This is a genomic window from Telluria sp. AC161, from assembly GCF_979258535.1.
In genome coordinates, this window is record NZ_OZ409861.1 from 4,226,132 (window position 1) to 4,455,025 (window position 228,894).

The following is a 228,894-nucleotide window of genomic DNA, read 5'->3' on the forward strand; positions in this document are numbered from 1 at the left end:
TTTGGTTCCAGCACTTCCATCAGCGCATTGGCGATCTGCATCGTCATGCGTTCCTGTACCTGCAGGCGCTTGGAAAAGATATCGACCAGGCGGGTCAGCTTCGACAGGCCGACGATTTTGCCGTTCGGCAGGTAGCCAACAGTGGCCTTGCCGAAGAACGGCGCCAGGTGGTGCTCGCAATGGCTGTAGACCGGGATGCCACGCACGACGATCAGCTCGTTGTATTCCTCGGCGCCATCTTCGAACGCCTTGAGCACTTCCACCGGATTCTGGTCATAGCCCGACGTCCAGTGTTTCCAGGCCTTGGTCACGCGCGCAGGCGTTTCGATCAGGCCGGGACGGTCCGGATTTTCGCCCAGCGATGTCAGCAGACGACGCCAGTCGTGTTCGGTGAAAGCTTCTTTGTCAGACATGGTGCACCCTAAAATAACGATTGCCGCCAGTATATAGAAAACGTCTGGCCCCGGTCGGGGTAGGCCTATTCTTGCGCTAAATCATCTGCTGCATGCGACATATCTCATAACGTTGAATACATTACACATTCACGGAGAGCGCCATGTTCAGCAGCACGGTACTGGAAGTGGTCATCGGCATGGCCTTTTGCTACGGCTCCCTGGCGCTGACCGTCACCACCTTGCAGGAGTCCTTGTCGGCCGTGTTCAGCCTGCGCGCTCACATGCTGCGCGCCTGCATCCAGCGCATGCTGCGCGACCCTGAGTTCACTGGCGCCGCACGGGCCTTGTACACACACCAATTGATCAGTACGCGCACCGATTTCGCCGACCCGCACGCGCCACCGAACCCCGGTCCATCCTACATCCAACCGGCCAATTTCGCGCTGGCCCTGATCGACGCCATCCGTACCGGCGGCGCAGCACTCGACAGCGCCATTGCCGCTGTGCCCGATCCGCAATTGCGGCGCACGCTGGATACGCTGTACGTGCAAACCGGCGGCGACATGCAGCGTTTCCAGGCCGCGCTGGGGGGCTGGTTCGACAGCACCATGGAGCGCCTGGCAGGCACCTACAAGCGGCGCCAGCTTCTCATGTCATTCCTGCTGGCGCTGCTGCTGGCGATCCTGCTCAATATCGACAGCATCCACCTGTTCCAGACACTGTGGCAGCATCCGACCCTGGCTGCCGGCATTGACGCGGTGCCTGGCGCGGTGGATGCAAAGCTGGCAAACGGGCTGGCGGCGCTGCCGATCGGCTGGACCAGCTTCCCGCCGGTGCTCGACGCCAGCTTCGCGCTACAGGTATCCGGCTGGCTGATCACTGCCAGCACGACGCTGTTCGGCGCGCCGTTCTGGTTCGACATCCTGCAGAACACGATCAACCTGCGCAACACCGGCACCAAGCCGGCTTCGGTGCAGCCAGGGCAGACCGTGGCGCGCTCACCTGCTCCGGGCGATGGCCGGCCGGCGGTGGCCGGGGCGCCGGCGCCGTAACGCCGCGCCAGGCGTCAGGTACCGGGCGGCCGGTGCGCGTCGATCAGCACGCTCGAGATCGACATCTGCGGCACCCGCTCCGGCCACTCGTCACCCGGACCGAACCAGCGTGCCTCGGCGATTTCAGCCGGGTCCACGCGGATCTCGCCGTCCAGATAATCGGCCGTGAACGCCAGCATCAGCGAATGCGGGAATGGCCACGACTGGCTGGCAAAGTAGCGCGGATTGTGCACACGCAGTCCGACTTCTTCGAACACTTCGCGCGTGATGCATTCTTCGATCGACTCGCCCGCTTCCAGAAAGCCCGCGAGCGGCACGAAGCGCTGCGTGGCATGCAGCACGTGCTTGGCCAGCAATACCTGATCCCCCTTGCGGATCAACACCATCATGGCCGGCGAAATGCGCGGATAGGCCATGTGACCGCACTGCAGACACTTGAAGCAACGCTCGCCGGTGGCCAGCACCGTGCCGCTGCCGCACACGCCGCAGAAGCGATGAGTGCGTGCCCATTCCGCCACCTGGGCGGCGCGACCGGCCAGGCCCACCAGGGACTCGTCCATCACGCCAAACAGCGCGCGCAGGCCACGCCAGGCATAGCCTGCCGGCAGTGCGGGTTCGGCATCGAGCCAGCCGGTCTGGCAATACCGGCCATCGAGCAGGCCGAGCGGCTGCAGGTGTTCGCGCACCGCGCCGACCTGTTCGAGCACGGCGACGTCGGGCAGCGCCGGCCCGTCTTCGCGCACCAGCAATTGGCCCTTGTGGAACAGGAAGTTCAGTGGCGCCGGATCGGGATGCGGCGCAAACAGTGGCGTGAAGGAAGCAGGCGTATGCAGCATGGTCGATGGGTGGTCAATGAGATCGCTAAATGATACTGCCTTTCACGGTTCGGGATTCGGTGCGCCCCCTGCCCGTTGACCGGCCTGGCCAACGTGGTGGAAGCAGGCCAGCGCGCCTTCAAAGAGGCGTTATTTCTGGTGATGGATGCTTGATATCGGCGTTGCCGGCATGCGAGGAAAATGGTGTCTTGAACTGTTCTTGACCCGATATCATTGACGAAATCGTCCTGGAAGTTGTCTAGTCAGGTTATGTTGCAATCTGTCGACCCACGCCCGGACTTTTATTGACTTGACTATTGCGTAAGTCATTAATTTGTTAGGGAAAATAGTTGGACCATGGCGTCCAGAAAGCGTTGTATCCGCGCTGAAAATGTCACCAATTTCCACGCAGAAATATCGCTTTTCGTCCAGAATAGATAGCTATCTATCTAAATCGTACTGTCATGGACAAACTGTCATCACTGGTCGGTCGCCATTCATTCAACGCTCGTATCTTCTATAACGGCGCGTTTTGCGATACCAATCAATTCACCGAAAACGGTGTCTCCGGTCAGCTGCACGTGGTGCGTGAAGGGCCGGTCGATTTCATCCATGACGATGGCGAGGTCATCACCGTGACCGAACCGTCGCTGCTGTTCTACCCGCGCGGCGCCAGCCACCGTTTGCACGTGCATCCCGGCCACACCGCCAACCTGCTGTGCGCGCACATCCAGTTCCAGGACGAGATGAGCAATCCGCTGTCGCGCGTGCTGCCCAACTGCCTGGTCATGCCGCTGAGCGAAATTGCCGGACTGCGCTCGACGCTCGACCTGCTGTTCAGCGAAGCCAGCCAGGCCGAGCCGGGCCGCGAAGTGATCCTGGATCGCTTGTGCGATGTGTTGCTGATCCAGGTGATCCGGCGCGAATTCGACAGTGGGCGCTTGTCGCTGGGCCTGCTCGCCGGCCTGTCGGACCGCCAGTTGTCGCTGGCACTGACGGCCATCCACGAGCGCCCGCATGAGCCATGGAGCCTGCAATCGCTGGCCAAGGTGGCCTGCATGTCGCGCGCCGCATTCACCGAACGCTTTCGCGATGTGATGGGCATGCCGCCGGGTGAATACCTGACGCGCTGGCGCATCGGCGTCGGCAGCCGCCTGCTGCGCCAGGGCATGCCGGTCAAGCAGGTCAGCAGCCGCGCCGGCTACACCAGCCCGTCCACGTTCACCCGCGCCTTCACGACCATGATGGGCGCCTCGCCGCGCGAGTGGCTCAAGCAAGCAGCGAGCTGATCCCGAAACGACAATGCAGACGGGCCTTGCGGCGCCGTCTGCGTTTGTGTTGCGTTCTTATTTACAGCTCAAGCATGCGGCCATCCAGGCCGCAGCGCATTCAACTTATTTCAGCATGCGGGTACGGCAAGCGACCATCGCGATCACGATCGACAGGCCGCCGATATAGGCAATGGCTGCCTGCATGCCGATGAAGTGCGCGACGGCGCCGATGGCCGGCGGGCCGATCAGGCTGCCGCTGTACGCCATGCTGGCCACCGCAGCCAGGGCTGCCGGGCCTTGGGCGCCGGCCGCGCTGAACACGAACGGGAACACCAGCGCCAGGCCAACACCGGCAACAGCGAAACCGATCAGCGCCACATAGGCATTCGGGGCCAGCACCGCGAAGAACAGGCCGGCAGCCGCGATCATGGCGCCGGTGCTCACTAGGCGCTTGGCACCATGGCGCTCTTTCAGTTTGTCGCCGAACATGCGCGAGATCAGCATCATCACCGAGAAAGCGGACAGCGACAGCGGCGCGAGGCCATCCGATGCACCGAAATGCTCTTTCAGGAACATGCCGCTCCAGTCGGCGATGCTGCCTTCGGCCATCGAACCAAAGAAACCCAGCAAGCCCAGCAGCACCAGCGGACCGCGTGGCAGTGCAAACGATTTCTTCTCGACCTGGACGCCGACTTCATCCGCTTCCAGCACGCTGTAGGCCATCCACAGCACGACGGCCAATGGACCGGCCAGCATCAGGAAGTGGGTTGCCGGTGCAATCTTGAGGCTGGCCATCAGGCTGCCCAGCGTGGCGCCCACCAGACCGCCAGCGCAGCACAAGCCATGCAGGCGCGACATTTCGGACTTGCCGCTGACTTTTTCGCGGCGCGCTGCCGCCGAATTCATTGCCACATCAAAGATGCTGGCGGTCACGCCCAGCATCAGCACCGACATCATCAGGCGCGGCACGGTCGGCGCCATGCCGATCGACACCAGCACGCTCAGCAGCGCCAGGCCCGCGAGCAGAATGGTCTTGCGGGCGCCGAAGCGACCCATCATGAACGACGAGACCGGATACGACAGCACGGCGCCCAGGCCGCCACAGACCAGCACCATCGACAGTGCCGCATGCGACACATTGACGCCGGCAGCCAGCGCGGGAATACGGCCAGCCCACGATCCCATGATCAGGCCGAACAGCGCGAAGACGAGTGGCAGGGAATATTGCTGGGCTTGTACAAGGACAAACGACGAACGGCGCGGCGCAGAAACAGATGTGTGCATGAAAGCGGTGAAATGTTAAATTTATTGAGGTTTCAAAGGATTGGCAAAGTGCTCTTCAGACGCCAGCCGCGCGTAGAATATTTACTTGAAGCATCTGATGGACCGCAATTCTAAACACCTTTTTTCGCTATGGTTTTCCAAGCGGAAAAATATTTTCAACCGTTGTTTTGCACTCACACATAAAAGTTGAAACCATTAGCTTGAACACATCAAACGATAGCGATTGCATATCATTTGGTAGGCGAAAAGCTCGTAAAGCAAGGGATATGTAACGATTTATTGCTCCCCTTGCGTTGTAAGGCGATTGCAGTTTGCAGGCAGGCATTTGATGCATCGCACCAAAATGCGCCAGATATCGCTGTTTTTGCGGTATCTGAATCGCTTGCTCAGCAAAGCAAAGAGCCACATGAAGATTTTTTTTGGGGAATAAAATGATTATGTCAGGTCAAACAGACGATGCCTGCACCAATTGTTAAATCACGGCTTGAAAGTACCGCATATTTTTCGTGCAGCGGCACAAAAAATGGCTGCCCTCGGGCAGCCATTTTCGTCATCGACACCATCCTGGTTTCCCAGGCAACGTGTCTTAAACCAGTTGCAGCGTCACATCGATATTGCCGCGGGTCGCGTTCGAATACGGGCACACGATGTGCGCGCGGTCGATCAGCGTTTGCGCTTCATCGGCCGGCACGCCTGGCAGGCTAATCTTGAGCAGCACTTCGATACCGAAGCCGGTCGAGATTGGGCCGATGCCGACCGTACCTTCCACGGCGACGTCCGGCGAAATCTTCAGCTTGTCGCGGTTGGCGACGAATTTCATCGCGCCCAGGAAGCAGGCCGAGTAGCCGGCGGCGAACAATTGCTCAGGGTTCGTGCCAGCCAGGCCATTGCCGCCGAGTTCTTTCGGGGTGGTCAGCTTCACATCCAGTGCGCTGTCCGACGACACGGCGCGGCCTTCGCGGCCACCCGTTGCGGTGGCGTTGGCGCGGTAGAGAACGTTTTCGATTGCCATGATGAGACTCCTTGAAAGGGTGGCGGATGCCCGCCGAACTGTTTAACGCTATTATATAGCGCGCTATTTAAATGGGTTGCTGCCTTGGCCCGCCGACCCGCTCGCCCGTTCCGGGGTACGTTCGGCGCTGCCATGAACAGCATATTACATAGCTCGCTATTTAATAGCAAGCGATTTTTATCAAGCTGCTTGAGCGCGCTGACAACACAGCGCTCACACCAGCCGCACTGACTCCCGCACGACCAGACTCAACCCCGGCACATCGGCTGCCGGTTGCTGATGCCCCAGCATCGCCAGCATGCGCCGCCCGATCCCGGTGCCGACTTCATACAGCGGCTGGCGCACGGTGGTCAGCGGCGGCGTTGTGTACATCGAGCTTTCCAGATCGTCGAACCCGACCAGCGAGATGTCTTCGGGTACGCGGATATTGCGCCGGTACAGGGCCAGGCGCGCGCCATAGGCCGTCAAATCGTTGGCTGCGAAGATCGCGCTGAAACGCACATTGGCCACCAACAGGCTGTTCAGTGCCAGCAGGCCGCTTGACTCGCTGAAGTCGCCCGTCACGACCAGCCGTGGGTCGCTCGCGATGCCGTGTTTGGCCAGCGTGTCGTTGTAGCCCGCCAGGCGCTCGCGCGCGTCGCGATGATCGGGTGGCCCGGCGATATGGGCAATGCGCCGGTGCCCCTGACTGATCAGGTATTCCACTGCTTCGCAGGCGCCGCCGTAGTTGTCCAGGCAAAACGCCTGGGTACGCTCGCCCTGCACTTCGCGCCCGAACGCCACGATCGGTACGCGGCGCGAAAAGTCGAGGATCTGCTTGTCGCTCATATTGCCGGTCAGGATCGCCACGCCATCGACGCGGCGCCCGATCAACAGCTCGACCCGCTCGGCTTCTTCGTCGGCATGCCAGTGGCCGCTCATGATCAAGAGTGCGTAGCCGGAGGCCTTGACCGCATCTTCGATGCCGACCATGGCGCGGTTGAAATAACCACTCTCCAGAGACTGGGTGAGTACGCCGATTGTGTTGGTGCTGCCCATCTTGAGGCTTTGCGCCAGACGGTTGGGTTTGTAGTTGAGCTCATCGATGACGCGCTCGATCGTGCGCCGCTTGTCGTCCGACACCTTGGCGGTGCCGTTCAGGAAACGCGAGACCGTGGCCGGCGACACGCCTGCCCTGCTGGCGACCTGGTACAGCGTGGTGATACCGCTCTCGATGTTTTTCATGAAGCGTTCTGGACAGGTCCGGGGCAATTTGTTGCTTGAAGTATATCACGCAGCTTCCACATAAAACGGCCGCTGGAAGATGCTTATGAAACGCTTTCATAAACAATCCGTCGTTGACCTGCAACAAACCCGCTACTCCCTATCATAAATACTAATTGACATTTTTTTACCGTTGAAATTACTATGAAACCGTTTTCAAGATTGATGAAACCGATTTCTTATCAGTCCTAATGCAAGCAGCATCCATAAAACTATATCGGAGACAAGCATGACAACCATGACGCCCCAACTGGCAGGGGTCCGTACGCCCTCGTCCGCCCCTATCCGCCTGGCCATCCTGACGCTGCTCGCCAGCATCGGCACGGCGCAGGCCCAATCGGCTGCGGATCCGGCGTCGCCTGCCGCCGCCACCCCGGCAGCAGTCGTCGACAATGGCCGCATCGCCGAAGTGGTCGTGACCGCCACCAAGCGCTCGACCTCGCTGCAACGCACCCCGATCGCGGTCACCGCGCTGACCGCCGCCACGCTGGCCGACAACCATGTCCAGACCCTGCTCGACGTCGTCGCACTGGTCCCGGGCTTCCAGGCCACGGCCCAGGGTGACCACGGCGTGACCACGATGACGCTGCGCGGCATTGGCAACGACAGCGCCAAGACCGAGTACGCCGATCCTGAAGTCGCGTCGTTCGTCGACAACGTGTATTCGCCGCGCGCCGAAGGCGCCACTGCCCTGCTGTTCGACGTCGAAGGCATCGAAGTGCTGCGCGGCCCGCAAGGCACGCTGTGGGGCCGCAATTCCACCGTCGGCGCGGTCAATATCCAGACCGTCAAGCCAGAGCTGAACAGCCGCTCGGGCTATGTTGAAGGCGGTATCGGCGACTACAACCGCATCGGCACGCGTGGCGCGGTCAATGTGCCGCTGTCCGAAACGGCAGCACTGCGCTTTGCCGTCGTGCACGAGCGTCATGATGGCTACGTCGATTACCAGCAATTCCCGAACCCGTCGATCGCGCAACAGCGCGCTGCCTATCTGGCCGCCGGCGGCGCCGCTGCCGGCTTCCGCCCGATCAATCCAAACAATTACGTCTCTGGCGGCGACAAGTACAGCGCCCAGGACCAGACGGCAGCGCGCATGTCGCTGCTGTGGCATCTGGCGCCGAACCTGCGCTGGAACATCGCCTACGAAAAATTCATCGACCGCGGCACCCCAAGCGCCAACCTGATGCAGACGCCGCGTGCGGGCCAGGACCACTGGTCGACGCTGTCCGACTCGTCGCCATGGGTCAACCGTGACAGCGACAATGTGCGCAGCCGCCTGAGCTGGGACATCAGCCCCGACCTCGCGCTGCAATACGTGGCTGGCTGGTCCAAGTACAGCGGCGACATGCGCTTCGACCAGGACGGCGGCACGATCCTCCCGACCTCGATCATCTCGGGCGGCAAGTTCCAGGAACACACCACAACCGACTCCAACTACCGCAGCTACAGCCACGAAGTGCTGCTGCAGTCGGTCGGCACGCGCGCCATCGACTGGCAGGTCGGCGCCTACTACGGCAAGGAAAAGAACAATATCCGCTTCGACATCGGCGGCATGAATGGCACCGAAGACGGCACCGTGGCATGGCAGGGCTCATTCATCCAGCCTGACCAGACCGTGGAAAACTCGGCCGTCTTCGGCCAGGCCACCTGGAACATCACCGACGCCTGGCACCTGACCGGCGGCGTGCGCTACACCCACGACAAGCGCGTCCACATTGGCGGCCGCGGCTACACCTGGGCGTACGACGCCAGCGCACCACAACTGCCGCTCAATCCGCAGATCGATCCGCGCGATCCGGTCAACGGCTACCAGGCCGGCGTGCCGAACGATGGCCGCTACAGCGACAACAAGGCCACCGGCCTGGTGCGCGTGAACTACGACATCGACCGCAGCAATATGGTGTATGCGAGCGTGTCGACCGGCTACAAGGCGGGCGGCGTGCAGGATCGCGGCTTGCCGTACCAGCCAGAGACGCTGACCAACTTCGAGATCGGTTCGAAGAGCACCTTCATGGATGGCGCACTGCGTATCAACAACGCGCTGTTCTACATGGACTTCAAGGACTTCCAGTTCAATTCGCCGGTCAGCTTCTCTGACGGCAGCCGTGGCCTGGCCATCGAGAACGCCGATGGCGCCAAGGTCATGGGCTTGGAAACCGAGATCGCCGCCCGTATCGCAAAAGACGGCCGCCTGTCGATCGCACTGGCCGTGCTCGACACCAAGCTCGGTCACCTGGTCGCCGGCTCGAACGATTATGCGCTGCCGCCGTGCACGGTCGACACCCGCATCGAGACCTGCCTGGACGTGAGCGGTCACAAGCTGCCGCACGCACCGAAGTTCTCGACCACGGTGCAGTACCAGCACACGTTCCGCCTGGCCGATGGTGCTACCCTGGTGCCGCGCATCACGGCGCGCTACGAGGATGAAGTCAGCCTGAGCGTATTCGACCTGGGTTCAGAAGACCGCCAGAAAGCCTACGCCAGCGCCGACCTTGGCCTGCGCTACGCGAAGGACAAATGGTGGGTCGACGCCTTCGTACGAAACGTCGGCGACAAGAAGATCAAGACCAGCGCCTTCAACGGCTTCGGCCCTTGGCTGGCGCAGTACAAGCCACCACGTACGGTTGGCGTGAATACCGGCTTTGATTTCTAAAAGCTGAAGCATGGCAAGCGCGCCCGGTGGGCGCGCTGCTTTTTTTGTTTGACCTGAATCTGCCCCAGCAGTGATCCGAGAGTTCCATGACCAACAGCCCCGACTTCGACTTCCGCAACAACTTTCCTTCCGACTTCACCTGGGGCGTGGCCACCAGTTCCTTCCAGATCGAGGGCGCTGCCGCCGTCGATGGCAAGGGGCCGTCGATCTGGGACACCTTCTGCCTGGACCAGAGCAATATCAAGGACGGCAGCGACGGCATCGTCGCCTGCGACCACTATCACCGCTACCAGGAAGACGTCGGCATCATGGCCTCGATCGGCGTGGACGCCTACCGCTTCTCGTTCGCCTGGGCGCGCGTGCAGCCGGATGGCAAGGGCGCCTGGAACGAAGCGGGCTTCGATTTCTATGACCGCCTGCTGACCGAACTGGAAACCAAAGGCATCCGCGCGCACGCGACCCTATACCACTGGGACCTGCCGCAAGGCCTGCAGAACGACGGCGGCTGGCTCAATCGCGAGACCGCCTACCGCTTCGCCGATTACGCACGCGAAATCGCGCGCCGCTTCGGCAACCGGTTAGAAGCCATCGCCACCCACAACGAACCGTGGTGCACGGCCAACCTGGGCTACGGCAATGCGCAGTTCGCCCCCGGCGTGGCCGATCTGAAGCAATCGATCCAGGTCTCGCACCACCTGCTGCTGTCGCACGGCCTGGCCATGAGCGCGATGCGCGAGGTTGGCAGCAGCGCGCAGCTGGGCATCGTATTGAACCAGTGGACGGCCGATGCGGCCACCGATTCGCAGGCCGACCGCGACATGGCCGAATTCGAGTATGCACGCTCGGTGCAATGGTTCATGGACCCGATCTTCAAGGGCCGCTACCCGGAACTGGCGCTGCGCGGCCATGGCGAGAACGCCCCCGTCGTTGCTGACGGCGACCTCGCCATCATCCACCAGAAGATCGACTTCCTCGGCTCGAACTATTACTTCCGCTCGTGGTGCAGCGCCAGCACGCCGCCCGTGCCAGCGCCGGCGCGCCACGGCGTGACCGACATGGGCTGGGAAATCTTCCCTGAAGGCCTGTCCGAACTGCTGCTGAAACTCAAGGCCGAGTACCCCGACCTGCCGCCGGTGTACATTACCGAAAACGGCATGGCCAATCCGGACGTGCTGGAAAACGGCCGCGTGCACGATACGGCGCGCATCGCCTACGTACGCAGCCACCTGGCCGCGCTCAAGGACGCGATGGATGCGGGCGTCGACGTGCGCGGTTACTTCCTCTGGAGCCTGCTCGACAACTTCGAGTGGAATTCGGGCTACGCCAAGCGCTTCGGCATCGTGCACGTGGACTATGCGAACCAGCAGCGCACGCTGAAGGACAGCGCGCTGTGGTACCGCGAATTCATCGCCAGCCGCATCAAGGCTTGATCAACGGGATCGATCATGCGCCCTGCCAAAACCGTATCACCGCTGCTGTGGGTCCCGACCGGCTACTTCACGATGGCGCTCGGCTACGTGATGCTCACCAGCGTCACCGCCATCATGTTCAAGAATCTGGGCATGGACAACGGCCGCGCGGCCCAGTATTCGAGCCTGTTGATCCTGGCCTATACGGTCAAGCCGCTGTTCGCGCCGTTCGTCGAGATGTACCGCACCAAGAAGTTCTTTGTCCTGTGTTCGCAGCTCGCCATCGGCGCCGGCTTTGCCGGCGTGGCGCTGCTGATGGAACTGCCCGGCTACATGACGTTTTTGATGGCGATCTTCTTTGCGCTGTCGTTCATCGGCGCGACGCAGGACATCGCCAGCGACGGCGTGTACGTCACGTCGCTCGACGCGCGCGCGCAGTCGCTGTACTGCGGCATCCAGAGCCTGTCGTGGAATATCGGGCCGATCGTCGCCGCCGGCGGCATGGTCTACCTGAGCGGCTACCTGCACACCCACGTGTTCGGCCATGATCCGGGCGTGTTCGGCCCGGACTGGATCGATGCCTGGCGCATCATCTTCCTGCTCGTCGGCGGCCTGACGCTCTTGATGGCGCTGTGGCACTGGCGCTTCATGCCTGAAGGCGCACGCGCCGCCGATACGCCATCGAGCGCGAAGGACGCCGGCCGCATCCTGGTCGACGCCTTCGTCACGCTGTTCCAGAAGCGCGGCGTGTGGCGCATGATCGCGTTCGCATTTCTGTTTCGCTTCAGCGTCGGCCTGCTGGAAAAGATCGGCCCGTTCTTCATGGTCGACCCGGCCTCGAAAGGCGGCCTCGGTCTGTCCAACGAGATGCTGGGCCTGATCTACGGCACCTATGGCCTGGCCGCGGTGCTGGTCGGCTCGCTGCTGGGCGGCCTGTATGTCGCCAAGCGCGGCCTGAAGTCGACGCTGTTCGTGCTGTGCTGCGCGATCAACATCCCGAACGTCGCCTTCCTGGTCATGAGCATCTACACGCCATCGAGCCTGGTGCTGATCACGCTGGGCGTGGCCATCGAAAAGTTCTTCTTCGGCTTCGGCGCGGTCGGCTTCATGATCTACCTGATGCAGCAGCTCGCACCGGGCAAGTACACGACCACCCACTACGCGTTCGGCACAGGCCTGATGGGCCTGTGCGGCATGGTCACGGGCGTCATCAGCGGCCACCTGCAGGAGATGATGGGGTACGTCGCCTACTTCGGCCTGGTGATGGTCGCGACCATCCCGTCGTTCATCGCCACCTGGTACGCGCCGTTCTATCACGACGACGGCAGCACGCCGGCGGCAGGCATCGACACGGATGGCAAGACGGTGCCGGCATGAAGCGCACCGTGCTCGCCACGGCGCTGCTGACGCTTGCTGCCGGCGCCGGGGCTGCGGAAATCAAGGTCAATGCGGTGGGCTTTCTGCCGCAATCGCACAAGCTGGCCGTCATCCCGCAGGCGGTCGGTGCGAACCGGTTCGAGGTCGTCGACGCTGACGGCAAGGTCGTGCTGGATGGCGCGCTGGGCGCAGCAAGCCGCTGGGCGCCGTCGGGCGAAACCGTGCGCGTGGCTGACTTCAGCGCGCTGACGCAGACCGGCGCCTATCGCGTGCGCGTCGGCAGCCTAGTCTCCGATCCGTTCACGGTTGCCCAGGATGGCTACCGCGTGCTGGGCGACGCCGCCCTGAAGGTGTTCTACTTCAACCGCAGTGCGATTGACCTCACGCCACAATTTGCCGGCGCGTGGGCGCGACCGGCGGGCCATCCCGACGACAAGGTGCTGGTGCACGCGTCGGCAGCATCCAAAGCCCGCCCGCAAGGCACGGTCATCGCCAGTCCCAAGGGCTGGTACGACGCCGGCGACTACAACAAATACGTGGTCAACTCGGGCATCTCGACCTACACGCTGTTGGCCGCGCTCGAGCACTTCCCCGATGTCTTCAAGCGCGATATCGGCATTCCCGAATCCGGCAACGGCGTGCCCGACATCCTCGACGAGGCGCTGTGGAACCTCGACTGGCTGCTGACGATGCAGGACCCGGCCGATGGCGGCGTGTACCACAAGCTCACCAACCTGCGCTTCGACGGGATCGTGATGCCGCACGCGGCGTCGACCACCCCGCGCTACGTGGTGGCCAAGAGCACGGCAGCGGCGCTCGATTTCGCCGCCACGATGGCCACCGCCAGCCGCGTGCTGGCGCCGTACGACGCGAAGTGGCCCGGCCTGTCGCAGCGCATGCTGGTGGCGGCGCAGGCTGCGTGGCGCTGGGCCGAAGCGCACCCGAACGTCGTCTTCAAGAACCCGAAGGATGTCGTCACTGGCGAATACGGCGACGCGCAGCTGGCCGACGAATTCGCCTGGGCGGCGGCCGAACTGTTCATCGCGACCGGACAGGATACGTATGCGCAGGCCTTCATGCGGCGTGATGCCGCGCTCACCACACCGGCCTGGGACAATGTGGCGGCGCTGGGCTGGATGTCGCTGGTACACCACCGCGACCGCCTGAAGCCCGGCATCGAACGCGCGCTGATCGAACGCCGCATCGACGCGCTGGCCAGCCAGCTCGCGAAACATGCCGATGGCGGCTACCGGGTGCCGCTGGCATCAAAAGACATCGTCTGGGGCAGCAATGCGGTGATCCTGAACCAGGGCATGATGCTGCTGCAGGCCTACCGCATCAACGGCACGCCGGCCTATCTGCAGGCGGCGCAGTCGAGTCTCGATTACGTATTGGGCCGCAACGCCACCGGCTACACGTTCGTTACGGGCTTTGGCGCGCGCCCGGTCATGCATCCGCACCACCGGCCGTCGATGGCCGATGGCGTGGCTGCGCCGGTGCCGGGCTGGCTGGCCGGCGGCCCCAATCCGGGCCAGCAGGACGCCAAGGATTGCCCGCCGTATCCCAGCAAGCTGCCGGCGCTGTCCTATCTCGACCACGCATGCAGCTACGCCGCCAACGAGGTCGCCATCAACTGGAACGCGCCGCTGGTGTACGTGACCGCGGCGCTATCCGCGCTCACACCCCATGCCATGACCGACACTGCCACCGTCTCGCTTGCCGCGCTGCTGCGCGAAGAACAGCAGCTGCAATTCGACCGCTTCGACGATGCCACCGCGCGTGCCGTCGGCGCGCAGCTCGTTGCGCGCGCCGAGCGCGAACGCAAGACGGTGACGATCCAGGTCACGCGCGGCGACGCCGTGCTGTTCAAGCAGGCGATGCCGGGCGCTTCGCCCGATCACGCGGACTGGATCCGCCGCAAGAACAACCTGGTCGGGCGCACCGGCCACAGCTCGTTCTATACCCACAATGAAGTGCGCCAGGGCGGGGGCGACCATGATGCGCTGCCGGGCCTGGACATGCGCGACTATGCGGCCCACGGCGGGGCCTTCCCCGTGATCGTGCGCGGCCAGGGCGTGGTCGGCACGGTGACGGTGTCCGGGTTGCCGGGACCGGACGACCATGCGCTGGTGGTCGCGGCACTGAAGGACTACCTGGCGCCCGGTTCGCCGTAACGGCGCGTGGCGTCCTCGCGGTACCACTGCCAGGCAAAGCGCCACGCCACCACGGTCAGGATCACCAGCTTGCTCCAGATGAACAACCAGACCGGGGTGGGCAGGTCGATGCCGAGGTTGGTCCAGCGCACGACGCCGGTAGCGATCATGATCAGCACGATCGGCGCCAGCGCCAGCAGTAGCGGCCGTACCAGCTGGCGCCGCGTGCGGGTAAAGGAAGACGTCATCATGGAGAGCGCAGGTTGGTTGAATCGGCCTGGCCGTGTTGGCCGGGACGAGCCTGACATCCTACCAGCCCTCGTATCGAACCGGGACGGCTACCTGCGGGCCAGCTTTACGCCGCTTTACATTTGCCGCCCTGTTGCACAGTCAGTCTCAAGCCGTTAAAGAGATACGATTCGCCACAGGACAAACATCATGGTTTCCAGCATCAGCAGCAGCACCGCAACCCAGGCCACCTACGCACCGACCGCCAGGAAAACGCCCGATGAGATGGTTGCCACCCCTGGCCCGGCCCCCACGACGGACGACCAGGACAGCGCTGCGCCGCCGACCCAGAGCGCCGAATCGGCCGCCAGCGCGCGCCTGGGCGACCAGCTGAACGCCCAGGCCGATGCGTCGCGCGTGCAGCGCGCGGTGGCCGAAGCAGGCACGGAAAGCGACACGACCACGGCAACAGGGAGTGAAGCCTCGAGCGAGGCTGCCATAGGGGCAGCAGCGGCCCCAACCGGCGGCGCAGCACCCGCCGCATCAACGTCCACGTCCGCCACGTCTTCGACGACCAACGACTACGTCGCCGAGGCCGACACCAATTCGGACAAGACCGTCAGCGACGACGAGCAAGCCGCCTACGACACCAAGCTGCGCCAGCAGGCCGAAGCGGCTGCCGCGACGAAGGCGGCGGCGGCAAAAGAAGCCGATCCACAGGACGCGCTGACCGCCGAAGTGCGCGCCACGTATGGCGTCGATGAAGCCGCCGAACCGGTGCTGAACATCACGGCTTGATGCACGAATTTGTTGCGCTGCACCCGAAGTTACAAGCAGTAAAATCGAAATAAACGACGAAACGCGTTGTAGTCAGGTCGTCAACTACGGTAGAGTGTCGCATTCCGAGAAGTATTTCACGAGGCGGCGCATGCCAGAATTTAGCCCAACTACGCCCCCCGGATCGTTGATTGCCAACCATCTGCACGCCTGCTTTGCCAGGCTGCCGGATGCCATCTGGCACCCAACCAACCAACAATCACCCTCGCTGGTGACCACGCCGGTACGTAACGTACCCGTGGCGCCGGCGACGCACGCCCATGGCGCGGCGCATGCAGTACGCATGCGCGCGCCGGAGAACACCATGAACCAGCACCAACCTGCCCTGCGCCTGTGCGCACGCCGTTACATGTCGCACTGCCCCGAAGGATGATGTCGATGACCTCACTGCCACTGATCCTCCTCGTCCTTCTCCCCTTCGCGGGCGCCATCATTTCCGCCTGCCTGCCCAACACATCGCGCAACCGGCCCGCCGCCGTTGCCGGCGTGTTCACTCTGGCGGCGCTCATCATCGCCATCTCCAAATTCGACGAACTCGGCGCCGGCCAGGTGGTATTGGAGCGCTATGAGTGGCTGCCGCTGTTCGGCCTGGACTTCATCATGCGCATGGACGGCCTGGCCTGGCTGTTCTCGATCATGGTGCTCGGCATTGGCCTCCTGGTGATCCTGTACGCGCGCTATTACATGTCCAAGCAGGATCCGGTGGCGCGCTTTTATGCCTACATGCTGGCATTCATGGGTTCGATGATGGGCGTGGTCCTGTCCGGCAACCTGATCCAGCTGGTGGTGTTTTGGGAACTCACCAGCCTCACGTCCTTCCTGTTGATCGGCTACTGGCAAGATAGTAACGACGCCCGCCGCGGCGCGCGCATGGCGTTCACCGTCACCACCGCCGGCGGCCTGTGCCTGCTCACCGGTGTGCTGATCCTGGGCCACATCGTCGGCAGCTACGAGCTCGATGCGGTGCTCGCCGCCGGCGACCGGATCCGCGCCCATTCGCTGTACCTACCGGCCCTGATCCTGGTGGCGCTGGGCGCGCTGACCAAGAGCGCGCAGTTCCCGTTCCACTTCTGGCTGCCCCACGCGATGGCCGCGCCCACGCCCGTGTCGGCCTACCTGCACTCGGCCACGATGGTCAAGGCCGGCGTATTTCTGCTGATCCGCCTGTGGCCGGCGCTGGGCGGCACGCCCGAATGGACCTGGCTGATCGGCGGGGCCGGCGTCATCACGCTGCTGCTGGGTTCCTTCTTCGCGATCTTCCAGAACGACATGAAAGGATTGCTGGCCTACTCGACCATCAGCCACCTGGGCCTGATCACGGTGTTGCTGGGCATCGGCTCGCCGCTGTCGGTGGTGGCGGCGATCTTCCACGTGATGAACCACGCGATCTTCAAGGCCTCGCTGTTCATGGCTGTCGGCATCATCGATCACGAGACGGGCACCCGCGACATGCGCGTGCTGCGCGGCCTGCGCCGCGCGATGCCCGTCACTGCCGCGCTGGCGATCGTCGCATCGGCCTCGATGGCCGGCGTGCCGCTGCTGAACGGCTTCCTGTCGAAGGAGATGTTCTTTGCCGAGACCGCGCACGTGGGCGGCACTGAAGACTGGAAGATGTCGTATGCAGCCGTGGCAATGGGCATCTTCAGTGTGGCGTATTCGCTGCGCTTCATCAGCGTGTTCTTCGGCCAGCTGGCCAAGGATCTGCCGCAGGAACCGCACGAGCCGGTACGCTGGATGCGCTTCCCGGTCGAATGCCTGGTGGTGCTGTGCATCGCCGTGGGCGTGATGCCCGAGCGCGTGGTGGGCGACATCCTGGCTGTGGCCTCGAGCTCCGTGCTGGGCGCGGCCATGCCGGCCTACGATCTGGCGATCTGGCACGGCTTCAACCTGGCGCTCGGGATGAGCGGCGCGGCGCTGGTGCTGGGCGCCCTGCTGTACTGGGTGCTGCTGCGCCGTCACGACCTGCGTGAACGCACGCGGGTGCCGGTGCTGCACCGCTTGAAAGGCGCGCAAGCCTACGAGAGCACGATGCTGGCGCTGTCGCTGGGCGCAACCTGGATCATCCGCCTGACCGGCACCCGGCGCCTGCAGCCGCAACTGCTGGTCCTGATGTCGTTCATGATCGTCGTGCCGCTGCTGCTGGTCGACCCATGGTTCAGCCTGCCACCCGTGAACCTGCTGAATATCGAACCGCTGTTCGCCGTGCTGTGGCTGATCGGCGCCGCCTGCGCTGCCGGCGCGGCCTACAAGGCCAAGTACCACCGCCTGGCGGCGCTGAGCATGGTCGGCGGCACCGGCATCGTCACTGCGATCACCTTCGTCTGGCTGTCGGCGCCCGACCTGGCGCTGACCCAGCTGATGGTCGAAACCGTGACCACGGTGCTGATCCTGCTCGGCCTGCGCTGGCTGCCGCCGCGTCTGGTGCCGAAGGTGCTCAAGCTGACGAAGGCGCCGCCAAGCACGTGGTTCCGGCGCTCGCGCGACAGCCTGATCGCCGTCGGCGGCGGCCTGGGCATCGCTGCGGCCAGCTATGCGGTGCTGATGCGCAGCCCGCCGCCGTCGATCGGCGAATTCTTCGTGCTGCGCGCCCTGACCGAAGGCGGCGGCTCGAACGTGGTCAACGTGCTGCTGGTTGACTTCCGCGGTTTCGATACGCTGGGCGAAGTGACCGTGCTGTCGGCCGTGGCACTGACCGTGTACGCGCTGCTGCGCCGCTTCCGCCCTGCGACCGAATCGATCGCGATTCCCGTGCAGCAGGCCAGCGACGTCGATCCGACCAAGGACCAGGCGCCGGCTGCGCAGGCGCGCCACGGCTACCTGATGATCCCGGCCGTCTACCTGCGCCTGCTGCTGCCGGTGATGGGCGTGATGGCAGCCTACTTCTTCATGCGCGGCCACAACCTGCCCGGTGGCGGCTTCGTCGCCGGCCTGATTTTTGCCACCGCGCTGATCGTGCAGTACATGGTCGCCGGCACCGACTGGGTCGAATCGCACCTGCGCCTGCGCCCGCACCGCTGGATTTCGTGGGGCCTGTTCTGCGCCTGCTTCACCGGCATCGGCGCCTGGTTCCTCGGCTACCCGTTCCTGACCAGCCACACGGCCCACCTCGACCTGCCCGTGCTGGGCGAACTGCACGCGCCGAGCGCGTTCATGTTCGACCTGGGCGTGTTCCTGGTGGTCGTCGGGTCGACGATGCTCACGCTCGTCGCGCTGGCCCACCAGTCGCTGCGCAGCCACCGCCTGGCCGCCGACGCCACGCGCGTCACCATTCCACCTGCCAAGGAGATCCTCTGATGGAGCTTGTTCTTTCGCTTGCCATCGGCATCGTGTTCGCCTCCGGCATCTGGCTTGTCCTGCGTCCGCGCAGCTTCCAGGTGCTGTGCGGCCTGATGCTGATGTCGTACGCCGTCAACCTGTTCATCTTCGCGATGGGCCGCCTGTGGATCGATGCGCCGCCGCTTACCCCGGCCGGCACGCTGCCTAACCCGGCGATCCTGGCCGACCCGCTGCCACAGGCGCTGGTGCTGACCGCGATCGTGATCGGCTTTGCCACCACCGCGCTGTACCTGGTGGTGATGATCGGTTCGCGCGGCCTGACCGGCACCGACCACGTTGACGGCCAGGAGCCCGATTTATGAGTCTGCACTGGACACAGCACCTGATCCTGGTGCCGGTAATACTGCCGCTGCTGGTCGGCGCCGCGCTGGCCCCGCTCACGCAGGGCTGGCACCGCCTGAAGTTCTGGCTCAGCTACGCCTCGATCCTCGGCCTCGTGGCCAACGCGCTGGCGCTGGTTCACTTCACTGACGGCGGCGCCTGGCAAGACGGCATGGGCATCTACCTCGCCGGCAACTGGAGTGCGCCGTTCGGCATCGCGCTGCTGGCCGATCGCCTGAGCAGCATCATGCTGCTGCTGACCGCCCTGCTGGGCCTGGCCTCGCTGCACTTCACCAAGCAGCGCTGGGGCCGGATCGGCGTGCACTTCCACACGCTGTTCCAGTTCCTGCTGATGGGCATCAACGGCGCCTTCCTGACGCACGACCTGTTCAACCTGTTCGTGTTCTTCGAAGTGATGCTGGCCGCCTCATACGGCCTGGTGCTGCACGGGTATAACGCCGAGCGCATCCGCGCCAGCATGCAGTACATCGCGATCAACCTGGCCGCCGCGCTGCTGTTCCTGCTCGGCCTGGCACTGATCTACGCGACCACCGGCACGCTGAACATGGCCGACGTGGCGGGCCGCGTGCCGCTGCTGGCGGGCGACGACCTGGCGCTGTTCAAGATCGGCGCGACGATGATGGCGCTGACCTTCCTGACCAAGAGCGCGATGTGGCCGCTGGGCTTCTGGCTGCCGACCACCTACGCCGCCGCGTCGCCGCCGGTCGCGGCCATGCTGGTGTTGATGACCAAGGTCGGCGCGTATGTCGTGCTGCGCCTGTGGCTGCTGATCTTCTCGGACGACGCCGGCGCCGCCGCCGGCTTTGGCCAGGACGCGCTGCTGTACGGCGGCATGGCCACCATCGTGTTCGGCGCCGCCGGCATGCTCTCGACCGATACGGCCGGGCGCATGGCCGGTTACGCGGCGATCATCTCGTCCGGCACGCTGCTGGCGGTAATTGGCTACGGCCAGCCGAACCTGGTCACGGCCGGCATCTATTACCTGATCGGCTCGACGCTCGCGGTGGCCGCATTCCTGCTGTTGATCGAGCTGATCGACCGCATCCGTACGCCGCGCTCGGCGATGCTGGCGCTGACCATGGAAGCCTACGCAGTCGAAGACGCACCGGTCGAACCAGTCGGACGCGGCGTGCCGGCCGTGATGGCGTTCCTGTCGCTGGCCTTCGCTGCATGCGCGCTGATGATCGCCGGGCTGCCACCGCTGCCGGGCTTCATCGCCAAGTTCGGCATGTTCCATGCGGTGCTCCATCCGCAGGTCGTGGCCACGGCCGCAAACGGCGTCATGACGGGGCCGACGACGATCCCGACCGCCGGCTGGGTGCTGATCGCGCTGATCGTGCTGTCGGGCCTGATCGCCGTGATCTCGATGATGCGCTTCGGTGTGCGCACCTTCTGGGCCAGTGGCGTGCTGGTGCCGCCCAAGCTGCACCGCACCGAAGTGATGCCGATTATCTTCTTGCTGGGACTGGCGATCGGGATGACGATCCAGGCCAATGCGCTGTTTGGCTACCTGGCACGCGCCAGCGACGCGATCCATCGCCCGGCAACCTATATCGGCCGCGTACTGTCCGAGCCGAGCCTGCCCGGGCCGGCCTCATCGCCCGCCCCCACCATCAACCTGACACCGGAGGCGCCATGAAGCGCTGGCTCCCCCACCCCGTCGTCTCGCTGCTGCTGTGCGGCCTGTGGCTGTTGCTGAACCAGACGTTCTACCCAGGCCACGTCCTGCTCGGCGCCCTGCTCGGCATCGCCGCGCCGATCCTGACGCGGCATCTCAACCCGCTCGGCTACCCGCGCATGCGCGCACCCGTCGTGGCGCTGCGCCTGCTCGGCTTTGCATCGGTCGAGGTCGTGCGCTCATGCTTCAACGTCAGCCGCGTGATCCTGTTTGCCGATTACGCCAATCTCAAATCGGAGTTCATCCGCGTGCCGCTGACGATGCGCGACGAGTACGGCCTGGCCGCGCTGTCGTGCCTGATCAACATGACGCCGGGCACGGTATGGACCGAGATCCAGCCCGACACCCATGAGCTGGTCCTGCACGTGTTCGACCTGCACGATGCAGCCTGGTGGGTCGACACCATCCAGACCCGCTACGAGCAACCCCTGATTGAAATCTTCGAGAAGAAAGGCCCCCATGGCGACCCTGCTTGAACTGTCGATCGGCTACGCCCTCGTGTGCGCCATGGCGGCAATGCTGCTGTGCGCCATACGCCTGCTGATCGGGCCCTCGGCCCACGACCGCGTGCTGGCGCTCGATACCCTGTGGATGTGCGGCATGCTGCTCGCGCTGGTGCTGGGTATCCGCTTCGGCACGCAAATCTATTTTGAGGTGGCGATGCTCATCGTGCTGGTCGGCTTCGTTTCGACCATCGCGATCGCCAAGTTCCTGATGCGCGGGGAGATCATCGAATGAATGGCATCGAACACTTGCCCGACTGGGCTGCCCTCGTCGTCTCGCTGCTGCTGATCGTGGGCGCGAGCATCGTGCTGATCGGCGCGCTGGGCCTGCTGCGCCTGCGCACCTTCTACCAGCGCATCCACGGGCCGGCCATCACGGTCACGATCGGCGCCGGCAGCCTGCTGCTGGCCTCGATGCTGTACTTCACGGTCGCGCAATCGCGGCCCGTCGTGCATGAAGTGATCATCACGCTGTTCATCCTGCTCACGGCGCCCGTGGTGTCGATGATGATCATGCGCGCCGCCGTCTACCGCGACCTGCGGGCCCGCCGACCCGATGCCGGCGCCACCGCCGGCGACGTCTACTCGATCGTCGACGAAGAATAAGTCACTGGCCGGGGGCGATCTGCGCCCCGGCCGGCCTCTCCCGTAGAGTAAATACAACACTCCTGTCATGACGTTGGCGCATCGCAGCAATGATAGCGCTATCAAGTCACATCCTCGCGCGTCGAGTCAGCGGCCCTGCGCAACCTCGAAATTTCCTGCGAGACACCGGCGCTACGCCGCAAGATTGCATTGCGTTGCAACATCGATATCTGGTTTACAAATTTCATAAGCTCGACAACACTGAAAAAAAGCGCGATGTTAGCGCTAACGAATTGAGGAGATACGATGTCGGCAAGCAGCACATCCCCCGCCCTGCGCTGGGTTGTCATGGGGGTCAGTGGATCGGGCAAGAGCACGGTGGGGGCCATGCTGGCCGCCCACGACGGCGTCCCGTTCCTCGAAGGCGATGCCTATCATCCGCCCGCCAACGTCAGCAAGATGAGCGCCGGCATCCCGCTCGACGACGATGACCGCGCCGGCTGGCTCGCCAGTCTGGCCGGCGAAATCCGCGCCGCGCGCGAACAGGGTCATGGCCTGGTGCTGTCTTGCTCGTCGTTGAAGCGGCGCTATCGCGACCTGCTGCGTGACGCCGATCCTGCCCTGCGCTTCGTCCACCTGGCCGGCCCGCGCGAGCTGATTGCCACGCGCATGACAAGCCGCCCCGGCCACTATATGCCGCCGTCGCTGCTCGAGAGCCAGCTGCGGATCCTCGAGCCGCTGCAGCTAGATGAAGCCGGCCTGACCCTCGACATCACACTGGCGCCGCAGGCGCTGATCGAACGCATCACGGCCAGCGCCTGACCTCAAGCGCAGCCCTTACCGATTTGCCAGCGGGCGCAGCCACCCACCCATAGAGGCGGCGCGCTTTCATCCAACGAGCATCGAGGAGACAACCATCATGCGCACACCCGTTCAACGCACTCTCATCAGCCTGGCCGTTGCCAGCGCCTGCTGGATGGTCGGCGCCGCCGCCCACGCCCAGCAGGCGCAAACCGAGCCTGCCAGCGACATCACACCCGAGGCGACCGCGCCCGAGGCCACGCCGGCAGCGGCAGAACCGGTCTCCACGTCCGTGGTGCGCATCTCCGGCTCGCGCATCGCCGCGCGCGGCTTCTCGCAGCCGACGCCCACCACCAGCCTGAGCGCCGCCGACCTCGAAAAGGCGGCCAAGCCGAACCTGTTCAACACGCTGACCGAACTGCCGGCGCTGCAGGGCAGCACGGGCCGCACGACCAGCACCAACAGCACCAGCAGCGGCATCCAGGGCCTGAGCTCCCTGAGCCTGCGCGGCCTGGGCACGATCCGGACCCTGACGCTGCTCGACGGCCAGCGCGTCGTCGGCGCCAACGTCACGGGCGTCACCGACGTCAGCCAGTTCCCGCAACTGCTGGTCAAGCGCGTCGACGTCGTCACCGGCGGCGCCTCGGCGTCGTACGGCTCGGACGCCGTGGGCGGCGTGGTCAACTTCGTCACCGATAAAACCTTCACCGGCTTCAAGTCGAATGTCCAGCTTGGCCAGACCAAGTACGACGACGACCGCGGCGCCACGGTGCAGGCAGCCTGGGGCCGGGCCTTCCTCGACAACCGCCTGCACGTAACGGCCAGCGGCGAATTCACCAAAGAAAACGGGATCGAATCGCCCGGCATCGGCGGCATGGGCCCGAACGGCCGCACCTGGTACCAGAACCCGGCCTATTCGGTGCGGCCCCTGAACCAGACCGGCGACGGCCTGCCGCAATACCGCGTGATCTCGAATGCGCAGCAGTACCAGTATTCGAAATATGGCCTGATCACGAACGGCCCGCTGCAGGGCACCGCGTTCGGCGACGGCGGCGTGCCGTACCAGTTCCAGTATGGCTCCAACGGCCGGCCGACCGGCACGGGCGCCGTCACCGGCTGCGTCAATCCGTTCTGCATCGGCGGCGACTTGAGCGGCAGCGTGGGCTCGGGCACCAACCTGGCCATGAACTTCAAGCGTCAGGTGGCCTACACCCGCGTCTCGTACGACCTCGATGCGAACAACCAGGTCTACTTCACCGCCAACTACGGCCAGGTCGCCTCGCGCTTCTCGCCCAACCCGGGCGCGGCCAAGAATGCCAACCTGACCATCCAGTGCGCGAACCCGTTCCTGCCGGCGTCGATCCTGGCCGCCTGCGCGCAGAACAACATCACCAGCTTCCAGTACGGCACCGCGAACGCGATCTTCCCTGAAAACATCGACGTGCAACCGACCCGCACCCAGCGCCGCTTCGTCATCGGCGCCGAAGGCCGGTTCGACCTGTTCGGCAAGTCGTGGGGGTATGACGCCTATATCACGCATGGCGAGAACAAGACCAATCTCGACGCCAACAACATGACGATCAACCGCCGCTACAACGCCGCGATCGACGCCGTGCGGGCGCCGAACGGGCAGATCGTCTGCCGCAATCCGGTGGCCGCCGCATCGGGCTGCGTGCCGCTCAATATCATCGGCAACAACGCGGTGGATCCAGCCGCCTGGGCCTACATCGCACCCGAAAACGGCCCGCGCCAGCGCACCACGCAAAGCCAGGATGTCGGCAGCTTCAACATCAATGGCGAATTGTTCGAAGGCTGGGCCGGTCCGGTGTCGGTGGCCACGGGCGCCGAATACCGCCGCGAGAAATACCGCGTGCGCGGCGACGCCTACGGCAACGGCGTGTCGCCTGCGTCGCCGAACAACGCCATGTATCCGGTCGACCCGCTGCTCGACACCACGGTCGGCAACAACTGGTACGCCGGTAACTTCCACAACGGCGACGGCAGCTACAACGTCCGTGAAGCCTACGTGGAGCTGAACATCCCGCTGCTGAAATCGGCCACCTGGGGCGAAGCAAACCTGAACCTGGCCGACCGCGAAACCAAGTACAGCACCGCCGGCAGCGTGGGCAGCTGGAAGATGGGCGCCACCTGGCAAACGCCGGTCGACGGCCTGCGCCTGCGCGGCGTGACGTCGAAAGACGTGCGCGCACCGAACCTGAGCGAGCTGTATGCCGCGCCGGTGGTGGTCAACAATGTCGTGCAATACCAGGGCAACACGATCAGCGTGCAGGAGCGCACCGTCGGCAACACGGCGCTGCGGCCCGAGATCGCCCGCAACAACTCGTTCGGCATCGTCCTGAGCCAGCCGACGTGGGCGCCCGGCTTCTCGGTGTCGCTCGACTACTTCGACATCAAGGTCAAGGGCGTGATCGCGGCGCTGACGATCCAGCAGGAAGTCGACCTGTGCGTGGCCGGCAACCAGGAAATCTGCGCGGCGATGGTGCTCAACAACCCGGGCAACAACTACGTCACGGTGCAGAACTTCAACCTCGCTTCGCTGCACACGAAGGGCTTCGATATCGAAACCTCGTACCGCACGGGACTCGAGCGCCTGAACCTGCCGGGACGCTTCACGTTCCGCGCGCTGGGCACGCGCAACCTGCACTTCATCACCGATACGGGCGTGGTCGGCACGATCCCGGTGGATGCGGCCGGCTCGAACATGGGCAACACGCCGAAGTGGAAGGTGCTGGCGCAGCAAAGCTGGGAGCACGACAAGCTCAGCCTTACGCTGACCGAGCGCTGGGTCAGTGACGGCACTTACCGCAACGACTTCATCGAGTGCCAGACCGGTTGCCCGGTATCGACGCTGATCCACCCGACCATCTACAACAACCGGATGAAGGGCGCGACCTACTTCGACCTGGGCGGCAGCTACAACGTGTCCAAGCAGTTGCAGCTGTACTTCAAGATCGACAACCTGGCCGACAAGGACCCGGAACCGGCGCCGCAGACCAATGCCAGCTATGGCATCAACCCGGCGCTGTACGACGTGGTCGGTCGCACGTACCGGGCCGGCCTGCGCTACGGCTTCTGACCGGCCGGCGGCATGCTCGATATCGTCTCGGTATTGCTGGCGGTGGGCCTGCTCACGCTCTTGATCGCGTGGGGCAAGGTCCAGCCGCTGCTGGCCTTCGTGGCAGCGTCGCTGCTGGCGGCGCTGCTGCTGGGGGTGCCGCTGGCGCGCATCCCCGGCGCCATCGAAAAAGGCATCGGCGACCTGCTCGGCTCCCTGGTGGTGATCATCTGCCTGGGCGCGGTGTTCGGCAAACTGATCGCCGACAGCGGCGCCGCGCGCCGCATCGCCACCTGCCTGGTCGATGCGCTGGGGCCGCGCCGCCTGCCGATCGCGCTGACGATCACCGGCTTCGTGGTCGGCATCCCGCTGTACTACAACGTCGGCTTCGTGCTGCTGGTGCCGCTGATCTTCTCGCTCGTCTACAGCTCCGGGCGTCCGGCCGTGGCGCTGGCGATCCCGCTGCTGGCGGGCCTGTCGATCGCGCACGGCTTCCTGCCGCCGCACCCGTCACCGGTGGCGCTGGTGGCCGCGATCCACGCCGACATGGGCACCACGCTGCTGTACGGGATCCTGGTGGCGGTGCCGACGTTGATCATCGCCGGGCCCGTGTTCGCCATGACGCTCACGCGCATTCAGGCCAAACCGGCCGCCATCTTCCAGGAAAGCCAGCAGGCGCCGATTGCGCAGTTGCCCGGCGCGTTCAACAGCTTCGCCACCGCGCTGCTGCCGGTACTGCTGCTGGGCGCGACGACGCTGCTGACGATGGCGCGGCCTGATCTCAATGGTGTGCTGGCGTTCTTTGCCAATCCGCTGGTCGTGATGCTCGTGTCGTACGCGGTGGCGATCGTCTCGCTCGGCCTGGCGCAGGGCCGCTCGTTTGTCACCGTGATGCAGGGCCCGGCCGAAGCGATGCGCGAGATCGCGCCGATCCTCCTGATCATCGCTGGCGCCGGCGCGCTCAAGCAGGTACTGGTCGAATCGGGCGTCAGCGCCGATCTCGGCGCGCTGCTTTCGGGCTTGCCGGTGTCTCCGCTGGTGCTGGGCTGGCTGGTGGCGACCGTGATCCGCATCTGTCTTGGTTCTGCCACCGTGGCCGGCGTGACGGCCGGCGGCATCGTCGCCCCGCTCGTCCAGAGTTCGGGCGTCGACCCGAACCTGATGGTGCTGGCCATCGGCGCCGGAAGCCTGATGTGCAGCCACGTCAACGACTCCGGCTTCTGGATGTTCAAGGAATATTTTGGCCTGTCGCTGCAGGACACGTTCCGCTCTTGGACGCTGATGGAAACGCTCGTCGGTGTCTTCGGCCTGCTGTTCGTCCTGCTGCTGTCCCAACTCTTATCGCTGTGATCCGTTTCAAGGAAACCACCATGATGACAAGGCTGTTCGATCTTCCCCGTGCACTGGCCTTCCTGCTGCTGCTGGCCGCCAGTGTCTCCGCCGGCGCTGCTTCCCTCTCTGCCTACCCCGCCATGCCGGTCGACCCGCGCGCGATCGTCGTGCGCGCCACCGGCGACGGCGTCACCGACGACAGCGCCGCGCTGCAGGCGGCGATCAACAGCGCGGCCAACGGCGGCCAGGGCGGCGTCGTGTTCCTGCCGTCCGGACGCTATCGCGTCACGCGCTCGATCCTGATTCCGCTGGCGGTGCGCGTGTATGGCGTGGGCCCGACGCGCCCCGTGTTCGTGCTGGCGGCGAATACGCCCGGCTTCCAGAAGGGCGTCGCGAACATGGTGATCTTCACCGGCGGCGACCAGTACAGCGTGGGCAAGGTGCCGATGCCGGTGCCCAGCGCCGTGCCGTTCAGTGCTGAAGACGGCAAGGCGGTACGCAACGCGAATTCATCGACCTTCTATTCGGCGCTGTCGAACGTCGACTTCGAGATCAAGGATGGCAACCCGGCCGCTGCCGCCGTGCGCATGCACACGGCGCAGCACTCGAACCTGAGCCACATCGATTTCCATATCGGCTCGGGCCTGGCAGGCGTCTACCAGGTGGGCAACGTGGCCTACAACCTGCGCTTTCACGGCGGACGCTACGGCATCCTGAGCGAGAAGACCTCGCCCGCCTGGCAATTCACGCTGCTCGATTCGACCTTCGACGGCCAGCGCGACGCCGCGATCCGCGAACATGAAGCGAGCCTCACGCTGGTCAATGTCGACATCCGCAATACGCCGGTGGGCGTGGAGATCAACCGCGGTTATGGCGACTGGTTGTGGGGCAAGGACGTGCGCTTCGAGAACGTCAGCCGCGCCGCGCTCATCGTCAGCAACGAGAACAATGTGTACACGCAGGTCGGCATGGAAAACGCCAGCGCGCGCAACGTGCCGACGTTCGTGCGCTTTCGCGACAGTGGCAAGACGCTGGCCGGCAAGGGCCGCGACTACCTGGTGAAAGAATTCAACTACGGCCTGTTCATCAAGCAGATGGGCGAGCCCGGCCAGTTCTCGACCAACTACAAGACGGCGGCGCTGCCGGCCAGTGCGGCGCCAACGCGCGCACTGCGCGCCCTGCCGGCGTCGAACGACTGGGCCAATGTCCTGGACTTCGGCGCGAAGGGCGACGGCAGCACCGACGATACGGCGGCGCTCCAGAAAGCCATCGACAGCAAGCGCACGGTGTACCTGCCGCTGGGCTTTTACGTCGTCAACGACACGATCCGCATGAAGCCGGACACGGTACTCATCGCGCTGCATCCGGGCCTGACGCAACTCGTGATTCCGAATGGCTCGTCGCAGTACCAGGGCATCGGCAGCCCGAAGGCACTGTTAGAGAGCGCACGTGGCGGTGACGGCATCGTCTCGGGCCTGGGCCTGGCCACCGGTGAAGTCAACAACCGCGCCGTGGCGCTGCTGTGGCGTGCGGGCGAACAGTCGCTGGTGGACGATGTGCGGATCCAGGGCGGCCATGGCACGCGCCTGTACGACGGCAGCCGCGCCGACCCGTACAAGAAGGACGCCAAATTCGACACCACCGCGCACTGGGACCGCCAGTATCCGAGCGTCTGGGTGACCGATGGCGGCGGCGGTACGTTCTCGGGCATCTGGTCGCCCAGCGGCTATGCGCAGGCCGGCTTCTACGTCACCAACACCACCACGCCCGGCAAGGTCTACGAGCTCTCGGCCGAGCACCACATCCGCGCCGAGATCGTGCTGGACAAGGTGCAGAACTGGGAATTCCTGGCGCCGCAGACCGAGGAAGAAGTGCGTGACGGCGCCGATGCCGTATCGGTCGAGATCCGCAACTCGAAGAACATCCTGTTCGCGAACTACCATGGCTACCGCGTGACGCGCTCGTACAAGCCGATGCCGGCCGCGATCCTGGTCACCAATTCCAGCGACATTCGCTTTCGCAACGTGCACGTGAACGGCGAGAGCGGCTTTGCCAGCTGCGACGACGCCGGCTGCGCCACCTATCTGCGCGCCAGCAAGTTCGCCTACGAGAACGCGATCCGCGACGTGACCAACAAGCTCGATGTGCGCGAACGCGAGTTCGCCGTGTTTGACTACAGCGGCGCGCAGCGCAAGGCGCCTGCGCCGCTGGGCAAGGTGGCCAAGCTGGAAGGCGGCTTCTATTCGATCGCCGGCGGCGCTGTCGATGCACAGGGCAAGCTGTACTTCGTTGACCGTCACTGGAAGCGCATCTTCAGCTGGACCAAGGATGAAGGCCTGGTCGTGGTGCGCGATGCGCCGCTCGATCCGGTCAACCTGGCGATCGACAACAGCGGCAACCTGATGGTGCTATCGTCCTACGGCCCGCAGGCGAGCGTGTATGCGTTCGATCCGCGCAAGTCCGGCCTGGACATGACGATGATCCAGCCGACGCCGGTGGCGGCGCACAGCATTGCGTCGAATCGTAGCCGCATCGCGGTGCCCGTCAACTTCTGGCAGAACGGCGAATTCAAGGACCAGCTCAATCCCGATACCTACGAATTCACGACGCTGGCCGAGATGTTCGCCCGCGACGTGGCGCTCCCGAAAGCCAACCAATACGTCTCGCCTGACGGCAGCCTCGCGCTGCCGGCCTACCGCGTGCTGCGCCAGGGCGCGGCAGACCACCTGGGCTGGCGCTGGGCCGATTCGCTGCAGACGCACGGTTTCGTCACGGCCCCGGTGGGTGGCCGCGTGGTGTTTACCAACGGCTCGGAAAACCGCACCTTTAGCGGCGTGGTGGGCGCTGGTGGCGGGATCACTGACCTCAAGCTCGTGGCCAACCGCGGCGGCGAAGGCGCGGCAGTCGCGCCGAATGGCGACGTGTACGTGGCCAACGGCCAGGTCTTCATCTACGGCAAGGACGGCAAGCAAAAGGGGCGCATCGACGTACCGGAGCGCCCGCTGCAACTGCTGTTTGGCGGCGCAAACAAACGCACGCTATTCATCCTGACCCACCACGCGCTGTACGCAACGCAGATCAATTAAGGACACCACTATGAGACGCATCACCAGGGCGCTGGGCGCAGCGCTGCTGCTGGCAGCGGCAGCGGACGGCATGGCTGAGGACCAGTTCAAGCTGCTGGTCCTGGCCATGCCCGGCAAATACCACTACGAGTACATCCCGATTGCGCGGGACAGCCTGGAGCGCATGGCCAAGCTGCACGCGTTCGAACTCACCTACACCAACAAGCCGCAGGTGTTCGAGGGCGACCTGACGCAATACGCGGCCGTGATGTTCCTGAACACACCGGGCGAAGAGCTGAACGCGGCGCAGCGCGCGAAGTTCGAGGCGTACATGCGAGGCGGGGGCAACGCGATCGTCGTGCACCGCGCCGCGATCACGCCGCCGAACGACTGGGTCTGGTACGAAAAGATGGTGGGCCGCTCGGTCGGCCCGCACCCGAAGCTGCAGACGGGCGTGGTCACGGTCGTCGACCAGAACTTCCCCGCCACCTTCGGCCTGCCCGCACGCTGGATCTGGAGCGACGAGTTCTACGTCACGACCAATCCGTATCAGGTGAAGATCGACACGGTGCTGAGCGTGGACGAGTCGAGCTACGACACGACGAAGATCTGGCCGGGACAAACAGTCAAGGGCATGGGCAAGGACCACCCAATCGCTTGGCATCACCGGCACGAACAGGGCCGCGTGTTCGTCACCACGCTGGGGCACAACGGCGAGATGTACCGCGATCCGCAGTACCTGAATCATCTGCTGGGCGGGATTTACTGGAGTGCGACGGGGTTGGGGCAGAAGCGCTGATCGGGTGTGCAAACCAATCGCGCGCTTCGTGGCGCAGTAACGGCCGTTGGACGCGTGGATGGCATAGCCATCCACCCTACGCTTCAATGTAGGGTGGACGGCTATGCCGTCCACGCGTTCAAACCAACTTCGCTCAATCGCGTACCACGCACGTCGGCGTGTGCCTGGTCACACCACGCGCGTGCGCTTGCGCAGACGCTTCCACCCCAGCACCAGCCCGGTCGACGTCAACGCAGCGCCCAGCGTGCACAAGGCAATCACGGCCATATCCCACACCGGCCTCCGGCGCAGGAACGCGAAATCCATCTGGTGCATGCCGTTGAAAAGCCAGCGGTTCCAGCGCGTGTTGCGGTCGACGAAACCGGCCACGCGGCCATGCACCGCATCGATATAGAACACCGGTGCATCGGGCAGCGCGAACCGTGTGCGCAGTACCGGGAAGGACGCCTGTCGATGATGGCCATAGTAATAGTCGTCAGCGTCGCCCAGCATCGTCGTCGTCATTGCCACGCCGGGCCGGATGGCTTGCGCGCTGCGCAGCAGCAGCGCTTGCGGCAGCACGCTGGACACGGCGCCATCCTGCGCGCGCAGCAGCGTGCGCACGGTGCGGCCCAGGGCGCTCAGGTACAGCGTGCCTCCCACGCGGCGCCATTCCAGTTCGAGCGTGCCGGGATGCGCGCGCAGCAATGCGCCCGCATCGATTGCCAGGTCATCGCTGGTCAGCGCCCCGCCTGCGAATGCAAGGCGATCCTGCGCGGTCGCGCCCGGGTCGGACGGAAAGCCGAACGGGCCGACCGACAGCCAGCCGCTGAACAGCCAGGTGATGACGAGCACACCGCCGCTCAGGCCCAGCCAGTGGTGCCAGCCCTGCCAGCCTTTGTACGGCGACATGCGCCCGCCCGCATAGCGGCGCTGCACGCGCAGCCGCTGGACGCCCAGCACCATGCCGGTCACGGCCAGCAGCAGTGCGACGCCGGACGTCGACATCACGGCCAGGCGCCATGCTTCGTTCTGCTTGCGCAACGGCGTGACGTAGATCCAGTGGACGACGGCGCCGACCCAGTTCCAGGCGCGCTCGCTGCGTATCGTGTCGCGCACCAATTCGCCGGTGCGGCTCGAGACATACACCACGCTACCAACGTCATCGTCGGCCGTAACGCGCAGCAGCGGCTGGTGCACGCGCACCGCGCCGAACGTCCACTGGTCCACGTCGATGGCTTCGAACGACAGCGAACGCGCATCCGGCGCTGCGCTGCGTGCACTGCTCGACGCTACCTGCTCGTCGACCACGAGCACCGCGCCGTTGTCGGCCCACACCGAGCTCCAGGTGGCGTCATGGCCAAAATGCCAGGCCGGGCGGCCCGCCACCGTGTTCAAGCGCACCGCATCGGGCATGCCCTTCAATGCCGTCTCGCGCCAGGCCGCATCCGCGCTCACCTGGACCCGCGCCGGATCGAGCGGCGCAAGCCACGTGCGGCGCTCCGCCTCGGTCAGCTCGGGATACGGGACATACATCATCACGATGCCCGAGCCAAACCACAGCAGCACCAGCAGGCCGATACCGATCCCAAGCCAGCGATGCCACAGGTGCAGCTGGCGCTTCATCGAAGCCATCGCACGCCCGATCAGTAGCGCCAGTGGACGGTCAGCTCGGCATGCCGCTCGTCACCCAGCAGCGACTGGGTCGGACCGTAGCCGGTGATCGCATACAGGCGGTCGGTCAGGTTGCGCAGGTTGAGCTGCACCTGCACGTTGCGGTTCACGGTCCAGCCGATCGACGCGTCCAGCGTCGTGTACGCCGGCAGCGTTCGCGTATTGGCGTTGCTGATGAAGCGCTCGCCCACGTATCGCACGCCCGCGCTCGTGCGCCAGGCACCGGCGCGGTGCGTCAGCCACAGGTTGGACGACAGCTTCGGCACATCGGCGGGCCGGTTGCCGGCGCGCGAGATGCTGCTTCCCCCTGCGCCCGACTCGAGCAGCGCATCGAATTCGGCCTTCGTGTACGCCAGATTGCCCTCGATCCGCCAGGCCTGCGCCAGGCGCACGCTGGCACTGACTTCCGCACCCTGCGACGTTTGCGACCCGCCCTGCCTGGAGATGGCAGCGTTGTCCGGGTCGCGCGTGATGATGTCATCCTTCTCGATGCGGTACAGCGCCGCGGTCCATTCGGCCGCGCCACCATCCAGCACCCCCTTGACGCCCGCCTCGACCTGGCGCGCGTCGGTGAGCTTGAAGCGGCTATTGGCCAGGTTCATCGACAGGAGGCTCGTCACCGGGTCGCTGCCGGTGCTGAACTGGCCGTACAGTGACGTGGACGGGTCCAGCTTCCAGCTCGCGCCCAGGCGCACGGCGGTCGAGCGCAGCGTCGCGTTGTGGTTGCCGCTTGCAGCACGCAAGTCCTGATAATCGACCCGGTAGCGGTCATGGCGCGCACCGGCCGTGAGCAGCAGGCGCTCGTTCACGCGGTACGCGTCTTCCACGTAGAACGCGTGCGTCAGCGTGTCGGTGGCGAAGTTCGGCACAAAGGCATCGGTCGCGCCGCTGAAACTGCCCGGATTGAAGCCGGTCGGCGCCACGGTCGACGCGCCGCCGTACGGCGCATTGTTCGTGTGCCGGAAGTTGATCGTCGAGACTTCCCAGCCTGCGACGATCTGGTTCGCGCCGTGCTGGTAACGCGCCTCCAGACGGTTTGCGGCCTGCTCCTGGTTGTGGCGGATGCCGATGTAGTCGCTGCGATCGACCACGTTGCGCACCGGGTTGTAAGAATACGATTCGATATTGCGCCAGTCGCGGCGCGCCTTGAAGTACGCCAGCTCATTGCTGATGGCAAGGCCCGGCGCTGCCTGCCAGTCCAGGCGCGCGACGGCCTTGTCGTCGACGTAGCGCAGCACGGCGTCGCCGGCGTTGTAGTTCTCGTCGCGCAGCGCTTTGGCCAGGGCGCCGTTCACCAGCGGCGTGCCAAAGTAGCGCACTGGTTCCTGCTCGGCGTGATCGAGTTGCGCCGACAGCGTCACGCCTGGCGCGAGCGTCGTGGTCATGCTGGTCAGGATCTTGCCGTGGCGCGCTTCGCCGCGTTCGATGAAGCCGTCGCTGCGGCCGGCATAGGCATCGATGCGAAACGCGCCCTGCTCGCCCAGTGCGCCGGTGGCGCCCACGCCGGCGCGCAGCGCCTGGCCACCGCCAACGCCGCCCATCACTTCAAGCGACGCTTCACGGCGCGGCGCCTTGCGCACGGCATTGATGATGGCGCCGGTCGTGCCGCTGCCATGGACCACCGAGCCCGGGCCACGCAGCACCTCGATGGTCTCGTAACCCCATGGATCGGCGGGATAGGTGGCCGTGCCGGAACCGACCAGCAGGCGCTGGCCGTTTTCCAGCAGCGCGACCGAGTTGTTGCCATTGAAACCGCGCGCCGAATAGCTGATGCCACTACCGGGCGAGCTGCTGTCGGTCAGGCCGGTAGTGCGCGTCACGGCGTCCTTGACCGACAGGTCGCCGCGCGCCGCGATCGTCGCGGCGTTGAGGGTCTCGGCGCTGGCCGCCAGGTCGAGCGTGCTGATGTCCAGGCGGCTGCCGGTGCTGTTGGCGCGGTCGAGCGCCAGGCCGTCGTCACCCGCGCCGGCGTGGATGGTGACGGTGGGGACGGCCTGGGCGAAGGCGCCGGTGGCGCACAGCAGGCCGATGGTGGCCGGCAGCGCGCGTAACAAGGTTGGGTTCATCATTTGCTTTATTTTTTTGCCGGGGTTGCCGTGGGCTCGATCAGCACCAGCTTGCCGGTCTTGGGATCGCGATAGACTTCGCCGACGCGGTCATAACCGCTGCCGTCTTGCGTCACGCCGCTGGCGGGGCGCTCGATCTGGCGGCCCTTCTCGACCGGTTGCGGCGGTTTGATGGCGCCTTGCGAGCCGGCGATTGCCGCGATCAGGCCACAGGCAAAGACCAGCATCACGTCGACGAGGTTGACCAGGCTCGCGCGCGGGTCTTCGTCGCTCTGGTCGAAGCGCGCGTCGAGGTGACGGTACAGGCGCAGACGGCCACGTGCCGGGGCGCTCATGCCAGCGGCTCCATCGCGTCCAGCGTCTCTTCGTACCAGCGGCGGCGCAGCTTGCCGATCACCAGACCGGCAATGCCGGCAACGAGGCCCAGCACGGTCGCGTCGAAAGCAACCGTCACGGCGCTGGCCAGCTTGGCGGGATCGCCTTCACCCAGCGCGGCCAGGCCAGGCCCGAGCGGAATGATGGTGGCCATCAGGCCGAGCATCGGCGGGATGCGCGCCAGCAGGTCGGCGCGCTCCAGGCGGTGCCGGGCAAGCTTCTGCACGTGTTCGACGTTGCCGGATGCGCGCAGCCGGGCCAGCCCGTGAAATCGCTCGCCGACGGCGATGCCGGATTCGACCAGCGCAATGGCGCAGCCGGCCAGCAGCGCCACCAGCGAAGGCGTGAGCAGCCAGCTGACGGCGTCGTGCAGCCAGGCATAGGACAAGTGATCGATCATGGAGTACTCCTTACAGGTTGAGGGATGCTGCGGCCGCGCCACAGGCCGAGCGCAAACAGGGCGAAGCAGGCGGCGAGGATGACCAGGACCTGCACGATGCGCAGGCCAGGGAGCGGCGCGGGTTCGGGTTGTTGGTTGAGTTCATACACGCGCATCGCTGGCGGAGCCGCCGGTGCGGGCGCAGATGGCGCCTGTCCCTGCTGCGCGTCGGCGCGTGGTGGCGCCTGCAGGGCCGACGCCGCTGCCGGCGCGCCGGCCGGCACCGCGGCCGCAAGCGCCGGCAGCATCTCGCCGCGTGCCTTTGCCAGCGTCACGCCAAGCTGCTGCGCGTCGCCACGATCGAGTTGCGGCGCCAGCCAGCCCCACATCGGGTGATCCGGCGACGTGTGGCCGCTACCCGGCAAGCCGTTGGCGGCGACCAGGCGCGCCAGCTCGCCGCCCATCGTGCGGATCGTTTCCGGGTCAGTCTTCCAGAAGCCTTTTTCGGCGGCCACCATGAACACGGCCAGCATGTGCGCCTTGACGTGCGCGTTGTGGCGCTGGCCCAGGAACTCGGGCAGGCCGAGCTTGTGCGCATCGTCGAAGTAGACCGCCTTGACCTCGTCCCAGGCCCAGTTCTTCACGAGATCCGGGCGCGTGACCTGCCAGCCCCACAGGTTCTCGATGAATTCCTGGCCCATCGTGCGTGCGCCCGAGTAGCCGTTGTCCATCAATGGGCGCAGCCACGCAGGGTTCAAAAAGCGCCCGCGCAATTCGCCCAGCAGCGCGGTGGCCAGCGGCTCGACGTCGGCCTGGCCCGGCCGCCCGTGCTGCAGGATCAGCGCGTCCGGCACGCGGCCGGTGCGCGTCTCGACGGCCAGCGACAGGCCGCCCAGATAGTCGAAGGCGTCGTTGTTGTCGAGCAGGCCGTACAGATTGCTCGCGCGGCCGTGGTAGGTGCGGTGGATGCCGTCCAGCGCCACGTCGAACGCGCGATGCTGCGCGTCGCCGTCGGCATCCAGGCCGTACGCATGGCCCATGCGATTGCGGTAGGCGCGGCCGATTTCCTCACGCTCGCGCCAGGCGCCCGAGCGTTCGGTCAGGCGGTTCACGCCCGTGCCATAAGCACCCGGCGCATCGCCGAACACGCGCAGCGCAGCGCCCTGCCCTGCTTCGATGGTCGATGCCCCGCCCGCGACCAGCGCGCGCTGGCGCACCAGCCATTCGCGCGCGACCCGGTTGTCCTGCACGGCTTCATTGCCCCAGGCGGCGCCCTGGAGCGGCGCCAGCGCCGCTTGCAGCGCCTCGCGCAGGGCCGGGTCCTGCCGCGCCATCGATTCGGCGGACGCCGCCAGCGCCAGCCGGCCGGCGCGGTCAATCAGGCGGATCAGATTCGGATACAGGTCGCGGAAGAGGCCAGACGTGGTCACCAGCGCATCGCGCCGCACGGCGCCCGGCACCAGGCGCACATCGGTGACGATGCCGCGCGCATTCCAGACCGGCTCGGCGCCCATCATGGCCAGTGCGAAGCCGACCATCACGCCCTCGTCACGCACCGCGTCCGACGCCCACAGGATGATGCCTTCGCTGCCTTGCTCCCGCGCGGCGTCGCCCTTGCTGCGCGCCATCGCCTTGGCCGCCATCTTTTGCGCCAGCCCGAAACCCAGGCGCGTCGGCAGGATGTCGCCATCGACCGCGTGGAAGTTGCGGCCGGTCGGCAACGCCTCGGGTGAACGCAGCGGATCGTTGCCCTTGCCCGGCTCGATATAGCGGCCATCCAGGCCCGCGAGCAGGCCGACCATCTCGCGCCGCGGCGAGTCGCGCAGCTTGTCGGCGATGGAGGGATCATCGATGCCGCTCTTGGTCATCGAATCGAGCATCAGGTCGAGCGACTTCTGATCCCACGGCCGGCCAAACACGTGCAGGCCAAACGGCATGAACTTCTCTTGCAGCTTGGTCAGGTAGTGGCCAACCTCGTGCGCCAATAAATCGTCATCGGCGGCATCGAAGCCGATGCCCCGCACTTCGAGCACGTCGGACATCGACGCTTCGAGTTCGGCGCGCAGGTTCAGCGCCACGACGCGCTCGCGCATCAGTTGCGCGGCCTGCGTCTTGAGCGACTCGGACGACGCGGCTTCGAAGCTCTCGACGATCTGGCGCAGCGACAGCAGCTCGTCGTACAGCGGCGTCGTCGCCAGCGGGGGCGTCAGGTGGTCGACGATGATCGCCAGGCCGCGGCGCTTGGCCTGCGTGCCCTCGCCCACGCCGTCAACGATGTACGGGTAGATGCCTGGCAGGTCGCCTGCGATCAGGCTGGGATAATCGTCGCTCGACAACCCAACCGCTTTACCGGGCAGGAATTCAAAGGTCGAGTGGCGCCCCACGTGCACGACAGCATCGGCCTTGAAGCGGTCGCGGATCCAGTGGTAGAAGGCCAGGTACTGGTGCGGCGGCGTGATGCTGGTATTCGCATGCAGCAGTTCTTCATCGACTTCCCAGCCGCGCGGCGGCTGCGGGCCGATGAACACATTGCCGAACGTAAGGCCCGGCACCAGCAGCTTGCCGCTGTCGACCATCACCTTGCCCGGCGCCGGGCCCCAGCCGCGCATGCCTTCGATGCCGTAGCCGATCAGGCGCCGATACAGTGGTGCGAGCGCCTTGCACGGACTGGGCTTGCTGTCATCGAGGCAGGCGCGGTAGCCGTCTTCGAGCGCATGCAGGTCGCGCGTGGCCTGCACGCGCTGCGGATGGTCGACGCCTTCGACCAGGTGCAGCAATTCCTTGATGATCGTCTCGGCCTGCTTGCGGCCCGGTGCGCGCTCGCCCTGCACTTCGGCGACCAGCACGTCGGCATGCAGGCGGCCCAGCATGCCGTCCTTCATTTCGCCCTGCACCCGCGGTGCAAGCGTGGCGAACCAGCGCGCATAGTCGGCGGCGCTGACGCTATTGACGGTGGCGCTCATCTCGCGCAGCGCGGCGCGGTCTTCGGGCAGGTTCACGCCGTGCGCCATGATCATGTCGAGCAGCGCTTCGGGCGTGGCGGGCAGATCGCCGACCGTGTAGCCGGCAGCTTTGAGCGCATGCAGCATGTCGAACAGCGACGCTGGCACGTTCAGGTTGTCGGCGCCGATGTTCTGGCGGCCCGGCGGGTGGTTGTAATAGACCATCGCGACGCGCTTGTCGGCGTTGCGCTTGGCGCGCAGCGCCAGCCAGCGGCTCACGCGCGCCGTCATGCGATCGACTTCGGCCGGCAGCAGCACCGGCGGGCGGTTCTCGATGCCGGTCAGGCGGTCGCGCTGCGACTGGCCCAGCGCCGCCACCACCATCGGCTGGCCGATGCCCTGCAGCTCGGGCAGCGCGACGCGGTACTGGACCGAATCCGGCGGCAGGCCATCGGGCGAAAGCTGCCACTGAATGGCGGTGCGGTCCGACAGGCGGATCGCCTTGAACACGGGGATATCGAGGCGTTTGAAGGCTTCGCTGACGACTTCGCGGCCTTCGGCGGCGCCGACGACGAAGTCCTGCAGCACCACCAGCGCCGCCGGCTTCGCTGGCGCGATCAGCTCCGGCAGGCGCACCAGCGCTTCGCGCGAGGCGCCGCCCCAGCGCGTGAGCAGCTGCACGCAGGCCTGGCCCTGTTCTTCGATGCGGCGGCACAGGGCCGCCGGCACCATGCCATCCATGTTCGCCAGGTCGAGCACGACGACGGTCGGGCGGTCCTTCAGACCCAGCTTGGCGGCGTTGCCCCATGCGGCAGCATCCTGCAGCTCGTTCTGGCCGACGCGCAGGCGCAGCGTTGGCTCGGGCAGCGGAGCGCCCAGTGCTGTCGATGGATGCAGCAGGTGGGCGATGAGGGCCGTGGTGTTGTCCACGCCGCCCGCTTGCCAGACGCGCCGCGCCGCGAGCCAGTGGCGGGCGGCGGGATTCGCTTCTGCCGCCTGCAACGCGGCAGGCGCCGGCGCTTCGGCAGCCAGTTCGCGCAGCAGCTCGGGCGCGAAGCCGGCCAGGCTACCGTGCGCGGCGCGCGTCATCAGGTTCAGGCTTGCTTCGCCATTGAAGGCCAGCACCGCGGTGCCTGGCTTGGCGTGGCGCGCCAGCGCATCCTTCATGCGGCGCGCCGGATCGCCGAACAGCGACACCGCCAGCACCGTGTCGGCGCCCGCGATCCACTGGCCCACCTCGCGTTCACTGGCGGCCATCAGCTGGGCCGGCGTGCGCAACTGAATCCGGTCGCGCGGGTGGCTGGCCAGGTGGCGGTGGGCGGCCTCGATCGCACCTGGCGCGGCGCGCTCGGTGACCACGGCGAACATGGTGGCGGCGTGGCTGTGGGCGCAGGCAAGCAGGGACGCGAGCAGAAGCACCAGCGCAGTACAGGCGCGGGGGAGCGAAGCAGTGTTCATGTGAACGTCGACCTTTCAGCTGCGCGCCAGGGCGCGCATGACAATGGGCAGACGTCTTCCTTCCACGCTGGGCGCAGCAAGCCATGCGCACACGCGCACGAACGCTGACGCGACCGCAGTGGCAACACAAAAGGAACGACGAACTACCAACAGGCACGCCCACACCCCGGGACGTACGCAATGCATCGTGAAGGCCGGTCTTCTGGCTTGCCGTCATCCTTCCCGGGTCCTGCCTTCCCGTGCACGGGGCACAGTGGCGTTCGACGAGGGTCGTCAGGCATACAGCAGCGGGGGCTGCGCCGGACTGGCGTGCGATGGATTCGCACACGTCACCGGCTTCCCGTTTCACCTTCCTGCAGACGAGCAGGACGGCACCATTCACTTGATTGGGCGCGATTCTACAGCCAGGGTGCGCCACTGTCACCGCATTCTTTGGCTTCTAGGGAAGCACTGATTAATTCATGGAGGCGGACTTGGCACGGAAAATAGCCACCCTGCGGCGTTGCAAATTCTCGCAATAGCTCGCTATTGCTGCGATTTGCGCCTTGCATGGCGGCTTTTTCCGCAGCCAATTCCATCCCCCAGAATAAATCAGTGCTTCCCTAGCCTAGAATGGCGGTATTGTCCGGCCAGGCCGGCACCCACTACTTCTTCGCGACCGTTCACATGATCACACGACAAGACTGCCTGGCCCTCGACGCGGCCGATCCGCTGGCTCCCCAGCGCAATGCCTTTGCGCTGCCGGACGGCGTGATTTACCTCGATGGCAATTCGCTCGGCGCCCGCCCCCGCGCGGCCCTGCAACGCGCGCAGGACGTGATCGCCGCCGAATGGGGCAATGACCTGATCCGCAGCTGGAACACGGCCGGCTGGTACGACCTGCCGCAGCGCCTGGGTACCCTGATCGCGCCGCTGATCGGCGCCGCGGCCGATGAAGTGGTGGTCACCGATTCGACCTCGGTGAACCTGTTCAAGGCGCTGGCTGCGTCGCTCAAGATGCAGGCCGACGCACCGGCGCACGCGGCCCGCCGCATCATCCTCACGGAGCGCGACAACTTCCCGAGCGATATCTACATGGCCGAAGGCCTGATCGGCTGGCTCGAGCGCGGCTACGAGTTGCGCCTGCTCGACAGCTGGGCCGACCTGCCGGCCGCCCTCGAAGGCGACGCCGGTGCCCAGGTGGCAGTCGTGATGCTCACGCACGTGAACTACCGCACCGGGCGCATGCTCGACATGAAGACGATCACGGCGCAGATCCACGCCGCCGGCGCGCTGGCGATCTGGGACCTGGCCCATTCGGCTGGCGCAGTGGAGGTTGACCTGAATGGCGCGCAAGCCGACTTCGCGGTGGGCTGCACCTACAAGTTCCTCAACGGCGGACCGGGCGCGCCGGCATTCATCTGGGTGCCGCAGCGCCATCATGCGCAGTTCACGCAGCCGCTCACCGGTTGGTGGGCGCACCGCCAGCCGTTCGCGATGCAGCCGGCGTTCGCGCCGGTGGCCGGCATCAAGCGCGCGATGTGCGGCACGCAGCCAGTGGTGGCGCTGGCGCTGATCGAATGCGGGCTGGCCGTGTTCCAGGATGTGACGATGGCGGCGCTGCGCAAGAAGTCGCTGGCGCTGTCGGACCTTTTCCTGGCGCTGCTCGAACAGGAGTGCGCTGCGCATCCGCTGGAGCTGATCACGCCGCGCAATCACGCGGACCGTGGCAGCCAGGTGAGCGTCACGCATCCGCACGGTTACGCGGTGATGCAGGCCCTGATCGCGCGCGGCGTGATCGGCGACTACCGCGAGCCGCAGGTGATGCGCTTTGGCTTCACGCCGCTGTACACGGGGTATGACGATGTGTGGCAGGCGGTGATGGTGCTCAAGGATATCCTGGACCGCAGCGACTATCAGGTCGATGCCAAGCGCACTGCGGTGACCTGAGCGATTTTCGAGCGATTCTCAAGAGAGGCCACAATGCCCTGCCCTGTTACCCCTGATTCGTCCGCCAGCAATGCCGATTTGAGTGGCTGCCCTGTCGCGCAGCCCGGCTACCACGGCGCCAAGCTCGATTTCAGCAAGGACATGAGCTACGGCGACTACCTGTCGCTCGACACGATCCTCAACGCCCAGCACCCGCTGTCGCCCGAGCACAACGAGCTGCTGTTCATTGTCCAGCACCAGACCAGCGAACTGTGGATGAAGCTGATGCTGCACGAGCTGCACGGTGCGCGCGACAACATCGCGCGGGGCCAGCTGCCAGCGGCGATGAAGATGCTGGCGCGCGTGGCCGCGATCATGAACCAGCTCGTGCATGCATGGGATGTGCTGGCGACGATGACGCCGCCCGAGTACACGGCGATCCGCCCATACCTGGGCGCGTCGTCAGGGTTTCAGTCGCACCAGTATCGCGAGATCGAATTCATTTTGGGGAACAAGAACGTCACGCATTTGCAGGTGCATCAGCACAAGCCTGACGCGCACGCGGCGCTGCAGGGCGTGCTCGATAAACCGTCGCTGTATGACGAAGCGATCATGGTGATGGCGCGCAGTGGATTGGCCGTGGATGCGGCGCGGCTTGCCGGGCCTTGGCATCAGGCGACGCAGTCGGATCCGTCGGTGAAGGCGGCGTGGATGGTTGTGTATCGCGATACTGACCAGTACTGGCCGCTGTATGAGCTGGGTGAAAAGCTGGTGGATATCGAGACGGCGTTTCGGCTGTGGCGCTTCCGGCATGTGACGACGGTGCAGCGCGTGATCGGTTTTAAAACCGGCACCGGCGGCACGGACGGCGTGGGGTATCTGCGCAAGATGCTCGATGTCGTGCTGTTCCCGGAGTTGTTCGAGTTGCGTACCGAGCTGTAATCACATCACACAAGGACCGCCTGCCATGATTTCCCATCTCGACCACCTGGTGCTGACCTGCACTAATCTCGATGCGACGAAGGATTTCTATACGAAGGTTATGGGCATGGGGCTGGAAAACTTCGGCGCGGGGCGGATCGCCTTCACCTTCGGCAACCAGAAGATCAACCTGCACCAGCGCGGCGCCGAGTTCGAGCCGAAGGCGCATCTGCCGGTGCCGGGGGCGCTGGATCTGTGCTTCATTGCGGCGGTGCCGCTTGATGCCGTCATTGCGCATCTGGGCAGCTGCGACTGGCCCATTGTCGAAGGGCCGGTTGAGCGGACTGGGGCGACCGGCAAGATCCGCTCGGTGTATGTGCGCGATCCGGATCTGAATCTGATCGAGATTTCAGAGATGATGAGCTGACTGCGCAGTGCTTGCTGCAAGTCGTTGAGATGTCGTGTTAATTCGGTCGGACATGAATACCTCCAGGACCGGACCAAACATATCCTTGATCTCATTGAAACTGCTTTGTATTTTTTTGAGTAGCGCATCCATATACTGCTCTGCATCGATTCTCGACTTGAAACCAAACCGCGCATAGTCAGTAAGCATCGCCTCCCGATCGATATCACGACGACCGGTGCTCACTTGCATCACCAACAATTTTGGCGTTTCTTCTGGATTAGGCACGACATCGAACGCAGGTGCCAATCTCCATCGATTCTCTGTCGCATCAAAAATCACGGCATGATTCCTGGGGTGGTCATCATCGTTACCTACCACGGCATTAAAGATCATCCGCCCAAACAATTCCACCAAATCATCCTTGGGTGCGCCGATTCGCCGAAGCTCTTCAGCCAACCGCGGATAACTGGACCCTTTACTGTCTTCATCGGTTGTAAACGGATATTGGATCTGAAGCAGCGACGCCGCGCTGACAGCCATGATTCGCTTCTGACCATTCCGGTCAAACCGCAGAACGCGCACGACGCTGGCGCCTCCAATTAACGCATGATGCCGGGTATCAGCGAAACGCAAGCCAGTCGCCCTCCCCAACTGCTGAGTTCCGTGTTCCAGCAAGGCCAGATCGACGGTGTCAGTAGAAAGGCCCGGCTTCACAAGCCAAAACGTGTCGTCATCCTGAACAGTAGCCTTGGGTCTGGCGCCCCCCAAGCTTGGCGTGGCAAAGAGATGCTTCCTCAACTGTGCATTCACGGCAGGTCTGCGCTCTGAGATCGCAAGGAGCTCTTGAACAAGATCGTCGAGTTTATGTAGTTTGGGGCTCGCAAGGTGCGCCACATTTGGCTTTGGCGTAGAACCAATTGCTAATGCACCCCATCGATCACCGTTACCAGCCAATCTCAGGTAGTCAATCGACAAGGTGTCTTGAGGAAGATCGTGTTTCAGTCGAAGAAGTAGTTGGCCCCAAGAGTCTGGACTGGCATCGCGCAACACATCGTGTAACCCGTCATAACGACGAGCGATGTGTTCGATGGCCACCAAAAAAGGAAGATTGACTGGGTCAATTGCCCACGTCAGGCCCAGTTCTGCATAGGATGGTGCGTATCGATAAAGCCCTACCCGACGCTCTGAGTCACGTTGATATCGCCCGACAACCACCCACTCGGCAGTGTCTGGGCGTTGCAAGTACACGTAAAGAGGAGGCCGCACCCGGTTAAAAGTAGTCATTGTCGTCGACATCTGGTCTAGCTCTCTTGTCCCAGTGATCCATCTGCCACAACGTTATGTCGAGCTCCGGCACGGCGAAGGCCAGCACACCCAATATGTTAAGCGCAGCTAGATACAGGGCTGCATTCACGTTCCCCTCGCCGTGCTCCATCCTGACCAAGGTAGGACGGGAGATGTCGAGACGTTCACAAAGGTCGTGGGCTGTAATGTTCTGTAAAACCCGCTGTTTTCGGATGCATTTGCCCCAAATTTTGAGGCGCTCTGCTACGAGGGTTGGTATCTCAGAAGTAGGTCGGGCACGCTTAGCCATATCTTTCTCTACTCATAATTTTTACATTAAACATATTAATGTAAAAATTATGATTTTTACTGAACCGTAGAAAAAATGAACGGAAATCGTTACATGGACGATTCAAGATTCTTACGTCCAAGGTGTATACACGGACAAGCGTTATGGCCTGTCAGAGGAAACGCGCCAGGTCATGGATTCCGTTAGTCCTCTACAAAAAAAACCCACTCTCAAAGAGAAAGTGGGTTTTTGTTTTCGTTCCCTGAAACTTCTATATCAGAACGGAATGTCGTCATCCATATCCGAGAAGTTCGGTGCCGGTTTCGGCTGCGGACGTGCTGCCGGTGCCGGTGGCGCCTGGCGTGGTGCTTGCTGGCGTGGCTGCTGTGGCGCCGAGTAGTCGTCGTCCATGCCGCCACCGCCCATACCGCCACCCATGCCGCCGCCGTCGCCGCCCATGCCTTGGCGACCGCCCAGCATTTGCATGTTTTCAGCGATGACGTCGGTTGCGTAGCGCTCGATGCCGTCCTTGTCGGTGTACTTGCGGGTCTGCAGACGGCCTTCGACGTAGACCGACGAGCCTTTTTTCAGGTATTGCGCGACGATCTCGGCCAGGCGGCCGAAGAACGAAATACGGTGCCACTCGGTCAGCTCTTTTTGCTCGCCGGTGTTGCGGTCTTTGGATTTGTACGAGGTGGCGACCGCGATGTTCGCGATGGCGTCGCCGCTCGGCATGTAGCGCACTTCCGGATCGCGGCCGAGGTTGCCAACGATGATGACCTTGTTAACTGATGCCATTTGATTACTCCTGCTGGGTATGATCAGCCCTGACTCTGCATGGTTCTAGGCGTCAGGGAACGTGGTAGTACAGCTCACTATTATGAGGCCGGCGCCCGGATTTGCCACAACAATTTGTTGAAATCCATCAGCCGTAACGCAGCGTCATCCCGTCGATTTTGTTGTCAATCCGACCTCATCCATAGCTCGGCAGGGAATTTATTTTGCGAATCTGAACGCTTTGTCATTGAACCGTTCAGAGGGCGACCCACATACGGCGGACATGTTGTTGTCCAGGCCATCGCGCCACCCGGATGCGCTTGCCGATCCGGCAATGCGCACATTAGAACCACTGGACAAATATACAGCCGTAACAAAAACCAGCTACACTAACGGGTTCTCCCCGATTGGCCCGCTGACCCGGTCGCTTAGCGTTCGCGGCTCCGCCACGGTGGCCCACATAAACTAATAGAAAGTCTGCCCAACTTAATGGAAGAAATTCGCATTCGTGGTGCCCGCACGCACAATCTGAAGAACATCAACCTCGACCTGCCGCGCAACAAGCTGATCGTGATCACGGGTTTGTCGGGCTCCGGCAAGTCGTCGCTCGCTTTCGATACCTTGTACGCCGAAGGCCAGCGCCGCTACGTCGAGTCGCTGTCGGCCTACGCACGCCAGTTCCTGCAGCTGATGGAAAAGCCCGATGTCGACCTGATCGAGGGCCTGTCCCCGGCGATTTCGATCGAGCAGAAGGCGACCTCGCACAATCCGCGCTCGACCGTCGGCACCGTCACCGAAATCCACGATTACCTGCGCCTGCTGTACGCGCGCGTCGGCACGCCATATTGCCCGCAGCACCCGCACCATCCGCTGGCCGCGCAGACCGTGTCGCAGATGGTCGACTCGGTGCTGGCCATGCCGGAAGGCACCAAGCTGATGATCCTGGCGCCGGTCGTGGCCGGCCGCAAGGGTGAGCATGGTGACCTGTTCCTGGCGATGCAGGCCCAGGGCTTCGTGCGGTTCCGTATCGCCAGCGGCGTGGCCGCGGCCAAGATCTACGAGATCGACGAGCTGCCCAAGCTGAAAAAGACCGAGAAGCACACGATCGACGTCGTGATTGACCGCATCAAGGTCAATCCGGACATCAAGCAGCGCCTGGCTGAGAGTTTCGAGACCGCACTGCGCCTGGCCGATGGCCGCGCGGTCGCGTACGAAATGGACACCGAAAACATGACGGTGTTCTCGAACAAGTTCGCCTGTAATGTCTGCGGCTACTCATTGCAAGAGCTGGAACCGCGCCTGTTCTCGTTCAATAATCCAATGGGCGCCTGCCAGGAATGCGATGGCCTGGGCCACATCGAATTCTTCGATCCGAAACGGGTCGTGGCCTTCCCGCACCTGTCGCTGGCGTCCGGCGCCGTGAAGGGCTGGGATCGCCGCAACCAGTTCTACTTCCAGATGCTGCAAAACCTGGCGTCGCACTACGACTTCGACCTCGACATACCGTTCGACAAATTGCCGGCGGCATCGCAGGATGCCGTGCTGTTCGGGTCGGGCAAGACAGCGATCCCGTTCAGCTATGTGAACGAACGCGGCCGCACCGTGATTCGCGAACACACGTTCGAAGGCGTCGTCAACAACCTGCAGCGCCGCTATCGCGAAACCGATTCGATGGCGGTCAAAGAAGAACTGGCGAAGTTCATCAACGAGAAGAAGTGCCCGTCATGCGAAGGCGCGCGTCTGCGCACCGAAGCGCGGTACGTGAAAATTGGCCAGGGTGCCCAGCAGCGCGCGATCTATGAAGTGTCCGATAAACCGCTGCGCGATACGCTCGAGTTCTTCGAAACGCTGGAACTGACCGGCGCCAAGAAGGACATCGCCGAGCGCGTGATCAAGGAGATCATTTCGCGCCTCAAGTTCCTGAACAACGTGGGTCTGGATTACCTGTCGCTCGACCGCAGTGCGGACACCTTGTCCGGCGGCGAAGCGCAGCGTATCCGCCTGGCGTCGCAGATCGGCTCGGGCCTGACGGGCGTCATGTACGTGCTCGACGAGCCGTCGATCGGCCTGCACCAGCGCGACAACGATCGCCTGATCGCGACGCTGAAACACCTGCGCGACATCGGTAACAGCGTGCTGGTGGTCGAGCACGACGAAGACGCGATCCGCACCGCCGACTACATCGTCGACATGGGACCGGGCGCGGGCGTGCACGGCGGGCAGATCATCGCCGAAGGTACGCTCGAGCAGATCATGAAGAACGAGCACTCGGTCACGGCCCAGTACCTCGACGGTCGGCGCCGGATCGAAGTACCGAAGAAGCGCACCAAGGCCGACCCGGCGCGCCAGCTGGTGATCACGGGCGCCAAGGGCAATAACCTGAAGGATGTGACCCTGACGCTGCCGGTGGGCTTGATGACCTGCATTTCGGGTGTCTCGGGTTCGGGCAAGTCGACCTTGATCAACGACACGCTGTACCCGGCACTGTCGCGTCACCTGTACGGTTCGCAGACCGAGCCGGCCGAGCATACGTCGATCCACGGCCTGGAGCACTTCGACAAGGTGATCTCGGTCGACCAGGCGCCGATCGGCCGCACGCCGCGCTCGAATCCGGCGACGTACACGGGCTTGTTCACACCGATCCGCGACCTGTTCTCGACGGTGCCGACGGCCAAGGAACGCGGCTACAGCGCTGGCCGCTTCTCGTTCAACGTCAAGGGCGGGCGCTGCGAAGCGTGCCAGGGCGATGGCGTGATCAAGGTCGAGATGCACTTCCTGCCGGACGTGTATGTGCCGTGCGATGTCTGCCACGGCAAGCGCTACAACCGCGAAACGCTGGAAGTCAATTACAAGGGCAAGAACATCACCGAGGTGCTGGAACTGACTGTCGAGGATGCGCACGAGTTCTTCAAGCCGGTGCCAGTGATTGCGCGCAAGCTGCAAACGCTGCTGGACGTGGGCCTCGGGTACATCAAGCTGGGGCAAAGTGCGACGACCTTGTCGGGCGGCGAAGCGCAGCGCGTCAAGCTCTCGCTCGAGCTGTCCAAGCGCGACACGGGCCGCACCCTGTATATCCTGGATGAACCGACGACCGGCCTGCACTTTGCCGACATCGACCTGCTGCTGAAGGTGATCCACCGCCTGCGCGACCAGGGTAATACGCTGGCAATCATCGAGCACAACCTGGACGTCATCAAGACGGCGGACTGGGTGGTCGACCTGGGGCCGGAAGGCGGCGCCGGCGGCGGCGTCATCGTGGCGACGGGCACGCCGGAAGACGTGGCCAAGAACAAGGGCAGCGCCACTGGCAAGTATCTGAAGCCGTTGTTGAAGGCGCCAGCGAAGGCGTAATACGCCGCTTCAGGCAGCACAATAGAACAGGGGCAACGCCAGCGGCGTTGCCCCTGTTTTTTATGTTTTCACCGTCACGAAGACGGTGCCTCCTCCCATCAGTCGTAGGGTGGACGGGTTTCCCGTCCACGCGGTGATGGTTGGCCGAAAGATCATCCGGCAAGATCACGGCACCGTTAGCGATCATGATTGGCAACGAGATCGTCCGGCGCGATTGCAGCACTGCGGACGATCACCGCGTGGACGGCCGAGCCGTCCACCCTACGCCAACAGGCCACATCAGGGCAGCGCCAACAGGCCGCAAATGAATCAGGGGCAGCACCGACAGGCCCAAAAATGAATCAGGGGCAGCGCCACCGGCGCTGCCCCTGTTCTTTTTTTATATTTTCACCGTCGCGAAGACGGCGCCTCCCCCACCAGGCAGCTTACGCTCAAGCAGCCAGTTGTTTCTCCAGCCGGTCACGCGTGGCCACCAGCTCTTGTGGCAGGTGGTAGGCCAGCTTCTCGAACAGCTCGGTATGCAGTTTCAGTTCTTCACGCCAGGCGTCCTTGTCGATCGACGTGATCTGCGCGAATTGCTGCTCGCTGAAGTCCACACCTTCCCAGTTCAGGTCGGCGTAGTTCGGCGTGGTGCCAAACAGGTGCTCGGTGCCGCCGGTGGCACCGGCAGTGCGGTCCAGTATCCACTTCAGCACGCGCATATTATCACCGTAACCTGGCCACACGAAGTTACCCTGCGCATCGGTGCGGAACCAGTTGACGCAGAAAATCTTCGGCAATGCCGCCGGATCAATTGCTTCGACCTTCTTGCCCAGATCGAGCCAGTGCTGGAAGTAGTCGCTCATGTTGTAGCCGATGAATGGCAGCATCGCGAATGGATCGCGGCGCACGACGCCCATCTGGCCGGCGGCGGCGGCGGTGGTTTCGGAACCCATCGCGGCGGCCATGTAGACGCCTTCCACCCAGTCGCGTGCTTCGGTCACCAGCGGCACGGTCGTCGAGCGACGGCCACCGAAGATGAACGACGAGATCGGCACGCCGGCAGGATCGTCCCAGGCCGCATCGATCACCGGATTTTGCGTAGCAGCGACCGTGAAGCGCGCGTTCGGATGCGCAGCCTTGGTGCCCGATGCCGGCGTCCAGTCCTTGCCCTGCCAGTCGATCAGGTGGGCCGGTGCTTCCTTGGTCATGCCTTCCCACCAGACGTCGCCATCGTCGGTCAGCGCGACATTGGTGAAGATGACGTTTTCACGCAGCGAAGCCATGCAGTTCGGGTTGGTCTTGTCGTTGGTGCCCGGGGCCACGCCGAAGTAGCCGGCTTCCGGGTTGATCGCGACCAGCTTGCCATCGGCGCCCGGCTTGATCCAGGCGATGTCGTCACCGATCGTCGTGACTTTCCAGCCGTTGAATGCCTGTGGCGGGATCAGCATTGCGAAATTGGTCTTGCCGCAGGCCGACGGGAACGCGGCGGCGATGTATTTCTTGTCGCCTTGTGGCGATTCGACGCCCAGGATCAGCATGTGTTCGGCCAGCCAGCCGGTACCGCCCTGCTGCGCTTCTTGATAGCCCATGTTCGAGGCGATGCGCAGCGCGAAGCACTTCTTGCCCAGCAGCGCATTGCCGCCGTAGCCAGAACCGAACGACCAGATTTCGCGGGTGTCTGGGTAGTGAACGATGTACTTGGTGGCATTGCATGGCCATGCGACATCGGCCTGGCCATCGACCAGCGGCATGCCGACCGAGTGCACGCACGGCACGAAGTCGCCGTCCTGGCCCAGCACGTCGTACACGGCGCGGCCCATGCGCGTCATGATGCGCATATTGACGGCGACGTATGGCGAGTCGGACAGTTCGACGCCGATATGGGCGATCGGCGAACCGAGCGGGCCCATCGAGAACGGCACGACGTACAGCGTGCGGCCGGTCATGCAACCGTCGAACAGGCCGTGCAGCGTCTGGCGCATTTCGGCCGGTTCCATCCAGTTGTTGGTCGGGCCGGCTTCTTCTTTCGTGGTCGAGCAGATGTAGGTGCGGTCTTCGACGCGCGCCACGTCCGACGGATCGGACCAGGCCAGGTAGGAATTCGGACGCTTGGCCGGGTTCAGCTTTTTCATCGTGCCAGCGGCAACCATCTCGGCGCACAGGCGGTCGTATTCGTCTTCCGAACCGTCACACCAGTAAATGCTGTCAGGCTTGGTCAGCGCAGCAATCTCAGCCACCCAATTGATGAGTTTTTGATGTTTGATGTAAGCTGGGACGTTCAGTGCGGCGACGCCGCCCATCACGGGTTGGTTCATGGGGATACCTCCAAATGCCAATTAAGAATTCGGGTGGACCGTTACCTTGCATCGTCTTCGACCGGGGCGCCCTGCGGTCGATCACGACGTTGGGCAGGCACTCTGCGGCAGAAGCAGGAATCAACACTTGACGATACAGCGGGCAGGTCGGCAGCTTCGGTTGAAGCCTTGCTGTGCGTCTCGTGAGCACCGTTGGATACGTGTCATTCGCTTAAGTTCTGCGCCGATTGTACACCCGCAAAACAGCGTTTCGACGGGTTTCACTACAAAAAAGTAGGAAAAATGCCCGACTGATGTAGTAGGCTATTTGGGCATTTGCCCTATCGTGTTATTTGTTTACAGGCAGATCATATAATTGTGACAACACCACTGAAAATCGCGATTCTTGATGACTATCAAGACGCTGCACGCCGTCTCGCGTGCTATCCGCTGCTCGATGGCCACGAGGTCAAGGTCTTCCAGAGCTCGACCCGCGGCCTGGGCCAGCTTGCCATCCGGCTGGCGCCGTTCGATGCACTGGTGCTGATCCGGGAACGCACCGCCTTCCCTGCGGCCCTGCTGGCCAAGCTGCCCAACCTGAAACTGATTTCGCAAACCGGCAAGGTCAGCGGCCATATCGACGTGGCGGCTGCGACCGCGCGCGGCATCGCGATTGCCGAGGGCACCGGCTCGCCAATTGCACCGGCAGAATTGACGTGGGCGCTGATCATGGCGGCCAGCCGCAAGATCGTGCCGTACGCCACCAATCTGAAAGAAGGACTGTGGCAGACGGCCTCGACCAATCCGGTGCTGAATGGCGTGGGCCGCGTGCTGCACGGCCGCACGCTGGGGCTCTGGAGTTACGGCAAGATTGGCAAGCTGGTGGCCGGCTATGCGCGCGCGTTCGGGATGCGTGTGGTGGTGTGGGGCAGCGACGCGAGCCGGGAGGCGGCGATCGCCGATGGCTTTGAGGCGGCGCCGTCGCGTGAGGCGCTGTTCGAGATGGCCGATGTGCTGAGCCTGCACTTGCGCCTGGCCGAATCGACCCGTGGCATCGTCACGGCAAGCGATCTGGCGCGGATGAAACCGGACGCGCTGTTCGTCAACACCAGCCGCGCCGAACTGGTGGCCGATGGCGCGCTGGAAAGCGCCTTGAAGAAAGGCCATCCGGGCATGGCAGCGCTGGACGTGTTCACCAGCGAGCCACTGGGACCGGACTCCCCGTTGCTGCGCATCCCGACCGTGCTGGCGACACCCCACATCGGCTACGTCGAGCAGGACAGCTACGAGTTGTATTTCAGCGCGGCGTTCGAGAATATCGTGCAGTTCGCGCAGGGTACGCCGACCAATATTCTGAATCCTGAGGCACTGGGCAAGCGGTAAGCGGGCCGCGGCACTGCGTTGGAACGGCGTGGTATGCGGGCTGACTTGGGTTCCAGCCTTCGCTGGACCGAGGTTCATCGGTAGCAGGCCAAACCGCGCAATTGCATCCATCCCGGCTACCACCAGCACGTCGTTCCAGCGCAGGCTGGAACCCAAGGCTGACGCAAAGGTGGAAACTCAGCGCAGTTCGGGCTCGCCCCTGATATTGATCTTCGGCGCCGGCAGCACATGCGTGCCGGTCCACAGCCCGGCCCAGCCCGGCGGCCAGCCAATATCCGGCCCGGCATAGGGTTTGAGGCCCGCGCGCACCGGGACGATCGGCACCGGCGGCGCTTCGATCAGGCCGCCACCCGGTGGCCGCTCCATGTTCAGGCTATACATATACCCGGGCAACAGCAGGTCGCATGCCTGTGCGAACCACGCTGTGTGATCCTCGTCGCGGCCCAGCGCCTCGGCCAGCCCTTGCGGATCGAATTTGGCCAGTGCATGGATCAGCTCATCGGTGCTCGCGCCCGGCACATCGTTCCAGCCCATCACCGGATTATTGTTGTACTCGGCGCCCGAGCCATACCAGCCTTCGCGCCAGGTGCGCTGCATCCAGTTGCGCGGTCCTGTGAACAAGTGCCAGCGCCAGTGCAGGCCGGATGGCTTGGGCCACGAGTACAGATACAGTTTCTGGTAACCGGCCTCGTGCAGCGCGCGCACGACGGCCATCAGGCGCGCGTGCGGCATGCGGTCGGGTGGCGCGCGCCGGAACAGGATCGGCTCGCCGTCGGCGTGCTGCACCTCGTCATTCGACAGGTTCAGGTCTTGCGCGCGCGACTCGTTGCCGAAGCGCGCCGACACCCACCCGGTGAGCAGGTTGACATGCGTGATCACGCCATAGCCGCGATGGCGCTGGAAGATCACGGTTCCGGGGGCAACTGCTTTCATGGCAAATATGGAGATAGACTGTAGAAAAGGAAAACGATGGGGGAAATACTCATCCGATCCGGACGATTCTAGCGCAGTCGCCTGGAGATCGCCGGTGGTTTGGCGATATCATGAGGACCTTTTTTCAGCGAGTGGATAAACCAACATGACTTTGCGACTCATCGCCACCGGCGGCACTTTCGACAAGCATTACAACGAACTTAATGGCGTGCTGGGCTTCGCCGAAAGCCATTTACCAGAGGTCATCAAGCGCAGCCGCATGACGGTGCCGGTGGCGCTGGACGTGCTGCCGCTGCTCGATTCGCTCGAGATGGGCGACGCCGACCGCGAGCGTGTGCTGACGACCTGCCAGGCCGCATCCGAAAAGGCCATCGTCATCGTGCACGGCACCGACACGATGCGCGAAACGGCCGCCGTGCTGGGCGCGGCGGGCCTCGACCAGACCATCGTGCTGACCGGCGCCATGATCCCGTACTCGATCGCCAATTCTGACGCGCTGTTCAATCTGGGCTTTGCCTGCGGCGTCGCACAAGTGCTGCCGGCCGGCGTGTACGTGGCGATGAACGGTCAGGTATTCCCTTGGGATAACGTGACCAAGAACCGCAGCGCCGGCGTGTTCCAGGGATTATAAAGAGAAACGAAAAACGACAACGGCCGGACACCAGGTCCGGCCGCTCGATGCAGCGGCGCCTGATTCAGGCGCCATGTACCTGACGCCTGCTTACGCCTTGGCTTCGCCGCCCAGCGCTTCGACGATATCAGCCAGCATCTTCGACAGCTCGCCCGTCATCAGGACGATATCGTTGTCGAAACGTTCGTCGTCGTTGTGGGTCGCGCTTTCGCCTTCCTTGATCACGTCCAGCGGCTTGATGCCCTTGATCGCCAGCGACTCGGTCAGCACGAAGCTGACGCGGTCGTTCCAGGTCATGGCCAGGCGCGTGCACTGCTTGCCGGCGGCGATGTGGCGGCGGATGTCGTCCGGTTCCAGCGTGTGCTTCACGTAGCGCACGGCGGCGCGGCTCTCGCCGGTAGCGCGCAGCTCGGTGTCCTGGTCGATCGTGAAGCCGTACGGCGCTTCATCGGCTTCGAGCCAGCCGGTCATCACGGCCACTGGCGAGCGCTGCACACGGAGCGACTCCAGCGGCATCTTGTCGACGGCCTTGAGCAGCAGCTTGACGACGTCGTCGGCCTTGGCCGGGCTGGCCGCATCGACCACGAGCCAGCCATTGACCGGGTCGATCCAGGTCCAGACATTGCTGCGCAGCGTGAAGGCGCGCGGCAGCAGTTCGTCGGCCACGCGCTCCTTCAGTTCCTTCATGGCTTTTTTGCCAGGCGGGAAGCCCTGCGCTTCTTCCATCTCGGCCGCCTTGGCCTTGGCCACCTGGTTGATGACCGATGCCGGCAGCAGTTTCTTTTCGGTGCCCAGCATGATCAGCATCTGCTTGTTCACGACATGGACCAGGCCGCCATTCAGGCGCGGTGCGTCCCAGCCCTGGCGCAGCAATTCATTGCTGTTGGCAGGCACGAAGCTGCCCGGCTCGAGGGCCTTTTCCAGCTGTTCAGGGGTGTAGGCCCAAGGGGCCGGCAGGCGGTAGATCTGGAGATTCTTGAACCACATAGGTTTAATCCACTTGTTTCAGTATTTCTAGGGAACGACATTCTACGCTGCACAGCCGCCGCAGCGTCAAAAATGTCAGGGGGTTGTCACGTCGTCCGGAGAATCGTCGAACAGCCGTAACTGCTCGACAATTTCGGTGTCGCTCAGGCGCACGCCGACGCCCAATAATCTCACCGGCCGGCTGGCGCGCGCCCAGCCGGTCTCCAGTAAACGTCCATAAGTCGGAATGTTGGGCGCATATCCCACACATTCGACGGTTGTCTGCTGAAAGTCCGAAAACTTGATCTTCACGAACAGCTTGTTGATGAATTTTTCAGCATTTGCGCGCTTGATGCGGCCCAGCAAATGCTCGTGCAAATCGGGCAGCAGCTTCAGGCAGGCGGCCAGGTCGGGCACGTCCGGCGTATAGGTTTCCTCGGTGCTGATCGACTTGCGCTCACGCGAAGTATTGACTTCGCGATGGTCGATCCCGCGGCTCAGGTCATACAGCCGTACGCCGAAGCTGCCCATATGCTCTTGCAGCTTGTCCAGGCTCCAGCCGCGCAGGTCGGCGCAGGTCTGGGCACCGAGCCGGTTGAGTTTCTCGGCCGTGACTTTGCCGACGCCGTGCAGTTTCTTGACCGGCAGCGCCGCGACAAACGCATCGACTTCTTCGGGCCGCACCAGGAACAGGCCGTCGGGCTTGTTCCAGTCGCTGGCGATCTTGGCCACAAACTTGTTCGGGCCCACGCCTGCCGAGGCCGTGATGCCCACCGTCTCGACGATGCGGCGCCGGATCTCCTGCGCGATCAGCGTCGCACTGCCCTTGCAGTGCGGCGAATCGGTCACGTCCAGGTAGGCTTCGTCGAGCGACAGCGGCTCGACGATCTTCGTGTAATCCTGGTAGATGGCCATGATCTGGCTGGACGCAATGCGGTACTTTTCCATCGCCGGCGGAATCACCACCAGCTCCGGGCACAGCTTCATCGCCTGGGCCGTGGCCATCGCCGAATGGATGCCGAACCGGCGCGCCTCATAATTGCAGGTGGCAACCACGCCACGCTGGTCGGCGCGCCCGCCCACCGCCAACGGCCGACCGCGCAACGACGGATCGTCGCGCATCTCGACCGATGCATAAAAGCAGTCGCAATCGCAGTGGATGATTTTTCGGGCTGGGGCGTTCACGCTGGCGGGCCGCCCCATGCGGTCACAAACTGCCGGGGTCGCTTACTGTAATTGCATACAGTATCTTCTAAAAATCTTCCCGGTGCAAATGTTGCTCATTTCTGGACAGCCTTCCTGTGACCACCGACTTACCGTGTCACTGCCAGCGCATACCGGCCATTGCTCGTACCGGTGCCGCCGCTGGCGTACACCACCCTTAGATAGAGGACCGCCGTGCTGGTGCTGGTATTGGCAAAGGTGGCGGTGTCGGCCACGCCGGCGCGGTTCACGCTCGCGCTCAGTTGCTTGCCTGCGCTGTTGTACAACTGCAGGTCATAGTTGGCCGTTGCCAGCACCGCGCTCAAGCTCGCCTTGAGCGTCTTGCCGGCCGGCAGATCGACCCGGAAGTAATCGGTATCGGTCGTCGTGCCCAGGTTGCCGGTAACGCTGGCATTGACTGGCGCAACCGAATCGGCGGTGGCAATGGTGTTGTTCGCTTCGCTTTCGGCGACAACAACTGGCGCGGCGCTGGTCCTGGCCCACGCGGCCGCTGCGGCTGCATCCACGATGCCGGTCCCGCACCCCGTGCAACTGGCCGGGAACGCACGCGCCGTCGACTTCAGCCTTGTTGCGATCTCGTCCGGCGTCAGGTTGGTGTTGGCCGCGAACATCAGCGCAGCCACGCCGGCCACGTGCGGCGCGGCCATCGACGTGCCCTGGTAGGCCGCGTAGGTGTCCGCCAGCGGCCCGCTCCGGCCGCTGTTGAGCGTGGAGAGCACGCCTGCGGCGCCATCGCCGCCCGGCGCAGCCACCGTGACCTGGGCGCCGAAGTTGGAATATCGTGCCCGCCCGCCAGTACGGCCTGTGGCGGCCACCGCGATCACGCCGGTGCAGTTGGCCGGGCTGGCGTTGCTGACGTCCATGGCCGAATTGCCCGCTGCGGCCACCACCACCGCGCCACGCGAGCGAGCCCCGTTGACGGCGTTCTGCATCGTGGCGCTGCATGCGCCGCCCCCGCCCAGCGACAGGTTCAGGACGCGCGCCTTGTTGGGATTGGACGGGACGCCCGCGACGACGCCGCCCGACGCCCAGGTGATCGCATCGGCGATATCGGATGTGTAGCCGCCGCATTTGCCCAGCGCGCGTACCGGCAGGATCTTGGCGTTGTACGCCACGCCCGCCACGCCGGCGCCGTTATTGGTGCGCGCCGCTACCGTGCCGGCCACATGCGTACCGTGCCAGCTGGATGGCTGGTCCGAGAATGGCTGACCGCCACCACAGGCGCCGGCCGTGACGCCGTCGCCCGGGTCGGTCGCATCGCTGTCGCGCCCATTGCCGTCATTGCCGATGGGGGCGGTGCTGATGAAGTCATAGCCCGGCAGGAACTGCCCGCTCAGATCGGCGTGTGGGCGGTAGCCGGTGTCGATCACGGCCACCACCACGCCGGTGCCGGTCGAGATATCCCAGGCTGCCGGCAGGCGCAGCCCGCCAACCGTATCGTAGTAATGCCATTGATCCGTATAGCGGGGATCGGTCGGCGTGGCCGCATGCGTCATGATGCGGTCCGGCTCGGCATATTCGATCGACGCATCGCGCATCATCATCTCCGTCGCCAGCGAGCGCACCTCGGCCAGATTGTGCCGGCGATCGAGCCTGAACACCTTTGCACCGTTCGCCAGCGCATGGCTTTCCCGGACCAGCACGCCAAACTGCTGGCCGGCGCGATCGAGCCTGGCCTTGCGCGCGCTGCTGCCGCCTTCCACGATCAGTGTCGATCCATTGGCGGCGGGCTGGGCGTCGCGGTACTTCACGATGACGCGGTCGGTTTCCAGAATGGACTGGGGCTCCTGGGAGGCCGCGGCCGCACCTGTTGGGAGAGACGCCAGCGCCAGCCAAAGTGTGGCGCAGCGCGTCAACGCCGCAGTGTGCATCGAGTGTGTTTGCTTCATGATCTTCCCGTTCAAGTTCTGCATCAGAGATGTCGATGCGCCTGAGTCATGACAAGACCAGCTGCACCGGGCGCCGCACGATAGCGGCAGATCCAAGAGTAGCCACAAGGAAACATATTGTCGCGTGGAAAATCATACCCTTTCAGCATAGTTACAACACTTGCACTGGTCGTTTTCTCATTAACATTTTTTCTTTGGCGTAACTTTTTGAACGCGAAATATGTAACGGGCAATTTCAGTTAATTAACAATTATGAACAGGGAATCCTGAGCCCAAAAAAAACACGCGCGAACGAATCGCGCGTGTCCTGGATCCAAAAAACGACCCTGGCCATGCAGATAGCGCAGGGTTACTGGCTTACCAGCTCAGTTTCAGCGTATAGCGGCCATTGGTCGCGCCGGTACCGCCCCCGTAATACGTCACACGGACATAGCGGATCGCCGTGCTGCTCGTGGTATTGGCCGAGTTGACAGTATCGGTCGCGCCGGCGCCGTTCTGGCTGGTGCCCAACTGCGCACCGGTGCTGCTGTACACGTACAGGTCGTAGTCGGCCGTCGTCGACGTCGGAGTGAGGCTCGCTGCGAGTGTCTTGCCGGCTGGCAGATCGACGCGGAAGTAATCGGTGTCGGTCGTGCTGCCCAGGTTGCCGGTAACGGTCGTGTTGCTGGCCGTGACCGGGTCTGCCGTGGCGGTCGTGTTGTTCGACTCGCTTTCGGCCAGCGTCGTGACGGGTGTGCCGCCACCGCCGCCCGTGGCCGACGCCACGGCAGCGGCCGCATCGACGATGCCGGTGCCGCAACCCGAGCAGCTGGCCGGGAACGCGCGCGCCGTCGACTTGAGTTTCGACTCGATCTCGTCCGGCGTCAGGTTGGTGTTGACCGCCAACATCAGCGCTGCCACGCCGGCCACGTGCGGCGTGGCCATCGACGTGCCCTGGTAGGCCGCGTAGCTGTCCGCGGCCGGTGCACCGGTGCCGCTGTTAAGCGTCGAGAGCACACCCGAGGCGCCATCGCCACCGGGCGCAGCCACATCCACCAGCGTGCCGAAGTTGGAGTACGACGCCCGTCCGCCGGTGCGACCAGTGGCCGCCACCGCGATCACGCCCGAGCAGTTGGCAGGGCTGGCGTTGCTGACGTTGACGGCGTCGTTGCCGGCAGCGACCACCACCACGGCGCCGCGCGAGCGGGCACCGTTGATGGCGTTTTGCGTCGTTGCATCGCAGGCACCGCCGCCGCCCAGCGACAGGTTCAGCACGCGCGCCTTATTGGCGTTGGCTGGCACACCCGAGACCGTGCCACCGGACGACCAGGTGATCGCGTCGGCAATGTCGGACGTGTAGCCGCCGCACTTGCCCAGCACGCGCACCGGCAGGACCTTGGCGTTGTAGGCCACGCCTGCGACGCCGGCGCCGTTGTTGGTGCGCGCTGCCACCGTGCCGGCCACGTGCGTGCCGTGCCAGCTCGATGCCTGGTCACGGGTTGGCTGGCCACTGCCGCAAGAGCCAGCGGTGACGGCGTCACCGGGGTCGCTGGCGTCGCTGTCGCGGCCGTCACCATCGTTGCCGATGGCGGCGGTGCTGATGAAGTCATAGCCGGCCAGTTGCTGGCCGCTCAGGTCGGCATGAGGGCGCGAGCCCGTGTCGATCACGGCCACGATCACGCCGGCGCCGGTCGAGACATCCCAGGCGGCCGGCAGGCGCAGGCCACCCGCCGTTTCGTAGTAGTGCCACTGGTCGGTATAGCGCGGGTCGGTCGGCGTGGCCATGTGCGTCATGATGCGGTCCGGCTCGGCGTATTCGATCGACGGATCGCGCGCCATCATCTCGGCGGCCAGGGACTTCACTTCAGCAAGGTTGCGCTTGCGGTCGAGCTTGAACACTTTTGCGCCCGTGGAAATCGGATGGCTTTCCTGGACCACCATGCCGAACTGCTGGCCGGCGCGGTCGAGCTTGGCCTTGCGCTCGCTGCTGGTACTGGCCACGCGCGCAGCGATGCCATTGACGGCCGGTTGCGCGTCGCGGTACTTCACGATGATCCGGTCGGTTTCCACAATGAACTGTGGCCCCGGGGACGCCGCATCGCCCGCAGCCGCCAGGGCTGCGCTCGACGCCAGCGCCAGGGATACCGCGGCGCACATCTTCAATACGACAGGACGAATCGAATGCGTTTGCTTCATTTTTCTTCCTTGTTCAAGGTTTTCCGTCGGGCGAAAGGGCTCGCCCGTATCGTTGTAGTCCGGACTTTGCCGGCGCCGCATCGAGGCGGCTCAGCCAGCGTAGCGCGAAAGAAAGATTTAACGGAACGCAAACCTGAAAGAGTGAAGCGTGCATACAACGGTTACATCCTTAAATTTTGCAAAACCATGTTTTGTTCGGCGAAACATAAATTTAGCAGAATACTTGACACCTAAAATTTGTTGACGAAGATTTATCGCATCGTTCCCAGATGCAAAAAAGGGCCGCGCAGTGCGCGGCCCTTTTCGTTTGTGACACGCCAGCCTCGTGCGAGGCCGGTCAATTCTTAGAAATTACCCTTGAATTGCATGCCCCACTGGCGTGGCTCGTTGGTGAAACCGGTCAGGTTGTTGAAGTCAATCGCACCAGTGATACGGCGCTGGTCGAGCACGTTGCGGCCGAAGGCTGCCACTTCATACTTGCCGTTGCCGAAGATGTAGCCGACGCGCACGCCGCCTTCGGTCAATGGTGCACCGGTGAACTCGGTCGACTCGTACAGGAAGAAGTTGACCTTGCTGCGATACGACCAGTCGGTGTAGAAGTACAGCTCGCCGTCACGGAACGGCACGCCGTAGCGGGCGGTCGCGTTGAAGGTCCAGCGCGGTGCCTGTGGCAGTGCATTGCCATCGATCACGACACGGCCGGCGCCGTTGATCGGATCGGTGATCGTGCACTGCGCGCAGCGGTTGACCGACAGGCTGCCGTCGCGGATCTGCGTGTAGTTGTAGCTCGCGCCGGCGCTCATGCGCAGGGCGGTGCTGATCGCTGCTTCGAAGTCGAACTCGGCGCCGCGGCCCTTGGTCTTGTCGGCGTTGATCAGGCGGTTGACGTTCGAATTGCCACCCACCACGGTCAGCTGCTGGTCGTCGATCGTGTAGTCATAGATCGAGAACGAGCCACGTGCGCGGCGCTCGAACAGGTCAGCCTTGATGCCCAGCTCGACCGACTTGATGGTCTCGGCATCGGCCACGGTGATCGGCACCGACGCCGAGGCAGCAGCGATACTCGGGGCGCGGAAGCCCGTTGCGGCGCGGCCGTACACGTTCACGTCAGGCGTGAGCTTGTAGGTGGCCGACAGGTCCCAGCTGACCTTCTTCTTGTCCGCTTCGACCGACGACGGGCCGATCTGGACGACGTTGGTCGCTTCGATGGTGCGGAACTCTTTCTCGTCCTTGGTGTAGCGCACGCCGCCGCGGATGGTCCAGTCAGGGGTCAGGTTGTACGTTGCCGAAGCAAACGCAGCCCAGGCCTTGTTCTTCTGGGTCGACACCAGGCGCGAGGTGCGCGCGTAGGTGGTGCTGTCGAAGTTGTCGCTGCCGCCGGTGACGTCTTCATCGAAGAAGTAGACGCCGGTCTGCCAGTTGAACGGGCCGGTGTTCTGCGATTCGACGCGGAATTCCTGGCTGTACTGGTCCAGGTTGTTGATGTAGCCGTTGGTCTCGACCTGGAACGGGATGAAGCCCGGGCCGGTCGGCGTGCCGCCATCGATGTCGCCGCGGCTCGAGTAACCGATGATGTGCTCGTAACCGGTGATCGACGACAGCTTGTAGCCGCCCAGATCCCATTCCAGACGCAGGTTGATGCCGTTGGTTTTCAGGTCCTGGTCATTCATCGCGTTGGTGACGATCTGGTCCAGATCGGTACCGTCGGCGAAGGTGTTGCTGCCCTTCTTGATCAGGTTGGCGCGGAACAGCCGTGCGCTGCCATTGGTCTGACGCTGGTGGAAACCCAGGAGGCCAGTAACACCATCTTTGCTGTACAAGAACTGCACGCGCTCGGCGTGTTCGTTGTAGCCGTCGAGTTCGCCGCGCTTGGTGGTCTTGGCCGGGGTGCTGTAGTTGTCGACGTAGTCGTCGCGGTGCTGGCCCACGGCCGACACGCGCATCGCCACGTTGCTCGACAGCGGCACGTTGACGGCGCCTTCGGCATTGAACGTGTAGTGCGATGCCGCCGACACGTTGTAGTAGCCTTCGGTGCTGTTCAGGCGTGGCTTTTCGGACTCGAACTTGACGACGCCAGCCGGGGTATTACGGCCGAACAGCGTGCCCTGCGGGCCACGCAGCACTTCGACGCTGGCCAGGTCGAAGATCGGGAAGCCCTTGAGGATCGGGTTCTCTTGCACGATGTCGTCGTACACGAGCGAGACCGGCTGCGAGGCGAAGGTGTTGAAGTCGGTATTGCCGTAGCCGCGGATATAAAAGCGCGGGAAGGTACGGCCGTTCGACGATTCCACGTTCAGGCTCGGCACTTTGCCGGCCAGCAGACGGATGTCATCGCCACCCGAGACCAGGACGTCCAGCTTGTCACCCTTCAGGGCCGTCACCGACACCGGCACGTCGCGGATGTTCTCGGTACGGCGCTGCGCGGTCACGGTGACCGATTGCAGCTGCAGGGACTCGGGCGCCGGTTCGGCCGGGGCCGCCGTCTGGGCTGCAGCCTGGGCGATCGGCAGCAGGACGAGGAACGCCAGCGCTGCGCCATGGGAGCAGGTGACGCGCTTGTGCATCTTGGACATCTTGGTCATGGAGTATTTTCCTGGTGATGATAAAAGAACCGGTGTCTCCGTTCTTCTTTTCCAACGCCCCCCCGCCGGGTGCGCGGGCGGTGCTACCCGCCCCTGGCAACGCGCATCTATGGCGCCCATCTTTGCGATGTTTTAAGGTTGCCGACTTGCTAAAGGCGGTATTGTCCGTGATGGTTATCAGCCGGGCAAGTAAATAACGCCATGACGCCATGATTACAACACATGCAGATCGTTGGCTGCGGCCGGGGATCATGACCAGAAAAAATAGCGCTTTCGATATTTTTTCGAAAAACCCCTTGCGGACCCGCAAACGCACCCTCTATAATTCGGTCCTCTTCGACGCAATGACAAGCGTCAGTAGACATCAACGAGATGGGCGCTTAGCTCAGTTGGTAGAGCGGATCCCTTACACGGATTAGGTCGGGAGTTCGAGCCTCTCAGCGCCCACCAAGCATCTCGACGATGGATCGAAGGCTGATCTTAGTAAAACGGAGTGGTAGTTCAGTTGGTTAGAATACCGGCCTGTCACGCCGGGGGTCGCGGGTTCGAGCCCCGTCCGCTCCGCCAGCATCACTGAAAAAGGGTCCGATTCGTCGGGCCCTTTTTCTTTTTCCATTGCGTGTTTGCGTGCGTGGCTTGCGCCGCGCTTCCCCGCTACGCGCGCTTGCGCACCAGTTCCCCGATTTCCACCCGATCCCGCCCCGCGCGCTTGGCCGCATACAGCGCATGGTCGGCACGCGCCATGGCACTGCCCAGATCCTCGTGCGGATCGAGCACTACCACGCCGATACTCACCGTCATGCGGTAGGTCGGGCCACTGGTGATGACGGTCGCCTCGCGGATCGCCTGGCGCAGCCGCTCGGCGGCCTGCACCGCCGCATCGAGATCGGCCCCGGGCAGCAGCAGCGCGAATTCTTCGCCACCCAGGCGGCCGATCGTTTCATGCTCGCGCAGCAGATGACGCGCCGTGCGTGCGAAGACGACCAGCGCCTCGTCGCCGGAAGCATGGCCCCAGCGATCATTGATCTGCTTGAAGTGGTCGATGTCGATCATCAACAGGCCCAGGCCGGTGCGCTGGCGCTGGGCCAGCAGGCGTGCGCCCTCGGCTTGCTCCAGGAATGCATGGCGGTTCGGCAGTCCGGTCAGGCAATCGGTCGTGGCCAGCTTTGCCATGCGGCTGTCGTCCTTCTGCTTGCACAGCAACAAAAAGCCGAAGCCGTTGACGATCATCAGCATGTAGCCCGTCAGGTACGCCACCTGCTGGGCGGTGCTGTGGTCGAGCGGGCCCTTGCCCAGCCCCGCCGAAGCGACCCAGACGAGGATGGCCGTGGCGAACAGCGCGTCGTTGACGCCGATGATCCGCTGCAGCAGCGACGCGCTGCGCCGGCGCAGCAGCGCCCATGCCATGGCGGCCGCGAAGAACGCCACGACGGCGCCCACGAGCGCGCTGAGCTGGACGTGATTGGCGCCAAGCGCTGCGCCCGCCAGCACGATGACAGAAGACAGCAGCGTGATCGGCAGCAGCACCCGGCCCCAGCGTGCGAAGCCAAAGAACACGCAATAGGCCGCCATTTCAAGGGACATCGCGAGAATCCAGACAACGCCCTCCAGCCCGGAGAATACCGGCAAGCCCAGCACCGGACTGGCCCAACCGATCAGCTGACTCACGCCCATGCCGAGCCGCGCCCACATCCACAGGCGCAGCCCGGCACTGGGCGCCGCACCATGGGTGTATCCCGCCATCAGAATCGCAAAGCCGACGTTGCCGATGCCGAGTGCAAGAAGAAAAGTCTGTATATCGATCACTGCCTGTCCTTGAAAAGGCACTTGCACCCCGCCTCGCCTCACGGCACACACGGCTTTATAAAAACACCATTGATGTTGCCCTATGGAATTATGTTACACGTTTTTCAAGACTGGGGAGCGCACGCTTGACGCACCCTATGGACGCGCCGCCACACCGCTGTGCGCACGCGACGCTTTTTGATGCGTGGCAGCATCTGATCGCGGATAATCAAACGGACAACAGACCGCACCACCCTGGAGCACGCCTTGATTTTTCGTTTTCTCAAACCCCCGCGCATGTCGCCGCGCCTGCACCGGCTCAAGAGCTCATCGCTGTTTGCTGCGCTGACGCCGCTGGAACTGAAGATCGTCGACGGTCTGCTGCACGAGCGCCGCTATTTAAAAGACGAAATCATGTTCGACGAGGGCGAAGAAGGCCAGGCGCTGTACCTGTTGATGAGCGGCCGGGTACGCATCAGCCGCCTGCACGAGGGCATGACGCAGGTCGTGGCCGAGCTCGAACCGGGCGGCTTCTTCGGCGACCTGGCGCTGCTCGATAACTCCCCCCGCAATGCCCAGGCACGCGCCCTGGAACCGTGCGAAGTGGCCGTGTTCTTCCGCGCCGACTTTTTGGGCCTGATGGAAACCGACGCCGTCATCGGCTACAAGATCTCGCTGGCACTGGCGCGCCACATTGGCCTGCGCCTGCGTGAATGGATGGGCACCGGCCGGCCGCAGCTGGAAGCACTGTGAGCACCCACCTCGACCCTGCCCACGGCCCCGAGCGGGCCGGCCCGGTCGTCTGGACCGGCATCATCGGCGGCACCTGCCTGCTGCTGCTCGTCGTCCAGAAGCTGCTGTGGCTGGCCCTGCCCTTCATCTTCGGCGCCGTCCTGTATTACATCCTGCTGGGCCCGATGCAGCGCATGGTGCGTTCAGGCTTTGGCCGCAACGCTGCCGCGTTGTGGGTCTGCACGCTGTTCTTTGCCCTGACCGCGCTGGCGCTGACGGCAGCCATGGCCTGGGGCGACGGCCCCGAAGAAGATTCGTGGGAAGCGACGATCAGCCTGTATCTCGACGGCGGCGTCGCCTTCGTGCGCAATTCGATGGGTTTACTGGAAGCCAAATTCCCGCTGCTGGCCGAGATGCGCCTGACCTCGACCGTCAACCGGGCCTTCACCAACTACACCAGCGACTTCGCGCAGAACCACCTGGGCGACATCGTCGTTGGCATCGTGACCTGGGTGCCGTCGCTGTTCTTGGCGCCGTTCCTCAGCTTCTTCCTGCTGCGCGACGGTGTACGCTTCAAGAAGTTCCTGGCGCGCGCGGTGCCGAATGCCTACTTCGAGCCGGCGCTGTACCTGCTGCACGAAGTCGACCAGACCGCGCGCCGCTATTTCGAAGGCCTGCTCAAGCTGACGGTGCTCGACACGATCGTGCTGGCGCTGGGTCTGTGGATCATCGGTGTGTCCTCGCCCCTGCTGCTGGGCCTGATCTCGGCAGTGCTGGCCTGGGTGCCGTTCGTCGGCTCGATCGCCGGCTGCGCGTTGGTGGTCATCGTCGCGTCGACCGATGCGCCGGGCAACCCGCTGATGGCCTACGGCGCCATTGGCGTGTTCGTGCTGGTGCGCCTGCTGGACGACTTCATCTTCATGCCGGCCACGCTGGGCCGCAGCCTGCACATCCATCCACTGGTGACGGTGCTGATGATCTTTGTCGGCGGCATGCTGGCCGGCGTGGTGGGGTTGATGCTGGTGCTGCCGCTGCTGGGCGTGGTGATGGTGATCGGCGAAACGCTGGGCGTCCTGGTCACGCACCCGCGCCTGCGGGCGCGGCACCGCTATGCCAACTCGCTGCGCACGCGCCAGGCCAGCATGGACCTGGACATCGCGCGCGAACGACGCGGCGCGCCGACGCCGAATGCGAAATTGAAGACCAAACCGTAACGGACAACATGTACCGTCGAAAAAAAACCGGCGCCCCAGGCGCCGGTTTTTTTTGTCCGTTCGAGCGCGATTATTTGCGCACGGTCTTCGGCTTGGCCTTGATGGTCGACAGGATCGACGGCTTGACCTTCGACGGCGGCGCCATGAACGGCGTGGTGGCCGGCGTGCGGTCGGTGCGGCCGCGCGGTGCGCCGGCGCCCATCGTGCGCTTCGGTGCGCCATCGGCTGGCCGCCCTTTCGGCGCCATGCCCGGGCCGCGGCGCTCTTCGCGCAGCGAACCGCTGGCCATCTCGCCGCCCGGCGCCGGGATCAGGTGACGGTCGCTGTTGCCGATCAGGTCGCCACGGCCCATGCGATACAGGCCCTCGCGCAGGATCGGCCAGTTCTCCGGGTCGTAATAGCGCAGGAACGCCTTGTGAAGCTTACGCGTCTTGCCGCTCTTTGCCGTTTCGACGATTTCCGAATCCTCGGTCACCTTGGCCAGCGGGTTGCGGCGCGAGTGGTACATCGTCGTGGCCATCGCCATCGGCGTCGGCGTGAACGTCTGCACCTGGTCGAGCTTGAAGTTGTTTTTCTTCAGCCACAGCGCCAGGTTGAGCATGTCTTCGTCGGTCGAACCCGGGTGGGCCGCGATGAAGTACGGGATCAGATATTGCTTCTTGCCGGCTTCGAGCGAGTACTTGTCGAACATGCGCTTGAATTCGTCATACGCGCCGATGCCCGGCTTCATCATCTTCGACAGGGTGCCCGCTTCAGTGTGCTCCGGCGCGATCTTCAACAGGCCACCGACGTGGTGCGTGACCAGCTCTTTCACGTACTCGGGCGAGCGCACGGCCAGGTCGTAGCGCAGGCCGGAACCGATCAGGATCTTCTTGATGCCGGGGATCGCGCGCGCCTTGCGGTACAGCGAGATCAGCTTGCTGTGGTCGGTGCCCAGGTTGCTGCAGATGGTCGGGTACACGCACGACAGACGGCGGCAGCTTTCCTCGATCGTCTTTTCCTTGCACGCCAGACGGTACATGTTCGCGGTGGGGCCACCGAGGTCGGTGATGGTGCCGGCGAAATTCTTGGTCGTGTCGCGGATCAGTTCGATTTCGCGCAGGATCGACGGCTCGGAGCGGCTCTGGATGATGCGCCCTTCGTGCTCGGTGATCGAGCAGAAGGTGCAGCCGCCGAAGCAGCCGCGCATGATGTTGACCGAGTAGCGGATCATTTCCCAGGCCGGGATGTGCGCCTTGCCGTAGCTCGGGTGCGGCGCGCGGGCGTAGGCCATGTCGTAGACATTGTCCATCTCGTCCATCGCCAGCGGCAGCGGTGGCGGGTTCAGCCAGACGTCGCGGTCGCCGTGCGCCTGCACCAGCGCGCGCGCATTGCCCGGGTTGGACTCGAGGTGGAACACGCGCGACGTGTGCGCGTACATCACCGGGTCGACGCTGACCGTTTCAAAGCTCGGCAGACGCACGACGGTCTTGGCCGCTTTTTCGCGGGCCGCGGCCTGGCGCTGCTCGCGCGTCATGATCATGATCGGCTTGACCTCGGGCTCCGGCGCGGCGTTGTCGAGCGCGCAGGCCTTTGGGTCTTCCAGCGCCATCGCGTACGGGTTCGGCTGCTTGTCGATGCGGCCCGGCACGTCCACGCGGGTGGAATTGTGCACGCTCCATTCTTCATCCGGCAGCCAGCCCAGCGGCACCAGGAAGGCGGTACCGCGCAGGTCGCGGATCGTCTTGATGTTTTCGCCCGCGGCGATGCGGCGCGTCAGGTCAACCAGCGCGCGCTCGGCATTGCCAAAGATGAGCAGGTCGGCCTTCGATTCGAACAGCACCGAGCGGCGCACCTTATCGGACCAGTAATCGTAGTGGGCAATGCGGCGCAGCGACGCTTCGATACTGCCGGCGATCACCGGTACGCCGGGGAATGCTTCGCGGGCGCGCTGGCAATACACCGTCACGGCGCGGTCGGGGCGCTTGTTCGGCGCGCCTTCGGGTGTGTAGGCGTCGTCGGAGCGGATCTTGCGGTCGGCCGTGTAGCGGTTGACCATCGAATCCATATTGCCGGCGGTGACGCCCCAGTACAGATTGGGTTTGCCCAGTGCGCGGAACGGCTCGACAGAGGTCCAGTCAGGCTGGCTGATGATGCCGACCCGGTACCCCTGCGCTTCGAGCAGCCGGCCGACCAGCGCCATGCCGAAGCTCGGGTGGTCGATGTAGGCGTCACCCGTGATCAGGATGATGTCGCACGAATCCCAGCCCAATGCGTCCATTTCGGCGCGGGACATCGGGAGGAAGGGTGCGGTCGGGGCGCGGCTGGAGCGCTTGGCGACCGTCGCAAAGAGATTGGCAGGGGAGTTCATTGCCCGGCATTGTACCGGAAAACCATTTACGGAGCATGGAAGGCCCCGAAAAATGGCTTAAAATCAATGACTTGTGGCTATTAGCCTACTATTTCAGCAGCGCAGGTCAAATGCCCATGTTCGACAGGATCTGGCCCAGTTCGCGCAAGCCGTGCTCGACGCGCGGGTGGCGGGCGGCAAAACTGGCTGCCAGCTCCTGCGTGCGCGAGCCCAGGCCGTAGGTATTCGCATCGAGCTCCTGCTCGGCGCGGCGCTCGAGGACTTTCTCGATATCGCCATCGAGCTGGCGCAGCAGCGTTTCCAGTTCGACATCGGTGTCACCGGTTTCCTGCAGTTCGCGGTGCAGGGCTTTCAGGCGTGCCTTCAGGTCGGCATCGTGTTCGGGTTGCATCGTGGTCTCCGTGGATTGGTCGATTTCATTGTAAGGCATGGGGGGCGTGGGGGAGAACACGGCTGTGACGGTGTGCATACGGACTTGGGCTCCCGCCTGCGCGGGAGCGACGTTGTTCAAGTTTGCCGGAAGAGCCAGATTGCACTCTTTAGCCATCATCTCAAGCACGTCGCTCCCGCGAAGGCGGGAGCCCAAGCAGCCAGCAAAGCTGCAACGTCGTTAATTACCCGTCAAGCCGCGACGCTCCAGCAGCGGCTTGATATCCGCATCCTTGCCGCGGAAGTTACGGTACATCTGCATCGCGTCCAGCGTGCCGCCGCGCGACAGCAGCGTCTTGCGGAAATGGTCGCCATTCTTGCGCGTCAGGCCGCCGTTGGCCTTGAACCATTCGACCGTATCGGCATCGAGCTTCTCGGCCCACAGGTAACCGTAGTAACCGGCCGAGTAGCCGCCCGAGAACGTGTGCGAGAAGTACGTGCTGCGATAACGCGGCGGTACCAGGGCGAAGTCAACCCCGGCCTTCTTGAGTGCTTGCGCTTCGAACGCCAACACATCGGTCGGGATCTGGTTCGGCGCCAGCTGGTGCCAGGCCTGGTCCAGCAGCGCGGCGGCCAGGTACTCGGTGGTGCGGAAGCCTTCGTTGAACTGCGACGAGGCCTGCACCTTGTCCAGCAGCGCTTTCGGCATCGGCTCGCCGGTCTGGTAATGCTTGGCGTAGTTGGCCAGCACTTCCGGCCAGGCCATCCACATCTCGTTGACCTGCGACGGGAACTCGACATAGTCACGCGGCACGCGCGAACCCGAGAAGCGCGGGTACTGCACGTCCGAGAACATGCCGTGCAGCGCGTGGCCGAATTCGTGGAACGTGGTGCGCACTTCGTCGTAGGTCAAGAGCGTCGGCTCGCCGGCGGCCGGCTTCGGAATGTTCAGGTTGTTGGCGATGACAGGCTTGGTGCCCAGCAGCTTGCTTTGGCCGACCCAGGCGTTGGCCCAGGCGCCGCCGCGCTTGTTCGAGCGGGCGTACGGGTCGAACGTGAAGATTGCCAGTTGCTTGCCGTCGACGTCGAACACGTCGAACACGCGCACGTCTTCGTTGTAGCCCGGCAGGTCCTTGCGTTCCTTGAACGTGATGCCGAATTCCTTGGTCGCGGCAAAGAACACGCCATCGACCAGCACGCGGTTCAGTTCGAAGTACGGACGCAGCTGGCTGGCGTCGAACGCGTAACGCTCTGCGCGCACCTTGTCGCTGTAGAAGCTCCAGTCATAGGCTGCAGCCTTGAAGCCGCCCTTCTCCGCATCGATCACCTTCTGGATGTCGGCCGCTTCCTTCTTCGCGTTGTTCACGGCAGGCGTGGCCAGTTCGGCCAGCAGGCTGTTGACCGCGTCGGTGGTCTTGGCGGTCTGCTCTTCCAGGTTGTAGGCGGCGTGGTTCGGGAAGCCCAGCAGCACGGCGCGTTCGGCGCGCAGCTTGGCGATCTGCAGCACGGTGTTGCGGGTGTCGAATTCACCGCCACGGCTGCCGCGCGCCATCGACGCGGCCAGCAGTTTTTCGCGCGTGGCGCGGTTGGTCAGCACCGACAGCGATGCCTGCTGCGTCGTGTTCACGACCGGCAGGACGAACTTGCCATCCAGGCCGCGTTTCTTGGCTTCCGCAGCGGCAGCGTCGATGGCCTTGTCGCTCATGCCCGCCAGTTCGGCGCGCGAATCGACGACCAGCGCCGAGGCGTTGGCTTCTTTCAGCGTGTCTTGTGCGAACTTGGTCTGCAGGGCGGCCAGCTGGCTGTTGAAGGCCTTCAGCTTTTCCTTGTCGGCGTCCGACAGCTTGGCGCCAGCGCGCTCGAAGTCATTGTTGTAGCGGTCCAGCAGGTAGGCCGATTCGCTGTCGAGCTTCAGGCTGGCGCGCTTGTCGTACAACGCCTTGATGCGCGCGTACAGCTTGCCGTTCAGGCGGATCGCATCGCTGTGCTGCGACAGCTTCGGCGCGATGTCGCGACCCAGCGCGATCAGCGTGTCGTTGGTGTAAGAGCCCGACAGCGTGCCGAAGGCGGTGCTCACGCGGTTCAGCATGCGGCCCGAGCGCTCCATGGCGACGATGGTGTTCTCGAAGGTTGGCGCCGCCTTGTTGTTGGCGATCTTCTCGATCTCCGCCGCATGCTGGCGCATGGCTTCGGCGTAGGCCGGGGCGAAGTGCTCGTCCTTGATCTTGTCCCAGGCCGGGTAGTTGTATTGCAGGCTGCTCTCTTTGGCGAACGGGTTGCTCGCGTCGAACGGCGCCGCGGCGGTCATGGGCGCGGCGGTCGCTGGTGCGGGTGCGGCGAATGCAAAGTTGGCGACGGCGGCGCTGACCGCGGCGGCCAGGAGGATGTGGGTAGGTTTCATGTTCTTGTGCTTCTCACGGTAAGGATTAGGACCTGCTGGCAGCCGGCGCAGGCCGGCTGCTCCGGCATCAATTCAGGCCGCGGCGCTCGAGCAGCGGCTCGATGACCGGATCGCGGCCACGGAAGGCGCGGTACATCTCGACCGCATCGACGGTGCCGCCCTTCGACAGCACCATATTGCGGAAGCGGTCGCCGTTCTTGCGCTGCAGGCCGCCGTTCTCCTTGAACCACTCGCCGGCATCGGCGTCGAGGCGCTCGGCCCACAGATAGCTGTAGTAGCCGGCCGAATAGCCGCCGCCCATCGCGTGCGAGAAGTACGTGCTGCTGTAGCGCGGCGGGACCGGTGCGAAGTCCAGGCCCGCGTCCTTCAGCGCCTGCTGCTCGAACGTCTTCACGTCGGTCGGGATGGCTTTCGAGCCCAGCTGGTGCCAGCGCTGGTCGAGCACCGCAGCAGCCAGGTACTCGGTGGTGCGGTAGCCTTCATTGAACTTCTGCGAGGCGCGCAGCTTGTCCAGCAGTTCCTTCGGCATCACGGCGCCGGTCTGGTAATGCTTGGCATAGCTGGCCATCACTTCAGGCCAGGCCATCCACATTTCGTAGACCTGCGATGGCAGCTCGACGTAGTCGCGCGGCACGCTGGTGCCCGAGAAGCGCGGGTATTTCACCTTCGAGAACCAGCCGTGGGTTGCGTGGCCGAATTCATGGAACGTCGTGCGCACTTCGTCCCAGGTCAGCAGGGTCGGCTCGCCCGCGGCTGGCTTGGTCAGGTTCAGGTTGTTGGTGATGACCGGCTTCTTGTCGAGCAGGAAGCTCTGGTCAACCAGCGAACTCATCCATGCGCCGCCGCGCTTGTTCGGGCGCGCGTACGGGTCGACCACGAAGATGGCCAGGTGGGCGCCGTTCTCTTCGAACACGTCATACACGCGCACATCGGCGTCGTAGGTCGGCAGGTCGGTGCGGCGCTTGAAGGTGATGCCCCACAGTTTGGTCGCGGCGAAGAACGTGCCTTTCTCCAGCACGTTGTCGAATTCGAAGTATGGCTTGAGCTGGTTGGCGTCGAACGCGTACTTGGCGGTGCGCACCTTGTCGCTGTAGATCGCCCAGTCCTGCGCGGCCAGCTGGAAGCCGCCCTTCTCCGCATCGATCACGGCCTGGATCTCTGCCGCTTCCTTCTTCGCGTTGCGCACGGCCGGCGCGGTCAAATCGCCCAGCAGCTTGTTGACCGACGTGGTGTTCTTGGCCGTCTGGTCCTCGAGCGAGTAGGCGGCGTAGTTCTCGTAGCCCAGCAGCTCGGCGCGTTCAGCGCGCAGTTTCGCCAGTTGCAGCACGACGTCGCGGTTGTCGAATTCGCCGCCGCGGCTGCCGCGGATCATCGACGTGGTGAGCAGCTTTTCGCGCGTGGCGCGGTTGGTCAGCACGGCCAGCGGCGCTTGCTGCGTGGTGTTGACGACCGGGATGACGAACTTGCCTTCCAGGCCGCGCTTGGTCGCTTCGGCGGCGGCCGCGTCGATGGCTTTCTCGGACAGGCCAGCCAGTTCGGCGCGGGTGTCGACGACGAAGGCCGAGGCGTTCACTTCCTTGAGCACGTTCTGGCTGAACTGGGTCTGCAGCGCAGCCAGCTTGCCGTTGTAGTCCTTGAGCTTGACCTTGTCGGCCGCGGACAGGTTGGCGCCGGCGCGCACGAAGTCCTTGTAGTAGCGTTCGAGCAGGAACGCCGATTCGGCGTCCAGGCCCAGCGTGGCGCGCTTGTCGTGCAGCGTCTTGATGCGGGCGAACAGGGCCGGGTTCAGGCGGATCGCGTCGCTGTGGGCCGCGAATTTCGGCGCCAGGTCCTTGTCCAGTGCCTGCAGCGTGTCGTTGGTATACGAACCGGTCAGCGTGTAGAACACGGCGCGCACGCGGCCCAGCAGCTGGCCCGAGCGCTCCATCGCCACGATCGTGTTGTCGAACGTCGGCGCAGCCTTGTTGTTGGCGATTTTGGCGATTTCAGCGGCCTGCTCGCGCATGCCTTCGTCGAACGCCGGCGCAAAGTGCTCGTTCTTGATCTTGTCAAAGGCCGGGTAGCCGTATTGCAGGGTGCTCGGCTTGGCGAACGGATTCGAGGCTGGCAGCGCGGCGCTGGCCGACTTGGAAAACGCGATGGTGGCAAGGGCAACGCCGGCTGCGATCAGCAGCAGTTTTGGACGGTTCATGGAGTCTCTTGTACGAAAGGAGAAAAAGGCATGTCAGTAGCGCAGCGCCCCGCCGGCACCGCTCGTGACGGTGCAGACGGGATGCTGGCATGGGCATCAGTCGTTCGACGGCGTCGCGGTCAGGCCGCGGCGTTCCAGCAGTGGGCCGATGACCGGATCGCGGCCACGGAAGTTGCGGAACAGGTCCATCGCTTCTTGCGTGCCGCCACGCGAGAGCAGCGTCTTGCGGAAATGGTCGCCGTTCTTGCGCGTCAGGCCACCGCTTTCGGTGAACCACTTGACCGTCTCGGCGTCCAGGCGCTCGCTCCACAGGTAGGCGTAGTAGCCGGCCGAATAGCCGCCGCCCATCGAGTGCGAGAAGTACGCGCTGCGGTAGCGCGGCGGCACCGGAGCGTACGCGACGCCCGCATCGGCCAGCGCCTTCGCCTCGAAGCTCAGCACGTCGGTCGGCACCTGGTTTGGCGTGATCTGGTGCCAGCGCTGGTCGAGCAGCGCCGCCGCCAGGTAGGCGGTGGTGGTGTAGCCCTGGCCGAACTTCTTCGACGCCACGACCTTGTCCAGCAAGTCCTTCGGCATCGGCGCGCCGGTCTTGTAATGCTTGGCGTAGTTGGCCAGCACTTCAGGCCAGGTCACCCACATTTCGTTGACCTGCGACGGATACTCGACGAAGTCGCGCGGCACGTTCGTGCCCGAGAATTTCGGGTACTTCACGTCCGAGAACATGCCATGCAGCGCGTGGCCGAATTCGTGGAACGCGGTGACCACTTCGTCGTACGTCAGCAGCGTCGGCTCGCCATTTGGCGGCTTTGGAATGTTCAGGTGGTTGCCGATGACCGGCTTCTGACCCAGCAGGTGCGATTGCGAGACGTACTCGTTCATCCAGGCGCCGCCCTGCTTGTTGCTGCGTGCGTACGGGTCGAAGATGAAGATCGTCAGCAGCTTGCCATCGACGTCGTACACGTCGAAGGTGCGCACGTCGGGGTCGTACGTTGGCAGGTCCTTGCGTTCCTTGAACGTGACGCCGTATTCCTTGGTCGCGGCGAAGAACACGCCATCGACCAGCACGCGGTTCAGTTCAAAGTACGGGCGCAGCTGGCTGTCGTCGAAATTGAATTTCTCGGCGCGCACCTTGTCGGCGTACAGCGGCCAGTCCCAGCTTGCCACTTCGAATTTGCCACCGTCCTTGTTGATTGCGGCCTGGATCTCGACGGCTTCCTTCTTCGCGTTGGTGACGGCCGGCTTGGCCAGGTCGCCCAGCAGCTTGTTGACGGCGGCCGGGTTGCGCGCGGTTTCCAGCTCTTGCGAGTAGGCCGCAAAGTTCGGGTAACCCAGCAGCACGGCGCGTTCGGCGCGCAGCTTGGCCAGGCGCAGCACCTGCTTGGTGGTATCGAATTCGCCGCCCTTGGTGCCGCGCTCGAGCGAGGCTTTCATCAGGCGCTCGCGCGTGGCGCGGTGCGTCAGCACGGACAGGCCAGGCTGGATCGAGGTGTTGACGATCGGGATTGCGAACTTGCCCTTCTGGCCGCGTTTGGTGGCCTCAAGAGCAGCGGCATTGATCTCGGCGTCGGACAGGCCCGCCAATTCAGCACGGGTGTTCACGATCAGGGCGGCGGCATTCGCGCCCTTGAGCACGCGCTGCTGGAAGTCGGATTGCAGCGAGGCGATCTCGCCGTTGTAGGCCTTCAGCTTGGCCTGGTTGGCCGCCGACAGGTTGGCGCCGGCGCGCACGAATTCCTTGTAATAGCGCTCGAGCAGGTGCGTCGATTCGGCGTCCAGGCCCAGGGACGCGCGCTTGTCGTGCAGCGCCTTGACGCGCGCGAACAGCTTCGCGTTCAGGTGGATCGCATCGGTGTGCGCCGCCAGCTTGGGCGACATCTCGCGATCGACCGCATCGAGCGTGTCGTTGGTGTTGGCGCCGTGCAGATTGCTGAAGGTCGCGTTCACGCGCGCCAGCAACTGGCCGGATTTTTCCAGCGCCACGATCGTGTTGTCGAACGTTGGCGCGGCCTTGTCATTGGCGATCGCCTCGACTTCGCGCAGTTCTTCGCGCATGCCGGCAGCGAATGCAGGCAGGTAGTGCGCATCCTTGATCTTGTCGAACGCCGGGTATTGCAGCGGCAGGCTGCTGGGCTTGGCGAACGGGTTGGAAGCGTCGAGGGCGGGTGCGGCAGGTGCTGCGATGGCGGAACACGCCAGCGCGACGCTGGCTGCCACGATGAGCAGTTGAGGACGGATCATGAGGTCTTTCGCTAACACTGAGGAAGGGCGCTGTCGCCAACGGCTCGACAGCAGTGCGCTGAAGATCATAGCAGGCTTGCATGGCGCTTGTAACAATTAAAAAGTACCGCAATGTATCAATCCGCAGCCCCTGTATTGACGTGCATACGGGGCGCGCCGTGTTAGCATCGAGGCCCTTTTGCGGCACCTTTCCATGACCCTTTCTTCCTCTTCCTTCGACGCCATCGTGGTCGGCACCGGCCCTGGCGGGGCCAGCGTCGCGCGCGAACTGGCGCGTGCCGGCAGCCGGGTCCTGCTACTCGAACAGGGCGGCGCCGCGCCGCTCGCCGGCACCGTCACGCAGATGGCATCGATGGCGGCCGTGCCGGGGCGCGGCGCTTTCATCCACCGCGATGCGTCGCTGCTGGTGGGCGGCACGACGCTGGGCGGCAGCTCGGCCGTCAATTTCGCCACTGCGGCCGCGCCGCCGGCGGGCTACTTTGCCGCGTACGGCATCGACCTGGCCCCGAGCCTGGCCGCACTGCGCGCGGAATTGCCGCTCGCGCCCCTGCCCGATACGCTGGTCGGCCCCATGGCCACGCGCATCATGACGGCGGCGCATGCGGCCGGCATCGACTGGAAAAAGCTCGACAAGATGATCCGGCCGGCGCTGTGCCGCAGCGGCTGCTGGCGTTGTACCTATGGCTGCCCGTACGGCGCCAAATGGAGTGCCCGCGATTTCGTAGAACAGGCGGTGGAGCTTGGCGCCGTGCTGCAGACAGGCAGCCGCGTCACGCGCGTGCTGCTGGAGGGAGGCCGGGCCAGCGGCGTCGAGGTGAAGCATGGCGGGCAGCTGCAGACCATCCACGCGCCGCTGGTGATTCTGAGTGGCGGCGGGATCGGCAGCCCGCGCATCCTGCATGCGTCAGGGCTGGGACCGCGCGATGCGCCGTTCTTCAGCGATCCGGTGGTCGCCGTGATGGGCAGTGTGGCCGACATCGATGGCGGCGCCGAAGTGCCAATGGCGGCCGGCTGGCACGACCCGGAAGCCGGCATCGCGCTGGCCGACCTGACCTTGCCGCGCCCGATGTACCAGGCCTTCGCGACGCAGGTCGGGCGCGTGGACCGCCTGTTCGCGCACCGGCGCACCCTCTGCATCATGGTCAAGATTCGTGACGACATCAGCGGACGCGTCGGACCGCGCTGGGCCGACAAGCGTTTGAGCGATGGCGACCGCATGCGCCTGCAGCAGGGCGAACGAATGGCGCGCACGATCCTGGAGGCGGCCGGTGCGCGGCACGTGTTCAAGAGCTGGCATTTCGCCGCGCACCCGGGCGGCAGCGTGCGCATCGGCGCCGGGGTCGATGCGAACCTTCAGACGAAGGCACCGGGTCTGTATGTGTGCGACGCGTCTGTGATCCCGCAGCCATGGGGCTTGCCGCCGACACTCACCCTGCTGTGCCTGGGCAAGCGCCTGGGGCAGCACCTGGCGAGTGGGGTGACTTAATAGTGCGGGGGGCGTTCGTTGAGTGGCGCCTGGCCGGCATCGCGCAGGGAGCGCAGGTGGTCAGCCAGCTTGCCGACCATTGCCTCGAGCTCGTCGATACGGCGCTCCTGGCGGTAGATGGTCTTGTTCAGCTCATCGAGCAGGTCTTCCTGCTGGGAGAGCTTGATTTCAAGATTGACGAAACGTTCTTCCTGGTCCACGGCGCACTCCGGTAAAGCCGGCATTATGCCAGCATGACCGGATGCGCCGCGCACCTGGCCGGTCAGGCGTAGGGAATGAAGTCCAGGCCCTTGCCGACTGTGTCGATGACGAGGGCCTGGTTTTCCGGGCTTTCGCTGAACTCGATCACCATCTGGGCCCTGCCGATGATGTCGATCTGCGCCGTCCAGTACAGCAGGCCGCCAGCATCCGGCGCGCGATCGAGCACGTTGTCGTACAGCTTGTAGATGAATTCCTGATTCGTCGGATTGGCGCCGTATTGATCAGCAAACTCTTTCGATTGCATGAAACCACGGGCGATTGCACTGAGCGACGTGCCGTTATCGAGCTCCCTGGTCCAGAAGCCCAGGCCGGCGTCATCGGATTCGCGGTTCATGACCGCCTGGTACAAGCGGAAGATCTTGGCCGAATTGTCGTCGATCGCCTTCCAGCCATCGTTGAACTGGATGCGCTCGACATTGAACAGGCCGTCGACCTCGCCATTGGCGCCTGTTACCGAATAGCCCCAGGTTTCCTTCTTGACCGCAAAGTCGGCGCGTGCGCCGCCAAACACCACGGTATCGATGCCGGCGCCGGCATCCACGGCGGTGCTGCCTGCATTCATGACGATGGTGTCGGCGTTCGCGGTGCCGGCCTGATAGCCTGCGTGCGAGATCGATACGGCAGCCGTGGCTTGCCCGGCGCGGGCATTGCCGGCCAGGTCGAGCGACGTCACGATCACGTTGTAATTACCATTTGGCAGCGGTTGCGACGTCAGCGACCATGCGCCATTCGCGTCCACCACGGTGCTGCCGATCTTGGTGAAGTCGCCGTCGCGATACAGTTCGATCGTGGTGCCGGCTTCGCCGCTGCCGCTGAAGACCGGCTTGTTGCCGCCCGCAGGCATGACAATATTGACGGTGGGGATCGACGGTGGCGTGGCGTCGATGTGGAACGTGACGCCGCTGCTGCCCGTCGACACGTTACCGGCCGCATCGGTGGCGGTGGCGTAGGCGCGGTAGTTCAGGCCGTCGGCCAGCGCCACGGTCGAGCGGGCGCTCCACAAGCCATTCGCGTCTGCCGTGGCGGTGGCGATGACCTGGTCATTGAGATAGACCTTGACCGTCGCATTCGCTTCTGCCGTACCGTTCATGCCCGGCTGGCTGCCGCGCGCATACAGGGAGCCATTCTGCGTCACGGCCATGACCGGCGGTGGCGGCGCCACGTTATCGGTCGCCACACTGGCGCGCTCGACGCGCATGTCGGCAAACTGCAGCCATTCGACATTGCGCAGCGTATCGGTGCCATCGGCCCCCGTCACCGCCAGCGCGCCATCGGCCAGCGTGGAAAATGCATATCCACCGCGATTGCCATTGAAAATTACCGTGTCCGTGCCTGCGCCGCCGTCAATCATGTCGTTTCCTCCGTTGCCCTGCAATGTGTCGTTGAATTGGGTGCCGGTCAGGACCTCGTCCTTGTAGCTGCCCGTCAGATAGCGTGCGCCTGTTGTGCTGTTGATGCCGAGCTCACCGCGCAGACCGTCGCCGCCATACAGCCAGTTCAGTGCTGCGATGTCGTAGGGCTGGTAAGTGCTGTGCCAACCGCCGGCGCTGGTGTACGACATGATCGTATTGCTTGTGTTGTCTTCGCTGTCGGGAAGCACGGCCAGATTGTCATCACCGGGTTCCGAGAACGGGTGCTTCAGGCCCAGGGCGTGGCCCAGTTCGTGCAGCAGGGTTTCGTACCCCTGGGTGCCAACCGACAGGTTTTGCGTCATCGCGCGCCACTCGGTGTTGTCCAGATAGACGTAAGCATTGGCGCTGTACGCGGTCAGCGTGGTCTCGGTGCCGGTACGCTGCGACAGCCAGCTGTTCAGGCCCGTCGTGTAAGCGCCATCCAGGTTCAGATTGGCCAGATGGAACTGGGCGCTCGTGCCGGATGTCGTTTCCTGAAACTGGATCCCGGTCACTTGCTGCAGATAATTGAACGCCGTACGGGCATTGGCTTGCTGCGACACGCTGAACGCTTCCTGACCGGTCCGGTCTCTTTCGTTGCCCGAGGCGATCGAGAAGGTATAGAACAGGACGTTAGCGTTGTTATTGCTGAGGAAGTTCCAGTCCGGTCCCTTGTCCAGCAAGGCGTCGATGTGGTTCAGTCCGGTAAGCGGGGTGACAGTGATGTCGGAAGGAGTTGCCATGAATCAGCCAATAATCGTTGCAGCAAGGTAAATGCCGTGGGAATTTAGATATCAAAATCGCGTTTTCCCGGCAAGTATTTCTTGCTCGACACATGAAGTCAAATAGCATTTCAATCGTGCGCACGACTTGCCGATCCATCAAGGCTTGCGCACAACGGTTTACTCCGGAACCGGCCTCGGTGTTGCCAACAAGGCTTTCAAACTTGCCAATCTTGCCTTTGGACTCAGTATTTCCGACTCCATCGGCGCGGCCTCGCCAACGTCCAGCGCCATTTCCTTGATGAAGCGCGACGGGTCGCAATTGACCAGCTCTCCCGCACGTTTTCTCCGCTTGCACCAGCTCACGTGCAGCGTGCGCTGGGCGCGAGTGATGCCCACATACATCAGGCGCCGCTCTTCCTGGATGCGCGCCGAGATCGTTTCAATGGACGCGTCCGGGTCGCCCTTGTGCGGCAGGATGCCCTCCTCCACGCCGACCAGGTACACGTGCGGATACTCCAGCCCTTTTGACGCGTGCAGCGTCGACATGCGCACGGCATCCTGCTCCTCATCCTGGCCTTCGAGCATCGACATCAGCGCCACCATCTGCGTCAGTTCCAGCAGGTTCTTTTCTTCGCCATCGCGGTCGCGCCCGCCACGGCCGCGGTCCTTGAGCCAGTTGGTAAATTCGAGCACGTTCTGCCATTTGGCCTGGGCCGCGCGATCGTCGAAGCCCTCGTACAGGTAATGCTCGTAATTCATTTCCTTCATCATGTCGTCGAGCACCTCGGCCGCATGGTCGCCGGCGCCCAGCGGGCCGGGCCGCGTCGCGCGGTCTTCCAGCTCGCTGATGAAATGGCAGAAGTTGCGCACCGATCCCAGTTGCCGTTCCGCCAGCTTGGCCTCGATGCCGCCCTTGCGCGCTGCCTCGAACAGCGAGCAATTCCACTGCTTCGAAAATTCGCCCAGCACTTCGAGCGTGGCCATGCCGACCCCGCGCTTGGGCGTCGTGATGGCGCGGATGAAGGCCGGGTCGTCGTCCTGGTTGGCGATCAGGCGCAGGTAGGCAATGATGTCCTTGATCTCGGCCTTGTCGAAGAAGCTCTGGCCGCCCGACATCGTGTACGGGATGCGCTCCTTGCGCAGCGCCTGCTCCATCACGCGCGCCTGGTGGTTGCCGCGGTACAGGATCGCGAAATCGGACCAGTTGTTCTTGCGCTGAAAATGCTCGGACGAAATCAGCATCGCGATCTGGTCGGCTTCCTGATCGTCGTTCTGCATGCCCATCACCTTGATCGGCTCGCCCAGGCCGTGCTCGGACCACAGCGACTTCTCGAAGATTTTCGGGTTGTTGCCGATCACGGCATTGGCCGCCTGCAGGATGCGGGTGGTGGAGCGGTAGTTCTGCTCGAGCTTGATCACGCGCAGGTCGGGGAAATCGACCTGCAGCGTTTTCAGGTTCTCGACCGAGGCGCCGCGCCAGGCGTAGATCGCCTGGTCATCGTCGCCCACGGCGGTAAACATCGGCTTCTTGCCCAGGCCCGTCACCAGGAGCTTGACCAGCTCGTACTGGCAGGTATTGGTGTCCTGGTATTCGTCCATCAACAGGTAGCGCAGGCGGCGCTGCCAGCGGTCGCGGATCGGCTCGTTGTTGCGGAACAATTCCACCGGCAAGCGGATCAGGTCATCGAAGTCGACCGCCTGGTAGGCCTGCAGCGTGGCGACATAGCTGCGGTAGACGCGCCCGGCCTGGGCTTCGTCTTCGTCGCGCGCGGCCTTGATCGCGTCTTCCGGGTCGACCAGGCCGTTCTTCCACAGCGAAATCGTGTTCTGGATGCGGCGGATTTCCTGTTTATCGGTGCTCAGCGCCAGGTCGGACACGATCGTGTAGCAGTCATCGCTGTCCATGATCGAAAACTTGTCCTTCAGCCCCACCCCGGCCGCTTCCTGGCGCAGGATGCGCACGCCCAGCGAGTGGAAGGTCGACACGGTCAGTTGCTTGGCCTGCTTCGGCTGCTTGAGCAGCTTGGCGATGCGCTCCTGCATCTCGAGCGCCGCCTTGTTGGTAAAGGTCAGGGCGGCAATCGTGCGTGGATCGTAGCCGCAGTGCTCGATCATGTAGGCGATCTTTTGCGTGATCACGCGCGTCTTGCCGGACCCGGCGCCAGCGAGCACCAGGCAAGGGCCGTCCAGATACAGCGCGGCTTCGCTCTGCGGCCCGTTGAGGCCGAACTTTGGTGCGTTTGACATGGGGAAGTTTTCGGTGGGACAGAGAGCGATTGTAACAATCTGGCGGGCGCAGCGGGCGATGGCGCGCTTCCGGCAAGGTCGGATTGCAACAAGCCGCTATCCGGCTTTGCTGCCCGGCACGCTCCTGCGAGTCAGCCGGGGATCGGGTACCATGCGACCTTTGCCAGCGAGACGCCAGACGCGACGCTGCAGCCCCATTTTTCTGGAAATCTGCCACATGAAATTCGAACATCTCGTCGAAATCAACGATCCGATGAACCCGCTGCTCGACACGCTCACCCGCGAGCAGCTCTGGCACGGTCTGGTGCTGCGCGCCGAGCAGCCAAAATTGTTCATTCCGCACCTGGACGCCTGCGAGATTCTGGAGCGCGACGCCGGCGTCATGCGCCGCCGCCTGACCTTCGGTCCGCTGGTGATCGAAGACAAGGTCACCCTGACCCCGCTGCAGGAAGTGCACTACGACGTGCCGGCCCAGGGCGACATCGCCGCCTCGACGCTGCGCATGGTGATCGAGGCGCCCACCAGCGCCATGCTGCTGGTGCGCTTCTGCTACGACGACGGCATGGGCGAACACGTCGACCAGGCCAATGCGATGTACGACGAGTTCAAGAAGTCGGCGTACGAAGAAGCCGACATCGACACGGTGCGCGTCCTGCGCCAGCTGGCCGGCCAGGGCAAGCTGGCCACCACGCTGCTGAACTGATCAACTGATCGACTGAATCAGCTGCACGGTTCAGAGGCCGGGTTCGGTCTCGCCCGTGTGGGTGCTGCTCTCGCCCTGCGACAGATTGGTCGCCAGGTCGCGCAGCGCGGTGCGTACGCCTTCTTCGATCACCGGATGGTAGAACGGCATCTCCAGCATCTGGTCGACCGTCATGCGCATCTGGCACGCCCATGACAGCAGGTGGGCCAGGTGTTCGGCGCGCGGCGCAATCATCTCGGCGCCCAGGAACAGGCGCGAGCCATATTCGGCATACACCCGCAGCATCCCCTTGTTCTGCAGCATGACGCGGCTGCGGCCCTGGTTCTCGAACGATACGCTGCCCACGGCGAACTTGGGCTGGCCGCTCGCGGACAGGGCGCGATAACTCTTGCCCAGCGTGGCGATATTTGGCTCGGTGAAGGCCACCGCGATCGGCGTGCGGCGCAGGCCCGGGCGCACGTCGGGGTAGCGGCCCGCATTGTCGCCGGCGATCTTGCCGTGGTCGGCCGCATCGTGCAGCAGCGGCCTCTCGTTGTTGGCGTCGCCCGCGATGAAGATATGGCTGCCGCCGCACTGCATGGTGCGCGCGTCGAAGGTCGGGATGCCGTCAGCGCCCCGCTCCAGGCCGGTCAGTTCGAGGCCCAGGTCATGCACGTTCGGCGTGCGCCCGGCCGCCATCAGCACGTACTGGAAGCGCTCGCTGCTTTCCTTGCCCAGCGCGTCGCGCACATGCAGCACCACCTCGTCGCCATCCTGCACCGCTTTTACGATCTCGCTCTGGAACGCGATGTCGACTTCCTCGCCCAGCACGCGCGCCGCGCAGCGCAGCACTTCGGGGTCGCTGATGTTGGCGATGGAGCCGCCGCGCGCGTAGAAACGCACGCGCACGCCGAGACGGCTCAGGGCCTGGCCCAGTTCGAGGCCGATCACGCCGGTGCCGATCACGGCCACCGAGGCCGGCAGGTCGTCCCAGTAAAACACGTCGTCGCTGGTGACGATGCCGGGGCCGACGTTCTCGAGATGCGGCAGGCGCAGCGGCGTGGAGCCGGTGGCGATGACGACGCGCCCTGCGTGGATCTCGGTATGGTCGTCGACCTGCAGCGTGCACGGGCCGGTAAAGCGCGCGTGGCCCTGCAGGCGGTCATGGAGGGGGATGGCTTCCACGGCCTCGAGTACGAAGCCAACGAAGCGGTCGCGTTCGCGCTGCACGCGCGCCATCACGGCCGGGCCGTCGATCCGCACTTCGCCGGCATGCACGCCGAACGGACCGGACGTGTGCAGCGCGTGCGCCGCCTCGGCCGCGGCGATCAGGAGCTTGCTCGGCATGCAGCCGACCCGGGCGCAGGTCGTGCCGTAGTGCGCGCCCTCGATCACCACGGTGCGCGCGCCCTGCGCTTTGGCCGCGCGATAGGCCGTCATGCCGGCGGTGCCGGTGCCGATGACGGCGACATCCACGTTCAATTGTTTCATGGTGCTCTTTCGCTGTTTCTTCGCTGTTAACAGACAAAACGATACGCTATTTCACGCGCGCCGGTGGCACTACGAACCGATTCAGCATGCAACCCAGCGCCAGGGTGTGCGCAACCAACGTGAATGCCTGTCGATGAATCTTACAAGTTTCAAGTCAAAACATTAATTTCGGAAATTTTAGCGATAAAAATCAATCATCTGGCTTCTATATATAAATTCGGCATGATATTTGCTATCCCTGTGAGTTCACCCACCAAGGAGATCCCATGTCACTTGCTTCCTTCAACAAACTGCTTGTTAGCCTCTCGCTGTTCGCTTGCTCGTCCGTGTTTGCTGCGCCGCTCGTTGTCAATGTTGCTGGGGTCACGAGCGAGGGTGAGATCGGCGATTCAGGCAATACCGTGCTGAACTTTAACGTCGGCGCCAATTCGGTCATCACCAGCGTGGCCTACTCGCTGAACCTGACGGCGTTCTCGCCGAGCTGGCTGTCTGAAATCGGCCTGGCGTTCACCGACTCGGACGGCATCGAAGGCGTGGTGTTCAACCCGGGTTTCGGCGATGACACTCCTGGCACCGCAACCTACACCGGTTCTGCCGATCTGATCGACTTTGGCCTGGATTTTGCGGTCGGCGCCGACGGCATCCTGCGCCTGGAATTCTATGAAGACTTCGACGACTTCGCTGGCGTCGATGGCATCTGGAACTTCGGCACGCTCACGTTTGGCGTGGAAACGGTCGGCGGTGAAGTGCCTGAGCCGGCCACCGGCCTGCTGCTGGGCGCCGGTCTGGCCATGATGGGCTATGCCGGCCGTCGCCGCCAGGCAGCGCGCAAGGTTGCCACCGCAGCTTAAATATCGAGCGGGTCGACTTCGAGCGACCATTTCACGCGGGCCTTCATGGCCCGCAGCGCTTCCATCCACTCGCGCAGGAACGCCTGCAAGGCCGGGCGCGAGCTGGACTCCACCAGCAGCTGGGCGCGGTCCATATTGTGCACGCGTGTCATCGTCATCGGGATCGGGTCGTTGATCAAAATCCCGTCGTGCGCCAGGCAGTCGCGCGCGTTTTCCAGAAACGCAATCGCAATCGGCAGCTCGCGCGCTTCGGCCCGCAGCAAGGCCTGGTACATATATGGCGGGAGGCCCGCTTCGCGCCGTTCGTCGAGCAACTGGCCGGCAAAGCGCTCGTAATCGTGGCGCATTACCGCGCCGTACAGCGGGTGCTGCACGTAACGGGTCTGCACCAGCACCTCGGATGGGGCCCCGGCCCGCCCTGCCCGCCCCGCCACCTGCATCAGCTGCGCAAACAGACGCTCGCTGGCGCGGTAGTCCTGCGAGAACAGCGCCGTATCCGGGTTCAGGATGCCCACCAGCGTGAGCTTCTTGAAGTCGTGGCCCTTGGCGACCATCTGGGTGCCGATCAGGATATCGACCTCGCCCCGGTGCACGCTGTCGAACGCCGCCTGCGCGCTGCCCTTCAGGCGCGTGGAGTCGGCATCGATGCGCAGGATGCGCGCCTCGGGAAACATCGCCCGCAAGCCTTCTTCGACGCGCTGCGTGCCACGGCCCAATGGCTGGATGTCGACGTTGCCGCAGGTCGGGCATGAGCGCGGGATGCGCAGCTCCAGGCTGCAGTGGTGGCAGCGCAGCCGGTTCTCGGGCTTGTGCAGCACCATGAAGGCGGTGCAGCGCGTGCAGTCGCTGATCCAGCCGCAGGCATCGCACGAAATCACGGGGGCGTAGCCGCGCCGGTTCAAGAACAGCAGCGACTGCTCACCGCGTTCCAGGCGCAGGCGCAGCGCGGCGACCATCTCGGCGGTCAGGCCGTCGCGCCCGCGGTCGCGCTCCATGTCGATCAGGCGTACGCGCGGCAGCACCGCATCCTGCACGGCGCGCTCGCGCAGGTCGAGCCGTTGGTAACGCCCCGAGCGCGCGTGGTGCCACGATTCGAGCGATGGCGTGGCCGAACCCAGCACGATCGGAATGCCCAGCTGGTGCGCGCGCCAGACGGCCAGATCGCGCGCCGAATAGCGCAGGCCTTCCTGCTGCTTGTACGACGGGTCGTGCTCTTCGTCGATCACGATCAGTTGCAGGTGCGGCAGCGACGCCAGCAGCGAAAGCCGCGTGCCCAGCACGATGCGCGCCTGGCCCAGGTGCGCCGCCAGCCAGTGCAGCATGCGCTCGCCCTCGGACAGGCTACTGTGCAGCGTGGCGAGCATCATGCCCGGAAAGCGCGCCCGGATATTGCCTTCGAGCTGCGGCGTGAGGTTGATTTCAGGGACCATGATCAGAATCTGCGCCTGTGGATCGCGCGCCAGCACCTGGGCGCAGGCTTGCAGATAGACCTCGGTCTTGCCGCTGCCAGTCACGCCCCATAACAGGAACGGGTTGAAACCGGTGGCACCGCCAATGGCGTCGGCTGCCTCTTGCTGGGCCGTGTTCAGGACGGGCATGCCTACGGCGGTAGCGTCCTGCCCGGCGTCGAGCTTGGCCAGTTTTTTCAGTGCGCGTCCCAGCGCCACTGTTTTGGGCACCCGCAGGTTCTTCGGCAAGCCGGGCAACGCGACTTCGCCGAGCGGGCGCTGGTAGTACTCGGCGGCAAACTTCGCCAGCGCGAGCCAGCGCCCGGACAGCGGCGCCAGTTCGCTCCGCACAGCCAGCGCATCCTTGAGTTTTTCGGGCGGTACGTCGCTGGTGGACTTGACCGCGACGATCAGGGCCATCACCTCGCGCCGCGCAAACGACACCAGCGCCAGCTGGCCAGGCAGCGGTTCATCTCCCGGCTGGCAGGGCCAGCGGTAGTCGAAACTGCTGTTGAGCGGCGTATCGATCACGACTTCGAGGAAGCAGTGCGGTGTGACCGGTGCTTGGTTGCTGGTTGACAATCTAGGCCCTGTGCAAATCTGTGGAGAACTTTGTGAATAGTCGGGGACTTGACCCCATCAAAGGTTTACGTTAGATCAAGTCCGGAACGATAATTCCTCAATTCAAGACAATTTTAGTCTTTGTAATCAATGACTTGAAAAACCAGCCAAAAACCTGTTAACAACCTTGACCGCATTCGGCTGCTTGTGCATAACTCTGCAATTTTCCGTGGAAAACTCGCTGCGTTGCGTCATACAGTTAAGGCAATACATGAAGTTTCACGCTAAGTCCCGGTAAACCAAGTACTTTTCCCCACGCTGGCAGGGCCTGTTGATAACTTTGTGAACAAGGCCCCGAATCTGACCGAATTCTCTTGAACAACGTTCATGGGAAAACCAGCCAGATCGCATAAGGCTGATAAAAAGCCCTTAAAAATCATCGACCTACCGGTAAACACGAAAAGCCGAGATGTCCACAGGAAGCTTTATCGGATTTGCAGAAGTTGTGAACAAGTGATGGTGACGGCTTGCAATCGTGCTTTCGCGAAACGAGTGCAAGCCGTGACGGGATTACTGCGCGCGTTGCTTGCGGCTGAAGCTGTGCACAGCCTCGACCATCGCGGTGACCGATTCCGGCGGGGTAAATTGCGAGATGCCATGGCCCAGATTGAACACGTGGCCGTGGCCGTTCGATGGCGTGCCATAGGCCGTCAGCGAGCGCTCGACTTCCGCTGCAATTTGTTCCGGCGCGGCAAACAGGATGGCCGGGTCGAGGTTGCCCTGCAGCGCCACGCGGTCGCCGACCAGCGCGCGGGCAGTGCCCAGGTTCACGGTCCAGTCCAGGCCCAGCGCATCGGCGCCGATATCGGCCATCTGGTCGAGCCAGATGCCGCCGCCCTTGGTGAACACGACGGCCGGGATACGCACGCCATCCTTTTCGCGCTGCAGGCCGGCCAGGATCTGCTGCATGTATTGCAGCGAGAAAGTCTGGTAGGCGCCATCGGCCAGCGCCCCGCCCCACGAATCGAAGATCATCACGGCCTGCGCGCCGGCGTCGATCTGCGCGTTCAGGTAGGCGGTGACGGCCTTGGCATTGATGTCAAGGATGCGGTGCATCAGGTCCGGCCGGCTGTACAGCATCTTCTTGACCGTGTGGAACTCGCGCGAACCGGCGCCTTCGACCATGTAGCAGGCCAGCGTCCACGGGCTGCCCGAGAAACCGATCAGCGGCACGCGGCCATTGATGGCGCCGCGGATTTGCGTGACGGCCTTGAACACGTAGTCGAGCGAGGCCATGTCGGGCACTTCCAGCGCGTGGACCTGCTCTTCGGTGCGCAGCGGACGTTCGAACTTCGGGCCCTCGCCATCGGCGAAATACAGGCCCAGGCCCATTGCGTCAGGCACGGTCAGGATGTCCGAGAACAGGATCGATGCGTCCAGCGGGAAGCGGTCGAGCGGCTGCAGCGTGACTTCGGTGGCGTAATCGGGATTTTTTGCCAGGCCAAGGAACGAGCCGGCACGCGCGCGGGTGGCGCGGTATTCCGGCAGATAGCGGCCCGCCTGGCGCATCAGCCATACCGGGGTGTAGTCGGTCGGCTGGCGCAGCAGCGCACGCAGGAAGGTGTCGTTCTGGAGCGGGGCAAATTGTGGCATGGGAGGCATCGGTTTGATAGGCAGACACCTATTATCGCATTCTTGGGGGCGCACTATAATGCTCGTCCACCCTTCGAAAATGCCCCTCTATGACCGTTGCCACCAGCAAACAAGCCACGCCATGCGGCGCCTGGACTTCCCCGATCACTGCTGCCGTCGTTGCTGCCGGCGCCGTGCCACTGGCGCAGCCGATGCCCGACGGCGCCGCCATCGGCTGGCTCGAGGGGCGCACCAGCGAAGGCGGGCGCATGACGCTGATGGTGCACGACGCCGACGGCACGCGCGAACTGACGCCAGCGCCCTTTAACGTGCGCAGCCGCGTGCATGAATACGGTGGTGGCGCGTACCTGCTGAGCGGTGGCGGCGCCTGGTTTTCGCACCATGCGGACAACCGCCTGTACCGGGTCGAGAACGATGGCCAGCCGGTCGCCGTCACGGCCGCCGACACCGGCCACCGCTTTGCCGACTTCGTGCTCGACGCCGGGCGAAGCCGTCTGGTGGCGGTGCGCGAAGACCATTCACTGGGCGCGACCTACCCCGTCAACACGCTGTGCGCGGTGGGCTTCGATGGCGCCGAGACCGTGCTGGTCGAGGGCAGCGACTTCTATGCCGCGCCGCGCCTGTCGCCCGATGGCCGCCAGCTGGCCTGGCTGTGCTGGGAGCTGCCGCACATGCCGTGGGAAGGCACCGCACTGTGGCTGGGCGATGTGGCCGCCGACGGCGCGATCGTCAACCGGCGCCTGATCGCCGGCGGGGCGGATGAAGCGATCTGCCAGCCCGAATGGTCGCCAGGCGGCGTGCTGCACTTCGTGTCCGATCGCAGCGGCTGGTGGAATCTGTACCGTTACTCCGCTGACGCCGTTCACGCCCTGTGCGAGCGCGCGGCCGAATTCGCCGTCCCGCAGTGGAACTTCGGCGGTTCGCAGTACGCTTTCCGTTCCGAAGAACAGATCGTCTGCGCGTATATCGAGATGGGCGTGAGCCACCTGGGCATCGTCTCCACCCACGACGGCAGCTTGACGCCGCTGGAAACGCCGTATGAAGACATTCGCGACGTCAAGGTCAGCGGCGACATCGTCACGCTGCTGGGCGGCGCGCCGACCATTGCGCCCGAACTGGCGCGCATCGATCTGGCCGGCGCGCCGCTCGAGGTGCTGGCGCACTCGATCCCGCAACTGCCGGCCACGTCGTACCTGGCCGTGCCGCTGGCGATCAGCTATCCAAGCGCCAACGGCCGCACCGCGTACGCCTTCTACTATGCGCCGGCCAATCCGGATTACGCGCCGCTGCCGAACGAACTGCCACCGCTGATCGTGATCGGCCACGGCGGCCCGACCAGCATGGCGACCAGCACACTGAAGCTCTCGACCCAATACTGGACCAGCCGCGGTTTCGCGGTGCTGGACGTAAACTACGGCGGCAGCACGGGCTTCGGGCGCGATTACCGCAATCTGCTCCAGCACCAGTGGGGCGTGGTCGATGTCGAGGATTGCGTGGCCGGTGCGCGCCACCTGGCGGCCATCGGGGCGGTCGACCCGGAGCGCCTGCTGATTCGCGGCAGCAGCGCCGGCGGCCTGACGGTGCTGTCGGCGCTGGCCTTCCACGACGTGTTCAAGGCCGGCGCCAGCTATTACGGCGTGTCCGACCTGGCCGGGCTGGATGCGGATTCGCACAAGTTCGAGTCGCGCTACAACGCCTACCTGACCGCACCGCCCGAGCGCGCCCAGGCCGTGTACCGCGAACGCTCGCCGATCCACCACAGCGACAAGTTGCGCAGCCCGATGATCTTCTTCCAGGGCCTGGACGACAAGGTCGTGCCGCCGCAGCAGTCCGAAAGCATGGTCGACGCCCTGCGCGCGCAAAAGCTGCCGGTGGCCTACCTGACGCTCGAAGGCGAAGGCCATGGCTTCCGCAAGGCCGACAGCGTGGTGCGCACGCTCGAAGCGGAGCTGTATTTCTACCTGCGCGTGTTCGGCATTGCCGTGCCGGCCGACCTGCCCGCGATCGAGATCGAGAATCTCGACGCATGAAGGGTGGCCCATTGCCAGGCGACGTGCGGGCGCAACTCGCGGCCTGCAGCGCCGAAGAACACGCGATCCTGACGCTGCTGGCGATCGCCGGCGAGCCGATGGGCCGCCAGCGCATCCTCGAGCACATGCGGGCGCTCAACGCCCCCCTGCCGGCCGCGCAGTGGGCCGACGAACTGGCGCGCCTGAAGGCAGAAGGCCTGCTGGTCGATGCCAACGAACGCGGGCTGGCGCTGGCCCCGGCGGCCAGCTGGCCCGTGCTCGACGTTGCCCTCGATAGCGGCCTGTTCGATTTAGTGGCGGGCGCGTATGGCGCGGTGTCGACCGTGCGCCGCGATTGGCAGGGCCATCTGATGCTGCGCAGTTACCGCCAGGGCCTGGCGTTGCTGCGCATCGCGCTGCTGACGCGGCAGGACATCGACGTCGTCACGCCGCTGCTCGACGCCTGCCTGGCCTGCCATGAGGCGAGCTACCTGCATCCGCTGGTCGACGTCTGCGCGCGCCCGTTCACGCCGGCGCTGATCGAGCGCATCCACCCGCGCCTGCTTGAGACCGTCCTGCACGTGCTGGTCGTGCATGTGCGCAGCGAGCCGGCGCTGGCGCCGGCGGTGCGCGCCTGCGCCGAGAGCTACATCACGCGCAGCAGCCCGGAAAGCCTGCTGCGCCGCGCGCTGGGCGAGCACTACATCCTGTGCGGGCGCCTGGACGATGCACTGGCGCTGGTGGCCGAGATGACCGATTCACCGGGCCTGTTCCTGCGCAGCGTCGTCCAGCTGCTGCGCGACGATGTCGACGGCGGCCTGGCGGGCGTCGAAGCGGCCCTGAAGCAGCTGCGACGCGAGACCGGCAAGCGCAAGGCCACCTTCGGCGGCCATTGCGCGCACATCGCGGTGGCCGCCCTGCTGCGCAGCACCGAACCCGCGCACCGCAAGCTGGCCGACGCCTGGCTCGAGATCGAAACGCGCGCCGTGCAGCGGCCCGACAACGCGGTCTGGTTCCAGCTTGGCATGCTGCACGAAATCCGGCGCGGCACCGTCGACGCGGGCCTGTTTGCCACCCGCAGCTGGGAACTGTCGCTGGAACCGACCGTATTCCGCGCGCTGATCCACTACTGGCTGGCGCTGCCCGCATTGAACAGCCAGCGGGCGCGCCTGGAAGACATGCTGGCCCAATCCGAGCTGGCCGGGTTCGACCTGTGGTCGGCGCAGCTGGCCGGCGTGCTGGCGCAGATGGGTCAAGCGGGTTATCTGATGCACGAGGCGCGCGCGGGCGAACTGCGCCAGCGCCACCGCTTGCCGGACATGGCGCTCTGGTTCACGCGCGAAGAGCCGTGGGAGCGCCAGCTCAATGCGCTGATCAACCTGCAGCCCGCCCTCACGGTGGAGCAGGTCAAGGAATCGCGCCTGGTCTGGCTGATCCGCCACGACCCGCACCTGGGCGTGCAGGAAATCGAACCGCGCGAGCAGAAGCGCGATGCGCAAGGCGCGTGGAGCCGCGGCCGCGCGCTGGGCCTGAAACGCCTGGCCGAAGAAGGCGCGCAGCTCGAGTTCCTCACGGCGCAGGACCTGCAGGCGATCAATGCGATTGCCGGACGCCGCTACTACGCCGGCAGCGGCATCCGCTTCGAGCTCGAAGTGCACAAGGCGCTGGCCGCCCTGGTCGGCCACCCGCTGCTGTTCTGGATGGCGTCACCCGGCACGCGCGTCGAGCTGCTGCCGGGCGAGCCGGAACTGCTGGTGAAAAAACAGGGCAACAAGGTGTCCATTGCCCTGCACCCACCGATCGACAACGAGGATGGCGACGTGGTCATCACGCTCGAGACGCCCACGCGCCTGCGCCTGGTGCGCATCAACGACGAACACCGCCGCATCGCCGCCATCGTCGGCGCCGGGCTGGAGGTGCCGCTGTCGGCCGAGCGGCGCGTGCTGCGCGCCATCGGCGCGGTGGCCTCCAGCGTTACCGTACAGTCGGACATCGGCGCGAGCAGCGCCGACATCGAGACCGTGCCGGCCGACGCCCGCATGCACATTCACCTGCGGCCCTACCAGCAGGGTTTACGCATGCAGTTGCTGGTGCGCCCACTGCCCGGCGGCGCCTACTACGGCCCGGGCGAAGGTGCGGCCAGCGTGATCGCCGATGTCGACGGCATCCGCACCGAAGCGCAGCGCGACATGAACGCCGAGCGCGAGGCCGAACGTCAGCTCGTCGGCGCCTGCCTCGTGCTCGAACAGGGCGAGCAGGAACACGGCGAATGGCTGCTGGGCCAACCGATGCTGGCACTCGAACTGGTCGAGGAGCTCAGGGCGCTGGACCCGGCCTCGATCGTCGTCGCCTGGCCCGAGGGCGAATCATTCCGCGTCACCAAAAAAGCGACCTCGAAATCGGTGCGGGTTCAGATCCGGCGCGAGCGCGACTGGTTTGCTGCCAGCGGCGACATCGTGATCGACGAAGGCCGCGTGATGAGCCTGCGCACGCTGCTGGAAAAGCTGCGTGAGAGCGGCAGCCGGTTTGTCGCGCTGGGCGACAACGATTACCTGGCCCTGTCCGACGAACTGCACCGGCGCCTGATGGAGCTGGGCGCGTATGGCGAACTGCATGGCGACGGCATCCGCACCCACGCGCTGGCCAGCTTCGCGCTGGGTGAACTGGCGGGCGAAGCCGGCAGCGTCGACGGGGACAAGGCCTGGCAGGCGCACCTGACGCGCATGGCCGACAGCGCCGCCTTCACGCCCACGCTGCCGTCGACCTTGCAGGCCGAGTTGCGCGACTATCAGCTTGACGGTTTCGAATGGCTCGCGCGCCTGGCCCACTGGGGCGTGGGCGCTTGCCTGGCCGACGATATGGGTCTGGGTAAAACGCTGCAGGCGCTGGCGCTGCTGCTCACGCGCGCCAAGGACGGCCCGGCGCTGGTGGTCGCACCGACGACCGTGTGCCTGAACTGGATCGACGAGGCGGCGCGCTTTGCGCCGACGCTGAACCTGAAACTGTTCGGGCCCGGCGAGCGCGCCGCGACGGTCGACGACGCCGGGCCGTTCGACGTCGTCATCGTCAGCTACGGCCTGCTGCAGCAGGAGGCCGCGCGCTTCAAGGGCCGCCGCTGGCACAGCATCGTGCTGGACGAAGCGCAGGCGATCAAGAACATGCACACCAAGCGCTCGCAGGCCGTGATGGCGCTGCAGGGCGACTTTAGAATGGCGGCCACCGGCACGCCGCTGGAAAACCATCTGGGCGAATTGTGGAACCTGTTCCGCTTCATCAATCCGGGTTTATTGGGCAGCGCCGAGCAGTTCCAGCTGCGCTTTGCCGGCCCGATCGAGAAAGCCCAGTCCGAGAAAGTAAAGGACCGGCGCGCCGAAGTCGCCGCCCGCGCGCGCCTGCGGCGCCTGACCGCGCCGTTCATCCTGCGCCGCACCAAGGCGCAGGTGCTGGCCGAACTGCCGCCGCGTACCGAGATCGTCATCCCGGTCGAACTGAGCGCCGATGAAAGCGCGCTGTACGAATCGCTGCGCCGTCAGGCGCTCGACAAGCTGGCTGCGCTCGAAGCGCCCGAAGGCCAGAAGTCGATCGAGATCCTGGCCGAGATGATGCGGCTGCGCCGTGCCTGCTGCAATCCCGAACTGGTCGCGCCCGGCGCCGGCATCATCAGCAGCAAGCTGGCCGCATTCGCGCGCCTCACGGCCGACCTGATCGAGAACCGCCACAAGGTGCTGGTGTTCAGCCAGTTCGTCGATCACCTGAGCCTGATCCGCCAGTACCTCGACGCGCAGGGCGTGCGCTACCAGTACCTCGACGGGTCCACGCCGATGCAGGAACGCAAGAAGCGGGTCGACGCATTCCAGGCCGGCGACGGCGACATGTTCCTGATCAGCCTGAAGGCGGGCGGCGTGGGCATCAACCTGACGGCGGCCGACTACGTGATCCACATGGACCCGTGGTGGAACCCGGCGGTGGAAGACCAGGCCTCGGACCGCGCGCACCGGATGGGGCAGCAGCGCCCGGTGACGATCTACCGGCTGGTCGCGCGCGGCACGATCGAAGAAGGCATTGTCGACCTGCACCGCCACAAACGCGACCTGGCCGACAGCCTGCTCGAAGGCACCGAAATGGCCGCGCGCATGTCGCCAGCGGACATGCTCGACATGCTGCGCACGGGACTGGGCAGATAGCGCTGCCTTGATAGAACAGTAATATTGCACTTTGTCCCGTTCGTGTCGGAATGTTTCATCCGTCCGCAAACGGCGGGTTTGGTGCTAACCTGCACGCGATTCGCGCCGTTGCGGATCACGAATTCACACTTGTTACAGGGCCGAATACGATGATAAAAACGAAAATCGCGCTGGCAGCCGTGCTGGCCTGCTTCGCACTGGCGCCGGCCAGCGCCGCCACCAAGCCAGCCAAGAGCAAAGCAAAATCGACGAAGGTCGTCAAGAAGTCGACCAAGGCCAAGAAGGCCGTCGTCGGCGCCGCTGCCATTGGTGCGACTGCCGCTGTTGCCAGCAAGAGTGCCAGCGCCAGTGACAGCGCCGCGCCGGCGAAGGCCAGCGAAGGCCGCCTGGATCGCCGCATGTCCACGCTGAGCATGCAGTACCTGACGGCGCTGTGGCGCGTCGATCCGGAAGGCGGCATCTATGTCGGCAAGTTCGACCAGGCCGCGAACCTGACGCTGCCCGACCCTGCCACCCGCGCCAAACAGCTGGCCTTTGCCAACGAGTGGCTGGAAAAATTCGGCAAGCTCGATCCGAAGCAGCTTTCGCCACGCTACCGCACCGACCTGGTCCTGCTGCTCAACAAGCTGGAAAAGGACCGCTGGGCGCTGACCACCTGGCGCGAGTTCGAGTGGAACCCGTCGGCCTACAACATCGCCGCGCCGCTCGACCTGATCCTCAATACCGAGTACGCAGCCAAGCCGCAGCGCCTGCGCACGATCCTCAAGCGCCTGACCGACGTGCCAGCCTATTACGCGGCTGCACAGGCATCGATCAAAACGCCGACCCGCGAGCACACCCAACTGGCAATCAGCCAGGCGCCGGGCACGCTGGCGGTGCTGGCCGACCTGGGCAAGGCGGCCCAGGAATCGATCCTGACCACGCAGGAAAAGACCATCTTCGCGCAGCGCATCGCCAACGCCGGCACCGCGGTGCTGGGCTACGTCGACTTCTTGAGCGACATGGAAAAGCGCCAGGCCGCCAATGGCCAGGCCCGGCCGTTCCGCATCGGCAAGGCGCTGTATGAGCAGAAGTTCGCGCTCGACATCCAGTCGTCCAGCAGCGCCGAGCAGACCTACCGCAAGGCCCTGGCCACGCGCGAAGAGCTGCTCACGCACATGGACAAGATCTCGGACGAATTGTGGCCGCGCTACATGGCCGGCGTGACCAAGCCAGCGGAGCGCTTCCAGAAGATCGGCATGATGATCGACAAGCTGTCCGCCCGTCACGTCAAACGCCAGGACTTCTTCACCGAGATCCGGCGCCAGATCCCGCTGCTGCAGGACTGGGTGATCAAGCATGACCTGCTGACGCTCGACCCGAGCAAACCGCTCGAAGTGCGCGAAACGCCGATGTACCAGCGCGGCGTGGCCGGTGCAAGCATCGATGCGCCGGGCCCGTACCGCGCCAAGGACAAGACGTACTACAACGTCACGCCGATGGACAGCCTGACGGACGCCCAGGCCGAGAGCAGCCTGCGCGAGTACAACGAATGGATCCTGCAGATCCTGAACATCCACGAAGCGATTCCGGGCCACTATGCGCAGCTGGTGCATGCGAACCGCTCGCCGTCGCTGGTCAAGTCACTCTTTGGCAATGGCGCGATGGTCGAGGGCTGGGCGGTCTACGGCGAGCGCATGATGCTCGAATCGGGTTATGGCGACAACGCGCCCGAGATGTGGCTGATGTACTCGAAGTGGAACCTGCGCAGCGTGACCAACACGATTCTCGACTACAGCGTGCACGTGAACGGCATGAATCAGGCGCAGGCGATCGACCTGCTGACGCGCCAGGCCTTCCAGACGCGCCAGGAAGCCGATGAAAAGTGGCGTCGCGCCACGCTGACGTCGGTCCAGCTGACCAGCTACTACAGCGGCTACGAGCAGATCATGGAACTGCGCGAGCGCCGCAAGGCGCAGCTGGGCGAGCGTTTCAACCTGAAGGCGTTCCACGACCAGTTCCTGAGCTACGGCAATGCGCCGGTCAAGATGATTTCGGAGTTGATGCAGTAATGGTGCAATAGCATCCGGTACGTCGTTCCCGCGAAGGCGGGAACCCCAGTTCGTCGCGTCGTGCCGGCTTTGGCTTACGCCGCAGGGCACGCCTGCTGAATTGGGTTCCCGCCTGCGCGGGAACGACGTGGGTTGGGGTGCGGCGACGATGCCCGGCTGCGGGTTTCTGTTACGCCGTTTCTTCGGGTGCGCGCGTGGCGCGGGCGAACATCGGTGCGACCATCAGGCCCAGCTCATAGAGCAGGCACATGGGGATGGCCAGCGCCAGCTGGCTGACCACGTCCGGCGGCGTGACGATCGCCGAGATGACGAACGCGCCGACGATGACGTACGAGCGCACTTCGCGCAGCTTCTCGATCGGCACGATGCCCATGCGCACCAGGATCACGACGACCACCGGCACTTCGAACGAGGCGCCGAACGCCAGGCACATCGACATCACGAAATCGAGGTAGTTTTCAATATCCGGTGTGACCGCGATCGACGTCGGCGCAAACGCGCTGATGAAGTGGAACACACGGCCAAACACGAAGAAATAACAGAACGCCACGCCGCCGATGAACAGCAGCGACGACGAAATCACGAGCGGCATCACCAGGCGCTTTTCATGGGCATACAGGCCCGGCGCGATGAAGGCCCAGGCCTGGTAGAACACCCAGGGCAGCGCCAGGATGAAGGACAGCAGCAGTGTGACCTTCATTGGTACCAGAAACGGCGAAATCACGCCGGTGGCGATCATGGTCGAGCCTGGCGGCAGCGACGCGATCATTGGTGCGGCGATCAGGTCATAGATCTGGGACGGGCCAGGCCACGCCATCAGCGCGGCGCACACGATCGCAATGCCGATCGAGGCCTTGACCAGGCGGTCACGCAGCTCGACGAGGTGCGAGATGAAGGTATCTTCGCCGGCGGCTTGTTCAGTCATCAGCTAGGCGATCAGAAAAAAGAGGAAGTGGAATTCGTGCCGGCACCGGGACGGTACTTGCGCACGCGGGCCGCGCCCGACATCACATGGCGCTTGGTGCCATGGCGGTTCTTGTACCAGGCCGGCACGCTGGACGTGCGCACCAGCTTCTTGCGACGAAAGTCCTTGGCCTTGCGGTCGATGTCGGCCACGGTGGGCGTGATGACATGCGCGCTTTCATGCGAGCCGCGCTCGTCCCACAAGGCCTCGACCTCATCGACGTGGCTGGTAACGGACGAGCCGAATTCGCTCGTCGCCGATTCGACGTCGTTCTTGAACGACTGCGCACGGTCCTGCACTTCCTTGTGCAGGTTGCGCAGTTCGTCGAGTTCGATTTCACGGCTGACCTCGGACTTGATGTCATGCAGGTAACGCTGGGCACGCCCGTAGAGCGTGCCAGCCATGCGCGCCACCTTGGGCAGCTTTTGCGGCCCGATCACGATCAGCGCGACAACGCCGATGATCGCGATTTTCGACAGTCCAAGATCGATCATGAGGACGCCGGCTTACAGGCGGGTCTTGTCGCGGGCTTCCACGTCGATGGTCGACTTGTCGGCCACCTGCTGCGTTGCCTGGACACGGGCGGCTTCTGCTTCGGCAGCGCGCTCTTCGTCACCCTTGACGCCATCCTTGAAGCCCTTGACGGCCTTGCCCAGATCGGAACCCATATTGCTGATCTTCTTGGTACCGAAAATCAGCATCACGACCACGAGCACGATGACCCAGTGCCAAATACTCAATCCACCCATATTGTTCTCCTGATGGCGCCTGGCGCCTGAAAAATTAGTGAAGCGCAAACTGCATACACACCGAGTATATGCGATGCGGGAGCGCACTGCTCCTAATCGAACTTAACCCGAACTTAACCCGCACGTAAGCCAAACCTGGACGCTGCTTACAGCCCCAGCCCACGCCATGGACGCGGACCGCCGTACATGTGCAGATGCAGGTGATACACCTCTTGCCCGCCATCCGGACCGGCATTGATCAGCGTCTTGAAACCGCCGCTGGGCGTGCCATCGGCATCTGTCTTGACCGCAATACCATTTTGCTCGGCAAGTTTCGGCGCCAGCGCCAGCATCTTGCCCAGCAGTGCCGCATGCTCGTCGGTGCAATCGGACAACGTGGCCACGTGCACCTTCGGAATCACCAGCAAGTGCACGGGCGCTGCCGGATTGATGTCCTTGAACGCCAGCACGTCATCATCTTCATAGACGATGGCAGCCGGAATCTGCTTGGCAACGATCTTGCAAAAAATGCAGTTATCCATTCGGTCTCCAGATGATTACATTGCATGACACGCAAGCGAGCACGGGCATCCTACCAAGGCTCCATGACATCGGCATGACGACGAAGGACTGATTATGACACCGGTTCGGCGGGTTGGCACGCCAGCCATGCACGCGGCCGGCGTGCAGGCTCAGGCGTCAGTGCGCGCGGCTTTCTCGTCCAGCCCCGACACGCCTTCGCGCCGCGCCAGCTCGTCGAGCACCTGCTGCGGCGTGAGGTCGAACCTGGCCAGCAGCACCAGCGAGTGGAACCACAGGTCGGCGCATTCATACAGCACCTTGGCGGCATCGCCATCGACGCGGGCGTCCTTGGCGGCCATCACCAGTTCGGTGGCTTCCTCGCCGATCTTTTTCAGGATGGCGTCGTCGCCCTTGGCGAACAGCTTGGCAACATACGATGCGGCCGGGTCGCCGCCATTGGCGGGTTTGCGCGATTCGATCACGGCCGCGACGCGGGCCAGGGTAACGCTCATGGGGTCTTCTTGTCTTTTGAATAAATCGTATCGGGGTCCTGCAGCACCGGTTCGACGCTGTGCCAGTCGCCGTTGTCGTATTTCTGGAAGAAGCACGAGTGGCGTCCGGTATGGCAGGCGATCCCGCCGACCTGCTCGATCTTGAGCAGAACGACGTCTTCGTCGCAGTCCAGGCGGATCTCGCTCACCTTCTGGATGTGGCCGGACTCTTCGCCCTTGTGCCACAGCTTCTTGCGCGAGCGGCTCCAGTACACGGCTTCGCCCGATTCGACGGTGCGGGTCAGCGCTTCGCGGTTCATCCAGGCGAACATCAGCACGTCGCCGGTGGTCGCCTCTTGCGCGATGACGGGCACCAGGCCCTGTTCATCCCAGCGCACCTTGTTGAGCCATTTGGCATTCGTTGTCATTGCGTTACTCCAGGCGCATCGGGATACCGCGGTCATGCATGAAGCGCTTGGCTTCCCCGACCGTGTGCTGCCCATAGTGGAAAATGCTGGCCGCCAGCACCGCGTCAGCGTGGCCCTGCAGGATGCCGTTGGCCAAGTCTTCCAGGCCACCGACGCCGCCCGAGGCGATCACGGGGATGCCCACGGCGTCGGACACGGCGCGCGTTAAGCCCAGGTCGAAGCCCGATTTGGTGCCGTCGCGGTCCATCGATGTGAGCAGCAGCTCACCGGCGCCCAGGCTTTCCATCTTGCGTGCCCATTCGACGGCGTCCAGCCCCGTCGCATTGCGCCCGCCATGGGTGAAGACTTCCCAGCGGCCCGGGGCGATCTGCTTGGCGTCGATTGCCACCACGATGCACTGCGAACCGTGCTTGTGGGCGCAGTCGAATACCAGTTGCGGGTTGGTGACGGCCGACGTGTTCATGCTGACCTTGTCGGCACCGGCATTGAGCAGGCGGCGCACGTCTTCCACCTTGCGCACGCCGCCACCGACGGTGAGGGGAATGAACACGGTCGAGGCAACGGCTTCGATGATCGGCAGGATCAGGTCGCGGCCATCGCTCGAGGCGGTGATGTCAAGGAAAGTGATTTCGTCGGCGCCTTGTGCGTCATAGCGGCGCGCGATTTCGACCGGATCGCCGGCGTCGCGCAACTCGTTGAAGTTGACGCCCTTGACGACCCGGCCGCCGGTGACGTCCAGGCAGGGGATGATGCGTTTTGCGAGCATAGAAATCTCTGCGTTAGCTTATGCACGTCATCCCCGCGAAGGCGGGGACCCAAGTCTGCACGCACATCGACTGCGCGCGAAAACTGGGGTTCCCGCCTTCGCGGGAACGACGGCTTGGGGGCGGTAGGCCCGGCTTTACGCCTGCGTCCCTTCGGTCAGTTCATCGGCGCGATCCTGGGCCGAGGCCAGGTCGAGCGTGCCTTCGTAGATCGAGCGGCCGCAGATCACGCCCTCGATGCCTTCGTCCTGCACCGCGCACAGCGCTTCGACGTCGGCCAGCACGTGCACGCCGCCCGAGGCGATCACGGGATCTTCACCGCGCGCGCCAGCTTGACGGTCGCGTCGATGTTCACGCCGCCCATCATGCCGTCGCGGCCGATGTCGGTGTAGACAATCGATTCGACGCCGTAGCCTTCGAATTTCTTGGCCAGGTCGATCACTTCGTGGCCCGACATCTTGCTCCAGCCGTCGGTGGCGACCTTGCCGTCGCGCGCGTCCAGGCCCACGATGATGTGGCCAGGGAAGGCGCCGCAGGCGTCGTGCAGGAAGCCCGGGTTCTTCACGGCGGCGGTGCCGACGATGATGTAGCTGATGCCGTCATCCAGGTAGCGCTCGATGGTGTCGAGGTCGCGGATGCCGCCGCCCAGCTGGACCGGGATCTCATCGATGCCGTTGTCTTCAGCGTATTCCTGCACGATCTGCAGGATCGACTTGATGGCCGATTCGTTCTTTGGTTTGCCCGCGAATGCGCCGTTCAGGTCGACCAGGTGCAGGCGCCGCGCGCCCTGCTTGAGCCAATGCAGCGCCATTTCGGCAGGATCTTCGGAAAACACGGTGGCGAGTTCCATATCGCCTTGTTGGAGGCGAACGCAGTGACCGTCTTTCAGGTCGATGGCGGGGATCAGCAGCATGGTCGTTGTCGGTAGAGTTAACGGGGATTGAACAGCACGAATTTAACGCAAATGCGTCAGGGATTCCAGTGAATGAAATTGCGGTACAGGCGCAAGCCGGCAGCCGCACTTTTCTCCGGGTGGAACTGGGTGGCGACGATATTATCGCGGCCGACAGCGCAGCAGAACGGGCCGCCGTAATCGGCTTCGCCGATCACATCATGCGCGTTTTCGGGCGCTGCGTAATAACTGTGCACGAAATAGAAGTAGCTGTTGTCATCGACGCCGTCCCACAGCGGGTGGGCGCGCGACTGGCGCACGCGGTTCCAGCCCATTTGCGGGACCTTGAAGCGCGAGCCGTCGTTCTGCAGTTTGCCGTCGAGCTGAAACCGAACGACCTTGCCCGGCAACAAGCCCAGGCCCGGCGTGCCGCCGTTTTCTTCGCTGGCGTCGAACAGCATCTGCTCGCCCACGCACACGCCCATGATCGGGCGCGTTTTTGCGGCGCGCAGCAATGCGTCTTCCAGGCCCGATTCGCGCAGGCTGCTCATGCAGTCGCGCATGGCGCCCTGCCCCGGCAGCACGATGCGGTCGGCTGCATCGAGGTCGGCGGCCGAGCTGGAAACGAGCACGTCGGCTTCGGGCGCGGCGGCGCGCAGCGCCTGGACCACCGAGCGCAGGTTGCCCAGTCCGTCGACCACAACAATTTTATTGGCCATGTCGCGTCTCGCCTTACAGGCTGCCCTTGGTCGACGGGATGATGCCGGCGGCGCGTTCATCGAGCTCGCTGGCCATGCGCAGCGCGCGGCCGAATGCCTTGAACACGGTTTCGCACTGGTGGTGGGCGTTCACACCGCGCAGGTTATCGATGTGCAGCGTCACGCCGGCGTGGTTGACGAAACCGCGGAAGAATTCGCCGGTCAGGTCGACGTCAAAGGTGCCGATCATGGCGCGCGTGAACGGGATGTGCATTTCCAGACCCGGGCGGCCCGAGAAGTCGATCACGACGCGCGACAGCGCTTCGTCCAGCGGCACGTAGGCGTGGCCATAGCGGCGGATACCCTTGCGGTCGCCAATGGCCTTGGCCACGGCCATGCCGAGCGTGATGCCGGTGTCTTCGACCGTGTGGTGCGCGTCGATGTGCAGGTCGCCCACGGCTTCGACTTCGAGGTCGAACATGCCGTGGCGTGCGATCTGGTCGAGCATGTGGTCGAGGAACGGCACGCCCGTGTTGAGCTTCTGGCGGCCGGTGCCGTCCAGGTTGATCGAGACGCGGATCTGCGTTTCGTTGGTATTGCGGGTAATGTCGGCGGTACGGGTCATTGCTCGGGCGCTTTTCAAGGTACGTAACTACGGGACGCTACTACAGGGAAGCCTTCAGGGCGGTCAGGAACTGGTCGTTTTCTTGCGGCGTGCTGACCGTGACGCGGATGCAGTTGGCCAGCAATGTGTGCATTTTACTCAAATTTTTGATCAGGACCTTCTCGCCGTGGAGAAGCTTGCAGGCGCGCTCGGCATCGGGCACGCGCAGCGCGATGAAATTGGCGGCCGACGGGAACACTTCCACGCCCGGCAGGCCAGCCAGTTCCGTGGCCAGGCGGGTGCGCTCGACGTTCAGCAGCTCGGCTTGGCGATCCAGCACATCCAGATGCTCGAGGGCGAATTCGGCCGCCACCTGGGTCAGGATATTCACGTTGTACGGTGGGCGCACCTTTTCGAATTCGGCCAGCAGCGGCGCGGCCGCCGTCATGTACCCGAGGCGGATGCCGGCCAGGCCGAGCTTCGACAGCGTGCGCATCACGATCAGGTTCGGGTGCTGCGGCAGGCGGTCCATGAAGCTGACCTTGGCGAACGGCTGGTAGGCTTCGTCGACGACGACCACGCCATGCTCACCCAGCGCCGTGATGATCGCTTCCATGTCGGCCGCGTCGTACAGGTTGCCGGTCGGGTTATTCGGGTACGCGAGAAAGACCAGCGACGGCTTGTGCTCGTCGATGGCGGCCAGCATCGCCGGCAGGTCCAGCGAAAAGTCGGGCTTGATCGGCACGCCGACAAAATCGGCGCCGGCAAACTGCGCCGAACGCGAAAACATCACGAACGCCGGCACCGGCGCCATCACCACGGCGCGCTTGGAACCGTCGCGCTCCTGGCGCGCGATGGTGGTTGCCAGGATCGTGATCAGCTCATCCGAGCCGTTGCCGAGCAGGACATCGTAGCCGGCCGGGATGCCCAGCTTGGCGCAGATGGCGTCCTTCAGCGTGCGGTACGACGGCACCGGATAACGGTTCAGGGCCGCGTCGGCCAGGCGCGCGCCGAGCTGCGTGCGCAGCGCGTCCGGCAGCTGGTACGGGTTTTCCATCGCGTCGAGCTTGACGTAGCCAACCGAGTCCGGCACGTGGTATCCCCCCACGGCGCGCACGTCGGCGCGAATGGTGTTCTCGATCAGTTTGGCGATGTCGGTCATGAAGTTTCTTCCGTGGAGAGTGTGGCCATGGCGGCCTTGGCCGCCTTGCGTTTTTTTGCCCCGGTCAGCGGCACCTCGGGCGCCGCGAGGCGCTCGTGGATGATGGCGCAATACGCGGGATTGAGTTCGAAGCCGGTGTACTGGCGGCCCAGTCGCTTGGCGGCGATGGCCGTCGTGCCGCTGCCCATGAACGGGTCGAGCACGATCCCGCCCGGCGGGCACGAGGCCTTGACCATGCGCTCGATGATCTCGAGGGGCTTTTGCGTCGGGTGGTCGGCGCGCTCCGGATGCTCGCGGTGCAGGCGCGACACGCTCCAGACGTCCTTCGGGTTGTAGCCCACTTCGAGCCACTTGGCGCCGATGAAGATCGAGCGCGAGCGGGCCTTCTTGGTCGCGGCGTCATACGGGATGCGCACGGCGTCCAGGTCGAAGTAGTAATCCTTGCGGTTGGCGAAAAAGCCGATCGTGTCGTGCACCGACGAGAAGCTGCGCACGCTGCCGCCCATCGACGGCACGCGGCGGTCCCAGATGATCTCGTTCATCATCGTCATGCGTTTTTTCAGCATCACGAAGATCTCGGGCGTGAAGCGCCACGTCAGAAAAATGTACAGGCTGCCGTTGGGCTTGAGCTTGGGCACTGCCGCGTCGATCCACTGCTCGGTCCAGGCCAGGTAGGCCTCGACGCTTTGCTGGTCCGAGGCGTTGCCATAGTCCTTGCCCAGGTTGTACGGCGGGTCAGTCAGGATCAGGTCGATGGACCCGTCCGGGATGCGCGCCAAGCCAAGCAGCGCATCCTCGCAGAATACCTGGTTGACCCAGTCTTTCATGATGCCTGGGGTGCAGTTGGCAAAGGAACGGGATCCAGTCGTAGTTCCGCGCTGCGCGCGTGCGCCTGCAGACCTTCGCCGTACGCCAGCGTGGCCGCGACCTTGCCCAGCGTTTGCGCGCCCGCTTCGCTGACCTGGATGATCGACGAGCGTTTCTGGAAATCGTACACGCCCAGCGGCGACGAGAAGCGCGCCGTGCGCGACGTTGGCAGCACGTGGTTCGGACCGCAGCAATAGTCGCCCAATGACTCGGACGAGTAACGGCCCAGGAACATCGCGCCGGCGTGGCGGATCTTATCGGCCCACTGTTGTGGATCTTCAGCCGAGATTTCGAGGTGTTCGGCCGCGATGCTGCTGGCGATCTCGCACGCCTCGTCCATGCTGCGCACCTTGATCAACGCGCCACGATCGCCCAGCGACGTCGTGATGGTGGCCGCGCGCGGCATCGTCGGCAGCAGCTTCTGGATGCTCGCTTCGACTTGGGCGATGTAGTCGGCGTCGGGGCACAGCAGGATGGCCTGCGCCAGTTCGTCGTGCTCGGCCTGCGAAAACAGGTCCATCGCGATCCAGTCCGGATCGGTGGTGCCATCGCACAGCACGAGGATTTCGGACGGGCCCGCGATCATGTCGATGCCGACCGTGCCGAACACGCGGCGCTTGGCGGCGGCGACATACGCGTTGCCGGGGCCGACAATCTTGTCGACGGCCTGGATGGTCTCGGTGCCATACGCCAGCGCGCCAACCGCCTGCGCGCCGCCAATGGTGATCACGCGCGTGACGCCCGCAATGGCCGCCGCAGCCAGCACCATCTGGTTCTTCACGCCGTCCGGGGTCGGCACGACCATGATGATTTCCTTGACGCCGGCCACGTGGGCCGGAATCGCGTTCATCAGGACCGACGACGGATACGCGGCCTTGCCGCCGGGGACATAGATGCCGACCCGGTCCAGGGGCGTCACGCGCTGGCCCAGCACGGTGCCGTCAGGCTCGGTGAAGGTGAAGCCGGTCGACGATTCTTTCTGGCGCTCGTGGTACACGCGCACGCGGTCGGCCGCCACCTGCAGCGCGGCGCGCTGGTCGTCGGGCAGCGCAGCCAGCGCGGCTTCCAGCTCGGCCTGGCCAATGTCGAACTGCGCCATCGAGGTCGCGCCGCCGTTCGGGATGCGGTCGAATTTGTTCGTGTACTCGAGCACGGCGGCGTCGCCCCGCGCTTTTACATCGCGCAGGATGCCGGCCACGGCCAGTTCGATGGCGTCGTCGGTTTCGGCTTCAAACGCGAGCAGCGCGCTCAGCGTGGTGGCGAAGTCGGGTGCGGTCGAATCGAGCTTGCGGATCTGTACTGCCATTTTGCGTCTAGCCTTTTGCTTTGGAGGCGCGTTCGAACGCGTCCAGGATCGGTTGCAGGCGCTCGCGCTTGAGCTTGAGCGCAGCCTGGTTGACCACCAGGCGCGAGGAGATGTCCATGATCTTTTCGACTTCGACCAGGTTGTTGGCGCGCAGCGTGCCGCCGGTCGAGACCACGTCGACGATGGCGTCGGACAGGCCTACCAGCGGCGCCAGTTCCATCGAGCCATACAGCTTGATCAGGTCGACGTGCACACCCTTGCGGGCAAAGTGCTCGCGCGCCGTGTTGACGAACTTGGTCGCCACGCGCAGGCGCGCGCCCTGGCGCACGGCGCTTTCGTAGTCGAAGCCCGCGTTGACCGCGACCGACATGCGGCATTCGGCGATGCGCAGGTCGATCGGCTGGTACAGCCCTTCGCCGCCATGCTCGAGCAGCACGTCCTTGCCGGCCACGCCGAAATCGGCGGCGCCGTACTGGACGTAGGTCGGCACGTCGGAGGCGCGCACGATCAGCACGCGCACGCCCGGGTCATTGGTCGGCAGGATCAGCTTGCGCGAGGTTTCCGGGTTTTCCAGCACCTCGATCCCGGCGGCCGACAACAGCGGCAGGGTGTCTTCGAAGATGCGGCCCTTGGACAGCGCCAGGATCAGCTGGGTCTCGTCCGTATTGCTGGTAAAAGTCATGGTGATTCGATGTGATTACTTGATGCGGACGATGTCGGCGCCCACCGCCGACAGCTTCACTTCCATGCGGTCGTAGCCGCGATCGAGGTGGTAGATGCGATCGATCAGCGTCGTGCCTTCGGCGGCCATGCCGGCAATGACGAGCGAGGCCGACGCGCGCAGGTCGGTCGCCATGACCGGTGCGCCAATCAGGCGTGTGACGCCATCGATGAACGCGGTATTGCCGTCGGTCGTGATCTGCGCGCCCAGGCGGTTCATCTCTTGCACGTGCATGAAGCGGTTTTCAAAAATCGTCTCGGTCACGCGCGAGGCGCCGCCAGCGATCGTGTTGACGGCCATGAACTGCGCCTGCATGTCGGTCGGGAAGCCCGGATACTCGGTCGTGCGGAACGACACCGGCTGCGGGCGACCGTCCATCTTCGCGCGGATGGTGTCCGCGCCGACGGTCAGTTGCAGGCCGATTTCGCGCAGTTTATCAAGCGCCACGTCGAAGATGTCGGTGCGGGTATTGGTCAGCTGGATGTCGCCGCCGGTGGCCGCGACGGCGCACAGGAAGGTCGCTGCTTCGATGCGGTCCGAAATCACCGCATGGCTGGCGCCGTGCAGTTCCGGCACGCCCTGGATCACCAGGCGGTCGGTGCCGATGCCGTCGATCTTGGCGCCCATGGCCACCAGCAGATTGGCCAGGTCGGTCACTTCCGGCTCGCGCGCGGCGTTTTCGAGCACCGTCTCGCCGTCGGCCAGCGTTGCAGCCATGAGCAGGTTCTCGGTGCCGGTCACGGTGATCATGTCGGTGCGGATGCGCGCGCCCTTGAGCTTCGTGGCCCTGGCGTGGATGTAGCCGCCTTCGATCGTGATCTCGGCGCCCATCGCGCGCAGGCCCTGGATGTGCTGGTCGACCGGGCGCGAGCCGATGGCGCAGCCACCGGGCAGCGACACCTTGGCTTCGCCGAAGCGCGCCAGCAGAGGACCCAGCACCAGGATCGAGGCGCGCATGGTTTTCACCAGTTCGTACGGCGCGACCAGATTGTTGATCGCGCTGCCGTTCATGGTGACGTGTTCGTCGTCCAGATCGATTTTCAGGCCAGTGGTTTCCAGAAGCTTGAGCATCGTGCGCACGTCATGCAGGCGCGGCACGTTGCACAGGTGCAGGTCACCTGCGGTGAGCAGGCCCGCGCACAGGATGGGCAGCGCCGCATTCTTGGCGCCGGAAATCGCGATGTCACCTTGCAGGCGTTTGCCGCCAACGATCTGGAGCTTGTCCATGATTAGCCTTTGAATTCTTCAGGGGTCAGGGTTTTCATCGACAGCGCGTGGATTTCCTCGCGCATGCGGTCGCCCAGCGCGGCGTACACGATCTGGTGGCGCTGGATCGAGCGCTTGCCGACGAACGCCGGCGAGACGATCACCGCCTCGAAGTGCTGGCCGTCGCCATTGACGGTCAGGTGGGTGCATTCAAGGCCGGCGCTGAGATAGCCGTGTATCAGTTCGGGTGTGGTGGCCACGATAACTCCAAAAATTTTTAGTGGCGCAGCTTGTAGCCGCGCTTGAGCAGGTTGATCGCCATGGCCGTCAGCACCGCGAAGAACACGGACACGATGGCCAGGCTGGTCCACGGCGACACGTCGGACTGGCCGAAGAACCCGTAACGGAACCCGTCAATCATATAAAAGAACGGGTTGAAATGCGAGACGGCCAGCCAGAATGGCGGCAGTTTTTGTACCGAATAGAACACCCCGGCCAGGAACGTGGCCGGCATGATCAGGAAGTTCTGGAACGCGGCCAGCTGGTCGAATTTTTCGGCCCAGATGCCGGCGATGACGCCCATCGTGCCGAGAATGGCGGCGCCCAGGATCGCGAATACGACGATCCACACGGGCGCGACAAAGGTCAGGTGCGCAAACCAGGCGGTAATGGCAAACACGCCGGCGCCGACGGCGATCCCGCGCAGCACCGCCGCGCCGACATACGCCGCCAGGATCTCGGCGTGCGACAGGGGCGCCAGCAGGATGAAGACCAGGTTGCCGCTGATCTTGGACTGGATCAGCGACGACGACGAATTGGCAAATGCATTTTGCAGGACGCTCATCATCACGAGGCCGGGAATCAGGAACGACGTGTAGGCCACGCCCTCGAGCATTTCGACCCGGCCGTCGAGCACATGGCCGAAGATGACGAGGTACAGCATGGCGGTAACGACCGGCGCGGCGACGGTTTGCGTGGCCACCTTCCAGAAGCGCAGCGACTCTTTGTAGAACAGGGTACGGAACCCGATGGAGAACAGATTCATTGCTTACCCTCTTCCATGATCTGGATGAAGATGTCTTCCAGGTCGGCCTGCTGCAGCTGCATCTCGTCGATGACGGCGCCGGCTTCGCGCAGGCGCGCCAGGATCGGTTCGACATCGGCGTAGTCGTTCACGCGCAGCGTGTATTTGTTGTTGCCGTTATTGGGTTCGTCGTGCGACACGAGCGGACGCAGTTCAGCCGGCAGCGTGCCGGACTTCAGATGCACGACCAGCTGTGAGCCCGAGACGCGGCGCAGCAGCGTGCTCATCGTGTCGAGCGCCACCACATTGCCCTGCTTGAGCATCGCCACGCGCTGGCACATGGCCTGCGCTTCTTCGAGATAGTGGGTGGTGAGTACCACCGTGTGTCCGCCTTCGCGGTTCAGGCGCGCGATGAACTTCCACAGCGTCTGGCGCAGTTCGACGTCGACACCGGCGGTCGGTTCATCCAGCACGATAACGGGCGGACGGTGCACGAGGGCCTGCGCCACCAGCACGCGCCGCTTCATGCCGCCCGACAGCGCGCGCATGTTCACGTCGGCCTTGTCGGTCAGGTCGAGGTTGTGCATCACTTCGTCGATCCAGCCATCGTTGTTGCGGATGTCGAAGTAGCCCGACTGCAGGCGCAGCGTTTCGCGCACCGTGAAGAACGGATCGAACACCAGCTCCTGCGGCACGACGCCCAGGCGCTTGCGCGCTTCGCGAAAATCGGTCACGACATCGTGGCCATGGATTTTCACGCTGCCGGCGTCGGGCCGGATCAGGCCCGCGATGGTGGAAATGAGGGTGGTCTTGCCGGCGCCATTCGGGCCCAGCAGGCCAAAGAACTCGCCCTCTTCGATGGAAAGGGACACGCCCTTGAGCGCCTTGAAGCCTTTGTAGCTCTTCTCGACACGGTCAATCTGGATTGCAGTCATGCGAAATGGGAGGCGCAACGCGCGATAGTCAAAACAAAACGGAGGCCGGCTGGGGAACGCACCAGGACCGTGCAGGGAAACAGTCCATTATAGGTGAAATCGCCATGTCAAGCGGGCCAGGCGGAGAAACCCGGCGGGACGCCGTTGAGGCAGGATGGGGAAGCGAAGAAAAAAACGGGCAGCCGAAGCTGCCCGTATTCATGCTGGTGCGACCAGCGTGTCGACCCCGTACAGGGCCGCGAGCTTGCGCACGTTGTCCGGCACGTTGATGAACGTGAGCCGGTGCCCGGCGCTCAGTGCGCGGCGCTGCCAGGCCAGCAGCAGGGCCACGCCCGACGAATCGGCCGACTTCACGCCAGCCAGATCGAACACGGTCTCGCCAGCGCTGATCGCTGCCTCACCCTGCGTCAGCGCCAGGCTGGCGCTGTCGAAGGTCATGGCGTCGATCGTCAGCATGGGATTTGCCTCAGCCATTCGTTGCCGGTGCGGCCAGCGGCTTGGACGCCAGTTGCGCATTGCGGTCAGCCAGACGCTTGATCAGGCCATCGACGCCGCTCTTGCTGATCTCGCTGTTGAAGGTGCTCTTGTAGGTCTCGACCAGCCAGGCGCCCAGGATGTTCACGTCATAGATCTTCCAGCCGTTGCCGTTCTTGGCCAGGCGATAGTTCAGCGTGATCGGCTCGCCGCGCGCGACGTTGACCTGCGAGCGCACTTCGACATCGGTATCGGTGGCGGCGGCGCGCATTGGCTTGAACTCGACAGTTTCGTTCTTGATGGTCGACAGCGCACCGGAGTACGTATAGACCAGCAGGTTACGGAACTCGGTGGTCAGGCGCTTTTGCTGGTCTGGCGTGGCGGTGCGCCAGTGGCGGCCAGCGGCTTGCTGCGTCATTTTTTCGGCGTCGACGTACGGCAGGATCTTGGTATTGACCAGACCCATGATCTTGCTGCGGTCGCCCGACTGAATGGCCTTGTCGTTCTTGACGCTGTCGATCACTTCGGCGCTGATGCGCTTGACCAGCACGTCCGGCGCTTCGGCGCTGGCGGCTGGCTGGGCGATCACGCTCGTGGAAAAGGCAGCGGTGACTGCGGCGGCAGCGATCAGGTGCATGAATGGTTTCATCGTATTCCTTTCAACTTACTTCGTTTCGGAAGGTGCTGGCTCGGCGACGTCATCAGCCTGGCGCGGCACATTGCCGTCGTAGACCTGGCTCTGGCGGCGCTGCAGGTAGCCGTCGCGCAGGAACTCGTAGCGGTCCAGTGCGGCGTCTTCCATCAGGCCCGAGGCGTCGAGCAACGTGGCGCGTTTGTCGATGATGCGAACACCGGTACCCACATTGCGCCAGTTGACCGGCGTCTTGTAGGTCCAGATGTCGCCCGCGAAATCGGCTGGCAATGCTGCGGTATCACGTACCGTAGATGGGCCCAGAAGCGGCAAGATCAAGTACGGACCGCTCGGTACGCCCCATTTGCCCAGCGTTTGGCCGAAATCTTCGTTGTGCTTCTGCATGCCGGCTTCGGACGCGATGTCCAGCAGGCCGAAAATACCGAAGGTCGAGTTGACCGCCACACGGCCGAAATCGGTCGCGCCGGCTTCGCCCTTGCCTTGCAGGAAGTTGTTGATCGAGCTCCAGGCATCCGACAGGTTGCCAAAGAAATTGTTCACGCCCGTCTGGGCGAAGCCCGGTACGACCTTTTTATAGGCGGTGGCGGTCGGCTTGAGCACGGTGCGGTCGACAGCATCGTTGAACGAATAGACGGCGCGGTTATAACCTTCGAGCGGATCCTGTGGGTTGTTCGCGGTCGTCGCGCAACCGGTCAGGACCAGGACAGCAGCGGCGGCGGCACAGAGACGCACGTGCGAAAGCGTGTTGGTGTAGTTCATTGACTACCTTCCTTTCCATCAGCAGCCTTGCTGTAGATAAATTGATTGATCAAGTCTTCGAGGACTGTCGCCGACTGGGTGCGGATGATGCGATCGCCCTCGGCCAGATTGTTCGTGTCGCCACCGGCTTCAATGCCAATGTATTGCTCGCCAAGCAGGCCTGCGGTCAGGATTTTCAACGAACTATCTTTTGGAAATTTATAGTCGGTATCCAAATCAAGGCGCACAGATGCCTGGAAACTCTTGTCGTCAAAGGCAATCTCGCCCACGCGGCCGACGACCACACCAGCGCTCTTGACGGGCGCCTGCGGCTTGAGGCCGCCGATATTGTCAAAGCGGCCGCTGACGGAATACGTCTGCCCGAACGACATGGACTTCAAATTGCCGGCCTGGAAAGCCAGGAACAGCAGTGCAGCCAAGCCCAGCAGCACGAAAAGGCCAACCCAGACGTCGATAGTTTTGCGATGCATTTTATTACCCTAAAACCGTGTTAGTTATTTATTGAACATCAGGGCGGTCATGACGAAGTTCAGCCCCCAGACCAGCAGCGATGCGATCACGACAGTACGCGTGGTCGCACGCGAGACGTCTTCCGGCGTCGGCTGGGCCTGGTACCCCTGGAACAGGGCAGTAAAGGTCACGGCGATGCCAAAGATAAAGCTTTTAATCACGCCGTTCAGTACGTCAGCGCGCACATCGACGCCAGATTGCATCTGGGCCCAGAAAGAACCTTCATCCACGCCGATCAATTTCACGCCGACGAGGTAGCCACCCATCACGCCAACGGCCGAAAACACCGTCGCCAGCACCGGCATGGCGATCACGCCTGCCCAGAAACGCGGCGCCAGTACCCGTTGGACCGGATTAATCGCCATCATTTCCATGGCCGACAATTGCTCGCCTGCTTTCATGAGACCGATCTGCGCCGTCAGCGAGGTGCCGGCGCGACCCGCAAACAGCAGCGCCGTGACGACCGGACCCAGTTCGCGCACGAGCGACAGCGCGACGACCTGGCCCAGCATCTGCTCGGCGCCGTACTGGTTCAGCGTGTAATAACCCTGCAGGCCCAGCACCATGCCGACGAACAGGCCGGACACGGCAATGATCACCAGCGAATAGTTACCGATGAAGTGAATCTGCTCGGAAATCAAACCCGGGCGGCGGAACGCGCCGGGTGACACGCGCAGGATGCTGAGGAACGAGCGGATTGCGAAACCGAGACCGGCCAGGCCTTCGCGCACCGAGCAACCGATATAACCGAGGAAGCGGGCGATCATGTGCGCGCTCCCAGGCCCAGGTCGTCGGCCAGCGTCTTGCCGGGATAGTGGAACGGCACCGGACCGTCCGGCTCGGCGTTGACGAACTGGCGCACGTACGGGTCAGTCGACACGCGCAGTTCGGTCGGCGTGCCTTCTGCAACGATCTTGCCAGCGGACATGAAATACACGTAATCGGCAATCGCGAAGCACTCTTGCACATCGTGCGAGACGAGGATCGAGGTCGAGCCGAGGGCGTCGTTCAGGTTGCGGATCAGGTTGGCGGTCACCCCCATCGAGATCGGGTCGAGGCCGGCGAACGGCTCGTCATACATGATCAGTTCGGGGTCGAGCGCCACAGCGCGGGCCACGGCCACACGGCGTGCCATGCCGCCCGAAATCTCGGCCGGCTTGAGGCGGTGCGCATTGCGCAGGCCCACGGCGTTGAGCTTCATGAGCACGAGGTCGCGGATGAGTTCTTCGGGCAGGTCGGTGTGCTCGCGCAGCGGAAACGCCACGTTATCGAACACCGACAGGTCGGTAAACAGTGCGCCAAACTGGAACAGCATGCCCATGCGCCGGCGCAGGCGGTACAGCCCCTGCGTATCGAGGCTGTGCACGACTTCGCCGCCAATGCGGACTTCGCCACGCTGGGGGCGAATCTGGCCACCGATGAGGCGCAACACCGTCGTCTTGCCGCAACCGGACCCGCCCATGACAGCAATGAGCTTGCCACGTGGGAAATCCATGCGCAGATTCGACAGAATGGAACGCTCACCGTAAGCAAAATGCAGATCGCGGATTTCGACTAGGTTCGACACAGCATCATTTGAGGTTAGGGAATCCGGTATTGTAGTGCAGAAAGCTATTTACCCGCTTGAGGGACCCGATTTTACCCCCCGCAGACGACGTGACATTACAACACTAATAACTGTTCAGTCAGCTATTTAACGTTGTAAGCGATTGTTTTCATTGGATTATGCATACATGACAATATTGCGATCCCTTGTTAGGAATCAATATAATTGAAACATATTTACATAAACCGCACGATACAGGCCGCGTGATAGGACGACAGCGTGCCAGGCTATTTTGCATCGCAGCATCCAATTGGGGATAGCTTTGCGAATTAGCAAGTGACAGTTTATAAATAGTTTGTCATGCATTTGTCGCCGGATTGTCTGCAAGCCGGCGAACATGGCGGTCGCATTGCACGACCGCCATTGACCATATGTCTTAGCGTGGCAAGACCGATGCGCCCATCAGGAACTCATCGACTGCCCGCGCGCATTGACGGCCTTCGCGAATCGCCCACACCACCAGCGATTGACCACGACGCATGTCGCCCGCCGTAAATACTTTCGGATTCGATGTCTGGTAGGCCAGGTCGCCCTCGGTGGTGGCGCGCGCATTGCCGCGTGGGTCTTTCTGCACGCCGAACGCATCGAGCACCTGCTGCACCGGCGAGACAAAGCCCATCGCCAGCAGCACCAGGTCGGCTTTCAGTTCGAATTCCGAGTCCGGCACTTCCGTCATCTTGCCGTCCTTCCATTCGACGCGGCAGGCGATCAGCTTCTCTACCTTGCCGCCCTTGCCTTCCAGGCGCTTGGTCGCCACTGCCCAGTCGCGCTCGCAACCTTCTTCGTGCGACGACGAGGTGCGCAGGCGCGTTGGCCAGTACGGCCAGACCAGCGGCTTGTTTTCGTGTTCCGGTGGTTGCGGCAGCAGTTCGAATTGCGTCACCGACGCCGCGCCATGGCGATTCGAGGTGCCGACGCAGTCCGAGCCGGTGTCGCCGCCGCCGATGACGATCACGTGCTTGCCGGTGGCTTTCAGCTGGTCCTTCAGCTTGTCGCCGGCATTGACACGGTTTTGCTGCGGCAGGAAGTCCATCGCGAAGTGCACGCCCTTGAGCTGGCGGCCCGGCACCGGCAGGTCACGTGGCTGCTCGGCGCCGCCGGCCATGATCACGGCGTCGAATTCTTTTTCCAGGTCTTCCGGGAAGATGGTGTCGCGCGCCATATTGCTGACGGCTGCCGGGAAGTCCTTGCCAATCAACACGCCGGTGCGGAACGTGACGCCTTCGGCCTGCATCTGTTCGACGCGGCGGTCGATCAGGTCCTTCTCCATCTTGAAGTCGGGGATCCCGTAACGCAGCAGGCCGCCCAGGCGATCGCTCTTCTCAAATACCGTCACGTCGTGGCCGACGCGCGCCAGTTGCTGGGCCGCGGCCAGGCCGGCAGGCCCGGAACCGACGACGGCGACCTTGCGGCCCGTGCGATGTTCGGGTGGCTGCGGCACCACCCAGCCGTGCTCCCAGCCGGTGTCGATGATCTTGCGCTCGATCGACTTGATGCCCACCGGGTCGTCGTTGATCCCGAGCGTACAGGCCGACTCGCACGGCGCCGGGCAGATGCGGCCGGTGAACTCGGGGAAGTTGTTCGTCGAGTGCAGGTTTTCCAGCGCGTGGCGGTAGTTGCCATGGAAGACCAGGTCGTTCCAGTCCGGGATGATGTTGTTGACCGGGCAGCCCGTGTTACAGAACGGGATGCCGCAATCCATGCAGCGCGCGCCCTGCACCTTCGCCTGCGCGTCGGTCAGCGTGATGACGAATTCCTTGTAGTTCTTCAGACGCGCGACCGGTTCGAGATGATCCTCTTCCTGCCGTTCGAATTCCATGAAGCCGGTAATTTTGCCCACAATATTTTCCTTGGTCGTTGGTCCGCGGCTGCTTACGCGGCCTGATCGATCTTGTCGTTCGCTTCTTCCATGCTCGAGAAGTGCATCTCTTCGAGCGCGCGCTTGTAGTCGGTCGGGAACACCTTGACGAACTTGCTGCGGCTGTTCGCCCAGTCGTCGAGCAGGTTGCGCGCACGCGTGCTGCCGGTGTACTTGAAGTGGCGCTCGATCAGGCGGCGCAGGATCGCTTCGTCCGACTCGCGTTCGCTGGTGCGCGACTGGCTGTGCCAGGCCGCCGGGTCGGTCTGGTCTTTCGACGCCAGCACCCGCTCGAGATTGACCATCGTCGTGTTGCAGCGCGCTTCGAATTCGCCCTTCGGGTCGTACACGAAGGCCACACCGCCCGACATGCCGGCGGCGAAGTTGCGGCCGGTGTCGCCCAGCACCGCCACGGTCCCGCCGGTCATGTATTCGCAACCGTGGTCGCCGCAGCCTTCGACGACGGCCGTGGCGCCCGAGTTGCGTACCGCGAAGCGCTCGCCGGCTACGCCGTTGAAGAAGGCTTCACCCGAGATCGCGCCATACAGCACGGTGTTACCGACGATGATGTTGTCGACCGCCCAGCCACGGAACTCGGTGTTCGGCCGCACGATGATGCGTCCGCCCGACAGGCCCTTGCCAACGTAGTCGTTGCCTTCGCCGACCAGGTCCATCGTGATGCCGCCGGCCAGGAAGGCAGCAGCGGACTGGCCCGCCGTGCCTTGCAGCTGGATGTGGATGGTGTCGTCGGGCAGGCCGGCATGGCCGTAGCGCGTGGCGACTTCGCCCGACAGCATGGCGCCGACGGTGCGGTTCAGGTTCTTGACCGGCGAGATGAACGAGACGCGCTCGCCCTTCTCCAGTGCCGCCTTGGCTTGCGCGATCAGCTTGTGATCGAGCGCCTTGTCCAGGCCATGGTCTTGGCCTTCGGTATGGAACAGCGCGCGCTGGCTCTCGACTTTCGGCTGATAGAAGATGTTCGAGAAGTCCAGGCCCTGCGCCTTCCAGTGGCCGATCGCCTTGGATTTGTCGAGCAGGTCGGCGCGGCCAATCAGTTCGTCATAGGTGCGGATGCCCAGCTGCGCCATGATCTGGCGCGCTTCTTCGGCGACGAAGAAGAAGTAGTTCACCACGTGCTCGGGTTTGCCCTGGAATTTCGCGCGCAGTACCGGGTCTTGCGTGGCCACGCCCACCGGGCAGGTATTGAGGTGGCACTTGCGCATCATGATGCAACCTTCGACCACCAGCGGCGCAGTGGCAAAGCCCACTTCATCGGCGCCCAGCATCGCCGCGATGACGACGTCGCGGCCGGTGCGCATCTGGCCATCTGCTTGCAGACGGATGCGGCTGCGCAGGCCATTCAAGACCAGCGTTTGCTGGGTCTCGGCCAGGCCCAGTTCCCACGGCGTGCCGGCGTGCTTGACCGACGACAGGGGCGACGCGCCCGTGCCGCCATCGTGGCCGGCGACGACGATGTGATCCGCCTTGGCTTTCGAGACGCCGGCTGCGACCGTGCCGATACCCACTTCCGAGACCAGCTTGACCGAGATCGAGGCGCGCGGGTTCACGTTTTTCAGGTCGTGGATCAGCTGGGCCAGGTCTTCGATCGAATAGATGTCATGGTGCGGCGGTGGCGAGATCAGGCCGACACCCGGCACCGAGAAACGCAGGGACGCGATGTACTCGGACACTTTATGGCCCGGCAGCTGGCCGCCTTCGCCCGGCTTGGCGCCCTGCGCCATCTTGATCTGGATCTGATCGGCCGAGTTCAGGTATTCGGCGGTGACGCCAAAGCGGCCCGACGCCACCTGCTTGATTTTTGAACGCAGCGAGTCGCCGTCTTCGAGCGGGATGTCGACCACGACGCGGCCATCGCCCAGGCGCGATGCCAGCGATTCGCCCTTCTTGATTGCGATGCCCTTGAATTCATTCATGTAGCGCGCCGGATCTTCGCCGCCCTCGCCCGTGTTGCTCTTGCCGCCGATGCGGTTCATCGCAATGGCCAGCGTGGCGTGGGCTTCGGTGCTGATCGAGCCAAGGGACATGGCGCCGGTGGCAAAGCGCTTGACGATGTCCTTGGCCGATTCGACTTCTTCGATCGGGATCGCCTTGTCGCGGTCGATCTTGAATTCGAACAGGCCGCGCAGCGTCAGATGGCGGCGCGTCTGATCGTTGATCAGCTGCGCATATTCTTTATAGGTCGAGAAGTTGTTGGCGCGCGTCGCGTGCTGCAGCTTGGCGATCGTGTCCGGCGTCCACAGGTGGTCTTCGCCGCGCACACGGAACGCGTACTCGCCGCCGACGTCCAGCGCATTGGCCAGCACCGGATCGGCGCCGAAGGCCAGCGCGTGCAGGCGCAGCGCTTCTTCAGCCACTTCGAACAGGCCAATGCCTTCGATGTTCGACGAGGTGCCCTTGAAGTACTTGTCGACCAGCGATTTGTTCAGGCCCACGGCCTCGAAGATCTGCGCGCCGCAGTACGACATGTAGGTGGAGATGCCCATTTTGGACATCACCTTCATCAGGCCTTTGCCGACGGCCTTGATGTAGTTGTAGCTGACCGTATCAAGCGACAGTTCCTGCGGCAGGCCATGCGCCAGTTCGGCCAGCGTTTCGAGGGCCAGGTACGGGTGCACGGCTTCGGCGCCGTAGCCGGCCAGCAGCGCGAAGTGGTGCGTCTCGCGCGCCGAGCCGGTTTCGATCACGAGGCCGGCGGAGGCGCGCAGGCCGCGCGCCACCAGGTGCTGGTGCACGCTGGACGTGGCCAGCAGCGCAGGAATCGCGACCAGGTCGGGCGACATGCGGCGATCCGACACGATCAAGATGTTGTGGCCCGACTTGACCGCGTCGACCGCTTCGGCGCACAGCGAGGCCAGCGACGCTTCGATGCCCTCCTTGCCCCAGGTGACCGGGTAGCAGATGTTCAGCTCATAGGCCTTGAACTTGCCGCCGGTGTGCTGGCCGATATTGCGCAGGCGCGCCATATCGTCGAAGTTCAGGATCGGCTGCGCGACTTCGAGGCGCATCGGCGGGTTGACGTTGTTGGTGTCGAGGATGTTCGGCTTGGGGCCGATGAACGAGACCAGCGACATGACCATGCTTTCGCGGATCGGATCGATCGGCGGATTGGTCACCTGCGCGAACAGCTGCTTGAAGTAGTTATACAGCGGCTTGAGTTTGTTGGACGTGACGGCCAGTGGCGAATCGTTGCCCATGGAGCCGGTGGCTTCTTCGCCCAGCACGGCCATCGGCGCCATCAGGAACTTCAGGTCTTCCTGCGTGTAGCCGAACGCCTGCTGGCGGTCGAGCAGCGTCAGCGCCGGCTTTTCGCCCTGCGCATCCTTCGCGCGGCCGGCGGCCAGCTGCGATTCGGTCAGCTTGATTTCACCCAGTTTGATACGCACCGACTTGATCCACGCCTTGTACGGCTTGGCGTTGGCGTAGGTGTCCTTCAGTTCCTTGTCGTCGATGATGCGGCCGGCTTCGAGGTCGATCAGGAACATCTTGCCTGGCTGGAGGCGCCACTTCTTGACGATGCGCGATTCAGGAATCGGCAGCACGCCCGATTCGGACGCCATGACGACCAGGTCGTCCTCGGTGATGACGTAGCGCGCCGGGCGCAGGCCGTTGCGGTCGAGCGTACCGCCAATGTGGCGGCCATCGGTGAAGGCCATCGCCGCCGGGCCGTCCCACGGCTCCATCATCGCGGCGTGGTATTCGTAGAAGGCGCGGCGGTTGTCGTCCATCGACGCGTGATTTTCCCAGGCTTCCGGGATCATCATCATCATTGCCTGGGCGATCGGGTAGCCGGCCATGATCAGCAGTTCGAGCGCGTTATCGAAACAGGCGGTATCCGACTGGCCTTCATAGATCAGCGGGAACAGCTTGTTCAAGTCGTCGCCCAGCACAGCCGACTTGAGGATGCCTTCGCGCGCGCGGGTCCAGTTGAAGTTGCCCTTGACGGTATTGATCTCGCCGTTGTGGGCGATCAGGCGGTACGGGTGGGCCAGCGGCCACTCGGGGAAGGTGTTGGTCGAGAAGCGCTGGTGGACCAGGGCCAGGGCCGAGATGCAGCGCGGATCCTGCAGATCCTTGTAGAACACGCCCACCTGGTCGGCCAGCAGCAGGCCCTTGTAGACGACGGTGCGCGCCGACATCGACGGCACGAAGAATTCCTTGCCGTGCAGGAGTTTGAGGGCCTGAATCGCGTGGCCGGACGATTTGCGGATGACGTAGAGCTTACGTTCGAGTGCATCGGTGACCATGATGTCCGGGCCGCGGCCGATGAAAATCTGGCGAATCACGGGCTCCTTGGCCCGCACGAACGGCGACATCGGCATCGTCGCGTCGACCGGCACATTGCGCCAGCCGAGAACGACCTGGCCTTCGATGCGCACGGCGCGTTCGATCTCCTGCTCGCAGGCAATGCGCGACGCATGCTCTTTCGGCAGGAACACCATGCCGACGCCGTATTCGCCAGGCGGGGGCAACTCGACGCCCTGGCGCGCCATCTCGTCGCGGTAGTACTGGTCCGGAATCTGGATCAGAATCCCCGCCCCGTCGCCCATCAGCGCATCGGCGCCCACGGCGCCCCGGTGGTCGAGGTTCTTCAGAATCAACAGACCCTGTTCGACAATCGAATGACTCTTGTTGCCCTTGATATGGGCGATGAAGCCAACACCGCAAGCATCGTGTTCATTGGCGGGATCATACAAACCTTGGGCAATCATGCGACATTCTCCACATCTTTACGGGATCGAATGCCGAGAATAGTGCAATGCAAAATCCCCCGTCAACCTCAATAATTAGGGTCAGAGTCGAATTGTTTGACAACTTTTTGAGAAACACGATAATTGGGGACAGAGTCCATCCGGTTTGTGGCTGTGCTCTGTAACCGATCCTAAGCGCTTGATTTCAAATGTGTTTCTGCAATAAAAAATGGCACGAATAACCGTGCCGTTGTGTCGGGAATTGCCCTGTTTCAGGCTTGTGCGAACGGTGGAAGGGGCGGATTAAAAGGTCGGCCACGCTTGGCTGGCAAGATCTGGCGTTGAGTTTTTTGCTCCAGCTGACTCTTGAACGAGTCTGACCCCAATGGCTTGTTTCGCAGAATCGAGGTGGTGATGAAATCCACCTCCTCCGATGACAAACCCTGCTGGACCATGTCGATATACGCCGCCTCGCGCTGGAATGGCGTGTTGCCCAGAGCCCAGAACAGGCTGTGGTCACTGACGAGCGTATCCAGACGCGCGCCGGCATGGTGGGCGTAGCTCGACCATGGATACTCGCCGGGGCCGACGGACAGTTGCGCGCGCACGGGATTGAGCTCGATGTAGCGGCTGCAGGTCATGAAATACCGGTCCGAGTCGATCAGCGACGTGCGGAAACGCCCCTCGAACAAGCCACCGCTGCGCTCGTACTTGTGGTTAAACCATGGCACATAGAGTCGGCCAACCTTCTGCATCATCAGTGCCAGGCCGGTGGCGTCGCTCGGCGTTGCCAGCAGGTGAACATGGTTCGGCATCAAGACGTATGAATGGATGGCCACGTCATAAAACCGCGCGCCTTCCTTGAGCCAGACGAGAAATCGCTGGTAGTCCGCCTCTTCCCTGTAAATGATCTGGCGGTTATTGCCGCGCTGGATTACGTGGTGCGGTTGCTCGGGAACGATGAGTCGAGGTTGGCGTGCCATGGCGTCGGATGTGCGTGAGGAAGCCGAATTCTACAATGGAAAATGACTCTGTCCCTAATTAAACGCAAGAGGTCGCGAAATCTGTTTGACTCTGTCCCCAATTATTCGAGAATGAGTCCAGGCGCAATTTGTCGCCCGACTTTTCAGCTCCAATTGCTTAACCTAGCCAATTTCCCAAAAAAATTGGCCAATAATTCGACTCTGACCCTAATTGTCTGAGTGGAAATTGGCCAATAATTCGACTCTGACCCTCATTGTGGGAGGGTAGAGGCGTTTCAGGAGAGGGTGAAGCCGGCGGAGAGGCTGTAGCCTTCGCCGTAGGCGCTGCGCAGGGGGAGGTCCTGGCCGAGGCCGGAGCGGGCTTTCTTGCGCAGGCGGTAGACCAGCATGTCGACGCGGCGGCTGGCGTCGGGGTCGTCGCCACCCATGCCGGCGACGATGACGTGGCGTGGTACCGGGCGTGTGTTGATCGTCAGCAGGTGCAGGAAGTTGCACTCTTTTTCGGTCAGGTCGACGACCTTGCCCATCAGCTCGAGCTGGCGCGCGCTCACGCGCAGCATCCACTTGCTCGGGGCTGGCGCCGGGTCTTGCGGGCGCACCCGGCGGTCAAGTGCCTCGATGTGGGCGGCCAGTTCCGGGAACTTGATCGGCTTGGTCAGGTAATGGTCGGCGCCCAGGCGCAAGCCCAGGATGCGGTGGTCGAACGCCACCCGCCCCGTGAGTACCAGTAACCCGATTTCGGGGTACAGCTGGCGCATGCGCGGGATGACATTGAAGCCATCTTCGTCCGGCAGCCCGAGGTCGAGCACCACGACCGCAGCCGGCGTGCGCGTCAGCGCCGCCCACATTTCACTGGCGGTCCGGGCGATCGTGACGTCGTGGTCCAGCTCCTTCAGGAACTCGGCCATGTCGTCGGCGTATTCGCCATTGTCTTCAACAATCAGTATCTGCGTCATGCCCTTGCCATATTAGTCACCTGCCCGTCGTTGATACCGATGGTAGCGTTATCCACGCCGAAGCGCGGTCCCGATTATCACTGCTGAGGCTACCTGAAGCAAGGAGTTATTCCTCTATAACCTCTATAAGACCAGCGCCGGCATCCAGAGCCGGAACTCGGCGCCGGCGCCCTGCTGCCCTGGCGCCAGGCTCATTACACCGCCATGAACTTCGATGATCGAGCGCGCCATGTACAGCCCCAGACCGCTGCCCGGCAGGCCGGCGGCGTTGCGGCCGCGATACCCTTTGTCGAAAACGCGCGACGCATCGTCCGGCGGCACGCCGGCGCCACCGTCGAGGACCGCGATCTCGACGCCGCCACCGCTGCGCCGCACGCGCACCGTTACATCGGCAGTGGGCGGCGAAAACGCGAGTGCATTGTCGATCATGACTTTCAGTGCCAGCCGCAAGCCTTCCGGTTCGCCGCGCAGGATCGAGGCGACATCGTCGAGCTGCAGTACAGCCGCGCGGCCGGCGCTGCGGATCTGGGCAGCGCCCGTTTCGACTAGTTCCCCGACCGTGATGGTGTTGGGCTGGCGGGTGCGCCCGAGCGTGGCCATGCGATCCGGCGACAGGTATTCGTCGAGCATCCCGATCAGGCGGTCGACTGCCGCGCCGATCTTGCGATAGCGGGCGCGCACCGATTCCTCGGCATGGGTGGACGTGGCTTCCAGCCGCTGGATCGCGCCGTCGATCGTCGCCAGTGGCGTACGGAACTCGTGATTGAGCATGCTGGCAAAGCGTTTGTATTCGCTATCGTGGCCGCGCCGCGCCGACAGGTCGCGCAGCAGGCCAACCAGGGCCGATCCGTCATCGGCCGGCACGATGGCCAGCGCTTCCAGCGCCAGCGGGCGGCGCTCGGCATCGAACAGATCGAATTCGCGCCGGTTGCGCACCCCCGGCTTGCCGGCGGCCATCGCGCGCAACCACACTGCCAGCGGCGCCAGCGGCGAGGCGCTGTCGCCATCGAGCGCGCTTTGCAGCGTCGCAGCGTCATAGCCACTCAGGGCCGCAAATGCCGGGCTCAGATAGCGTACGCTTCCCGCCGGCAGTGCAATGGCAAAGGCCACGTCGTCGCCCAGTTCGGCGATCGTACGCAGTTGCCGGCCGGTGAGCATCTCGGTATCGCCGGCAGGGGCCGGGATGGCAGACGTGGTGGCGGCAATCGGACTGGACTTCATTGGACCTCTTTCTTCACCAACAGTTACGGGCGATGTATCGACCAGCTAGTATATCGCGACCGTCACTTGTCTGTGACATATTGCTTTGCAAAATGCAAAATATGGTTTCAGGAGGGAATGAAAGAAGGCGATCCGGCCTGGAATCCACATGGCAAACGAAACAATTGCGCCATACCGGCAGGGTTTGGGCGATAATTTCATCACTATGAACGATACCGCTACCCGCCCCCCGCTCCCAGACCGGCTCTCGATCGATCCGAGCAGCCCATTTCATAACCGTGACGTCTTCCAGCACGACGTCGGCATCCGCTTCAACGACAAGGACCGTACCGACGTCGAAGAGTATTGCATCAGCGAAGGCTGGATCAAGGTTGCCGCTGGCAAGACCCTCGACCGCAAAGGCCGCCCGATGTTGATCAAGCTGAAAGGCAAAGTCGAAGCGTATTACGCGTAAACCTTTGGTCGATACAACAATGGCGGGCTCGCGAGCCCGCCATTTCTTTATGTATACCAGCGCCAGCTTGCGCTGCGCTGACTAGCCCTCCCCGGATCGACTACTCCGCCAGCGGCGCAAAGATCGCCTGCAGGTCTTCCTGCGTCAGCGCCATCTTCTGCGACTCGCCTTCGGACAGGATCGAGTGCGCCAGCTCCGACTTCTTCTGCTGCAGCAGCTGGATCTTTTCTTCCAGCGTGCCCTTGGCAATCAGCTTGTAGACGAACACCGGCTTGTCCTGCCCGATGCGCCAGGCGCGGTCGGTCGCCTGGTTCTCGGCTGCCGGATTCCACCACGGATCGTAGTGGATCACGGTGTCAGCCGCGGTCAGGTTCAACCCCACGCCGCCCGCTTTCAGGCTGATCAGGAAGATCGGCACCGCGCCCTGCTGGAATGCGGCCACCTGCGCCGAGCGGTCGCGCGTCTCGCCGGTGAGCAGCGCATACGGGATCTTGCGCAGCGCGAGTTCTTCTTCGATCAGTGCCAGCATGCTGGTGAACTGCGAGAACACGAGGATCTTGCGGCCTTCGCCCAGCAGGTCTTCGACCATCTGCATCAGGTCGGTCAGCTTGGCCGACACCGCCGCCGTGTTCTTTTTCGATGGCATCGACTTGACCAGGCGCGGGTCGCAGCACACCTGGCGCAGCTTGAGCAGCGCTTCGAGGATCACGATCTGGCTGCGCGCCACGCCCTTGCGGTCGATCTCGTCGCGCACTTTCTTGTCCATCGCCAGGCGCACCGTTTCGTACAGATCGCGCTGCGGGCCGGAGAGCTCGATGCGGCGCACCATCTCGGTCTTTTGCGGCAGCTCCTTGGCCACGTTGTCCTTCGTGCGGCGCAGCAGGAATGGCCGGATGCGGCGATTGAGCAGCGTGCGGCGCACCGGATCGTCCTGGCGCTCGATCGGATGACGGAACTGGGTGTTGAAGGTTTTCTCGTCGCCCAGCAGACCGGGGATCAGGAAGTGGAACTGCGACCACAGCTCGCCCAGGTGATTCTCGAGCGGCGTACCGGACAGGCACAGGCGGTGGCTGGCGTCGAGCGAGCCGGCCGTCTGCGCTGCCTTGGAACGGGTGTTCTTGATGTAGTGCGATTCGTCCAGGATCACCAGGTGATAGTGGTGCTTGCGCAGTTCTTCTTCGTCGCGCGGCAGCAGCGCGTAGGTCGTCAGCACGATGTCGGCGCCGTCGATCTGGTCGAACGACTCCATGCGCTCCTTGCCCTGCAACAGCAGCACTTTGAGGCTCGGGGCAAAGCGCGCGGCTTCGTCGAACCAGTTGGCCATCAGGCTTGTTGGCGCGATCACCAGCGCGGGACTGGTCAAGCGGCCCGCTTCTTTTTCGACCAGGATGTGCGCCAGCGTCTGCACCGTCTTGCCCAGGCCCATATCGTCGGCCAGGATGCCGCCCAGGTCATACTCGCGCAGGAACTGCATCCACGCCAGGCCATCGAGCTGGTAGTCGCGCAAGGTGGCCTGCAAGCCGGCCGGCGCCTCGACTTTTTTCACGGCGCCGAACTGGCTCAGTTTGCGGCCGGTCTCGCGCAGGCGCTCGCCGCCGGTCCATTGCAGCTCGACGCCGCGCGCCAGCTCTTCGAGCCGCGCCGCGTCGAGCGTCGACAGGCGCAGGCGCGCCTTGATCTTGTCATTGAAATACAGCTCGCCCAGCGTGGCCAGGATGGGCTTGAGGCGGCCCCACGGCAGCGCCACGCGCTCGCCATCAGGGAGCACGGCCAGCATCTGGTCGGACTCGGCGTGCGCGGCCAGCACGCTCGGATCGAATTCGAGCGGCGCGCTGCGAATCAGCTGCACCAGCACCGGCAGCAGCGGCACGCGCTTCTTGGCCACCACGATGCCCAGTTCCAGTTCAAACCAGGCATTGCCTGCTTCCGCCGGTTCGTCGATGTCGGCGTACCAGTCTTCGACCGGCACCACGTCGTAGCGGTACTTGGGCGATTTTTGCAGGTGCCAGCCGGCGTCGGACAGCGCGTCGACCGACTGCTCGGCAAAGCGCAGCCAGTGCGCCTGGCTCTCGAGCTGCAGTGCGCCGGCCATCACGTTCAGTGGCGCCGTGGCCGGCTTGCGGAAACCGATCTCGCCCAGCTTGTCGAGCGCGTCGCTCTCGAGCTTGGGGTCGCGCTCGATGATTTCGGTGAGATCGCCCACCTGGCGCACGACGCGCTGCGACGGGTCGAAGGAGACGCGCTGGCCGTCGTAATCAAACGCCAGCACGGCGAAGTCCTGCCAGCGCGCGGCGCTGCCGTCGGCCAGCTGCACCGCATCGAGCAGCAGGTGCGGGATCGGTTTGACATCATTACGCAGGCGCTGCGTGAGCGGCTGTGGCAGCGGCATCAGCTGCTGCAGGCCGTGCGCAAGCAGCAGTTGCGAGACGCGTTTCTTGTCGGTGCCGGTGAGCGTGGGTGCTTGCGCCACGAGCGCCTGCAGTTCGGCCAGCGAGATGTCGATGCCGCCGCGATTGAGTTCGAGCGGGCCACACGACAGATTGTCGATGTACCACGGCGGGTCGGTCGGCAGCATGTAGTCGATCTGGTCGGCGGCGCTGTGCGCGGCCGCGCCGCCCACGGGTTCGACCGACCAGCCAAGTTTGGCGACGCGGCCTTCGTCGCGCCAGGCCAGGCTGGCCAGGCGGGTCGGGCCACCCTGCAGCGGGTAGACCAGGCCGCCGGCCATGTCGGCCCACGAGTTCGCCCACAGCAGCTTGCCCTGTTCGAGCAGCATCTGCAGCAGGATCGCGCCGACCTTGCCTTTCGGTTCGGTGGCGCTGGTGCCTTGCGCCGACCCGCTGCGCATGGCGATGAAAAAGCGCACCAGGTCGATGTCGTCGCCTTCGAGATACGCGGGCGGCGCCGACAGGAGCGAAAAGACTTCGCTGACGGGACTGGCCGCGGCGACGTCGCCGTTGGGCCGCAGGCGCGCCTTGCACAGGCACAGCGCGACGTGGCGCCCGCCACTGGTGGGTGCCATCACGTAGACGAACTTGTACTGCGCGGCCTTGGGGTCGACCACTTCGTCGGTCAGCTTCGGCTGCGGATGCGCAGCTGCTTCGACCCGCTGCAACCAGCTCACGACCGGCGCCGGCAGGGCCGGTGAACGTGCGGGCGTGCGGGCTGCGGGTGCGTCGCTGGCTTTCTCGCGAAGATAATCGACTGTTGTCATTGGGTCTCGTGGCAGGGTATTAAAAACGGCAATAACGACTATTATCTCGCATACGAACACTTCCGATTTGTTCGTAATCGCACCTTGCAGACAAATGGTGCGCGCACGCAACGCGTGTGTCTTCTGCCAACCGACTGTTCTCTCATGTTCGACTGACGCTGTCAATACTGGCGTATCGGCGCTGTTTGCGTATCATTGGCCGCTTGGTCCACGATCCCCGCTTCGCCACTGCCTATGCTGCCCTCCATCGAACAACGCCTCGCCAAAGAACTCGCCGCCAGGCCAGCCCAGGTGGCCGCCGCCATCGCCCTGCTCGACGAAGGCGCCACCGTGCCGTTCATCGCGCGCTACCGCAAGGAAGCCACCGGCGGCCTGGATGACATCCAGCTGCGCCTTCTCGAAGAACGCCTGCGCTATCTGCGCGAGCTGGAAGACCGGCGCGCGTCGATCATCGCGTCGATCACGGAGCAGAACAAGATGACGCCGGCGCTGCTGGAATCGATCGCACTGGCCGAGGATAAAACGCGTCTCGAAGACCTCTACCTGCCGTACAAGCAGAAACGCCGCACGAAGGCGCAGATCGCGATCGAGGCCGGCCTCGCGCCACTGGCCGAGACCCTGCTGGCCGACCCGCAGCAGGATCCCGAGGCCATCGCGAAGGACTATCTGCGCGACGCATTCACCAATGCCGATGGCGGCGCCAACCCCGGCGTGCTTGATACCAAGGCGGCGCTGGATGGCGCGCGCCAGATCCTGATGGAGCGCTTTGCCGAAGACGCCGCGCTGCTGCAGACGCTGCGCGAGTACGTGCAGGAACACGGCGTCGTCGAATCGAAGGTCGTCGCCGGCAAACAGGACGAAGGCGAAAAATTCGCCGACTATTTCGACTACAGCGAGCCACTGGCTGCAGTGCCGTCGCACCGCGCGCTGGCGCTCCTGCGTGGCCGCCGCGAAGGCATGCTGGACGTGGCGCTGCGCCTGGATTCCGAGCCCGAAAAGCCGAAGTGGGACGCACCGCTCAATCCGTGCGAAGGCCGCATCGCGGCGCGCTTCGGCATCAAGGCGCAGGGCCGCCCGGCCGACAAATGGCTGCTCGATACGGCGCGCTGGACCTGGCGCGTGAAAAGCTTCATGCACCTGGATACCGAGTTGATGGGCGCGCTGCGCGACAAGGCCGAACTCGATGCGATCGGCGTCTTCGCGCGCAACCTCAAAGCCCTGCTGCTGGCCGCGCCGGCCGGCCCGCGCGCGACGATGGGCCTGGACCCTGGCCTGCGCACCGGCGTGAAGGTCGCGGTGGTCGACGCCACCGGCAAGGTGGTCGATACCGCCACTGTCTACCCGCACCAGCCGCGCAACGACTGGGATGGCGCGCTGCACACGCTTGGCCTGCTGGCTGCGAAACACAATGTGTCGCTGGTCTCGATCGGCAATGGCACCGGCTCGCGCGAGACCGACAAGCTGGCGCAGGATCTCATCAAGCAGCAGCCCGACCTGAAGCTGACGAAAATCGTCGTCTCGGAAGCCGGCGCATCGGTCTATTCGGCGTCCGAATTCGCCTCGCGCGAACTGCCCGACATGGACGTGTCGCTGCGCGGTGCCGTCTCGATCGCGCGCCGCCTGCAAGACCCGCTGGCCGAACTGGTCAAGATCGATCCAAAGTCGATCGGCGTGGGCCAGTACCAGCACGATGTGTCGCAGAGCCAGCTGGCGCGCTCGCTCGACGCCGTGGTCGAGGATTGCGTGAATGCTGTTGGCGTGGACGTGAACACCGCGTCGGCGCCGCTGCTGGCGCGCGTGTCCGGCCTGTCGTCCACGGTGGCGCAGGGCATCGTCGCGTATCGCGACACGCATGGTGCTTTTGCCTCGCGCGCGGCGCTGAAAAAAGTGCCGCGCCTGGGCGAGAAAACCTTCGAGCAGGCAGCGGGCTTTTTGCGCGTGATGAACAGTGCCAACCCGCTGGATGCATCGGCCGTGCACCCGGAATCGTACCCGCTCGTCGAAAAAATCCTGCTCGACGTCAAGCGCGACATGAAAGCCGTGATCGGCGACGGCGCCCTGATTAAAAGCCTGAACCCGGCCAGGTATGCGGACGACAAGTTCGGCGTGCCGACCATCACCGATATCCTGAAAGAGCTGGAAAAACCGGGCCGCGATCCCCGGCCTGAGTTCACGACGGCCACCTTCAAGGATGGCGTGGAGCAGATCTCGGACCTGCGCCCCGACATGATCCTGGAAGGCGTGGTCACCAACGTCGCCGCGTTTGGCGCGTTCGTCGACATCGGCGTGCATCAGGATGGCCTGGTGCACATCTCGGCGCTGTCGAACACGTTCGTGAAGGACCCGCACACGGTGGTCAAGGCCGGCCAGGTGGTGAAGGTCAAGGTGCTGGAAGTGGACCCGAAGCGCAAGCGCATCGCGCTGACGATGCGCCTGACGGACAGCGCGCCGCAACCGGGCGCGCAGCCGGCGCAGCGCCCCGACCGCAACGACGCCAAACGCGTGCAGCAGCACCAGCGCCAGGAACGCACGGCGGCGCCGGCCGGCGGCGCGATGGCCGATGCCTTTGCCAAGCTGCGCAAATAACAGGCAGCCAATGCTGCGCGTCGTCCACGTCGATCCGGATCACGCCGACGCACGGCGCGTTATTGCGCAACTCGATGCGGCGCTGTCTGCAATCACGGGCGACAGCGGCGCGGCCTCGTTCGATCCAGAGGATTGTCGGGGCGCGGGCGCCTGCTTCGTGCTGGCCTACGACGCCGACGGCAGCGCAGTCGGCTGCGGCGCCGTGCGCGCGCTTGCGGGCGATATCGCGGAACTCAAGCGGATGTATGCGCGGCCTGGCAGCGGGGCCGGCGCGCACGTGCTGGCAGAACTCGAGCGGCACGCCGCAGCATGCGGCTACCGCCAGTTATGGCTGTCGACGCGGCGCGTGAATGCGCGCGCGGTGGCGTTCTACGAGCGGCACGGTTACGCGCCGGTGGCGCCGTACGGCCGGTATGTCGGCCGCGCGGTATCGGTCTGTCTCGGCCGGCGCCTGCCCTGACGCCGTTGCTTCAGCTGTGCTTGATCAGGATGCCGATCAGGTAGACACCCAGGCAGCCAAACCCGATCAGCAGCATCTTGTGCTGCGGGATCGCCGGCGCGCCCGTCTTCTTGATGTGCAGCGCGTCGCGCACCAGCAGCAGCGCGTAGATCAGCGCGGCGAGTCCCGACAGGATGTCGCCCGGGCTCGGGCGCGTGAATCCCGTATAGATATTGAGGATGCCGGGAATGCCCAGCAGGGCGGCGATCACGAGGTTCGCGTTTGGCGATGGTACGCGGCGGCGGGGTTGCTGCATCGGGTGCTCCGGTGGATGGTGACAAACGGCGCGATCATACCGCACTGCCGGGCGCCGGCACTGACGGCGCGCGAAGGCGCTCAGGCGAACAGGGTGGTGTTGCGCAGCACGAGCTTGATCAGGAAGCAGCCGGCGAAAGCGCCAAAGCAGATGAAGCCGATCAGCGTGACGCGCGGCGAGGTCAGCAGCGCCAGCCGGCCGGCGCGCCGCTGCAGCGCGCACCAGGCCAGGAACAATGCCATCATCAACGGGCCGATCTGGACGAAGACGTCGACCGCGCGGCCGCTTCTCAAGGCATTGGCGCCGTCATACAGTGCCGGCAAGCCCAGCAGCGCGGCAAAAACCCACAGGGCCGCGATGGGCAAGGTAGCGAACGTGTTCTTCATCGTGTTTCCCGTCATCTTGAACCGGGGCATGATACCGCAGCGCCGTGATGGTCACCGATGCCGTCCACGTCGAATTCTTATAGAATGGCGCCATCCACCCATTCCTCTCCAAAAGGCACACATCAAATGAGCGACGTTCAAACCTGGATCAAAGACACCGTGACCTCGACCCCGGTCGTGCTGTTCATGAAAGGCACTGCCCAGTTCCCACAGTGCGGCTTTTCCGGCCGTGCCATCCAGCTGCTGAAAGCATGCGGCGTCGACAACGTCGCCACCGTGAACGTGCTGGACGACGCTGAAGTGCGTCAGGGCATCAAGGACTACTCGAACTGGCCAACCGTGCCGCAGCTGTACGTGAACGGCGAGTTCATCGGCGGCACCGACATCATGAACGAGATGTACGAATCGGGCGAACTGCAGACCCTGCTGAAAAACGGCTGATTGCATGACTGAGCGCCCGCGCCGTATTGTTGTCGCCCTCACCGGCGCGACCGGCGCAACCTATGGCGTGCAGCTGCTCAAGCGGCTGCACGCAACGCCAGGCATCGAAAGCCACCTGATCATTTCCGACGCCGCCACGCTGACCCTGCACCAGGAACTCGGCCTGCAGCGCCGGGACGTCGAAGCGCTGGCCCACGTCGTGCACCGCAACCGCGATATTGGCGCATCCATTGCCAGCGGGTCGTATCAGGTCGGCGGCATGGTTGTCGCGCCCTGCTCGATGAAAACCCTGGCCGCCGTGGCCCACGGTTTCTCGGACAACCTCGTCACGCGCGCTGCCGACGTGATCCTCAAGGAACGCCGGCGCCTGGTGCTGATGGTGCGCGAAACCCCGTTCAATCTGGCCCACTTGCGCAATATGACGTCGGTGACCGAAATGGGCGGCGTCATCTTCCCGCCATTGCCGAGCTTTTACCACCGGCCTGCGTCGATCGCGGACATGGTGGAGCACACGGTGGACCGTGTCGTGGACTTGCTGGGGATAGAAAATACCCACGCCGCGCGCTGGGGCGGCATGAAAGCAGAACAGAACGACGTGGCAGGATGAACCGGCATGCCGGCTCGCGCCGGCATGGGTTGTCTCAGCGTTTGTCGTCGTAACGGTTGTCTTCGGACTTTTTCAAGTCACGCGCTTCTTCGAGCATTCGCCGCCGGGCGTTGCGTTCTCGCATCAGTTCAGCATGACGCGCTGCCGTCATCGGCGGCACCGTCATCAAATCCTTGAGCTGGGCGGTATTGGCGTAGTTGTTTCGCATGCGTCAGCTGCTCCTGGGTGAACCTGAAACGGTGGCGGAAACTGCTACCACCTGATCAGATTATGGACCAGACCAGCCTATTTGTACTGTTCTGCACGACAAAAGTGCAAACCAGCAATAACGCTACTGCGATCGACGATTACTTCGCGTCCGGCTTCGTGTGATTTACACGCACCAGCATGCGAATGAATTCGCGTGCCAGCTGGCGGTGGTGCTCATCGAGGCGCTGCAGGTCGGCGATCAGCTTGACGTCGGCCGATTCAAAGCGCGCGCTCGCAGCACCGGCCTCGCCGGTAGCCTGCTCGGCGCCGCCGAAACGCAACCAGTCGGCAGGCACGCCCAGCCATTGGGCGATCATGCGCAATTTTTCCTGGGTGGGAATGGCCTCACCGACCAGCCACTTGCGGGCGGCATGGACCGTGATCGGTCGACCCTCGAAACGGATATTGAATTCTCGCGCCAGACGCGTAGGGCTGTCAGGCGAGTAGTGAGCGTTCTTCAGGGCATGTTGGAGGCGTTCGCTGAAGCTCTCCCGTTCATTGGTTGAATTCATTGCGGTACTTGTTGTTGGACAAAGGGAGGTTCTTCCAGACGAGAAACCTCATCTTTACACTATACAACTATTAAGTAACAAAGATGTGGTTTTTTAATAGTTTTTACACGCAATTTGTGTTATTCCCAACAGCAATTCTCACAAGAACGGTTGTCATTTAAAAGCGCGCCATCGGGAATGAAACAACTGCGTACTATTATTTAGAACGATTTCACGGAATGTCCGTGCTGTTCAATATGTATCCGATGGTGACATATTGAATGTTAGTTTCGCGTGAAAACTATCACGCCATCGGCATTTGTCGTGCGGGTTAATTGACCGTCATACCAAAGCTGGTGCAGGTGCGCGAGCGCTTCGCCCAGCGCAAAACTGAGCTGGTGGGCATCGAGCGGACGCCGGAACATGATGGGCACGATCTCGGCCGCCGAGCGGGGCTCGGCGCAGGCAGCGAGCACCTCGGCCAGCCGGTCAACATGGTGCTCGCGCAATTGCCGGATGCGCGTGTGCAGCCCGCGAAACGGCTTGCCGTGGGACGGCAGCACTAGGACGTCGTCGGGCAGGTCGGCGAACTTGCCCAGCGAGTCCAGATACAGTTGCAATGGGTTGCCATCGGGTTCCACGGCAAACACCGAGACGTTCGTCGAGATACGCGGCAAGACCATGTCGCCGGACACCAGGATGTTCAGATCCGCGCAGTACAACGAGGCGTGTTCGGGCGAGTGACCAAAGCCGGTGATCACGCGCCACAATTGATCCCCAATTGTGACATCCTGCTTGTCCTGCAACCGGGTGTACGCCAGCGGCACGCTCGGCACCAGTGACGGATAATAATTGCGACGGCTCCCCATCTGGTCCAGCATCGCTGCGTCGCGCAAGCCGTGGCGCTCAAAATGCGGGATGGCCGACGGCCCGTCCACGCCCGGCAGCGCCGCTGCCATCATGCGCATGAAGCCGAATTCGCCCGTCGTGGTCCAGAACGGCGCAGCGAAGCGCTCGCACAACCAGCCCGCGAGTCCGACGTGATCGGGGTGGCAGTGGGTAGCGATGACACGTACCAGCGGCTCTCCGGCCAGCCCCTTGGCCAGCAATTGCTCCCAGGCGGCGCGGGTGGCGTCGGTCCCGGCGCCAGTGTCGATCAGGCTCCAGCCAGTGCGCGTCGCACCGCTCTGGTCGACGTCGTCCTGCAGCAGCCACAGATTGACGTGGTCCAGCGCGAATGGCAGCGGCATGCGGACCCAGCGCAGGCCCGGAACGATCTCGACCACCGCCCCCGGTGCAGGGATTGTCTCGCCAAACGCATACGACAGTTGGGACTCAAGCGCATTCATGCAAATCTTCCTTTTCTGGGGGAACGGCGGGCGCGCTACAATACGACGCGACGACAATTTACGTAAACGGAAGTTACTGCTTGTTTCGATTTTACGCGATTTTTGGTTGTTTCCCAAACGCTACAGAACCTCATGCCGACTACCTATACCATCGCCGAACTGGCGCGCGAATTCGATATCACTGCACGGGCCATCCGTTTCTATGAAGACCAAGGCCTGCTCAGCCCGAAACGCGAAGGCGTGGGCGGGCGCAACCGTGTCTACACGCCGCGCGACCGGACCCGCCTGAAACTGACCCTGCGCGGCAAGCGCCTGGGTTTGACGCTGTCCGAGATCAAGAGCATCGTCGACATGTACGAGTCGCCGAAAGACACGCAGGCGCAAATCGACCGCTTCCTTGCGGTACTGGGTCAGCAGCGCGTGACGCTCGAACAGCAGCGCGCCGATATCGAGATGGCGCTCGAAGAAATCGTTGCCCACGAAGACGAGTGCCGTCGCCTGCTCGGCGGTAATCATGGCAACGGTGAAGCCGGCCGCGACGCTGCCTGAGTCTCCCGGCACAACAGGCGCTGACAACTTGTCGGCGCTTTTTTTGCCTGCTGTTTGACGTTTACGTTAACGTAATGCGCGAGTATGATTGTCGCGCACCCCTTCTCAATTCACCACTGCTCACCGCGAGGACGACATGCTGCACCTTCCAGGCCTGACTTTTGACCATGGCGACGATATCGCCGCGCTGCGCGAAGCCGTCCAGCAATTTGCCGCCAGCGAAATTGCGCCGCGCGCGGCCGAGATCGACCGCAGCGACCAGTTCCCGATGGACTTGTGGAAGAAGATGGGCGAACTCGGCCTGCTGGGCATCACGGTGAGCGAGGAATACGGCGGCGCGAACATGGGCTACCTGGCCCATATCGTGGCGATGGAAGAAATCTCGCGCGCTTCGGCCTCGGTCGGCCTGTCGTACGGCGCCCACTCGAACCTGTGCGTCAATCAGATCAAGCGCAACGGCACCGAAGCGCAGAAGCAGCGCTACCTGCCCAAGCTGATCTCGGGCGAACACATCGGCGCACTGGCGATGTCCGAGCCGAACGCCGGATCGGACGTGGTCAGCATGCGCCTGCGCGCCGAACTCAAGGGCGACCGCTACGTGCTCAACGGCACCAAGATGTGGATCACCAATGGCCCCGACGCCGACACGCTGGTCGTCTACGCCAAGACCGATCCCGAGGCAGGCGCGCGCGGCATGACCGCCTTCCTGATCGAAAAAGGATTCAAAGGGTTCTCGATCGCGCAAAAGCTCGACAAGCTCGGCATGCGCGGCTCGCACACGGGCGAACTGGTGTTCCAGGATTGCGAGGTACCCGTCGAGAACGTGCTGGGCGGCGTTGGTAAGGGCGTCAATGTCCTGATGTCGGGCCTGGACTTCGAGCGTACCGTGCTGTCGGGTGGCCCACTGGGGATCATGTCGGCCTGCATGGACGTGGTGGTGCCATACATCCACGACCGCAAGCAGTTCGGCCAGGCCATCGGCGAATTCCAGCTCATGCAGGGCAAGATCGCCGACATGTACTCGACCATGATGGCGTGCCGCGCCTATGTGTACGCAGTCGGCCAGGCCTGCGACCGCGCCAACGGCCCGGAGCAGATCCGCGCCCTGCGCAAGGACGCCGCCGGCGCCATCCTGTACAGCGCCGAAAAAGCCACGTGGATGGCGGGTGAAGCGATCCAGACGCTGGGTGGCAACGGCTACATCAACGAATACCCGGTCGGCCGCCTGTGGCGCGACGCCAAGCTGTACGAAATCGGCGCCGGCACCAGCGAAATCCGCCGCATGCTGATCGGCCGCGAGCTGTTCGGCGAGACCATGTAATCCTTCAGATCCGGAGACCCACACCATGAACGATCCAGTCGTTATCGTCGGCGCCGCGCGCACCCCGATGGGCGCCTTCCAGGGCGATTTTTCCAGCAAGACCGCCAGTGACCTGGGCGCCGTCGCGATCCAGGCCGCCGTGCAGCGTGCCGGCGTCGATCCTGCCGCCGTCGAACACGTCTACTTCGGCAACTGCCTGATGGCCGGCCAGGGCCAGGCCCCGGCGCGCCAGGCGCTGATCAAGGCCGGCCTGCCGATGTCCACCGGCGCCGTGACGCTCTCCAAGATGTGCGGCTCGGCGATGCAGGCGGCGATCTTCGCGCACGACCAGCTGGTAGCCGGCAGCGCCGACGTCGTCGTTGCGGGCGGCATGGAATCGATGACTGGCGCGCCCTATCTGATCCCGAAGGCGCGCGGTGGCTACCGCATCGGCCACGCGCCGATGTTCGACCACATGATGCTCGACGGCCTCGAAGACGCCTACTCGCGCAACGAGAAAACCGGTGAAGGCCGCTCGATGGGCACCTTCGCCGAAGAGTGCGTGGCCAGCTACGGCTTCACGCGCGAAGAGCAGGACAACTTTGCGATTGCCTCGGTCAAGCGTGCGCAGGCCGCCAGCACGGACGGCGGTTTTGACTGGGAAATCGCACCCGTCACCGTCACCAGCCGCGCCGGCGAGACCGTCATCGACAAGGACGAAGGCCCGCTCAAGGCCAAGGTCGACAAGATCCCGTCATTGAAGCCCGCGTTCAAGAAGGATGGCACGGTCACCGCCGCCTCGTCGTCGTCGATCAACGACGGCGCCGCCGCTCTCGTGATGATGCGCGAATCGACCGCCAAGGAACTCGGCCTGACGCCAATCGCGCGCGTGCTCGGTCACGCCACGCATGCACAGGAACCGAACCTGTTTACCACCGCCCCGATCGGCGCGATGCAGAAGCTCTTCAAGAAAACCGGCTGGACGGCGGGCGACGTCGACCTGTACGAGATCAACGAAGCGTTTGCCGCAGTGCCGATGGCAGCGATGCGCGACCTGGCCATCCCGCACGAGAAGGTCAATGTGCACGGCGGCGCCTGCGCGCTGGGCCACCCGATCGGTGCCTCCGGTGCGCGCATCGTCGTCACGCTGCTCGGCGCGCTTAAACGCACTGGCGGCAAGCGCGGTGTGGCAGCGCTGTGCATCGGCGGCGGCGAAGCCACGGCGATGGCGATCGAGCTGGTGTAAGCCCGCCCGCGATGCGCTGCAACGATGAACAAAGCATGCGACTATTGAAGGTCTTGTTCTACCAACCCTTCACAAGGAGCACAGCATGCCCACTGTATTGATCGTCGGCGCCTCGCGCGGCATTGGCCATGAAATGGCCGCCCAATATCGCCAGGATGGCTGGCGCGTCATCGCCACCGCACGCAAGCAGGAAGACTGCGATGGCCTCGTCGAGCTGGGCGCCGAAGCGCACCAGCTCGACGTGCTCGATGCCGAGTCGATCGCCGCGCTGGCCTGGCGGCTGGACGACGAAAAGATCGACAGCGCCTGGCTGGTCGCCGGCGTGTATGGCCCGGCCCACGGGAGTTTCCCGACCGGCCCTGAATTCGACGCCGTCATGCACACCAATGTGCTCTCGGCGATGCGCCTGATTCCGATCGTCGCGCCGTTGCTGGCTGACTCAAAAGGCAAGCTGGTGGTGCTGTCGTCGCGCATGGGCTCCATCGGCGAGCGCTCGGGCACCGACGGCACGCTGTACCGCGCCAGCAAGGCCGCGCTCAATTCAGTGCTCAAGGACGCCTCGATCACCTACGGCGCGCAAGGCGTGACCTGCATCGCCTTCCATCCGGGCTGGGTCCAGACCGACATGGGCGGCAGCGGCGCAGCGCTCACCGTGCACGACAGCGTGCGCGATCTGCGCGCTACGCTGGCCAGGGTGGACGCGGGCGCCAATGGCAGTTTCCTGAACCACGACGGCGAGCCGATCGCCTGGTAACACACAATAGCGAGACCCCATGATCCTGTCCGACGAACATCAGATGATCCGCGACGCCCTGCGCAGCTTTGCCCAGGAGCGCCTGGCCCCCAACGCTGCGCGCTGGGACCGTGAGCACCACTTCCCGCGCGAAGAATTGCAGGAACTGGCGGCACTGGGCGCCTTCGGCGTGGCGGTGCCGGAGCAGTATGGTGGCGCCGGCCTGGATTATGTGGCGCTCGCGCTGGTACTCGAAGAAATCGCGGCCGGCGATGGCGGCATCTCCACCATCATCTCGGTCAACAACTGCCCCGTATGCAGCATCGCGATGATGTATGCGAGCGAAGCGCAGAAACAGCAGTGGCTGCGGCCCCTGGCCCAGGGTGAGCTGCTGGGCGCATTCGCGCTGACCGAGCCGCACACGGGCAGCGACGCCGCGGCGCTGCGCACGACCGCCGTGCGCGATGGGGAGCATTACGTCATCAACGGCACCAAGCAGTTCATCACCAGCGGCAAATACGGCGACGTGGCGATCGTCATGGCCGTCACCGACAAGGCCGCCGGCAAGAAAGGCATCAGCGCCTTCTGGGTGCCAACCAATACGCCTGGCTACATCGTGGCCGGCGTCGAACACAAGATGGGCCAGCACTCGTCGGACACGGCGCAGATCGTGTTCGACAATTGCCGCGTCCCGCTGGAAAACCTGATCGGCGACGAAGGCATGGGCTACAAGATTGCGCTGTCGGGCCTGGAGGGCGGGCGCATCGGCATCGCGTCGCAGGCAGTGGGCATGGCGCGCGCCGCGTACGAGGCCGCGCTGGCCTATGCGAAAGACCGTGAGAGCTTCGGCAAGGCGATCTTCGAGCACCAGGCGGTGCAGTTCCGCCTGGCCGAGATGGCGATGAAGATCGAGGCCGCGCGCCAGCTGATCCTGCATGCGGCATCGATGAAGGATGCCGGCCTGCCCTGCCTGAAGGAAGCCGCAATGGCCAAGCTGTTTGCGTCCGAAATGGCCGAGCGCGTGGTGTCCGATGCGATGCAGGTATTCGGCGGCTACGGGTATGTGGCCGACTTCCCCGTCGAGCGCATCTACCGCGATGTGCGCGTGTGCCAGATCTACGAAGGCACCAGCGACATCCAGAAAATCCTGATTGCCCGCGCATTGTGAACGGACCGTTGACCCTGCAGGCGCTGGTGCCGGAACAGCTGCCGCAGCTGTTCATGTACCTCGACGACCAGCTGCAGGAAAACGGCCGCGGCGCCGTGCCGCTGTTCCAGCCCATCTCGCGCGGGCTGTCGCGCCTGCCGCCCGACAAGGCGGCGTCGTTTGCCGCCAGTTTTACGGTGCCGTTTGGCCAGCCACGCTGGCGCCGCATGTGGCTCGCGCTCGATGCCCGGGGCGAGATCGCCGGCCACGTCGACCTGCGCGCACGGCCTGAAATTGCGGCCTTTCACCGCGCGCTGCTGGGCATGGGCGTGCACCGCGATCACCGCGGGGCGGGACTGGGCCGTCAGCTGGTCGAGCACGCGCTGGCGTGGGCCAGCGCTACGGCGCCACTCGAATGGGTCGACCTGGATGTCCTGTCGGGCAATCTGGCGGCGCGCCGGCTGTACGAGCGCGCCGGGTTCGTCGTCACTGGCGAGGTACACGACCTGTACCGGATCGACGGCGAGTCGCACGGCTCGGTGACGATGAGCCGGCGCCTTCGCTGACCGCCCTACGACACGGCCGCTTCGAGCAGCGTGATCGTCTGCGCGTGCGTATCGAGCGTGGCGCGCACGCCCATCGGCAGCGTGCACTGGTTGCGGATATGCCCAATGGAATAGCCACTGACTGCCGGGATGACCAGCGGATGCAGGTGCAACGCCAGCGTGCGTTCGAGCGTCAGTGATACGTCCTCATGTTCCGGCCCGCAGTTCTGGCAAATCCCCAGCACCAGCGCCGCCGCATTGGCAAAGCCACCGGCCAGATCCAGCTGCGTCATCCAGCGGTCGATCCGGTACGGCGCTTCGTTCACGTCTTCCAGGAACAGGATGCTGCTGCCGATATCGGCCGCATACGGCGTGCCGGCCAGCGCCGCGACCATCGACAGGTTGCCGCCCATGAGCGGGCCGGTGGCCACGCCGTGCGTGAAGGTATGGATGCCGAAATGCGGCTCCTGCGCGGCGCGTTCGGCATTCTCGAACGACATCGAAATCGTGTAAGTCGCCTGCGGTTCGGTCAGCACTGCCATCATGTGCTGCGTCGCATAGTCGGTCAGCGTCGACGAGGCCACTGGCCCATGGAACGTCACGAGACCCGTCTGCTTGAAGATCGCCAGGTGCAGCGCGGTGATATCGGAATACCCGATCAGCACTTTCGGATTACGGCGGATCAGCGCGTAATCCAGCCCGGACAACAGCGAGATACAGCCCGAGCCACCGCGGATCGGCCAGATCGCCTTGACCTCGGGATCGGCGAACATCGCATGCAGGTCGGCCAGGCGCTGCTGGCTTGATCCCGCGTAGTTGCCGAACACCTCGCGCAGATAGGCGCCGGGTTTGACCCGAAAGCCCAGCGCTTCGATATTGCGCACCGCCTTCTCGATGGCAGCATCGTTGGTGTAGCCACCCGGTGCGATCAGGCCGACGATGTCGCCCCGGCGCAGGCGTGGTGGTTTGATCAGCTTGTGCATGGAACGCGATGGCAGGCGCGCGACAGCAGCGCCGGACGCGGTGGCAGACATGGCGGCGGCGATGGCGCCAAAACTGCGGCGGTTGATCTTCATGCGCGGTAGGCAATCCTGAATGAAAAAGGCCCGGGCACAGCCGGGGTCAGGTCTGACATTCAGACACGACCTCAGCCTTAGCCACTTCCAATGGTGTCTTGTCCAGTATTAGCAGGGCCCGGTTCCAGCCAGTGCCGACTACACGATTGTCGAGTTCGTGTCCGAATGTCAGACCTGACCCCCGCTTTACGCTTTTTGATTAGAAGAACTTGTAGGTCGCCATCATCGTGAACGAACGGCCGCGCGGATCGGCTACGCGTGGCTCCCAGCTGCTGCCGGCGCCCGTGTTGCTGTCGTAGGTGATCGCGAACGGTGGATCTTCATCCAGGATGTTCTTGATGCCGGCGGTGAGGGTCAGGTTCTTGAAGCCCGTGTAGTTCGCGGTCAGGTGGAAGATCGAGTAATCGTCCACCTTGCTGTTGTACTCGGACGGCTTGATGCGGCCGCTGGCCACGCCCGGCAGCACCTGGTCGGTGTAACCCGAGCGGAAGATATTCTGCAGCATGCCGCTCCAGTTGCCGTACTTGTAGGTCACGTAGGCGCTGTGCTTCCACTTCAGGCCCAGGTCACCGGTGTACAGGAAGCGGCCGATTTCGCTCTCGCCGAATTCAGCGTTTCTGGTGGCGCGCGACTTCTTCTCGAGCAGGCGCGAACCGTCGATGCCGATGCCCCAGATCGAACCGGTGCTGAACTTGCCGGTCATGCGGGCGCCGACTTCGAGGCCGCGCGTGATGCGCTCGCCCGCATTGAGCCAGCGCTGGTCAATGAATGCCAGGTTGCCGGCGGCGTCGCGAATGAACTGGTCCTGGAACAGGCTGTAGTTCGCGATCATGGTCACCGCATTGAACGAGTCGATCGTGTTTTCCTTGCGGATTTCCCACAGGTCGGCATTGGCCGAGAAGCCGCCGGCCGGCTCGAACACGACGCCCAGGCTGGCCTGCTTGGCCGTTTCCGGACCCAGTGTGTTCTTGCCGCCGGTGAGAACAACCGGATTGACTGCCTGGCAACCGGCGACTGCAGTGTCGACACGGCCGCTCGGGCAGGTGGCCGGGTCGGCCAGGTCCTTGCCGACATACTGGCTCTCGGTCACGCCGTTGAACAGCTGGTTGAACGACGGCGCGCGGAAGCCCTCATTGTACGAACCGCGGAACATCAGTTGCGGGATCGGCTGGTAGCGGAACGAGACCTTCGGATTGGTCGTCGCGCCAAAGCCCGTGTAATCGTCGCGGCGGATGGCGAAGGTCAGTTCCAGCGCCTGCGTGACCGGCACCAGCATCTCGGCATACACGGCCTTGATGTCGCGGCTGACCTTCGGCAGCGCATTGACGTCATCGAACGGCGCATTCAGGATCGCCGGGCGCGCACTGACGGCGCGCAGGTCGCCATTGAACTTGTATTCTTCGCGGCGCAAATCGGTGCCCAGGGCCATCATCACGGCGCCGGCCGGCAGCTTGAAGATTTCACCCGACAGCGCAGCGTCGAACTGGGTCAGCGTCGTTTTACCACCGTACATGACGACGCCGGCGGCCGAGGTGGCGCGGATCGCATCGATCGCTGCCTGGCTCTGGGTCTGGCCCGGCAGCAGGAACGGGTTGACGATGCCCGAGCCGAGCACATTGCCCAGCGCCGCCGTGTAGTTGTAACCGGTGCCCAGCAGCGACTCCGATTCGCTGTAGGCGCGCGACAGGCCGACGCGGTAATCGTAGCGGTTGCCGAACAGGGTCAGCGGCCCATCGGCGCCCACCAGCAGGCGGCTGGCCTTGGTCTCGGTGGTGATTTCGCGGTTGCCGCATTCCATGCAGCGCCAGCGGTACGCAATCGGCAAGCCGTAGTTGGCCGAGATGCCGGGGAAGGTCTTGACCAGTGCGTTGTAGACGTCGTTGTAGGCCGCGCCCGTGCTCGGGTAGAACGAGTTTGCGCCGAAGGTCGACGCCGATGGCGAAATCTGGTTCGGCGAGAAGCGCTTGGACACTTCGACACGCGAGGCGACGCCTTCGGCGAACAGCTCATGCTCGCCGATGCGGAAGGTGGCGCGGCCCAGCGCATTGGTGTTCTTGACCGGCTGCTGCAGCACGGCGGCGCGGCCCGTATCCCAGGCGCAGCCATAGGCGGCGCCCGGCGTGTCCCACAGCTTTTCGTCGTACGCACCCATGCCGTCGATGCTGTCGCACCCGGCGCCGCCCGGCAGGTCGAGGAGGCTGATGCCGTTGTAGGCAACGCTGCTGCCCGGCAGGGTCGGACCGGTGCCGGTGCGCGAGAGCAGCGTCGGCGCCAGCGTCGTGGCGAAGATATTGCCGCTCGGCGTACCGCGCGTATCGACCGACACGCCGCGGTTCGGCTGGAAGGTATTGACGAAATCACGCTGGTTGCCGCGCAGCGCCTTGTTCTCGCTGTGGGAGAGCGTCGCCAGCACGTTCCAGCCCTGGGTGTCGAGGTCGCCCCAGCCACCGGTGAGGCTGGCGCGGCCGATTTCGCCGCCACTCGCCTCGGCCACGTCGGTGAAGGCTTGCGCTTCCAGGCCGCTGTAGTTCTTGCGCAGGATGAAGTTGATCACGCCGCCGATGGCGTCGGTGCCGTACACGGCCGACGCGCCATCCTTGAGCACTTCGACGCGCTCGACCGCCGCCATCGGGATCGAATTCAGGTCGACCGCCGAGCCCTTCATGCCGTGCGTCGCGACGCGCCGGCCGTTGAGCAGCACCAGTGTCGAATCGGAACCCTGGCCGCGCAGGTTGGCGCTCGAGGCGCCGTTGTTGCCGCGCTGGGCGCCCGACGTGACGTCGGCGTTCGAGGCCAGGTTGTCCGAGCCATTGCCGTTGATGTTCAGCGTGGCGATGAGTTGCTCGGCTGTGACGATGCCCTGGTCTTCGATCTGTTTGCGCGAAATGATTTCAACCGGCAGCGCGCCCTCCTTGGCGATACGCTTGATGCTCGAGCCGGTGATTTCCACCCGCTGCATCGACGTGTCGGTTTGCGCTTGCGCCACGAGCGGCATTGCAGCGGGGGCGACTGCTCCCATCAAGGCAATCAGCTGGGCCAGTTTCTTCAGTTTCACGATGTTTCTCCTTGCGTTCCGGGGCGGTCTTCGGCCGGCGCACTGTATTGGACTGCACTGCGCCGACCTGCGTGTCGCATGCCAAGTTGATTCTTGGCATTACGTTATGTTTTCAATTCAGAGTACGCTCACAATTTTGTGACAAGCCAATGAATTATCCGGAGGGGAGTATAACCAGCGGGAATATTTTCTTGCGGAAAAACTAACGGAATCTATCGCTTGCCCCTGACCGAGCGTGCCCTTTGCGCAACATCGATATCGAGGTAGCGCCAGTTCGTGAATTCGACGGGATGGCGTTTGTAGTTTTTCAACCACGGATGCCGCAAATCGCCCGATAAAACATGGGTCAACGGCACCCACGGGTTGTACGCATGGAGCAGCTGGTTCATCTCGACATAGAGTCTGTTTCGCTCTGCACCATCCTGCAGCAAGCGTGCTTTTTCATAGCGCACATTGTATTGAGGCAGGTTGAAGCGCGCGTAGTTGGCCCGGCCTGCATTGGGCCCGTACAACAGCTGATAAAAGTTGTCGCCATCGGGGAAATCGGCGATCCAGTTACTCTCGAACATCTGCACTGTTCCGAGGCGCGAGGCCTTGATGATCTCGGTTTTCTTGTCCGACTTGAACACGACGCGCACACCGATGGCATTCAGGCATTTTCGCCACAGTTCGTCGCGCAGGCGCCCGCCCACGGTCGCTTCGCTGTGCATCGTCAAGGTCAGCGGCTTGCCATCGGGTGCGCGCCGAAAACCGTCCGGGTCGCGCTGGCCGTAACCATGGCGGTCGAGCAAGGCATTGGCCAGCGCCGGGTCGTACGGCACCGGACTGCGGTAGCGCGGATCGTAGCCACGCACATTCGGCGGCAGTGGCGACTCAGCCTTGATCGCAAACCCTTTCTTCAGTAGCGCAATGTCTTCGGCGCTGTTGTACGCCATCGAGATCGCACGCCGCAGCGCGATCCGGTCCTTGCTGTAGCCGCCCACGACCGGGTCGGTCATGTTCATCCACATATAGTAGGTCTGCAATACCGGAAAACGCGACAGCACGATCCCTCGCGCAGCCAGGTCGGGTTTAAGGGCGCCGTCGTGCACGACCATCTCGGTCATCGATTCGGGGATCTGTTCCAGGTAATCGTAGTCGGCATTCAAAAAGCCCAGCATGCGGCCCTGGAATTCCTCGGCGATGCGCACCTCGACCCGGTCCACGCGCGGCAGGCGCTTGCCTTCCAGTGCGGCGGCAATCGCCTGGTCTTGCGGGTCATCGCCCGGCGTGGCTGCGAACACGGCGGTGGAATCCGGATTGGCCAGCAGCACGATGCGATCGCTCCGTTTCCACTCCCCCAGCATGAACGGCCCGGTGCCGATCGGGTGATTGCCCGCCTGGCCCGGATACGCTTCGATCACTTCACGCGCCACCACGCTGCTGGCCGCCGTCGCCAGATAAAACAGGAAATTGTTATCGGGCGCAGTCAGGCGGATGCGCAGCGTGTAGCGGTCCGGCGCCTGCAGGCCGGCCACCGGCACATCGGGGCCGAAGCGCGCGCGCAGCGCGGCGTCACCCGCGATTTTGCCTTCGAACATATAGGCCCAGGGCGACTTGAGCGCCGGGTCGTATAAACGCTTGAGGCTGTAGACATAGTCGGCGGCCGTGACTTCGCGCTTGCGGCCCTTGAAGGCGGGGTCGGGCGTGAAATGGATGCCGGGGCGGATGCGGAAGGTGTAGGTCAGCCCGTCGCTGCTGACGGTCGGCATGGCCGTGGCCGTGTTGGGGCGCAGCGTGGCCGGGCGCGCCAGGTAGTCGTAGCGCAGCAGCGGATCGAACAGGTTTTCCAGCAGCGACAGCGTGGCGTTGTCGGAGGCCACTGCCGGGTCGAGTCCGGTCTCGCTGGTGGAGAGGAACATGTGCAGGACCTTGTCCTGCGCCTGCGCCTGCGCCTGCGCATCGGAATACGGCACGAGCAGGAACGACAGCGACAACAGCGCAGCAGTGGCGGAGCGAAATTTCATGACGGCAGATCCTTTGGAGCGTCCCATCGGGCGTGCCGTATCATAGGCGCGCTGCGCCTTGGCAAGCAACGCTCATAACTTTTGCGCATGGCGCGGCTGCATTCTTTCATCCACGCGGCTTGCCCTTGGCCCCTGGGCGCTGCACAATCGTCCGAATCCGGCGGCAACGCTTCGATCAGCACCGATCAGCACCCCTCAGCACTTACTGGTTATCGATGGCACTCAATTACATCTGGACAGGCTTCTTCCTCGTCGGCTTCCTCGCAGCAATGGCGCAGTGGCTCTTCCTCGGCGACACCGAAATCTTCAAGCGCATCATCGACGGCACCTTCGATTCGGCCAAGATGGCCGTGATGGACATCGCCCTGCCGCTGGCCGGCGTCATGACGTTCTGGCTCGGGATCATGAATGTCGGCGAAAAGGCCGGCGCCATCAACCTGTTCGCGCGCGTGATCGGCCCGTTCTTTTCGCGCATCTTCCCGGGCGTGCCGCGCAACCACCCGGCCAACGGCCACATGGTGATGAACTTCTCGGCCAATATGCTGGGCCTCGATAACGCCGCCACGCCGTTTGGCCTGAAGGCCATGGAAAGCCTGCAGTCGCTCAACCCGAACAAGGATGAAGCGACCGATGCGCAGCTGATGTTTTTGGTGATCCAGACCTCGGGCCTGACGATCATCCCGCTGGCCGTGATGGCCCAGCGCGCGGTGCTTGGCGCGGCCAACCCGGCCGACATCTTCATCCCGACGCTGATCGCGACCTACACCGCCACCATCTTCAGCATCATCATGGTCGGGCTGCGCCAGCGCATCAACCTGTTCGACCCGGTGATCTTCGCCTGGATCGGTGGCACCGCGGCGCTGATCGCGTCGATGGTCCTGTCCTTCACGTACTTCCTCGACAAGACGCAGATCCAGCTGGTGTCGTCAGTTGCCGCCAACCTGGTGCTGTTCGGCGTCATCGCCGCGTTCATGACCGGGGCGCTGCTCAAGAAGGTCAATGTGTTCGAGGCCTTCATCGAAGGCGCCAAGGGCGGCGTCGAAACGTCGATCAAGATCATTCCCTACCTGGTCGGCATGATCGTGGCGATCAGCGTGGTGCGCAACTCGGGCATCCTCGGCATGGTCACGGGCGGCTTCGCCTGGATCTTCAGTGCGCTGGGCCTGCAGACCGATTTCGTCGGCGCGCTGCCGACCGCGCTCATGAAATCACTCTCGGGCAGTGGCGCGCGCGCCATGATGATCGATGCGATCAAGACCTATGGCGTGGATTCGTTCGTCGGCCGCCTGGCCAGCATCATGCAGGGCGCGTCGGACACCACGTTCTACATCATCGCGCTGTATTTCGGTTCGGTCGGCATTCGCAAGACGCGCTATGCGGTCAGCTATGGCCTGCTGGCCGATCTGGTCGGCATCATCGCCGCGATCTTCGTGGCCTATCTCTTCTTCGGTTAAGGATTCACGCATGTTCAAACGCGCCACCCTCGTTCTGTCGCTGCTGTGCGCCACGTCGCTTGCCCAGGCCCAGCTACCGGCGCCGGTGGCGCAGCTGATGCAGCAAAGCGGCATCGCACCGGGCGAAGTGGGCCTGCTGGTGCTGCGCGGCGACGCGGCCGTGCTGTCGCACCAGGCGGCGCTGCCGATGCAGCCGGCATCGACGATCAAGCTGGTGACGACGCTGATCGGCCTCGAGCGCCTGGGCCCCACGTTCCGCGGCCGCACCGAACTGCGCACGACCGGGGACATCAAGGACGGCGTGCTGCGCGGCAGCCTGTACGTCAAGGGCGGCGCCGACGCCGACCTGGCCGGCGAGCATCTCGAAGCCATGCTGCGCGCGCTGCGCTATCAGGGCATCGAGCGCATCGAGGGCGACCTGGTGCTCGATCGCAGCCTGTTCCAGCCGGCGCGCCCGGATGTTGGCCTGCCGCCGTTCGACGAGTCGCCCGACGCGTATTACAACGTGATTCCCGACGCCCTCCTCCTCAACAAGAACATGCTGCAGCTGGACATGCGCGCGACCGGCGCCACGCTGCAACTGCGCATGTACCCGGAACTCGAACGCGTGTCGGTCACGTCGGCGATGACGCTGGTCGAGCGCGATTGCGCGAAGTGGGAAGACGGCTGGCAGCTGCCCGAGACGCGCCGTGCGCCCGATGGCCGTATCGAGGTGGTCCTGCGCGGCACCTTCCCGAAGAACTGCAACCGCAGCTACAGCGTCAATGTGCTCGACCGCGACGATTACGTGGGCCGCTTCGTGCGCCGCGCCTGGACCGATCTGGGCGGCACGCTCAGTGGCCGCACGATCACCGGCGCCACGCCACTGGACGCGCGCGTGCTGGCCGCGCACGCTGCGCGCGCCTTGCCGGAACTGGTCCGCGATATCAACAAGACGTCGGACAACACGCTGGCGCGCCTGCTGTTTCTGAGCCTGGGCAGCCTGCAGGGCGATCCTGTCGACGGCAGCCTGGCGCTGCCGTCCGGCGAAGTCACCACCTTCGCGCGCGCCGACGGTGCCGTGCGCGACTGGCTGCGCGCGCAGCGCATTGACGACACCGGGTTCGTGATCGACAACGGCTCGGGCCTGTCGCGCATCGAGCGCATCAGTGCGCAGCAGATGGGCAGCCTGCTGCAGGCAGGGTTGAAGAGTCCATGGGCGCCCGAATTCCAGGCCAGCCTGCCGATCGGTGCGGTCGATGGCACCATGCGCCGGCGCCTGGCCGGCACGCCGGCCGCCGGACGCGCGCGCCTGAAAACGGGCACGCTGCGCAACGTCACGGCAGTAGCCGGCTACGTGCCGGATGCGAATGGCAATCTGTGCGTGGTGGTGGCGATGGTCAACAGCGAACGGGCCGGGGACGGGCGCGGTCGCGCGGTGCTCGATGCACTGGTCGACTGGGTGGCGCGCTCGGGTACGACCCAGGCGGTAGCGGTGCAGCGTTGAGCAAATTGTCACGGGATTGAACCGGGTTATCTTGCAAAATTAACAAAGTAATTAATGAACTGATACATTTTGTTAGTTTCGAGTAAGAAAACCTTGTCACAATAGTCACGTGTCCGGTGCCGCTTCCGGTGACCGGCCTGGCCGGCGCCAGCACCGGCGCATTTCGTCCTGTCCGACTATCGCCGAATGCTGAATCGTGTGTCGCAGGCATCATCACCTGCCGCACTGTTCATCGCATGCACATCCATTACCTGACCGGCGAATTCGCGCGCAGCACCAGCGAAATTGCTTTCCTTTCCAGCCAGATCGACCGCACACGCGCCATGCTCGGCTTCACGCTGGTGTTCTGCGTCGTGTTCTTCCTGTCGTTTTTTGTGACGGATATCGCGGTGCTGGGCCTGGATGCGGCCGTGCGTGACACGCTGCCGGCGCGCCTGCTGGTCGCGGTCGTTGCAGGCACCTGCGCCTGGCTGGCCTACCGCCGCCCCCTGTCGATCCGGGCCATGCGCCTGGCGGCATCGCTGTCCGTGGGCATCGCGCTGTGCTGCTTCATGGTGGTGGCGCTGGCGCGGCCGTACGAGGTGCACTGGCATGCGATGTCGATGCTGATCATGCTGGTGGTGATCTACCTGTACATCCCGAACCGCCTGGTGTATGCGACCGCGCTCGGCATGGGCGCCTCGATCGTCTTCCTGGCGCTGGCCACGTTCGTGCTGCCGCCAAGGCCCGTGTCCGACCTGCTCACGATGGGCATGCTGCTGGTGCTGATCAACACATTCGGCATCCTGGCCGCGCGCCGCTACAACTGGGTGGCGCGCGAACAGTTCCGGCTGCAGATGACACTCAAGCAGCTGGCCCAGCGCGACCAGCTCACTTGCTGCTACAACCGCCACTACCTGCACGATCATCTGCTGGAGCATGAGCTGCAAAGCGCACGCCAGCGCCAGCATCCGGTGTCCGTCATCCTGTGCGACATCGATCACTTCAAGCGCATCAACGACACCTTCGGCCACCACGAGGGCGATGCCGTGATCCGCACCTTTGCCAGCCTGCTGCACAGGATGGTGCGCGACGGCGTCGATGCCGTGGTGCGCTACGGCGGCGAAGAATTTTTGCTGGTCTTGCCCGGCATCGACCTGGCGCAAGGGACCAGCCTGGCCGAGAGCCTGCGCGCAGCGTTTGCGGCCAGTCGGGTCGCGCCGGATGCCGATGGCCCCGGGTTGCAGACCACCGCCAGCTTCGGCCTGGCCACGTACGATTTCGCGCGCGACGACGGGCACATCACGTTGCCCGACCTGATCCTGACCGCCGACAAGCTGCTGTATGCGGCCAAGCACAATGGCCGCAACCGCGTCGAAGCGATCGCGATGAACTGACCGCTACAGCACGCGCTGGAAGGTGCGCCGCACCAGATCGCGGTCGCCGCAATCGAAGTGCCACCATTCGGTTTTGATGGCCAAAAAGCCCGCTGCCAGCATCGCCTCGCGCAGCAGGCGCCGGTTGGCCACCTGCACTTCGGTGAGGCGTCCGGCCAGCACAAACCCTTCTTCGAGCGCCGGATGCGACAGCTCGGTCATGTCGTCGAAACCGGTGCCCATGTCGAGTTCATGGCCGGCCGCGTCCACCAGCGTGAGGTCCAGCGCCATGCCGTACGAGTGGATCGAGCCGCGCGCCGGATCGGCCAGGTACAGGCGCAGGTCGGTGCCCTCGAGCGCATCCCACAATTGCTGCTGGACGCGCTGCGGCCGCAATGCATCGAGCACCAGCACCGTCAGGTCGGGCCGGCGTGCGGCCAGCCAGGCCACCACGCGCTCGAGCGCTGCGGCGGCCTGCACATGCAGCCAGGCGCAATCGAACGGCGAATACAGATCGCGCCCGACGAAGTTGTTGGCGGTGGCGTAGCGCAGGTCGACCCGGATGCCGGCGATGCTGTCCAGGTGCCGGAATGCCGGGCTGGCGGCAATGTCTTCGCTGGCGATGAACGCGTGCATGATGCTGAAAAATCCTAGGCTGGTTCGAGACAGGCGCGCGCGGTCGCGCCGATGCAGTTGGCCAGCTCGCGCGCGCCATGCGACAGCGGCGCGTGGCTGGCCGTGAGCAGGTACAGGTGCACGGGAATCGACGGCGACCACTGGCGGCACTGCACCTGGTTCGCTGCGGCCGAGGCGGCCGTGAACGGATCGACCACCGCGGTGCCAGCGCCGGCTTCGACCAGCGAGCGGGCGATCTGGTACGTTTGCACGACGGTGCGAAACACCGGTTGCACACCCTGCGCTTCGCAGGCTGCCATCACCATCTCGCCCAGCGGATCGCGATCGGCCATGCCGATCAGTTCACCCGTCAAACCGTCGGCCGCGATCGGCGTGCGGCATTCGGCGTCGCTCCAGGTGCCGCGCGGCGCCATCACCGTCAACAGGCCATGCGCGATCGGCTCGGCCACGATGCCGGGGTGGCGCGGGTCCTGCAGCGACAGGCCCACATCGGCTTCGCCCAGGCGCAGTGCATTGACGATTTCGCTCGTGTGGTGCGTGGCCAGTTCGCACCGCGTTTCGGGAAAGGCGCGGCGCCAGGCGGTCATCCCGGCCGGCAGCACGCTGACCGCAATGGTCGGCGTGGACACCAGGCGCACGGTTTCCACAGCGCGTCCCTTCAGGCTCGCGGCCAGGCGGCGGATGCCCTGCAGGTCGCGATGGAGCTTTTCCGTTTCGATGAACAGGCGGTGCGCTTCCGGCTTCGGATACAGCTTGCCGCGCACGCGCTCGAACAGCGGCATGCCCAGTTGCAGCTCGGCGTGCTGCAGCACCTTCGTCACGGCCGGCTGCGAGATATGCAGCACCTGGGCGGCGCCGCTGATGGTGCCGACCTGCATGATGGCGTGGAATACTTCGATATGGCGCAGACGCATCGCTTATCCCTCAATTGCCGCCATCATGGCGTGGTGATGACTGGCGTGGCCGGAGCCGGGGCGGTTTCCGGCGTCGGTTCGACCGGCAGCACCGGCGTCGGCTCGGGCAAGGTTGGCGTCGGCGTCGGCGTCGGCGTCGGCGTCGGCATTGGCATCGGCGCTGGCGCTGGTGCTGGTGCTGGTGCTGGTGCTGGTGCTGGTGCTGGTGCTGGCATCGTGGCCGGCGCCACGGGCGCCAGTGCGGCCGGCACCACCGGTGGCGGCGTGTTCGCCGGCGTCGTCAGCACTTCGAGCAGCGCCGCCGTCTCGGCATCGGCAACGCCCGAGATATCGCGCGGACGGTACTTCATCTGGAACGCCGCCAGCGTGGTGCGGGTCGCTTCATCGTACGTGCCGCTCTGCACCAGGCCGAAGCCGTGCGTGGCCAGCTTGCGCTGGAACCAGGCGACGTCCGGCAGCAGAGCTTCGAAGGCCGGGCGCACGGCGGCAACACGGTTCGCATCCGGCCACAGTATCAGGCCTTCCTGCGCCAGGCGCTGCCACGGGAACTGCGGCCCCGGATCCTGCTTTCGGAGCGGCGCGATATCGCTGTGACCGAGCACGTTCTCGGGCGCGATGCCGTGGCGCGCCACGATGTCTTTTACCAGCGGCAGCAGCGCATCCATCTGCGCCTGCGGGAACGGTGCGTAGACGCGGCCCTGCGGCGTGTCCTTCCAGCCGGCGTTGACGATCTCGATGCCGATCGAGCTGTTGTTCAGTTGCGTGAAGTTCTTCCAGCTCGAGTTGCCCGCATGCCAGGCGGCGCGGTTCTCGTCGACCAGGCGGTAGATCTTCGGCTGCGCTTCGTCGGTCAGCAGGTAGTGCGAGCTGACCTGCTGCTGCGTCAGGATCTTGATCGAGGCAGGCGTGTTGGCCACCGTGTAGTGCAGCACCAGAAAGCGCGCGCGGCTCGACTGGCCGACGGCATCGTAGGTGGTGTCGTACTTCGGCGTGGTCGGGGCGGTCGTGGTACAACCGGCCAGCACGGCCAGGGCGAGAGCGGCAAAGATCGATTTCATGGGGATTCCTCGTTGATGTTCTTGTGGGTTGCGCGCGCGGGTGGCGTGGCGGCCGGTTGCAATGCGAGCCGCGCGGCGCCGTGATGGGCGCGCAGGCCGGTCTGCGTGAGCACCATCCCGGCCGGCAGCGCAGCGCGCATGGTCTCGATGATCAAAGGGTGCAGTTCGCTCGCGCGCCCGGCCAGCACCACCGGGCGCGGGCCGAAGCGGCGCGTGAGCGCCAGCGCCAGGCGCGCCAGTTCCAGGCCCGCTTCGCTCAGGATCGTGGCGGCGGCCGGATCGCGCTCGGCGCTGGCGGCAACGGCCAGCGCCAGCTTGCCGATCGCGCCGCGCTCGCCGTGATAGATGAACTGGCGCGACACATTCCAGTCGGCGCCGCCGATGTGCTCGAACACGGCCTGCGCCAGCGGCGAATCGCGCCAGCAGCCGGGCTGCTCGTCTTCGTTGCGCCAGATGTGGCGCAGCGCTTCGCGCGCGATCCAGAAGCCCCCACCGCCATCGTCGAGCAGCACGCCGCGCCCGCCGGCGCGGTGGAACACGTGGTCGGCGTCGATGTAGGCGCCGATCGAGCCGGTGCCCGCATACACGAGGTAGCCGGCGCCGGGCGCGAAATTGGCGCGATACGCCAGTTCGATATCGTTCGACAGCGTGACGGCGCTGGGCGCAACGCCCAGCAACTGGGCCAGCCACGATTGCAGCAGTTCGTCGTCGCCGCCGAACCCCGTCAGACCGGCCTGGATGCGCAGCGGACTGGCATGCGCGAGCACTGCCGCCGCCAGTTCTTCGAGGCTCGCGCGCACCGCTGCGCGCCCGTCGGACGTGGCCATCTGCAGCGCCGACAGGCCTGCGACCACGCCGTCGGCCAGGATGGCGCCGCCGGGGGCCGCCAGCGCCCAGCGCGTCTCGGTGCCGCCGGCGTCGATCCCCAGGCCAAACCCGCTCACGTTGTCACGATCAGATGACATCACAAAATCCGCCCATAAAACCCGATGCTACCTGCATTACGCTTTGCCCCATACCCGCACCCGTGCGCCCTCGTTGCCCAGACGGTCGACGGCGCTGACCACCACGATTTCGGCTGCGCCCAGCGTCGCGTCATCCGGCACCGACCAGGCCACGCGCACCGCCGGGACCACGGCGAAACGCCATTGGCCGCCATGGCGCGACCAGACCGCGTACAACGCATTGGCCTTGCCCGCCTTGAGCGTCAGGTCGACCGAGCGCGCGCGGCGCGAAGCCCCCACCAGCGGCGTACCGGGCCGCTCGTTGCCCAGCCACGTCGTCGCCGGTACCAGCGCCTGGCCGGCGTAGCGGGTCGTGCGCAGCTGGTCGGCGATGCCTTTGCGGTTCTGCATCAGGGCCACCATGCTGAAGTGGACGTGGCCGGTGGACAGCGGCCGCGTACGGGTCACGTCGACCTGGGCCAGCACCTCCTGCGGTTCGTAGGCCTTGGTCGCAGCGCCGATGCGGCTGGTAAACAGACCCGGCCAGATGTGGCGGCGCTGCGGATTTTGCCTGATCCAGTAATCGAGCAGCACGTCGTAGGCCTGGCCCGGTGGCTTGATCGGCCAGTACAGCTGCGGCACGAAGTAATCGACCCAGCCTTTCTCGAGCCACAGCTCGGCATCGGCATACAGCTTGTCGTACTGCGAAAAGCCGTTGATGCCGGGCGGGCGGCGGTCCGGGCGGCCCAGGCCAAAGGGGCTGATGCCGAAACGCACCCAGCTCTTTTCGGCGTGGATGCCCTTGTACATCGCTTCGATCAGGCGGTTGACGTTGTCGCGGCGCCAGTTGGCGCGATCGAGCTGGCCGCCGCCGGCCAGGTAGCGGTGCCAGGCCGGATCGTCCGGGAAGTCCAGTTCGCGCGTGCCGGTGCGCCCATCGAGGGCCGCGGCGTTACCGGCCACCTGCGGCGCGGCGTCGATCGGGTACGGATAAAAGTAGTCGTCGATGTGCACGCCGTCGATGTCGTAGCGGCGCACGACGTCGAGGATCACGTCGAGCGTCTGCTTGACGGCGGCCGGTTCGCCCGGGTCCATCCACATGAATTTGCCGTAGCGTTTGACGATGGCCGGATTGGTGTTGGTGATGTGGTTCGGCGCCGACTGGCCGCGCGAAGCGTCCATGCGGGCGCGGTAGGGATTGAACCAGGCGTGCAGCTCGATGCCGCGCGCATGTGCCTCGGTGATCCAGTACGCGAGCGGATCGTAGAACGGCTGCGGCGCCTTGCCCTGGATGCCGCTCAGGTATTCGGTCCACGGCTCGAGGTTGGACGGATAGATGGTGTCGGCGGCCGGACGGACCTGCAGCACGATCGCGTTCAGGTTCATGGCCTTGGCGCGGTCGAGGATGGCGAGCACTTCCTGCTGCTGCTTGGCGGCGCTCAGGTTCGGTCGGCTGGGCCAGTCGATATTGGCGACCGTGGACACCCAGGCGGCGCGAAACTCGCGCGGCGCGGCCGGCGGCTCATTGCCACCGATGAAAGTCGTGGCGCCCGGTTTGGTGGGCTTGGTGCCGCAGGCGGCCAGGCCCAGGGCGACGGCGCTGGCCATGCCGAGCGTGAAAGTGCGTTTGTTCAGGTTGGGAAGCAAAAAAAGAACTCCTTGATGTTGCTGTACCGGAGGTTGACGCTCCGCGCCGGCGCCACATCGGGCGCGGCAGCGCGGGCGTCAGCCGTCCGCTTATTTTTTTCCGAATTCCGGATCGATCTTGACGAGCGCCGCCACGATGAAGGCGGGAATGGTCGCAAGACAGGTCCAGATGAAGAAGTGCTGGTAGCCGAGGTATTCCTGCAGGTCGCCGCTCCACATGCCGGGCACCATCATCCCGAGCGCCATCAGGCCCGTGCAGATCGCGTAATGCGCCGTCTTGTTGGGGCCATCGGCCACCATGATCATGTACATCATCATCGCGGTAAAGCCGAAGCCGTAACCGAACTGCTCGAGCGCGAGGAACGCGGACACGATCATCAGATCGGTCGGCTGGGTTTGCGACAGGTAGACGAAGACCAGGTCCGGCACGTGGATCGCGAACACCATGATCCACAGGCAGCGCTTGAGGCCCACGCGCGAAATCAGCCAGCCGCCGGCCAGGCCGCCCAGCGTCAGCGCGATGATGCCGACCGTGCCATAGGCGATGCCGTATTCAGAGGTGGTCAAACCCAGGCCGCCGGCGCTGATCGGGTCTTTCAAGAATGGCGCGACCAGTTTGAGCAGCTGCGCTTCACCGAGGCGGAACGTGAGGATGAACGCGACGATCATCCAGATGTCGCGCTTCTTGAAAAACGCGACGAAGGTGCCGACGAAGTCGCGCAGCGGGTTGTCGCTCTTGGCGACAGCGTGGTCGTCGGCCGGCACGGGCAGCGCCCACTGGTGCCACGCAAAGGCGGCGAAGAACAGGCCGGCCAGCACGTAGAACACGATCGACCAGGCCTGGCGCACGTCGCCCAGGCTCACGGCCAGATAGCCGGCCAGCACCACGAGCGGGCCTTGCCCGAACAGCGTGGCCAGGCGATAGAAAGTGCTGCGCACGCCGACGAACGCGGCCTGCTGCTTCTGGCGCAGGCCCAGCATGTAGAAGCCGTCAGCCGAGATGTCGTGGGTGGCGGAGCTGAACGCCATGATCCACAGAACGGCCAGGCTGACAACGAAGAAGGTGGGCAGATGCAGCACGGTGCCCACCGCAATGAGCGAGGCGCCGACGGCCAGTTGCAGCAGCACGGTCCAGCGGCGCTTGGTGCCGAACATGTCGACGATCGGGGACCACAGCGGCTTGATCACCCACGGCAGGTACAGCAGGCTCGTATAGAAGGCGATGTCGGAGTTTGAAATCCCCATGTCCTTGTACATGATGACCGACAGGCTCATCACGACGACATACGGAATCGCCTGGGCAAAGTACAGGGACGGCACCCACAGCCACGGGCTGTTCGCTTGCGGTTTTTGCATGACTCTTTCGTGCGCCGTGCAGGCCGGTGCTGCTGAAAGGGCGCGTGCTTACGCGAGCGCCTGGCGCACGCTGCCGCGCGCCGCTTCCAGCAGCGCTTGCGCCTGCTCGACACTGGTTTGTTTGGACAAGGCCACGATCGCGGTCTTGACGTGGAAGCCGCATTGTTCCAGCACCGCCTGCGCGGCCGCCTCGTCGGCGCCGGTGGCAAAGCTCGTCAGGCGGATCGCACGTCGTACCAGTTTGGCATTGGTGGCCTTCAAGTCTACCATCAGGTTGCCGTAAACCTTGTTCAAACGCACCATCAGGGCGCTGGAAAAGGTGTTCAGCGCGATCTTTTGCGAGGTGCCCGCTTTCAGGCGCGTGCTGCCCGAAATGACTTCGGCGCCCGTGTCGAGCGTGATGCCGATCTCGGCCTGCGTGGCCACTGGCGCATCCGGGTTGTTGGCAAAGCCCACCGTCAGCGCGCCGGCGGCGCGCGCAGCGCGAAGCGCCCCCAGCACGTACGGCGTGGCGCCCGACGCCGCCAGCGCCAGCACGACATCGTTCGGGCCCACGTTCACACCCGCAATATCCGCCGCGCCCTGCTCCAGATCGTCTTCAGCGCCTTCGACCGCAGCGAACATCGCGCCGTGGCCGCCGGCCAGCAGCGCCACCGCGCGTTCGGCGGGCCAGGAAAAGGTGGGGTACAGCTCGACGCTGTCGAGCACACCGAGGCGGCCCGAGGTGCCGGCGCCGACATAGACCAGGCGTCCGCCCGCTTCCATGCGCAGCACTGCGGCCGCCACGGCAGCGGCAATGCGCGGTCCGGCCTTGCGTACGGCGTCCACCGCATGGAACTGGTCATCAACGAGGGCATTGACCAGTTCCGTCGTCGGGTACTGGTCGAGCGCGGTGTGCGCTAGGGAAGGGGTTTCGGTATTGAGCATCGCTGTCTCGCACCTGCACAGTTTGGTTAAAACCAGTGTAATACCACTTTGACAAGCGCTTCCATGAAAGGATCGGGCGCCGTCATGCCGCCAGGTTATGCATTCAGGCTTGCCGGCGCAGCTCGGCCACGAAGTCGTAATGGTCGCTGCGGCAGTAGGAATGGGTCAGTTCGACCGGCTGGCCCGATTCGAGATACCCCACGCGGGTGATGAACAGCACCGCGCGGCCTTCGGGCACCTCGAGCCGTGTGGCCAGCTCCAGGTCGGCATTCATCGCGCGGATGTGCTGCAGCGCGCGCACCGGCAGGTGGCCGCTCTTGGAAAGGTGCGCGTACAGTGACGCCGCCACCAGCTCCGGGCGCGGCAGCACGGCGGCCGGGATCACGCTCACTTCGTAGGCCATGACGATGTCGTCGGCAAAGCGCAGGCGCTCGAGACGCGCCACACGCGCACCGGGCGACAGGCCGAGCGAGAGCTGCTCGTCGGCGTCGGCCAGCATCGTGTCGCGCCGCAGCCATTGCGAGCGCGGGGTATAGCCGCGCTGCTGCAGTTGCTCGGAAAAACTCGACAGCGTCGACAGCGGCTGCTCGATGCGCGGCGCGATGTAGTTGCCCGAGCCGCGCCGGCGCACCACCAGGCCCTGGTCGACCAGCTGGTCGATCGCCTTGCGCGCCGTGACGCGCGAGACGTCGAGCTGCTCGGACAGCATGCGTTCGGACGGCAGCGCCTGGTCGGCCTGATAACGGCCATCGCGCACGTCCTGCGCCAGCTTGCGCGCAAGCTGCTTGTAGAGCGGCGAATTGTCGTCGTGGTCGACCTGGAATCCGGGGCTGGGGCTGTTCATGGCGTCGTGGCGAAGGGGTCTGGCATACCATCGAAGCATACCACTTGCGACCAATGCAAAACGGTTATGCCCTGCGCACGGGTATTCATTGGTCAAGGGTTTCGCGCAGTCCGTATGCTGGACCGATAGTCACAATCACGCAACGCCAAGGGACGAACATGAATCACGGCAGGCGCACCCTGCTCGGCATGGCCATGCTGGGGACGATGGGACCATTATTTGCAGCAATGCCAGCCGGCGGTGGCGCGGCGGGCACGGGCGGCGCCCTGCAGCGCCAGCTCGACGCCGAACTCGCGGCCATCGCCGACGATCCGGCCTGCCCGCTGGCGAGCCTGTCGGTGCTGGCGCTGCGCGCCGGGCAGCCGGTGTACGAAGGCGCGTTCGGGCGGCGCACCATCGGCAATGGCCTGTTCCCCGACCGCCCGGCCACGCCGGCGACGCTGTACCGGATCGCCTCGATCTCGAAACTCGTCACCACGCTCGGGCTGATGCGGCTGCTGGAAGCGGGCCGCGTCGACCTGGACGCCGACATCTCGGGCTACCTTGGCTTCACGCTGCGTAATCCCCATTTCCCGACCCAGGCCATCACGCTGCGCCAGCTGCTCGTGCACACGTCGTCGTTGCGCGACGATGCCGGCTACTTCTGGCCGGCCACGACGGCGCTGAAGGCCGTCGTCACGCCGGCTGTGCAGCCGATGTGGTCAAGCCTGGCCGGACCGGGCGCCTACTACACCTACTGCAACCTGGGGTTCGGCATCATCGGCACGATCATGGAGCGCGTCACGGGCGAACGGTTCGACCTGCTGATGACGCGCCTGGTGCTGCAGCCGCTTGGACTGCAGGCCGGCTACAACCCGGCCGGATTGCCGAAGGCCGCGCAGGACAATATCGCGACCATCTACCGCAAGCGCGCCGTCGACAGCGAAGTCTGGGCGCCGAACGGGCCGTGGATCGCCCAGGTCGACGATGTCGGTGCGCGGCCACCTGTACCGCCACCGGGCCTGGACGGCTACGTCCCGGGGACCAATGCGACGCCGTTCAGCCCGACCGGCGGCTTGCGCATCGCCGCGCGCGACCTGGGCGTCATCATGCGCATGCTGATGGCCGGCGGCGTGCATGGCGGCGCGCGCCTGCTGCAGAGCGCGACGCTCGAGCGCATGTTCACGCGTCACTGGTCGTACGACGGCGTGGGCGGCAATGGCAATCCGCTGGGCAGCATCCTCAGTCCGCGCGGATTCGGCAACGCGCACTATCCGGACCGCCCGGGCCTGCGGCTGGCGCCGGGCTTCGATGCGGTGGGCCACCTGGGCGACGCCTACGGGCTGCGCTCCGTGTTCGCCATGGACCGTGCACAGGGCCACGGCGTGATCGTGCTGGCCGGCGGCACGGGAACCGATCCGGCCGCCACGCCGGGCCGAGAGACGGCGCTAGCGCGGTATGAAGAGCGCATCGTGGCGGCCTTGCACCGCCGCGCGATCCTCGGCCTGGCCGATTGACCGGCATGCGGGCGCGTACATATATCCCGGTTATGAGCGCGCGCGCTAGATTCATTGGCAGTGCGTGCCTGCTGCCCCTAAGCTTCCTGTCCCCACCCGAAAAAAAGAGTCCGGCATGCAGCACATAATCGTCATCGGCGGCGGCGTCGTCGGCCTGGCCTCCGCCTGGTGGCTGCTCGAGGCTGGCCACGAGGTCACGCTGCTCGAACGCGCGCCGGACGTGGGCAGTGGCGCCAGCTACGGCAATGGCGGGCAGCTCAGCTACCGCTACGTGGCGCCGCTGGCCGACGCCGGCATCCCGCTCAAGGCCTTCAAATGGCTGTTCCAGGCCGACGGCCCGCTGCGCTTCCGGCCCGAGGCAGACCTGCGCCAGTACCGCTGGCTGGCCAGCTTCCTGGCCCACTGCCGCGCTGACGTCAACCGCCGCACCACCGCCAAGCTGCTCGAGCTGGGCGAGTTGTCGCGCCGGGCGATGGCCTCGCTCTCCCTGGTCGTGCCACCCGAACGCTTTGGCTGGCGCGACGCCGGCAAGCTGGTGGTGTTTCGCACGCGCGCCGCGTTCGATGTCGCCGCCGCCAAACCTGGCGCGGGGCGGATCTGGTCACCCGAAGAATGCACCGCGCACGAACCCGCGCTGGGCGCCGCCCAGCACCTGCTGGCCGGCGGCATCTACAACCCGGGCGAAGCCGTGGCCGACTGCCACGCCTTCTGCGTGGCGCTGGCCGAACGGCTGGGGGAGCACCCGCGCTTTCGCGGGGTCGTCCACAGCACCGCGCTGGCGCTGCGTGCAGAGCGGGGCCGCATCACCGGCATCGACACCGTCGGTGGCCTGGTCACGGCCGACGCGTATGTGCTGGCCGCCGGCATCCAGAGCCGCACGCTGGCCGACACGGTGGGCATCTACCTGCCGCTGTACCCGCTCAAGGGCTACAGCCTGAGCGCACCGATCCGCCAGGACGACATCGCGCCGGAGATCAGCGTGACCGACTTCGAGCGCAAGGTGCTGTATGCGCGCATCGGCGACCGCTTGCGCGTGGCGGCAATGGTCGACATGGTGGGCGAGGATGTCTCGCTCGACGCCAAGCGCGTTGCGGGCCTGACGCGCCTGGTACGCGAGACGATGCCGCGCGCGGCGGATTATTCGCAAGTGTCGGCCTGGGCCGGGTTGCGCCCGGCCACGCCGGGCAGCGCGCCGATCATCGGGGCCACGCGCTACGACAATCTGTGGCTCAACGTGGGGCACGGGCCGCTGGGCTTCACGTTTGCCTGCGGCAGCGCAGCCGTGCTGGCGGATCTCGTGCAGGGGAAGGCGCCACCGTTTGCGCTCGATGGCTTGACGCTGCGCGGTCAAGTATGACGAAGGTGATCGCTCGTCGCCATGAAGCGCAGATTTACGCCTCTGCCATCTCACGCGGCTGTATGGTTTCCATGATCATCTTGCCTTCAGTTTGAATGGCTTTTCGCAGTTCGTAGGCCATTTGCAGGTTGAGCCAGAACTCTGGCGTCGTACCGAAGTAACGCGACAACCGCAGCGCCGTGTCTGGCGTTACGCCGCGCTTTTCACGGACGATGTCATTGACTCGAGCGGGAGTGAGCCGCAGGGCACCAGCGAGCGCATTCGAGGACATTGCCAATGGCGCCAAATACTCTTCACGCAAAATCTCTCCGGGATGGATCGGACGCATTCCGTTGATAAACATTGCACCTCCATGTGCTTCTGCAACCATGGTTGAAAGGTCTCAACCACAAGACATCCTATTTTCTATCGTTTACCGATAAAGAGTAAACATCCATGTGATTAAAATTACGGCACGCTTTCAGCGCCATATAACACCAGCTTGTCTCAGCCGAATACGAAATCGCGGATAATTGCCGCCATGCCTCCCCGCCCCACCACCCCCTGCCCCTGCGGCGGCCCCTCGTTCGACAGCTGCTGCGGCCCGTTCCTGGCCGGCGCGGCCCTGCCGCCCACGGCCGAGCAGTTGATGCGCTCACGCTATACCGCCTTCACGCTGGGCGACGAAGCCTACCTGCGCGCCACCTGGCACCCCAGCACACGGCCGCAAGAGCCGATCGTTGACAACGAGCCCGTCCGCTGGCTTGGCCTGGAGATAAAAACTGCTTTACGTTTACGTCAACGTAAAGCAGAATTGCCGGACGTTCCAGGCGACCAGGACCACCCGCGCGACGAAGACCACGTCGAATTCGTCGCCCGCTTCAAGGTGGGCGGGCGCGCGCACCGTCTCCACGAGCGCAGCCGCTTCGTGCGCGAAGCCGGCCCCGATGGCGCGCCACGCTGGTTTTACCTGGACGGCAGTTTCCCCGACAAGAAGTAAAGCGCTGCCACGCACCCAGGGCGGCGACAGACCAGAGGACGGCACATGCCCCAGATCGAAAGCAAACTGAACCCGCGCAGCGAGGATTTCAAGGCCAATGCCACCGCCATGCAGGCCGTGGTGGACGACTTGCGCACGCGCGTGGCGCAACTGGCCCAGGGCGGCGGCGCCGAAGCCAGTGCGCGTCACCTCGCGCGCGGCAAGCTGCTGCCGCGCGAGCGTGTCGAACATCTGCTCGATCCGGGTACGCCCTTCCTCGAATTCTCGCAACTGGCCGCGTACGAGATGTATGACGGCGCCGCACCCAGCGCCGGCATCATCACCGGCATCGGCCGCGTTTCCGGCCACGAATGCGTGATCGTCTGCAATGACGCCACCGTCAAGGGCGGCACCTATTACCCGATGACGGTCAAGAAGCATCTGCGCGCGCAGGAGATCGCCGAGCAGAACAACCTGCCCTGCATCTACCTGGTCGACTCGGGTGGCGCCAACCTGCCGAACCAGGACGACGTGTTCCCCGACCGCGACCACTTCGGCCGCATCTTCTACAACCAGGCGAACCTGTCGGCCAAGGGTGTCCCGCAGATCGCCGTCGTGATGGGCTCGTGCACCGCCGGCGGCGCCTACGTGCCCGCGATGAGCGACGAGTCGATCATCGTCAAGGATCAGGGCACGATTTTCCTGGGCGGCCCGCCTTTGGTGAAAGCGGCGACCGGTGAAGTCGTCAGTGCCGAAGACCTGGGCGGCGGCGACGTGCACACGCGCCTGTCGGGCGTGGCCGACCACCTGGCGCAGAACGATCCGCATGCGCTGTCGCTGGCACGCACGATCGTGTCGAACCTGAACCGCGTCAAGCCGCAGCAGGGCGAACGGCGCGCGAGCGTCGAGCCGCACTATCCGGCGTCGGAACTGTACGGCGTCATCCCGGTCGATACGCGCAAACCGTTCGACGTGCGCGAAGTGATCGCGCGCGTGGTCGATGGCAGCGTGTTCGACGAATTCAAGGCGCGCTACGGCACGACGCTGGTGTGCGGCTTCGCCCATATCCACGGCATGAAGGTCGGCATCATCGCCAACAACGGCATCCTGTTTTCCGAGTCGGCGTTAAAGGGCGCGCACTTCATCGAGCTGTGCTGCCAGCGCAAGATTCCGCTCGTGTTCTTGCAGAACATCACCGGCTTCATGGTCGGGCGCAAATACGAAAACGAGGGCATCGCGCGCAATGGCGCCAAGATGGTTACCGCGGTGGCCACTGCTGCAGTGCCAAAGTTCACCGTCATCATCGGCGGCTCGTTCGGCGCCGGCAACTACGGCATGTGCGGCCGCGCGTTCTCGCCACGCTTCCTGTGGATGTGGCCCAATGCGCGCATCTCGGTAATGGGCGGCGACCAGGCCGCGTCGGTGCTGGCCACGGTCAAGCGCGACGGCATCGAAGGCCGCGGCGGCCAGTGGTCGCCCGAAGAAGAAGCCACGTTCAAGCAGCCGATCCGCGACCAGTACGAGCACCAGGGCCACCCGTATTACGCGTCGGCGCGCCTGTGGGACGACGGCGTGATCGACCCGGCCGACACCCGCACCGTGCTGGGCCTGGGCTTGTCCGCTGCCATGAACCAGCCGATCGGCGACACGACGTTCGGCGTGTTCCGCATGTAAGGGGATGACGATGACCTATGACACCCTGCTCGTGACCGTTGCCGACAAGGTCGCCACCGTCACGCTGAACCGCCCCGACCTGCGCAATGCCTTCAACGAAGGGGCGATTGCCGAACTGGCGCGCGTGTTCGATGAACTCGGCCGCCACGACGCCGTGCGCGCGATCGTCCTGGCCGCCAACGGCCCGTCGTTCTGCGCCGGTGCGGACCTGAACTGGATGAAGAAGATGGCCGGCTACTCGCATGACGAGAACGAGGCCGACGCCATGCGCCTGGCGGACATGCTGCGCACGATCTACCTGTGCCCGAAGCCGACAGTCGCGCGCGTGCAGGGCGATTGCTACGCCGGCGGCATGGGCCTGGTAGCGGCCTGCGACATCGTCGTCGCGAGCGACACAGCTGGTTTTTGCCTGTCCGAAGTGAAGCTCGGGCTGATTCCGGCTACCATCTCGCCTTACGTGATCAAGGCGATGGGCGAACAGGCGGCGCGCCGCTACTTTTTGACGGCCGAGCGGTTCGATGCGGCCGAGGCGCAGCGCATCGGTGTCGCGCACGCGGTTGTGGCGCCGGAAGCGCTCGACGCGACTGTTGCCGGGATCGTCAAGGCGCTGGTGAACAACAGCCCGCACGCCGTCCGGCAGGCCAAGACGCTGGTGCGCGAAATCGTCGGCCAGCCGGTCGACGATGCGCTGCTGCGTGACACGGCGGGCCGCATCGCCGCGATCCGCGCATCGACCGAAGGCCGCGAAGGCGTGGCCTCGTTCCTTGAAAAGCGCAAGCCGACTTGGATTAACTAGTATTGGAAATGTATAGTGAAGCAGCAAACCACCTCCTCCGACTGGATCGCGCGCAGCCTGCGCAGCGTCTGGCATCCCTGCACCCAGATGCAGCATCACGAAGAGGTGCCGCTGATCGCGGTCAGCCACGGCAAGGGGCCGTGGCTGTACGACTATGACGGCAAGCGTTACCTGGACGGCATCAGCTCGTGGTGGGTCAACCTGTTTGGCCATGCCAACCCGCGCATCAACGCCGCGCTGAAGGACCAGCTGGACAAGCTCGAACATGCGATGCTGGCCGGCTTCACGCACGCGCCCGTGGTCGAGCTGGCTGAGCGCCTGGCAGCGCTCACCGGCCACGCGCTGGGCCACGCCACGTTCGCCTCCGACGGCGCATCGGCCGTGGAAATTGCGATGAAGATGAGCTTTCACGCGTGGCGCAATGCCGACCAGTCGTCCAAACAGGAATTCGTCTGCCTGCAGGGCAGCTACCACGGCGAGACGATCGGCGCGCTGTCGGTTACCGACGTGCCGCTGTTCAAGGATGCCTACGGCCCGCTGCTGCGCGCCTCGCACGTGGTGAGCGCGCCCGATGCCCGCAACGCCTTCGAGGGCGAGACGGCGCAGGACGTCGCGCGGCGCGCGATCCTTGAAGTCAAGGCCCTGTTCGAAGAACGGGGCGACAAGATCGCCGCCATCATCGTCGAGCCGCTGGTGCAGTGCGCCACCGGCATGGCGATGTACGACCCGCTGTACCTCAAGCTGTTGCGCGACCTGTGCGACCAGCACCGCGTGCACCTGATCGCCGACGAAATCGCGGTCGGCTGCGGGCGCACCGGCACCTTCTTCGCCTGCGAACAGGCCGGCATCTGGCCCGACTTCCTGTGCCTGTCGAAAGGCATCAGCGGCGGCTACCTGCCGCTCTCGCTCGTGCTCACGCGCGACGACATCTACCAGGCCTTCTACAGCACCGACATCACGCGCGGCTTTCTGCACTCGCACTCGTACACCGGCAATCCGCTGGCCTGCCGCGCGGCGCTGGCCACGCTCGACATCTTCGAAGAAGACGACGTGTTGAACCGCAACCGCGAGCTGGCCACCAGGATGACGGTGGCGCTGGCGCCACTGGCCGACCATCCGCGCACGCGCCACTTCCGCCAGCGCGGGATGATCTTCGCGTTCGACGCCATCGAACCGGATACCGATCTTGCATCGACCTTTGCGCGCCGCTTCTTTTCGACGGCGGCCGAGAACGAACTGCTGCTGCGCCCCATCGGCCGCACCGTGTACCTGATGCCGCCGTACGTGCTGGACGAAGAAGAAGTCGCGGGCCTGGCGGCGCGCACGATCAAGACGTTCGAATCGGTCATCGCGGGGTGATGCGATGGACTTGATCGCCACCATCGACCGCCAGCTGGACACGCTGGCCGCGCGCAGCCTCACGCGCCGTCGCCGCATCACCGATGGCGCCTGCGCGCCGCGCCAGCTGGTCGACGGCCGTGACCTGCTGGCCTTTTGCAGCAACGATTACCTGGGCCTGGCCGCGCACCCGCAGGTCATCGAGGCGCTGCGCGAAGGCGCCCAGCTGTACGGTGCCGGCAGCGGTGCCTCGCACCTGGTATCGGGCCACAGCCGCGCCCATCACCTGCTCGAAGAAACGCTGGCCGCGTGGATGGCGCCGCACCTCGAGCAGGCGCGCGCGCTGACGCTGTGCACCGGCTACATGGCCAACCTCGCGATTCTCAGCGCCCTGGGTGTGGATGCCGATGCGATGATCTTTTCCGAGGCGCTGAACCATGCCTCGCTGATCGACGGCGCCCGGCTTGCGAAAGCGGGCGTCACGGTCTACCCGCATGGCGACGTCGAAACGCTGACGCAACGCCTGGCCGCCAGCAGCGCCAGCACGAAGATCGTCGTCACCGACAGCGTGTTCAGCATGGATGGCGACCTGGCGCCGCTGCCGGCGCTGCTGGCCGCATGCGAGCGTCACGGCGCCTGGCTGGTGGTCGACGATGCCCACGGCTTCGGCGTGCTGGGCCAGAACGGGCGCGGCGCACTGGAACATTTCGGTCTGCGCTCGAGCAATCTGATCTACATGGGCACGCTGGGCAAGGCCGCCGGTGTCGGCGGCGCTTTTGTCGCTGCGCACGCGAGCGTGATCGAATTGCTGATCCAGCGCGCGCGCCCGTATATCTACACGACGGCCTGCCCGCCAGCGCTTGCACACGCCTTGCTCGCCAGCCTTGCTATCATGGGCGGTGACGAGGGCGCCGAACGGCGTGCGCACCTGGCACGACTGGTCGAGCAGCTGCGCGGTGCACTGCGCCTGGAACGCTGGGAACTGGCGGCGTCGACCACCCCGATCCAGCCCGTCATCATCGGCAGCAACGACGCTGCGCTGCACGCCGCCAGCCGCCTGCATGAGCAGGGCCTGTGGGTGCCGGCGATCCGCCCGCCAACCGTGGCGCCCGGTACCGCGCGCCTGCGCGTGACCTTGTCCGCCGCCCATGCCACGGATGACGTGGCGCGGCTGGCGCAGGCGCTCAACGAACTGGAAAAGGCCGCACCATGAACAATCTGAATGAAACCGATGCACCGGTCATCGTGCAACCCGTGCTTGACCCCGAGGTCGACCTGACCGAGCTCGATGAACCCGTGTTAGAACCCGAACTCGAACTGCGCGCCGACGATCTGCCAATGCGCTTTGCGTGCTTCGTCACCGGCACCGATACCGAGATCGGCAAGACGCTGATCTCGGCTGCCATCCTGCACAAGCTCGTGGCCACGGGCCAGCGCGCCTGCGGCATGAAGCCCGTGGCGGCCGGCGCAGAACTGCGTGACGGCGCGCTGCACAACGACGACGCCGACCAGCTGATCGCGGCCGGCAACGTGCACCTGCCGGCATCGCTGACCACGCCCTACCTGCTGCGCGAACCGGCCGCACCGCACATCGCTGCCGCCCTTGAGGGCGTGACGATCGAGCTGGTGCCGATCCTGGCCGCCTTTGCCGAGGTCCAGGCCGCGTCCGACGCGGTCGTGGTCGAAGGCGTGGGGGGCTTCCGCGTGCCCTTCAACGACGACTTCGACAGCGCCGACCTGGCCGCACAACTGAACCTGCCCGTGATCCTCGTCGTCGGCATGCGCCTTGGCTGCATCAGCCATGCGCTGCTGACGGTCGAAGCGATCGTGGCGCGCGGCCTGGTGCTGGCCGGCTGGGTCGCCAACACGGTCGACACGGACATGCGCTTTGCGCAAGAGAACATCGAGGCGCTGACTCAGCGTATTCCAGCGCCGCTGCTGGGCCACGTGCCGCGCCTGAACGAACCGACGGCTGCTGCGGCAGCCGAATTTATCGACCTCGCCGGACTGCCAGGCTGGCCGTCCACGCGGGTCTAGTTTTTGAAGGAACCGAAATGACCAATATGAACACTGTCGCCCTGCACCGTCCAACGGCAGCCGTCAAGCCGCCCGAGAATGCAACCTGGCCGCTGGCCGACGTGCTCGCGCTGTTCGACCTGCCGTTCACCGAACTGATGCACCGCGCGTCGACCGCGCACCGCCTGAACTTCCCGGATGGCGACGTCGAACTGGCGACGCTCCTGTCGATCAAGACCGGCGGCTGCGAAGAAGACTGCGGCTACTGCCCGCAGGCGGCGCGCTACGACACGGGCGTGGAAGCCAAGAAGCTGCTCGACATCGACACGGTGCTCGACGCGGCGCGCGCGGCCAAGGCCAGCGGCGCGACGCGCTTCTGCATGGGCGCAGCCTGGCGCAGCCCGAAAGAGCGCGACATGGACAAGGTCGAGACGATGGTGCGTGAAGTGAAAGCACTGGGCATGGAAACCTGCGCCACGCTGGGCATGCTCGAAGCCGGCCAGGCCGAACAGCTCAAGCGCGCTGGCCTCGACTACTACAACCACAATATCGACACCGCGCCGGACTTCTACAACAACGTCATTTCGACCCGCGAATACCAGGACCGCCTGGACACGCTGGGCCGCGTGCGCGAAGCGGGCCTGAAGGTCTGCTGCGGCGGCATCGTCGGCATGGGCGAGACGCGCGAACAGCGCGCCGGCCTGATCGCCCAACTGGCGAACCTGAACCCGTATCCGGAATCGGTGCCGGTCAACCACCTGGTGCAGGTGGCGGGCACGCCGCTGCACGGCATGGACAAGCTCGACCCGATCGAATTCGTGCGCACCATCGCGGTCGCGCGCATCACGATGCCGCAGGCGCGCGTGCGCCTGTCGGCGGGCCGCCGCGAAATGGGCGAAGCCGTGCAGGCGATGTGCTTCATGGCCGGTGCCAATTCGATCTTCTACGGCGACAAGCTGCTGACCACCGAAAATCCCGAGGCCGACGACGACCGCGTGCTGCTGGAAAAACTCGGTCTGAAGACCCGCGCAGCGACGCTGGACTCGGCGCCGAAGGAAGCCTGCAGCTGCTGAATCCCCCGTCGTTCCCGCGGAGGCGGGAACCTAAGTCGTTTGCTTAGCCACTCGCGTTGAACATAGCTGATACGCGTGCAAACTTGGGTTCCCGCCAAGGCGCCCGGCGAGGGCGGGAACGACGTGGCAGCGCGAATGATCCGGCTGGAGAGACACAGCCAAGCATCACCCGAACAACCATAAGCGAAAGATAACGCGCATGTTCACCAAACTCCTCATCGCCAATCGTGGCGAGATCGCCTGCCGTGTCGCCGCTACCGCGCGCCGCATGGGTATTCGCACCGTCGCCGTGTATTCCGAGGCCGACGCCGGCGCCAAGCACGTCGCGGTCTGCGATGAGGCCATCCTGATCGGCCCCGCCGCCGCGCGCGACAGCTATCTGCGGGGCCAGAAAATCATCGAGGTCGCCAAGGCCACCGGCGCGCAGGCAATCCACCCCGGCTACGGCTTCCTGTCCGAAAACGCCGAGTTCGCCGAGGCCGTGCACGCCGCCGGCCTCGTGTTCGTGGGCCCGCCTGCATCGTCGATGCGCGCGATGGGTTCCAAGTCGGCCGCCAAGCAGCTGATGGAAAGCGCCAACGTGCCGCTGGTGCCGGGCTACCACGGCGATGCGCAGGAGCCCGCGTTTCTGCGCGAACAGGCCGACCGCATCGGCTACCCGGTGCTGCTCAAGGCCAGCGCTGGCGGCGGCGGCAAGGGCATGCGCGTGGTCGAGCGTTCCGAAGACTTCGAAGGCGCGCTGGCCTCGTGCAAGCGCGAAGCGATTTCCAGTTTCGGCGACGACAAGGTGCTGGTCGAGAAGTACCTGATCCGCCCGCGCCACATCGAGATCCAGGTGTTTGCCGACAGCCTGGGCAACTGCGTCTACCTGCACGAGCGCGATTGCTCGGTGCAGCGCCGGCACCAGAAGGTGCTGGAAGAAGCGCCCGCCCCCGGCATGCCGCCGGAGCGGCGCGCCGCGATGGGCGAAGCCGCCGTGAACGCTGCGCGCGCCGTCGGCTATGTCGGCGCCGGCACCGTCGAATTCATCGCCAACCAGGACGGCTCGTTCTACTTCATGGAGATGAACACGCGCCTGCAGGTCGAGCATCCGGTGACCGAAATGATCACCGGGACCGACCTGGTGGAATGGCAGTTGCGGGTCGCCTTTGGCGAAGCGCTGCCGAAACAGCAGCATGAACTGGGCATCCACGGCCACGCGATCGAAGCGCGCGTGTATGCCGAAAATCCCGAGAAGGGTTTCCTGCCGTCGATCGGCACCTTGCACCATATGGACGTGCCGCGCGCGGTCGCGTTCGAGCTGGGCAGCGACGGCGCGAATCCGGCCGCCGTGCGCGTCGATTCCGGCGTGCGCGAAGGCGATGCGATTTCGCCGTTCTACGATCCGATGATCGCCAAGCTGATCGTCTGGGGCGCGGACCGCACCCAGGCACTGGCGCGCATGTCGCAGGCGCTGAGCGAGTTCCGCATCGTCGGGCTGGCCACCAATATCGCGTTTTTGAAACGCCTGGTCGAGGGTGAGGCATTTGCCACGGCCGACCTGGACACGGGCCTGATCGAGCGCCATGGCGCGACGCTGTTCCCGCCTGCCGCACCGGCGCCGCTGGGCGCGCTGGCCCTGGCCGTGTTCGCGCTGCGTGAGAACGCCGCCAACGATGCTGACCCGTGGAGCCAGGCCAGCGGCTGGCGCATGAACGGCGACTATCGCCGCGTGCTGTCGTGGTCCGACGAATTCGGCGCCTACCGCGTCGGCCTGACCTACCGCCGCGACGGGCTCGAAATCGACCTCGACGGCCAGGCGCAGCGTGTGGAACGCGTCGGTCGCACTGGCGACGACCTGGCGCTGCGCCTCGGCGAGACGGCCGTCCAGGGCGTCGTGCGCCGCGACGGCGACGTGTTCCACGTATTTACCGGCGGTGGGCATTTCACGCTGACGTACAATGATCCGATGGCCCACGCCGGCGAAGTCGAAACGCTTGGCGGGCGCCTGACGGCGCCGATGCCGGGCAAGGTCGTGGCGGTGCTCGTCCAGGCCGGCGCCACCGTGGTGAAGGGCGAACCGCTCGTCATCATGGAAGCGATGAAGATGGAGCACACGATTGCCGCGCCGGGCGACGGCGTGGTCGAGGACGTGCTGTACGAGGTCGGCGACCAGGTCGCCGATGGCGCGCCGCTGCTGGCCTTCAAGGCGGCGTAAGCAACACCCATAAAAACCACCCTACACGATGAGGGGGAGACATGCGTATTGTCCTGTACCGGGGCGATGGCGTCAGCGAGCCTTGGGAACACGCGTTTGCCAGCGTGCTGCCAGGCGCCCAGACCGTCATCTGGAAAGAAGGCGAGCAACTGGCGCACTGCGATTACGCGGTGCTGTGGAACCCGGCACCCGCGCTGCTGGCCCAGCTGGGGAGCGTCAAGGCGATCTTCCTGATGGGCGCCGGCGTCGACGCGCTGCTCAAGTTTGGCGACGCTTTGCCCGACGTGCCGCTGGTGCGGCTGGGCGACGCCGGCATGGGCGTGCAGATGGCCGAGTATGTGGCGCATGCGGTGCTGCGCTACTTCCGCCGCTTCGACGAATATGAACAGCAGGCCAGGCACGGTGCCTGGAATCCGCTGCCCCAGCATCCGAAAGAGTCGTTTACGATCGGCGTCATGGGCCTGGGCCGGCTGGGCATGCCGGTGGTCGAGGCAATGCGCCATTTCGGCTTTCCCGTACGCGGCTGGAGCCGCAGCCCGAAAGACATCCCGGGCGTGCCAACCTATGCCGGCATGGCGCAATTCGGCGACTTTTTGCAGGGCACGCGCGTGCTGGTCTGCCTGCTGCCGTTGACGCCAGAGACCACCAACCTGCTCGACCGCCACAACCTGGGCAAGCTGGCGCCTGGTGCGTTTCTGATCAACGTCTCGCGCGGTGCGATCCTGGCCGAACCCGATCTGATGACGCTGATCCGCTCCGGGCACATCGCCGGCGCCACGCTCGACGTGTTCCGCCATGAGCCGCTGCCGGCCCAGCACCCGTTCTGGAACGAGCCGCGCATCGCCCTCACCCCGCATATTTCGGCGCTGACCATGCGCCAGGACGCCGTGCGCCAGATCGTCGACAAGATCGACGCCCTGGAACGCGGCCAACCGGTCGACGACCTCGTCGACCGCCAACGTGGATATTAAGAAATGATGCCCCTGCCAACCAAGGTCAAGATCGTCGAAGTCGGCCCCCGCGACGGCCTGCAGAACGAAAAAGAAGCGCTCGGCGCTGACGTGAAAATCGAACTGGTCGAGCGCCTGGCGCGCGCCGGCTTCGTCAATGTCGAGGCGGCAGCGTTCGTCTCGCCCAAGTGGGTGCCGCAAATGGCAACCTCCGCCGACGTGCTGGCCCGCATCGAGCGCCGGCCCGGCACGATCTATTCGGCGCTGGTGCCGAACATGCAGGGCTTCGAGGCCGCGCTGGCCGGCAAGGCCGATGAGGTCGTGGTATTCGGCGCAGCGTCCGAGGCGTTTTCGCAAAAGAACATCAACTGTTCCATTGCCGAGTCGATCGCGCGCTTCGAGCCGGTCGCGCGCGCTGCCAAGGAACACGGCCTGCGCCTGCGCGGCTCGATCAGCACGGCGTTCGGCTGCCCGTACCAGGGCGCCGTATCGCTCGATGCAGTGGGCGACGTGGTGGCGCGCATGCGCGACCTGGGCTGTGACGAGATCGATATCGCCGACACGATCGGCGTGGCAACAGCGCGCCAGACGCAGGCCGTGATGCTGCGCGCGGCGCAGGCATTCCCGATGGGCCAGCTGGCCGGCCACTTCCACGACACGTATGGCCAGGCGCTGGCGAACATCTACGCGGCGCTGGAAGTGGGCGTGGCGATTTTCCACTCATCAGTGGCGGGCCTGGGCGGCTGCCCGTATGCCAAGGGCGCGACTGGCAATGTGGCCACCGAAGACGTGCTGTACCTGATGCAGGGGCTGGGGATCGAAACGGGCGTGGATCTCGACCAGGTGGTCGATGCCGGGCTGTTCATCTCTGCGCAACTGGGCCGCAAGAGCATCAGCCGCGCCGGCAACGCGCTGGCGGCCAAACGGGCCGGGTAATCGGCAGGCCCCCGGTGTTCCGGGGGCTGTTTCAAGGAAAACGACCGCACAACGAAAAAAGCCGACAACTCGCGTTGTCGGCTTTTCTCTTAATGCTGGTCGGAGTACAAGGATTCGAACCTTGGACCCCCTGGTCCCAAACCAGGTGCGCTACCGGGCTGCGCTACACTCCGAAGAAGCAAGATAATACCGGCTTGCCGTCACTTGGTCAAGGATTTCGCGTCAAAATCCTCACTCACCCCGGATCTGCAGCGCCCGCTCATACAAGGCATTCTTCTTGCGCCCCGTGATCTGCGCCGCCAGATTGGCCGCCTGCTTCACGCTGCATTCGGTGAGCAGGATCTGCAGCACGCGCTCGGCCTCGATGTCTTCGGCGTCGCTTGCGGCGACCGCGCCTTCGACCAGGACGACGAATTCGCCCTTCTCGCGGTGCGCATCGCCCTTGACCCAGGCCAGTGCCTCGCCCAGCGTGCAGCGGTGGATTTCCTCGAACATCTTGCTCAGTTCGCGGGCAAACACGACCTGGCGGGTCGGCTCGAACGCGGCCACCAATGCTTCGACGCAATCGACGATGCGGTGCGGCGCCTCGTAGAACACGAGCGTCGACGTTTCGCGCGTCAGGGGCGCCAGCGCCGTCTCGCGGCCCTTGACCTTGGCTGGCAGAAAGCCGACAAAGTGGAAGCGGTCATTGACCAGGCCGCTGGCCGACAGCGCCGTGATCGCCGCCGACGGGCCCGGCAGCGGCACCACGTTCAGGCCGGCAGCGCGCACGGCATCGACGATGCGCGCACCCGGATCGGATACGCCCGGCGTGCCGGCGTCGGACACCAGCGCCACGCGCTGGCCAGCGCGCAGGCGCTCGACAATCTTGTCGGCCACTTCGCGCTCATTGTGCTGGTGCGCCGCGATCGTGCTCTTGCTCAAACCAAAGCGTTGCAATAACGCGCCAGTCTTGCGCGTGTCTTCACAGGCGACGACGTCGGCCAGGGCCAGCAGGTGTAAAGCGCGCAGGGTGATGTCGGTGACGTTGCCAATCGGAGTAGCCACGACATACAGCGTTGCGGTAGGATAGGACTGCTGGGCCGCCTCGCCCATGACGGGAAGTCGGGCGATGTCGATGGTCTGCTGTTCTGTCATATAGGGTTCCGATGCTGAAGAAAAAAAATCTCACGGGCTTGATTGCCGCTTCTCTCACGACACTGCTGGCCGCGTGCGGCAGTACGCCCCTGCCACCCGATACCGGTTGTGGCATGCCAGGCGGATTGTGCAGCCCAGGCGCGTCAGTGACAAGTGGCGCGCCTGCCGCGCCTGCCGACTCTGCTTATACACCACCTGCGCCGCGTTCCGATAGCGGCGTCCAGACGAGTCCGGTCGAATTGCCGCCAAGCGCCGACGGCAGCACGCCAAGTGCCGCGGTCGCGCCAAGCGGCCCGACCGTCCGTGTCGCGCTGCTGTTGCCCCTCGAATCGCAGGCGCTGGCGCAGCCGGCCGAAGCGGTGCGCGCCGGCTTCATGGCCGCGTACGACCAGCAGCGCGGTGGCGTCACCGTCAACCTCGTGCCCACCGGCGACTCGTCGCAGGCCGCGCTCGACGCCTACCGCATGGCGGCCGCAGAGAACGACATCGTGGTCGGCCCGCTCGCGCGCCCTGCCGTGGCGGCCCTGGCCACGAGCGGCGCCGTCACCAAGCCGACCATCGCGCTGAACCACCCGCAGGTGGCGGCCGCGCTGCCGTCCAAGATGCTCGTCATCGGCTTGTCGCTCGAAGACGAAGCGCGTCAGGTGGCCGACTGGGCTGCCGGCGAGCAGCCGTCCGGCCAGGCGCTGGTGCTGACCGGGCGCGCCACCTGGCAGCAACGCCTGTCGGGCGCCTTCAGCGCGCGCTGGTCCGAGCTGGGCCGCACCCAGACCACGGTCGAGCTGCCCAATGCGGGCGGCTATGTCGACGGCAATGCGCTGGCCGACCTGCGCGCGCGCCTGCAATCGCAGCCGCCGCAACTGGTCTACGCCGCACTCGACGCCAACAGCCTGCGCCAGGTGCGCAGCGCGCTCGGCACCTCGATGCCCACTTATGGCACGGCCTCCGTCAACCCGGGCCGCGACCCGGCCAGTATCCCGCCTGAGCTGGTCGGCGTGCGCATTCTCGACCTGCCATGGACCGTCCAGGCCGATCACCCTGCCGTGGCAAGCTACCCGAGCTGGAGCAGCGGCGGCCAGGGCCTCGACCTGCAGCGCCTGTACGCGCTGGGCATCGATGCCTACCGCATCGCGCGTGAACTGTCGCTGCGCCCGTCCGGCGCATTCGAGCTCGACGGCGCCACGGGCCGCCTGTCGATCGACATGGGACAAGGCGCGCGCGCGTTCCGCCGCGTCGAAACCGGCGTCGTCGTGCGCGATGCGATGCCTGGCGCCGATGGTGCCGCTGTCACCGGCCGCGTGTTCGAAGCGGTCTCGACCGGCCAGTGACATGTGGCCCGGGCGCCTGTCCCAACGGCAGGCCCAGGGCCACCAGTACGAACTTGCCGCCAGCGCCTACCTGCGCCGCCGCAAGCTGGCGCCGGTGGAAGAAAACTTTCGCTGCAAGGGCGGTGAAATCGACCTGATCATGCGCGACGGCGCCACGCTCGTGTTCGTCGAGGTGCGTCAGCGCGCCAGCAGCAGACAGGGCGGCGCCGCAGCCAGCATCACGCCGGCCAAGATCCGGCGCCTGGTCTGCGCGGCCCAGGTCTACCTGCTGCGCTTTCCCGTCACCCCGCCCTGCCGCTTCGATGTCATCGCCATCGATGGCGAACACATCGAGTGGCTGCAGAACGTGATTGAAGTGTAAGCAATTTTTACCGACCTTGCCCAGCGCCCCTTGCTACTACACTATAATCCTCGGCTATGAACACACAACGCATCCTCGCTCACTTCCAGGAGAGCGCTGACCTGAAGATGAGGTCGGCTGCAACCCTGGCTCCCCACATTTCGCAGGCGGTCGAACTCATGTTCGGCGCCCTGTCCAATGGCAACAAGATCCTGGCCTGTGGTAATGGCGGTTCGGCCGCCGACTGCCAGCACTTTGCTGCCGAGCTGGTCGGGCGCTTCGAACGCGAGCGCTTCCCGCTCCCGGCCATCGCGCTGACCACCGACACGTCGATCCTGACCGCCGTCGGCAACGACTACAGCTTCCGCGAAATCTATTCCAAGCAGGTGCAGGCCTTCGGCCAGGCTGGCGACATCCTGCTGGCCATTTCCACTTCGGGCAACTCGGGCAATGTGCTCGCTGCGGTCGAAGCGGCGCTCGAGCGCGAAATGCGCATCGTGGCGTTTACAGGCAAGGACGGCGGCCAGCTGGCCAAGCTGCTGACCGACGCCGACGTCCACGTCAACGTCCCGCATTCGCGCACCGCGCGGATCCAGGAAGTTCACCTGTGCGCCATTCACTGCATCTGCGACGGTATCGACGTCGCGCTGTTCGGAGGAGATGAGAATGCGTAATACCCGCCGGCCTATGGCTGTGCTGTTGACGAAAGTCGTTCTGGGCTCGGCCCTGCTGGCATCGCTGTCGGGCTGCTTCGGCCTGATCGTCGGCGCTGGCATCGGCAGCGCCGTTTCAGCGGTCGATCGCCGCACGCTGGGCGCCCAGACCGAAGACAAGTCGGTCACGGTCAAGGCCGAGATCAAGATGCGCGAAGTTACGAATGGCGACGGCAACATCAACGTCACGAGCTTTAACCGCAAGGTGCTGCTCACCGGCGAAGTACGCGACGAGGCCATGAAGGCTGCGGCCGAGCGCGAAGTGCGCAAGATCGAGAACGTCGTGTCGGTCATCAACGAGCTGAAGATTTCGGGTTCGTCGAGCTACACGTCGCGCTCGAACGATGCGCTCATCACCACCAAGGTCAAGGCCAGCCTGGTCGACATGAAGACCGTGTCGGCGATCTCGTTCAAGGTCACGACCGAACGCGGTGTGGTCTACCTGATGGGTCTTGTCACCCCGCGCGAAGGCAATATCGCTGCCGATGTCGCCAAGGGCGTCTCGGGCGTGACGAGCGTAGTGAAGATCTTCGAGTACATCAGCGAAGAAGACGCACGCGCCAAGCAGACCAACGCGCAGAACGCACCGCAGGGTTCCTGAACCCCGGGTGCATGCGCACCATGCAAAAAAGCGGCAGGGCTATAATGGCCCTGCCGCTTTTTTTATTCGATCGCCGACCATGACCGCATCCACACCCTCCCGCTCCTGGATCAAGCCTGCCGCCATCGGCGCCGTCGTGCTGGCGCTGGCCGGTATCGGCTACGCGTCGCTGGCCAGCAGCACGCCGGCCCCGGACGTCACGTTCATCAGCATCGCCGGCGACAAGGTGTCGACGCAGTCGCTGCGCGGCAAGGTCGTGATGGTCAACTTCTGGGCCACGTCGTGCGTCACCTGCGTCAAGGAGATGCCTGACATGGTCGCGACCTACAACAAGTACAAGGGCCAGGGCCTGGAATTCGTCGCCGTCGCGATGCAGTACGACCGGCCCGACTACGTGCTCAATTTTGCCGAGCAGCGCAAGCTGCCATTTACCGTGGCGCTCGATTCGGCGGGCGATATCGCGCGCCAGTTCGGCGACGTCACGCTCACGCCCACCACTTTCCTGATCGACAAGCAGGGCCGCATCATCAAGACCTATGTCGGCGCGCCGGACTTCGGCGCGGTGCACAAGCTGATCGAGAAAGAGCTGGCCGGCTGATCCTGGTTACGCTTTCGGATACAGGATCATCTGCGTGCAGCGGAACAGCGCGATGGTCTTGCCGCTGGCCTTGTCCGTGACGGTGGCGTCCCAGATCTGCGTCGTGCGGCCCAGGTGCACGGCGGTGGCGACGCAGGCGATGGTGCCTTCGCGCGCGGTGCCCAGGTGGTTCGATTTCAATTCGATCGTCGTGAAGTTCTGCGCGCCTTCCGGCAGGTTGCTGATACAGCCGTAGCCGGCGCAGGTATCGGCCAGCGTGACGACGCTGCCGGCGTGCAGGTAGCCGTTCGGCGCCAGCAGGTGCGGCGCGACCGGCATTTCGGCGGCCAGCTTGCCGGGGCTGACCTCCGTAATCTGGATGCCCAGGTGGCCAGGCAGATAGGTCGCGCCGAAGGTGTTGAAGGCGTCAGGGGTGTGCGGGATGCTCATGGGTTGTCTCGGTGTTTTTATGAAAGCGGCATCGTACACCGAGACCACGCTTGGCGTCAGCGGCGCCGCCCCTCATGGTGCTTGCCACCCTTGCCGCCCTGCTTGCCGCCGTGCCGCTGCCGGGCCGCCGCGTTCTGCTGCTGCAGCAGTGCGTCGACGCGCTCGGACGCTTCGCGCGCCAGCTCCTGCGCCAGCGCGATGCTCGGGAAGTACTCCGGCGCCCGGTACCCCAGCCATGCATAGGCCGAATACACGCGGCACTGGTCCTCGACCTCCTGCAGGTTCATGTAGAACAGCTGCTGCGGATTGCTATGGCCATGCAGCTTGACGACGATCTTCTTGGCCAGCGACAGGCACCAGTGCTCCCACGCCTTCTGCAGCGCCGGCACGCGGCTCGAGATCGGCACCAGCGACAGCATGAACTTCTCGGCCACCGACAGCGGCAGTGTATCGAGCCACTCGGCGCGCTCGTTCTGGTCTTCGGTGATGCGCGGGTAGAAGAAGCCATCCGGCACGTCGATATTGTGGACAAAGCGCTTGAGCAGCTTGACCAGCGACGTCTCGCCCGTCACCGACGAAATGCGGTGCAGTTGCTCGAGCGACGGCGCCACGGCGAAGCCGCTGGTTGCCACCGCCGGAATTTTTTCTTTCATCAGCGAACGCATGACCTGGTGCGTCTCGTCGTCGTAGCCGACGACAAAGCCTTCGTCGTGCACGCCGTAGCGCCCTGCCCGGCCCGCGATCTGCTTGGCCAGCGCAGCGGAGATTTCTTCTTCTTCGACGCCGTTGTACTTGACCGTGGTCGTCATCACGATGCGCGCGATCGGCATGTTCAGCCCCATCGCCAGCGCATCGGTGCCGACCACGATGTCGGCCTGGCCGTCGCGGAAGCGCTCGGCCTGCGCGCGGCGCACCTCGGGCGACAGGTTGCCGTAGACGGTCGCCACCGACAGCCCCTTGTCGGTGATCATGTCGCGCCATTTGAGCACCTCGCGGCGCGAGAATGCGATCACGGCGTCGCCGCGGCGCAGGTTCGACAGCTTGCGCACCGCCATCGGTTCCATCTCCAGAGGCCCCATCCGCTTGAGCACGTGCACCTCGAGCGGCACATCGAGCCGCTCGGCCAGCGCCTCGATCGCGCGCCGCGCTTCCGGCGCGCCGACCAGATACACGACCGATGCTGGCGCACCGCACACGGCGGCAGTCCAGGCGGCGCCGCGGTCGCGGTCGGCCAGCATCTGGATCTCGTCGATCACGGCCACGTCGATCGGCGTTTTGGTGTCGAGCATTTCGACGGTGCTGGCGACATGCGTCGCGCCTTCCACCAGGCGCCGTTCTTCGCCCGTGATCAGGCTGACCTTGATCGCTTCGCCATGCGGGCGCGCAGCCTGCAGGCGCTCGTAGTTTTCCAGTGCCAGCAGGCGCAGCGGCGCCAGATACACGCCGCTGGGGGCCTTGGCCAGCGCTTCCATCGCGCGGTGCGTCTTGCCCGAGTTGGTGGGGCCCAGGAGCGCAATGAACTTGCGGCCCATGCGGCTGGCGACGTCGAACGAGCGCGGGTACTCGGCCAGATTGATACTTTCCTTGGTGCGCGCAGCGTGGCGCTCTTCGGCATCGCGCTCGATCGCATGGGTCAGGCGCTGCGAAATCCGCTGGAACACGTACTCGGCCGGCTCGGACGTTTGCAGCTCGTCCAGCACATCGAGAAACAGCATCGGATCGTAGCCGGCATCGTCGGCGTCGCCCGCCAGGTCGCGCACGAATTCTTCGGCGTCCTGGTGCAGGCGCGCGAGATCGGCGTCACCGGTGCGTTCTTCGATCAGGGCACGCCGCCCGGCCAGATCCAGCTTGCGCCACTTGCTCGGCTTGGCCAGCACGCCGCGCGACGGCACCAGGCGGTACGGCACGTGCAAGCCTTCGTAGCGCACCGCGCCCGAGAAGCGCAGGAACACGCGGCCTTCCATCTTGACCAGTTCGATGCCGCGCGCGGCCAGGTCAAGTGCGCGCTCGAGTGCGGCGTCGTCGGTGAGGTCGGATGGAGAAGGGTCTTGGAAGTCGGTCATGGCGCAGCGCTGAAGTTCGATGGTGTCACTATATCGCGGCGGCGGCTAACGCACCGCGCGGGTGCCACTTTTCACCAGCGCAAAAACGTCGTCCCCGCGGAGGCGGGGACCCAAGCTTTGCATGCGTTACCGCGATGCTGGAAAACTTGCGATCCCCGCCTGCGCGGGGACGACGTGCATAACGTAACTGAAACGGATGCCCTGAGGCTCGCCGTTCTTTACTGCGCAAGGCTTTACGCTGCCACGCCCGCGTTGTGCGCCTGCTGGTCGGCGTGATACGACGATCGCACCATCGCACCAACCGCCGCGTGCACGAAGCCCATTCCGTAGGCTTTTTGCTCGAACATCTTGAAAACGTCCGGGTGCACGTAGCGGCGCACTGGCAGGTGCGAATTGGTCGGCGCCAGGTACTGGCCGATGGTGAGCATGTCGATGTCGTGGTCGCGCATGTCCTGCATGACTTGCAGGATTTCTTCATCGGTCTCGCCCAGGCCGACCATGATGCCCGACTTGGTGACTGCACTCGGGTACATCTTCTTGAAGTCGCGCAGCAGCACCAGCGAGTGCGTGTAATCGGCGCCCGGACGGGCTTCCTTGTACAGGCGCGGCACGGTTTCCAGGTTGTGGTTCATGACGTCGGGCAGGCCGTCGGCGAAGATGTTCAGTGCTTTTTCGAGGCGGCCGCGGAAGTCGGGCACCAGCACTTCGATCTTGGTGCCCGGGCTCGAGGCGCGCGTTTTCTGGATGCACTCGACGAAGTGGCCAGCGCCGCCGTCGCGCAGGTCGTCGCGGTCGACCGACGTGATCACGACGTACGACAGGCGCAGCGCCGCGATGGTCTTGGCCAGATTGGCCGGCTCGTTGATGTCGAGCGGGTCCGGACGGCCGTGGCCGACGTCGCAGAACGGGCAGCGGCGGGTGCACTTGTCGCCCATGATCATGAACGTCGCGGTGCCCTTGCCGAAGCATTCGCCGATGTTCGGGCAGCTTGCTTCTTCGCACACGGTCACCAGGTTGTTGGCGCGCAGGATGTCCTTGATTTCGTAGAAGCGCGACGAGGCGGTGGCCGCCTTGACGCGGATCCAGTCGGGCTTTTTCAGGCGCTCCATCTCCGCGATCGGCACGATCTTGATCGGTATGCGCGAGGTCTTGCTGGCGCCTTTTTGCTTTTCGCTGGCGTTGTAGGCGGCTGCGGCGGCGACGCCGGTATCGATTTCGGAAGTCATAGGCTCGTTGCCCTCGCGGGGCTGTCAGTTGGTTTGTTCGGGTCTGGCTGGACGCCCTCGGGTGCCAGCTGATCGACCAGGGCCTGGGCCAGCGCCCGCTGTACATCGTGCAGCGGCGCCTCGACGCCCATCGTGCGCATATCGACTGTGACCAGTCCGGAGTAACCGCACGGATTGATCCAGGTGAACGGGGCCAGGTCCATCGCCACGTTCAGCGATACGCCATGGTAGGTGCAACCATTGCCGCGTACTTTCAGGCCCAGCGCAGCGATCTTGGCGCCTTTGCGCGGACCGTCTGCGATATAGATGCCGGGTGCACCGGCAACGCGCTCACCGCCAAGATTATACGCCCCTAACACATCGATCACCGCCTGTTCGATTTTTTCCACAAACTGGCGCGCGTACAGCTTGCCGCCCGGCTTGTTGCGGCGCAGGTCCATTAACAGATAGATCACGACCTGGCCCGGCCCATGGAAGGTCACCTCGCCGCCACGGTCGGTCTGGATCACCGGAATGTCGTGCGGGGCCAGCACGTGCTCGCGGTCGGCGCCCAGGCCCAGCGTGAACACGGGCGGGTGCTCGACAATCCACAGCTCGTCGCGCGACTCGGGCGTGCGCGCATCGGTGAAGGCACGCATCGCCGCGAAGGTGGGCTCGTAGTCGGCCTGGCCGAGTTCACGAATCAGGGGGGAGGTCGCTGACATCGGGGACGAACGCCGTTACAGGACCATCTTGACCATCGGATGCGTCGACAGCGTGCGGTACACCTCGTCGAGCATTTCGCGGCTGGTCGCGCGGATGGTCACGGTCAGGCCCGTGTAGTTGCCCTTGGCCGACGGCCGGGTTTCGAGCTTGCTCTCGTCGAAGGTCGGATCGAGCTGGGTCACCAGCGCCACGATGGTCGGGGCGAAGTCGATGTGGCTCGCGCCCATCACCTTGATCGGAAAGTCGCTCGGGTATTCGATGAGGGAATCTTTGGGGTCCATGACTGTAATCCTGTGCAAAAGCGCATTGTAGCCAATACCGGCGGTTTCGCCCTGAGGGTGGGCTGAAAACCGCCGGTACCGGTCAGCGCTCCACGCGCGACACGCCGCGCGCGTCGGTATTGGCGCGCTGGTCGTTGTTGCGCTGCGCCGGGGTAAAGGCCGGTGCCGACGGCTGCGGGCGCGGCGCCGGTGGCGCCACCATCTGCGGTGGCGCGGCAGGGCGCGGCGGCGCGTTCAGCATCGCAGCAGGCTCGGGACGCGGCTGTGGGCGAGATTCGGGACGCGATTCGGGACGAGATTCCGCCCGCGGGTCTGGCCGCGCAAACGCCGGCGCATTGGTCGACATGACAGGTTGCCGCTGAATGCGTTCGGCCTGCTCGCGCATGCGTTCGCGCCCCATCCGCTCCCGGTCGTTGCGCTCGACCTGGAAACGCATGCGATCCATCTGGTTGCGGTTCTCGAATTCGCGCCCCATGCGTTCGCGCTCGCCCTGTTCGCGCAGCGCCCGCTCCTGGCCATCCATGCGCTCGCGCGCCAGCCGCTCGCCGTTATTGCGTTCGCGCGTGAGCCGTTCCTGCTCGCCGCGTTCGCGCGCCTGCTGCTCGAACTGCATGCGGTCAAGAGCAGGGCGCTCGAGGGTTGGGCGCTCGAGGCCAGGGCGCTCAAAGGCTGGGCGTTCGACGCCGGTCTGCCCGCCATTCGCGCGCTCGAGCAGATCGCGCCGGTCGCGGTTCCAGCCGGGGCGCGCCACCAGCGGCGGCGGCGGCGCGCTACCCGGCGTGCCCGACACCAGCTGCTCCGGACGATTCGGGCGCGGCGCACGCGGGACGATCACCGGACCGCGCCCGCCGAACTGCTCGCGCGGCACGACGGTCAGGCCATTGTAGCGACCTGGCTGCTGTTGCTCGCGGCGGGTGGCGTGGCGCCAGTCGTTCAGGCGGCGCAAGCGTTCGCTCGACAGTCGATACCCTGGCACATAGCGGTCATACGGGCTGAGTGGATACCAGCCATGCGCCGCCAGGTTGTGCGACTGGAAGCCCACATTCCAGTTGCTGCCGCCGACCCAGCCGACCAGCGCCGGCGACCACACGGGGCGCCGCTCGAGACGGCCCGGCGCCCAGGCCCAGCGATTGCGCACCTGCACCCAGCGTCCGTAGTGGAAGGGCGCGTAACCCCACGGCGCATTGTCGACCCAGGTCCAGCCCCACGGGGCGATGAAGGTCCAGCTGCCGTCGCGGTAGGGCGTCCAGTCGGCGGCCACCTGCGGGGTCCACAGGCTGCCGTAATCCGAACTCGTGCTCCAGCTGCCGTAGCGGTCGAGTTCTTCGTAGCCGGTCATCTCGGTGCCGATATGGCGCGAGGATTGCGCTGCCACCAGGGCCTGGTCGCGCGTGAGCGACCAGTCGTCGAAGTTGTCGCGCTGCGCCTGCAGCGTGCGCACATCCTCATCGCGCACCTGGGCCGCGCGCCCGCCACGCACGGTCAGACTGGCGCCGGCGCCGTCCACCTGTGCTTCGCCATCGAGCACGCTCACGAGGCTCGTATCGCGCTCACGCTCGGCGTCCACACGCAGGCGCCCCGGCTGTGTCAGGCGCACGGTGGCTTGCGCCGTGCGCAATTCGAATTCGGGCACGACGTCGACGTTCAGCACGCGCACGCTGACGCTGCCGTAATGCAGGCGCAGGCGCAGGCTGTCGTCGTCCAGCTCCGTGACCTCGAGCGAGCTGTCGCCATCGAGCCGGATGGCGGTGGAGCCGATCCGCAGCTCGGTGCGCGCACCAGGCGCGGTGGAAATCAGGTTGCGCGACGTGATCGGCGAGTTCAGTTGCGCCGGGGACGATTCGGCCCCAACGTCGCCGCCGATGTCGACCTTGCCCTGGACCAGCGAGATGCGCCCGGCCCGGCCCGGGGCCTCGGCCAGTTGCGTCTCGTCCTGAAACTCTGCCTGGCCCTGTTCGAGCGCGTCAGTCTGCAACACCGTTTGCGCGGGCACGGACGTGGAAAACGCCGCCAGTACGAGCAATGCGGCGGTCGGGGCGAAACGAGGGGTCATGGTAGTGCTCCGGAGGGGGAACGCGGACGGAAAGCGACAAGTGCATTACAACGCGCGCCCGCTGACCGGGCAACGCGGCTTACAAACAGTTGCATCTGCCGGCAGACCGGCGTGTCAGCCCGGATGACGCTTGACGAAAAACAGCATCGAGCCGATCACCACCAGCACGCCGCCGAACACGCGGTTCTGCAGTTTCATGTGGCGCGGATCGCGCATATAGCGCTGCATCGACGCGGCCAGCGCCGCGTAGCAGTGCATGACGACCGAATCGATGACGACCATCGTCACGCCCAGGATCGCCAGTTGCGTGAGCAGCGGGGCGTCTTTTGAAATGAACTGGGGCAGCACCGCGACCATGAAGATGATGCCCTTCGGGTTGGTGGTGTTGGTCAGGAAGCCCGTCAGCACGCGGCGGCCGAACGGCGGGTGCGCTTCCAGGCCGACGGTCGATGCGGCGGGGCCGGGCGCAGGCGCGGCGCGCCACTGGCTCACGCCCAGGTAGATCAGGTACAGCGCGCCGACCACCTTGACGATCGTGAAGGCAACCGAGGATGCCAGCAGCAGCGAGCCGACACCGGCGCCGGCGATGATCAACACCAGTATCAGGCCGAGTTGCAGGCCCAGCACCGTGGCGCTGGCTTTCTTGAGGCCATAGGCCAGACCGTGCGACATCGACAGCACCGCGCCGGAACCGGGCGAAATGGCGATCAGGGAACCGGCGATGACGAAGGCGATCCAGGTGGCGAAGCTCATGGTGGCGGGTAGAAAATGGGGAACAGCGGGGAGGGTGGACGACGGGACGTTACTGCATCAGCCTCGCGCGCGCGACCCGCACAGGGGCCGCGGCACAAGGCCGTGGGATGGTGCTTACTTCTTTTTGGTCGGGTTGACCGATGCCTTCAGGGTCGCGCCAGCCGAGAAACGCGGGCTCTTCGACGCCGCGATCTTGATCACTTCGCCGGTGGCAGGATTGCGGCCCTTGCGTGCAGCGCGCTTCGTCACCGAGAAGGTGCCAAAGCCGGTGATGCCGACCGTGTCGCCTTTTTTGAGGCGCTCGGTGATGATCTCGATGATCGTGTTCACGGCCACGCCAGCGGCAGCACCGGACATCTCGGTACGCTTCGCGAATTCTGCGATCAGTTCGCCTTTTTTCATAAATCCCTCCGGGGTTAAAAGAGCGGGAAGATTAGCATAAATATTGCCAAGTGTAATGCCGCGCCAGGAGGGAAATCTGCAAGGAAGCCTTATGCGACGCCGGTTTCGCCAATTGGACCGTTCAAACGGTTGCGCAGCGCGGCGTTGATCAGGGTCTGGTATCCGGTGCCGCAACGCTCGGACAGGGTGCGAAATTCGTTGAGGACTTCGTCGTCGAGATAGATGGTGATGCGGGTCTTGCGCTTGGGAGGACGGACACGGCGAACGGGAGCTGCGGCCTGGATCGAATCGGTGTTCATGGGATCTCCTTGATGGGGGACGAGGCTGCAGCACCGCAACCTTCAGCATGAACGATACGTACAGCGCATCCGGCGCGCGCGGCAAAAGCGACGAGATGCAGATTGGCGGGGTTGAAACGCAAAAACCGGCGCTGAACCGTGTAGGTACTTTACGGCGCCTCGGTTACTATCATTGCAACTTAATTTTGAAGGAGCACGACCCATGGCTGGAGCAAGTTTACTGACCCTATTGGACGATATTGCCGCCGTCCTCGACGACGTTGCCGTAATGAGCAAGGTCGCCGCCAAGAAAACCGCCGGCGTCCTGGGCGACGACCTGGCGCTCAATGCGCAGCAAGTCACGGGCGTGCGCGCCGAGCGCGAACTGCCCGTGGTCTGGGCCGTGGCCAAGGGCTCGTTCGTCAACAAGGCGATCCTGGTGCCGGCCGCGCTGGCGATCTCGGTATTCCTTCCGTGGCTCATCACGCCGCTCCTGATGATCGGCGGTGCCTTCCTGTGCTTTGAGGGCGCCGAAAAACTCGCGCACAAATTCCTGCACAGCGCCGAAGAAGATGCACAGCACAAGGCTGCGCACGTGGCGGCGGTGGCCAATACCGAAGTCGACCTGGTCGCGCTGGAAAAGGAAAAGATCAAGGGCGCCGTGCGCACCGACTTCATCCTGTCGGCCGAGATCATCGTGATCTCGCTGGGCACCCTGGTGGGCGTCGCATTCGGCCAGCAGGTCGCGGTGCTGGTGGCGATCGCCATCCTGATGACGATCGGCGTGTACGGCCTGGTGGGCGCCATCGTGAAGATGGACGATGCGGGTCTGTACCTGAGCAAGAGCCAGAACGGCGCCGCGCGCGGTCTGGGCAAGGGCTTGCTGGCGTTCGCGCCGCGCCTGATGAAGGTGCTGTCGGTGGTCGGTACGGCCGCCATGTTCATGGTCGGCGGCGGCATCATCGCCCACGCCATCCCTGCCGTGCACCACTTCGCGCAAAACATGGCTGCCAGCGTGGCTGACGTACCGGCCATCGGTGGCGTGCTGGCGTTCCTGGTTCCGACTCTGGTCGACGCGCTCGTCGGCGTGCTTGTAGGCGCGATCATCGTCGCTGTCGTGACGCTGGTGCAGCGCATGCGGGGCAAGAAAGGCTGACGTGCTGGCGCAGCTGCGGGCATTGATGCAACCACCGGCCGGCATGGCGTTCGACTTCAGCCAGCCGGCCGGCGAACCGGCGCTGGCGCCGGCCGGCGGCATCACCTGGCAGGTATTCGCCAACCCGGTCGCGCTGTTCATCGGCGGGGTGACGGCAGTGCTGCTCGAACTGGCCGAACCGTCGGTGCGCACCGGCGTCTGGGACCACAGCAGCTTCCGGCGCGACCCGGGCCTGCGCCTGCGCCGCACCGGCTTTGCCGCGATGATGACGGTGTACGGCCCCCGCTCGGCGGCCGAACAGCTGATCGCGAACGTGGTACGCATCCACCGCCACGTGCAGGGCACCACGCCGGACGGCGTGCCCTACCACGCGAACGATCCGCGCCTGCTCGACTGGGTCCAGGCCACGGCCACCTTCGGCTTTACCGAGGCGTATCACCGCTACGCGCGCCGTTTGTCGGCGCCTGAAAAGGATGCGGCGTTCGCCGAAGCGCAGCCTGCGGCGCGCTTGTATGGCGCGACGGGTGCGCCGCGCTCGTGGGCCGAGTGGGAAGCCATGCTGGCGCGCATTGCGCCCGGGCTGGAAGAGTCGGCCATCCTGGCCGATTTCATTCGGATCATGGGCGAGGCGCCGATCCTGCCGGCGCCCCTGCGGCCGCTCCAGCGTTTGCTGGTACGCGCCGCCATCGAGATCACACCGGAGCCGGTGCGCTCATTGCCGCAACTTCGCGGCCACGGCCTGCGCCTGGGCGAGGCCACGCTGGTGCGGGCCCTGACGCGCGGCGCCGGCTTGCTGCCACTGGGCGACACGCCACCGGCGCAAGCCACCCGGCGGCTGGCGACAGCCAGGCCGCACCACTAACACACCATTACTTCGGCGGCTGATTACGCCGCAAGAACATCGAGCCCAGCGCCATGCCGACGGCAATCGACGTGTAGACCACGCCCAGCGATTTGTTCGACAGGCGTTTCTGGTACCCCGGCTGCAATGGCCGTGGCGTCAGCTTGTGGTCGGTGAAGGCGGCGAAGGCCGACGTTGCCGCTGCCGAGGCCAGGACGGCCGACGGGTTCTTCTGATCGAGGACGCCGCCCATCACACGCTCGAACACCAGCGCCCAGACCGTGGCGCTGGCATGATGAATTAACAGGCCGGGCACCGTGTAGCGCAGCGAGAAGCGGTCGCGGAAGCTGGCCTTGCGACCGTGCACATAGTGACTGACAGCATTGGTTGCGGCATAGGGGCTGCCGGTTTCTTTCTTTGCGACCAGCGCCATGGCGACCGTCGAGACAATACTCGAGGCCGCACCGGAGACGAGTGCGCGCTGTATTACCGTATATTTCATACAATCCTCTTTTCGATCGCGTAAAGGGAACATCGGATGCGGATTTTGCTGACGGGTGCAAGCGGGTTTGTTGGGCAACACTTGTTGCAAGCGTTGCTGACCGAAGGCCACCACGTCGTCTGTGCGGTGCGTCATCCCGAAACGAGCGACGACCCGCGCCTCAGCTATATCCATGCTGATTTCACTAACGATAACAATAAATCAACCTGGCTGTCGCGCCTCTCGGGAATTGACGCCGTGATCAACACGGTCGGCATTTTTCGCGAGAGCGGCCGCCAGACGTTTGTCCGCCTGCACAAGGAAACGCCGCGCGCCCTGTTCGCCGCCTCCGCCGAATCGCATGACGTGCAGATGGTGGTCCAGCTGTCCGCGCTGGGGGCCGACCGCGAGGGTACGACGCCGTATCACGTGTCCAAGCGCGAGGCCGACGACTACCTCGCATCGCTGCCGCTGCGTTCCTACATCGTTCAGCCGTCGCTCGTGTATGGCCGCGACGGCGGCAGCGCGCGCGCCATGCGCACGCTGGCCAGCATGCCGTTCACGCTACGCTTCGGCGACAAGCCGCAGCTGGTGCAGCCGATCCACATCGACGACCTGGTAGCGGCCATCATCGGCCTGTTCAAGCACCGGCTGCCGATGGCGCCGGACGGCGGCGCGACGATGCGCGTGCCGCTGGTAGGGCCGCAGGCGATGCCCTTCACCGAGTACCTGGCCACGCTGCGCCGCGCAATGGCGATGGGCCGCCAGCCGGTACTGCACTTGCCCGGGCCGGTGGCCCGCTTCGCGGCCGGCGTCGCAGGGCTGCTGCCTGGTTCGCTGCTGGATCGCGACGCGCTGAAGATGCTCGATCACGACAACAGCGCCGACGCGACGCTCACGGCCAACCTGATCGGCCATCCGCCTCGGCCGGTCAGTGCCTTCATCCAGGACGCCGAGTGCGAGCGCGCGCGCGCCAAGCTTGGCTGGCTGCTGCCGGTCCTGCGTTACAGCATTGCTGCGGTCTGGATCATCACGGCGATCGTCTCGCTCGGCCTGTTCCCGATCGAGGACAGCCTGGCGCTGCTGGCACAGGCGGGCGTGCCGCCGGAGCTGCAACTGCCCGCGCTGTATGGCGCGGCGGGCCTGGATCTGCTGCTGGGACTGGGCACGCTGTTCCTGCCGCGGCGACGCTGGCTGTGGGTGACGCAATTTGGCCTGATCGGCGTGTACAGCGTCGTGATTGCGTCGATGCTGCCGCAATTTCTGGTCCATCCGTTCGGGCCCCTGATCAAGAACCTGCCGCTGCTGGCGGCCATCTGGCTGCTGTACCACCTCGATGAAAAATAACGATTTCAACTGACATAGGAGCACCCATGCGGGCTTACCAAATTCTTCACGGCGCCAACATCGACGGCCTGCAAGCCATCGACTATCCGGTGCGCGACCTTGGCCTGGGCGAAGTGCGCATTCGCGTGCACGCCGTTGCGCTCAACTACCGCGACCTGATGGTCGCGGCCGGGAACTACCTGGTTTCGGTCGACGATCCGATCATCCCGTGCTCGGACGGTGCCGGCGAAGTGCTGGCCGTCGGGCCGGGCGTCACGCGCGTGCAGGTGGGCGATCGCGTGGCCGGTTCGTTCTTTCCGTTCTGGCACGAGGGCGCACCCACGCCCGCCAAGATCCGCAATGGCCTGGGCGGCGACATCGACGGCATGCTGGCCGAAGAAGTCGTGCTGCACGAGGATGCGCTGGCGATTGTCCCGGCAGGCCTGAGCTTCATCGAAGCGGCCACGATGCCCTGCGCAGCGGTCACCGCGTGGAATGCCATCTTCGTCTCGAGCAATCACGTCAAGCCCGGCGACACCGTGCTGCTGCTGGGGACGGGCGGCGTGTCGATCCTCGGTCTGCAACTGGCGCGCGCCGCCGGCCTGCGCACGATCGTGACCTCGTCGAGCGACGAGAAGCTGGCGCGCGCACGCGAACTGGGTGCACATCACACGATCAACTACACCACGATCCCCGAATGGCAGGACGAAGTGCTTCACCTGACCCATGGCGTGGGTGCGCAGGTGGTGCTGGAAGTGGGCGGCCAGGGCACGGTGAACCGGTCAGTGGCGGCAGTGGCGATGGGCGGCACGGTGGCCATCATCGGCGGCGTGAGCGGCTTTGGCGGCGAGGTCAATCCGGCGACGTTGCTGGCCAGCGCCAAGCGCCTGGTGGGCGTGCACGTGGGCAGCCGCGCGATGCTGGAAGACGTGATGCGCTTCGTCGACGCCAGCGGCGTCAAGCCGGTGATCGATCGCGTGTTCCCATTCGACCAGGCGCAGGACGCGTATCGCTATCTGGCGTCCGGTGCGCACGTCGGCAAGGTCGTGATCGACGTGACCAAAGCCGCGTAATCAGCGGCGCAGGCGTGGCACCAGCTCGATTTCAAACAGCTTGGGCCACAGCTTGCCGGTGACGAACAGGCGCTTGCCTTTGTCGTCCCAGGCGATGCCGTTCAGGACGGCGTCGACGGATGTGGTGCCGCGCGCTTCCGGCGGCAGCAGGCCGGTCAGGTCGATCAGGCCAAGGACTTTGCCGCTGTCGGGATCGATGCGCAGGATGAGGTCTGTCCCCCAGACATTCGAATACAGCTCGCCGTTCACGAATTCGAGCTCGTTCAGGCGTGGCACCGGCTGGCCCTCGGCCGTGACCTGGATGCGGCGCAGCTCCTTCATCGTCTTGGGATCGAGGATGCGGATGGCGGCGCTGCCGTCGCTCATGTACAGCTGCTTGGCGTCGCCCGCCAGGCCCCAGCCTTCGCCCTCGTACTTGAATTGCTGTTTGAGCTTGAAGGTCTTGAGGTCGAACACGTAGCCGACCTGCGACTGCCAGGTCAGGCCGACCAGGGTATTGCCGACTGCGGTGGAGCCTTCGCCGAACACGTTGGCCGGCAGATCGGCCTTCTGCACCACCTTGCCCGTCTTGATGTCAACCTTGCGAATCGTCGAGTGGCCGATCTGGCCCGTGCTTTCGTACAGGTAGCCATCGCGGTAGGACAGACCCTGCGTGAACGCTTGCGGATCGTGGGGGTAGGTGTTCTTGACGACGAAGCCGTAGACCGGCGGCGCAGCGTGGGCGCTGCTGGCGACGACAAGGGCGGCGATGGCAAAGGTGGTGAGCTGTTTCAGCATGGCGGGTCGGGAAGAAAGCGGCAGGAGACTGTAGCACGAAGGCCGGGCGGCTGTTCGAGAGGCTTGCTACACATACGCCAGCAGCCGTCCGCAAGCGATGACGGCGACCCAGAGCAGCAGCGACAGGGCCGCATGCAATCGGGCGCGCAGCGGCGCTTTGGCGGGCCAGCGTGCGGCCGTGCGCCAGGGCCCGACGTGGAACGCCAGCGCATTGCAACCCGCGGCACCGATCAGCGCCAGCTTGAGCAGAAAGGCCCGGTTATCCAGTAGCTCGGGCTGGGTCGAGAACAGCAGCACGCCACTGGGCACGATCAGCAGCAGTGCGGCCCACGACCAGGGTAGCAGGTGGCGCGCCAGCGCCTGCACGGGCAGCGCCTCACCCGGCCGCGCAGGCCCGAAGCCGAGCAGGCGCAGGTCGAACATGGCAACCGCGCCGACCAGCACCGTGAAGCCCACGATGTGGACGATCTCGACAAGCGGGTACAACCAGGCGCCGTCGCGCAGGGCTTGCGCCGGCGGGGTCGCTGCGAGCCACGCCGCCGCCGCCGCTGCCGCGTACGCGGCGCTCAGCGCAGCTCCGTGACCTTGTCGCCCACCGTGATGCGTTCAGCGCGCAGTTCGGCAGGCTTGGTACGGTTGGGATAACCGACGACGGTGACGGTGCCGCCGACGGCCAGCATGTCCCTGGCCAGGCCGCGGTTTTCCATCCGGCTGGGTGGCGCCAGCACGACGAGCCAGGTTTTGTCCGGCGTCTTGAGGCGGACGTAGCCGTGAGGCTGGCGGTAACCCGATTCCTCGATGGTTCCGGTCAGCTGCTGCGGGCGGGTGGCGTCGTACTCGCTCCAGCCGTGGTGGGCGGCGGCGCTGGCGGACATGGCCAGCAGCAGGGCGGCCAAAGCAGGTGTGCGTTTCATGGGCGACTCCGGTGAAGGTGACTCGACGAATGCAGCGCCAGCATATGCCTGTGGCGGGGAGGCGGGCGCACGGTTTCTGCGCAGGTTTCGTTAGGTACGGGCGCGTGTACGATGTGCTGTCATCAACGCATCAGGAGTGGATCATGCTGATATGCCGCGCGGCCACCGCAGCCGATCTTGCGGCCTTGTGGCTGCTACGCACACGGGCCGTGCGGGCCAGTTGCGCGGCGCACTATCCGGCGACGGTGATCGAGACCTGGTCCGCCAGCGCGCCGCCGGCGTCACTGGCGGTGCTGGTGAATCTGGGGAGCGCCGTGGTAGCGGAAGAAGACGGCGCGCTGGCAGGCTTCGCGGTGCTCGACCTGGCCAGTGGCGAAGTCGATGCGGTGTTTGTCGATCCGGCGCATCAGGGACGCGGGATCGCGCTGGACATGCTGCGCCGGCTGGAAGTGCTGGCGCAGGAACGGGGCGTGCAGCGCCTGTTCCTGTCGGCGTCGCTCAATGCGGTGGCGTTCTATCAGCGCGCCGGCTTCGTGCGGGTACGCGACGAGGTGTACGCGCATCGCAGCGGGATCGGCATCGCGTCCGTGTTCATGGAAAAGATGCTGTCATCCGCTTGCGATGGCGGGGTAGTGCGGGGAGCGGTCAGATGAAGGTGAACGTCGCTTCCTGCGTCAGGCGCGACTTCGGCAAGCCCGCATTGAAGTCGGCTGACGACGAGTAACCGAAGCTCACCAGCACCAGGCTGGTCAAGCCTTTCTCGTTCAGGCCGAATTCGGCGTCGAGGATCTTCTGGTCGAAGCCTTCCATCGGCGTCGCATCGATCTCCAGCGTGGCTGCGCCGACCAGCGCGGTGCCCAGCGCCAGGTAGACCTGCTTCTCGAGCCACTGGGCGACGTCCTTGGTGCCGTAGCGGTGCTGGTTGACATAGCCGCGGCGGGTGGCGTCCTGGCCGGCGCGCGCCTGCGCGTCGCGGAAGCGCCCGTCGCGTTCTTCCTGCTCCAGCACTGCGTCCAGGTGTGCTTCGTCCATGTCGACGCGGGCGCACAGCACGATCACGTGCGATGCATCGTTGACCTTGGCAGCGTTGTAGACGTAGCCGCCCTGGGTCGCCTTGGCAATGCGCGCGCGGCCTTCGGGCGTGTTGGCGACGATGAAGTGCCATGGCTGCGAGTTGACCGACGACGCGCTGTTACGCAGCAGGTCATACACTTGCTGCATCACTTCTTCGGGGATGCGACGCTCGCTATCGTAGGCTTTGGCGGTATGGCGCTTCTTGGCGGCCGACAGAATGTCCATGGTGTTCCTTTCGCTTTCGCTGGGTGATCGTGGGATTTTTCAATCCCACGATGGTAAGCGATTCCGGCGTCAGAAGTTTTCGAGGACGATTTTTCCGATCGCCTTGCCGCTTTCGATCAGCGCATGCGCGCGGCGCAGGTTGTCGGCCGTGATCGGGCCGAAGTGCTCGCCCAGGGTCGTCGTCAGGCGGCCATCATCGACCATGTCGGCCACGCGGTTCAGCAGCTCGTGCTGGCGCACCATGTCGGGTGTGCCGAACAGTGAGCGCGTGAACATCAGCTCCCAGTGCAGCGAGATCGACTTGCGCTTGAGCGGCACCGCGTCGAGCGTGGCCGGATCGTCGATCAGCGCCAGCTGGCCCTGCGGCGCGAGGGCTTCGATGATGTCGGCGTAGTGATGATCGGTGTGCGTCAGGCTGATGACGATGTCGACCTGGTCGAAGCCCAGTTCGGCCAGCTGCGGCTGCATCGGGCGCGTGTGGTCGACGGTATGGTGCGCACCCAGTTTGGTGACCCACGCGCGCGTGGCATCGCGCGATGCGCTGCCGATGACGGTGAGGCCCGTGAGCTGGCGCGCGAGCTGGATCAGGATCGAGCCAACACCGCCGGCCGCGCCGATGACCAGCAGCGACTTGCCGGCCCCGCCGCCTTCGGGCACGCGCAGGCGGTCGAACAGCAGCTCCCAGGCCGTGATCGACGTCAGGGGCAGGGCCGCCGCTTCGGCAAAGCCAAGCGTACGGGGCTTCTTGCCAACGATGCGCTCATCGACCGCCTGGGACTGGCTGTTGGAGCCGGGGCGAATGAGCGATCCGGCATAAAACACCTCATCGCCCGGCGCGAACAACGTGACGCTTTCACCAACCGACTGCACGACGCCACTGGCATCCCACCCGAGCACACGCGGCTCAGTCACCGCCACGCCAAGGCGGATCTTGGTATCGACCGGATTGACCGACACCGCGCGCACCTCGACCACCACATCATGCGGCCCCGGCTCCGGCATCGCCATTTCCATCTCGACAAGCGCCTTCGGGTCCTCAATCGACAACCCATTCTGCGTATAAACAATTGCTTTCATTTCTTCTCCTAAAACCAAACAATGAGGGTCAGAGTCGAATTGTTTGACAACTTCAGTTAATCAATTTCTTATTAATTCGACTCTGACCCTAATTAATTGGCAAGACATAAAGCCAAGCTCAGGATTAAAGCCAGATCGAACGGAAATTGGATCAATTGTTCATTAATTCTACTCTGACCCTAATTATTTAAAGGGGTGATACGGCATAAAACTATGCCTGTAAGATACTAATTTAAATCAGGAAATTAAAGCATCTCTGACCGTATAAAATTCAAATAAAACAATTAGGGTCAGAGTCGAATTGTTTGTCAATTTTTGAAAATAAATTGAAAATTAATTCGACTCTGACCCTAATTAAAGCTGGCACATATTCAAGTGATTCGATACTGTTGACGCTGCAACATTTACTGGCTTGATATTGGGCTATTGCTCATTAATTCTACACTGACCCTCATTGTTAGGGGGTGAGGCGTTTGACGATGAGGCCGTTCTGGATGACGACGGCGGGGGCTTCCAGCAGGCGGACGTTGACGGTTGGGTCGCCTTTGACGGCGACGAGGTCGGCGTAGCGGCCGGGTTCGATGATGCCGACGTCTTTGCGTGCCAGTGCTTCGGCGGCGTTGATGGTGGCGCTCTGGATTGCTTGCAGTGGCGTCATGCCGTACTGGACCATCACGGCGAACTGCTTGCCGTTGCCGCCGTGCGGGTGGACGCCGGCGTCGGTGCCGAACACCATTTTCACGCCGGCTGCATGTGCGCGCTTGAAGTTCTGGCGCTGCAGTTCCGTCACTTCGCGGTCCTTGCGCAGATTGTCTTCCAGCACGCCATTCTTCTTGCCCTCAAGCGCCGTGTAGCTGCCGTTGTAGATGTCCATCGACAGCCACGCGCCGTGCTTCTTGGCCAGGGCGATGCCTTCGTCGTCGATCAGGCTGGCGTGCTCGATCGTGTTCACGCCGGCGCGGATGGCGTCCTTGATGCCGGCGGCGCCGTGCGCGTGGGCGGCGACCTGCAGGCCCCACTGGTGCGCTTCTTCGACGGCTGCGCGCAGTTCGGCGAGGTTCATTTGCTGCTGGCCCGGCTCGGTGTTGCGCGAGAAGACGCCGCCTGTGGCGCATACCTTGATGACCTGGGCGCCGTACTTGCGCAGCGAGCGCACCGACTTGCGCACTTCGTCCGGACCGTCGGCGTTGTACGGGCCTTTCTGGTCCATCGATGGCGGGAAGTAGGTGCTGTCGCAGTGGCTGCCGGTCGGGCCGAACGACCAGGCGGCGGGGATGATGCGCGGGCCGCGCACCTTGCCGGCGTCGATCGCCTGGCCCAGGCCGACGTCGTTCCAGTCGGCCGAGCCGAGATTGCGCACGGTGGTGAAGCCCGCGTCGAGCGTCTTGCCCGCATGGACCACGGCCAGCGCCGACCAGAAGCGGTCGTTGTATTCGAGGTTGCTATAGCCGCCATAGGTGGGGTCGGAATCCAGGTGGACGTGCATGTCGATCAGGCCGGGCAGCAGCGTCATGCCGGGCAGGTCGATGCGCGTGGGGGCTTCGCCAGCGGCTGCCGCTCCCCCCTGCGCCACCCGCGCGCCCGATGCTGACGACTTTACCGTCGCGCACCAGGATTTCGGGCTTGTCGATCATGCGCCCGGTTTTCACGTCCAGCAGCCGCTCGGCGCTGATGATGACGTCGGCGGCGTGTACGCCGGACCAGCCCACGGTGGCCATGCACAGGGCCATCAGTTTCAGTGCCAAACGGTTCTTGCGGTTCAAGCCAGCTCCTTGAAAATTGAATGGACAAAATGCAACTTTACACCGCCCTGAACCCGGTCCATTCACTTTTTTTGCAGCCTCACGCGTCGAGCACGAGCAGCACCGCCAGCACCAGCATCACAGCCCCCGTCAGCGCCTCGATCACGCGCCACACCCCAGGGCGCGCCAGCGTCGACGCGAAGCGCCGCGCCCCCAGCCCAATCGCCGAGAACCACAACGCGGACGCCGTGATCGCCCCTAGCGCAAACGAACTGCGCTCGCTTGCGGCCAGGCCGCTGCCGACCGCCCCCAGCAGCACGACAGTGTCCAGATACACGTGCGGATTGAGCAGCGACAGCGCCAGCACGGTCGCCAGCGCCGCGCCCAGCGTCTGCGCCTGCGCAGCCCCGTCGCCAGACAGGGTCGCGCCGCCACGCCAGCTGCTCGACCAGCAGCGCAGCCCGTACCAGACGAGGAATGCCGCGCCGCCGTAGCGCGCCAGCGGCATCAGGACCGGCGACGCTTCGATCAGCGCGCCCAGGCCACTGGTGCCGGCCGCGATGAGGATCGCATCGACGACGATGCAGGTGGCGACCGTCGGCAGCACGTGCCGGCCCCGCACCGCGGTGCGCAGCACGTGCGCGTTCTGGGCGCCGATGCCCATGATGAGACCAGCGCCCAGGCCCAGCCCCTGAAGATAGATCTGTTGCGAGAACATGGCAGCCTTTCGTGCGAAAGCCGCCACTATTCCAGTCCACACGATCTACTTCAATTATATTCATGATTATTCAGGCTACGTAAGAAACGCTAATCATGAAGCTCGATCCTCGCCGCAGCGCCGCCTTCCTCGCTGCCATCGATGCCGGCAGCCTGGAAGCCGCCGCCGCCCAGCTCAGGATCACGCCATCGGCCGTCTCGCAGCGCATCTCGGCGCTGGAGCAGGACATGGGCACGCCGCTGCTGGTGCGCAGCAGGCCCTGCCGCCCGACCGCACCCGGTGCGCGGCTGCTGCAATACCTGCGCCGCTCCACGCTGCTCGAATCGGAGTTCCTGGCCGAGATGACGGGCGATCCGGGCCCAGGCGCGCGTGACGCTCGCGGTCAACAACGACACGCTGGCAACCTGGTTGCTGCCGGTGCTGGCGCCTATCCTGATCGACGAACAGCTGCTGGTCGAATTCATCCTCGATAACCAGGGCCACACGTTTTCGCTCCTCGAAGGCGGCCACGCGGTGGCCTGCATCTCGGGCGAGCCGGAACCGATGCGCGGCTGCAGCGCGAGCCTGCTCGGCGTGATGCGCTACCGGCTGGTGGCCTCGCCCGCGTTTGTGCAGCGCTGGTTCCCGGCCGGGATCACGCGCGCTACCGCGCAGGTCGCGCCGCTGATGGTCTTCGATCGCAAGGATGCGATGCAGTCGTCGTTCCTGCTCACGCAATTCGGCCTGCCGGACGGCGCGTATCCGTTTCACTACGTGCCATCCAGCGATGCGTTCGCGGAAGCGGTGCGCCTGGGTCTGGGCTACGGCATGCTGCCGCACGAGCAGTGCGCGGCGCTGTTGCAGACCGGCGCACTGGTCGACCTGACCCCCGCCATCGCGCACGACGTGCCGCTGTACTGGCACGCGTGGCGCATCCAGCCACCGCGCCTCGAGCGCATGGGTGCGGCGCTGCTCAAGGCTGCCAGCAAGGCGCTGCTGCCGCTCGCGCCGCCTTGAATCATGCGAGCAGGCGCCACAACGAAAAAAGGCCGGCTGCACAAGCAGCCGGCCCCTCAGGTCAGGCACACCTCAGATCAGGCGATCACGAACCGATGCGGCCACCGTCGTTCTTGGTGATGACCAGCGTTGCCGAACGCGGACGCTTGCCCGCGCCGTAACCGGCGTTGGCTGGCCACTGGCTCGTGTACTTGGTCGGGTCGCCGATATTCGCAGCAGCCGTGGTTTCGCCCGGGTGCTGGATGTTGACGAACAGCGCCTTGCCGTCCGGGGTTTCGGCGATGCCGGTCAGCTCGCAGCCTTTCGGGCCCACCAGGAAGCGCTTGAGCGTGTCCGGCGTGGCGGCCTTGCCGACGTAGGTGTCGATGTTCACGACAGAGCCGTCGGCCTTCGCGTTTGGCACGGTGACCTTCTTGCCGTCGCCGACGGTGCCTGGCAGGCCGGCGAGCATCATGCAGTTGGTGACGTCGGTGTAGGCGCCATCGTCGGTCTGGAACCAGCAGATGCCGGTCGAGACGGTGAAGGACATGCCGTCCGGGCTCGAGAAGTCCTGGTCCGCGGAGAGACCCGACAGGTTGATCGTGCTTGCAGCGGCCGCTGCTTCTGCGCCGAACAGGTACACGTCCCAGCTGAAGGTGGTGGCGGTCGAACCGGCGGCATCTTCCTTCATGCGGATGATGTGGCCGTTCGGGTTGCCCGGCTGGGCGGTGGTGCCCTTCATGTCGGTGTAGGCGCGCGGGTTGGCCGCGTCCAGGCCCATCTGGCTCGAGCCGCTTGGCTCGGCGCGGCGGTTGCTGTTGTTGGTCAGCGTGTAGTAGATCTCGCCGTTGGTCGGATTGACCGAGCACCATTCAGGGCGGTCCATCTTGGTCGCGCCGACGGCATCGGCCGCCAGGCGGGCGTTGACGAACACGTCGGCCTGGTCGGCAAACTTGTAGGTGGCGTAGCCGGCAATCGCTGCGTTGGCGATGTTCAGTTCGATCCAGCTGCCCTTGCCGTCGGCGTTGAACTTGGCCACATACAGCTTGCCGCTGTCGAGGTATTTGTCGCCGGTGGCGATACGGTCGGTAGCCACCGCATCGGCCGGATTCCACGGTGCGCTCGAGACGAATTTGTAGATATACTCGCCGCGCGAATCGTCACCCATGTAGATGGCCAGCGGCGTACCGGCCAGCAGGCGGCCGAAGGCAGCGCTTTCGTGGGCGAAGCGGCCCAGCGCGGTGCGCTTTTTCAGTGGGCGGGTCTTGTCGTAGGCATCCATCTCGACGATGTAGCCTTCGCCGTTGAGTTCATTGCGATAGTCATCGCTGCCGTCGACCGACGTACCCTTCTTGCTGATGTTCCAGCGTGCGTACTTGTCGTCCGTGCCGCCCGTTTCCCAGCCGTGACGCGAGGCCGCGCCCTGCGCCACGCCGTAGCGATTGAGCGATGCGACGCTCTTGTCGCCGCGCGCCGCGTTGTCGGTGGCCGAGCGGGTGAAGTAGCCGGCCCAGTTTTCTTCGCCCGACAGATAGGTGTTCCACGGGGTGCGGCCGGTGCCGCAGTTGTTGAGCGTGCCGCGGAACTTGGTGCCGTCCGGCGAGTACTTGGTCTTGACCAGCGCATTGCCGCGCACCGGGCCCGAAATCTGAACTTCGGTCTGCTGGTGCACGCGGCGGTTGAAGTTCGAATTCTGCAGGTATTCCCACTTGCCGTTGGTGGTGCGCACTTCAACGATGGACAGGCCATGCAGCGCCATCTCCTTGTCGACTTCCAGCGCAGGGCGCGGCAGCGTATTGGTGCCGCCATTGGCGTGCACGAAGAACGAGGCCAGGCCTTCGTTGGTGGTCGCTTCGTGGTTCATGGCCAGCAGGCCGCGCGTGACGCCGGTGGTCGAGACGGCGCCGTCGGCGGACAGCGAGAAGAATTCCATGCCGTCGTGGTGGTCGCCCGCGCGGTTCTCGAAATCGGTGTCGGTGCCGTCGTTCTTGTAGGCTGGGGTGCCAGCCGCGAGCGGGTCGCCCAGTGCATAGATCACGCTGGCGGTATAGCCGGCCGGGACAACGACGGTGTCAGCCAGGCTCTTGCCGACGGCGGTGAAGCCGAGCAGCTTTTCGACCGGCGCCGGCGGCGGCGTGGTAACCACTGGCGGTGGGGCAGCCGTGACAGGATCATCATCCGAACCGCCGCACGCGGTCAGGCCGAAGGTGCTCAGCAGCGCGGTGGCGGCCGTGGCGGCGCCGCCGCGCAGCATGTTGCGGCGGCTCAGGCGGGCGTTCATGACAGTGCTGAATTGCTCGTTCGACGAAGTATTCAGGTCGATATCGTCATGGTCGATGCCATGGCGGGCGAGATCGGTCGGCTTGTTCACGGGATGGATCCTGTATTTGTTGTGGGGATAAGGGAAAGCCCGTGAATAGTAGTAAGGCAAGATGACGCCGGCGTGACAGTTTGGTCACAGTTTGATGACATGAGGGGAAATACGCCCATCCCGGATGCACGACGTATGCATCATTACTGCAAGTTTGCGGCGATCTGGGTAAAATTTCCTGTTGAAATTGTTTTAACGCTCTCCGTGTCTGGAGACATAGCCGGAAGGTCATACATGCAGGAACCCCGCGACACCATGCCGGCACAGGACGCCGTTTCCTTCGGCTGGGCATTGTTCGAAGCCATCCCCGACTGCGTGAAACTGCTCGACACGGATGGCACGATCCTCGCAATGAACTGCAATGGCCGCAGCGCGATGGAAATCGACGATGCCGATCTGCTGCATGGCCAGCCCTGGATGGCGTTCTGGCCGGCCGCGTCCCACGACGCCGTGCGCGCGGCGCTCGAGACAGCGCGCGCCGGCGGCACCGGCCACCTCGTTGCTGCCTGCCCTACCGCCAAAGGCACGCCCAAGTGGTGGGACGTGATGGTCACCCGCACTGCCAGCGGCGACGGCCTGCGCGCCCACCTGCTCGTGATCTCGCGCGACATCACGCAGCAGCGCAATGCCAGCGAGGAGCGCGAACAGCTGCTGCACCAGCTGCAGGCCGCGAACATCGAAAGCAAACGGGTGGTCGAGCAGCTGCGCGCCAGCGAAGAGCGCTACCGCACCCTGTTCGACTCGGTCGACGAAGGCTTCTGCATTTTCGAGATGCTGTTCGACGAGGCGAACCGGCCCGTCGACTACCGCTTCCTCGAGATGAACCCGACCTTCCAGGCGCACACCGGCCTGAAAGACGCCGTGGGCCGCACCGCGCGCGAGATGCTGCCGGGACTCGACGACTTCTGGTTCGACACCTATGGCCGCGTGGCGCTCACGGGCGAGCCGGTGCGCTTCGAGAACGAGGCGCCGGCCATGAACCGCTGGTTCGATGTCTACGCAACCCGCATTGGCGGCGCGGACAGCCGCAAGGTGGGACTGCTGTTCAACGACATCTCGGCGCGCAAGCAGTCCGAATCGACGCTGCGGCGCCTGGCCGACGACCTGGCCGAGGCCGACCGCCGCAAGACCGAATTCCTGGCCACGCTGGCGCACGAGCTGCGCAACCCGCTGGCGCCGATCAGGAACGGCCTGTCGGTCATGCGCATGAGCGGCGACAATCCGGCAGCCATGGCGAAGGTGCGCGACATGATGGAGCGCCAGGTCGGCCACATGGTGCGCCTGATCGACGACCTGCTCGACATCGCCCGCATCAGCGGCGGCAAGCTGGAACTCAAGCGTCAGCGCACCGACCTGGCCGCCATCCTGGCCAGCGCGGTCGAAACGAGCATGCCGCTGATCGAGGCAGGCCAGCATGCATTCACGCTCGACGTGCCCGATGCGGCCCTGCCGGTCGACGCCGACGCCACCCGCATCGCGCAGGTGGTGGCCAACCTGCTCAATAACGCGGCCAAGTACACGCCACCGGGCGGGCAGATCGCCCTGTCGGCGCAGCGCGATGGCCTTGATGTCGTGATCACGGTGCGTGACAGCGGCGTGGGCATCGCGGCGGATGCGCTGGCCGGCGTGTTCGAGATGTTCAGCCAGATCGGCCGCACGGTCGACCGCTCGCAGGGCGGGCTGGGCATCGGCCTGTCGCTGGTGCGGCGCCTGGTGGAGATGCATGGCGGCTCGGTCGCCGCCACCAGCCCCGGCGCCAATGCCGGCAGCATCTTCACGGTGCGCCTGCCATTGGCCGCCGAGGCAGTACAGGCCGCGCCCGCGCCAGGCGAACCTGCGCCGGCGCTTGATAACGCGGCCGGTGGCCTGAAGGTGCTGGTGGTGGACGACAACGTCGATGCGGCCGTGACGCTGTCGATGATCCTGGAGATGTCGGGCTACACGGCGAAGGTCGCGCACGATGGCTACGAGGCGCTGGCCGTCGCGCAGGCGTTCGGTCCGCGCGTGGCGTTTCTGGACATCGGCATGCCGGGCATGAGCGGCTACGAGACGGCGCGTGCGATCCGCGCCACGCCGGGCCTGGAAGACATCGTGCTGGTGGCGCTGACCGGCTGGGGCGCCGAGAGCGACCGCCAGCGCTCGAACGAGGCGGGGTTTGACCACCACCTGACCAAACCGGTGCAGCTCGACGTGGTCGAGGCGCTGCTGGCGGGCCTGTAACACCGGCGCCCGCCGGACCAGTCAGTTGCGGCGCAGTTCGTCCTCAAGGTCGCCAATCAGCTGCGCCACGGTGGGCGTGATGCCCTTGTCGCCCGGCGTATAGAACACGCCCGGCAGGACGCTGTCTTCTTCGAGCTGCGGCAGCAGTTCTTCGATCAGTTCTTCCAGTGAGAACGCCTGCGCGTCGTAGCCATCCCATTCGAATTCGGCGCACAGCGTGGCGTACTCGTTGGCCGGCCACATCGGAAACACGAGGGTGCCGTCGTCGGTCTTGGCCAGCGCCCAGCCGTCCTGGTACAGGCCCCATACTTCGCGCGCCTCGGCCGCGCGCCGGATGAAATACTCGTAGCGTTCCGGTCCCGCCAGCGTCACGACGGCCGCCAGCTGCTGGCCGCCCAGCTTGATCGCCGAGATGATCTGTTCGCTCATCACCACTCCAGTCCATCGAGGCGTGATGCCCCACAGCCGTCAGGATACGCCATCGGGATGCACGGGGTGCGTTTGTCACCTAACGAACGGCTGCGACGTAGCGGCCGGTGTCTTGACGACCGGGGGCGGCGTGGCATGCAGGTCGTAGCGCACATCGTGCCGGTCGCCCGGCGGCGCATCGAGCACCAAAAAGGCATCCCAGCCCAGCCGGCCCGGGCTGACGGCGTCCAGCGTGGTGTTGTGGACATCGGCCGCGCGCAGCACCAGCTCGACTTCGTATTCGAGGGCGACGCCGGTAAACAGCGCCAGCACGCTCTTGAGCGCGCGCGCGGCAAGCCCGCCCGGCAGAAAGGCCTGGAAGCCCGCATGCGCGAGCGGCCCGACGATCAGGCGCAGGCGCAGCGTGCGCTGCCAGACGCGCGCACCGGCCAGCGCGCGGGTACCAAGAACCGCGCTGTCGTGGCCCAGCATCGACTGCTGCGCGGCCGGGATGTCGTACCAGGCGCCGATGAATTGTTCGGCCACGATCGGCTGGCCGAAATACTCGGACAGCACGCGCGCGAGCTGCACCGCCGACACCGGCCGGTGCCGGACCGACGCCGCAAAATAGCCGATCGATTCATCCAGCACGGCGCCGTCGCCCACGTCGCTCAAGCGCCGCCGCAGCGCCGCGTCACCCAGCCCGGCAAGGCTCATCAACAGCGGCAGAAACGTATCCTGGCCATCGAGCTGGTACCTCAAAGGCAGACGGTACTTGCGCCAGGCTTCGTAGAACAGCGCCAGCGAGCGGTTCGAGAATGCATCCAGAAAGGCGCGCGGGCCGTCGTCTTCTTCCTCGTTCTTGTGGTGCGCCTGGTGCGCGGCGATGCGCTCGGTGTAATGCGCCGGCAGCACGCCGTTGCAGCCCAGCAGACCCATGAAGGCCGGCGTCAGGTGCACATGGCGCAGCGTGCCTTCCTGCACGGCGTCGGCCAGCGCTGCGGCGTCGATCGGCAGCGCGAACGGCATGCCGATCGACAGGTCGCGCACGTCGGCATGGATGCTTTCGAGCTGGCTGGCCGGAAAACCCAGCGACACCGAGTTCTGAAAGCGCAGCATGTCCGCCACCAGCCCGTGCGCCGGCTTGCCGCGACGCCGCAGCCACAACTCGAGCACCTGCACCGCCTGGAAGAAATCGAAGCGCCACGGTTCGCGGAACAGCTGTTCGATTACAGCAGACTCAGATCGCCGCTTCGGGGTGCGCATCGCAGCAGTTCCTCGGACGATTGATGGGACACGATCACCAGCTGGGTAAAGCTGTTGGCGTGCACGTACAGCGCCAGGAAGCGTTCGATGACGTGGGCGAAGAGGTGGATGCCGCTGCCGACAAACGCTTCTTCGTCGATACTGAGCCGCACCTCGATCCCACGCACCAGGCAATTGAAGGGATTGCCGGACAACCAGGCGCTGGTGGGCGTATAGGCAATCGCGAGGATGCCGCCGATCTGGCGCGTCGAGGCCGCCGAACGGGGCACGTCGTGCAGCGCCAGCATTTCGCGAAAGGCGTCGACGCCGCCATCGGCCAGCGACAGGTGGTTCAGCGACAGCAGCGAGATCAGGCGCCACTGCGCGCTGCGACCGCGCGTGAAGCGCCAGGTGCGGGTTGGCTTGCGCAGGAACGTGATGGCGCGCGTGCCCGAGCCGCCTTCCGTGAACAGGTCGCCCCCTGACTGGCCGTACGGCAGCAGCGATGGCAGGTCGCGGTTGGTGCAGGTCAGTTCGAGATTGAGCGTGGTCTTTTCGACTTTGGCCGGATCGAAGTCGATGTCGACGATCGTGATCTGCGTTTCGAAGCCAGGGCTGCGTTCGGCCAGCGCTTCATCACGCGCCATCGCCCAGTAGTGGCCATTGTGCTGCGGCGTCTGCGCATGCTTGAGCGAGTAGAACGGTTGGAACTTGATGATCGTTTCGCCCTGCGCCGTCTGGCGCACCATATTGACGTCGTTGATCGCATTGACCTCGTAGCCATAGGCGCGGCGCCCGTCGGCCAGCACCGGGTAATTGGCCTTGGCATGGGTCAGCTGGATCGGTTCGCCGCGCTGGGGGAACAGGTTGATCACCGGCGTGCAACCGGTGAGCAGGTTGTTGGTCGAGAGGGTCCCGAGCATGCGCGCCAGGTTCGAGTCGCTGCGAATGCCGGCCAGTGCCAGGTGCACCGTCAGCGCGCGCGTGCCGCGGGGCAGGGCGGCCGTCAGCATGGCTAGGTCGAGGTCGACGAAGTTGAATTTTTCGGGAAAGCAGAAGTACTCGGTCAGCAGGCGATATGCCGCATGCGAGCGCGCCGGGAAATCGATCAGCGCCTCGTCGTCGCCAAAGCCGGCGCTGCGTACTGGCAGCGCCGGCAGCGCGAGCCAGTGCCCGCCATCGGCCTGCACGTAGGCGGCCACCGTGCGCACCAGCAGCGCGTCGCGCAGCGCCGCGCACAGCGACGGCTCGCCATCGAGGAACAGGCGCAGCGCCGGCAGCGCCAGCGCATCGAGTCCGCGCCCGTCGCAGGTGATGGCCACGCGCAGGCTGATGCTGGCCGTGGCGCCGGCCGGCAAGCGCACCGTGTCGGGCGCGCCGATGATCGGGGAGAACGCCGCGCGCGTGATTGCCAGCGGCGCGACCGTCACCGGATACACGGTGCGAAACGTGCATTCCACGCCGCGCACGGGCCGCGTGTTGAATGCAGCGCCGCGCCCGATCGTCGTCACGCTCGTCTGCTGGGCGGCAGCGGCGCCGGTGGCGGCGTCGGTATTGGTGGTGATGGCGGGGCCGAGCTGCGCGATCGAGCACGATGGAAAAGGGCGCAGATAGTGCGGGTAGAGCACGCCGAACAGCGCTTCGGTGAACTCGGGATAATCGTCGTCGAGGCGCCGGGCGATGCGCGCGTTGAGAAACGCAAACGACTGGATCATGCGTTCGGTGTGCGGGTCTTCGCAGACTTCACCGCTGATCAACAGGCGCCCGGCGACGCGCGGATAGCGTTCGGCAAATTCACGCAGGTTGTGGCGCAGGTAGGCCAGTTCGCTTTCGTAATAGGGCAGGAGCTGGTCCATCTCAGGCCTCCTTCACCGGCGAGGCCGCTGTTGCCATGGTTGCTGCTGCGCGGCCGGCTTTGCGGATGCTGTACTGGAGCGTGGAGGGCTGCAGCACGGCGTCGAAGTTGACCGGCTCCTGCGACACGCTCCCCACCAGTACCGCCGTGATCGAAAAGCTCAGCCGATTGATCGACGGGCCGGCCGCCTCGTCGCGCAGCGCCAGCTGCGCCTTCACACCGGTCAGGCGCGGCTCATGGCGCGTGATGGCCGCTTCGATGCAGGCGCAGATGTGGGCGCGGTCCGAAGGACTCGACAGCGAGCGGTCGGCGAAATCGCACAGGCCATAGTCGACCATCGATGTCTTGCATTCGGTGTAGCCGGCAAGCTCGCCCTCCTGGATGATCGAGCGCGTGTTCAGGAGCGCTTCGAGGTCGCGCGCCGCCGCATCCTTCAACTCGTCGACATTCAGGCGCACGACGACAACGCCCTGGCGTACCGGCTGGCCGAGCAGACGGTCGAACAGATCCGGCGTGTATCCCTTCATGGAGCGTTCCTTCGCAGTGGAGCGGGGAGAGGGCGTGCGGAATGTTGCGTGGTGAAAACCATTCGCATGTTGCCATGCGGTTCGTCGCCAAACGTTGATGAACTTCACGTGGGCAACTCTACGTCGTCGTTATTGTTTCTTTCCGGCCATAACAACTGGGAAGACAGCACCATGACGAGCAAAGTTCTCTGGGGCGAAGGTCTGCTGCTGCGCCCCCAGCACTTCCAGCGCCAGGATGCGTACCACGAGCATTGCCTGTTCAAGAGCGTGAAGGCGGCCCATCCCTATGCCTGGGGCGTCGAGCTGTGCGAGATCGACCGCGAGGCGCTGGCCAGCAGCATGCTGCGTGTGACCGGGCTGGCGCTGCGCTTCCAGGATGGCGAGCTGTACGAGGCGCCCGGCAGCGATGAGCTGCCCGCCACGATCGACCTCAGCACGCTGGCGCAAACAGTGCAGGCGGTGACGTATTACGCGGCGCTGCCGGGCCTCAAACCCTTCAATGCCAACTTCGTGCAGCCGGGGCAGGCCGCGACGTCGGCCGACAACGCGGCGCGCTTCATGCAGGCGAACCTGGAAGCGCCCGACCTGTTCACACAGGCCGCGCCGGTGCAGCTGGCCTATCTGCGGCGCGCGCTGCGCCTGGTGGCCGAGTTCGAGCCGCGCGACGCCTACATTCACTTTCCGCTGCTGCGCGTGCGGCGCACGCCCACCGGCGGCTTCGAGCCCGATCCGGCCCTGGTGCCGCCAGCCCTGTCGGTGGGCGCGTCACCGGTGCTGTTCCAGGGTTTGCGGCGCCTGCTCGACGCGCTGCAGGCCAAGGTCGGTGCGCTCTACGGCCACCACCGCGAACCGACCCGCAACGTAATTGAATTTCGCTCGGGCGACATGTCGTCGTTCTGGCTGCTGCACACGGCCAGTTCAGCCTACGCGGCGCTGACACACCACTTTCATCATCCGGCGCTGCATCCGGAGCGCCTGTTCCAGTCGCTGCTGGACGTGGCCGGCGGCCTGATGACGTTCTCGAAGAGCTGGACCCTGGCCGACCTGCCGGCCTACCAGCATGGCGACCCTGGCCCGGCGTTCGCGAAGCTGCACATGATCATCCGCGAACTGCTCGACACGGTCATCTCGGCCAAGTACTTCGGTATCGCGCTCAACGAGGTGCGCCCGTCGTACCACATCGGGATGCTCGACTCCGGCAAGATCGACGACGACACCACGTTCTATATCGCGGTATCGGCCGACATCGCGGCGCTCGAACTGATCGAGATCGTGCCGCTGCGCTTCAAGGTGGGCGCACCGGACGACGTCGAGAAGTTCGTGCTCTCGGCGCTGCCCGGCGTGCGCCTGCAGTATTCGCCGCAGCCGCCGGCCGCCATCCCCATGCGGCCCGAGACCTGCTACTTCATCCTGGAATCGAAAGGGCCGATGTTCGAGCGCATGCTCAAGGCGCAGTCGATCTCGATCTATGCGCCGGAAGGCTTGAGGGAACTCAAGCTGGAATTGCTGGCCGTGCTCGCGTGATGGGGCGCTGCCGACCCGGTGGGGATAAACCTGTGGATAAGTCTGAATACTCAGCCGTGCCCTGTATGGACAGTGTGTTTGCACCAGCAACGGCGCAACACATCGCTGCTTTTTGGTGGCTAATTTAATTCTCAGTGGAAACTCTCGCGTATGATAAACGCCTTCTCCCCCTACGATTTGACGCGCAATGACCACTGCCATGGCCACCCCACCAAAGGCCGAGATGCCTCCAGCCCTGCTCGCTGAGCTGAGTGCCTGGGCCCAACAGTATGCACACGACGCCGGCGCCGGTCTGCGCGACGCGCTGGCAACGGCCGACAGCGAGAAGCTGGCGCTGCAGGCCGACCTGGACGAAGCCCAGGCCGCGCGCGACCATGCCCAGTCGATGGCAGAAGAACGCGACGAAGAAATCCAGCGCCTGACGGCCGAGTTGCGCAACGCGCGCCAGATCGCCACCGACGCGCTGGTCGGCAAGGCCAAGGACCAGCTGGCGATCGACGGCAAGGATGCGCAACTGGCCGATCTGCGCCAGCAGCTTGAACGCAATGTGACGGCCACGGCGGCCGAGTCGGATGCGCGCCTGCAGGCCCAGATGGACCTGATCGGCGCCACGACCGAGCGCGACAACCTGATGGATGAGCTGAAGGATTTGCAGGCCAAACTCGATACCTCGCGCAGCGAGCGCAGCGCACTGCGGGCCGAGCTCGAAGCGCTGCGTTCACGCAAATAACACCCCTCTGCACCGCACAACGACAAAGGCCCCGGCGCTGTGAAGCACCGGGGCCTTTGTGGTTATTACGACGGTCTTGCTTACTCTTGCGATGCGGCCGTCACGTCGAGCGTGATGGCTTTCAGGCCCAGGACAGCGCTGCTCTGCTGACGGATCTGGTTGGCATACGCTGCATCACCGTTGAGCTTGCGGCCGTACGAAGGAATCATTTCCTTCATCTTGGCTTGCCACTCTGGCGTGGCCAGCTTGTCCTTGAACGCCGATGCCGCGATCACTTTCAGCATGATCGGCGCAGCGGTCGAGGCGCCTGGCGACGCGCCCAGCAGGGCAGTGACCGAACCGTCGTTCGATGCCACGACTTCGGTACCGAACTGCAGCAGACCGCCCTTGGCCGGATCGTCCTTGACGATCTGCACGCGCTGACCTGCGTTGACCAGTTTCCAGTCTTCCTTCTTGGCTTCCGGCAGGTACTCACGCAGGGTTGCCACGCGGTCTTCCTGCGACTGCATCACTTGCTCGACCAGGTACTTGGTCAGCGGGATGTTGTCGATACCGGCTTGCACCATCGGGCGCACGTTGCCGGTGTTGACCGAGGCTGGAAGGTCGATCCACGAACCATTTTTCAGGAACTTGGTCGAGAACGTCGCGAACGGGCCGAACAGCAGGGCTTTCTTGCCGTCGATGACGCGGGTGTCCAGGTGCGGCACGGACATTGGCGGCGAACCGACCGATGCCTTGCCATATACCTTGGCGTGGTGCGCCTCGATCAGCGCCGGGTTGGACGTGACGAGCCACTGACCACCGACCGGCACGCCACCGAAGCCCTTGGCTTCAGGAATACCGGTCTTTTCCAGCAGTGGCAGTGCGCCGCCGCCGGCACCGATGAACACGAATTTCGTGCTCACGGTCGAGACCTTGTTGTCCGCCAGGTTCTTGACGGTGACGTTCCACAGGCCGTTTTCGCCGCGCTTGATGTCCTCGACCTGGGTACGCAGGTTCAGCGTCATCCCATGCGAGTCGGTCAGGTGCTTGACCATGCTGCGGGTCAGGGCGCCGAAGTTGACGTCGGTACCGATTTCCATGCGGGTGGCAGCCACTTTTTGCGCTGCATCGCGGCCATTCATGACCAGCGGCGCCCACTTGCGGATTTCTGCCTGGTCTTCGCTATACAGCATGCCCTTGAACAGGTTTTCCTTCTGCAGTGCGGCGTAGCGCTTGCGCAGGAAGTTGATGTTGTCGTCGCCCCAGACAAAGGCCATGTGCGGCACATTGTTGATGAAGCTCTGCGGCGCGCCAAGGTACTGCTTTTGCACCTGGTAAGCCCAGAACTGCTTCGACACTTCGAACTGCTCGTTGATGTCGACCGCCTTCTTGGTGTCGATGGTACCGTCCGGCATTTCCGGCGTGTAGTTCAGCTCGGCGAAACCGGAGTGACCGGTGCCGGCGTTGTTCATGGCATCCGAACTTTCGGCCGAGACCGAGTCCATGCGTTCGTACATCTGGATCGTCAGTTCCGGATCGAGTTCCTTGAGCATCGTCCCGAGCGTGGCGCTCATGACACCGGCACCGATCAGGACAACGTCAACCGGCTTGTCATTGGATGGAGCGGGCGCTTTCGAGCACGAAGCAACGATGAAGCAAGAAAGGACGACTAATAGCGAGTTGCGCATACGAGTATCACCTGAAAAAATGTGTGCGATGGCCTGGCATGCAACATCTGATTTAAAAATTCGACGGCTCGGTAGTGGCGCCTTCCGAAAGCAACAGGAAGCGCCATTAGAGAACGGGTTGTCGGGATCTGTCGCGGCAATCCACCGCAACAAGCCTCGGCAAACGACGCAATAGCAACGGCGATGCAGTGCTGCGACCGGGTCTCGATCGTGGCGGCATCGCGGGTTGGCAAACAAGGATATAACGCGTTGACAGGAGAGTCAGGCGGGCCAGTCAATATCCCTGGCGTCCATCGAAACTGGGGGTAACTCTTGTATAGGAGTTGGGCAAGTATAGCCCAAACAAAGTCGCCTTGCTTGGGGCTGGCCCTCTTAAAAGGCCGTCTCAGTATTCAAGCGGTAGCGTTCTGCGTACTACTACTGAGGCGGTGGCGCGACGTTTGTGCGGTGGGTTTGTTGAGGTGTGCGAAGCTGGCTTTGAGCCGCTTTTGAACAGATGATTGAATCCGGCTGATCTGGACACATGTAGGTTGTTTGATCGGGGATTTGATGACCATGACCCATGCCACTAGCGTTGATACCGCGTCGGCGCCGCACATCCTGATGATCGACGGCGCCAGCATCCGCGATATCGCCTCGTTTTATGACGAGATCAACCGCGTCTTCATGGTGGGCGAGGACTGGCAGCTTGGCGCCAGCCTGGATGGCCTGGATGACATGCTATACGGTGGCTATGGCGTCCTGCGCGGCAAGGCCCCGGCAATTGTCGTCTGGGACCAGATGGATAGCAGCCGCACTGCTTTGGGCGTCGAGGCGACCCGTGCTTACTATCTCGCAAAGCTCAAGCATCCGCAGCTGTTCAAACCTGGTCCGATTCACGCTGCATTGGCGCGCCTTGGGCAGGGTGGGCCGACTTACTTTGATCTGGTGATGCAGGTGTTTGCTGATCATCGGAACATTACATTGCGCGCGGCTGAGTGATTACTGGTGCGGCTAAAGCGATGTGCCAGGTTTTATTGATTTGTGGCGCGCTTTATGGGCGCGCCACAGCAGTGCTTTAATCAGCAAACGTTTATTCCACCGTCACCGACTTCGCCAGATTACGCGGCTTGTCCACATCGGTTCCACGTGCCAGCGCCGTGTGATACGCCAGCAACTGCAGCGCCGCCACGTGCAGGATCGGTGACAGCAAACCATAGTGCTCAGGCAAACGAATCACGTGCAGGCCATCGCCCGACGTGATGCGCGAATCGACGTCGGCGAACACGTACAGCTGACCGCCGCGTGCGCGCACTTCCTGCATGTTCGACTTCAGCTTTTCCAGCAGTGCATCGTTCGGAGCGATCGTGACGACGGGCATCTCTTCGGTCACCAGCGCCAGCGGGCCGTGCTTGAGTTCGCCGGCTGGATACGCTTCGGCGTGGATGTACGAAATTTCCTTGAGCTTCAGCGCGCCTTCCAGTGCGATCGGGTAGTGGATGCCGCGGCCCAGGAAGAGGGCGTTTTCCTTGCGGGCGAAGTCGTCGGCCCAGGCGATGATCTGCGGCTCGAGCGCCAGCACGGCAGCCAGCGCGACCGGCAGGTGACGCATTTGCTTGAGGTGCTCGGCTTCCTCGGCATCGGTCAGGCGGCCATTGACCTGGGCCAGCGTCAGCGTCAGCAGGAACAGGGCGGCCAGCTGGGTCGTAAAGGCCTTGGTCGAGGCCACGCCGACTTCGACACCGGCACGGGTGATGTAAGCCAGCTTGCATTCGCGCACCATGGCGCTCGTCGAGACGTTGCAGATGGTCAGCGTGTGTTCCATGCCCAGGCTGCGCGCATGCTTGAGCGCGGCAAGCGTGTCGGCCGTTTCGCCGCTCTGGGTGATGGTGACGACCAGCGTGTCCGGATGCGGGACGCTGTCGCGGTAGCGGTATTCGCTGGCGATCTCGACGCTCACTGGCACCTTGGCCACCGATTCGATCCAGTACTTGGCGGTCAGGCCAGCGTAGTAGCTGGTGCCGCAGGCCAAGATCAGCACGCGGTCGATTTTCTTGAACACCGCGAAGGCACCGTCGCCGAACAGTTCCGGCATGATGCCAGTGACGCCTTCGAGCGTGTCGCCGATGACGCGTGGCTGCTCGAAGATTTCTTTCTGCATGTAGTGGCGATATGGGCCGAGTTCGGCCGCGCCGGTGTGGGCGTGCACGGTCTTGACTTCGCGCTCGACCGGGCGGCCGTCGACGTCGACGATCCAGTAGCGCGCCAGTTGCAGGTCGACCACGTCGCCTTCTTCCAGATAGATGATCTGATCGGTCGTGCCGGCCAGCGCCATCGCGTCGGAAGCAACGAAATTTTCGTCCTTGCCCACGCCGACGATCAGCGGCGAACCCTGGCGCGCAGCGATCACGCGGTGCGGTTCTTCGCGGCAGAACACGGCGATCGCGTAGGCGCCGTGCAGGCGCTTGACGGCTTGCTGCACGGTCTCGAACAGGTCGCCGTTGTACATGTGGTCGACCAGGTGAGCGATAACCTCGGTGTCGGTCTGGCTCATGAAGACGTAGCCCAGGGCTGTCAGCTCGGCGCGCAGTTCGTCGTGGTTTTCGATGATGCCGTTGTGAACCAGTGCGATGCGCGCATTGTCTTCGCTTGGCGAGAAGTGTGGGTGGGCATTATGCGATGCCGGCGCGCCGTGGGTGGCCCAGCGGGTGTGGGCGATGCCGGTGAAGCCGTCCAGATGCGCTTCCTTGACCTGCGCTTCCAGTTCAGCGACACGCGAGGTCGAGCGCGAGCGGGTCAGGCGGCCATCGAGGTGCACGGCCACGCCGCAGGAGTCATAGCCCCGGTACTCGAGGCGCTTGAGACCCTCGATCAGGACAGGGGTAATGTTGCGTTTTGCGACTGCTCCGACGATACCGCACATGGCTAACCTCACTTCAAAAGTATTCAATGAGTATTATCGTAGAGCAATTACGATGAAATAAGCGTACAGTGTGCAGCTATATTTGTCATATTATTTCACGACTACTATGCTGTGAAATCTTGTTTCATATAGCAGCATTAAATACTCTTAAATTTCATGCCTATCAATGCTCTCCCTGTACTTGACGACATCGATCGTCGCATTCTGACCATTCTGCAGACTGACGCATCGCAGACGAACGCGCAGCTGGCGGCGCAAGTGCATGTGTCACCACCGACGTGCCTGCGCCGCGTGAAGACCATGACGGATAGCGGCGTCATCCAGCGCCAGGTGGCCATCGTTGCGCCCGATAAAGTGGGGGCGGGCATAAGCGCCATCGTCGAGATCACGCTTGATGTGCAGGCTGCCGAGCGCATGGCCGAATTCGAGAAATTGGCGGACACGGAAGCTGCGGTGCTGCAGTGCTACCGCGTATCGCCCGGGCCGGATTTCGTGCTGATCGTGCAAGTGGCCGACATGCCGGCCTATCACGAGCTGGCGCACCGGCTGTTCACTGCACACGCCAATGTGCGTAATGTGAAAACCTATTTTGCGACGCACCGCAGCAAGTTTGAAACGCGCATTGCTGTGTAATCAGGCCTCAAACTCACGCGAATACCTGTGGATAACAATGTGGATGACCACAGGGAAGAACATGGGATAAGCAGGGTATTACCCTGTGTTTATCTTGTTCATTTCCTGTGATTAGCCTGTGCGCACTCAGTGGATTACTTCTTGATTTTCACTGGACGCTTCCAGCTGTCGATGGTGATTTGCTTCGATCGCGAGATGGTCAGCTTGCCGGCAGGCGCATCCTTGGTCAGCGTCGTGCCGGCCGCCAGCGTGGCGCCCTTGCCAACCGTGACCGGCGCGATCAGCTGGGTGTCGCTGCCAACGAACACGTCGTCTTCGATCACGGTGCGGAACTTGTTCGCGCCGTCGTAGTTGCAGGTAATGACACCCGCGCCGATATTGACGCGCGAGCCGATCGTGGCGTCGCCCACGTACGCCAGGTGATTTGCCTTGCTGTGCGCAGCGACCGTGCTGTTCTTGACCTCGACAAAGTTACCGATGTGGACATCTTCGCCAAGCGTGGTACCCGGCCGCAGGCGCGCGTACGGCCCGATCTGCGAGGCGGCGCCGATCGTGGCGTCGTCGATATGGGAGAACGGCTTGATATTGGCGCCCGCGCCCACGGTGGCGTCGACCAGCACGCAGTGCGCGCCGATGCGCACGCCGTCGGCCAGCTCGACGCGGCCTTCGAACACGCAGCCCACGTCGATCGTGACATCGCGGCCGCAAATGAGTTCACCGCGCACATCGATGCGGGCCGGATCCATCAAGGTCACGCCACGTTCAAGTAGTGCGTGGGCAATGTTCAGCTGGTGACGGCGCTCGAGCTCGGCCAACTGCACCTTGCTGTTGACGCCCGCCACTTCCCATTCGCCGGACGGCTGGCTCGAGACGACCGGCACGCCGTCGGCCACGGCCTGGGCGACGATGTCGGTCAGGTAGTACTCGCCCTGGGCATTGTTGTTGGACAGCGCCGCCAGCCACTTCTTGAGGTGGCGGGTTGGAATCGCCATGATGCCGCTATTGATTTCCTTGATGGCGCGTTCGGCCTCGGTTGCATCTTTCTCTTCGACGATGCGCACGATCTTGCCGTCTTCACGCACGATGCGGCCCAGCCCGAATGGATTGGCCTGCTCGACGGTGAGAATGCCCAGCTTGTCGCTACCAGCGGCCTCGACCAGGCGGCGCAGCGTGGCGACGGTGGTCAGCGGCACGTCGCCGTAGAGCACGATCGTTGGCTGGTCGTCATCCAGTTGCGGCACGGCTTGCATGACGGCGTGACCGGTGCCCTGCTGCGGTTCCTGCAGCGCGGTATCGATCGTGCTGCCAGTGGATTCTGCCACTGTTGCGACCATCTCTGGCACCGCTGCGCCTCCATGTCCATAAATCACGCATAATTTCTGCGGATTCAAGCCACGCGCGGTATCGATGACGTGGCGCAAAAGGGGCTTACCAGCCAGTGGATGCAGTACTTTCGGCAAGGCGGACTGCATGCGTTTGCCCATACCGGCGGCGAGGATCACAACGTTCATAAGCCGTTCTCAAAAAGTTGAATATATGAAAAATTTTAGCATGCGCGATGGCGCGTTCCGGCGCGTGTTTGCGCTTCTGCTGCTTGCCATGACGGTCATGGCCGCCGGTTGCAGCTCGATTCGCTTCTCGTACAACCAGGGTGACACTTTACTGTACTGGTGGATGAATTCGTATGTCGACTTCGAAGGTCAACAAGCGGATGTGGCCAAGCGCGATATCAAAGCCGTGTTCCAGTGGCACCGCAAGACGGAGTTGCGTGACTATGCTGCATTGCTGGGCACATTCAAGCGTCAGCTGGCTGGCAACCCGACCCAGGCCGACCTGCTCGGCGACTACCGCGAAATCCGGGTGCGCGCCGATCGCCTGGGCCAGCGCGCCGTGCCGGAACTGACGACACTGGCCATGTCGATCACACCCGAGCAGATCACCCACATGGAGCGCAAGTTCAAAGACAAGAACGACGAATACCGCCGCAAGTTCATGGATGGCAGTGCCGACAAACGCCAGCGCGCCCGTTTCAAGAAATCGATGGAACAAATGGAACTCTGGTTCGGCAACTTCAGCAGCGAACAGGAGGCGACCCTGCGCCGCGCGTCCGATCTGCGTCCGCTGGACAACAACCTGTGGCTGGAAGAGCGCCAGTACCGCCAGCGCCGCGTGCTGGCAGTACTGCAGGAGATCCAGCAAAAGAAACTCAACCGCGAGCAGACGTCGGCGCGTGTCGCAGGCTTGATGCGGGAATTGTCTGCCCGCATGGACTCGCCGGAACGCAAGGGTTTCTATGACGCCAGCATCGATCACACCACCAGGTTCATCCTGACGGCGATCCGGATCGCCACGCCGCAGCAGAAAGCCCATGCGCAGGAGCGCATCCAGGGCTGGATCGGCGACCTTGAGGCGCTGGCTGCAGGTAAATAAGTCAGTCAATAAGTCACTGAAGAAGCACGCAAAGGGCGGCACACAATCGCATGTAAACCCCATGCTATAGTGCCGCCCATGCACAGAAAGTCCATCACTTCCAAGCCTGCCGGCCCCAAGCCGCACGGCGCGCCGCGCATGGCGCAGCACCAGGTCCGCATCATCGGCGGCGCCTTCAAACGAACCCTGCTCCCCGTCGTCGACGCCCTTGGCCTGCGGCCCACGCCAGACCGCGTGCGCGAAACCGTCTTCAACTGGATCAATCACCAGCTCGCCAATGACTGGGATGCTGCTACCGTGCTCGACCTGTACGCCGGTTCCGGGGCGCTGGGCTTCGAAGCGGCCAGCCGCGGTGCGGCGTCAGTGCTGATGGTCGATAACCATAGCCCGGCGGTACGCCAGCTGGAAGCAAACCGCGACAAGCTCAAGGCGACCAACGTCACCATCCTGCGCGCCGACGCCCTGACGCTCGTGCGCGACCTGGCCACCCGTGGCCAGCGCTTCGACGTGATCTTTCTCGATCCACCCTACCAGCAAGACTTGCTGGCCAAGACGCTGCCGCTGTGCACCGCGCTGCTGAAAGAGGGCGGGATGGCATATGCGGAAGCCGAAGCGCCGCTGCTGGCCGAAGGTGATGCGGTGCCCGAGTGGCTGGCAGGCTGGGAAGCAGTACGTGCGGACAAGGCTGGCATGGTCTACTATCATCTGCTCAAGCTGCAAGAAAAACAGGCATACGTTGTTGAAAGGCTGTGAAAACTGCACAGCCATTGGGCAAACCCCGCCCCAGCGTGGGGCGAATGCCGGGTATTTAAGGCATAATGCGCGTTCTATCACGGTGTATTTTTCACAGGAGCCGCAATGGTTGTAGCTGTCTATCCAGGTACTTTCGACCCGCTCACCCGCGGCCACGAGGATTTGGTACGCCGCGCATCCGGCCTGTTCGACCGTCTGGTGGTCGGCGTTGCCGATAGCCGGAACAAGCGTCCCTTCTTCACGCTTGAAGAGCGCCTCGAAATCGCCAACGAAGTGCTGGGCCATTATCCGAACGTGCAGGTCGAAAGTTTCTCGGGCCTGCTCAAGGATTTCGTGCGCAAGCACGACGCCCGTGTGATCGTGCGCGGCCTGCGCGCAGTATCCGATTTCGAATACGAGTTCCAGATGGCGGGCATGAACCGCTACCTGCTGCCGGATGTCGAAACCCTGTTCCTGACCCCGTCCGACCAGTACCAGTTCATTTCGGGCACCATCGTGCGCGAGATCGCCATGCTGGGCGGCGATGTGTCCAAATTCGTTTTCCCATCGGTCGACCGCTGGCTGCAAAACAAGATCGCCAGCCTGCCCCCAGCACCGGTCGCCTGATTTACCTGGAAGTACCATGGCCCTTCTGATTACCGACGACTGCATCAACTGCGACGTCTGCGAACCCGAATGTCCCAACGATGCCATTTCGATGGGCGACGAGTATTACCAGATCAATCCGAACAAGTGCACCGAGTGTGTCGGTCACTTTGAAGAACCGCAGTGCCAACTCCTGTGCCCGGTCGCATGCATCCCGCTCGACCCGGCCTGGCGCGAATCGCGCGAAGAACTCCTCATCAAGTACGAACGTCTGACGGCCGACAAAGCCGCCGCCTGACCGCCTCCCTGGCCGACGCCTTCCTGTCGGCTCGCTTCTCCTCCCCGACATCGCTACACCGCCAGCTGGCTTGACCTGCTGGCGGCGTTCGCTCGCGTCATCAATTCGCGTCGCGTCTCGTTTGCCCTCCCTCAACAATCAACATGGTTAGCTTCACCGGATACTTTCAGTAATAAATTTTCCTTTGTCTTTTTTACTACTTATAGTTTTAATATAATTTTTATAGAATGTGAACTTCGTGGAACAGTTTATATTTGTCCGCTTAAAGGACAGTTTATCTTCTAATTTAAACTATCTAGATCAATATTTTTCCTCAAACCATGACATACCAATTTTTTAATAAAATCTTTTAAAATAACTTATTTAGAGCCCATATTTGCAGTAAATATCGATAAAATCTACTAGTACCAGACTAGAAATTTTTGATAAATGTAATTCTATGTGAACTTTGTCACATTTTATGGCCGAGGAAAGCCGGGTAACACCAAGTCACCACCAAAAGCACGAGAGTTGGGCGTGACCAGCCCGAATGCAAAGCAACAGGCGAAAAAAAACGCGGCTACCGTGTCCGGTGCCGCGTTTTAGCGAAGGGAAAAAGCAGGTCAGCGATCGATCGTCATCAGGCTGATTTCGACGGCAGGACTGATTTGCTCGGGCGTGGACGTACCGTCAGGTACAGCGCGCGGCCAATCCCAACCAGCAGGGGACGAAAGAACAGGGCAATCCCGCCGAACAGGGCGAGATAGATGGTCATGCTGAACAACAGGCTGTAGGGCACCGCGCTGGCGGTTTGAACTAGGGTGGCGGTGGAAAACATGATGTACTCGTTCTGTAATTGTGGATAACTCTAGTGCATCGCAACATATAAATCTAATTCCCATCGCTGATGGCACTTATACTGTTTGTGAATGAGTTGAGGTACACTTGTATTCACGACAGTTTTATCCTGAATTCCATGAGCTTTCTGACGCTTGACCTGAATTTGCTACGCGTGTTCGATGCCGTCATGACCGAGCAAAACCTGACGCGCGCTGCCGGCCACCTGGCCATGACCCAGCCCGCTGTCTCGAATGCCATCAAGCGATTGCGTGAAAGCCTGGGCGACGAACTCCTGATCCGCACCGCTTACGGCGTCAAGCCGACGCCGCGCGCCGAAGCGCTGTGGCCGGCCGTGCGCCAGGCGCTGGCGGCCCTCGAAGCAGCGGTAATGCCGGAAACGTTCGATGTCTCCAAGGCCCAGGCAACGTTCCGGATGGCGATGGCCGACGCGACCGCTGCGCTGTGGCTGCCGTCGCTGATGCGCTCGATCGAAGGCGAAGCGCCGGGCGTGAACATCCGCATGGTGCCGCTGACCACGCGCGAACCGCGGCCGATGCTGCTGCGCGGCGATATCGACCTGGCAGTGGGCTTCTTTCCTGGTGTGGCGGCGCAGTTGTCGTATGAAACGGGCTCGCCGATTCGCCACGAGCGCCTATATTCGGGCGTGTACGTGTGCGTGATGCGCAAGGATCACCCGCTGGCCAAGGAAAAGCTCGATCTCGACACCTATTGCAAGGCGAACCACCTGCTGGTGAGCTTCTCGGGCCGCGCTCACGGCCTGGTGGACGAGGCACTGGGCCAGATGGGCCGCGAACGGCGCATCCTGCTGACGGTGAACCAGTTCTTCACGGCTGGCCGGGTGGTGGCCAACTCGGACCTGATCACCGTGCTGCCGAAGCACTTGCTGGTCTCGACCGGCATGGCCGATGTCCTGATCTGGAAAGAATTGCCGCTCCAGCTGCCAGCCGTCCACCTGGACATGCTGTGGCACGAGCGCGATGGCCGCAGCCCGGCGCACCGCTGGCTGCGCAAGAACCTCGAAGGCATGGCCGAAAGCGCTTCCAAAGGCGGCGTGCGCAAGGTCGTCTGATACGTTGTCGCCAAGGATGGCGCAGCCGCGTCATCCCTTCTTTCCTGTACGCCGACTTCCTTGCTTGGTGGCTCTGCCTACCATGCAATTCCCCAATCCGTTTTGCGCGAGATCCGTCACCGGGTTTGCGCTAGCGCATCCTGAATGATTCGTCACGTTCCAGAATGGGCATGCGCCGTGCATACCGCATACGCACATACAGGGAGACAGGGAGATGACAATGCGCCATTTATCGACGGGCCAATACGGGGTGTTTGCGATCACTCTGCTGCTCATGCTTGCGCTATCCGGCGGTGCCAATGGCGCTGCAGAGAATGACGCCACTGAGCCCGAGCGCAGTAGTGGTGACATCTACAGCATCGTCAATCTCGCCGCACCAACGACCTACAACGGCTTTGTCAATGCACATGGTCAGGCTGCATTCGAGTACCTGGGGCCGGACGATCGCACGCAGGTGGCGTTCTTCAATGGCGATCGCATTGCCGATATCAGTCCTCCAGGCAATGACCGTACGTTTGTCGGCGGTCTGAACGAACAGGGCGAGGTGATTTTCAACGCACGCTTCCTTGACGCGCAGAGTCCCGGTGGCCTGCGTTACCAGCCGCTGCGCTGGTCGGCCGCGCGGGGCCGGGTCGTGCTGCCGTCGCTTAATGTGAGCGAATACGCTTCCCTGGACGCGATCAACAAACATGGCCAGATCGCGGGTCTGTCTGCCACGTCCAGCGACAACAGCAGCGTGCGTGCAGTGCGCTGGACGTCGGCAAATCGCCTGTCATCACTGCCCGGCGTCACCGGCTTCATTCCAGGCGCTGCCTACGGCATCAACGATCTCGATGCCGTCATCGGCTCGGGCAGTGCTGTCAATGGCGGCACGACCACGCTGGTCTGGAACGCAGACGGCCGTCCCACAAATCTGGGAACATTCGGCGCGCGCAGTGCGTTCGGTATCCGCATCAATAATCAGGGCGACGTTCTCGGTTGGCGCATCGTCGACGCTGCAACCCGGGGGTTCTTCCTGTCGAGCCCCGGAAAGCCCGCAGTCAGCATCAATGCCGCCTATCCCACGACACTCAATGAAGCGGGCGAGGTCATCGGCGCAGTGCGGGGTCCGACCACGAGCGAGTTTCGCGCTTTCCGGTACTCGCGTGCGCGCGGTTTTCTCAGCCTGCACCCGGCGGGCATGTTCACGTCCGAGGCCAACGCACTGAATGATGATGGCGTGAGCGTGGGCCTGGTCCGCTCCAGCATGCTCGACGAAGGCCGCGCCTATCGCTGGTCGCGCACGGGCGTGGCGACCGATCTCAATCTGCGCCTGCAGAACTCGCCAACAGGGTTGGTGCTCACCGAAGGACTTGGTATTGCAACCAACGGCGACATCCTGGCGCAATCGAACGCTGGCCTCGTGTTTCTGCGTCGTGGTGGCGGCGGTACCGACGCGCCGGTGCTGGGCCCGCTACAAATCCCGGCGCTGCGCGAGAACGAGCTTGCCAGGCTTACGCTGTCATTTCGCGACCGCAATGCAAGCGATACCCACACTGCCACCATTGACTGGGGCGATGGCAGCGGGGCGCTGCCGGCAGTCGTGCGCGAGCGCAATGGCGCGGGTACAGTCCTGGCTGAACACACGTATGGCGTTGCAGGGGATTACCGCGCGACCGTGATCGTCACCGATTCGGCGCGCAGGCGTACGACGATGTCTGCGTCCATCCGGGTCGGCTTCACCGACGGCGCGCAACTGGTCGGCGAAGGGATGCTCCAGTCGGCCGTGGCCCCCGGCAGCGGCGTCTATTCGCCTGCTGCCAGAACAGCCTTCCGGCTGGCAGCGCCACTCGCGCTCAAGACAGCTGCCGGCACGCCGTTCGTGTTTCGTCTGCTGGGCAGCACGTCATTCAAAGGCGAGACGCTGGATCGGATCACGCTCGACGGCAACCGGGTCAAGCTGGAAGGCACGGGGCAACTGGCCAATCGTTCTGGCTACCGCTTCGTGATCGATGCGGTGGCGGGGGAGGGCGACGCGCTGGCCAGCGCCAGCAGGATGGCAGTGCGCATCGAAGAAGCGGGTGCGGTGGGCGCGATGCGCAAAGTCATGTTTGAAGCAGGGCGCGACGGCGCTACGCCGCAGGATCTCACTCAGGCCGCCAGTCAGGCTGCCAGCCAGGCCGCGCAAGCGCCACCTGCCGCCCTTTTATACCGCGGCGCACTACGCCTGATCGGCCAGACCAGCAAGACCGGCCAGGCTGGGCAGCCATAACTCAGCGAATCGGCAGCTTGGTGGAGTTTTTCACTTCTTCCATCACCGCATAGGTGTGCGTCTCGCGCACACCTTTCTGCAGCAGCGTCTTGCCCAGAAATTCGCGGTAAGCTGCCATGTCTTTTACGCGCGCCTTGACCAGATAGTCGAAGCCGCCCGCCACCATATGGCACTCAAGCACTTCGGGAATCATCTGCACGCTCTGCTTGAAGGCATCGAACACTTCAGGCGTGGTGCGGTCGAGCACGACTTCGATGAACACCAGCAGCGACACGTCCAGCAACTGCGGATTGAGCTGGGCGGTGTAGCCCATGATGTAACCCGATTCGTGCAGCTTGCGCACACGTTCAAGGCAGGCAGCCGGCGACAAGTTGACGCGCGCCGCCAGTTCGACGTTGCTGATGCGGCCGTCGTTCTGCAATTCGGCCAGAATCTTTTTGCTAATCTTGTCCAGCATGCTACATCTCCTTGTAAATTTTATTTGGTCAGATTGTCGCATCAAAAACTATCTATTGCCAGTATCGGTTAAATCCAGAATAAATCCAGAAGAAATCCTTCTACAATCGAATCATTTCCACCAAGTTCCGATCTGCGCCGGCTGTTGCTTACAGCACGGCGCTTTTGCTGTGCGGTGGCCCTCGTTTGTATTTTTCTTTTGACTAGATAGCCATGCAGATTGCTGCTCACCCGGCCTCCATTTTCGTTCCGTTCGACGCTCTTCACGCTGAAATCAAGCGCGACCAGACTCCCCTGCGCGCCGCCATCACGGCCGCCTACCGCCGCGATGAAACCGAGGCGGTGCAGTGGCTGCTGGCCCAGGGTTCCGGCGCCAGCCACGATGCCCAAGCCCTGGCGCACCGCTTGGTCGCCGCCGTGCGTGAAAAGCGCACCCGCTCGTCGGGCGTGGACGCCCTGATGCATGAATTCTCGCTGTCATCCGAAGAAGGCGTGGCATTGATGTGCCTGGCTGAAGCACTGCTGCGCATTCCGGACAGCGAAACGGCCGACCGCCTCATCGCCGACAAGATCAGCAAAGGAGACTGGCGCAAGCATCTGGGCGAATCGCCGTCGCTGTTCGTCAACGCGGCCACCTGGGGGCTGCTCATCACCGGCAAGCTGGTATCGACCAATAGCGAACAAGGCCTGGGCTCGGCGCTCACGCGCATGATCGCCAAGGGCGGCGAACCGCTGATCCGCAAGGGCGTCGACATGGCGATGCGCATGCTGGGTAACCAGTTCGTCACCGGCCAGACCATCGACGAGGCACTGAAAAACAGCCGCGAGAACGAAACGCGCGGCTATCGCTATTCGTATGACATGCTGGGTGAAGCGGCGCTGACCGAACTCGATGCGCAACATTACTACGCGTCGTACGAGCAGGCGATCCATGCGATCGGCAAGGCCTCGAATGGCCGCGGCATCAAGGACGGGCCGGGCATCTCGATCAAGCTCTCGGCGCTGCACCCGCGCTATAGCCGCGCGCAGTCGGCGCGCGTGATGGACGAACTGCTGCCGCGCGTGCGCAGCCTCGTGCTGCTGGCCAAGCGCTACGACATCGGCATCAATATCGACGCCGAAGAAGCCGATCGCCTCGAGATCTCGCTCGACATGCTCGAAGTGCTGGCGTTCGACCCCGAGCTGGCCGGCTTCGAAGGCATCGGCTTGGTCGTGCAGGCCTACCAGAAGCGCTGCCCGTACGTGATCGATTATGTGATCGACCTGGCCAAACGGAGCGGCCGCAAGTTCATGGTGCGGCTGGTCAAGGGCGCTTATTGGGACGCCGAGATCAAGCGCGCCCAGGTGGACGGCATGCCCGGCTATCCGGTCTATACGCGCAAGGTGCACACCGATGTGTCTTACCTGATCTGCGCACGCAAGCTACTCGGTGCGTCCGACATCCTGTACCCGCAGTTCGCCACCCACAATGCGCATACGCTGTCGGTCATCTATACGTGGGCGCGCCTGGGCAATATCAGCAACTACGAATTCCAGTGCCTGCACGGCATGGGCGAGACGCTGTACGACCAGGTCGTGGGCAGCAAGAACCTCGACAAACCTTGCCGTATCTATGCGCCGGTCGGTTCGCACGAAACGCTGCTGGCCTACCTGGTGCGCCGCCTGCTGGAAAACGGCGCCAACTCGTCGTTCGTGAACCAGATCGTCGACGAGAGCGTCGCCATCAACACCCTGATCACCGATCCGTTCGAGGTCGCCCGCGCCAGCGGCGGCAAGCCGCATCCGGCGATCGCACTGCCGGTGGACATGTTCGGTACGGAGCGCAAGAACTCGGCCGGCATGGACCTGGTCAACGAAGACATCCTGAGCGTGCTGGCGAGTGGCCTGTCGCAACAGCGCCGGCACGTCGCCGCGCCCCTGACCGCAGCAAAGGTCGACGCTGGCCTGCTCGCCAACGTGGTCAACCCGGCCCAGTCGGCCGATATCGTCGGTCTGGTGCAGGAAGCCTCGCGCGCCGACGTCGACGCCGCACTGGCTGCGGCCAGTGCCTTTGCGGGCGAGTGGGCCGCCACCAGCACGACCGAGCGCGCCGCGATTCTGGAACGCACCGCCGACCTGTTCGAGCACCATGGTGTCGAGCTGATGGCCCTGGCCGTGCGCGAAGCGGGCAAATCGCTGCCGAATGCGATTGCCGAACTGCGCGAAGCGGTCGACTTCCTGCGCTATTACGCGGTGCAGATCCGCGCTGTAACTGGAGTCCAGGCAAACGTCCAGGCGCTGGGCCCGGTCAGCTGCATCAGCCCGTGGAACTTCCCGCTGGCGATCTTCACGGGGCAGGTCGCGGCCGCACTGGCCGCCGGCAACGTGGTGCTGGCCAAGCCGGCCGAGCAAACGCCGCTGATCGCCCACCGCGCCGTGGAGCTGTTCCTCGAGGCCGGCACGCCGCGCGCCGCCCTGCAACTGCTGCCAGGGCGCGGCGAAGTCGTCGGCGCCGCGCTGACGGCCAACAGTCGCATCAAGGGTGTGATCTTCACCGGCTCGACCGAAGTCGCGCAGCTGATCAACCGCACGCTGGCCAAACGCGCCGAACAGGAAGGCATCGACATTCCGCTGGTGGCCGAAACGGGTGGCCAGAACGCGCTGATCGTCGATTCGTCGGCGCTGCCCGAACAGGTGGTGGGCGACGTGTTGAGTTCGGCCTTCGATTCGGCTGGCCAGCGCTGCTCGGCGCTGCGCGTGCTGTTCCTGCAGGAAGACATCGCCGACAAAACCATCAAGATGCTCAAGGGCGCGATGCAGGAACTGCGCGTGGGCAGCCCGGATCGCCTGGCCACCGATATCGGTCCGGTCATCGATGCGGAAGCGCAGCGCAACCTGCTGGCGCACATCGAACGCACGAAGGCCACGGCGCGCAGCCACTTTGCGCTCGAGCTGCCGACTTCCGTCACCAGCTGCGGCACGTTCGTGCCGCCGACGGTGCTCGAGATTGCGTCGCTGTCGGAACTCAAGCAAGAGGTGTTTGGCCCGGTCCTGCACATCGTGCGCTACCGCCGCGCCGATCTGCCGAAGGTGATCGCGTCGATCAATGCCACGGGCTTTGGCCTGACGCTGGGCGTGCACTCGCGCATCGATGAAACGATCGACTACATCGTCAACCATGCGCACGTCGGCAATATCTACGTGAACCGCAATATCGTCGGCGCGGTCGTCGGCGTACAGCCGTTCGGTGGCGAAGGCAAATCCGGGACCGGACCGAAAGCCGGCGGCCCGTTGTACATCAAGCGCCTGCAGCGCGGCGCCGCGCCATTGATGGACCATGTCCGTCAGGCTGACGTTGCGCTGGAAGCGCTGATCGGCTGGCTGCGCACGAACAGCCAGCAACCCGTGGTGGCACTGGCCGAAGGCTATGCGCGCACGTCACTGAATGGCGTGGCGATCGACTTGCCGGGGCCGACCGGCGAGCGTAATCGCCTGTCGTTCACGCCGCGCGGCGTCGTGCTGTGTGCATCAGGCACGCCGACAGGCCTGCTCAATCAAGTGGCAGCTGCGCTGGCCACCGGCAACCGCGCACTGGTGTTGACCATGTCGCCGGAGGCGATCCCGGCCAACCTGCCGCAGGCGGTCAAGGAGCGCGTGCGCTTCATTGGCAAGGACGAAGTCGATGCGGGCGAGTTCGCGATCGCCCTGGTCGAATCGGGCCTGGCCGGCTCGCTGCGCACGCAGCTGGCGGCGCGCAGTGGCGCCATTGTCGGGGTGGTCGATACCGAACCGCTGGCCGCGGTCGATCTGTGGCGGCTGGTGGCCGAACGCGCCGTCTGCGTCAATACGACGGCGGCTGGCGGTAACGCCAGCCTGATGACACTGGGCCTGTAATTCACACCACATCGGCGACTTCGGTCGCCGATGTGCTTTCTAACCCGCATTCACGGCAGGAGCAGTAACAGCAGTTGCAGGAACCACACCAACAACAAGGAGACTCACCATGCTTGTAGGCGTTCCAACCGAAATTAAAAACAACGAATACCGCGTCGGCCTCACGCCGGCGTCAGTGCATGAACTGGTGGCGCAAGGCCACCAGGTGCTCGTCCAGCAGGGCGCCGGCAGCGAGATCGGCTTGCCCGATGCGCAGTACGTCGCGGCCGGCGCCAGCATCGTGGCCAGCGCGCAAGAGGTGTTTGCGCAGGCCGCCATGATCGTCAAGGTCAAGGAGCCCCAGGCGGCTGAATGCGCGATGCTGCGCGAAGACCAGATCCTTTTCACGTATCTGCACCTGGCGCCCGATCCCGATCAAACGGCAGCGCTGGTGCGGTCAAGAGCCATCTGCATCGCCTATGAGACCGTCACCGGGCCTGGCGGCGGCTTGCCACTGCTCGCGCCGATGAGCGAAGTGGCAGGGCGCATGTCGATCCAGGCGGGCGCTGCGCACCTGGAGAAATCCAGGGGCGGCATGGGCCTGCTGCTGGGCGGTGTACCGGGCGTGGCCGCGGGCCACGTCGTCATCATCGGCGCCGGCGTGGTGGGCGCCAATGCCCTGCAGATGGCCGTCGGCACGGGCGCGCGGGTGACGGTGCTCGACAAGAACCTCGATCGCCTGCGCCAGCTCGATCTGGTCTATGGCAACCGCATCGCCACGCTTCATTCCAACGCGCAGGCGCTCGAAGAAGCCGTGCTATCGGCGGATCTGGTCATCGGCGGGGTGCTGGTGCCGGGCGCCGCCGCGCCGAAACTCGTCACGCGCAGCAT

At 64.3% G+C, this 228,894-nt stretch carries 192 protein-coding genes, 3 tRNA genes, 2 pseudogenes and 1 riboswitch (2 of these 198 only partly in view); of the genes and pseudogenes, 87 read left to right on the top strand and 110 right to left on the bottom strand.

Annotation, left to right across the window (positions count from 1 at the left end):
• On the bottom strand, positions 1 to 413 hold the 5' portion of the coding sequence (folE, locus tag ACZ0AJ_RS18860) for a GTP cyclohydrolase I FolE (protein ID WP_499455954.1). 154 nt of this gene lie to the left of the window's left edge; 413 of the gene's 567 nt are visible here — the first part of the coding sequence; its start codon is at positions 411 to 413; its stop codon lies beyond the left edge, outside the window.
• Between the two features lie 143 nt (positions 414 to 556).
• On the opposite strand from folE, the gene ACZ0AJ_RS18865 reads away from it, so the two are divergent.
• Positions 557 to 1,447: a hypothetical protein gene (locus ACZ0AJ_RS18865; RefSeq protein WP_499455955.1), complete on the top strand. Its 891-nt coding sequence runs from the start codon at positions 557 to 559 to the stop codon at positions 1,445 to 1,447.
• Positions 1,448 to 1,461: 14 nt separating this feature from the next.
• Here ACZ0AJ_RS18865 and nudC read toward each other — a convergent pair whose 3' ends face one another.
• Positions 1,462 to 2,283 carry an NAD(+) diphosphatase gene (nudC, locus tag ACZ0AJ_RS18870; protein ID WP_499455956.1) on the bottom strand — a complete coding sequence of 274 codons (822 nt, stop codon included), beginning with the start codon at positions 2,281 to 2,283 and terminating at the stop codon, positions 1,462 to 1,464.
• 443 nt (positions 2,284 to 2,726) lie between these two features.
• Between nudC and ACZ0AJ_RS18875 the strand changes: the two genes are divergently transcribed.
• On the top strand, positions 2,727 to 3,551 hold the full coding sequence (locus ACZ0AJ_RS18875) for an AraC family transcriptional regulator (protein WP_499455957.1): 825 nt from the start codon (positions 2,727 to 2,729) through the stop codon (positions 3,549 to 3,551).
• A gap of 105 nt (positions 3,552 to 3,656) precedes the next feature.
• On the opposite strand, the gene ACZ0AJ_RS18880 is transcribed toward ACZ0AJ_RS18875, so the two are convergent.
• The 3 genes from ACZ0AJ_RS18880 to ACZ0AJ_RS18890 form a co-directional block, all read right to left on the bottom strand.
• Positions 3,657 to 4,817 (bottom strand): MFS transporter, encoded by a 1,161-nt coding sequence (locus ACZ0AJ_RS18880; RefSeq protein WP_499455958.1) that lies wholly within the window; start codon positions 4,815 to 4,817, stop codon positions 3,657 to 3,659.
• Between the two features lie 586 nt (positions 4,818 to 5,403).
• On the bottom strand, positions 5,404 to 5,829 hold the full coding sequence (locus tag ACZ0AJ_RS18885; RefSeq protein ID WP_499455959.1) for an organic hydroperoxide resistance protein: 426 nt from the start codon (positions 5,827 to 5,829) through the stop codon (positions 5,404 to 5,406).
• Positions 5,830 to 6,042: 213 nt separating this feature from the next.
• The gene (locus ACZ0AJ_RS18890) at positions 6,043 to 7,053 is read right to left on the bottom strand and encodes a LacI family DNA-binding transcriptional regulator (RefSeq protein WP_332531334.1); all 1,011 of its coding nucleotides are present in this window, start codon (positions 7,051 to 7,053) and stop codon (positions 6,043 to 6,045) included.
• 268 nt (positions 7,054 to 7,321) lie between these two features.
• On the opposite strand from ACZ0AJ_RS18890, the gene ACZ0AJ_RS18895 reads away from it, so the two are divergent.
• From ACZ0AJ_RS18895 to ACZ0AJ_RS18910, 4 genes are all read left to right on the top strand, one after another.
• Positions 7,322 to 9,745 (top strand): TonB-dependent receptor, encoded by a 2,424-nt coding sequence (locus ACZ0AJ_RS18895; protein ID WP_499455960.1) that lies wholly within the window; start codon positions 7,322 to 7,324, stop codon positions 9,743 to 9,745.
• An 86-nt stretch (positions 9,746 to 9,831) separates the two neighbouring features.
• Entirely contained in the window at positions 9,832 to 11,175 is a 1,344-nt protein-coding gene (locus ACZ0AJ_RS18900) for a GH1 family beta-glucosidase (RefSeq protein WP_499455961.1), read from the top strand.
• Between the two features lie 15 nt (positions 11,176 to 11,190).
• The gene (locus ACZ0AJ_RS18905; RefSeq protein ID WP_183555206.1) at positions 11,191 to 12,531 is read left to right on the top strand and encodes an MFS transporter; all 1,341 of its coding nucleotides are present in this window, start codon (positions 11,191 to 11,193) and stop codon (positions 12,529 to 12,531) included.
• Entirely contained in the window at positions 12,528 to 14,705 is a 2,178-nt protein-coding gene (locus ACZ0AJ_RS18910; RefSeq protein ID WP_499455962.1) for a heme-degrading domain-containing protein, read from the top strand. The genes ACZ0AJ_RS18905 and ACZ0AJ_RS18910 overlap by 4 nt, the downstream gene beginning before the upstream one ends.
• On the opposite strand, the gene ACZ0AJ_RS18915 is transcribed toward ACZ0AJ_RS18910, so the two are convergent.
• Complete coding sequence (locus ACZ0AJ_RS18915) at positions 14,681 to 14,935, bottom strand: hypothetical protein (protein ID WP_499455963.1); 255 nt, start codon at positions 14,933 to 14,935, stop codon at positions 14,681 to 14,683. The genes ACZ0AJ_RS18910 and ACZ0AJ_RS18915 overlap by 25 nt on opposite strands.
• Before the next feature lie 187 nt (positions 14,936 to 15,122).
• On the opposite strand from ACZ0AJ_RS18915, the gene ACZ0AJ_RS18920 reads away from it, so the two are divergent.
• The 13 genes from ACZ0AJ_RS18920 to ACZ0AJ_RS18980 all read left to right on the top strand — a co-directional run bounded on the left by ACZ0AJ_RS18920 (position 15,123) and on the right by ACZ0AJ_RS18980 (position 31,266).
• Complete coding sequence (locus tag ACZ0AJ_RS18920) at positions 15,123 to 15,710, top strand: hypothetical protein (RefSeq protein WP_499455964.1); 588 nt, start codon at positions 15,123 to 15,125, stop codon at positions 15,708 to 15,710.
• 130 nt (positions 15,711 to 15,840) lie between these two features.
• Entirely contained in the window at positions 15,841 to 16,122 is a 282-nt protein-coding gene (locus ACZ0AJ_RS18925; RefSeq protein WP_499455965.1) for a hypothetical protein, read from the top strand.
• Positions 16,123 to 16,127: 5 nt separating this feature from the next.
• The gene (locus ACZ0AJ_RS18930; protein WP_499455966.1) at positions 16,128 to 19,043 is read left to right on the top strand and encodes a monovalent cation/H+ antiporter subunit A; all 2,916 of its coding nucleotides are present in this window, start codon (positions 16,128 to 16,130) and stop codon (positions 19,041 to 19,043) included.
• Positions 19,043 to 19,387 carry a Na+/H+ antiporter subunit C gene (locus ACZ0AJ_RS18935; protein WP_183555200.1) on the top strand — a complete coding sequence of 115 codons (345 nt, stop codon included), beginning with the start codon at positions 19,043 to 19,045 and terminating at the stop codon, positions 19,385 to 19,387. Before ACZ0AJ_RS18930 ends, ACZ0AJ_RS18935 begins: the two co-directional genes overlap by 1 nt.
• On the top strand, positions 19,384 to 21,066 hold the full coding sequence (locus tag ACZ0AJ_RS18940; RefSeq protein ID WP_258838024.1) for a monovalent cation/H+ antiporter subunit D: 1,683 nt from the start codon (positions 19,384 to 19,386) through the stop codon (positions 21,064 to 21,066). The genes ACZ0AJ_RS18935 and ACZ0AJ_RS18940 overlap by 4 nt, the downstream gene beginning before the upstream one ends.
• Positions 21,063 to 21,581, top strand: a complete 519-nt coding sequence (locus tag ACZ0AJ_RS18945) for a Na+/H+ antiporter subunit E (RefSeq protein WP_183555198.1) — start codon at positions 21,063 to 21,065, stop codon at positions 21,579 to 21,581. Before ACZ0AJ_RS18940 ends, ACZ0AJ_RS18945 begins: the two co-directional genes overlap by 4 nt.
• On the top strand, positions 21,565 to 21,843 hold the full coding sequence (locus ACZ0AJ_RS18950) for a K+/H+ antiporter subunit F (protein ID WP_183555197.1): 279 nt from the start codon (positions 21,565 to 21,567) through the stop codon (positions 21,841 to 21,843). The genes ACZ0AJ_RS18945 and ACZ0AJ_RS18950 overlap by 17 nt, the downstream gene beginning before the upstream one ends.
• Positions 21,840 to 22,214 carry a monovalent cation/H(+) antiporter subunit G gene (gene mnhG, locus ACZ0AJ_RS18955; protein ID WP_183555196.1) on the top strand — a complete coding sequence of 125 codons (375 nt, stop codon included), beginning with the start codon at positions 21,840 to 21,842 and terminating at the stop codon, positions 22,212 to 22,214. The genes ACZ0AJ_RS18950 and mnhG overlap by 4 nt, the downstream gene beginning before the upstream one ends.
• A 285-nt stretch (positions 22,215 to 22,499) precedes the next feature.
• The gene (locus tag ACZ0AJ_RS18960; RefSeq protein ID WP_499455967.1) at positions 22,500 to 23,015 is read left to right on the top strand and encodes a gluconokinase; all 516 of its coding nucleotides are present in this window, start codon (positions 22,500 to 22,502) and stop codon (positions 23,013 to 23,015) included.
• A 97-nt stretch (positions 23,016 to 23,112) separates the two neighbouring features.
• Positions 23,113 to 26,091, top strand: coding sequence for a TonB-dependent receptor domain-containing protein (locus ACZ0AJ_RS18965; protein WP_499455968.1), 2,979 nt, complete (start codon positions 23,113 to 23,115; stop codon positions 26,089 to 26,091).
• A gap of 12 nt (positions 26,092 to 26,103) precedes the next feature.
• Positions 26,104 to 27,420, top strand: coding sequence for a gluconate:H+ symporter (locus ACZ0AJ_RS18970; protein ID WP_499455969.1), 1,317 nt, complete (start codon positions 26,104 to 26,106; stop codon positions 27,418 to 27,420).
• Positions 27,421 to 27,440: 20 nt separating this feature from the next.
• Positions 27,441 to 30,488, top strand: a complete 3,048-nt coding sequence (locus ACZ0AJ_RS18975; RefSeq protein ID WP_499455970.1) for a glycosyl hydrolase family 28-related protein — start codon at positions 27,441 to 27,443, stop codon at positions 30,486 to 30,488.
• A gap of 10 nt (positions 30,489 to 30,498) precedes the next feature.
• Positions 30,499 to 31,266, top strand: coding sequence for a ThuA domain-containing protein (locus ACZ0AJ_RS18980; RefSeq protein ID WP_183555192.1), 768 nt, complete (start codon positions 30,499 to 30,501; stop codon positions 31,264 to 31,266).
• A 168-nt stretch (positions 31,267 to 31,434) separates the two neighbouring features.
• On the opposite strand, the gene ACZ0AJ_RS18985 is transcribed toward ACZ0AJ_RS18980, so the two are convergent.
• The 5 genes from ACZ0AJ_RS18985 to ACZ0AJ_RS19005 are packed head-to-tail and all read right to left on the bottom strand — an operon-like array spanning position 31,435 to position 40,139.
• Entirely contained in the window at positions 31,435 to 32,880 is a 1,446-nt protein-coding gene (locus ACZ0AJ_RS18985; protein WP_499455971.1) for a PepSY domain-containing protein, read from the bottom strand.
• An 11-nt stretch (positions 32,881 to 32,891) separates the two neighbouring features.
• Positions 32,892 to 34,988, bottom strand: a complete 2,097-nt coding sequence (locus ACZ0AJ_RS18990; RefSeq protein WP_499455972.1) for a TonB-dependent receptor — start codon at positions 34,986 to 34,988, stop codon at positions 32,892 to 32,894.
• A 5-nt stretch (positions 34,989 to 34,993) separates the two neighbouring features.
• Positions 34,994 to 35,320, bottom strand: coding sequence for a DUF2149 domain-containing protein (locus tag ACZ0AJ_RS18995; protein WP_183555189.1), 327 nt, complete (start codon positions 35,318 to 35,320; stop codon positions 34,994 to 34,996).
• A complete protein-coding gene (locus ACZ0AJ_RS19000) occupies positions 35,317 to 35,760 on the bottom strand; it encodes a MotA/TolQ/ExbB proton channel family protein (protein ID WP_499455973.1) in 444 nt (147 codons plus the stop codon). The genes ACZ0AJ_RS18995 and ACZ0AJ_RS19000 overlap by 4 nt, the downstream gene beginning before the upstream one ends.
• Entirely contained in the window at positions 35,757 to 40,139 is a 4,383-nt protein-coding gene (locus ACZ0AJ_RS19005; RefSeq protein ID WP_499455974.1) for a cobaltochelatase subunit CobN, read from the bottom strand. The genes ACZ0AJ_RS19000 and ACZ0AJ_RS19005 overlap by 4 nt, the downstream gene beginning before the upstream one ends.
• 175 nt (positions 40,140 to 40,314) lie before the next feature.
• Positions 40,315 to 40,533, bottom strand: a riboswitch (cobalamin riboswitch).
• 272 nt (positions 40,534 to 40,805) lie between these two features.
• Here ACZ0AJ_RS19005 and kynU point away from each other — a divergent pair.
• The 3 genes from kynU to ACZ0AJ_RS19020 are packed head-to-tail and all read left to right on the top strand — an operon-like array spanning position 40,806 to position 43,395.
• A complete protein-coding gene (gene kynU, locus ACZ0AJ_RS19010) occupies positions 40,806 to 42,068 on the top strand; it encodes a kynureninase (RefSeq protein WP_499455975.1) in 1,263 nt (420 codons plus the stop codon).
• 33 nt (positions 42,069 to 42,101) lie between these two features.
• Positions 42,102 to 42,989 carry a tryptophan 2,3-dioxygenase gene (gene kynA, locus ACZ0AJ_RS19015; protein ID WP_499455976.1) on the top strand — a complete coding sequence of 296 codons (888 nt, stop codon included), beginning with the start codon at positions 42,102 to 42,104 and terminating at the stop codon, positions 42,987 to 42,989.
• A 25-nt stretch (positions 42,990 to 43,014) separates the two neighbouring features.
• Positions 43,015 to 43,395: a VOC family protein gene (locus ACZ0AJ_RS19020; RefSeq protein ID WP_499455977.1), complete on the top strand. Its 381-nt coding sequence runs from the start codon at positions 43,015 to 43,017 to the stop codon at positions 43,393 to 43,395.
• On the opposite strand, the gene ACZ0AJ_RS19025 is transcribed toward ACZ0AJ_RS19020, so the two are convergent.
• From ACZ0AJ_RS19025 to ssb, 3 genes are all read right to left on the bottom strand, one after another.
• Entirely contained in the window at positions 43,378 to 44,673 is a 1,296-nt protein-coding gene (locus tag ACZ0AJ_RS19025) for a type II toxin-antitoxin system HipA family toxin (RefSeq protein ID WP_499455978.1), read from the bottom strand. The two genes, ACZ0AJ_RS19020 and ACZ0AJ_RS19025, sit on opposite strands and share 18 nt — an antisense overlap.
• Positions 44,648 to 44,971 (bottom strand): helix-turn-helix domain-containing protein, encoded by a 324-nt coding sequence (locus ACZ0AJ_RS19030; protein ID WP_499455979.1) that lies wholly within the window; start codon positions 44,969 to 44,971, stop codon positions 44,648 to 44,650. Before ACZ0AJ_RS19030 ends, ACZ0AJ_RS19025 begins: the two co-directional genes overlap by 26 nt.
• Positions 44,972 to 45,226: 255 nt before the next feature.
• Entirely contained in the window at positions 45,227 to 45,748 is a 522-nt protein-coding gene (gene ssb / locus ACZ0AJ_RS19035; protein ID WP_258836787.1) for a single-stranded DNA-binding protein, read from the bottom strand.
• A 468-nt stretch (positions 45,749 to 46,216) separates the two neighbouring features.
• Between ssb and uvrA the strand changes: the two genes are divergently transcribed.
• Positions 46,217 to 49,078, top strand: a complete 2,862-nt coding sequence (gene uvrA / locus ACZ0AJ_RS19040; protein ID WP_499455980.1) for an excinuclease ABC subunit UvrA — start codon at positions 46,217 to 46,219, stop codon at positions 49,076 to 49,078.
• A 431-nt stretch (positions 49,079 to 49,509) separates the two neighbouring features.
• On the opposite strand, the gene ACZ0AJ_RS19045 is transcribed toward uvrA, so the two are convergent.
• Positions 49,510 to 51,375 carry a phosphoenolpyruvate carboxykinase (GTP) gene (locus ACZ0AJ_RS19045; RefSeq protein ID WP_499455981.1) on the bottom strand — a complete coding sequence of 622 codons (1,866 nt, stop codon included), beginning with the start codon at positions 51,373 to 51,375 and terminating at the stop codon, positions 49,510 to 49,512.
• Positions 51,376 to 51,744: 369 nt separating this feature from the next.
• Here ACZ0AJ_RS19045 and ACZ0AJ_RS19050 point away from each other — a divergent pair, with 369 nt between their 5' ends.
• A complete protein-coding gene (locus ACZ0AJ_RS19050; RefSeq protein ID WP_499456815.1) occupies positions 51,745 to 52,737 on the top strand; it encodes a D-2-hydroxyacid dehydrogenase family protein in 993 nt (330 codons plus the stop codon).
• Positions 52,738 to 52,914: 177 nt separating this feature from the next.
• On the opposite strand, the gene ACZ0AJ_RS19055 is transcribed toward ACZ0AJ_RS19050, so the two are convergent.
• The gene (locus ACZ0AJ_RS19055) at positions 52,915 to 53,670 is read right to left on the bottom strand and encodes an L-asparaginase (protein ID WP_258836790.1); all 756 of its coding nucleotides are present in this window, start codon (positions 53,668 to 53,670) and stop codon (positions 52,915 to 52,917) included.
• A gap of 145 nt (positions 53,671 to 53,815) precedes the next feature.
• Between ACZ0AJ_RS19055 and ACZ0AJ_RS19060 the strand changes: the two genes are divergently transcribed.
• Complete coding sequence (locus ACZ0AJ_RS19060) at positions 53,816 to 54,301, top strand: asparaginase domain-containing protein (protein WP_499455982.1); 486 nt, start codon at positions 53,816 to 53,818, stop codon at positions 54,299 to 54,301.
• Between the two features lie 90 nt (positions 54,302 to 54,391).
• Here the strand turns inward: ACZ0AJ_RS19060 and ACZ0AJ_RS19065 are convergent, their stop codons facing one another.
• The 5 genes from ACZ0AJ_RS19065 to ACZ0AJ_RS19085 all read right to left on the bottom strand — a co-directional run bounded on the left by ACZ0AJ_RS19065 (position 54,392) and on the right by ACZ0AJ_RS19085 (position 63,137).
• A complete protein-coding gene (locus ACZ0AJ_RS19065; protein WP_499455983.1) occupies positions 54,392 to 55,288 on the bottom strand; it encodes a recombination-associated protein RdgC in 897 nt (298 codons plus the stop codon).
• A 75-nt stretch (positions 55,289 to 55,363) separates the two neighbouring features.
• Positions 55,364 to 56,470 carry a DNA polymerase IV gene (gene dinB / locus ACZ0AJ_RS19070; RefSeq protein ID WP_499455984.1) on the bottom strand — a complete coding sequence of 369 codons (1,107 nt, stop codon included), beginning with the start codon at positions 56,468 to 56,470 and terminating at the stop codon, positions 55,364 to 55,366.
• A gap of 110 nt (positions 56,471 to 56,580) precedes the next feature.
• Positions 56,581 to 58,380, bottom strand: coding sequence for a S8 family peptidase (locus ACZ0AJ_RS19075; RefSeq protein WP_499455985.1), 1,800 nt, complete (start codon positions 58,378 to 58,380; stop codon positions 56,581 to 56,583).
• Between the two features lie 357 nt (positions 58,381 to 58,737).
• Positions 58,738 to 60,555, bottom strand: a complete 1,818-nt coding sequence (locus tag ACZ0AJ_RS19080) for a S8 family peptidase (protein WP_499455986.1) — start codon at positions 60,553 to 60,555, stop codon at positions 58,738 to 58,740.
• A 344-nt stretch (positions 60,556 to 60,899) separates the two neighbouring features.
• Positions 60,900 to 63,137, bottom strand: a complete 2,238-nt coding sequence (locus ACZ0AJ_RS19085; protein ID WP_332531302.1) for a TonB-dependent receptor — start codon at positions 63,135 to 63,137, stop codon at positions 60,900 to 60,902.
• A gap of 374 nt (positions 63,138 to 63,511) precedes the next feature.
• On the opposite strand from ACZ0AJ_RS19085, the gene ACZ0AJ_RS19090 reads away from it, so the two are divergent.
• Together ACZ0AJ_RS19090 and ACZ0AJ_RS19095 are read left to right on the top strand one after the other, a co-directional pair.
• Positions 63,512 to 63,587: transfer RNA gene (locus tag ACZ0AJ_RS19090), tRNA-Val, on the top strand.
• A gap of 40 nt (positions 63,588 to 63,627) precedes the next feature.
• Positions 63,628 to 63,704, top strand: a tRNA-Asp gene (locus ACZ0AJ_RS19095).
• An 87-nt stretch (positions 63,705 to 63,791) separates the two neighbouring features.
• Here ACZ0AJ_RS19095 and ACZ0AJ_RS19100 read toward each other — a convergent pair.
• Positions 63,792 to 64,943 carry a GGDEF domain-containing protein gene (locus ACZ0AJ_RS19100; RefSeq protein ID WP_499455987.1) on the bottom strand — a complete coding sequence of 384 codons (1,152 nt, stop codon included), beginning with the start codon at positions 64,941 to 64,943 and terminating at the stop codon, positions 63,792 to 63,794.
• A 246-nt stretch (positions 64,944 to 65,189) separates the two neighbouring features.
• Between ACZ0AJ_RS19100 and ACZ0AJ_RS19105 the strand changes: the two genes are divergently transcribed.
• Entirely contained in the window at positions 65,190 to 65,675 is a 486-nt protein-coding gene (locus ACZ0AJ_RS19105; protein ID WP_221290483.1) for a cyclic nucleotide-binding domain-containing protein, read from the top strand.
• Positions 65,672 to 66,868 (top strand): AI-2E family transporter, encoded by a 1,197-nt coding sequence (locus ACZ0AJ_RS19110; protein WP_499455989.1) that lies wholly within the window; start codon positions 65,672 to 65,674, stop codon positions 66,866 to 66,868. Before ACZ0AJ_RS19105 ends, ACZ0AJ_RS19110 begins: the two co-directional genes overlap by 4 nt.
• 70 nt (positions 66,869 to 66,938) lie before the next feature.
• Here ACZ0AJ_RS19110 and ACZ0AJ_RS19115 read toward each other — a convergent pair whose 3' ends face one another.
• The 5 genes from ACZ0AJ_RS19115 to ACZ0AJ_RS19135 form a co-directional block, all read right to left on the bottom strand.
• Positions 66,939 to 69,218, bottom strand: a complete 2,280-nt coding sequence (locus ACZ0AJ_RS19115) for a YgiQ family radical SAM protein (protein WP_499455991.1) — start codon at positions 69,216 to 69,218, stop codon at positions 66,939 to 66,941.
• 106 nt (positions 69,219 to 69,324) lie between these two features.
• Complete coding sequence (locus ACZ0AJ_RS19120) at positions 69,325 to 69,609, bottom strand: DUF4404 family protein (protein ID WP_183555162.1); 285 nt, start codon at positions 69,607 to 69,609, stop codon at positions 69,325 to 69,327.
• Positions 69,610 to 69,828: 219 nt separating this feature from the next.
• Positions 69,829 to 71,988 carry a M3 family metallopeptidase gene (locus tag ACZ0AJ_RS19125; RefSeq protein ID WP_499455993.1) on the bottom strand — a complete coding sequence of 720 codons (2,160 nt, stop codon included), beginning with the start codon at positions 71,986 to 71,988 and terminating at the stop codon, positions 69,829 to 69,831.
• A 67-nt stretch (positions 71,989 to 72,055) separates the two neighbouring features.
• On the bottom strand, positions 72,056 to 74,179 hold the full coding sequence (locus ACZ0AJ_RS19130) for a M3 family metallopeptidase (protein WP_499455995.1): 2,124 nt from the start codon (positions 74,177 to 74,179) through the stop codon (positions 72,056 to 72,058).
• A 96-nt stretch (positions 74,180 to 74,275) separates the two neighbouring features.
• Positions 74,276 to 76,417 carry a M3 family metallopeptidase gene (locus ACZ0AJ_RS19135; RefSeq protein ID WP_499455997.1) on the bottom strand — a complete coding sequence of 714 codons (2,142 nt, stop codon included), beginning with the start codon at positions 76,415 to 76,417 and terminating at the stop codon, positions 74,276 to 74,278.
• Positions 76,418 to 76,610: 193 nt separating this feature from the next.
• Here ACZ0AJ_RS19135 and ACZ0AJ_RS19140 point away from each other — a divergent pair, with 193 nt between their 5' ends.
• Complete coding sequence (locus tag ACZ0AJ_RS19140; protein WP_499455999.1) at positions 76,611 to 77,903, top strand: FAD-dependent oxidoreductase; 1,293 nt, start codon at positions 76,611 to 76,613, stop codon at positions 77,901 to 77,903.
• Here ACZ0AJ_RS19140 and ACZ0AJ_RS19145 read toward each other — a convergent pair.
• The 3 genes from ACZ0AJ_RS19145 to ACZ0AJ_RS19155 form a co-directional block, all read right to left on the bottom strand.
• Positions 77,900 to 78,103, bottom strand: coding sequence for a SlyX family protein (locus ACZ0AJ_RS19145; RefSeq protein WP_183555154.1), 204 nt, complete (start codon positions 78,101 to 78,103; stop codon positions 77,900 to 77,902). The two genes, ACZ0AJ_RS19140 and ACZ0AJ_RS19145, sit on opposite strands and share 4 nt — an antisense overlap.
• A 62-nt stretch (positions 78,104 to 78,165) precedes the next feature.
• A complete protein-coding gene (locus tag ACZ0AJ_RS19150; RefSeq protein ID WP_499456001.1) occupies positions 78,166 to 80,298 on the bottom strand; it encodes a DUF4214 domain-containing protein in 2,133 nt (710 codons plus the stop codon).
• Between the two features lie 159 nt (positions 80,299 to 80,457).
• Positions 80,458 to 82,527, bottom strand: a complete 2,070-nt coding sequence (locus ACZ0AJ_RS19155; RefSeq protein ID WP_183555152.1) for a UvrD-helicase domain-containing protein — start codon at positions 82,525 to 82,527, stop codon at positions 80,458 to 80,460.
• A gap of 217 nt (positions 82,528 to 82,744) precedes the next feature.
• On the opposite strand from ACZ0AJ_RS19155, the gene ACZ0AJ_RS19160 reads away from it, so the two are divergent.
• The gene (locus ACZ0AJ_RS19160) at positions 82,745 to 83,230 is read left to right on the top strand and encodes an SRPBCC family protein (protein ID WP_183555151.1); all 486 of its coding nucleotides are present in this window, start codon (positions 82,745 to 82,747) and stop codon (positions 83,228 to 83,230) included.
• Positions 83,231 to 83,260: 30 nt separating this feature from the next.
• Here ACZ0AJ_RS19160 and ACZ0AJ_RS19165 read toward each other — a convergent pair whose 3' ends face one another.
• A complete protein-coding gene (locus tag ACZ0AJ_RS19165; RefSeq protein WP_499456003.1) occupies positions 83,261 to 84,700 on the bottom strand; it encodes a dihydrolipoyl dehydrogenase in 1,440 nt (479 codons plus the stop codon).
• A 266-nt stretch (positions 84,701 to 84,966) separates the two neighbouring features.
• Between ACZ0AJ_RS19165 and ACZ0AJ_RS19170 the strand changes: the two genes are divergently transcribed.
• The gene (locus ACZ0AJ_RS19170) at positions 84,967 to 85,551 is read left to right on the top strand and encodes a PEP-CTERM sorting domain-containing protein (protein WP_499456004.1); all 585 of its coding nucleotides are present in this window, start codon (positions 84,967 to 84,969) and stop codon (positions 85,549 to 85,551) included.
• Here ACZ0AJ_RS19170 and ACZ0AJ_RS19175 read toward each other — a convergent pair.
• On the bottom strand, positions 85,548 to 87,581 hold the full coding sequence (locus ACZ0AJ_RS19175; protein WP_499456005.1) for a primosomal protein N': 2,034 nt from the start codon (positions 87,579 to 87,581) through the stop codon (positions 85,548 to 85,550). The two genes, ACZ0AJ_RS19170 and ACZ0AJ_RS19175, sit on opposite strands and share 4 nt — an antisense overlap.
• 549 nt (positions 87,582 to 88,130) lie before the next feature.
• Positions 88,131 to 89,213 (bottom strand): uroporphyrinogen decarboxylase, encoded by a 1,083-nt coding sequence (gene hemE, locus ACZ0AJ_RS19180; protein ID WP_183555148.1) that lies wholly within the window; start codon positions 89,211 to 89,213, stop codon positions 88,131 to 88,133.
• Between the two features lie 89 nt (positions 89,214 to 89,302).
• On the opposite strand from hemE, the gene ACZ0AJ_RS19185 reads away from it, so the two are divergent.
• The 3 genes from ACZ0AJ_RS19185 to ACZ0AJ_RS19195 all read left to right on the top strand — a co-directional run bounded on the left by ACZ0AJ_RS19185 (position 89,303) and on the right by ACZ0AJ_RS19195 (position 97,457).
• The gene (locus ACZ0AJ_RS19185) at positions 89,303 to 91,243 is read left to right on the top strand and encodes a dipeptidyl-peptidase 5 (protein ID WP_499456006.1); all 1,941 of its coding nucleotides are present in this window, start codon (positions 89,303 to 89,305) and stop codon (positions 91,241 to 91,243) included.
• The gene (locus tag ACZ0AJ_RS19190) at positions 91,240 to 95,406 is read left to right on the top strand and encodes an SNF2-related protein (RefSeq protein WP_499456008.1); all 4,167 of its coding nucleotides are present in this window, start codon (positions 91,240 to 91,242) and stop codon (positions 95,404 to 95,406) included. Before ACZ0AJ_RS19185 ends, ACZ0AJ_RS19190 begins: the two co-directional genes overlap by 4 nt.
• A gap of 149 nt (positions 95,407 to 95,555) precedes the next feature.
• Positions 95,556 to 97,457, top strand: a complete 1,902-nt coding sequence (locus ACZ0AJ_RS19195; RefSeq protein WP_499456010.1) for a DUF885 domain-containing protein — start codon at positions 95,556 to 95,558, stop codon at positions 97,455 to 97,457.
• A gap of 169 nt (positions 97,458 to 97,626) precedes the next feature.
• Here the strand turns inward: ACZ0AJ_RS19195 and tatC are convergent, their stop codons facing one another.
• From tatC to ACZ0AJ_RS19340, 29 genes and pseudogenes are all read right to left on the bottom strand, one after another.
• Positions 97,627 to 98,382 (bottom strand): twin-arginine translocase subunit TatC, encoded by a 756-nt coding sequence (tatC, locus tag ACZ0AJ_RS19200; protein WP_499456012.1) that lies wholly within the window; start codon positions 98,380 to 98,382, stop codon positions 97,627 to 97,629.
• Between the two features lie 11 nt (positions 98,383 to 98,393).
• Complete coding sequence (gene tatB, locus ACZ0AJ_RS19205; protein WP_183555137.1) at positions 98,394 to 98,915, bottom strand: Sec-independent protein translocase protein TatB; 522 nt, start codon at positions 98,913 to 98,915, stop codon at positions 98,394 to 98,396.
• A gap of 12 nt (positions 98,916 to 98,927) precedes the next feature.
• A complete protein-coding gene (gene tatA / locus ACZ0AJ_RS19210) occupies positions 98,928 to 99,170 on the bottom strand; it encodes a Sec-independent protein translocase subunit TatA (protein ID WP_183555135.1) in 243 nt (80 codons plus the stop codon).
• Between the two features lie 146 nt (positions 99,171 to 99,316).
• Positions 99,317 to 99,691, bottom strand: a complete 375-nt coding sequence (locus ACZ0AJ_RS19215; protein WP_499456013.1) for a histidine triad nucleotide-binding protein — start codon at positions 99,689 to 99,691, stop codon at positions 99,317 to 99,319.
• Positions 99,692 to 99,841: 150 nt separating this feature from the next.
• Complete coding sequence (locus tag ACZ0AJ_RS19220; RefSeq protein WP_499456014.1) at positions 99,842 to 100,183, bottom strand: phosphoribosyl-ATP diphosphatase; 342 nt, start codon at positions 100,181 to 100,183, stop codon at positions 99,842 to 99,844.
• Positions 100,180 to 100,590, bottom strand: a complete 411-nt coding sequence (gene hisI, locus ACZ0AJ_RS19225) for a phosphoribosyl-AMP cyclohydrolase (RefSeq protein ID WP_499456015.1) — start codon at positions 100,588 to 100,590, stop codon at positions 100,180 to 100,182. The genes ACZ0AJ_RS19220 and hisI overlap by 4 nt, the downstream gene beginning before the upstream one ends.
• Before the next feature lie 4 nt (positions 100,591 to 100,594).
• On the bottom strand, positions 100,595 to 101,356 hold the full coding sequence (gene hisF, locus ACZ0AJ_RS19230; RefSeq protein ID WP_183555127.1) for an imidazole glycerol phosphate synthase subunit HisF: 762 nt from the start codon (positions 101,354 to 101,356) through the stop codon (positions 100,595 to 100,597).
• A gap of 135 nt (positions 101,357 to 101,491) precedes the next feature.
• Positions 101,492 to 102,267 (bottom strand): annotated as a pseudogene (gene hisA / locus ACZ0AJ_RS19235) (1-(5-phosphoribosyl)-5-[(5-phosphoribosylamino)methylideneamino]imidazole-4-carboxamide isomerase).
• Between the two features lie 56 nt (positions 102,268 to 102,323).
• Positions 102,324 to 102,965 carry an imidazole glycerol phosphate synthase subunit HisH gene (hisH, locus tag ACZ0AJ_RS19240; protein ID WP_183555123.1) on the bottom strand — a complete coding sequence of 214 codons (642 nt, stop codon included), beginning with the start codon at positions 102,963 to 102,965 and terminating at the stop codon, positions 102,324 to 102,326.
• Positions 102,966 to 102,978: 13 nt separating this feature from the next.
• Complete coding sequence (hisB, locus tag ACZ0AJ_RS19245) at positions 102,979 to 103,569, bottom strand: imidazoleglycerol-phosphate dehydratase HisB (protein ID WP_183555121.1); 591 nt, start codon at positions 103,567 to 103,569, stop codon at positions 102,979 to 102,981.
• A gap of 40 nt (positions 103,570 to 103,609) precedes the next feature.
• On the bottom strand, positions 103,610 to 104,710 hold the full coding sequence (hisC, locus tag ACZ0AJ_RS19250; RefSeq protein ID WP_499456017.1) for a histidinol-phosphate transaminase: 1,101 nt from the start codon (positions 104,708 to 104,710) through the stop codon (positions 103,610 to 103,612).
• Complete coding sequence (locus tag ACZ0AJ_RS19255) at positions 104,707 to 105,537, bottom strand: DNA-methyltransferase (RefSeq protein ID WP_499456018.1); 831 nt, start codon at positions 105,535 to 105,537, stop codon at positions 104,707 to 104,709. The genes hisC and ACZ0AJ_RS19255 overlap by 4 nt, the downstream gene beginning before the upstream one ends.
• A complete protein-coding gene (gene hisD, locus ACZ0AJ_RS19260) occupies positions 105,534 to 106,883 on the bottom strand; it encodes a histidinol dehydrogenase (protein ID WP_499456020.1) in 1,350 nt (449 codons plus the stop codon). The genes ACZ0AJ_RS19255 and hisD overlap by 4 nt, the downstream gene beginning before the upstream one ends.
• Positions 106,884 to 106,890: 7 nt before the next feature.
• Positions 106,891 to 107,565, bottom strand: a complete 675-nt coding sequence (gene hisG / locus ACZ0AJ_RS19265) for an ATP phosphoribosyltransferase (protein ID WP_183555113.1) — start codon at positions 107,563 to 107,565, stop codon at positions 106,891 to 106,893.
• Between the two features lie 15 nt (positions 107,566 to 107,580).
• Entirely contained in the window at positions 107,581 to 108,831 is a 1,251-nt protein-coding gene (gene murA / locus ACZ0AJ_RS19270; protein WP_499456022.1) for a UDP-N-acetylglucosamine 1-carboxyvinyltransferase, read from the bottom strand.
• A 2-nt stretch (positions 108,832 to 108,833) separates the two neighbouring features.
• Positions 108,834 to 109,070 (bottom strand): BolA family protein, encoded by a 237-nt coding sequence (locus tag ACZ0AJ_RS19275; RefSeq protein WP_183555109.1) that lies wholly within the window; start codon positions 109,068 to 109,070, stop codon positions 108,834 to 108,836.
• 17 nt (positions 109,071 to 109,087) lie between these two features.
• Positions 109,088 to 109,855, bottom strand: coding sequence for an ABC transporter permease (locus ACZ0AJ_RS19280; protein ID WP_183555107.1), 768 nt, complete (start codon positions 109,853 to 109,855; stop codon positions 109,088 to 109,090).
• Complete coding sequence (locus ACZ0AJ_RS19285; RefSeq protein WP_499456024.1) at positions 109,852 to 110,769, bottom strand: ABC transporter ATP-binding protein; 918 nt, start codon at positions 110,767 to 110,769, stop codon at positions 109,852 to 109,854. The genes ACZ0AJ_RS19280 and ACZ0AJ_RS19285 overlap by 4 nt, the downstream gene beginning before the upstream one ends.
• Positions 110,770 to 110,967: 198 nt before the next feature.
• Complete coding sequence (locus tag ACZ0AJ_RS19290) at positions 110,968 to 111,225, bottom strand: STAS domain-containing protein (protein WP_499456026.1); 258 nt, start codon at positions 111,223 to 111,225, stop codon at positions 110,968 to 110,970.
• 10 nt (positions 111,226 to 111,235) lie between these two features.
• A complete protein-coding gene (locus ACZ0AJ_RS19295; protein ID WP_499456027.1) occupies positions 111,236 to 111,892 on the bottom strand; it encodes an MlaC/ttg2D family ABC transporter substrate-binding protein in 657 nt (218 codons plus the stop codon).
• A gap of 15 nt (positions 111,893 to 111,907) precedes the next feature.
• On the bottom strand, positions 111,908 to 112,654 hold the full coding sequence (locus tag ACZ0AJ_RS19300) for an MlaA family lipoprotein (protein WP_258836821.1): 747 nt from the start codon (positions 112,652 to 112,654) through the stop codon (positions 111,908 to 111,910).
• Positions 112,651 to 113,124 (bottom strand): outer membrane lipid asymmetry maintenance protein MlaD, encoded by a 474-nt coding sequence (gene mlaD / locus ACZ0AJ_RS19305; protein ID WP_183555097.1) that lies wholly within the window; start codon positions 113,122 to 113,124, stop codon positions 112,651 to 112,653. Before mlaD ends, ACZ0AJ_RS19300 begins: the two co-directional genes overlap by 4 nt.
• Before the next feature lie 24 nt (positions 113,125 to 113,148).
• Positions 113,149 to 113,931 carry a lipid asymmetry maintenance ABC transporter permease subunit MlaE gene (mlaE, locus tag ACZ0AJ_RS19310; RefSeq protein ID WP_183555096.1) on the bottom strand — a complete coding sequence of 261 codons (783 nt, stop codon included), beginning with the start codon at positions 113,929 to 113,931 and terminating at the stop codon, positions 113,149 to 113,151.
• Positions 113,928 to 114,731, bottom strand: coding sequence for an ABC transporter ATP-binding protein (locus ACZ0AJ_RS19315; RefSeq protein WP_183555094.1), 804 nt, complete (start codon positions 114,729 to 114,731; stop codon positions 113,928 to 113,930). The genes mlaE and ACZ0AJ_RS19315 overlap by 4 nt, the downstream gene beginning before the upstream one ends.
• A 415-nt stretch (positions 114,732 to 115,146) precedes the next feature.
• On the bottom strand, positions 115,147 to 116,610 hold the full coding sequence (locus ACZ0AJ_RS19320) for a glutamate synthase subunit beta (RefSeq protein ID WP_499456029.1): 1,464 nt from the start codon (positions 116,608 to 116,610) through the stop codon (positions 115,147 to 115,149).
• A 32-nt stretch (positions 116,611 to 116,642) separates the two neighbouring features.
• Entirely contained in the window at positions 116,643 to 121,358 is a 4,716-nt protein-coding gene (locus tag ACZ0AJ_RS19325; protein ID WP_499456030.1) for a glutamate synthase-related protein, read from the bottom strand.
• Between the two features lie 251 nt (positions 121,359 to 121,609).
• Entirely contained in the window at positions 121,610 to 122,320 is a 711-nt protein-coding gene (locus ACZ0AJ_RS19330) for a transposase (protein WP_499456031.1), read from the bottom strand.
• A gap of 275 nt (positions 122,321 to 122,595) precedes the next feature.
• Positions 122,596 to 123,276 (bottom strand): response regulator transcription factor, encoded by a 681-nt coding sequence (locus ACZ0AJ_RS19335; protein WP_183555085.1) that lies wholly within the window; start codon positions 123,274 to 123,276, stop codon positions 122,596 to 122,598.
• A 123-nt stretch (positions 123,277 to 123,399) separates the two neighbouring features.
• Positions 123,400 to 124,497 (bottom strand): PAS domain-containing sensor histidine kinase, encoded by a 1,098-nt coding sequence (locus ACZ0AJ_RS19340; RefSeq protein ID WP_499456032.1) that lies wholly within the window; start codon positions 124,495 to 124,497, stop codon positions 123,400 to 123,402.
• Between the two features lie 205 nt (positions 124,498 to 124,702).
• Here ACZ0AJ_RS19340 and ACZ0AJ_RS19345 point away from each other — a divergent pair, with 205 nt between their 5' ends.
• Positions 124,703 to 124,951, top strand: coding sequence for a DUF3297 family protein (locus ACZ0AJ_RS19345; RefSeq protein WP_183555080.1), 249 nt, complete (start codon positions 124,703 to 124,705; stop codon positions 124,949 to 124,951).
• A gap of 100 nt (positions 124,952 to 125,051) precedes the next feature.
• Here the strand turns inward: ACZ0AJ_RS19345 and ACZ0AJ_RS19350 are convergent, their stop codons facing one another.
• Entirely contained in the window at positions 125,052 to 128,165 is a 3,114-nt protein-coding gene (locus ACZ0AJ_RS19350; protein ID WP_183555079.1) for a DEAD/DEAH box helicase, read from the bottom strand.
• A 234-nt stretch (positions 128,166 to 128,399) separates the two neighbouring features.
• On the opposite strand from ACZ0AJ_RS19350, the gene ACZ0AJ_RS19355 reads away from it, so the two are divergent.
• On the top strand, positions 128,400 to 130,751 hold the full coding sequence (locus tag ACZ0AJ_RS19355; RefSeq protein WP_499456033.1) for a Tex family protein: 2,352 nt from the start codon (positions 128,400 to 128,402) through the stop codon (positions 130,749 to 130,751).
• A gap of 10 nt (positions 130,752 to 130,761) precedes the next feature.
• On the top strand, positions 130,762 to 131,211 hold the full coding sequence (locus tag ACZ0AJ_RS19360; protein ID WP_499456034.1) for a GNAT family N-acetyltransferase: 450 nt from the start codon (positions 130,762 to 130,764) through the stop codon (positions 131,209 to 131,211).
• 10 nt (positions 131,212 to 131,221) lie between these two features.
• Here ACZ0AJ_RS19360 and ACZ0AJ_RS19365 read toward each other — a convergent pair whose 3' ends face one another.
• Together ACZ0AJ_RS19365 and ACZ0AJ_RS19370 are read right to left on the bottom strand one after the other, a co-directional pair.
• Positions 131,222 to 131,506 (bottom strand): hypothetical protein, encoded by a 285-nt coding sequence (locus ACZ0AJ_RS19365; protein WP_183555076.1) that lies wholly within the window; start codon positions 131,504 to 131,506, stop codon positions 131,222 to 131,224.
• A gap of 80 nt (positions 131,507 to 131,586) precedes the next feature.
• Positions 131,587 to 131,892 carry a hypothetical protein gene (locus ACZ0AJ_RS19370; protein ID WP_499456036.1) on the bottom strand — a complete coding sequence of 102 codons (306 nt, stop codon included), beginning with the start codon at positions 131,890 to 131,892 and terminating at the stop codon, positions 131,587 to 131,589.
• 126 nt (positions 131,893 to 132,018) lie between these two features.
• On the opposite strand from ACZ0AJ_RS19370, the gene grxD reads away from it, so the two are divergent.
• On the top strand, positions 132,019 to 132,333 hold the full coding sequence (gene grxD, locus ACZ0AJ_RS19375; RefSeq protein WP_183555074.1) for a Grx4 family monothiol glutaredoxin: 315 nt from the start codon (positions 132,019 to 132,021) through the stop codon (positions 132,331 to 132,333).
• A gap of 4 nt (positions 132,334 to 132,337) precedes the next feature.
• Positions 132,338 to 132,940 carry a UbiX family flavin prenyltransferase gene (locus ACZ0AJ_RS19380; RefSeq protein WP_499456037.1) on the top strand — a complete coding sequence of 201 codons (603 nt, stop codon included), beginning with the start codon at positions 132,338 to 132,340 and terminating at the stop codon, positions 132,938 to 132,940.
• A gap of 34 nt (positions 132,941 to 132,974) precedes the next feature.
• Here the strand turns inward: ACZ0AJ_RS19380 and ACZ0AJ_RS19385 are convergent, their stop codons facing one another.
• The 3 genes from ACZ0AJ_RS19385 to ACZ0AJ_RS19395 form a co-directional block, all read right to left on the bottom strand.
• Positions 132,975 to 133,148: a hypothetical protein gene (locus tag ACZ0AJ_RS19385; protein ID WP_183555071.1), complete on the bottom strand. Its 174-nt coding sequence runs from the start codon at positions 133,146 to 133,148 to the stop codon at positions 132,975 to 132,977.
• Between the two features lie 139 nt (positions 133,149 to 133,287).
• A complete protein-coding gene (locus ACZ0AJ_RS19390) occupies positions 133,288 to 133,701 on the bottom strand; it encodes a hypothetical protein (RefSeq protein ID WP_183555070.1) in 414 nt (137 codons plus the stop codon).
• A gap of 263 nt (positions 133,702 to 133,964) precedes the next feature.
• Entirely contained in the window at positions 133,965 to 135,029 is a 1,065-nt protein-coding gene (locus ACZ0AJ_RS19395; protein ID WP_499456038.1) for an MBL fold metallo-hydrolase, read from the bottom strand.
• Between the two features lie 132 nt (positions 135,030 to 135,161).
• Here ACZ0AJ_RS19395 and ACZ0AJ_RS19400 point away from each other — a divergent pair, with 132 nt between their 5' ends.
• From ACZ0AJ_RS19400 to ACZ0AJ_RS19425, 6 genes are all read left to right on the top strand, one after another.
• Entirely contained in the window at positions 135,162 to 135,578 is a 417-nt protein-coding gene (locus ACZ0AJ_RS19400; RefSeq protein WP_183555068.1) for a MerR family transcriptional regulator, read from the top strand.
• Positions 135,579 to 135,714: 136 nt separating this feature from the next.
• Positions 135,715 to 136,899, top strand: coding sequence for an isovaleryl-CoA dehydrogenase (locus ACZ0AJ_RS19405; protein WP_499456039.1), 1,185 nt, complete (start codon positions 135,715 to 135,717; stop codon positions 136,897 to 136,899).
• Between the two features lie 25 nt (positions 136,900 to 136,924).
• Positions 136,925 to 138,124: an acetyl-CoA C-acyltransferase gene (locus tag ACZ0AJ_RS19410; protein ID WP_499456040.1), complete on the top strand. Its 1,200-nt coding sequence runs from the start codon at positions 136,925 to 136,927 to the stop codon at positions 138,122 to 138,124.
• An 85-nt stretch (positions 138,125 to 138,209) separates the two neighbouring features.
• Complete coding sequence (locus tag ACZ0AJ_RS19415) at positions 138,210 to 138,878, top strand: SDR family oxidoreductase (protein WP_499456041.1); 669 nt, start codon at positions 138,210 to 138,212, stop codon at positions 138,876 to 138,878.
• 19 nt (positions 138,879 to 138,897) lie between these two features.
• On the top strand, positions 138,898 to 140,025 hold the full coding sequence (locus ACZ0AJ_RS19420) for an acyl-CoA dehydrogenase family protein (RefSeq protein WP_499456042.1): 1,128 nt from the start codon (positions 138,898 to 138,900) through the stop codon (positions 140,023 to 140,025).
• Complete coding sequence (locus ACZ0AJ_RS19425) at positions 140,022 to 140,570, top strand: GNAT family N-acetyltransferase (protein WP_499456044.1); 549 nt, start codon at positions 140,022 to 140,024, stop codon at positions 140,568 to 140,570. The genes ACZ0AJ_RS19420 and ACZ0AJ_RS19425 overlap by 4 nt, the downstream gene beginning before the upstream one ends.
• Positions 140,571 to 140,575: 5 nt before the next feature.
• On the opposite strand, the gene ACZ0AJ_RS19430 is transcribed toward ACZ0AJ_RS19425, so the two are convergent.
• The 3 genes from ACZ0AJ_RS19430 to ACZ0AJ_RS19440 all read right to left on the bottom strand — a co-directional run bounded on the left by ACZ0AJ_RS19430 (position 140,576) and on the right by ACZ0AJ_RS19440 (position 146,686).
• Entirely contained in the window at positions 140,576 to 141,625 is a 1,050-nt protein-coding gene (locus ACZ0AJ_RS19430) for a S66 peptidase family protein (RefSeq protein ID WP_499456046.1), read from the bottom strand.
• 199 nt (positions 141,626 to 141,824) lie between these two features.
• Positions 141,825 to 144,680 (bottom strand): TonB-dependent receptor domain-containing protein, encoded by a 2,856-nt coding sequence (locus ACZ0AJ_RS19435; protein ID WP_499456048.1) that lies wholly within the window; start codon positions 144,678 to 144,680, stop codon positions 141,825 to 141,827.
• A 212-nt stretch (positions 144,681 to 144,892) separates the two neighbouring features.
• Positions 144,893 to 146,686: an ABC transporter substrate-binding protein gene (locus ACZ0AJ_RS19440; RefSeq protein ID WP_499456050.1), complete on the bottom strand. Its 1,794-nt coding sequence runs from the start codon at positions 146,684 to 146,686 to the stop codon at positions 144,893 to 144,895.
• 215 nt (positions 146,687 to 146,901) lie between these two features.
• On the opposite strand from ACZ0AJ_RS19440, the gene ACZ0AJ_RS19445 reads away from it, so the two are divergent.
• The 3 genes from ACZ0AJ_RS19445 to ACZ0AJ_RS19455 all read left to right on the top strand — a co-directional run bounded on the left by ACZ0AJ_RS19445 (position 146,902) and on the right by ACZ0AJ_RS19455 (position 151,002).
• Positions 146,902 to 148,140 (top strand): nucleoside recognition domain-containing protein, encoded by a 1,239-nt coding sequence (locus ACZ0AJ_RS19445; protein ID WP_499456052.1) that lies wholly within the window; start codon positions 146,902 to 146,904, stop codon positions 148,138 to 148,140.
• A gap of 10 nt (positions 148,141 to 148,150) precedes the next feature.
• The gene (gene dacB, locus ACZ0AJ_RS19450) at positions 148,151 to 149,626 is read left to right on the top strand and encodes a D-alanyl-D-alanine carboxypeptidase/D-alanyl-D-alanine endopeptidase (protein WP_499456053.1); all 1,476 of its coding nucleotides are present in this window, start codon (positions 148,151 to 148,153) and stop codon (positions 149,624 to 149,626) included.
• 236 nt (positions 149,627 to 149,862) lie between these two features.
• Positions 149,863 to 151,002 (top strand): GGDEF domain-containing protein, encoded by a 1,140-nt coding sequence (locus ACZ0AJ_RS19455; RefSeq protein ID WP_499456055.1) that lies wholly within the window; start codon positions 149,863 to 149,865, stop codon positions 151,000 to 151,002.
• A 3-nt stretch (positions 151,003 to 151,005) separates the two neighbouring features.
• Here the strand turns inward: ACZ0AJ_RS19455 and ACZ0AJ_RS19460 are convergent, their stop codons facing one another.
• From ACZ0AJ_RS19460 to ACZ0AJ_RS19495, 8 genes and pseudogenes are all read right to left on the bottom strand, one after another.
• Positions 151,006 to 151,617 carry a M15 family metallopeptidase gene (locus ACZ0AJ_RS19460; RefSeq protein WP_499456056.1) on the bottom strand — a complete coding sequence of 204 codons (612 nt, stop codon included), beginning with the start codon at positions 151,615 to 151,617 and terminating at the stop codon, positions 151,006 to 151,008.
• Positions 151,618 to 151,631: 14 nt separating this feature from the next.
• Entirely contained in the window at positions 151,632 to 152,531 is a 900-nt protein-coding gene (locus ACZ0AJ_RS19465; protein WP_183555042.1) for a LysR family transcriptional regulator, read from the bottom strand.
• A 278-nt stretch (positions 152,532 to 152,809) separates the two neighbouring features.
• Positions 152,810 to 153,589, bottom strand: a pseudogene (locus tag ACZ0AJ_RS19470) (N-acetylmuramoyl-L-alanine amidase); the annotation flags it as partial.
• Positions 153,586 to 154,554, bottom strand: coding sequence for an N-acetylglucosamine kinase (locus ACZ0AJ_RS19475; RefSeq protein ID WP_499456057.1), 969 nt, complete (start codon positions 154,552 to 154,554; stop codon positions 153,586 to 153,588). The pseudogene ACZ0AJ_RS19470 and the gene ACZ0AJ_RS19475, both read right to left, overlap by 4 nt.
• Positions 154,555 to 154,590: 36 nt before the next feature.
• Entirely contained in the window at positions 154,591 to 156,180 is a 1,590-nt protein-coding gene (locus tag ACZ0AJ_RS19480; protein ID WP_499456058.1) for a glycoside hydrolase family 10-like protein, read from the bottom strand.
• A 90-nt stretch (positions 156,181 to 156,270) separates the two neighbouring features.
• Complete coding sequence (locus ACZ0AJ_RS19485; RefSeq protein WP_499456059.1) at positions 156,271 to 157,536, bottom strand: AmpG family muropeptide MFS transporter; 1,266 nt, start codon at positions 157,534 to 157,536, stop codon at positions 156,271 to 156,273.
• A gap of 48 nt (positions 157,537 to 157,584) precedes the next feature.
• Positions 157,585 to 158,484: an N-acetylmuramic acid 6-phosphate etherase gene (gene murQ / locus ACZ0AJ_RS19490; RefSeq protein WP_499456817.1), complete on the bottom strand. Its 900-nt coding sequence runs from the start codon at positions 158,482 to 158,484 to the stop codon at positions 157,585 to 157,587.
• Positions 158,485 to 158,566: 82 nt separating this feature from the next.
• Positions 158,567 to 159,307: a GntR family transcriptional regulator gene (locus ACZ0AJ_RS19495; protein ID WP_183555034.1), complete on the bottom strand. Its 741-nt coding sequence runs from the start codon at positions 159,305 to 159,307 to the stop codon at positions 158,567 to 158,569.
• 158 nt (positions 159,308 to 159,465) lie between these two features.
• Between ACZ0AJ_RS19495 and ACZ0AJ_RS19500 the strand changes: the two genes are divergently transcribed.
• Entirely contained in the window at positions 159,466 to 160,803 is a 1,338-nt protein-coding gene (locus tag ACZ0AJ_RS19500; protein WP_499456062.1) for a serine hydrolase domain-containing protein, read from the top strand.
• Positions 160,804 to 160,918: 115 nt separating this feature from the next.
• Positions 160,919 to 162,160, top strand: a complete 1,242-nt coding sequence (locus tag ACZ0AJ_RS19505) for a D-amino acid dehydrogenase (RefSeq protein WP_499456063.1) — start codon at positions 160,919 to 160,921, stop codon at positions 162,158 to 162,160.
• Between the two features lie 34 nt (positions 162,161 to 162,194).
• Here the strand turns inward: ACZ0AJ_RS19505 and ACZ0AJ_RS19510 are convergent, their stop codons facing one another.
• Positions 162,195 to 162,503, bottom strand: coding sequence for a HigA family addiction module antitoxin (locus tag ACZ0AJ_RS19510; RefSeq protein ID WP_258836857.1), 309 nt, complete (start codon positions 162,501 to 162,503; stop codon positions 162,195 to 162,197).
• Between the two features lie 177 nt (positions 162,504 to 162,680).
• Between ACZ0AJ_RS19510 and ACZ0AJ_RS19515 the strand changes: the two genes are divergently transcribed.
• The 10 genes from ACZ0AJ_RS19515 to ACZ0AJ_RS19560 all read left to right on the top strand — a co-directional run bounded on the left by ACZ0AJ_RS19515 (position 162,681) and on the right by ACZ0AJ_RS19560 (position 174,098).
• A complete protein-coding gene (locus ACZ0AJ_RS19515; RefSeq protein WP_499456064.1) occupies positions 162,681 to 163,139 on the top strand; it encodes a YchJ family protein in 459 nt (152 codons plus the stop codon).
• A 45-nt stretch (positions 163,140 to 163,184) separates the two neighbouring features.
• Positions 163,185 to 164,792, top strand: coding sequence for a carboxyl transferase domain-containing protein (locus ACZ0AJ_RS19520; protein ID WP_499456065.1), 1,608 nt, complete (start codon positions 163,185 to 163,187; stop codon positions 164,790 to 164,792).
• Positions 164,793 to 164,802: 10 nt separating this feature from the next.
• Positions 164,803 to 165,588 (top strand): enoyl-CoA hydratase/isomerase family protein, encoded by a 786-nt coding sequence (locus ACZ0AJ_RS19525; protein ID WP_499456066.1) that lies wholly within the window; start codon positions 164,803 to 164,805, stop codon positions 165,586 to 165,588.
• A 15-nt stretch (positions 165,589 to 165,603) separates the two neighbouring features.
• Positions 165,604 to 166,947, top strand: coding sequence for an adenosylmethionine--8-amino-7-oxononanoate transaminase (gene bioA / locus ACZ0AJ_RS19530; protein ID WP_499456067.1), 1,344 nt, complete (start codon positions 165,604 to 165,606; stop codon positions 166,945 to 166,947).
• A 4-nt stretch (positions 166,948 to 166,951) separates the two neighbouring features.
• The gene (bioF, locus tag ACZ0AJ_RS19535) at positions 166,952 to 168,139 is read left to right on the top strand and encodes an 8-amino-7-oxononanoate synthase (RefSeq protein ID WP_499456069.1); all 1,188 of its coding nucleotides are present in this window, start codon (positions 166,952 to 166,954) and stop codon (positions 168,137 to 168,139) included.
• Positions 168,136 to 168,963: a dethiobiotin synthase gene (gene bioD, locus ACZ0AJ_RS19540; protein ID WP_499456070.1), complete on the top strand. Its 828-nt coding sequence runs from the start codon at positions 168,136 to 168,138 to the stop codon at positions 168,961 to 168,963. The genes bioF and bioD overlap by 4 nt, the downstream gene beginning before the upstream one ends.
• Before the next feature lie 26 nt (positions 168,964 to 168,989).
• Positions 168,990 to 170,015, top strand: a complete 1,026-nt coding sequence (gene bioB, locus ACZ0AJ_RS19545) for a biotin synthase BioB (protein ID WP_499456819.1) — start codon at positions 168,990 to 168,992, stop codon at positions 170,013 to 170,015.
• Between the two features lie 199 nt (positions 170,016 to 170,214).
• Positions 170,215 to 172,212, top strand: coding sequence for an acetyl/propionyl/methylcrotonyl-CoA carboxylase subunit alpha (locus ACZ0AJ_RS19550; protein WP_499456072.1), 1,998 nt, complete (start codon positions 170,215 to 170,217; stop codon positions 172,210 to 172,212).
• Positions 172,213 to 172,253: 41 nt separating this feature from the next.
• Complete coding sequence (locus ACZ0AJ_RS19555) at positions 172,254 to 173,183, top strand: 2-hydroxyacid dehydrogenase (protein WP_499456073.1); 930 nt, start codon at positions 172,254 to 172,256, stop codon at positions 173,181 to 173,183.
• A 3-nt stretch (positions 173,184 to 173,186) separates the two neighbouring features.
• Positions 173,187 to 174,098 (top strand): hydroxymethylglutaryl-CoA lyase, encoded by a 912-nt coding sequence (locus tag ACZ0AJ_RS19560; protein WP_499456075.1) that lies wholly within the window; start codon positions 173,187 to 173,189, stop codon positions 174,096 to 174,098.
• Between the two features lie 96 nt (positions 174,099 to 174,194).
• On the opposite strand, the gene ACZ0AJ_RS19565 is transcribed toward ACZ0AJ_RS19560, so the two are convergent.
• Together ACZ0AJ_RS19565 and rsmI are read right to left on the bottom strand one after the other, a co-directional pair.
• Positions 174,195 to 174,271 (bottom strand) — tRNA-Pro (locus ACZ0AJ_RS19565).
• 58 nt (positions 174,272 to 174,329) lie between these two features.
• Positions 174,330 to 175,235, bottom strand: a complete 906-nt coding sequence (gene rsmI, locus ACZ0AJ_RS19570) for a 16S rRNA (cytidine(1402)-2'-O)-methyltransferase (protein ID WP_499456076.1) — start codon at positions 175,233 to 175,235, stop codon at positions 174,330 to 174,332.
• A gap of 11 nt (positions 175,236 to 175,246) precedes the next feature.
• Between rsmI and ACZ0AJ_RS19575 the strand changes: the two genes are divergently transcribed.
• The 5 genes from ACZ0AJ_RS19575 to ACZ0AJ_RS19595 all read left to right on the top strand — a co-directional run bounded on the left by ACZ0AJ_RS19575 (position 175,247) and on the right by ACZ0AJ_RS19595 (position 178,815).
• A complete protein-coding gene (locus ACZ0AJ_RS19575) occupies positions 175,247 to 176,563 on the top strand; it encodes a penicillin-binding protein activator (RefSeq protein WP_499456077.1) in 1,317 nt (438 codons plus the stop codon).
• A gap of 1 nt (position 176,564) precedes the next feature.
• Positions 176,565 to 176,924, top strand: a complete 360-nt coding sequence (locus ACZ0AJ_RS19580) for a YraN family protein (RefSeq protein ID WP_499456078.1) — start codon at positions 176,565 to 176,567, stop codon at positions 176,922 to 176,924.
• A gap of 56 nt (positions 176,925 to 176,980) precedes the next feature.
• Entirely contained in the window at positions 176,981 to 177,577 is a 597-nt protein-coding gene (locus ACZ0AJ_RS19585) for a phosphoheptose isomerase (RefSeq protein WP_183555000.1), read from the top strand.
• Complete coding sequence (locus ACZ0AJ_RS19590; protein ID WP_499456079.1) at positions 177,570 to 178,217, top strand: BON domain-containing protein; 648 nt, start codon at positions 177,570 to 177,572, stop codon at positions 178,215 to 178,217. The genes ACZ0AJ_RS19585 and ACZ0AJ_RS19590 overlap by 8 nt, the downstream gene beginning before the upstream one ends.
• Positions 178,218 to 178,296: 79 nt before the next feature.
• Positions 178,297 to 178,815: a TlpA disulfide reductase family protein gene (locus ACZ0AJ_RS19595; RefSeq protein ID WP_499456080.1), complete on the top strand. Its 519-nt coding sequence runs from the start codon at positions 178,297 to 178,299 to the stop codon at positions 178,813 to 178,815.
• Between the two features lie 6 nt (positions 178,816 to 178,821).
• Here ACZ0AJ_RS19595 and ACZ0AJ_RS19600 read toward each other — a convergent pair whose 3' ends face one another.
• From ACZ0AJ_RS19600 to ACZ0AJ_RS19640, 9 genes are all read right to left on the bottom strand, one after another.
• Positions 178,822 to 179,244: a PaaI family thioesterase gene (locus ACZ0AJ_RS19600; RefSeq protein ID WP_258836872.1), complete on the bottom strand. Its 423-nt coding sequence runs from the start codon at positions 179,242 to 179,244 to the stop codon at positions 178,822 to 178,824.
• 56 nt (positions 179,245 to 179,300) lie between these two features.
• Complete coding sequence (locus tag ACZ0AJ_RS19605) at positions 179,301 to 181,307, bottom strand: helicase-related protein (protein ID WP_499456082.1); 2,007 nt, start codon at positions 181,305 to 181,307, stop codon at positions 179,301 to 179,303.
• 233 nt (positions 181,308 to 181,540) lie between these two features.
• Positions 181,541 to 182,533: a lipoyl synthase gene (gene lipA, locus ACZ0AJ_RS19610; RefSeq protein ID WP_499456083.1), complete on the bottom strand. Its 993-nt coding sequence runs from the start codon at positions 182,531 to 182,533 to the stop codon at positions 181,541 to 181,543.
• On the bottom strand, positions 182,530 to 183,237 hold the full coding sequence (lipB, locus tag ACZ0AJ_RS19615) for a lipoyl(octanoyl) transferase LipB (protein WP_183554970.1): 708 nt from the start codon (positions 183,235 to 183,237) through the stop codon (positions 182,530 to 182,532). Before lipB ends, lipA begins: the two co-directional genes overlap by 4 nt.
• Before the next feature lie 15 nt (positions 183,238 to 183,252).
• Entirely contained in the window at positions 183,253 to 183,519 is a 267-nt protein-coding gene (locus tag ACZ0AJ_RS19620; protein ID WP_183554968.1) for a DUF493 family protein, read from the bottom strand.
• Positions 183,520 to 183,601: 82 nt separating this feature from the next.
• Positions 183,602 to 185,572, bottom strand: coding sequence for a DUF6600 domain-containing protein (locus ACZ0AJ_RS19625; protein ID WP_499456084.1), 1,971 nt, complete (start codon positions 185,570 to 185,572; stop codon positions 183,602 to 183,604).
• 114 nt (positions 185,573 to 185,686) lie between these two features.
• The gene (locus ACZ0AJ_RS19630) at positions 185,687 to 186,325 is read right to left on the bottom strand and encodes a LysE family transporter (protein ID WP_183554964.1); all 639 of its coding nucleotides are present in this window, start codon (positions 186,323 to 186,325) and stop codon (positions 185,687 to 185,689) included.
• Between the two features lie 114 nt (positions 186,326 to 186,439).
• Positions 186,440 to 186,727 carry an HU family DNA-binding protein gene (locus tag ACZ0AJ_RS19635; RefSeq protein ID WP_183554962.1) on the bottom strand — a complete coding sequence of 96 codons (288 nt, stop codon included), beginning with the start codon at positions 186,725 to 186,727 and terminating at the stop codon, positions 186,440 to 186,442.
• 89 nt (positions 186,728 to 186,816) lie between these two features.
• Positions 186,817 to 187,026: a BrnA antitoxin family protein gene (locus ACZ0AJ_RS19640; RefSeq protein ID WP_183554960.1), complete on the bottom strand. Its 210-nt coding sequence runs from the start codon at positions 187,024 to 187,026 to the stop codon at positions 186,817 to 186,819.
• Between the two features lie 47 nt (positions 187,027 to 187,073).
• Between ACZ0AJ_RS19640 and ACZ0AJ_RS19645 the strand changes: the two genes are divergently transcribed.
• The 3 genes from ACZ0AJ_RS19645 to ACZ0AJ_RS19655 are packed head-to-tail and all read left to right on the top strand — an operon-like array spanning position 187,074 to position 189,023.
• Entirely contained in the window at positions 187,074 to 187,250 is a 177-nt protein-coding gene (locus tag ACZ0AJ_RS19645; RefSeq protein WP_499456085.1) for a hypothetical protein, read from the top strand.
• Complete coding sequence (locus ACZ0AJ_RS19650; RefSeq protein WP_499456086.1) at positions 187,229 to 188,161, top strand: DUF808 domain-containing protein; 933 nt, start codon at positions 187,229 to 187,231, stop codon at positions 188,159 to 188,161. Before ACZ0AJ_RS19645 ends, ACZ0AJ_RS19650 begins: the two co-directional genes overlap by 22 nt.
• 1 nt (position 188,162) lies before the next feature.
• Positions 188,163 to 189,023 (top strand): oxygenase MpaB family protein, encoded by an 861-nt coding sequence (locus tag ACZ0AJ_RS19655; RefSeq protein ID WP_499456087.1) that lies wholly within the window; start codon positions 188,163 to 188,165, stop codon positions 189,021 to 189,023.
• A gap of 7 nt (positions 189,024 to 189,030) precedes the next feature.
• Here ACZ0AJ_RS19655 and ACZ0AJ_RS19660 read toward each other — a convergent pair whose 3' ends face one another.
• On the bottom strand, positions 189,031 to 189,504 hold the full coding sequence (locus ACZ0AJ_RS19660) for a hypothetical protein (RefSeq protein ID WP_183554952.1): 474 nt from the start codon (positions 189,502 to 189,504) through the stop codon (positions 189,031 to 189,033).
• Positions 189,505 to 189,540: 36 nt separating this feature from the next.
• Here ACZ0AJ_RS19660 and ACZ0AJ_RS19665 point away from each other — a divergent pair, with 36 nt between their 5' ends.
• Positions 189,541 to 190,830, top strand: coding sequence for an SDR family oxidoreductase (locus tag ACZ0AJ_RS19665; protein WP_499456089.1), 1,290 nt, complete (start codon positions 189,541 to 189,543; stop codon positions 190,828 to 190,830).
• 26 nt (positions 190,831 to 190,856) lie between these two features.
• Positions 190,857 to 191,882: a zinc-dependent alcohol dehydrogenase family protein gene (locus tag ACZ0AJ_RS19670; protein WP_499456090.1), complete on the top strand. Its 1,026-nt coding sequence runs from the start codon at positions 190,857 to 190,859 to the stop codon at positions 191,880 to 191,882.
• Here ACZ0AJ_RS19670 and ACZ0AJ_RS19675 read toward each other — a convergent pair whose 3' ends face one another.
• The 3 genes from ACZ0AJ_RS19675 to ACZ0AJ_RS19685 all read right to left on the bottom strand — a co-directional run bounded on the left by ACZ0AJ_RS19675 (position 191,883) and on the right by ACZ0AJ_RS19685 (position 193,573).
• Entirely contained in the window at positions 191,883 to 192,659 is a 777-nt protein-coding gene (locus tag ACZ0AJ_RS19675; protein WP_332531210.1) for a glutaminyl-peptide cyclotransferase, read from the bottom strand.
• A gap of 66 nt (positions 192,660 to 192,725) precedes the next feature.
• A complete protein-coding gene (locus ACZ0AJ_RS19680) occupies positions 192,726 to 193,145 on the bottom strand; it encodes a DUF6644 family protein (RefSeq protein WP_499456091.1) in 420 nt (139 codons plus the stop codon).
• Positions 193,146 to 193,225: 80 nt separating this feature from the next.
• Entirely contained in the window at positions 193,226 to 193,573 is a 348-nt protein-coding gene (locus ACZ0AJ_RS19685) for a DUF6152 family protein (protein WP_499456092.1), read from the bottom strand.
• Between the two features lie 143 nt (positions 193,574 to 193,716).
• On the opposite strand from ACZ0AJ_RS19685, the gene ACZ0AJ_RS19690 reads away from it, so the two are divergent.
• Positions 193,717 to 194,226, top strand: coding sequence for a GNAT family N-acetyltransferase (locus ACZ0AJ_RS19690; RefSeq protein WP_499456094.1), 510 nt, complete (start codon positions 193,717 to 193,719; stop codon positions 194,224 to 194,226).
• On the opposite strand, the gene nfsB is transcribed toward ACZ0AJ_RS19690, so the two are convergent.
• The 5 genes from nfsB to ACZ0AJ_RS19715 all read right to left on the bottom strand — a co-directional run bounded on the left by nfsB (position 194,219) and on the right by ACZ0AJ_RS19715 (position 198,409).
• Positions 194,219 to 194,872: an oxygen-insensitive NAD(P)H nitroreductase gene (nfsB, locus tag ACZ0AJ_RS19695; protein WP_499456096.1), complete on the bottom strand. Its 654-nt coding sequence runs from the start codon at positions 194,870 to 194,872 to the stop codon at positions 194,219 to 194,221. The two genes, ACZ0AJ_RS19690 and nfsB, sit on opposite strands and share 8 nt — an antisense overlap.
• 69 nt (positions 194,873 to 194,941) lie before the next feature.
• On the bottom strand, positions 194,942 to 195,949 hold the full coding sequence (locus ACZ0AJ_RS19700; RefSeq protein ID WP_499456097.1) for a zinc-binding alcohol dehydrogenase family protein: 1,008 nt from the start codon (positions 195,947 to 195,949) through the stop codon (positions 194,942 to 194,944).
• A 457-nt stretch (positions 195,950 to 196,406) separates the two neighbouring features.
• Positions 196,407 to 197,462: a Xaa-Pro dipeptidase gene (locus tag ACZ0AJ_RS19705; RefSeq protein WP_499456099.1), complete on the bottom strand. Its 1,056-nt coding sequence runs from the start codon at positions 197,460 to 197,462 to the stop codon at positions 196,407 to 196,409.
• A complete protein-coding gene (locus tag ACZ0AJ_RS19710) occupies positions 197,392 to 197,712 on the bottom strand; it encodes a hypothetical protein (RefSeq protein WP_499456101.1) in 321 nt (106 codons plus the stop codon). The genes ACZ0AJ_RS19705 and ACZ0AJ_RS19710 overlap by 71 nt, the downstream gene beginning before the upstream one ends.
• Positions 197,713 to 197,791: 79 nt before the next feature.
• A complete protein-coding gene (locus tag ACZ0AJ_RS19715; protein ID WP_499456103.1) occupies positions 197,792 to 198,409 on the bottom strand; it encodes a LysE/ArgO family amino acid transporter in 618 nt (205 codons plus the stop codon).
• A gap of 95 nt (positions 198,410 to 198,504) precedes the next feature.
• Here ACZ0AJ_RS19715 and ACZ0AJ_RS19720 point away from each other — a divergent pair, with 95 nt between their 5' ends.
• Both ACZ0AJ_RS19720 and ACZ0AJ_RS19725 read left to right on the top strand, forming a co-directional pair.
• Entirely contained in the window at positions 198,505 to 198,882 is a 378-nt protein-coding gene (locus ACZ0AJ_RS19720; protein ID WP_499456104.1) for a LysR family transcriptional regulator, read from the top strand.
• Positions 198,779 to 199,405 (top strand): ArgP/LysG family DNA-binding transcriptional regulator, encoded by a 627-nt coding sequence (locus ACZ0AJ_RS19725; RefSeq protein ID WP_499456105.1) that lies wholly within the window; start codon positions 198,779 to 198,781, stop codon positions 199,403 to 199,405. Before ACZ0AJ_RS19720 ends, ACZ0AJ_RS19725 begins: the two co-directional genes overlap by 104 nt.
• 85 nt (positions 199,406 to 199,490) lie before the next feature.
• Here ACZ0AJ_RS19725 and ACZ0AJ_RS19730 read toward each other — a convergent pair whose 3' ends face one another.
• Positions 199,491 to 201,755, bottom strand: a complete 2,265-nt coding sequence (locus tag ACZ0AJ_RS19730; protein ID WP_499456106.1) for a PhoX family protein — start codon at positions 201,753 to 201,755, stop codon at positions 199,491 to 199,493.
• A gap of 234 nt (positions 201,756 to 201,989) precedes the next feature.
• On the opposite strand from ACZ0AJ_RS19730, the gene ACZ0AJ_RS19735 reads away from it, so the two are divergent.
• Entirely contained in the window at positions 201,990 to 203,975 is a 1,986-nt protein-coding gene (locus ACZ0AJ_RS19735) for a PAS domain-containing hybrid sensor histidine kinase/response regulator (RefSeq protein WP_499456108.1), read from the top strand.
• A gap of 21 nt (positions 203,976 to 203,996) precedes the next feature.
• Here the strand turns inward: ACZ0AJ_RS19735 and ACZ0AJ_RS19740 are convergent, their stop codons facing one another.
• The 4 genes from ACZ0AJ_RS19740 to tssE form a co-directional block, all read right to left on the bottom strand.
• The gene (locus ACZ0AJ_RS19740) at positions 203,997 to 204,404 is read right to left on the bottom strand and encodes a DUF2750 domain-containing protein (protein ID WP_183554928.1); all 408 of its coding nucleotides are present in this window, start codon (positions 204,402 to 204,404) and stop codon (positions 203,997 to 203,999) included.
• Positions 204,405 to 204,479: 75 nt separating this feature from the next.
• Positions 204,480 to 205,649, bottom strand: a complete 1,170-nt coding sequence (gene tssG, locus ACZ0AJ_RS19745; RefSeq protein ID WP_499456111.1) for a type VI secretion system baseplate subunit TssG — start codon at positions 205,647 to 205,649, stop codon at positions 204,480 to 204,482.
• On the bottom strand, positions 205,613 to 207,484 hold the full coding sequence (gene tssF, locus ACZ0AJ_RS19750; RefSeq protein WP_499456113.1) for a type VI secretion system baseplate subunit TssF: 1,872 nt from the start codon (positions 207,482 to 207,484) through the stop codon (positions 205,613 to 205,615). Before tssF ends, tssG begins: the two co-directional genes overlap by 37 nt.
• A gap of 1 nt (position 207,485) precedes the next feature.
• Entirely contained in the window at positions 207,486 to 208,010 is a 525-nt protein-coding gene (tssE, locus tag ACZ0AJ_RS19755) for a type VI secretion system baseplate subunit TssE (protein ID WP_499456114.1), read from the bottom strand.
• A 171-nt stretch (positions 208,011 to 208,181) separates the two neighbouring features.
• Between tssE and tssK the strand changes: the two genes are divergently transcribed.
• Positions 208,182 to 209,534: a type VI secretion system baseplate subunit TssK gene (gene tssK / locus ACZ0AJ_RS19760; protein WP_499456115.1), complete on the top strand. Its 1,353-nt coding sequence runs from the start codon at positions 208,182 to 208,184 to the stop codon at positions 209,532 to 209,534.
• A 199-nt stretch (positions 209,535 to 209,733) separates the two neighbouring features.
• The gene (locus ACZ0AJ_RS19765) at positions 209,734 to 210,264 is read left to right on the top strand and encodes a DNA-binding protein (protein ID WP_499456116.1); all 531 of its coding nucleotides are present in this window, start codon (positions 209,734 to 209,736) and stop codon (positions 210,262 to 210,264) included.
• Between the two features lie 80 nt (positions 210,265 to 210,344).
• Here ACZ0AJ_RS19765 and mqo read toward each other — a convergent pair whose 3' ends face one another.
• The gene (gene mqo / locus ACZ0AJ_RS19770; RefSeq protein ID WP_499456117.1) at positions 210,345 to 211,934 is read right to left on the bottom strand and encodes a malate dehydrogenase (quinone); all 1,590 of its coding nucleotides are present in this window, start codon (positions 211,932 to 211,934) and stop codon (positions 210,345 to 210,347) included.
• 549 nt (positions 211,935 to 212,483) lie between these two features.
• Between mqo and ACZ0AJ_RS19775 the strand changes: the two genes are divergently transcribed.
• Positions 212,484 to 212,915 (top strand): barstar family protein, encoded by a 432-nt coding sequence (locus ACZ0AJ_RS19775; protein WP_499456118.1) that lies wholly within the window; start codon positions 212,484 to 212,486, stop codon positions 212,913 to 212,915.
• Positions 212,916 to 213,006: 91 nt separating this feature from the next.
• Here the strand turns inward: ACZ0AJ_RS19775 and glmS are convergent, their stop codons facing one another.
• Complete coding sequence (gene glmS, locus ACZ0AJ_RS19780; protein ID WP_332531192.1) at positions 213,007 to 214,836, bottom strand: glutamine--fructose-6-phosphate transaminase (isomerizing); 1,830 nt, start codon at positions 214,834 to 214,836, stop codon at positions 213,007 to 213,009.
• 156 nt (positions 214,837 to 214,992) lie between these two features.
• On the opposite strand from glmS, the gene ACZ0AJ_RS19785 reads away from it, so the two are divergent.
• The gene (locus ACZ0AJ_RS19785; RefSeq protein WP_499456120.1) at positions 214,993 to 215,469 is read left to right on the top strand and encodes an Lrp/AsnC family transcriptional regulator; all 477 of its coding nucleotides are present in this window, start codon (positions 214,993 to 214,995) and stop codon (positions 215,467 to 215,469) included.
• Positions 215,470 to 215,603: 134 nt separating this feature from the next.
• Here ACZ0AJ_RS19785 and glmU read toward each other — a convergent pair whose 3' ends face one another.
• The gene (glmU, locus tag ACZ0AJ_RS19790) at positions 215,604 to 216,980 is read right to left on the bottom strand and encodes a bifunctional UDP-N-acetylglucosamine diphosphorylase/glucosamine-1-phosphate N-acetyltransferase GlmU (RefSeq protein ID WP_183554895.1); all 1,377 of its coding nucleotides are present in this window, start codon (positions 216,978 to 216,980) and stop codon (positions 215,604 to 215,606) included.
• 25 nt (positions 216,981 to 217,005) lie between these two features.
• Between glmU and ACZ0AJ_RS19795 the strand changes: the two genes are divergently transcribed.
• From ACZ0AJ_RS19795 to ACZ0AJ_RS19810, 4 genes are all read left to right on the top strand, one after another.
• The gene (locus ACZ0AJ_RS19795; protein WP_499456121.1) at positions 217,006 to 217,899 is read left to right on the top strand and encodes a DUF6279 family lipoprotein; all 894 of its coding nucleotides are present in this window, start codon (positions 217,006 to 217,008) and stop codon (positions 217,897 to 217,899) included.
• A 78-nt stretch (positions 217,900 to 217,977) separates the two neighbouring features.
• Positions 217,978 to 218,652 (top strand): 16S rRNA (guanine(966)-N(2))-methyltransferase RsmD, encoded by a 675-nt coding sequence (gene rsmD / locus ACZ0AJ_RS19800; RefSeq protein ID WP_499456122.1) that lies wholly within the window; start codon positions 217,978 to 217,980, stop codon positions 218,650 to 218,652.
• Positions 218,653 to 218,757: 105 nt separating this feature from the next.
• On the top strand, positions 218,758 to 219,258 hold the full coding sequence (coaD, locus tag ACZ0AJ_RS19805) for a pantetheine-phosphate adenylyltransferase (RefSeq protein WP_183554893.1): 501 nt from the start codon (positions 218,758 to 218,760) through the stop codon (positions 219,256 to 219,258).
• Between the two features lie 16 nt (positions 219,259 to 219,274).
• Complete coding sequence (locus tag ACZ0AJ_RS19810) at positions 219,275 to 219,535, top strand: YfhL family 4Fe-4S dicluster ferredoxin (RefSeq protein WP_183554890.1); 261 nt, start codon at positions 219,275 to 219,277, stop codon at positions 219,533 to 219,535.
• A 619-nt stretch (positions 219,536 to 220,154) separates the two neighbouring features.
• On the opposite strand, the gene ACZ0AJ_RS19815 is transcribed toward ACZ0AJ_RS19810, so the two are convergent.
• Complete coding sequence (locus ACZ0AJ_RS19815) at positions 220,155 to 220,352, bottom strand: hypothetical protein (RefSeq protein ID WP_499456124.1); 198 nt, start codon at positions 220,350 to 220,352, stop codon at positions 220,155 to 220,157.
• A gap of 138 nt (positions 220,353 to 220,490) precedes the next feature.
• Between ACZ0AJ_RS19815 and ACZ0AJ_RS19820 the strand changes: the two genes are divergently transcribed.
• Together ACZ0AJ_RS19820 and ACZ0AJ_RS19825 are read left to right on the top strand one after the other, a co-directional pair.
• On the top strand, positions 220,491 to 221,444 hold the full coding sequence (locus ACZ0AJ_RS19820; RefSeq protein ID WP_183554886.1) for a LysR family transcriptional regulator: 954 nt from the start codon (positions 220,491 to 220,493) through the stop codon (positions 221,442 to 221,444).
• A 220-nt stretch (positions 221,445 to 221,664) separates the two neighbouring features.
• On the top strand, positions 221,665 to 223,695 hold the full coding sequence (locus ACZ0AJ_RS19825; protein ID WP_499456125.1) for a PKD domain-containing protein: 2,031 nt from the start codon (positions 221,665 to 221,667) through the stop codon (positions 223,693 to 223,695).
• A 1-nt stretch (position 223,696) separates the two neighbouring features.
• Here ACZ0AJ_RS19825 and ACZ0AJ_RS19830 read toward each other — a convergent pair whose 3' ends face one another.
• Positions 223,697 to 224,152 (bottom strand): Lrp/AsnC ligand binding domain-containing protein, encoded by a 456-nt coding sequence (locus ACZ0AJ_RS19830; RefSeq protein ID WP_183554882.1) that lies wholly within the window; start codon positions 224,150 to 224,152, stop codon positions 223,697 to 223,699.
• Positions 224,153 to 224,364: 212 nt separating this feature from the next.
• Between ACZ0AJ_RS19830 and putA the strand changes: the two genes are divergently transcribed.
• Entirely contained in the window at positions 224,365 to 228,024 is a 3,660-nt protein-coding gene (gene putA, locus ACZ0AJ_RS19835; protein ID WP_499456127.1) for a trifunctional transcriptional regulator/proline dehydrogenase/L-glutamate gamma-semialdehyde dehydrogenase, read from the top strand.
• Between the two features lie 109 nt (positions 228,025 to 228,133).
• A protein-coding gene (ald, locus tag ACZ0AJ_RS19840) for an alanine dehydrogenase (RefSeq protein WP_499456128.1) crosses the window boundary here: on the top strand, positions 228,134 to 228,894 show its 5' portion. 355 nt of this gene lie beyond the right edge of the window; 761 of the gene's 1,116 nt are visible here — the first part of the coding sequence; the start codon lies at positions 228,134 to 228,136; the stop codon falls past the right edge of the window.

Bases quoted from the DNA above. Each gene is read 5' to 3' on its own strand.
- ACZ0AJ_RS18865 (WP_499455955.1), top strand. From the start codon at position 557: ATGTTCAGCAGCACGGTACTGGAAGTGGTCATCGGCATGGCCTTTTGC.
- nudC (WP_499455956.1), bottom strand. From the start codon at position 2,283: ATGCTGCATACGCCTGCTTCCTTCACGCCACTGTTTGCGCCGCATCCC.
- ACZ0AJ_RS18875 (WP_499455957.1), top strand. From the start codon at position 2,727: ATGGACAAACTGTCATCACTGGTCGGTCGCCATTCATTCAACGCTCGT.
- ACZ0AJ_RS18880 (WP_499455958.1), bottom strand. From the start codon at position 4,817: ATGCACACATCTGTTTCTGCGCCGCGCCGTTCGTCGTTTGTCCTTGTA.
- ACZ0AJ_RS18885 (WP_499455959.1), bottom strand. From the start codon at position 5,829: ATGGCAATCGAAAACGTTCTCTACCGCGCCAACGCCACCGCAACGGGT.
- ACZ0AJ_RS18890 (WP_332531334.1), bottom strand. From the start codon at position 7,053: ATGAAAAACATCGAGAGCGGTATCACCACGCTGTACCAGGTCGCCAGC.
- ACZ0AJ_RS18895 (WP_499455960.1), top strand. From the start codon at position 7,322: ATGACAACCATGACGCCCCAACTGGCAGGGGTCCGTACGCCCTCGTCC.
- ACZ0AJ_RS18900 (WP_499455961.1), top strand. From the start codon at position 9,832: ATGACCAACAGCCCCGACTTCGACTTCCGCAACAACTTTCCTTCCGAC.
- ACZ0AJ_RS18905 (WP_183555206.1), top strand. From the start codon at position 11,191: ATGCGCCCTGCCAAAACCGTATCACCGCTGCTGTGGGTCCCGACCGGC.
- ACZ0AJ_RS18910 (WP_499455962.1), top strand. From the start codon at position 12,528: ATGAAGCGCACCGTGCTCGCCACGGCGCTGCTGACGCTTGCTGCCGGC.
- ACZ0AJ_RS18915 (WP_499455963.1), bottom strand. From the start codon at position 14,935: ATGATGACGTCTTCCTTTACCCGCACGCGGCGCCAGCTGGTACGGCCG.
- ACZ0AJ_RS18920 (WP_499455964.1), top strand. From the start codon at position 15,123: ATGGTTTCCAGCATCAGCAGCAGCACCGCAACCCAGGCCACCTACGCA.
- ACZ0AJ_RS18925 (WP_499455965.1), top strand. From the start codon at position 15,841: ATGCCAGAATTTAGCCCAACTACGCCCCCCGGATCGTTGATTGCCAAC.
- ACZ0AJ_RS18930 (WP_499455966.1), top strand. From the start codon at position 16,128: ATGACCTCACTGCCACTGATCCTCCTCGTCCTTCTCCCCTTCGCGGGC.
- ACZ0AJ_RS18935 (WP_183555200.1), top strand. From the start codon at position 19,043: ATGGAGCTTGTTCTTTCGCTTGCCATCGGCATCGTGTTCGCCTCCGGC.
- ACZ0AJ_RS18940 (WP_258838024.1), top strand. From the start codon at position 19,384: ATGAGTCTGCACTGGACACAGCACCTGATCCTGGTGCCGGTAATACTG.
- ACZ0AJ_RS18945 (WP_183555198.1), top strand. From the start codon at position 21,063: ATGAAGCGCTGGCTCCCCCACCCCGTCGTCTCGCTGCTGCTGTGCGGC.
- ACZ0AJ_RS18950 (WP_183555197.1), top strand. From the start codon at position 21,565: ATGGCGACCCTGCTTGAACTGTCGATCGGCTACGCCCTCGTGTGCGCC.
- mnhG (WP_183555196.1), top strand. From the start codon at position 21,840: ATGAATGGCATCGAACACTTGCCCGACTGGGCTGCCCTCGTCGTCTCG.
- ACZ0AJ_RS18960 (WP_499455967.1), top strand. From the start codon at position 22,500: ATGTCGGCAAGCAGCACATCCCCCGCCCTGCGCTGGGTTGTCATGGGG.
- ACZ0AJ_RS18965 (WP_499455968.1), top strand. From the start codon at position 23,113: ATGCGCACACCCGTTCAACGCACTCTCATCAGCCTGGCCGTTGCCAGC.
- ACZ0AJ_RS18970 (WP_499455969.1), top strand. From the start codon at position 26,104: ATGCTCGATATCGTCTCGGTATTGCTGGCGGTGGGCCTGCTCACGCTC.
- ACZ0AJ_RS18975 (WP_499455970.1), top strand. From the start codon at position 27,441: ATGATGACAAGGCTGTTCGATCTTCCCCGTGCACTGGCCTTCCTGCTG.
- ACZ0AJ_RS18980 (WP_183555192.1), top strand. From the start codon at position 30,499: ATGAGACGCATCACCAGGGCGCTGGGCGCAGCGCTGCTGCTGGCAGCG.
- ACZ0AJ_RS18985 (WP_499455971.1), bottom strand. From the start codon at position 32,880: ATGGCTTCGATGAAGCGCCAGCTGCACCTGTGGCATCGCTGGCTTGGG.
- ACZ0AJ_RS18990 (WP_499455972.1), bottom strand. From the start codon at position 34,988: ATGATGAACCCAACCTTGTTACGCGCGCTGCCGGCCACCATCGGCCTG.
- ACZ0AJ_RS18995 (WP_183555189.1), bottom strand. From the start codon at position 35,320: ATGAGCGCCCCGGCACGTGGCCGTCTGCGCCTGTACCGTCACCTCGAC.
- ACZ0AJ_RS19000 (WP_499455973.1), bottom strand. From the start codon at position 35,760: ATGATCGATCACTTGTCCTATGCCTGGCTGCACGACGCCGTCAGCTGG.
- ACZ0AJ_RS19005 (WP_499455974.1), bottom strand. From the start codon at position 40,139: ATGAACACTGCTTCGCTCCCCCGCGCCTGTACTGCGCTGGTGCTTCTG.
- kynU (WP_499455975.1), top strand. From the start codon at position 40,806: ATGATCACACGACAAGACTGCCTGGCCCTCGACGCGGCCGATCCGCTG.
- kynA (WP_499455976.1), top strand. From the start codon at position 42,102: ATGCCCTGCCCTGTTACCCCTGATTCGTCCGCCAGCAATGCCGATTTG.
- ACZ0AJ_RS19020 (WP_499455977.1), top strand. From the start codon at position 43,015: ATGATTTCCCATCTCGACCACCTGGTGCTGACCTGCACTAATCTCGAT.
- ACZ0AJ_RS19025 (WP_499455978.1), bottom strand. From the start codon at position 44,673: ATGTCGACGACAATGACTACTTTTAACCGGGTGCGGCCTCCTCTTTAC.
- ACZ0AJ_RS19030 (WP_499455979.1), bottom strand. From the start codon at position 44,971: ATGGCTAAGCGTGCCCGACCTACTTCTGAGATACCAACCCTCGTAGCA.
- ssb (WP_258836787.1), bottom strand. From the start codon at position 45,748: ATGGCATCAGTTAACAAGGTCATCATCGTTGGCAACCTCGGCCGCGAT.
- uvrA (WP_499455980.1), top strand. From the start codon at position 46,217: ATGGAAGAAATTCGCATTCGTGGTGCCCGCACGCACAATCTGAAGAAC.
- ACZ0AJ_RS19045 (WP_499455981.1), bottom strand. From the start codon at position 51,375: ATGAACCAACCCGTGATGGGCGGCGTCGCCGCACTGAACGTCCCAGCT.
- ACZ0AJ_RS19055 (WP_258836790.1), bottom strand. From the start codon at position 53,670: ATGAAAGCAGTTGCCCCCGGAACCGTGATCTTCCAGCGCCATCGCGGC.
- ACZ0AJ_RS19060 (WP_499455982.1), top strand. From the start codon at position 53,816: ATGACTTTGCGACTCATCGCCACCGGCGGCACTTTCGACAAGCATTAC.
- ACZ0AJ_RS19065 (WP_499455983.1), bottom strand. From the start codon at position 55,288: ATGTGGTTCAAGAATCTCCAGATCTACCGCCTGCCGGCCCCTTGGGCC.
- dinB (WP_499455984.1), bottom strand. From the start codon at position 56,470: ATGGGGCGGCCCGCCAGCGTGAACGCCCCAGCCCGAAAAATCATCCAC.
- ACZ0AJ_RS19075 (WP_499455985.1), bottom strand. From the start codon at position 58,380: ATGAAGCAAACACACTCGATGCACACTGCGGCGTTGACGCGCTGCGCC.
- ACZ0AJ_RS19080 (WP_499455986.1), bottom strand. From the start codon at position 60,555: ATGAAGCAAACGCATTCGATTCGTCCTGTCGTATTGAAGATGTGCGCC.
- ACZ0AJ_RS19085 (WP_332531302.1), bottom strand. From the start codon at position 63,137: ATGACCAAGATGTCCAAGATGCACAAGCGCGTCACCTGCTCCCATGGC.
- ACZ0AJ_RS19115 (WP_499455991.1), bottom strand. From the start codon at position 69,218: ATGAACTCCCCTGCCAATCTCTTTGCGACGGTCGCCAAGCGCTCCAGC.
- ACZ0AJ_RS19120 (WP_183555162.1), bottom strand. From the start codon at position 69,609: ATGCAACCCGAACACGATGCCGACCTGAAGGCACGCCTGAAAGCCCTG.
- ACZ0AJ_RS19125 (WP_499455993.1), bottom strand. From the start codon at position 71,988: ATGAAACCTACCCACATCCTCCTGGCCGCCGCGGTCAGCGCCGCCGTC.
- ACZ0AJ_RS19130 (WP_499455995.1), bottom strand. From the start codon at position 74,179: ATGAACCGTCCAAAACTGCTGCTGATCGCAGCCGGCGTTGCCCTTGCC.
- ACZ0AJ_RS19135 (WP_499455997.1), bottom strand. From the start codon at position 76,417: ATGATCCGTCCTCAACTGCTCATCGTGGCAGCCAGCGTCGCGCTGGCG.
- ACZ0AJ_RS19140 (WP_499455999.1), top strand. From the start codon at position 76,611: ATGACCCTTTCTTCCTCTTCCTTCGACGCCATCGTGGTCGGCACCGGC.
- ACZ0AJ_RS19150 (WP_499456001.1), bottom strand. From the start codon at position 80,298: ATGGCAACTCCTTCCGACATCACTGTCACCCCGCTTACCGGACTGAAC.
- ACZ0AJ_RS19155 (WP_183555152.1), bottom strand. From the start codon at position 82,527: ATGTCAAACGCACCAAAGTTCGGCCTCAACGGGCCGCAGAGCGAAGCC.
- ACZ0AJ_RS19160 (WP_183555151.1), top strand. From the start codon at position 82,745: ATGAAATTCGAACATCTCGTCGAAATCAACGATCCGATGAACCCGCTG.
- ACZ0AJ_RS19165 (WP_499456003.1), bottom strand. From the start codon at position 84,700: ATGAAACAATTGAACGTGGATGTCGCCGTCATCGGCACCGGCACCGCC.
- ACZ0AJ_RS19170 (WP_499456004.1), top strand. From the start codon at position 84,967: ATGTCACTTGCTTCCTTCAACAAACTGCTTGTTAGCCTCTCGCTGTTC.
- hemE (WP_183555148.1), bottom strand. From the start codon at position 89,213: ATGCCACAATTTGCCCCGCTCCAGAACGACACCTTCCTGCGTGCGCTG.
- ACZ0AJ_RS19185 (WP_499456006.1), top strand. From the start codon at position 89,303: ATGACCGTTGCCACCAGCAAACAAGCCACGCCATGCGGCGCCTGGACT.
- ACZ0AJ_RS19190 (WP_499456008.1), top strand. From the start codon at position 91,240: ATGAAGGGTGGCCCATTGCCAGGCGACGTGCGGGCGCAACTCGCGGCC.
- ACZ0AJ_RS19195 (WP_499456010.1), top strand. From the start codon at position 95,556: ATGATAAAAACGAAAATCGCGCTGGCAGCCGTGCTGGCCTGCTTCGCA.
- tatC (WP_499456012.1), bottom strand. From the start codon at position 98,382: ATGACTGAACAAGCCGCCGGCGAAGATACCTTCATCTCGCACCTCGTC.
- tatB (WP_183555137.1), bottom strand. From the start codon at position 98,915: ATGATCGATCTTGGACTGTCGAAAATCGCGATCATCGGCGTTGTCGCG.
- tatA (WP_183555135.1), bottom strand. From the start codon at position 99,170: ATGGGTGGATTGAGTATTTGGCACTGGGTCATCGTGCTCGTGGTCGTG.
- ACZ0AJ_RS19215 (WP_499456013.1), bottom strand. From the start codon at position 99,691: ATGGATAACTGCATTTTTTGCAAGATCGTTGCCAAGCAGATTCCGGCT.
- ACZ0AJ_RS19220 (WP_499456014.1), bottom strand. From the start codon at position 100,183: ATGAGCGTTACCCTGGCCCGCGTCGCGGCCGTGATCGAATCGCGCAAA.
- hisI (WP_499456015.1), bottom strand. From the start codon at position 100,590: ATGACAACGAATGCCAAATGGCTCAACAAGGTGCGCTGGGATGAACAG.
- hisF (WP_183555127.1), bottom strand. From the start codon at position 101,356: ATGCTCGCAAAACGCATCATCCCCTGCCTGGACGTCACCGGCGGCCGG.
- hisH (WP_183555123.1), bottom strand. From the start codon at position 102,965: ATGGCCAATAAAATTGTTGTGGTCGACGGACTGGGCAACCTGCGCTCG.
- hisB (WP_183555121.1), bottom strand. From the start codon at position 103,569: ATGACCCGTACCGCCGACATTACCCGCAATACCAACGAAACGCAGATC.
- hisC (WP_499456017.1), bottom strand. From the start codon at position 104,710: ATGACCGACATCGCCAAACTGATCGAGAACACCATTCGCGCCGACGTG.
- ACZ0AJ_RS19255 (WP_499456018.1), bottom strand. From the start codon at position 105,537: ATGAAAGACTGGGTCAACCAGGTATTCTGCGAGGATGCGCTGCTTGGC.
- hisD (WP_499456020.1), bottom strand. From the start codon at position 106,883: ATGGCAGTACAGATCCGCAAGCTCGATTCGACCGCACCCGACTTCGCC.
- hisG (WP_183555113.1), bottom strand. From the start codon at position 107,565: ATGACTTTTACCAGCAATACGGACGAGACCCAGCTGATCCTGGCGCTG.
- murA (WP_499456022.1), bottom strand. From the start codon at position 108,831: ATGGACAAGCTCCAGATCGTTGGCGGCAAACGCCTGCAAGGTGACATC.
- ACZ0AJ_RS19280 (WP_183555107.1), bottom strand. From the start codon at position 109,855: ATGAATCTGTTCTCCATCGGGTTCCGTACCCTGTTCTACAAAGAGTCG.
- ACZ0AJ_RS19285 (WP_499456024.1), bottom strand. From the start codon at position 110,769: ATGACTGCAATCCAGATTGACCGTGTCGAGAAGAGCTACAAAGGCTTC.
- ACZ0AJ_RS19290 (WP_499456026.1), bottom strand. From the start codon at position 111,225: ATGCTGACGATCGACGCCATGACCTTCGACAGCGCCAGCCTGGCGCTG.
- ACZ0AJ_RS19295 (WP_499456027.1), bottom strand. From the start codon at position 111,892: ATGAAACCATTCATGCACCTGATCGCTGCCGCCGCAGTCACCGCTGCC.
- ACZ0AJ_RS19300 (WP_258836821.1), bottom strand. From the start codon at position 112,654: ATGAACTACACCAACACGCTTTCGCACGTGCGTCTCTGTGCCGCCGCC.
- mlaD (WP_183555097.1), bottom strand. From the start codon at position 113,124: ATGCATCGCAAAACTATCGACGTCTGGGTTGGCCTTTTCGTGCTGCTG.
- mlaE (WP_183555096.1), bottom strand. From the start codon at position 113,931: ATGATCGCCCGCTTCCTCGGTTATATCGGTTGCTCGGTGCGCGAAGGC.
- ACZ0AJ_RS19325 (WP_499456030.1), bottom strand. From the start codon at position 121,358: ATGATTGCCCAAGGTTTGTATGATCCCGCCAATGAACACGATGCTTGC.
- ACZ0AJ_RS19330 (WP_499456031.1), bottom strand. From the start codon at position 122,320: ATGGCACGCCAACCTCGACTCATCGTTCCCGAGCAACCGCACCACGTA.
- ACZ0AJ_RS19335 (WP_183555085.1), bottom strand. From the start codon at position 123,276: ATGACGCAGATACTGATTGTTGAAGACAATGGCGAATACGCCGACGAC.
- ACZ0AJ_RS19340 (WP_499456032.1), bottom strand. From the start codon at position 124,497: ATGAAGTCCAGTCCGATTGCCGCCACCACGTCTGCCATCCCGGCCCCT.
- ACZ0AJ_RS19345 (WP_183555080.1), top strand. From the start codon at position 124,703: ATGAACGATACCGCTACCCGCCCCCCGCTCCCAGACCGGCTCTCGATC.
- ACZ0AJ_RS19350 (WP_183555079.1), bottom strand. From the start codon at position 128,165: ATGACAACAGTCGATTATCTTCGCGAGAAAGCCAGCGACGCACCCGCA.
- ACZ0AJ_RS19355 (WP_499456033.1), top strand. From the start codon at position 128,400: ATGCTGCCCTCCATCGAACAACGCCTCGCCAAAGAACTCGCCGCCAGG.
- ACZ0AJ_RS19360 (WP_499456034.1), top strand. From the start codon at position 130,762: ATGCTGCGCGTCGTCCACGTCGATCCGGATCACGCCGACGCACGGCGC.
- ACZ0AJ_RS19365 (WP_183555076.1), bottom strand. From the start codon at position 131,506: ATGCAGCAACCCCGCCGCCGCGTACCATCGCCAAACGCGAACCTCGTG.
- ACZ0AJ_RS19370 (WP_499456036.1), bottom strand. From the start codon at position 131,892: ATGAAGAACACGTTCGCTACCTTGCCCATCGCGGCCCTGTGGGTTTTT.
- grxD (WP_183555074.1), top strand. From the start codon at position 132,019: ATGAGCGACGTTCAAACCTGGATCAAAGACACCGTGACCTCGACCCCG.
- ACZ0AJ_RS19380 (WP_499456037.1), top strand. From the start codon at position 132,338: ATGACTGAGCGCCCGCGCCGTATTGTTGTCGCCCTCACCGGCGCGACC.
- ACZ0AJ_RS19385 (WP_183555071.1), bottom strand. From the start codon at position 133,148: ATGCGAAACAACTACGCCAATACCGCCCAGCTCAAGGATTTGATGACG.
- ACZ0AJ_RS19390 (WP_183555070.1), bottom strand. From the start codon at position 133,701: ATGAATTCAACCAATGAACGGGAGAGCTTCAGCGAACGCCTCCAACAT.
- ACZ0AJ_RS19395 (WP_499456038.1), bottom strand. From the start codon at position 135,029: ATGAATGCGCTTGAGTCCCAACTGTCGTATGCGTTTGGCGAGACAATC.
- ACZ0AJ_RS19400 (WP_183555068.1), top strand. From the start codon at position 135,162: ATGCCGACTACCTATACCATCGCCGAACTGGCGCGCGAATTCGATATC.
- ACZ0AJ_RS19405 (WP_499456039.1), top strand. From the start codon at position 135,715: ATGCTGCACCTTCCAGGCCTGACTTTTGACCATGGCGACGATATCGCC.
- ACZ0AJ_RS19410 (WP_499456040.1), top strand. From the start codon at position 136,925: ATGAACGATCCAGTCGTTATCGTCGGCGCCGCGCGCACCCCGATGGGC.
- ACZ0AJ_RS19415 (WP_499456041.1), top strand. From the start codon at position 138,210: ATGCCCACTGTATTGATCGTCGGCGCCTCGCGCGGCATTGGCCATGAA.
- ACZ0AJ_RS19420 (WP_499456042.1), top strand. From the start codon at position 138,898: ATGATCCTGTCCGACGAACATCAGATGATCCGCGACGCCCTGCGCAGC.
- ACZ0AJ_RS19430 (WP_499456046.1), bottom strand. From the start codon at position 141,625: ATGAAGATCAACCGCCGCAGTTTTGGCGCCATCGCCGCCGCCATGTCT.
- ACZ0AJ_RS19440 (WP_499456050.1), bottom strand. From the start codon at position 146,686: ATGAAATTTCGCTCCGCCACTGCTGCGCTGTTGTCGCTGTCGTTCCTG.
- ACZ0AJ_RS19445 (WP_499456052.1), top strand. From the start codon at position 146,902: ATGGCACTCAATTACATCTGGACAGGCTTCTTCCTCGTCGGCTTCCTC.
- dacB (WP_499456053.1), top strand. From the start codon at position 148,151: ATGTTCAAACGCGCCACCCTCGTTCTGTCGCTGCTGTGCGCCACGTCG.
- ACZ0AJ_RS19455 (WP_499456055.1), top strand. From the start codon at position 149,863: ATGCACATCCATTACCTGACCGGCGAATTCGCGCGCAGCACCAGCGAA.
- ACZ0AJ_RS19460 (WP_499456056.1), bottom strand. From the start codon at position 151,617: ATGCACGCGTTCATCGCCAGCGAAGACATTGCCGCCAGCCCGGCATTC.
- ACZ0AJ_RS19465 (WP_183555042.1), bottom strand. From the start codon at position 152,531: ATGCGTCTGCGCCATATCGAAGTATTCCACGCCATCATGCAGGTCGGC.
- ACZ0AJ_RS19475 (WP_499456057.1), bottom strand. From the start codon at position 154,554: ATGTCATCTGATCGTGACAACGTGAGCGGGTTTGGCCTGGGGATCGAC.
- ACZ0AJ_RS19485 (WP_499456059.1), bottom strand. From the start codon at position 157,536: ATGCAAAAACCGCAAGCGAACAGCCCGTGGCTGTGGGTGCCGTCCCTG.
- ACZ0AJ_RS19495 (WP_183555034.1), bottom strand. From the start codon at position 159,307: ATGAACAGCCCCAGCCCCGGATTCCAGGTCGACCACGACGACAATTCG.
- ACZ0AJ_RS19500 (WP_499456062.1), top strand. From the start codon at position 159,466: ATGAATCACGGCAGGCGCACCCTGCTCGGCATGGCCATGCTGGGGACG.
- ACZ0AJ_RS19505 (WP_499456063.1), top strand. From the start codon at position 160,919: ATGCAGCACATAATCGTCATCGGCGGCGGCGTCGTCGGCCTGGCCTCC.
- ACZ0AJ_RS19510 (WP_258836857.1), bottom strand. From the start codon at position 162,503: ATGTTTATCAACGGAATGCGTCCGATCCATCCCGGAGAGATTTTGCGT.
- ACZ0AJ_RS19515 (WP_499456064.1), top strand. From the start codon at position 162,681: ATGCCTCCCCGCCCCACCACCCCCTGCCCCTGCGGCGGCCCCTCGTTC.
- ACZ0AJ_RS19520 (WP_499456065.1), top strand. From the start codon at position 163,185: ATGCCCCAGATCGAAAGCAAACTGAACCCGCGCAGCGAGGATTTCAAG.
- ACZ0AJ_RS19525 (WP_499456066.1), top strand. From the start codon at position 164,803: ATGACCTATGACACCCTGCTCGTGACCGTTGCCGACAAGGTCGCCACC.
- bioF (WP_499456069.1), top strand. From the start codon at position 166,952: ATGGACTTGATCGCCACCATCGACCGCCAGCTGGACACGCTGGCCGCG.
- bioD (WP_499456070.1), top strand. From the start codon at position 168,136: ATGAACAATCTGAATGAAACCGATGCACCGGTCATCGTGCAACCCGTG.
- bioB (WP_499456819.1), top strand. From the start codon at position 168,990: ATGAACACTGTCGCCCTGCACCGTCCAACGGCAGCCGTCAAGCCGCCC.
- ACZ0AJ_RS19550 (WP_499456072.1), top strand. From the start codon at position 170,215: ATGTTCACCAAACTCCTCATCGCCAATCGTGGCGAGATCGCCTGCCGT.
- ACZ0AJ_RS19555 (WP_499456073.1), top strand. From the start codon at position 172,254: ATGCGTATTGTCCTGTACCGGGGCGATGGCGTCAGCGAGCCTTGGGAA.
- ACZ0AJ_RS19560 (WP_499456075.1), top strand. From the start codon at position 173,187: ATGATGCCCCTGCCAACCAAGGTCAAGATCGTCGAAGTCGGCCCCCGC.
- rsmI (WP_499456076.1), bottom strand. From the start codon at position 175,235: ATGACAGAACAGCAGACCATCGACATCGCCCGACTTCCCGTCATGGGC.
- ACZ0AJ_RS19575 (WP_499456077.1), top strand. From the start codon at position 175,247: ATGCTGAAGAAAAAAAATCTCACGGGCTTGATTGCCGCTTCTCTCACG.
- ACZ0AJ_RS19580 (WP_499456078.1), top strand. From the start codon at position 176,565: ATGTGGCCCGGGCGCCTGTCCCAACGGCAGGCCCAGGGCCACCAGTAC.
- ACZ0AJ_RS19585 (WP_183555000.1), top strand. From the start codon at position 176,981: ATGAACACACAACGCATCCTCGCTCACTTCCAGGAGAGCGCTGACCTG.
- ACZ0AJ_RS19590 (WP_499456079.1), top strand. From the start codon at position 177,570: ATGCGTAATACCCGCCGGCCTATGGCTGTGCTGTTGACGAAAGTCGTT.
- ACZ0AJ_RS19595 (WP_499456080.1), top strand. From the start codon at position 178,297: ATGACCGCATCCACACCCTCCCGCTCCTGGATCAAGCCTGCCGCCATC.
- ACZ0AJ_RS19600 (WP_258836872.1), bottom strand. From the start codon at position 179,244: ATGAGCATCCCGCACACCCCTGACGCCTTCAACACCTTCGGCGCGACC.
- ACZ0AJ_RS19605 (WP_499456082.1), bottom strand. From the start codon at position 181,307: ATGACCGACTTCCAAGACCCTTCTCCATCCGACCTCACCGACGACGCC.
- lipA (WP_499456083.1), bottom strand. From the start codon at position 182,533: ATGACTTCCGAAATCGATACCGGCGTCGCCGCCGCAGCCGCCTACAAC.
- lipB (WP_183554970.1), bottom strand. From the start codon at position 183,237: ATGTCAGCGACCTCCCCCCTGATTCGTGAACTCGGCCAGGCCGACTAC.
- ACZ0AJ_RS19620 (WP_183554968.1), bottom strand. From the start codon at position 183,519: ATGGACCCCAAAGATTCCCTCATCGAATACCCGAGCGACTTTCCGATC.
- ACZ0AJ_RS19625 (WP_499456084.1), bottom strand. From the start codon at position 185,572: ATGACCCCTCGTTTCGCCCCGACCGCCGCATTGCTCGTACTGGCGGCG.
- ACZ0AJ_RS19630 (WP_183554964.1), bottom strand. From the start codon at position 186,325: ATGAGCTTCGCCACCTGGATCGCCTTCGTCATCGCCGGTTCCCTGATC.
- ACZ0AJ_RS19635 (WP_183554962.1), bottom strand. From the start codon at position 186,727: ATGAAAAAAGGCGAACTGATCGCAGAATTCGCGAAGCGTACCGAGATG.
- ACZ0AJ_RS19640 (WP_183554960.1), bottom strand. From the start codon at position 187,026: ATGAACACCGATTCGATCCAGGCCGCAGCTCCCGTTCGCCGTGTCCGT.
- ACZ0AJ_RS19645 (WP_499456085.1), top strand. From the start codon at position 187,074: ATGAACGATACGTACAGCGCATCCGGCGCGCGCGGCAAAAGCGACGAG.
- ACZ0AJ_RS19650 (WP_499456086.1), top strand. From the start codon at position 187,229: ATGGCTGGAGCAAGTTTACTGACCCTATTGGACGATATTGCCGCCGTC.
- ACZ0AJ_RS19660 (WP_183554952.1), bottom strand. From the start codon at position 189,504: ATGAAATATACGGTAATACAGCGCGCACTCGTCTCCGGTGCGGCCTCG.
- ACZ0AJ_RS19665 (WP_499456089.1), top strand. From the start codon at position 189,541: ATGCGGATTTTGCTGACGGGTGCAAGCGGGTTTGTTGGGCAACACTTG.
- ACZ0AJ_RS19670 (WP_499456090.1), top strand. From the start codon at position 190,857: ATGCGGGCTTACCAAATTCTTCACGGCGCCAACATCGACGGCCTGCAA.
- ACZ0AJ_RS19675 (WP_332531210.1), bottom strand. From the start codon at position 192,659: ATGCTGAAACAGCTCACCACCTTTGCCATCGCCGCCCTTGTCGTCGCC.
- ACZ0AJ_RS19685 (WP_499456092.1), bottom strand. From the start codon at position 193,573: ATGAAACGCACACCTGCTTTGGCCGCCCTGCTGCTGGCCATGTCCGCC.
- ACZ0AJ_RS19690 (WP_499456094.1), top strand. From the start codon at position 193,717: ATGCTGATATGCCGCGCGGCCACCGCAGCCGATCTTGCGGCCTTGTGG.
- nfsB (WP_499456096.1), bottom strand. From the start codon at position 194,872: ATGGACATTCTGTCGGCCGCCAAGAAGCGCCATACCGCCAAAGCCTAC.
- ACZ0AJ_RS19700 (WP_499456097.1), bottom strand. From the start codon at position 195,949: ATGAAAGCAATTGTTTATACGCAGAATGGGTTGTCGATTGAGGACCCG.
- ACZ0AJ_RS19705 (WP_499456099.1), bottom strand. From the start codon at position 197,462: ATGACGCTGCTGCCCGGCCTGATCGACATGCACGTCCACCTGGATTCC.
- ACZ0AJ_RS19715 (WP_499456103.1), bottom strand. From the start codon at position 198,409: ATGTTCTCGCAACAGATCTATCTTCAGGGGCTGGGCCTGGGCGCTGGT.
- ACZ0AJ_RS19720 (WP_499456104.1), top strand. From the start codon at position 198,505: ATGAAGCTCGATCCTCGCCGCAGCGCCGCCTTCCTCGCTGCCATCGAT.
- ACZ0AJ_RS19735 (WP_499456108.1), top strand. From the start codon at position 201,990: ATGCAGGAACCCCGCGACACCATGCCGGCACAGGACGCCGTTTCCTTC.
- ACZ0AJ_RS19740 (WP_183554928.1), bottom strand. From the start codon at position 204,404: ATGAGCGAACAGATCATCTCGGCGATCAAGCTGGGCGGCCAGCAGCTG.
- tssG (WP_499456111.1), bottom strand. From the start codon at position 205,649: ATGCGCACCCCGAAGCGGCGATCTGAGTCTGCTGTAATCGAACAGCTG.
- tssF (WP_499456113.1), bottom strand. From the start codon at position 207,484: ATGGACCAGCTCCTGCCCTATTACGAAAGCGAACTGGCCTACCTGCGC.
- tssE (WP_499456114.1), bottom strand. From the start codon at position 208,010: ATGAAGGGATACACGCCGGATCTGTTCGACCGTCTGCTCGGCCAGCCG.
- tssK (WP_499456115.1), top strand. From the start codon at position 208,182: ATGACGAGCAAAGTTCTCTGGGGCGAAGGTCTGCTGCTGCGCCCCCAG.
- ACZ0AJ_RS19765 (WP_499456116.1), top strand. From the start codon at position 209,734: ATGGCCACCCCACCAAAGGCCGAGATGCCTCCAGCCCTGCTCGCTGAG.
- mqo (WP_499456117.1), bottom strand. From the start codon at position 211,934: ATGCGCAACTCGCTATTAGTCGTCCTTTCTTGCTTCATCGTTGCTTCG.
- ACZ0AJ_RS19775 (WP_499456118.1), top strand. From the start codon at position 212,484: ATGACCATGACCCATGCCACTAGCGTTGATACCGCGTCGGCGCCGCAC.
- glmS (WP_332531192.1), bottom strand. From the start codon at position 214,836: ATGTGCGGTATCGTCGGAGCAGTCGCAAAACGCAACATTACCCCTGTC.
- ACZ0AJ_RS19785 (WP_499456120.1), top strand. From the start codon at position 214,993: ATGCCTATCAATGCTCTCCCTGTACTTGACGACATCGATCGTCGCATT.
- glmU (WP_183554895.1), bottom strand. From the start codon at position 216,980: ATGAACGTTGTGATCCTCGCCGCCGGTATGGGCAAACGCATGCAGTCC.
- ACZ0AJ_RS19795 (WP_499456121.1), top strand. From the start codon at position 217,006: ATGAAAAATTTTAGCATGCGCGATGGCGCGTTCCGGCGCGTGTTTGCG.
- rsmD (WP_499456122.1), top strand. From the start codon at position 217,978: ATGCACAGAAAGTCCATCACTTCCAAGCCTGCCGGCCCCAAGCCGCAC.
- coaD (WP_183554893.1), top strand. From the start codon at position 218,758: ATGGTTGTAGCTGTCTATCCAGGTACTTTCGACCCGCTCACCCGCGGC.
- ACZ0AJ_RS19810 (WP_183554890.1), top strand. From the start codon at position 219,275: ATGGCCCTTCTGATTACCGACGACTGCATCAACTGCGACGTCTGCGAA.
- ACZ0AJ_RS19815 (WP_499456124.1), bottom strand. From the start codon at position 220,352: ATGTTTTCCACCGCCACCCTAGTTCAAACCGCCAGCGCGGTGCCCTAC.
- ACZ0AJ_RS19820 (WP_183554886.1), top strand. From the start codon at position 220,491: ATGAGCTTTCTGACGCTTGACCTGAATTTGCTACGCGTGTTCGATGCC.
- ACZ0AJ_RS19825 (WP_499456125.1), top strand. From the start codon at position 221,665: ATGCGCCATTTATCGACGGGCCAATACGGGGTGTTTGCGATCACTCTG.
- ACZ0AJ_RS19830 (WP_183554882.1), bottom strand. From the start codon at position 224,152: ATGCTGGACAAGATTAGCAAAAAGATTCTGGCCGAATTGCAGAACGAC.
- putA (WP_499456127.1), top strand. From the start codon at position 224,365: ATGCAGATTGCTGCTCACCCGGCCTCCATTTTCGTTCCGTTCGACGCT.